General features: G+C 37.4%; 182 protein-coding genes, 13 tRNA genes, 3 pseudogenes and 1 riboswitch (1 of these 199 only partly in view). Of the genes and pseudogenes, 64 read left to right on the top strand and 134 right to left on the bottom strand.

All coding sequences use genetic code 11. The features are described from left to right. A protein-coding gene (locus N773_RS21585) for a helix-turn-helix domain-containing protein (protein WP_024859079.1) crosses the window boundary here: on the bottom strand, positions 1–520 show its 5' portion. Its footprint begins 449 nt before the window's first position; the window shows 520 of its 969 coding nt (coding positions 1–520); it begins with the start codon at positions 518–520; its stop codon lies off the left edge, out of view. Between the two features lie 330 nt (positions 521–850). Here N773_RS21585 and N773_RS21590 point away from each other — a divergent pair, with 330 nt between their 5' ends. The 12 genes from N773_RS21590 to N773_RS0118310 all read left to right on the top strand — a co-directional run bounded on the left by N773_RS21590 (position 851) and on the right by N773_RS0118310 (position 12876). Beyond that, complete coding sequence (locus N773_RS21590; RefSeq protein ID WP_024859080.1) at positions 851–2668, top strand: CHAP domain-containing protein; 1818 nt, start codon at positions 851–853, stop codon at positions 2666–2668. Between the two features lie 256 nt (positions 2669–2924). Further along, positions 2925–4562, top strand: a complete 1638-nt coding sequence (locus N773_RS0118260; RefSeq protein ID WP_242840457.1) for a DUF262 domain-containing protein — start codon at positions 2925–2927, stop codon at positions 4560–4562. 17 nt (positions 4563–4579) lie between these two features. Continuing rightward, positions 4580–5455 (top strand): DUF2971 domain-containing protein, encoded by an 876-nt coding sequence (locus N773_RS0118265; protein WP_024859082.1) that lies wholly within the window; start codon positions 4580–4582, stop codon positions 5453–5455. Positions 5456–5505: 50 nt separating this feature from the next. Next, on the top strand, positions 5506–6462 hold the full coding sequence (locus N773_RS0118270) for a hypothetical protein (protein WP_024859083.1): 957 nt from the start codon (positions 5506–5508) through the stop codon (positions 6460–6462). Between the two features lie 145 nt (positions 6463–6607). Next, the gene (locus tag N773_RS21595; protein ID WP_024859084.1) at positions 6608–7375 is read left to right on the top strand and encodes a DUF6465 family protein; all 768 of its coding nucleotides are present in this window, start codon (positions 6608–6610) and stop codon (positions 7373–7375) included. Positions 7376–7530: 155 nt separating this feature from the next. Then, a complete protein-coding gene (locus N773_RS0118280) occupies positions 7531–8322 on the top strand; it encodes a flavodoxin family protein (protein WP_024859085.1) in 792 nt (263 codons plus the stop codon). Positions 8323–8369: 47 nt separating this feature from the next. Beyond that, entirely contained in the window at positions 8370–9056 is a 687-nt protein-coding gene (locus N773_RS0118285; RefSeq protein ID WP_024859086.1) for an SOS response-associated peptidase family protein, read from the top strand. 69 nt (positions 9057–9125) lie between these two features. Beyond that, positions 9126–9488, top strand: coding sequence for a hypothetical protein (locus N773_RS0118290; protein ID WP_024859087.1), 363 nt, complete (start codon positions 9126–9128; stop codon positions 9486–9488). 100 nt (positions 9489–9588) lie between these two features. Further along, the gene (locus N773_RS0118295) at positions 9589–11082 is read left to right on the top strand and encodes a DNA methylase (RefSeq protein ID WP_024859088.1); all 1494 of its coding nucleotides are present in this window, start codon (positions 9589–9591) and stop codon (positions 11080–11082) included. Positions 11083–11096: 14 nt separating this feature from the next. Next, positions 11097–11759 (top strand): ankyrin repeat domain-containing protein, encoded by a 663-nt coding sequence (locus N773_RS0118300; RefSeq protein ID WP_024859089.1) that lies wholly within the window; start codon positions 11097–11099, stop codon positions 11757–11759. Positions 11760–11791: 32 nt separating this feature from the next. Further along, positions 11792–12199 carry a hypothetical protein gene (locus N773_RS0118305; RefSeq protein ID WP_024859090.1) on the top strand — a complete coding sequence of 136 codons (408 nt, stop codon included), beginning with the start codon at positions 11792–11794 and terminating at the stop codon, positions 12197–12199. A gap of 11 nt (positions 12200–12210) precedes the next feature. Further along, the gene (locus N773_RS0118310; protein ID WP_024859091.1) at positions 12211–12876 is read left to right on the top strand and encodes an SOS response-associated peptidase; all 666 of its coding nucleotides are present in this window, start codon (positions 12211–12213) and stop codon (positions 12874–12876) included. Between the two features lie 64 nt (positions 12877–12940). Here the strand turns inward: N773_RS0118310 and N773_RS0118315 are convergent, their stop codons facing one another. Next, positions 12941–15685, bottom strand: a complete 2745-nt coding sequence (locus N773_RS0118315) for a DUF4116 domain-containing protein (RefSeq protein WP_024859092.1) — start codon at positions 15683–15685, stop codon at positions 12941–12943. 412 nt (positions 15686–16097) lie between these two features. After that, positions 16098–16179: riboswitch (cyclic di-GMP riboswitch) on the top strand. 94 nt (positions 16180–16273) lie between these two features. On the opposite strand from N773_RS0118315, the gene N773_RS0118320 reads away from it, so the two are divergent. Next, positions 16274–21490, top strand: coding sequence for a S8 family serine peptidase (locus N773_RS0118320; protein ID WP_024859093.1), 5217 nt, complete (start codon positions 16274–16276; stop codon positions 21488–21490). Between the two features lie 105 nt (positions 21491–21595). On the opposite strand, the gene N773_RS21600 is transcribed toward N773_RS0118320, so the two are convergent. Next, on the bottom strand, positions 21596–23215 hold the full coding sequence (locus N773_RS21600) for a BspA family leucine-rich repeat surface protein (protein WP_024859094.1): 1620 nt from the start codon (positions 23213–23215) through the stop codon (positions 21596–21598). Between the two features lie 221 nt (positions 23216–23436). Next, a complete protein-coding gene (locus tag N773_RS0118330) occupies positions 23437–23700 on the bottom strand; it encodes a hypothetical protein (protein WP_242840458.1) in 264 nt (87 codons plus the stop codon). A 117-nt stretch (positions 23701–23817) separates the two neighbouring features. Between N773_RS0118330 and tnpC the strand changes: the two genes are divergently transcribed. Then, positions 23818–24492, top strand: coding sequence for an IS66 family transposase (tnpC, locus tag N773_RS0118335; protein WP_024859096.1), 675 nt, complete (start codon positions 23818–23820; stop codon positions 24490–24492). A 117-nt stretch (positions 24493–24609) separates the two neighbouring features. Here tnpC and N773_RS0118340 read toward each other — a convergent pair whose 3' ends face one another. Together N773_RS0118340 and N773_RS0118345 are read right to left on the bottom strand one after the other, a co-directional pair. Next, the gene (locus N773_RS0118340) at positions 24610–25272 is read right to left on the bottom strand and encodes a hypothetical protein (RefSeq protein WP_024859097.1); all 663 of its coding nucleotides are present in this window, start codon (positions 25270–25272) and stop codon (positions 24610–24612) included. A 6-nt stretch (positions 25273–25278) separates the two neighbouring features. Continuing rightward, on the bottom strand, positions 25279–26457 hold the full coding sequence (locus N773_RS0118345) for a DUF262 domain-containing protein (protein WP_024859098.1): 1179 nt from the start codon (positions 26455–26457) through the stop codon (positions 25279–25281). A 1725-nt stretch (positions 26458–28182) separates the two neighbouring features. Here N773_RS0118345 and N773_RS21605 point away from each other — a divergent pair. Further along, positions 28183–29715, top strand: coding sequence for a BspA family leucine-rich repeat surface protein (locus tag N773_RS21605; RefSeq protein WP_024859099.1), 1533 nt, complete (start codon positions 28183–28185; stop codon positions 29713–29715). Positions 29716–30088: 373 nt separating this feature from the next. Continuing rightward, positions 30089–30247, top strand: a complete 159-nt coding sequence (locus N773_RS22405) for a winged helix-turn-helix domain-containing protein (RefSeq protein WP_196231688.1) — start codon at positions 30089–30091, stop codon at positions 30245–30247. A gap of 172 nt (positions 30248–30419) precedes the next feature. Here the strand turns inward: N773_RS22405 and N773_RS0118360 are convergent, their stop codons facing one another. Both N773_RS0118360 and N773_RS0118365 read right to left on the bottom strand, forming a co-directional pair. After that, a complete protein-coding gene (locus tag N773_RS0118360) occupies positions 30420–31091 on the bottom strand; it encodes a hypothetical protein (protein WP_024859100.1) in 672 nt (223 codons plus the stop codon). 2 nt (positions 31092–31093) lie between these two features. Continuing rightward, positions 31094–32398, bottom strand: coding sequence for an AAA family ATPase (locus N773_RS0118365; RefSeq protein ID WP_196231689.1), 1305 nt, complete (start codon positions 32396–32398; stop codon positions 31094–31096). 435 nt (positions 32399–32833) lie between these two features. On the opposite strand from N773_RS0118365, the gene N773_RS0118370 reads away from it, so the two are divergent. Both N773_RS0118370 and N773_RS0118375 read left to right on the top strand, forming a co-directional pair. After that, entirely contained in the window at positions 32834–36019 is a 3186-nt protein-coding gene (locus tag N773_RS0118370) for an amidase domain-containing protein (protein ID WP_024859102.1), read from the top strand. Further along, positions 36016–36567, top strand: coding sequence for a hypothetical protein (locus tag N773_RS0118375; protein ID WP_013483402.1), 552 nt, complete (start codon positions 36016–36018; stop codon positions 36565–36567). Before N773_RS0118370 ends, N773_RS0118375 begins: the two co-directional genes overlap by 4 nt. Positions 36568–36786: 219 nt before the next feature. Here N773_RS0118375 and N773_RS0118380 read toward each other — a convergent pair whose 3' ends face one another. Then, complete coding sequence (locus N773_RS0118380) at positions 36787–37380, bottom strand: recombinase family protein (RefSeq protein ID WP_024859103.1); 594 nt, start codon at positions 37378–37380, stop codon at positions 36787–36789. Positions 37381–37860: 480 nt separating this feature from the next. On the opposite strand from N773_RS0118380, the gene N773_RS0118390 reads away from it, so the two are divergent. Then, complete coding sequence (locus N773_RS0118390; RefSeq protein ID WP_024859105.1) at positions 37861–38508, top strand: hypothetical protein; 648 nt, start codon at positions 37861–37863, stop codon at positions 38506–38508. A gap of 308 nt (positions 38509–38816) precedes the next feature. Then, positions 38817–39080: a hypothetical protein gene (locus N773_RS0118395; protein WP_242840459.1), complete on the top strand. Its 264-nt coding sequence runs from the start codon at positions 38817–38819 to the stop codon at positions 39078–39080. Positions 39081–39179: 99 nt separating this feature from the next. On the opposite strand, the gene N773_RS0118400 is transcribed toward N773_RS0118395, so the two are convergent. The 5 genes from N773_RS0118400 to N773_RS22745 form a co-directional block, all read right to left on the bottom strand. Further along, positions 39180–40160, bottom strand: coding sequence for a tyrosine-type recombinase/integrase (locus N773_RS0118400; protein WP_024859107.1), 981 nt, complete (start codon positions 40158–40160; stop codon positions 39180–39182). 433 nt (positions 40161–40593) lie between these two features. Next, complete coding sequence (locus N773_RS21610) at positions 40594–43134, bottom strand: BspA family leucine-rich repeat surface protein (protein ID WP_024859108.1); 2541 nt, start codon at positions 43132–43134, stop codon at positions 40594–40596. A gap of 1046 nt (positions 43135–44180) precedes the next feature. Then, on the bottom strand, positions 44181–47204 hold the full coding sequence (locus tag N773_RS0118410; RefSeq protein WP_024859109.1) for a leucine-rich repeat domain-containing protein: 3024 nt from the start codon (positions 47202–47204) through the stop codon (positions 44181–44183). A 97-nt stretch (positions 47205–47301) separates the two neighbouring features. Beyond that, complete coding sequence (locus tag N773_RS21615; protein WP_024859110.1) at positions 47302–48753, bottom strand: BspA family leucine-rich repeat surface protein; 1452 nt, start codon at positions 48751–48753, stop codon at positions 47302–47304. 1165 nt (positions 48754–49918) lie between these two features. Beyond that, positions 49919–50116: a hypothetical protein gene (locus N773_RS22745; protein ID WP_024859111.1), complete on the bottom strand. Its 198-nt coding sequence runs from the start codon at positions 50114–50116 to the stop codon at positions 49919–49921. Between the two features lie 227 nt (positions 50117–50343). On the opposite strand from N773_RS22745, the gene N773_RS0118425 reads away from it, so the two are divergent. Genes N773_RS0118425 through N773_RS0118450 form a run of 7 tightly spaced genes read left to right on the top strand, consistent with a single transcriptional unit; the run spans position 50344 to position 53155 of the window. Further along, on the top strand, positions 50344–51084 hold the full coding sequence (locus N773_RS0118425; protein WP_024859112.1) for an ATP-grasp domain-containing protein: 741 nt from the start codon (positions 50344–50346) through the stop codon (positions 51082–51084). Positions 51085–51100: 16 nt separating this feature from the next. Beyond that, on the top strand, positions 51101–51355 hold the full coding sequence (locus N773_RS0118430; RefSeq protein ID WP_024859113.1) for a hypothetical protein: 255 nt from the start codon (positions 51101–51103) through the stop codon (positions 51353–51355). After that, a complete protein-coding gene (locus tag N773_RS0118435; RefSeq protein WP_024859114.1) occupies positions 51352–51582 on the top strand; it encodes a DUF1653 domain-containing protein in 231 nt (76 codons plus the stop codon). Before N773_RS0118430 ends, N773_RS0118435 begins: the two co-directional genes overlap by 4 nt. After that, positions 51527–52168, top strand: coding sequence for a hypothetical protein (locus tag N773_RS23105; protein WP_242840460.1), 642 nt, complete (start codon positions 51527–51529; stop codon positions 52166–52168). The genes N773_RS0118435 and N773_RS23105 overlap by 56 nt, the downstream gene beginning before the upstream one ends. After that, on the top strand, positions 52143–52433 hold the full coding sequence (locus tag N773_RS23110) for a GIY-YIG nuclease family protein (RefSeq protein ID WP_242840461.1): 291 nt from the start codon (positions 52143–52145) through the stop codon (positions 52431–52433). Before N773_RS23105 ends, N773_RS23110 begins: the two co-directional genes overlap by 26 nt. A gap of 9 nt (positions 52434–52442) precedes the next feature. Continuing rightward, the gene (locus N773_RS0118445; RefSeq protein WP_024859115.1) at positions 52443–52760 is read left to right on the top strand and encodes a low molecular weight protein tyrosine phosphatase family protein; all 318 of its coding nucleotides are present in this window, start codon (positions 52443–52445) and stop codon (positions 52758–52760) included. A 17-nt stretch (positions 52761–52777) separates the two neighbouring features. Beyond that, complete coding sequence (locus N773_RS0118450; RefSeq protein ID WP_024859116.1) at positions 52778–53155, top strand: hypothetical protein; 378 nt, start codon at positions 52778–52780, stop codon at positions 53153–53155. Positions 53156–53426: 271 nt separating this feature from the next. On the opposite strand, the gene N773_RS0118455 is transcribed toward N773_RS0118450, so the two are convergent. The 32 genes from N773_RS0118455 to N773_RS22430 form a co-directional block, all read right to left on the bottom strand. Then, a tRNA-Ser gene (locus N773_RS0118455) sits at positions 53427–53521 on the bottom strand. Positions 53522–53524: 3 nt separating this feature from the next. Then, positions 53525–53610 (bottom strand) — tRNA-Ser (locus N773_RS0118460). 6 nt (positions 53611–53616) lie between these two features. Then, a tRNA-Ser gene (locus N773_RS22415) sits at positions 53617–53708 on the bottom strand. Positions 53709–53711: 3 nt separating this feature from the next. After that, a tRNA-Tyr gene (locus N773_RS22420) sits at positions 53712–53797 on the bottom strand. 4 nt (positions 53798–53801) lie between these two features. Further along, positions 53802–53887 (bottom strand) — tRNA-Tyr (locus tag N773_RS0118465). A gap of 243 nt (positions 53888–54130) precedes the next feature. Then, a tRNA-Trp gene (locus N773_RS22425) sits at positions 54131–54202 on the bottom strand. Positions 54203–54373: 171 nt separating this feature from the next. Further along, a tRNA-Phe gene (locus tag N773_RS0118475) sits at positions 54374–54446 on the bottom strand. A gap of 9 nt (positions 54447–54455) precedes the next feature. Beyond that, a tRNA-Cys gene (locus N773_RS0118480) sits at positions 54456–54526 on the bottom strand. A 6-nt stretch (positions 54527–54532) separates the two neighbouring features. Further along, positions 54533–54603 (bottom strand) — tRNA-Gln (locus N773_RS0118485). 3 nt (positions 54604–54606) lie between these two features. Next, positions 54607–54683, bottom strand: a tRNA-Asp gene (locus tag N773_RS0118490). A 25-nt stretch (positions 54684–54708) separates the two neighbouring features. Beyond that, on the bottom strand, positions 54709–54939 hold the full coding sequence (locus N773_RS0118495) for a helix-turn-helix domain-containing protein (RefSeq protein ID WP_024859117.1): 231 nt from the start codon (positions 54937–54939) through the stop codon (positions 54709–54711). Positions 54940–55274: 335 nt separating this feature from the next. After that, positions 55275–55721, bottom strand: coding sequence for a hypothetical protein (locus N773_RS0118500; RefSeq protein ID WP_024859118.1), 447 nt, complete (start codon positions 55719–55721; stop codon positions 55275–55277). Between the two features lie 144 nt (positions 55722–55865). After that, a tRNA-Glu gene (locus tag N773_RS0118505) sits at positions 55866–55937 on the bottom strand. A gap of 24 nt (positions 55938–55961) precedes the next feature. Further along, on the bottom strand, positions 55962–56186 hold the full coding sequence (locus N773_RS0118510) for a helix-turn-helix domain-containing protein (RefSeq protein ID WP_013483374.1): 225 nt from the start codon (positions 56184–56186) through the stop codon (positions 55962–55964). Between the two features lie 34 nt (positions 56187–56220). Continuing rightward, positions 56221–56293, bottom strand: a tRNA-Leu gene (locus N773_RS0118515). 7 nt (positions 56294–56300) lie between these two features. Next, a tRNA-Leu gene (locus N773_RS0118520) sits at positions 56301–56375 on the bottom strand. A 576-nt stretch (positions 56376–56951) separates the two neighbouring features. Beyond that, the gene (locus N773_RS0118525) at positions 56952–57848 is read right to left on the bottom strand and encodes a sensor histidine kinase (RefSeq protein ID WP_024859119.1); all 897 of its coding nucleotides are present in this window, start codon (positions 57846–57848) and stop codon (positions 56952–56954) included. 21 nt (positions 57849–57869) lie between these two features. Then, a complete protein-coding gene (locus tag N773_RS0118530; protein WP_024859120.1) occupies positions 57870–58547 on the bottom strand; it encodes a hypothetical protein in 678 nt (225 codons plus the stop codon). Next, positions 58540–59454: an ATP-binding cassette domain-containing protein gene (locus N773_RS0118535; protein WP_024859121.1), complete on the bottom strand. Its 915-nt coding sequence runs from the start codon at positions 59452–59454 to the stop codon at positions 58540–58542. Before N773_RS0118535 ends, N773_RS0118530 begins: the two co-directional genes overlap by 8 nt. Positions 59455–59534: 80 nt before the next feature. After that, complete coding sequence (locus N773_RS0118540) at positions 59535–60224, bottom strand: response regulator transcription factor (protein WP_024859122.1); 690 nt, start codon at positions 60222–60224, stop codon at positions 59535–59537. Positions 60225–60985: 761 nt separating this feature from the next. After that, complete coding sequence (locus N773_RS0118545; RefSeq protein ID WP_024859123.1) at positions 60986–61648, bottom strand: ABC transporter ATP-binding protein; 663 nt, start codon at positions 61646–61648, stop codon at positions 60986–60988. An 8-nt stretch (positions 61649–61656) separates the two neighbouring features. Continuing rightward, positions 61657–64041: an ABC transporter permease gene (locus N773_RS0118550; protein ID WP_024859124.1), complete on the bottom strand. Its 2385-nt coding sequence runs from the start codon at positions 64039–64041 to the stop codon at positions 61657–61659. Beyond that, entirely contained in the window at positions 64029–65636 is a 1608-nt protein-coding gene (locus N773_RS0118555; RefSeq protein ID WP_196231690.1) for an ABC transporter ATP-binding protein, read from the bottom strand. The genes N773_RS0118550 and N773_RS0118555 overlap by 13 nt, the downstream gene beginning before the upstream one ends. 53 nt (positions 65637–65689) lie before the next feature. Then, positions 65690–66661 carry a S8/S53 family peptidase gene (locus N773_RS0118560; RefSeq protein ID WP_024859126.1) on the bottom strand — a complete coding sequence of 324 codons (972 nt, stop codon included), beginning with the start codon at positions 66659–66661 and terminating at the stop codon, positions 65690–65692. Positions 66662–66725: 64 nt separating this feature from the next. Continuing rightward, a complete protein-coding gene (locus tag N773_RS0118565; RefSeq protein ID WP_024859127.1) occupies positions 66726–66959 on the bottom strand; it encodes a hypothetical protein in 234 nt (77 codons plus the stop codon). A gap of 53 nt (positions 66960–67012) precedes the next feature. Then, positions 67013–68011: a radical SAM/SPASM domain-containing protein gene (locus tag N773_RS0118570; protein WP_024859128.1), complete on the bottom strand. Its 999-nt coding sequence runs from the start codon at positions 68009–68011 to the stop codon at positions 67013–67015. Continuing rightward, on the bottom strand, positions 67998–69287 hold the full coding sequence (locus tag N773_RS0118575; protein WP_024859129.1) for a radical SAM protein: 1290 nt from the start codon (positions 69285–69287) through the stop codon (positions 67998–68000). The genes N773_RS0118570 and N773_RS0118575 overlap by 14 nt, the downstream gene beginning before the upstream one ends. Positions 69288–70103: 816 nt before the next feature. Further along, the gene (locus tag N773_RS20750; protein WP_043538446.1) at positions 70104–70415 is read right to left on the bottom strand and encodes a type II toxin-antitoxin system RelE/ParE family toxin; all 312 of its coding nucleotides are present in this window, start codon (positions 70413–70415) and stop codon (positions 70104–70106) included. Beyond that, a complete protein-coding gene (locus N773_RS0118585; RefSeq protein ID WP_024859130.1) occupies positions 70412–70717 on the bottom strand; it encodes a type II toxin-antitoxin system RelB/DinJ family antitoxin in 306 nt (101 codons plus the stop codon). Before N773_RS0118585 ends, N773_RS20750 begins: the two co-directional genes overlap by 4 nt. A gap of 563 nt (positions 70718–71280) precedes the next feature. Next, the gene (locus N773_RS21620; RefSeq protein ID WP_024859132.1) at positions 71281–72744 is read right to left on the bottom strand and encodes a BspA family leucine-rich repeat surface protein; all 1464 of its coding nucleotides are present in this window, start codon (positions 72742–72744) and stop codon (positions 71281–71283) included. Between the two features lie 757 nt (positions 72745–73501). Further along, complete coding sequence (locus N773_RS0118600; protein ID WP_024859133.1) at positions 73502–73840, bottom strand: hypothetical protein; 339 nt, start codon at positions 73838–73840, stop codon at positions 73502–73504. A 1406-nt stretch (positions 73841–75246) separates the two neighbouring features. Continuing rightward, positions 75247–75534, bottom strand: a complete 288-nt coding sequence (locus N773_RS22430) for a hypothetical protein (protein WP_155250952.1) — start codon at positions 75532–75534, stop codon at positions 75247–75249. 469 nt (positions 75535–76003) lie between these two features. Here N773_RS22430 and N773_RS23115 point away from each other — a divergent pair, with 469 nt between their 5' ends. The 12 genes from N773_RS23115 (at position 76004) to N773_RS0118660 (ending at position 86300) form a co-directional block, all read left to right on the top strand. Then, complete coding sequence (locus N773_RS23115; protein ID WP_024859135.1) at positions 76004–76336, top strand: hypothetical protein; 333 nt, start codon at positions 76004–76006, stop codon at positions 76334–76336. A gap of 136 nt (positions 76337–76472) precedes the next feature. Next, the gene (locus N773_RS0118615) at positions 76473–76823 is read left to right on the top strand and encodes a hypothetical protein (RefSeq protein ID WP_024859136.1); all 351 of its coding nucleotides are present in this window, start codon (positions 76473–76475) and stop codon (positions 76821–76823) included. 397 nt (positions 76824–77220) lie between these two features. Further along, complete coding sequence (locus N773_RS0118620; RefSeq protein ID WP_024859137.1) at positions 77221–77964, top strand: hypothetical protein; 744 nt, start codon at positions 77221–77223, stop codon at positions 77962–77964. Between the two features lies 1 nt (position 77965). Further along, positions 77966–78517 carry a hypothetical protein gene (locus N773_RS0118625; protein WP_024859138.1) on the top strand — a complete coding sequence of 184 codons (552 nt, stop codon included), beginning with the start codon at positions 77966–77968 and terminating at the stop codon, positions 78515–78517. Beyond that, positions 78514–79290: a PP2C family protein-serine/threonine phosphatase gene (locus tag N773_RS0118630; protein ID WP_013483359.1), complete on the top strand. Its 777-nt coding sequence runs from the start codon at positions 78514–78516 to the stop codon at positions 79288–79290. Before N773_RS0118625 ends, N773_RS0118630 begins: the two co-directional genes overlap by 4 nt. 5 nt (positions 79291–79295) lie before the next feature. Further along, positions 79296–81278 carry a DNA topoisomerase gene (locus tag N773_RS0118635; RefSeq protein WP_051454334.1) on the top strand — a complete coding sequence of 661 codons (1983 nt, stop codon included), beginning with the start codon at positions 79296–79298 and terminating at the stop codon, positions 81276–81278. Between the two features lie 263 nt (positions 81279–81541). Then, the gene (locus N773_RS0118640; RefSeq protein WP_155250953.1) at positions 81542–81979 is read left to right on the top strand and encodes a hypothetical protein; all 438 of its coding nucleotides are present in this window, start codon (positions 81542–81544) and stop codon (positions 81977–81979) included. 3 nt (positions 81980–81982) lie between these two features. After that, positions 81983–82483 carry a hypothetical protein gene (locus tag N773_RS0118645; protein ID WP_024859141.1) on the top strand — a complete coding sequence of 167 codons (501 nt, stop codon included), beginning with the start codon at positions 81983–81985 and terminating at the stop codon, positions 82481–82483. Positions 82484–82856: 373 nt separating this feature from the next. Then, positions 82857–82973, top strand: a complete 117-nt coding sequence (locus N773_RS23570; protein ID WP_242840462.1) for a transposase — start codon at positions 82857–82859, stop codon at positions 82971–82973. Positions 82974–83044: 71 nt separating this feature from the next. Next, on the top strand, positions 83045–83734 hold the full coding sequence (locus N773_RS0118650) for an ABC transporter ATP-binding protein (RefSeq protein ID WP_242840463.1): 690 nt from the start codon (positions 83045–83047) through the stop codon (positions 83732–83734). A gap of 130 nt (positions 83735–83864) precedes the next feature. Next, positions 83865–84902: an FtsX-like permease family protein gene (locus N773_RS0118655; RefSeq protein ID WP_196231691.1), complete on the top strand. Its 1038-nt coding sequence runs from the start codon at positions 83865–83867 to the stop codon at positions 84900–84902. Between the two features lie 117 nt (positions 84903–85019). Continuing rightward, on the top strand, positions 85020–86300 hold the full coding sequence (locus N773_RS0118660; protein ID WP_196231692.1) for an ABC transporter permease: 1281 nt from the start codon (positions 85020–85022) through the stop codon (positions 86298–86300). Positions 86301–86581: 281 nt separating this feature from the next. On the opposite strand, the gene N773_RS0118665 is transcribed toward N773_RS0118660, so the two are convergent. The 7 genes from N773_RS0118665 to N773_RS22750 all read right to left on the bottom strand — a co-directional run bounded on the left by N773_RS0118665 (position 86582) and on the right by N773_RS22750 (position 94924). Then, positions 86582–87787 carry a dockerin type I domain-containing protein gene (locus tag N773_RS0118665; protein WP_024859145.1) on the bottom strand — a complete coding sequence of 402 codons (1206 nt, stop codon included), beginning with the start codon at positions 87785–87787 and terminating at the stop codon, positions 86582–86584. Positions 87788–88091: 304 nt separating this feature from the next. Further along, positions 88092–88370, bottom strand: a complete 279-nt coding sequence (locus N773_RS0118670; RefSeq protein ID WP_024859146.1) for a hypothetical protein — start codon at positions 88368–88370, stop codon at positions 88092–88094. Positions 88371–88697: 327 nt separating this feature from the next. Further along, the gene (locus N773_RS0118675) at positions 88698–90119 is read right to left on the bottom strand and encodes a hypothetical protein (RefSeq protein WP_024859147.1); all 1422 of its coding nucleotides are present in this window, start codon (positions 90117–90119) and stop codon (positions 88698–88700) included. Between the two features lie 188 nt (positions 90120–90307). Further along, positions 90308–90802, bottom strand: coding sequence for a hypothetical protein (locus N773_RS0118680; RefSeq protein ID WP_080678418.1), 495 nt, complete (start codon positions 90800–90802; stop codon positions 90308–90310). A 4-nt stretch (positions 90803–90806) separates the two neighbouring features. Further along, positions 90807–93197: a cobaltochelatase CobT-related protein gene (locus N773_RS0118685; protein ID WP_080678419.1), complete on the bottom strand. Its 2391-nt coding sequence runs from the start codon at positions 93195–93197 to the stop codon at positions 90807–90809. A 64-nt stretch (positions 93198–93261) separates the two neighbouring features. Continuing rightward, positions 93262–94791, bottom strand: a complete 1530-nt coding sequence (locus tag N773_RS0118690; RefSeq protein WP_024859150.1) for an AAA family ATPase — start codon at positions 94789–94791, stop codon at positions 93262–93264. Then, the gene (locus tag N773_RS22750) at positions 94775–94924 is read right to left on the bottom strand and encodes a hypothetical protein (RefSeq protein WP_196231693.1); all 150 of its coding nucleotides are present in this window, start codon (positions 94922–94924) and stop codon (positions 94775–94777) included. The genes N773_RS0118690 and N773_RS22750 overlap by 17 nt, the downstream gene beginning before the upstream one ends. Positions 94925–95247: 323 nt before the next feature. Between N773_RS22750 and N773_RS0118700 the strand changes: the two genes are divergently transcribed. Next, positions 95248–96990 carry a leucine-rich repeat protein gene (locus N773_RS0118700; protein WP_080678421.1) on the top strand — a complete coding sequence of 581 codons (1743 nt, stop codon included), beginning with the start codon at positions 95248–95250 and terminating at the stop codon, positions 96988–96990. Between the two features lie 65 nt (positions 96991–97055). On the opposite strand, the gene N773_RS0118705 is transcribed toward N773_RS0118700, so the two are convergent. Then, a complete protein-coding gene (locus N773_RS0118705; RefSeq protein WP_024859152.1) occupies positions 97056–98249 on the bottom strand; it encodes a hypothetical protein in 1194 nt (397 codons plus the stop codon). Between the two features lie 391 nt (positions 98250–98640). Between N773_RS0118705 and N773_RS0118715 the strand changes: the two genes are divergently transcribed. Then, positions 98641–98910 (top strand): hypothetical protein, encoded by a 270-nt coding sequence (locus N773_RS0118715; protein ID WP_024859154.1) that lies wholly within the window; start codon positions 98641–98643, stop codon positions 98908–98910. Positions 98911–98937: 27 nt separating this feature from the next. On the opposite strand, the gene N773_RS0118720 is transcribed toward N773_RS0118715, so the two are convergent. After that, positions 98938–99195 (bottom strand): DUF370 domain-containing protein, encoded by a 258-nt coding sequence (locus N773_RS0118720; protein WP_024859155.1) that lies wholly within the window; start codon positions 99193–99195, stop codon positions 98938–98940. 663 nt (positions 99196–99858) lie between these two features. Between N773_RS0118720 and tnpB (N773_RS20765) the strand changes: the two are divergent. The 3 genes and pseudogenes from tnpB (N773_RS20765) to N773_RS21625 all read left to right on the top strand — a co-directional run bounded on the left by tnpB (N773_RS20765) (position 99859) and on the right by N773_RS21625 (position 104017). Next, a pseudogene (gene tnpB / locus N773_RS20765) lies at positions 99859–100976 on the top strand (IS200/IS605 family element RNA-guided endonuclease TnpB). Between the two features lie 165 nt (positions 100977–101141). Beyond that, positions 101142–101603, top strand: coding sequence for a hypothetical protein (locus tag N773_RS0118730; RefSeq protein ID WP_024859156.1), 462 nt, complete (start codon positions 101142–101144; stop codon positions 101601–101603). An 878-nt stretch (positions 101604–102481) separates the two neighbouring features. Beyond that, positions 102482–104017, top strand: coding sequence for a dockerin type I domain-containing protein (locus tag N773_RS21625; protein WP_024859157.1), 1536 nt, complete (start codon positions 102482–102484; stop codon positions 104015–104017). Between the two features lie 139 nt (positions 104018–104156). On the opposite strand, the gene N773_RS0118740 is transcribed toward N773_RS21625, so the two are convergent. The 8 genes from N773_RS0118740 to N773_RS0118775 form a co-directional block, all read right to left on the bottom strand. Further along, positions 104157–105950, bottom strand: a complete 1794-nt coding sequence (locus tag N773_RS0118740) for an AAA family ATPase (protein WP_024859158.1) — start codon at positions 105948–105950, stop codon at positions 104157–104159. Positions 105951–106097: 147 nt separating this feature from the next. Next, positions 106098–107081: a hypothetical protein gene (locus tag N773_RS0118745; protein ID WP_024859159.1), complete on the bottom strand. Its 984-nt coding sequence runs from the start codon at positions 107079–107081 to the stop codon at positions 106098–106100. Positions 107082–107096: 15 nt separating this feature from the next. Continuing rightward, the gene (locus N773_RS0118750; protein WP_024859160.1) at positions 107097–108758 is read right to left on the bottom strand and encodes a single-stranded-DNA-specific exonuclease RecJ; all 1662 of its coding nucleotides are present in this window, start codon (positions 108756–108758) and stop codon (positions 107097–107099) included. A 166-nt stretch (positions 108759–108924) separates the two neighbouring features. Continuing rightward, entirely contained in the window at positions 108925–110391 is a 1467-nt protein-coding gene (locus tag N773_RS0118755) for a CAP domain-containing protein (protein ID WP_080678422.1), read from the bottom strand. 14 nt (positions 110392–110405) lie between these two features. Then, the gene (locus tag N773_RS0118760) at positions 110406–111296 is read right to left on the bottom strand and encodes a class B sortase (RefSeq protein WP_024859162.1); all 891 of its coding nucleotides are present in this window, start codon (positions 111294–111296) and stop codon (positions 110406–110408) included. A 58-nt stretch (positions 111297–111354) separates the two neighbouring features. Continuing rightward, positions 111355–111723 (bottom strand): hypothetical protein, encoded by a 369-nt coding sequence (locus tag N773_RS0118765; RefSeq protein WP_080678435.1) that lies wholly within the window; start codon positions 111721–111723, stop codon positions 111355–111357. A gap of 77 nt (positions 111724–111800) precedes the next feature. Next, positions 111801–113840: a hypothetical protein gene (locus N773_RS0118770; RefSeq protein WP_024859164.1), complete on the bottom strand. Its 2040-nt coding sequence runs from the start codon at positions 113838–113840 to the stop codon at positions 111801–111803. A 106-nt stretch (positions 113841–113946) separates the two neighbouring features. After that, positions 113947–119070 (bottom strand): hypothetical protein, encoded by a 5124-nt coding sequence (locus N773_RS0118775; RefSeq protein WP_024859165.1) that lies wholly within the window; start codon positions 119068–119070, stop codon positions 113947–113949. Positions 119071–119193: 123 nt separating this feature from the next. Here N773_RS0118775 and N773_RS0118780 point away from each other — a divergent pair, with 123 nt between their 5' ends. After that, positions 119194–120234, top strand: a complete 1041-nt coding sequence (locus N773_RS0118780) for a hypothetical protein (RefSeq protein WP_024859166.1) — start codon at positions 119194–119196, stop codon at positions 120232–120234. Positions 120235–120382: 148 nt separating this feature from the next. Continuing rightward, a complete protein-coding gene (locus N773_RS23120) occupies positions 120383–120649 on the top strand; it encodes a hypothetical protein (protein WP_242840464.1) in 267 nt (88 codons plus the stop codon). A 127-nt stretch (positions 120650–120776) separates the two neighbouring features. Here the strand turns inward: N773_RS23120 and N773_RS23125 are convergent, their stop codons facing one another. Further along, a complete protein-coding gene (locus N773_RS23125; protein WP_024859168.1) occupies positions 120777–121076 on the bottom strand; it encodes a hypothetical protein in 300 nt (99 codons plus the stop codon). Positions 121077–121153: 77 nt separating this feature from the next. On the opposite strand from N773_RS23125, the gene N773_RS0118795 reads away from it, so the two are divergent. Continuing rightward, on the top strand, positions 121154–121615 hold the full coding sequence (locus tag N773_RS0118795) for a hypothetical protein (RefSeq protein ID WP_024859169.1): 462 nt from the start codon (positions 121154–121156) through the stop codon (positions 121613–121615). Here the strand turns inward: N773_RS0118795 and N773_RS0118800 are convergent. From N773_RS0118800 to tnpB (N773_RS0118840), 9 genes are all read right to left on the bottom strand, one after another. Continuing rightward, a complete protein-coding gene (locus N773_RS0118800) occupies positions 121610–121972 on the bottom strand; it encodes a hypothetical protein (protein WP_155250954.1) in 363 nt (120 codons plus the stop codon). The two genes, N773_RS0118795 and N773_RS0118800, sit on opposite strands and share 6 nt — an antisense overlap. A gap of 263 nt (positions 121973–122235) precedes the next feature. Next, positions 122236–122625, bottom strand: a complete 390-nt coding sequence (locus N773_RS0118805; RefSeq protein WP_080678423.1) for a helix-turn-helix domain-containing protein — start codon at positions 122623–122625, stop codon at positions 122236–122238. A gap of 98 nt (positions 122626–122723) precedes the next feature. Then, positions 122724–123086 carry a hypothetical protein gene (locus N773_RS0118810; protein WP_024859172.1) on the bottom strand — a complete coding sequence of 121 codons (363 nt, stop codon included), beginning with the start codon at positions 123084–123086 and terminating at the stop codon, positions 122724–122726. Beyond that, the gene (locus N773_RS0118815) at positions 123037–123477 is read right to left on the bottom strand and encodes a prepilin peptidase (RefSeq protein ID WP_024859173.1); all 441 of its coding nucleotides are present in this window, start codon (positions 123475–123477) and stop codon (positions 123037–123039) included. The genes N773_RS0118810 and N773_RS0118815 overlap by 50 nt, the downstream gene beginning before the upstream one ends. Beyond that, entirely contained in the window at positions 123471–124325 is an 855-nt protein-coding gene (locus N773_RS0118820; RefSeq protein WP_024859174.1) for a 3'-5' exonuclease, read from the bottom strand. The genes N773_RS0118815 and N773_RS0118820 overlap by 7 nt, the downstream gene beginning before the upstream one ends. Positions 124326–124376: 51 nt before the next feature. Beyond that, positions 124377–125138, bottom strand: a complete 762-nt coding sequence (locus tag N773_RS0118825) for a hypothetical protein (RefSeq protein ID WP_024859175.1) — start codon at positions 125136–125138, stop codon at positions 124377–124379. 105 nt (positions 125139–125243) lie between these two features. Beyond that, on the bottom strand, positions 125244–126524 hold the full coding sequence (locus tag N773_RS0118830; protein WP_024859176.1) for a hypothetical protein: 1281 nt from the start codon (positions 126522–126524) through the stop codon (positions 125244–125246). Positions 126525–126544: 20 nt separating this feature from the next. Beyond that, a complete protein-coding gene (locus N773_RS0118835; protein ID WP_013483318.1) occupies positions 126545–126760 on the bottom strand; it encodes a hypothetical protein in 216 nt (71 codons plus the stop codon). A 209-nt stretch (positions 126761–126969) separates the two neighbouring features. Continuing rightward, positions 126970–128088, bottom strand: coding sequence for an IS200/IS605 family element RNA-guided endonuclease TnpB (gene tnpB, locus N773_RS0118840; RefSeq protein WP_024859177.1), 1119 nt, complete (start codon positions 128086–128088; stop codon positions 126970–126972). Positions 128089–128735: 647 nt separating this feature from the next. Between tnpB (N773_RS0118840) and N773_RS21630 the strand changes: the two genes are divergently transcribed. Next, positions 128736–129635 carry a hypothetical protein gene (locus N773_RS21630; protein ID WP_024859178.1) on the top strand — a complete coding sequence of 300 codons (900 nt, stop codon included), beginning with the start codon at positions 128736–128738 and terminating at the stop codon, positions 129633–129635. Positions 129636–129932: 297 nt separating this feature from the next. Here N773_RS21630 and rhuM read toward each other — a convergent pair whose 3' ends face one another. The 19 genes from rhuM to N773_RS0118945 all read right to left on the bottom strand — a co-directional run bounded on the left by rhuM (position 129933) and on the right by N773_RS0118945 (position 155134). Continuing rightward, positions 129933–130883 carry a virulence protein RhuM/Fic/DOC family protein gene (gene rhuM, locus N773_RS0118850; protein WP_024859179.1) on the bottom strand — a complete coding sequence of 317 codons (951 nt, stop codon included), beginning with the start codon at positions 130881–130883 and terminating at the stop codon, positions 129933–129935. A gap of 113 nt (positions 130884–130996) precedes the next feature. After that, positions 130997–132790 (bottom strand): hypothetical protein, encoded by a 1794-nt coding sequence (locus N773_RS0118855; protein WP_024859180.1) that lies wholly within the window; start codon positions 132788–132790, stop codon positions 130997–130999. A 16-nt stretch (positions 132791–132806) separates the two neighbouring features. Beyond that, positions 132807–134174 carry a hypothetical protein gene (locus N773_RS0118860; protein WP_024859181.1) on the bottom strand — a complete coding sequence of 456 codons (1368 nt, stop codon included), beginning with the start codon at positions 134172–134174 and terminating at the stop codon, positions 132807–132809. 13 nt (positions 134175–134187) lie between these two features. Next, on the bottom strand, positions 134188–134694 hold the full coding sequence (locus N773_RS0118865; RefSeq protein WP_024859182.1) for a TadE/TadG family type IV pilus assembly protein: 507 nt from the start codon (positions 134692–134694) through the stop codon (positions 134188–134190). After that, a complete protein-coding gene (locus N773_RS0118870) occupies positions 134691–135203 on the bottom strand; it encodes a prepilin peptidase (RefSeq protein ID WP_024859183.1) in 513 nt (170 codons plus the stop codon). Before N773_RS0118870 ends, N773_RS0118865 begins: the two co-directional genes overlap by 4 nt. Position 135204: 1 nt before the next feature. Beyond that, positions 135205–135465, bottom strand: coding sequence for a hypothetical protein (locus N773_RS0118875; protein WP_024859184.1), 261 nt, complete (start codon positions 135463–135465; stop codon positions 135205–135207). Between the two features lie 82 nt (positions 135466–135547). Continuing rightward, on the bottom strand, positions 135548–136408 hold the full coding sequence (locus tag N773_RS0118880; protein WP_013483311.1) for a type II secretion system F family protein: 861 nt from the start codon (positions 136406–136408) through the stop codon (positions 135548–135550). Next, complete coding sequence (locus N773_RS0118885; protein WP_024859185.1) at positions 136409–137287, bottom strand: type II secretion system F family protein; 879 nt, start codon at positions 137285–137287, stop codon at positions 136409–136411. It abuts the gene before it with no gap. 17 nt (positions 137288–137304) lie between these two features. Beyond that, positions 137305–138630 (bottom strand): CpaF family protein, encoded by a 1326-nt coding sequence (locus N773_RS0118890; protein ID WP_024859186.1) that lies wholly within the window; start codon positions 138628–138630, stop codon positions 137305–137307. A gap of 12 nt (positions 138631–138642) precedes the next feature. Then, positions 138643–140184 carry an AAA family ATPase gene (locus N773_RS0118895; protein ID WP_024859187.1) on the bottom strand — a complete coding sequence of 514 codons (1542 nt, stop codon included), beginning with the start codon at positions 140182–140184 and terminating at the stop codon, positions 138643–138645. A 22-nt stretch (positions 140185–140206) separates the two neighbouring features. Then, positions 140207–140968 (bottom strand): hypothetical protein, encoded by a 762-nt coding sequence (locus tag N773_RS0118900; protein WP_024859188.1) that lies wholly within the window; start codon positions 140966–140968, stop codon positions 140207–140209. A gap of 124 nt (positions 140969–141092) precedes the next feature. Continuing rightward, the gene (locus tag N773_RS20790) at positions 141093–145538 is read right to left on the bottom strand and encodes a serine-rich protein (RefSeq protein ID WP_024859189.1); all 4446 of its coding nucleotides are present in this window, start codon (positions 145536–145538) and stop codon (positions 141093–141095) included. A 15-nt stretch (positions 145539–145553) separates the two neighbouring features. Continuing rightward, positions 145554–146072, bottom strand: coding sequence for a hypothetical protein (locus tag N773_RS0118910; RefSeq protein WP_024859190.1), 519 nt, complete (start codon positions 146070–146072; stop codon positions 145554–145556). A gap of 249 nt (positions 146073–146321) precedes the next feature. After that, positions 146322–147830, bottom strand: a complete 1509-nt coding sequence (locus N773_RS0118920) for a hypothetical protein (protein WP_013483303.1) — start codon at positions 147828–147830, stop codon at positions 146322–146324. Continuing rightward, a complete protein-coding gene (locus tag N773_RS0118925) occupies positions 147831–148664 on the bottom strand; it encodes a hypothetical protein (RefSeq protein ID WP_013483302.1) in 834 nt (277 codons plus the stop codon). Positions 148665–148681: 17 nt separating this feature from the next. Next, a complete protein-coding gene (locus N773_RS0118930) occupies positions 148682–149416 on the bottom strand; it encodes a single-stranded DNA-binding protein (RefSeq protein ID WP_242840465.1) in 735 nt (244 codons plus the stop codon). A 169-nt stretch (positions 149417–149585) separates the two neighbouring features. Further along, the gene (locus tag N773_RS0118935) at positions 149586–150077 is read right to left on the bottom strand and encodes a hypothetical protein (protein WP_024859192.1); all 492 of its coding nucleotides are present in this window, start codon (positions 150075–150077) and stop codon (positions 149586–149588) included. 115 nt (positions 150078–150192) lie between these two features. Further along, positions 150193–154236 (bottom strand): DNA polymerase III subunit alpha, encoded by a 4044-nt coding sequence (gene dnaE, locus N773_RS21635; protein WP_024859193.1) that lies wholly within the window; start codon positions 154234–154236, stop codon positions 150193–150195. A gap of 103 nt (positions 154237–154339) precedes the next feature. Continuing rightward, on the bottom strand, positions 154340–155134 hold the full coding sequence (locus N773_RS0118945) for a CHC2 zinc finger domain-containing protein (protein ID WP_024859194.1): 795 nt from the start codon (positions 155132–155134) through the stop codon (positions 154340–154342). 515 nt (positions 155135–155649) lie between these two features. Between N773_RS0118945 and N773_RS23130 the strand changes: the two genes are divergently transcribed. Continuing rightward, entirely contained in the window at positions 155650–159357 is a 3708-nt protein-coding gene (locus N773_RS23130) for a dockerin type I domain-containing protein (protein WP_024859195.1), read from the top strand. A gap of 208 nt (positions 159358–159565) precedes the next feature. Here N773_RS23130 and N773_RS22755 read toward each other — a convergent pair whose 3' ends face one another. The 5 genes from N773_RS22755 to recD2 (N773_RS0118975) form a co-directional block, all read right to left on the bottom strand. After that, positions 159566–159949 (bottom strand): hypothetical protein, encoded by a 384-nt coding sequence (locus N773_RS22755; RefSeq protein WP_024859196.1) that lies wholly within the window; start codon positions 159947–159949, stop codon positions 159566–159568. A gap of 95 nt (positions 159950–160044) precedes the next feature. Continuing rightward, positions 160045–160542 (bottom strand): DUF6431 domain-containing protein, encoded by a 498-nt coding sequence (locus N773_RS0118960; protein WP_024859197.1) that lies wholly within the window; start codon positions 160540–160542, stop codon positions 160045–160047. A 256-nt stretch (positions 160543–160798) separates the two neighbouring features. Then, complete coding sequence (locus N773_RS0118965; RefSeq protein WP_024859198.1) at positions 160799–162127, bottom strand: hypothetical protein; 1329 nt, start codon at positions 162125–162127, stop codon at positions 160799–160801. Positions 162128–162221: 94 nt separating this feature from the next. Further along, entirely contained in the window at positions 162222–164399 is a 2178-nt protein-coding gene (gene recD2 / locus N773_RS0118970; protein WP_024859199.1) for an SF1B family DNA helicase RecD2, read from the bottom strand. A gap of 17 nt (positions 164400–164416) precedes the next feature. Next, positions 164417–166594: an SF1B family DNA helicase RecD2 gene (gene recD2, locus N773_RS0118975; RefSeq protein ID WP_024859200.1), complete on the bottom strand. Its 2178-nt coding sequence runs from the start codon at positions 166592–166594 to the stop codon at positions 164417–164419. 199 nt (positions 166595–166793) lie between these two features. On the opposite strand from recD2 (N773_RS0118975), the gene N773_RS0118980 reads away from it, so the two are divergent. Both N773_RS0118980 and N773_RS0118990 read left to right on the top strand, forming a co-directional pair. Next, on the top strand, positions 166794–168332 hold the full coding sequence (locus N773_RS0118980; protein WP_043538448.1) for an IS1182 family transposase: 1539 nt from the start codon (positions 166794–166796) through the stop codon (positions 168330–168332). A 391-nt stretch (positions 168333–168723) separates the two neighbouring features. Beyond that, on the top strand, positions 168724–169659 hold the full coding sequence (locus tag N773_RS0118990) for a hypothetical protein (RefSeq protein WP_024859202.1): 936 nt from the start codon (positions 168724–168726) through the stop codon (positions 169657–169659). 395 nt (positions 169660–170054) lie between these two features. Here the strand turns inward: N773_RS0118990 and N773_RS0118995 are convergent, their stop codons facing one another. Both N773_RS0118995 and N773_RS0119000 read right to left on the bottom strand, forming a co-directional pair. Next, positions 170055–170897 (bottom strand): hypothetical protein, encoded by an 843-nt coding sequence (locus tag N773_RS0118995; protein ID WP_024859203.1) that lies wholly within the window; start codon positions 170895–170897, stop codon positions 170055–170057. A 20-nt stretch (positions 170898–170917) separates the two neighbouring features. Then, positions 170918–172066 carry a hypothetical protein gene (locus N773_RS0119000; RefSeq protein ID WP_024859204.1) on the bottom strand — a complete coding sequence of 383 codons (1149 nt, stop codon included), beginning with the start codon at positions 172064–172066 and terminating at the stop codon, positions 170918–170920. Between the two features lie 201 nt (positions 172067–172267). On the opposite strand from N773_RS0119000, the gene N773_RS0119005 reads away from it, so the two are divergent. Continuing rightward, entirely contained in the window at positions 172268–172537 is a 270-nt protein-coding gene (locus N773_RS0119005; RefSeq protein WP_423219320.1) for a hypothetical protein, read from the top strand. A gap of 27 nt (positions 172538–172564) precedes the next feature. Next, entirely contained in the window at positions 172565–173557 is a 993-nt protein-coding gene (locus N773_RS21645; RefSeq protein ID WP_024859205.1) for a sigma-70 family RNA polymerase sigma factor, read from the top strand. A gap of 599 nt (positions 173558–174156) precedes the next feature. On the opposite strand, the gene N773_RS21650 is transcribed toward N773_RS21645, so the two are convergent. From N773_RS21650 to N773_RS0119050, 7 genes are all read right to left on the bottom strand, one after another. Then, the gene (locus tag N773_RS21650) at positions 174157–175089 is read right to left on the bottom strand and encodes a hypothetical protein (protein WP_024859207.1); all 933 of its coding nucleotides are present in this window, start codon (positions 175087–175089) and stop codon (positions 174157–174159) included. Positions 175090–175104: 15 nt separating this feature from the next. Beyond that, positions 175105–175434: a hypothetical protein gene (locus tag N773_RS0119025; RefSeq protein WP_024859208.1), complete on the bottom strand. Its 330-nt coding sequence runs from the start codon at positions 175432–175434 to the stop codon at positions 175105–175107. A 2-nt stretch (positions 175435–175436) separates the two neighbouring features. Then, positions 175437–175934 carry a YqiA/YcfP family alpha/beta fold hydrolase gene (locus N773_RS21655; RefSeq protein WP_080678437.1) on the bottom strand — a complete coding sequence of 166 codons (498 nt, stop codon included), beginning with the start codon at positions 175932–175934 and terminating at the stop codon, positions 175437–175439. Positions 175935–176083: 149 nt separating this feature from the next. Then, positions 176084–176896, bottom strand: coding sequence for a hypothetical protein (locus N773_RS0119035; RefSeq protein ID WP_024859210.1), 813 nt, complete (start codon positions 176894–176896; stop codon positions 176084–176086). A gap of 90 nt (positions 176897–176986) precedes the next feature. Further along, entirely contained in the window at positions 176987–177490 is a 504-nt protein-coding gene (locus tag N773_RS0119040) for a hypothetical protein (protein WP_024859211.1), read from the bottom strand. Between the two features lie 124 nt (positions 177491–177614). After that, the gene (locus N773_RS0119045; RefSeq protein WP_024859212.1) at positions 177615–178583 is read right to left on the bottom strand and encodes a leucine-rich repeat domain-containing protein; all 969 of its coding nucleotides are present in this window, start codon (positions 178581–178583) and stop codon (positions 177615–177617) included. A gap of 111 nt (positions 178584–178694) precedes the next feature. After that, entirely contained in the window at positions 178695–179738 is a 1044-nt protein-coding gene (locus N773_RS0119050) for a helix-turn-helix transcriptional regulator (RefSeq protein WP_024859213.1), read from the bottom strand. A gap of 238 nt (positions 179739–179976) precedes the next feature. Between N773_RS0119050 and N773_RS22760 the strand changes: the two genes are divergently transcribed. Beyond that, entirely contained in the window at positions 179977–180132 is a 156-nt protein-coding gene (locus tag N773_RS22760; RefSeq protein ID WP_196231694.1) for a hypothetical protein, read from the top strand. A gap of 164 nt (positions 180133–180296) precedes the next feature. Here N773_RS22760 and N773_RS0119055 read toward each other — a convergent pair whose 3' ends face one another. From N773_RS0119055 to N773_RS0119135, 16 genes and pseudogenes are all read right to left on the bottom strand, one after another. Further along, positions 180297–181901, bottom strand: a complete 1605-nt coding sequence (locus N773_RS0119055) for an RICIN domain-containing protein (RefSeq protein WP_024859214.1) — start codon at positions 181899–181901, stop codon at positions 180297–180299. Positions 181902–182423: 522 nt separating this feature from the next. After that, positions 182424–183023: a TetR/AcrR family transcriptional regulator gene (locus N773_RS0119060; RefSeq protein ID WP_024859215.1), complete on the bottom strand. Its 600-nt coding sequence runs from the start codon at positions 183021–183023 to the stop codon at positions 182424–182426. Between the two features lie 272 nt (positions 183024–183295). After that, on the bottom strand, positions 183296–184408 hold the full coding sequence (locus N773_RS0119065; protein ID WP_024859216.1) for a DNA/RNA non-specific endonuclease: 1113 nt from the start codon (positions 184406–184408) through the stop codon (positions 183296–183298). Positions 184409–184610: 202 nt separating this feature from the next. Continuing rightward, entirely contained in the window at positions 184611–185831 is a 1221-nt protein-coding gene (locus N773_RS0119070; protein ID WP_024859217.1) for a hypothetical protein, read from the bottom strand. A 108-nt stretch (positions 185832–185939) separates the two neighbouring features. Then, complete coding sequence (locus N773_RS0119075; RefSeq protein WP_024859218.1) at positions 185940–186380, bottom strand: single-stranded DNA-binding protein; 441 nt, start codon at positions 186378–186380, stop codon at positions 185940–185942. A 335-nt stretch (positions 186381–186715) separates the two neighbouring features. Next, positions 186716–186988, bottom strand: a pseudogene (locus N773_RS22060) (fibronectin type III domain-containing protein); the annotation flags it as partial. Between the two features lie 1192 nt (positions 186989–188180). Continuing rightward, on the bottom strand, positions 188181–188621 hold the full coding sequence (locus N773_RS22440; RefSeq protein ID WP_024859220.1) for an NPXTG-anchored protein: 441 nt from the start codon (positions 188619–188621) through the stop codon (positions 188181–188183). A gap of 82 nt (positions 188622–188703) precedes the next feature. Beyond that, positions 188704–188955, bottom strand: coding sequence for a DUF6465 family protein (locus tag N773_RS0119095; protein WP_024859221.1), 252 nt, complete (start codon positions 188953–188955; stop codon positions 188704–188706). A 123-nt stretch (positions 188956–189078) separates the two neighbouring features. Continuing rightward, complete coding sequence (locus tag N773_RS0119100) at positions 189079–189360, bottom strand: hypothetical protein (protein WP_024859222.1); 282 nt, start codon at positions 189358–189360, stop codon at positions 189079–189081. Positions 189361–189527: 167 nt separating this feature from the next. Next, entirely contained in the window at positions 189528–190430 is a 903-nt protein-coding gene (locus N773_RS0119105; RefSeq protein WP_024859223.1) for a carbon-nitrogen hydrolase family protein, read from the bottom strand. A gap of 25 nt (positions 190431–190455) precedes the next feature. After that, complete coding sequence (gene urtE / locus N773_RS0119110; RefSeq protein ID WP_024859224.1) at positions 190456–191151, bottom strand: urea ABC transporter ATP-binding subunit UrtE; 696 nt, start codon at positions 191149–191151, stop codon at positions 190456–190458. Next, complete coding sequence (urtD, locus tag N773_RS0119115; RefSeq protein ID WP_024859225.1) at positions 191151–191939, bottom strand: urea ABC transporter ATP-binding protein UrtD; 789 nt, start codon at positions 191937–191939, stop codon at positions 191151–191153. Before urtD ends, urtE begins: the two co-directional genes overlap by 1 nt. A gap of 4 nt (positions 191940–191943) precedes the next feature. Next, on the bottom strand, positions 191944–193047 hold the full coding sequence (urtC, locus tag N773_RS0119120; RefSeq protein WP_196231695.1) for an urea ABC transporter permease subunit UrtC: 1104 nt from the start codon (positions 193045–193047) through the stop codon (positions 191944–191946). Positions 193048–193052: 5 nt separating this feature from the next. Beyond that, on the bottom strand, positions 193053–193910 hold the full coding sequence (urtB, locus tag N773_RS0119125; protein WP_024859227.1) for an urea ABC transporter permease subunit UrtB: 858 nt from the start codon (positions 193908–193910) through the stop codon (positions 193053–193055). 66 nt (positions 193911–193976) lie between these two features. Beyond that, positions 193977–195233: a transporter substrate-binding domain-containing protein gene (locus N773_RS0119130; protein ID WP_024859228.1), complete on the bottom strand. Its 1257-nt coding sequence runs from the start codon at positions 195231–195233 to the stop codon at positions 193977–193979. 83 nt (positions 195234–195316) lie between these two features. Further along, positions 195317–196342: an aliphatic amidase gene (locus N773_RS0119135; protein ID WP_024859229.1), complete on the bottom strand. Its 1026-nt coding sequence runs from the start codon at positions 196340–196342 to the stop codon at positions 195317–195319. A 628-nt stretch (positions 196343–196970) separates the two neighbouring features. Here N773_RS0119135 and N773_RS0119140 point away from each other — a divergent pair. Beyond that, a complete protein-coding gene (locus N773_RS0119140; RefSeq protein ID WP_024859230.1) occupies positions 196971–198038 on the top strand; it encodes a helix-turn-helix domain-containing protein in 1068 nt (355 codons plus the stop codon). Between the two features lie 99 nt (positions 198039–198137). Then, a complete protein-coding gene (locus tag N773_RS20830; protein WP_024859231.1) occupies positions 198138–198785 on the top strand; it encodes an AAA family ATPase in 648 nt (215 codons plus the stop codon). A 459-nt stretch (positions 198786–199244) separates the two neighbouring features. Here the strand turns inward: N773_RS20830 and N773_RS0119150 are convergent, their stop codons facing one another. From N773_RS0119150 to N773_RS23435, 7 genes are all read right to left on the bottom strand, one after another. Next, a complete protein-coding gene (locus N773_RS0119150; RefSeq protein ID WP_024859232.1) occupies positions 199245–200186 on the bottom strand; it encodes a hypothetical protein in 942 nt (313 codons plus the stop codon). 228 nt (positions 200187–200414) lie between these two features. After that, positions 200415–201041 carry a hypothetical protein gene (locus tag N773_RS0119155; protein ID WP_024859233.1) on the bottom strand — a complete coding sequence of 209 codons (627 nt, stop codon included), beginning with the start codon at positions 201039–201041 and terminating at the stop codon, positions 200415–200417. A 192-nt stretch (positions 201042–201233) separates the two neighbouring features. Beyond that, on the bottom strand, positions 201234–202385 hold the full coding sequence (locus tag N773_RS0119160) for an RNA-guided endonuclease InsQ/TnpB family protein (RefSeq protein ID WP_347495405.1): 1152 nt from the start codon (positions 202383–202385) through the stop codon (positions 201234–201236). Beyond that, positions 202357–202980, bottom strand: coding sequence for an IS607 family transposase (locus N773_RS0119165; protein ID WP_196231662.1), 624 nt, complete (start codon positions 202978–202980; stop codon positions 202357–202359). The genes N773_RS0119160 and N773_RS0119165 overlap by 29 nt, the downstream gene beginning before the upstream one ends. A 99-nt stretch (positions 202981–203079) precedes the next feature. Then, on the bottom strand, positions 203080–203475 hold the full coding sequence (locus N773_RS0119170; protein ID WP_080678409.1) for a hypothetical protein: 396 nt from the start codon (positions 203473–203475) through the stop codon (positions 203080–203082). Positions 203476–203485: 10 nt separating this feature from the next. Next, a complete protein-coding gene (locus N773_RS20835; RefSeq protein WP_347495548.1) occupies positions 203486–203755 on the bottom strand; it encodes a type II toxin-antitoxin system PemK/MazF family toxin in 270 nt (89 codons plus the stop codon). Next, a complete protein-coding gene (locus N773_RS23435; protein ID WP_347495541.1) occupies positions 203721–203855 on the bottom strand; it encodes a type II toxin-antitoxin system PemK/MazF family toxin in 135 nt (44 codons plus the stop codon). The genes N773_RS20835 and N773_RS23435 overlap by 35 nt, the downstream gene beginning before the upstream one ends. A 463-nt stretch (positions 203856–204318) precedes the next feature. On the opposite strand from N773_RS23435, the gene N773_RS21665 reads away from it, so the two are divergent. The 7 genes and pseudogenes from N773_RS21665 (at position 204319) to N773_RS0119210 (ending at position 209696) form a co-directional block, all read left to right on the top strand. Further along, complete coding sequence (locus N773_RS21665) at positions 204319–204651, top strand: TetR/AcrR family transcriptional regulator (protein ID WP_024859234.1); 333 nt, start codon at positions 204319–204321, stop codon at positions 204649–204651. A gap of 1240 nt (positions 204652–205891) precedes the next feature. Beyond that, positions 205892–206449: pseudogene (locus tag N773_RS0119190) on the top strand (leucine-rich repeat protein); the annotation flags it as partial. Between the two features lie 325 nt (positions 206450–206774). Next, positions 206775–207134 carry a dockerin type I domain-containing protein gene (locus tag N773_RS0119195; RefSeq protein WP_196231696.1) on the top strand — a complete coding sequence of 120 codons (360 nt, stop codon included), beginning with the start codon at positions 206775–206777 and terminating at the stop codon, positions 207132–207134. A gap of 975 nt (positions 207135–208109) precedes the next feature. Next, positions 208110–208265 (top strand): hypothetical protein, encoded by a 156-nt coding sequence (locus tag N773_RS22765; RefSeq protein WP_196231697.1) that lies wholly within the window; start codon positions 208110–208112, stop codon positions 208263–208265. Between the two features lie 301 nt (positions 208266–208566). Further along, positions 208567–208695, top strand: a complete 129-nt coding sequence (locus tag N773_RS23575; protein WP_431602487.1) for a hypothetical protein — start codon at positions 208567–208569, stop codon at positions 208693–208695. Between the two features lie 114 nt (positions 208696–208809). Continuing rightward, complete coding sequence (locus N773_RS0119205; protein ID WP_024859238.1) at positions 208810–209010, top strand: toprim domain-containing protein; 201 nt, start codon at positions 208810–208812, stop codon at positions 209008–209010. 431 nt (positions 209011–209441) lie between these two features. Further along, positions 209442–209696: a hypothetical protein gene (locus N773_RS0119210; protein ID WP_024859239.1), complete on the top strand. Its 255-nt coding sequence runs from the start codon at positions 209442–209444 to the stop codon at positions 209694–209696. Between the two features lie 377 nt (positions 209697–210073). On the opposite strand, the gene N773_RS22445 is transcribed toward N773_RS0119210, so the two are convergent. The 4 genes from N773_RS22445 to N773_RS22455 all read right to left on the bottom strand — a co-directional run bounded on the left by N773_RS22445 (position 210074) and on the right by N773_RS22455 (position 211505). Next, positions 210074–210238, bottom strand: coding sequence for a hypothetical protein (locus N773_RS22445; RefSeq protein ID WP_196231698.1), 165 nt, complete (start codon positions 210236–210238; stop codon positions 210074–210076). 367 nt (positions 210239–210605) lie between these two features. Next, entirely contained in the window at positions 210606–210899 is a 294-nt protein-coding gene (locus N773_RS0119220; RefSeq protein WP_024859240.1) for a toprim domain-containing protein, read from the bottom strand. 109 nt (positions 210900–211008) lie between these two features. Continuing rightward, on the bottom strand, positions 211009–211116 hold the full coding sequence (locus tag N773_RS23580) for a hypothetical protein (RefSeq protein WP_080678440.1): 108 nt from the start codon (positions 211114–211116) through the stop codon (positions 211009–211011). A 212-nt stretch (positions 211117–211328) separates the two neighbouring features. Then, on the bottom strand, positions 211329–211505 hold the full coding sequence (locus N773_RS22455; RefSeq protein ID WP_242840466.1) for a hypothetical protein: 177 nt from the start codon (positions 211503–211505) through the stop codon (positions 211329–211331). A gap of 758 nt (positions 211506–212263) precedes the next feature. Here N773_RS22455 and N773_RS22770 point away from each other — a divergent pair. Further along, positions 212264–212440 carry a hypothetical protein gene (locus tag N773_RS22770; protein ID WP_242840467.1) on the top strand — a complete coding sequence of 59 codons (177 nt, stop codon included), beginning with the start codon at positions 212264–212266 and terminating at the stop codon, positions 212438–212440. Between the two features lie 978 nt (positions 212441–213418). Here the strand turns inward: N773_RS22770 and N773_RS0119235 are convergent. After that, entirely contained in the window at positions 213419–214051 is a 633-nt protein-coding gene (locus N773_RS0119235; protein ID WP_196231699.1) for a leucine-rich repeat domain-containing protein, read from the bottom strand. Positions 214052–214513: the final 462 nt, after the last annotated feature.

Raw genomic sequence — 214513 nt, forward strand, 5'->3', positions numbered from 1 at the left:
TAATCAAGTTAAGCATTTCACGGGCAGGTTTTTCAATAAAGATGTTAAAATAATTCTCAAATAGATAAACAATAGCATCATATCTATCAATCAGTAATTCTATAAAGTCGTTTAAGTCTTTAGATATACTATTTAATAATGGAATAGTTTTATTGAGGGATTTTTTCCATTCCTCGAATATTTTATCAAAAATTTTTTTATATCGGTGAACATCTTCTAGGATTTCGTAAATCTCATTTGAGGATTCAGCACACGGAATACATTTAGAATAACATAGGCCGAATACTTTTTGAGCATTAGATTCGATCTCACGATAATAACATTGAAGTTTTTGTAATTCTTTTTTTAAGTCATCAAGGGTATTGTCAGAGGAAGATACATTATGATCGAAGTAATTTACTATGTCAGAAATTATTGAGCAAATAGAACAATTACGTAGGCGCAATATTATTTCATATTCATAACTGTCCGGATACTGTGATACTGAAAAAGTTTTCATGAATTTTTGTTTTATTGACATATTAAGCCCCCCATAAAAAGTCAAGTATTACTTGACGACTTGAGCCTAATAATGTGCTATAATACAATCAAGCTCAAGAAAAGAAAAGTGTAGAATTCCAGATGTAATCTTTTACTCTTTTACCAAGTATGGTGAAAGTAAATAGGTGAATATAATCTATAACAAAATATGGTACACTATGTACAGGAATTAAATTGAAATACCACTTTACTATACATTATATACTATTGTATGAAAATGTCAAGCGAAGGGAGGATGATACGACGACACCTAATAATAAGGGCTTTATATCAAGGCACAACAAAAATAAACAATGTTAGGAGGACTAAAATGAAAAAAAGATTATCGAGTTTGGTTATGGCGTTGATGATGATAGTTAGTCTTGCTATTTTTCCGTCAAAAGCCAATGCTTATACTGCTCACACACAGGCAGAAGCTCTTGACTGGGTGAGAAGCATGGTCGGTAAATCAGTGGATTATGATGGGGTATACGGAGCCCAGTGCGTCGATTTAATCAAAGCGTATTATTCGTATCTTGGAGTGACTGTGGCGACTGGAAACGGAAAGGACTATGCCACGAATAATCTCCCTCAGGGCTGGACGCGTGTTAAGGGTGGCACTCCGCAACCCGGTGATATACTTGTGTTTTCCGGAAGTAGCGGCAATCAGTTAGGTCATGTTGCGATTTATGAGGCAGATAGATGCCATTACCACCAGAATTTTAACTTTCATTCCGTAGAGAAGATTACTTATCATTATACCGGTCTTTCGAATCCATATTGGGGCTATATAAGACCTGACTGGGTAACGCCTCATGTTCATAGCTACGGTAGCTCAGTAACTAAGCAGCCGACATGTATCGATGCAGGTGTACGTACCTATACTTGTTCGTGCGGCTCATCGTATACCGAAAGCATTCCTGCCACAGGTCACAGCTATGTTAAGACTGTTGTAGCACCTTCCTTTATAGATAAGGGATACACCTTACACAAATGCACGAAATGTAATGATGAATATAAGGATCAGTATACTGATTCTCCGTCGCTCAATGACGATGGGTGGTACTATTGTGATGGTCTTCCAGCGGAAGTAGATTCTGATAGATACACTATAGAGTATAACAGTATATACGAAAAGACACAGAAGGACTCTCCCGGAGAAGGATGGACAAAAACTGAGAAAGTTAAAAACGAATGGCAGAATTCCGGGAGTCAGTATACATCAGTCAATGAACTTGCCACATCCGATTCAAGAGTACTTGTAAGAGAGTATTATTATCATTGGTGTATTCCTGGAGCGAAGATAGGAAGTGAGGGCAATTACGAACAAACTTCTAAGTTCTCTCATTACGATGAGATACCGCTTCCTAATGAGTGGATTCATGTAACATCAAGCGGAAATGATAATGGTCATCCTTATTATGTACTTGCATGGTCAGGTGGCAGTCCCGTTTTCTGTAAATCCGGGGAACAATGTGACGGCACATGGGGTTATCATGATTATAGGTGCAAAGCCTGGTATAAACATTATGTCTATCAGGACCGAATAAAAATAGAGCTATATAAGTACATAAAGAAGAGCGGATGGACAAGTTCCAAGGAAAGTGGTGCAACAAAAATCGAATGCAGATTTAAACCAAAGCATGAGCACGATTACACAGAAGAAATCATACCAGCAACCTGTACTGAAGAAGGTATGAAAGTTTATACTTGTTCTTGTGGAAATACTTACACTGAAAGTGTCCCTGCAACCGGTCATAAGTACACCGTTAATACAATTGCTCCGTCCACCACGCAGGTAGGCTACGATCTTCACACATGCTCTGTATGCAGTGATTCCTATATCGATAACGTAGTACATGCTGTCCAAGCTCCTGCGAAAAAGAAATATCCTGTAGTAACTACAGAAGTTCAGGGCAGACAGTTCAGATTGAAATGGACGCCTGTTGACGGTGCTGAAAAATACGGTATAGCTGTATTTCTGGCTGGCAAATGGAAGGTTCATGCTTATATGCCGGGAAATTCGAACACATACACTTCTAGAAAGATCCCTTCTGGTACTTATAAAGTAGTTCTTTGCGCTAGAGTCAACGGAGAATGGGATACAAGCAATATAAACAAAAGAGCTTTTGAAATAGTCATAAAGTAAATCTCGATTGGTTTTGATAATGTAGAAAACATAGTGACCAAGACTAAAATCTGAACAATCCGGCATTGTAGTGAATTCGCAATGCCGGGTTTTCTATTTAATCAGTTTAACCGAGTATGTATTTGTGAACTATATTCGGCTTCAAAACAATTAGCGAATTAACCAATTTTTCCAAGTTAACTCGTTGACAATTTTAGTACTTTGTGATATAATTATTATATATGTGATTCACACTAATGCAGAAAGGAACTTAACCATGCCTAATTCAGAATATATTTATCAGTCCAAGCCTGATTCAATGAACTATCAAAGCCTTATAGCTAAGATAGAACAGGGGAGCATCAAAATTCCGCAGTTTCAGCGTAAATTTGTCTGGAGTATAGAGGAAACCGCAGGACTTCTTGATAGTATCCTCAAAGGTTATCCGATAGGTTCATTTATCATTTGGAAAACCAACGAAAGATTAAGAAGTGTTCGTAATATTGGAGAAATGAGTTTTCCTGATACGCCTGCCGGTGATATGGTTCAGTATGTTCTTGACGGACAGCAGCGCATGACGAGTCTTTATGTTGCGTTAAAAGGAGCCAAGATAATTAACGAATCCGGTAATGAAGTGGATTACAGCAATATCTATATTGATTTGTCAGCTAAAACCGACGAACAGATTGTTCTTACAGATACCAAAGGGCATAATGAAAAAGATATTATCAGTATCGTTTCGCTCCTTAACAGTGGATACAAAGTGTATCAGCAGTATCCGGACTACGGAGAGAAAATCGACAAATACAGAATTTCATTCCAAACATATCAGTATGCTACTATTGAAGTTGAGAACGCACCTATTGATATTGCAACAGAAATATTCACCAGAATCAATGTAGGTGGTAAATCTCTGACGCTGTTTGAAATTATGGTTGCAAAAACTTATGACGAAGAGAAACAATTTGACTTATCAGAAAAATATGATGAGCTTATCGATAAGCTTTCAAATATCGGATATGAAACCATTTCAAGTTCTACCGTTCTTCAGTCAGTTTCAGTTTGTCTTGCAAAAGACTGTACAAAAAAAAGAATCCTCAAGCTAAAAAAAGAATCCTTTATTGAAAAATGGGATGATGTTATAAGTGCATTTGAAAGTGCTGTAGATTACTTCCGTTCTTTCTATCGTATCCCTGTTTCACAGATCCTTCCTTACGATTCACTTCTTGTTCCATTCACATATTATTTCTATAACCATAAGGATAAACCCGTTGGAGAGCAGCAAAAGCTTCTTCAGGACTACTTCTGGCGTTGTATCATAAACCAAAGGTTTTCAAGCGCATCAGAATCAAAGCTAACACAGGATATTGAGCGTATAGATAAGATCCTTGCAGAAGAACAATTGGATTATGAAGAATCCGTTGATGTTTCACCGGAAAGCATAAAATCAAGAGGAAGTTTCAGTGTAGGTTCTGCTTATATCAAAGGATTACTCTGTATACTTGCGTATCAGCAGCCTAAATCGTTCATTGATAATTCTCTTGTCACCATTGACAATTCCTGGTTAAAAATCGCTACCAGCAAGAATTATCATCACTTCTTCCCGAAGGCCTACATGAAAAAGAATCAGCCGGATGTTCCGGAATGGCTTGTAAATCACATAGCTAACATCACTATCGTTGATGATTTTCTTAATAAGCGATCCATTCGTGACAGAGCACCGTCAAAGTATATCGGAGAGTATCAGGCTACAAATAATGACCTGGCTTCCTCTTTAAAGTCACATTTGATTGGCGATCCTGAAACATCAGGAATAAATAATAATGATTACATGACTTTCTTCAATCAAAGGCTTGAAGCTTTATCAAACGAGCTGAAAGATAGATTGATTTTAACTAATACTGATAAAACGTAAGATACAGGTGATAGAAAATGGATAAAAAATATTTTAAATACATGTCTCGTGAAGAATGGAATCTAAGAAAATCAGCTGTCGAATATGCTCTGAAAGACAATAAAGTTGATACTGCTGTTAAACTAATCGGTAATTTGGCTCAAAAACATACAAGACTATACAAGTTTTATCGTCCGAGACCGCACTCAATTGAAGCAATAAGAAATTCAGAAATATATATGTGTCGTCCATCGGGTTATAATGACAATGGAGATTGTGCATATATTTCCGACAACAAGTCTCTTTCAAAGTATTTTGTTGAAGTATATAAGCGTGATGAATATGAGCCGTTGCTTCCGTTTATGACAGACGATTTTCACAATAAAATTGGGCAGACAATGGACTCTCACCCGGATTTCATAGAATTTAGTAAAAGATTTAGGGATGAAGCATTAATTGCCTGTATATCCGAGAATTATTCAGAAGAAATGTGGGAGGAATATGCTGATCATTCAAAAGGTTTCTGTGCCGTCTTCGATACAAATGAATTAATTGTTCGCAGTCTTGAATTAGGTTTTTTCATTTACCCTGTTCGGTACGTAGAATCCAGAAATAAATGTACGGATATATGTTTTTCTTCAGAAGATTACAGGGATGATGAATCATTTGATTCTTATACTAAAAAGCATCATTTATCATGTCTGACCAAGGATATGCTGCCATATTCTAAAGAAGGCGAATGGAGACTTATACGATTTAACACTGAAATTTCTGAAGAAGAAAAGGGAAGAAACTACCCCTTTATTAAGCCGCATACTATTATAACAGGGGAAAATATGGATCATAGTTCAGAAGTATACAAGTCTCTGGTAAAGATTTCAAAGGATAATGGAATCGTTCTGTGTCATGCGTGACACAACAATATTCTCAATTCGCATCAATGATCTTTTTGGAGGTGATATAAATGATTTTTAGGATAGAAGACAATGATAGTTCAGATGGAGTACATAGAATTTATCGATTAGTGGATGAGGATTTACCTATAATTAATAAGAATGAACTCGATATTTTTATTGCAAATGAAATAAGAAAGGAAGTTAATGGTGCGAATGACAGAAGAGTTTTAAGTTATTCAAGATCTTTGGGGGTATGTTTACTCAAGTATAATAAATTATCTGACAAGGAAATTCATATTAATAATGAAATTTGTTTTTATGATGATTATGATATTCCTAACACAGAATATGTTGAGTATAAAAATGTAAAGACAGGAGAATTGAATCATTTAGAATTATATGGGCTTCAAGATATAATTTGCGAGTACAATAACAAACATAAAAAGCCAAAAAATGAGAGTGATAAAAACCAAGAAACAACTCCAATAGCAGTATATGATTTTGCAATTGATATTTCAAATAATGAGTTATTGAATGACTATTTGAAATTATTTACTGGGATGGGGCTAAAGAGCCGTGCCTCCCCAGAAAAAGATAAAGAGTTTATATTGTTTCAATCACCTAATGATTATGTCATTAAGAATTACAGTGAATCGGTATACATATTGTATGCATTGGTTTATAAATATGGTATGAAAAAAAAGATACGTAATGAAATTATAAGTGCAATAGATAGTGTATTCGAGAATAGGTTTTCTGACGATGATTGTAATGAACGAGATGGGTTAAAACTTTTAGTTAAATACCTGTTTAACAACCGAGAGGCAGAGCATAAAATGGTTAAAAAGATTATAAAAGATAGTGAAAATAGCGATTGTTATTCATGTTATTTGGATTCTATAACACAATTTCATTCTATTCAACAGCTTTCATTTGAAGAGGCATGTGTATTATATCAATTAAGTGAAAATAATATTTTTTTATCAGAGCGTATTTGGGAAATCTATGCACAGTACTATTTGTAGCTCTGTGTCACGCGTGACACACCCACATTCTAAATTCCCTTGAAAATACTGCCAAACAATGAATTTTATATTATAAAACGGATTGACAGAAAGAAAGTAATATTGTATAATGTAATCACAAATTATTTTATTGGAGGTAATAGCAATGGCAGAAGAAAAGAAAACCGAAAACATAAAAGCACCCGCAGCTGAAGTAAAAGCAGAAGTTGCGACTGAAGTTAAGAAAGAAGCGGTGAATGAAACTAAGACAGAAGCTGTAATTGAAGCTGTCAAGGAAACTGCAAAGAAAGCTACAGCTGAAAAGCCTGCAAAGAAAACTGCTGCCAAAAAATCTCCCGAAAAGAAAACGGCAGCTAAGGCAAAGGCTCCTGCAAAGTCTGCTAAAGAAAAGAAAACTACTTCAAAAACCAAGACAACCAAAACCACAAATGTACCCGTAGCTGAAACAAAGATAGAAGCTGTGACCGAAGTTAAGACAGAAGCTACAAACGAAGTTATTAATGAAGCTGTAAAGGAAGTATCTGCTCCTAAGTCTGAGAAGAAGACTGAAGAGAAGAAATCGGCAGAAAAGAAGCCTGCGACAAAGAAAGCTCCTGCTAAAAAGCCGGCAGCTAAAACAAAAGATGCTTCAAAGACTGCAGCTGCGAAGAAAACTACTACTAAGACTAAAACAACTAAGAACACTGCAAAGACAGAAAAAACAGTCAAGAACGCAACTGCTCCTGTAGAGACAGTTAAGATTCAGTTCTTTGGCGATGAATTTGATCTTGCAGAGATCAAGAAGGCTGTTGAAGCTGATTATAAGAATAAATTCAAGGGCAGTGTTAATTCTATCGAGTTTTACATCAAGCCGGAAGATAAAGCGGTTTATTACGTTATCAACGGCGATTACTCTGATAAGGTAGATCTTTGATAATACAACGGGAACAACTGACTTAGGGTTGCTCCCGTTTTTTTATACCAGATTGAAAATCAGAGCTGATTGTGGTATAATTTGTAATGTAAGTAATGCGAGGAATAGCTCGTATAAACCAAATCGGAATTTGTGCAAGAATGAGGTAATTGTATATGAAAATACTGATCTTCAATGGTGGACCACACAAAGGGAATACATGGCGGCTAACTCAGATTGCAAAGAAGTATATTCAGAAAATTGATAATACGGTCCAGTTTTGTGAAGTACATTTATCAGATATAAATATCCCATTCTGCACTGGATGTAGTAACTGTTTTCGCAAAGGACATAAAACTTGTCCGCATCATAATAAGATGCAGCCAATAATAGATATGATAGAAGAATGCGATGCGGTTATTTTCTCTATCCCCTGTTTTCAGGGGCATTTGCCTGGGATTATGAAAAATTTTACAGATCATATGGCATTTATGCTGCATAGGCCGAGATATTTCAAAAAGAAGGCCCTTATAATCAGTACAACCGGAGGTGTATCTGCTGAGAGTACAACAAAAGCTTTGGCAGCAACTTTGCCCGGGTGGGGCTTTAATAAGTGTTACCAGCTTCCGATAACTGCACTGAGCTGGAATGACTACAAGCCAACTGAGAAGGATCTGCGAAGGACATATGATATCACGAAGAAATTTTACCTTGATGTGAAATCCGGAAAAGCACATGTTCCGGGAGTGGGCGTGCTGATACCGTTTAATTTATTTCAAGCCATATGCGTCGATAATAAGGGTGAAAAAGAATATCCCACTGAGGATAATAACTTTTGGCCGAAATACAATGGTATGAGATATGCACCAGGTATACCAATGACGCATTTTAAACGAGTCATTGGTTGGCTTATATATCAAATTGGAAAGAAACTTTCACAGAAAATGGTGATCACATATAGGAAATAGACTGCCAAATTCTGATTTATCGCAGGAATAAGGAAGGAGTGAACACCATGTGTACATGGTTCTATGCTGAAAAATCTACGCTGTCACCGATCATCACAAAGGCACAGCAGTTACCATTGACCAATACCATAATGAACACTATGGCAAGATCAGCGGAAATGTCGGGCAATATCCGTCCTACCGATATGGCAGCGGTGTTTGCTCCGAACAAGCAAGGCAATATGGCTGTGTTTCCTATGATATGGGGCTTCACTGTCGATGCATCTCCAAAACCGCTTATCAACTGCCGTATCGAAACAGCGGACCAGAAGTCTGTATGGAAAGACTCATGGTTCAGACGGAGATGCGTGATTCCTGCATCTTGGTACTACGAATGGGGCATACCGCCATCTGAGGTCGGCTACCATAACGCAAATGAACAGCGGAACATCAAAAAAGAAAAGTTTGCGATACAGCCTGAAGGTTCTGAGATCACATACCTTGCAGGACTGTACCGCTTTGAGGAGCATAGAGGTGTCCAGATACCGATGTTCGCTGTGATAACAAGAGAATCGGTTGAACCTGTAAGCTCTATCCATGACCGGATGCCTCTTATCCTCGGCAAAGACAGCTTGCGTGATTGGGTGCGCCCCGATGGTGATCCCAGCAGGATAGCGAAAAAGGCTCTGACGAATATGGTCATGGAGAAAGCGATAGACTATCCTGAGCCGAAACCGGAGTTTATGCAAGTATAGTTCAATTGAATATATTGAGGCATATCAGAAATACGGATATGATAATTAATATATCAGGGAGGACTTGTAATGTTAGATACGATAAGAAAACTTATTGACGATATGTCTAAAGAATACGGCGAGGACTTTATCTGGTGGGATAGCAGCGCATTTGGCTTTAGTAAGGAAAGTATAGCCAGGTTCGTAAATGAACTCAAAAGCGAACTTGATCCCGATGACCCCTTTGCCGCAGATGAGATCATCATGGCTGCAAAGTGCGATGCAAATGATGATGTGCTGTTTTATTCGCCAAAACTCAGCGAACTGCGCATCTATCATCTGACTTGGTCGCACTGTCGTGAAAAAGAAGGTTTTCCAACTTGTGTGAGATTTGAGAGTGCCAAGTCTGCGGCAGCTTATATAAAGCAGAATTATGAAGAAGACTATCTCTAATAAGTTAGTATCAACAAGAAGAGAGTTCCGTATATGCCCGATAAGGTCAAAGATGTTCTTTCTGCTTTCGGTGTATAGATAAAACGAAGGACGGTGAAACATGAACAAGGTATATGTAGCGATAGACCTCAAATCCTTTTATGCGTCGGTAGAATGCGTAGAGCTTGGGTTCGATCCGCTGAATACAAATCTTGTAGTAGCAGATAAGAGCCGTACCGAAAAGACAATATGCCTTGCCGTTTCGCCGTCACTCAAAAGCTACGGGATTTCGGGCAGAGCAAGGCTGTTTGAGGTCGTACAGCGTGTGAAAGAGGTCAATGAACAGAGGCAGAAGAAAGCACCCAACAGACAGCTTACTGACAAGAGCTGCATTTACTCGGAGCTTGTGCAGAATCCTTCCCTCGCCGTTGATTATGTGGTAGCAACCCCGCAAATGGCGCACTATATGAAAGTGAGTGCTCAGATCTACGGTATTTACCTGAAATATGTAGCTCCCGAAGATATTTTTGCATACTCGGTGGACGAAGTTTTCATTGATGCCACAGGATATCTTAGCATCTACAACACTGACGGTCACGGTTTTGCCCGTATGCTGATACAGGACGTTCTCGATACAACAGGTATTACTGCTACTGCAGGAGTCGGCCCGAATATGTTTCTGTGCAAGGTCGCTATGGATATTGTGGCGAAGCATATTCGGGCGGATAAGGACGGAGTGCGTATCGCAGAGCTAGATGAACAGACCTATAAGGATAAATGGTGGTCGCACACACCGATAACAGACTTCTGGAGAGTAGGTGCAGGCATAGCAAAACGCCTTGAAACACTCCATATCTACACTATGGGGGATATTGCAAGATGGTCGCTTGACCGCTATCATATCGGCAAGCTGTATAAGCTCTTCGGCAAGAATGCGGAGCTGTTGATAGATCATGCTTGGGGCATTGAACCAACTACCATAGCAGATGTAAAGGCTTACCGTCCGGAAAATCAGAGTATAACATCAGGACAAGTCATGCAAGAGCCTTGCGACTATGAGCGTACTCGGCTGATCGTGTGGGAAATGGCGGATATGCTGTCGCTTGATCTGGTGGATAAGGGGCTTGTGACTGATCAGATCGTGCTGACCGTCGGCTATGACCGTGAGAGCCTTGCGGACGGTCACTATCAGGGCGAAGTGGTTTCCGACCGTTACGGCAGAAATGTTCCCAAACACGCTCACGGTACGCAGAATCTTGATAAGCACACATCGTCCACAAGGAAGATAGTCGAAGCGACAATGGCACTTTTTGACCGTATTTTCGATAAAACGCTACTTGCAAGGCGGATCAGCCTTGTTGCCTGCAACGTCATCAAGGAGAGCGATGTGCCTGAGAGTGAAAGCTACGAACAGCTTTCCCTGTTCGATACGGAGGAAACCATACAGAATCATGAGGATGATGAGAAGGCGCTTGAAAAAGAAAGAGCATTGCAGGAAGCGATGCTCACGATCAAACACAAATTCGGAAAGAATGCCGTTCTTAAAGGTACGAATTTTACGGAAGGTGCTACGGCACGGGAACGCAATAAAACCGTTGGTGGACATCGAGCTTGAGATAGGAGGATAAGATGAAAAAACTATTCAAAGCTATCAGAAATAACGAACTTAATGAGCTCAAAGAAATAATAACAAAAAAACCGGAATTAGTAAATTGCGTGGCGAAACAACCGCCCAAAAAAGACGATGGACAATCACCCTTGCAAGTAGCATTAAAAACGGGAAACTTTGAGATTGCCAAGTATCTTATTTATATGGGGGCAGATCTGAATTTCATGGAAGATGAGTCATGCTGTAATGAGTGGAGAACTCCTGTTATACATGATGCTATCACAGCGGCTGTTATGTGCAGCAGATGGAATACCAATAGTAAATATATGGGTTTTAAGCTCTTCTCGACCAAAGAAAGAGCTGACGATGCTTTTGATACGCTCTGTCTTATGATCAAAAACGGCGCTGATGTTAACGGTATCGATTCTCATGGCAATTCGGGAATATGGAGATTTTGCCTGCAATCCAATCAGGTTTTGCCAAGTTTTAATTATGTTGACCATGTAGAAAGTGATGATCGCTTATTCACCGATGAACTACATGAAGACTTGCGAAGAATACTTACAGCACTGAAAGAAGCCGGAGCTGATCAGCTTTATGCTGCGCCTAATTTTGGCAAATGCCCACTTGAATTTTATACAGAAGGCTCTCTTTCAATAATACTAAAAGAGGTATTTGGCTAATTCTGTTTATTTATCAAAGAGGTGAACACGCTATGCCCGATAATTACGACGATATAAAACACCTCACTCGTCCGCAGTATGATGATCTGCACCCTATGTCCATGAGCGACAGGGCAGCACAGTTCAGCCCTTTTGCAGCTCTCGTTGGTTACGATGATGCAGTAGCCGAGACAGCAAGGCTGACCGACAGCAGAACCGTAATGACAGAGGACGAAATGTCTGAGCTAAACGATAATCTTAACCGGCTGCTTGACAGCTTGGACGAACAACCGGAGATCAGCGTTACCTACTTCGTACCCGATGAGAAGAAGTCAGGCGGTAAGTATGTGGAAAAGGTCGGTGTAGTGAGGATATTTGACAGCTATTCTCAGGAGCTTGTCTTCAAAGACAGGTTCAGGATAAACATTCAGGATATATTCAAGATAGAGTTCAAAGGGTAGTGCTGACCAGTATGTGTACTTGGTTTTATGCTGATTATAAGCCTTTGTCGAACTTCATAGATAAAGCGCAGAAATTACCTCTTGCCGACAAGATCGGAAATGCTATGTCAAAGCCAAAATTCATGGCAGGAAATATTCGTCCAACTGATATGGCAGCTGTGCTTGCACCGGATAAACGATGCAAAATAGCTGTATTTCCTATGATTTGGGGATTTACACATGAAGCTGCATCTAGACCCATCATAAACTGTCGTATTGAATCCGCTGACATAAAACCCTTGTGGAAGGATTCATGGTTCAGGAGAAGATGCGTTATCCCTGCATCCTGGTATTATGAATGGGGCGTACCGCCATCAGAGGGTGACTTATATCATAGAAATGAATACTATAAGATAAAAAAGGAAAAGTATGTGATACAGCCGGAAGGGGCTGAAATCACATACCTTGCAGGACTGTACCGTTTTGAGGAGCATAGAGGTGTTCAGGTGCCGATGTTTGCGGTGATAACAAGAGAATCAGTCGAACCTGTCAGCTCTATCCATGACAGAATGCCGCTTATTCTTGGAAAAGACAGTCTAAGTGAGTGGATACATCCTAACGGTGATCCTGATAAGATAGCAAAAACGGCTTTGACGAAGATGGTAATGGAAAAAGCGAGGGATTATCCTGAGTCGTAATATGAGATAACAGCAATAGGGCGATGGAGTTAATCGCCCTATTCTTATAGTTGTATGTATCAATTTATATGTCTATATAATCCAAACTATCAGAAGTTAACGCTTCACTTTTAATGAGATCATCATACCAAGTGCGAATTACATTATTGTCAAACATATACTGGATGGCTCTTAACTTGTTTGAAGGATTATATACACTGGTATCCGGAAAATATTGAAAATTACAATTTACTTTATTTAGTATTTGAAGTTTTCCAGATTTTTGAAGCTCATTGAAATCTGGTAAGAGTGTAGGAGCTTTATCGTAAAGAAGAGTTGAAACATTTGAATAAGGATACTTATCGACTATATTTTTAGCAAAATAAGGAATGATTGAACTATCTTCAATATTCAAGTATAAATGTGTAAAAGGCGTAATATCAACTATGCTTCCGTGAATGTAGCCACTTCCTCCGAACCTTTGGACTTCTTCAGATATAGCACTTAAATTATCATGTATAGGTTTAAGAAATTGCTTCATTTTTTGATAGTATTCATCTATGTGAATATAATAATACCTTGGATCATTATGCGACAATGGGCGAATTTTACCTCCTTCCAAGAGGGATATTCTATCAAAATTATCTCTGAGTAGGAACATATACAATTTGTTCTTTTTTAACATAAGGATATCGTCACTTGACTTGAAACTGGAAATATATATTCCTTTTGTTAGGTTAAAATACAGATAACTATCTCTTGATATCTTATATATGCCGTCCAGATAATGCAAAAATGGATCATATCCATACCATTTAGCAGTAGTAAATGCTTTTAATTTGAATTCTTTTGGAGAATAACCAATCTGATTATCATGAAGCACAAAAGCACCATTCGATTGTCTAATTATACCGTTTCTATGAGTATGACCACTAACGTAAATCCAGTTTTCGTTTAGTGGTTGATCAGTCCAATTATCATAAGGGCAGTGAGTCAATACTATGATCCGCCTGTCGCCTACACATCTGCTTAGTTTATTGTAGACAGTTGCAAATCTTTCGGTTTGAATCATGTCTTTTTCAACAGTTTGCAGAGTATGTCTGTACAGTCCATTATTTGCATTATATAATGGGCATAATCCGGAAAAGCCAGTTCCCCCAAGGATTATAAAACCCGTTCCTAATTTATGCTTGATTTCTTCTTCAGACATTTTTAATATTGTATTTTCGTCTATTAATCCTCCCGGAAAAGTAAAAATTGAATTTTGGAGCATTTTTATCCCAAATTTATCAAATATAGTTCTATTATATTGTGCAGAGATATAGTCAACAGATGGAGGTACAAGAACTTCATCAGGATTATAATGACCATACCAAAGCTCGTGATTCCCTAAAACAGACACTATTTCGTACGCATCCCATTTTTCCGAAAGATACTCGTAAAAATGATACAAAACAGGAAAGGAATGTGCAACATCACCACCGATAAGTAGAAAACTGTCAACCGCAGGTTTGATTCCATCGATCATTTCGTCAACTTTTTGCTCAACATATTCATATAGCTTTGATAGTTTTACGTCTTTTTCATCTGGAAATGTATTATGAAATTGATGTTCAAGATGGAGATCTGATATATAGTATATTGTTCTTTGATTATTTCTATCATCTGAAAAATCATATATTTGAGGAATTGATGATGAGACAGGCTCTACTTCATAAATTGAATCAGGTAGATCACATTCTGAAGCATCAAGTTTTATAATTGTATTGTATACAACTTTTCGCTTTTTTTGAATATAATCAACTGTTGCACTGGGTAGAAATTGTTCCAAGATATTTTTCTGCTCATTTACTTCGATAATTTGCTTAAGAACATCCTCATTTATCACGGCTAACATATAATTGATAAATGCTTTATCCGATATGATTTTCTGAGGAATGTTTTTTAATAGTTTTGTTATTAGCAATTTCTCATCTAAATAACCGTTTTTAATTCTAAAATTTGCTATATAGTCTATTACCTCTTTACACATATCTATAGTCAAATACCTATGAGGAATATCCTTAAACATTTTGATGTCACTGTTGAATGCATTAATGCATCTTTTTTTATTCTTAAATTTATCTGGTATATAGTCAAAAGCCATGAATGTATTATCAAGTGCTTTGTCCACAATAACCGTATCAATATAGTTTTCAGGCACATATTTTATTGCGATTCCGTTCTTTGATATTGCAACATCACAGATTTCCTTTGTTCGATACTGCTTTGGAATATTTTTTAAACTAAGTGGTTGAGCATTTACTGATGCATATACAATATCTTTATCTATAATATTGTCCGGAATAAACTTTATTGGATAGACTCCTTTTTCTTTTTTTCTTATGTTTCTTTCCATTTCAGGAGAAACATAAGGAAAGAAAAATCTTGCAGCCGAGCCTATTGGTTCAGAACTAACTGCCTGTAAAGCAAGTTCTTTGTCTATATAATCAACTGGAACAAATTCAATTGCCAATCCATCACTCGCAACAGCAGCAAGACAAAGGTTTCGGTCTTTAAGTTCTTTAGGGACATACTGCAAAGCCATTCCTTCTGATTTTACAGCTTTTAAACAGATTTCGTATGTTTTAAGTCTTTTAGAGGCATACTGCAACGAAAATGGATTTTCACTAATTGCCGCTTCGACCATCTGTGATGATTGCTCTTTTTTATATGTATTTTTAAGTAGTTGCATTGCACCAGTTGATTTGAATCCGACTGGAATATCAATACTTTTGCTGATATCTGTTATAGTTAAGTTATTTGTTAATTTCAATTCATTATCGTTCAATATCATTACCACCTTTATTTCAGATTACATTTGTCCATAATACTGATTAAGACAATATGCAGCTGCCCAAAATCAAAAATTTACAATCCCGACATCTTAATACACTTATAAGTGTTGCTTATGTTTTTATATTATACTTTGATTATAATCGATTTTCCACTTTTTTTCAATATTAATCCTTAACAGAACTAAAGTTATAATATTATCTAAAACACCAAAAGCCTATCAGATTTTATGGCAAAGGATAAGCGTTTTTTATTGTATGTTGATTACATATAAATAAGAGTATACCTTGATCGTTTAGATAAATTGATTGCTGTTTTGTTGTGCAAATAGTAGAAATTATCGGCTAATATTATTGACGATAATTAAAATGTTGACAAATCCACTATAAAAAGGTATAATAAATTAAATAGTATAAAGGCAAAACTACTGAAAAGTAGTGACGCAAAGCCAAGGGTCTAAGCCGATGGGTATGACAGCCGGTTGCCGAGAACTTAACGTTCTTGTAGATAAGTAGGTTATGGGCAATGCGTTTTTCGCATTGCTTTTTTGTTTTGTGAAATATAATTGAGAAAGGGTGGTTTTATGAAGAACAAACTAGCTTTGAAAGTATTGAGTGCTGTAACTTCGTTTGCATTAGTTTTTAGTACTAGTGGCGCATTGCCAAATAAAATACTTGAAAAGGATAATGCTATTCAGGCAAGCGCGGCATCCATAGATAATATAACATTGTCTGGTTATTGCTGGCATGATATATATTATCTTATGAAAAATGAGTCCGCCAAAGATGATAAGTATGGATTCTTAGAAGGAAATAGCAATTATAGTGATGAGGGCTTTAGTAATGCAAAAGTCAAATTGGTCAATAAAAAAACAAATTCTGTAATAAATACATATACCGATGAAAATGGATACTATAAATTTGAAAACGTTTCTGCATCAAACTTAGCTAACTATTCTATTGAATTGGAATATAATGGTCTTAACTACACTACATCACCAACAAATTATGATTTCAATTCAGCATCATTTAATAGCACATCAAAAGCTGATGAAGATATTAATAGAAGAAACGTAATCAATAGAATGGGTTTGAATATTACATCTGGTAAACTGTCGGATGATAATTATACTATATCTGCATCAATATCTGGTGATTTCATTTCCAATTATTACAAGCAGTTAAGTAATAATGAAAAAACTAACGTAAATAACATTGATTATTTGAATATAGGTCTATATGACCGTGCAAGGCCTAACTTATCGCTTTATAATGTTATATATGCTGTTGAATTAATAGATGATGGAGATAAGTATGTTTTTAACTATAATCAAAAATTAAGTAATGGAGATGATGAAAGTTTACCATATAGCGTAGATTTTGATAATGACTATAGAGATCCTATTACTAAACGTGAAGTAATAAAATTAACAAATGATAATTCATCCGAAATTAATGTCATTTATCGAATTCGTTGTGGAAATTATAGTAGTTCTTTATATAGTAAAATTAATTCATTGAATTTATTCTATCCTAATAATTTAGAATTAGAAGGATTATATTTCGCATCAGAGGATTCATCTGAAAATATAGGTGATAAAATAGAATATCATAGTGATAATATCAATAATCCTCTAATTGAACTTTTAAATGGTTATATATGTAAAAAAGTGGTTTTTGATGATCCCATTTGTCTTGGATATCGTACTCAACTTTCGGTTGGGCAATTTAAAAACATTTATGTAAAGTATAGAGTTAAATCAGCATTGGAAGATATATTAGGACAAGACCTCGGAATAAAAGTGTATAGTGAAATAGGAAGTTATTCAGTATATTCAGATAATAATTTCGCTGTTCCATACTTAGGCTATGATTATGACTCTACACCTAATAACTTTATTGACGGGATAAATACAGAGGACGACGATGATGGTGCAGGCGGTTTTAAAGTGTTATTAAGAACAGAATTACATGATAACGGAGAGCCGGATAACCACAAATATTCGCCAATAATAAAAAAAGAGCCTACTTGTACAGAAGCGGGAATAAGAAAATATAAATGCAAATGCGGTGACAGTTATACCGAAGAAATCCCAAAGCTCGGTCATGACTTAACTACAAAAGTAGTCGAACCCACCTATACTGAAAGAGGCTATACTCTCCATTCATGTACACGATGTGACTATTCTTACAAAGATAACTATACAGATGTTCTTGGTAGTAATATATCCGGTGATATCCTTTATGATGAAGAGTATGGTAGATGGTACGTAATAGATGACAAAGGAAATAAAATGCCATTAACCTGTAATTATGATCCTGACATCGATGCTTGGTATGCCCCAAACGGAAAGAAAGTCAATGTTTTGTATTGCGATGATGTTAATTATCCGAATCACGAATTTCCAGATAGAGTAGCCTACATTGTATTACCTAATGGAGAAGCAATGCTACTAAAGAATTACGGTTATTATAATACGATCTATGAAACAATTGATGGTTATAAAGTGTCTGCAATAGGTAATAATTTTGATGTGCCATGGGCAAACGATGGTAATTATGGACTCATTGATCCTAACAATGAAAATTCAGGCAGAAAAATAACAATACCAGATTATGTTACATATTGTGGACCATCAAGTATGGCTACATGGGGACTGGATGAACTCCAATTATCTAATAACTTGCTCTGTATCGAGAATTCAGCTTTTATGGTCTATGATGGGACATTAATGAACAATACCACGCTTAATGATCTTAAGTTAAATGATGGATTAAAGTATATCGGAGATAAAGCATTCTTTGGATATGGTGCATTAACTTCTGTTAGAATTCCCTCTTCAGTAGCTCATATCGGTGATTATGCTTTTGGTTATTGTACAGATATAGAAAAGCTGCAGGAGGACATGGAAACCCATATAGATGACGAAAGTTTTGACTGGAGATCTTCCAAAAAGTATTACAAGAAAATTGAAGATTTCACAATATATGGTTATAAAGGAACTGAAGCAGAAAACTATGCCAACAAGAACGATTTTAAATTTATAGCACTAGATAAAGAGGTAAGCAATCCCAAAACCTATATCAGAGGAGATGTCAATTCAGACAAAAAGCTCAACGTTACTGATATAACTAAGATTGCAGCACATATCAAAGGTAAAAAGCTTCTTGATGATAATGCTAAAATAATTGCCGATGTTAATAATGATGGAAAGATCAATGTTACCGACATAACCAAAATCGCTGCACATATTAAAGGTAAAAAGCTGTTAGATCTTTCTGAGATACCTTTTTCAGATGAAGAAGATATTGGTGAAATATTCTTTTCACCTGTTGATTCTGATCATATAGCGACAGCAAATGATGGAGTATCGATGTATGCCGATAATGAGATCCTTGTAGTTGCCGCTGATGGTGTGACAAAGAATCAGATTGAAAATCTTGCCAAGCAATATGATGCTGAGATTGTTGGTTACATCGAAAAGACTGGTGATTATCAGTGGAAGCTGAACAGCGGAGATCCAAACGTTGTTGTTGTTGAGCTTAGAAATAATGATTTGTTAGTTGAGGTTGAATTGAACTATATTTCTGAAGTCGAAACAGAAAATTATAATGTGGGTAATCGTTGGAATTCAGATCCGCATGGAGGAACAGAACTAAACCAAAATAATGCTGAATGGTGGGGCATTAATAGAATTAAAGCTCCTGCTGCATGGAGAATAATGGAAGAAAATAACCCAGTTCCCGTTAAGGTTGGCTTGATTGATGGCGGTTTTAATGAAAAACATAACGATTTGGATTTCGCTGAAAATGGTATTTTCTATCAGAATGGTAAAAATGGTACACAATTGTTTTCTGAATGGAGAAATCAAACTGTAACAAAAGATGGTATACAATATGATAAGACATTTTATTATACTTATCACGGTTCTCATGTTGCTGGTACTATGGCTGCTAATGGTCAAAACGAAAATGGAATAATCGGAGTTTATCCATATGGTAACGATAGGCTGTATGGTGTTTCAATTCATGGGGCAGAGGGTAATTTTTCATCTGATAATTCACCTACAAAGGTAAACGATAAGGCATCTTCGATGCAGTATAAAGTCGCATTATCAGAACTTATTGTACGAAATGTCAAAGTGATTAATTATAGTTACGGATGGCATGCAATCAAACGATATAAGAACGATGGTTCTCTCTGTCCTCAAATTGAAAGTCGTGATAAATCTATTGCTATAACTACAGATTTTTTAAACAGATTGTTAAAATGCGGATATGATTTTGTTATTGTTTGTGCAGCTGGTAATGACTCAAATAATAATCAAACGTTAAGAAATAATGTAGATCATTTAGAAAGTGAATATTCTTCCGTATTTGCCGGAATAACTGACCCCGAAATCAAAGCAAGGATTATTGTTGTTGGATCGATAGATAATAATAACCGAATATCAGATTTCTCAGATGCAGGAGAACGTGTGGATATATTTGCACCGGGACGTGATATTTGGTCTACATGGTCAGAATATGACAGAAACGGAAACATAATAACAAACCAATATAATGAAATTGACGGAACTTCTATGGCAAGTCCACATATTGCTGGCGTTGCCGCTAATGTGTGGTCAATGAATAATAGTCTCACTGGAAAACAAGTAAAAACTATAGTATGTAATTCAGCTTTAAAAGATGAAAATGGTCATATACTTGAAGCATATACAAGTCCTAATCATTACATAAAGTGGATATGTGATTGCGAAGAAGCTGTTAGGGTTGCGATTAATTCAAGTAATGGTGTTATTGAATTTGATAATGGTAAATCCAATGGTATCATTGAAGGCTGGGTATATAATAATCCAAGTGGAACAAGTGAACATAATAGCGACTGGTCCGGTATTCCTAATATTAAGATACAGGTCTTTGAAGACACTGATGGCACAGGATTCTGGCGACCAATTGATGCGGCTCAAACTACTACGGATTCAGATGGGCATTTTGAAATCATTATACCTGATGGAACTTATAAAGTGACAGCATCTGATGATGATTATGGTTCACAATCAATCTATAACGTAGATGTATATAGAAATCAGGTTACATATGCTGAATGGATTGTTTTTAATAAAAAATTCAGTGGAACAGTAGCGCAGATACCCGGTAAAGATCCAATAAAAACACTTAACAGCAATTCTGAATGGGCATGGAAAGAATACGATCATCCAAATTATGATACTTCTTCAGGATATGATAAACACATCATAATTGATGGTGATAATATCAAGATGGATGGATATCTAGAAGCCGGATTCAAGGACTTTCTCTTTGTTGATGACAAGAATTCAACTAGGAAAGCATTTGAACTTGATTTTCAGAGAGATCAGACAAGCCAATACGATAGTGAATATGATTGGCATAGTATGTATGGCGGTGGTTTCCTGTTTAACACGTCTATAAATGAAGAGAAGAATACCATAAGCGGTTACTATATCCTTATCACACAATATGGACTTGAATTGTTTGAAATCAATGATATAGCACTTGACACTTTCAGAAACACTGAATATACAGGCAAATTATTAGAAACATTTAGTTTTGATAACAGATTTGAAAAGCATCATATAAGGATAGATGTTTCTGAAAATAGTGTTTCATTGTACGATGGTGAGAAACTTGTAATTGACAATTATAAATTAAACCAAAGACACGGAAACGGTTTTGGCCCCATAACAAGCCATCTATCTCATGGTTGTGAGCAACGATCGTACTTTACTTTCTCTAATATTACAATGCAGACCATGTAGAAAAATAGATGTTAAATTTCTTTAACCGAAATAAAGCCCCTGCTTGGAATCAAAATCCAGCAGGGGCTGATTTTTAGTTTGAGGTATATTTTACTTTTATGCTCATCACTTTATGATAATAGTAACAGCATTTTTGATAGCATTTTCAGTACCCCACTTGCCGTTCACTCTTGCAGCGATAGCGACTTTATAGGTTTTGCCCGGGGTGAGATTCTTGGGCGAAGTGTAAACTGTGCCGGTTATATTCTGTGTCTGAACTCTCCACTTGCCTGCTAGATAAACAGCAATTCCGTACCTGTCAGCACCTTCGACTTTGTCCCATGTGAATCTTACCTGGTGATACTGTTCGCTGTATTCTACCTTGATGTTGGTGGGATATGTGATCTTTGTTTCTTCTTCGATAGGTAAGCGCTTGTAGGTGTTCTTTCCTACGTTTTCGATTACAGCATATTCACCGTCACCGCTGACAACAGTTGAAGTGTCTTTTGCGTTTACCCAGCCTTTACCATTTGTAAGAAGACCATTTTGGGCTATGTTTGTGAAATTTTCACCGATTGTAATAGATTTCAAACTGTAACATTTATTAAATAAGTTGCCTAAAAAACTCTCATTTCTTGTATCAAAATTACTCAGATCCAAAGTTGTCAGAGCTGAACAGTTCGAGAACATCAAATAATAACTTGAAACGTTGCTTGTGACAAAGCTGCTTAGGTCAAGAGTTGTAAGATTGCGACAATCATAGAACATAGAAAACATAGTTGTGACATTGCTTGTATCAAAACTGCTTACATCAATCGAGATCAGACCAGAACAACCTTCGAACATACAGGTCATATCTATAACTTTGCATGTATCAAAGTTGCTCAGATCGAGAGTAGTCAGTTTGGTACAATCTCTGAACATTCCTCTCATATTTGTAACGTTGCTTGTATCAAAACTGCTTATATCCAGTGAGTGCAAGCTTGAACAACCGTCGAACATAATACCCATATCTGTAACTTTGCTTGTATCAAAACTACTAAGATCAATTGTAGTTAGGCTGTTACAGCCGTAGAACATACCATTTGTAATTGTAACATTGCTTGTATCAAAGCTGCTCAGGTCAAGATTTGTCAGGTTGCTACAATCTTTGAACATATAGAACATAGATGTTACGTTGCTTGTGTCGAATTTGCTCACATCAAGAGTTGTTAAGCCTGAACAACCATCGAACATACCATCCATATCTGTAACTTTACTTGTATCAAAACTGCTAACATCAAGAGTAGTCAAGCTTGAGCAATCACTGAACATACTGTCCATATCTGTAACTTTGCTTGTATCAAATCCACTTATTTCGAGTGTGGTCAGTTCAGGAAGATTACCAAACATACATTGCATAGTTTTAACATTGCTTGTGTTTACATTTTTTAGGTCAATTGAAGTACAATAATAAAAGCCTGTAAAAAAAGCGCTACAGTCTTCAGGTAATATCGTACCTTCATAGGCTGTAATGGATTTTACTTTACGTCTGTAACTAAATTTAAGATCGTTTAACTCCGTATCGTCTATTAAACCAAAAAGCGTAAGCTTACCTGTTTCTGTGTCGAAGGAATAGCAACGACCTTCGATGATTTCAGCTGCCTGCGCGGTTATACTTTGTGTTATAACAGGCGCACCGTAGCTGACAACACCAGCAGTCATGCATAGTGACATCAATACTGCTAATACTTTTTTCATCTTCATAAATATGCCCTCCTAAATTAAATCGGGTTAAATACATTAATATATTTAACATATAAATTATAATATCATCAATTGAATTTGTCAACAGTTATCTTGCTATTTTCCAGTAAAATGTCAATTATTATTGTGAATAGTAGTCTTTCTGTTCTCTAATTAATTTAAAGTATGTGTGAAAATTCGTTGTAGGGTAGGGGCGTGATGATGTTATATCATCTTCTTTTTTAGCATCTGTTCCTAAGAAGACAGAACATAAGCTCAAGCATAGGCTTCTTTCTGTATGTCTGTATAGCGTTTCTGACCGAAACGAGCCGCCAATTATCTATATTATAATCTTTCGGAAGGGGAGTGGGTTCATCAAATTCATCAAGCACAGCTTCTTTATTAGGCTTGGTAGCATCTTTTGGTATAGAAACCAAAACTCCGACTTCGTGAGGAAGATCATTTAATTCTTCATGCAAAAGTTCTTTGTATGTCTGCATGGTCATCACTAAATAATTGTATTCACAAAAGTAATTCTGTCCAAAGCCTGATTTAAAGTCAGATTTACAAGACTTCACCTCGTAACCCTTGAATACACCTTTTTCAATTCCGTCAATACTCAGTTGATTAACAGGAACGAATTCCATATTTTCGACTACAAGCCCACCCGGGAAGGCGAAAATGAACAGGCCTTCCTGAAGGGCTTTGACGGATATCTGGTGCGTGACGGATACAGCGGATATCATGTGGTTACCGGTGTAAAGCACTGCGGTTGCATGACTCATGTTCGCCGTTATTTCGTCAATGCACTGCCGAAGGATAAGTCCGCACAGGAAACGTCGGTTGCAGCAGAAGCGGTCAGATACTTTGAGCGGATATACCATGAAGAAAACCTGATGTCAGACATGACGGCTGAGGAAAGATATGAGCAGCGTCTGGCGAAGGTAAAGCCTTTGCTCGATGCTTTCTTTGCGTGGCTTGAAACGCTTCATGTCAGCGGAAAGAGTGCTCTTGCCAAGTCAGTTGCTTATGCACTGAATGAAAAGCCGTATCTATACACTTTTCTGGAGAACGGGAATGTTCCCATAGACAATAACCGTGCCGAAAATGCCATAAGGCCCTTTGCTGTGGGCAGGAAGAACTGGATGCACAGCAATACGGCGAGCGGTGCAAAAGCGAGTGCAGCGCTGTATTCCATTGTTGCCACGGCTCAGGCTAACGGGCTGAATACAGAGAAGTATCTGACAGAGCTGTTCTCACATCCGGCAGGAACAATTCTCCTTCCATCCACTATATGATATTCAGACAGGCTCACCGAGGTGAGCCTGTCTCTTTGATACTATGTATCGGCGGTTTACGCTTACACTTATTCTGCCACTATGAAAGAATTGTTTTAGATGCTGGAAATAATTGAGTTATTCTTCTGTCATATCAATGAATATATCTTCTAATGCCATTGCGTAACTCATTGATTTATAATATAACTCAACAACTATTTCGAATGTACTTGAAAACTCTGTTGATAAAAAATTGTGAGCCACACAGTTTCGTTGTTTTTTTATCTCAAGAAACGATTGCTCAGCATCATCAAAATTGATTTTTAGACAATCATTAATTGCATCATATTTTTCAAATTCTTTATCTATGTTTTTAAGACTAGATATATCTTCAAGTTTACGTAGTATTTCTTCAATTTGACTTATTATCTCATTGTTTAGAAATTCAAATCTTGTTTTTACCTTATCCCTAAATGTAATTCCTCCCCAGAAATTATAAAACTGAGAAGCATCTAAACTTGGATTTGTATAAAATTTTTTAAATGCGATTTCAGGTAGTTTATCAATATCGCCCTTGTTCTTTACATTATTAGCTAAACTTTGCCAGAGCGATTTGGGATGATAAAGAAAAGCATTAATTTTATCCTTAATTGAACTCTCGTATTTGCTTGCAACAAGTAATATGAGAGTTCTTGGATAATATTCAATTATTTTTCTTTCGAATTTAATCGTTTTAACATCCGCATAGTATTCATCAATTGTCTTATTGATATCCTGATATTTTGAAACTTCAAATGCCATTTTCAATTACTCCTTATCGAGCGAAATAATTGACTTGGCAATTTCTATTCTTCTTAGAACATTATTTCTTGAAGTAGAACTTGATTGTGTCAGTGCTTCAAACTCCTTATTGTTTTTTAGCGTAACGAAATCAGCGGAATTTATTGTGCCTTCTACAAGACAGTTATTTTGATATGCTTCACTGCATACAGCAACAAAAACTGCTTCAAATATGGAAATTGCAAATTTTCCGTTTGTTTTATAAAATGCCTTTTCTTCAAGTAAGGAACAGGAGGTTAGAAACGAATCAAATAATCTTTCACAATATTCAATTTTATCATTATTGAATTTCTTACTATCTTGAGAATAATCGTTTAGGAAAGTTAACATTTTCGGACTGTATTCTTTCCATTTTTCAAGCAAGGCAAATGCACGTAATATAAGTTCAACATCTCTACTGTGTATCTCTAAATTCTCGCTTCCAATAATCTTACGCCATTTATCATTACAATTTATACGAAGCATCATATCGTAAAACGGACAATAATATAGACTCGCTCTTATTTCTTGTGGAGTAAGTTTAACTCCGCCGGTATTAAGTCTATTGAAGATCTCATACATAGAATCTTTGTTATCATCAGGTTTATTTTGTCTTATCATGATTGCTCTTACATATCTTCTAAGACGGAATTTTAATTTCATTTCTTCCAGATCATCAAATTTTTTCTTGTAGTATCTACTCGTTTCATCTAAAACAAGATTGAAATCTTTAAAAAGCTGATTATCATCAAGTAAAGACTCAAAAGATTTTCCTTCCTGAAGTTTTTGTTTTATAAGATTTCTTGTCCTATTATTCTTAGGAAATCTTCCTTTAACAAAAAAGTATATTGATAGTATTCTTTGTTGTCCATCAATAATCTTATATGTTGATTCTTCATCATCATCTATATAAACAAATAATTCAGGGACAGGTAGCCCAAGAATAAGTGATTCAATAAATCTTGAAGCACGTTTTATATCCCATACATATTTACGCTGAAATAAAGGCATTTCTATAATATTACTATCTATCAATTCAACGATATTTGAGGGATTCCAGTCACGAGGTGCTGAAGTAATATCATATTCCAATATATCTTCCTCACATTCTTCGTTAGATGTATCTTCAACATCAAGTTCAAATTCTTCATTTAATTTTTCATTCATAGTATATTACACTCTCCTTTTATTATTCAAAATAAAATGTAATTTTATAATATCATATTAAGTAGAAAAAAGCAAGACAACCGCATATCCTACAAAAATATTAACTTTATTATTCTTTTTGATATGAAATCATCATTGCTTTTTTAGCAAAATGCTATTTATACAGCCCTTGTACTTTCCAAGGTGTTAACCGCCATTCACCATTGTTTCTCCATGGTGAAGCAGTTCCGTCATTTGTAATTTTATTGAGAATACTATTTGGCAACATATCAGGTCTTATTTTGGTGTTTTAGATATTCCGTATATGTATATATATTTTCAGTGCCAATTAGCTTTTCAAGAAAGGATTTAAATGTTGGATCAGTTTGAATAGTAAGAAAAAGAATAAGCCTCTTTTTGGGCCTTGAACAGCAAACGTAAAATAAATTACGATTTCATTCCAAGAAGAACTATCCCTATCCGTTTGAGTATCTTCAAAAACTTTCTCATTGGTATCTCCTCTAAATACCGATTTAGTAAAGGAAGCCTCATGCTTCCTCCACACCGAAATTATAGCACAGCAGGAAGAAAAAGTCAATCAGAACGTATCAAAATCCGCCTGTCCGGCGACTTACTATCTCGACCGTGATGCCCTTGATTCTGTTTGCCATGCGGTTTCACCTACCTCCGTGAGGGCAATCGAGTAGGAGGCGGCAAATAAGCCGCCGACCTCTCACACCACCGTGCGTACCGTTCGGTACACGGCGGTTCAATCAACTTAAAAAGTAACACACCTTTCGGTGTAGTAATCTAACATTGAGACTAATCCAAATCGGGTTAGTCTCTCTTTATTAATTGCAAAGCTTAGTACCTTTCTCTGGCATACATATGCAACACGATTACCTGCATATGCCGTTATCATTGCAGTGTCCTTATCAGTACCAAGCTTTATCAGATTCTTTGCTCTGTTCTGAGGTGTTTTCCAGAATTTCCATATGCACATTCTTATACGTGTACGATGAAACTTTTCGCAAAGCATCAGAAGCAGGTTATGAATCAGATGAAAATCAGGAATTGATTGTACATGGTAGTATTATAATTGATAAGTATAAAGATATATATATTGCCACCTGGAAGGAGACTACAATTCAGCCAAGTTAATCATAAACTTTAAAGGAAAAAAAGAAATAGGAGACAGGTACAGCTGGAGCATATTGAATGAAGAAACATTTTCTATATTTGTAAAACAATAATAAACCTATGTGAAACTCTAAGTGGTATATTTTTATAGCAAGAAGAATGATGCGTAATAATCACACATCATATGTGACATCATCCCCCGCCTAAAGAGGCGGGGGATGACAATCTTTTGTGATTGTGGTATACTATATTCGTTTCATTTTAACCCAAGAGTCTTTCGCATTGCTAATGCGGGGGCTCTTATTCTTTAGAAAAAGCCAATGGTATCAGCACTTACGTAGGCAAAAACATATTATGACAACAGGACACTAAATATGTAAAAAAAGGAAAATTGAAAGATCCTGATTGAAAAAAACAGTTTTAATTTGATTTGATAAATGTAAAACGGATAGATATTATTTATTGGATAGCTATCCGTTTTTATTTATTAGCTGCGAGCAATTAAGAAAATGTTTCAAAAATATTGACAATAATATTTTCGAGTGATATAATATATATTTATGGATATTTTAAATATTCATAAATATAATCCAGGAGGGCATATTTATGCAGATAAAAAAAGTTTTAGCAGTAGTAATGTCATTATGTATGATAGCAGGAGCAGAAAGCTATTGTGCGCCTGTTATCTCAAACAGTATAACAGCTCAGGCTTCAACTGTTGAGTCAGATTGCTTTTCTTTTGATGAGGAAACAGGTGTGCTTACGCTTAGAGGAGATGTTGAAGCTAGTGCATTATGGTTATTCAGTAATAAGCAGAATGTTAAATCCATTATAGCGGAAGATGGAACGGTTTTCCCTAAAACATGTAATTGTCTGTTTCAAGGTTTTAAAAACTGTACCGATATTGACCTTAAGCATGTAGATACTAGCGATGCCAAATCAATGTATAATATGTTTGAGGGTTGTTCAAGTTTAACATCACTTGAACTAAGTGGATTTAATACAAGCAATGTAACAAATATGTCTCAAATGTTCAAAAACTGCTCCGGTTTGACTACACTTGATTTAAGTGGATTTAACACAAGCAATGTTGATACAATGAGTGATATGTTCAGAAACTGCTCCAGATTGACCACACTAGATTTAACCAGATTTGATACCGGACACGTTAAATCCATGAGCTGTATGTTCTGTGGCTGTTCCAGTTTGAAAGAACTAGATTTAAGTAGATTTAATACGAAAAGAGTTTCGAGTACAGATCATATGTTTTGTGGATGTTCCAGCCTTGCCAAGCTTAATATAGGTAATTTTGATGTAAGAAAAGTTACTAATATGTGGGGAATGTTTTATGGCTGCTCTGGTTTGAAAACTCTTGATTTGAGCAGTTTTCAGACAAATAGCGTGACAGATTTAGGTAGTATGTTCTGTGATTGTTCCAGCTTGAAAGAACTTGATTTAAGCGGATTTATATCCAAACAAGTTACATCTATAGATGGTATGTTCCGTGGCTGTTCCAGTTTAAAAGGACTTGATCTAAGTGGAATAAATACAATAAGAGTTAGAGATACTAATAGTATGAATGAAGTATTCTCAGGTTGTACCAACCTGACTTATTTGAATATAAGCAATTTTGATACAAGTAATAATCCGTGTTTAACGGATATTTTCCGTGACTGTAATTCTCTGAATACACTTGTTCTTGGTGAAAAATACACTGAAATCATTACGGCTCAAGCTCTCCCAAACGGTGATGGATGGAAAAAAATGCCAGACTCCGAAACCATAGTAAGCGGCGACGGTGAATTTGCCGTTATTAAAAATGACGGTAAGAACACATACACGCGTTTTACTGCCATTACGACAACATACCCCACAAACATCAAAGTCGAATACAGTGAGAAAAATCACCAGGTAAGATTTACATGGGACGAGGTAAAGGGGGCTGAAAGATACGGCATTGCTGTTTATCAGACAGGTAAGTGGAGACTCCAGACACAGAGTATCACTGACACAGTTTACACAACTCCCAAGAACCTAACCCCGGGTAAGACTTACAAAGTTGCTATTGCAGCAAAAGTAAACGGTAAATGGGATACAGCAAACGCTATCAAACATGCTGTGTCTATAACCATAAAGTGATAAGTCTAAAATTTTTCATTTCGTCAAGTAATTCTTACTTATTTGCGACTCATCTAGAGTCTTCCTAAAGCACACTTCCTTGTTATGTGTGAATTCGAGAAGTGCGGAACGGTTTAAAGACATAAAAATCCGGCAGAACGTATCATATAGCGTTCTGCTGGTTGTTCTTTCATTTAGAAGAGCAATTTTTGCCTTTAAAGTGCGCTGCTAATTTAGTTATGTTGTAAGCGTATAACTCCCCGCGTCATACATAAAGCCGCGCAATTCATTAAACAACAAAAACGGATAGCCGCCAGATAATGACGATCTCCTTCACGATGAGGAGAAGATAAAAGGAGAAGTAGAAATCCTTGACAGAACGGAGCTTGTATTTTTGGCAATCTCCGAAAATCCGAATATTACAATAAACGGACTGACTTCACTTCTTAATATATCTAAGAAACAGGTTGAGACATTTATTAAGAAGCTCAAAGATGCAGGTAGGATACACCGAGATGGTGGAGACCGTTACGGCAAATGGGTAATAGACTGAACGAGAAATGTAAACGGCTCGGGTTTCGTGGAATCCAAGCTGCCTGCGCTTAACGGGCAATGACGTAATGTTCAGGCTGAGACCTTACACGGCAGAACATGCGGAGAGCATAGTGTTTGAAAAAAAAGACACAAAAAGCGGTATGCCGTGTTGCATACCGCTTTCGTTATTCTCATTCAAGAAGTTCTAATAATTCCTTGAAATCGTCAAGATGATTATTTAAAATTTGCTCAATGTCCAAGCATTCGATAAATCCTTCGCTTTTTCCGCCTTTAGTATAGACCTTCTGACCGCATCTAAAAATATCTGCTAATTTTTCTGCGCCGCTTGAATTATTTTTAAATTTAGGAATATTATCTATCTTTAAATAGGTAATAATCCCTTTGCTATCTTCTAAGAACCAGTCTTCTATGGAATAGACTGCTTTAATAAAATGTGGAATACCACCTTTATTAATAATAGTCTGTTTTGTGTCGTTTTCATTTATAGGTGGATTTTTTCTGAAGCGTGCAGGTTTTTGAGCTGAATCCAATACGTCGGTGTCAATACACATAAAGGCATGGAATATAAATTTGGTATTAGGCGCTTTTTGTTCACTCTTTTTAAGTTTATGATTTTTGATAGGTTTGTTATCTTTGAGAAACTTAGTTACCGCAAAATCAAATTGTCTGGCTGCAATAGTCTTATAGTTACCTATTCCCTTGATATTGATTGGATGAAGGAATTTAAAACTGTCAGAATTCTGATGATTTTTTAAAAGTAACTCTCGAACTTTATTGTAAAAGCTAACCTCGGTGTCGCCTTCGACCAGAAGAATTATAACATGAATCTCTTTTTTAGCCATATTTATTCCTCGCCATCATCCTCAGACACTATCTGCGAGTCCGATAAATAGCAGCTAAGCATTTCAGCAGCATTTTCAAATGACAGACCATTGAATAAATAATCTCCAATGCTGCTGCCTTCATTGTAAGCATCACTAATAAGCTTTTTAGGTTTATTAATATACCTAAAATCTACCTGCCCTGTTTCTGTAGGAAGACCCAGCACAATGTCTCTCGGATCGATAAATTGAATGATATATGGTGAATGGCTTGTAAAAACGAGCTTACAGTCACCGGAGAGAAGATCCAGAATACTGATATAATTTTGAAGCAGTTTAGGATGAATTGAGTTTTCAGGTTCTTCTAAGGCAAGCACAGACAAATTGTTGATCTTAGCATTCACCGCTGTTGTAAGCGTTAAAAAAACTCTTTTGGTACCATCTGAAAGATAGTTAAAGTCTATCGGGCGAATTAAAGATGAGTCAGATACACTTAATGTATAAACATTATTATTAAATAGTATCTCAGAATCAATTTGCGACAGATCATTCATACTATGGCTTATAGGATGTTCCTGACATGTAACTTCCTTTATATTAGGAAACAGTTGCTTAAACCCATCTATCAACATACCGTATTCATCAGGATGATTTTCTTTCATTTCCCAGATCATTCTAGGTACATTTATCTGACTATTTCCTCTATAATTGATCGGGTCAAAACCGTAAGATTCATTCGCATCAAGATGATCTTCGATCAGAAATTTCAAATTATTGAGTTCAGTCAATATGTTTAAATATGCATCATCATTATCAATGATATTGACAAGAAAGTTTATAGCTAATGAATTATCCTTGATTAAAATTGGACGCTTGTTTCTGCTTTTAAACGACGACCTGAAAGTATAAACATCACTACCCGGCACTTTAACAATAAATGCACCGCCGGAGATGTTTTTTGAAGATATTTTTAGCGATTCATTATTTATATAGCCGGGAGTTGTTTTTGTACGCCATTTAAATGAATATGTGTATTCAACATTGTAGATGTTTTCATCGAGATCGATCATATCGGCATTAACGGAGAATGTGAAATCTCTTCCTGAATTGGCCGATAAAAAAGGGAATGCAGGTTGATATTCAAATATATCTTTTTTGATCTCATTACTGCCCTTAATAAAATCGATTCCAAATCTGATAGCGTTTATTAAATTGGATTTTCCATAATTGTTTAGTGCTATAATTGCAGTTATGTCATTTAAATTCAGTGTAACATTGGATAAATTCCTGTAACCGTCAATATAAAAGCTTTTTATTATTGTTTTCATTTTTTTACCTCTAAAAGATTGCCGAATCAAACGATTATAGTCTATTATATTCATATTATATCACTTCTTTCCTAAAATTGCAAGGTTTTCTTTCAAAATAATTTAAAGATCAAAGTAATTCTTGCATAAATACTTATTTAGTGCATGAAAATGTTGCACTAATTATATCTCATTGCCAGAAAAATATGTGTCGGATCTTATTCTTGAGAATCGTTTTCTTTGATTTATCCATTCTTATACCAGCATATAAAGTTAATTGTCTATTCTATATTGTGGTAATTTGGTTGATTAACAATAATTAAGTATATAATCCTAAATCGTATACTAATTTATTGACATTCTATAATGAACATGATATACTAACTTTCGCGCGTTATCAATTATAAGTAATTCGCCATGCAAATTCGGCATGAAAATTTATTCAGGAGGGTTAAAATGGATCAAAAACGATCAAAAAACCAGAAACGTATTGTTTCCGGGCTGTTATCATTAGCTATGATAACAACAAGTATGTCAGCAGTTTTACCTGCAAGTGCTGACTCTGCAAGTAAGCAGGAAGCATATCCGTATGCGATATTTGCTGCGGATGAACTAGGTGGCATTAAGCTTGACCTTAATTATCTGACGGTCAATGGCAATGCTTGTACAAACGGTGTTTATTCGACAACTGCAAAGTATCCGAATGTAAATGGTACTATTTTGGAGAACGAAGCACTTGCTGTTGATGAGGTAGTCACCGATGATGAAAACGCCACCGATGCACAGGACAGCGCTAAAGCTTTCGATATCAGCAGGGATATGATCTATATCCACAACAAGCTGATGACCGGCTGGTTCAATAATGGCAGGAACTTTGATAATGATTACACTCTGTCAGAGATGAACATCAACCTAAATTCGCCTGTATATGTTACAGGCAAGATGTCATATAATGGCAATATGGCTCTGAATACCGCAATCGGTGCGGTTTCCGATGTTACTCTAAGTGGCGGAAATCTCAACGGCAACAATGCTGTGATCTATTCCAAATTCGGTGATATAAAGATCGATGAAAGCCAAGCTTCAATGAACGGTCTGATCTATGCGCCATTTGGTACAGTTACCATCGATTGTGACAATTTTAATCTGAACGGTATCATAATCGCACAGAATGTTGTTATTAGCAGCCGCTATGGTGCTAACATCAATTACAGCAACACATGGGCAGAATTTGTAGGTACTGAAACCGAAGAACTAAGCTGGACTTTTGCTGATTGGAAGTATCTTGCTGATACAGACAAAGACGGTCTGCCAAACATTATAGAAAAGGAAATAGGTACAAAGCCTTATGAGGCTGATACTGACGGAGATCTTCTGCCTGATGGATATGAAGTACTTTCTCTCGGAACCGATCCTTTGAAAATCGATACAGACAATAATGGCGTATCTGATTACGATGAAGATTACGATGAAGATGGTCTTTCAAACGGTCGTGAATATGAGATAGGCACAAGACCTTATGCTGATGATACCGACGGAGATAACCTCAAAGACGGCGAAGAGGTTGATAAATATTACACTGATCCTCTCGAAATGGATACCGACAAGGACGGTCTGAATGATGATGACGAGATATATTTCGGTACAGACCCCAACGATCCCGATACTGACGATGATGGTGAACTTGACGGCGGAGAGAGACGTTCTCAGACATTTACCCACAAGGTAGAGAACGAGGATTGTGCTGTAACAGAAGTTATCGTTTCTATGGAGGGTACGGGTAATCTTCAGAAGACTGCAAAAATTAAAAGTGTCATGAACAAAGACAAAATGTGTACAGATGTTGTGGGACTTGTTGGAGAACCTTTCTCTATTAAAATTTCATCAGAATATAAAAAAGCTACTTTGAGCTTTAAAATAGATCAGAGCAAGCTGGGCGATACAGAGTTTGACAATCTGATGTTTTTATGGTATGATGAAAAGAAAAAAGAGTTTGTAGAACTTGATACCTTCTATGATAGTGAAAACTCTATTGTTTCCATTGAAACGGAACATTTTAGTAAGTATATGGTTGTAGATAAAACAGAATGGTTTAATAACTGGAGAAAAATCTATAATTCCTACGCCGCTATTTTTTCTGCAATTCCTTCATATACTGCAATATGCGTTGATTGCTCCGGAAGTATGTCAACCAATGACAAAAGCTTTAAAGACGATAATGGTGTATTAACTTGTTATAGAAACATAGCAGTACAGAATTATGTTGAGTCAATGTTTGTTTTTGACAACGCAAGTATTATTACTTTCGAATCATCAGCATCTGAGGAGTGCGAAATGACAAATAATAAGCGTACATTAAGCGGTAAGGCTTCCTTCTACAATAGAGGAGGAACGAATGCTAACAGTGCTATTGATATTGCTATTGATGAATTAAATCATGTTTATGGAAAGAAAAATATTATCCTTCTTTCCGATGGAGATGTAAATGTTTCCGATGATAATATAAAATATTGTAAAAACAATGGAATAAGAATACATACAGTTGCACTTGGTTCCGGAGCTAACAGCCAGCTGTTAAAACAATACGCTAATGATACAGGTGGAACACCTCTTACAGCAACTACAGCAGAGGGACTTACTAAAATATACGAGAGTTATGCTTACAATAATATGACTGACTTTAGAGAGATGGAGGACAGCGATGGTGATGGTCTTCCTAATGATATAGAGTATATTTCAGGTATTCCACTCCCAAACGGAAAATTGGTTTTTACAAATCCCAATAAGCCAGATTCCGATGGAGATGATTTGACCGACGGTCAAGAAGTAAATGAATCTTTGTATATTCAAAAGATAATGGTCGAAACTTTCGATGAGGAATTTGAAACAATAAATATTTTTAAGTTTAAACCAACAAGTGACCCAACTGATCCGGATACTGATGATGATGAATTAGATGACTATCATGAATTGATTGCAGCCACAAATGCTTTTGATGATGATACAGATGATGATGGAGCACTTGATGGTAGAGACAAATATCCATTAAATCTTTCTGATACTATCTATGATAGAAATGCAGCATATGAATACTCTCAGAAATATTATAATACTTTTAATTCAGAATACCCGCGAATCGATTCTGATTGTGCTAATTTTGTTTCACAATGTGTTTATGCAGGTGGAATGCAGATGAATAGTTTATGGTATGTTAAGAAAAATAATCTATTTGATTACATAACTACCGTATGGGGAGATAGAGCCCAAGATTTATCATTAAAATGGTCTCTAAAATGGACTGATGCTGAAGCACAATATAAATATTTTAAAGAAACATATTCTATTGCATCTTATAAAATTAATCGTGGAGATTCAATATCAGATTTTGTTCAAAATCATCCCGAAATAAAGGCTGGGGATACACTATATTTCCATAATGTTCATAAACCCAAAAAAGAGGTTACTCACGCAACCATTATTAGTAAAATCGATGATTCCGAAATATACTATGCAGGTCATTCAAATCCTGCAAGTATGACACCGCTTTCAGATAAGATAATGACTCCTGATGAAGATACCGAAGATCCAAATGATTATCTTTACGATTATGTTTATATTGTTCAAATGAGTGATGCGTTATGACAAAGAGAAAAAGAGTTATACTAATCTCTGTGATGATTATAGCAGCTTTATCTTTCGGCATAATACTATTTATTTTTACTAGAACGGTATACTGGAACAATAAATACTACGATGATAATCAGCCAAGTAAAACAGATGCTGAATACTTAAATGTTTGGGATCTTAGATTTATTCTGCATTCTAAAGATAAAGATGAGATAGAAAATTTAGGTAATAAAGTAGTTAACGATTCTTTAAACTACAATGGAACACTGACAGAGGAATTACAAGGAATAATATCAGACCATACTTTTTCATATATAAATCCTCGTGATTTTCTATCCGAAAATAATTATGAGATAACAGATGAACAATTTGTTATTAAAGAAACAGATGTACTAAGGCATAAGAATAAAGCTATATTTTTTTATGGATGTGAATATCATGCAACTTATAAAAAAAATGGTGAAACTTACAACTATGATATAGGGTATGATGGGATGCCAAATAGGTTATATTTAGAATATGATGACAATAAATGGATTATCGTTACTGCTTTTAGACCATAGCCTACTGGCACACTCAAAAACCGTTCCACTGGGGTCATAATCGGAATTGTGGAGCATACCACAATAGGCACATACCCAAATGGAACAGAACACTAACCGCAAGCTCTCGGAAACGCTCTACAAGCATTTCTGAGGGCTTTTTCTTTTCAGCGGTTATGTTTTCCGCTCCGCAGGCTCGGACGGTGCTGTGGGGCATTTCCGTTCGCCCGACGGTTATCGTCAAGCAGAGGTCTGCTCGGTGATGCCGTTGCGAATTTCATACTCACGCACACGGCGGTAAAAAGTGTTTGCCGACATATCCATTTTACGCATAAAGTCACGCCACGTGATGCGCTTGGCTCTCCATTCCCCATAGAGCTGCCCGAACCTCGTCCAGTCAGTCGGGATAGGTTTCCGTCCCGTATACTTGCCCTGTGCCTTAGCAATCTCGATTCCCTCACGCTGTCGCTGTCTGAGCTGTTCACGCTCCAACTGCGAGAGGGCAGCAAACACGGTCAACATGAATTTGCCCGTAGGCGTGTTGGTATCAATGCTCTCCTTGTGACTGACGAGGGTAACGCCCTTGTCGGTGAGAGTGTCGATGATATTCAGCAAGTCCTTAGTAGAGCGCCCCAGACGGCTGATACTTTCAACGTAGAGCGTATCGCCCTCACGCACATAGTCGAGCATTGCCCTGAGCTGAGGGCGGTCTGCGTTTGCTCCTGACAGCTTTTCGGAGAAGATGCGGTCAACCTTGTAATTGCCCATGATCTCCTGCTGTCGTGCTGTCTCCTGGTGCTCCGTCGATACACGGATATAACCTATTTTGCTCATGATTATTATTTCCTTTCTGTCTTTTGGTTGATTTACGGTTGACTTATTGATGATAGTGATGTATAATTATTGATATGAGTATGCAGTCATCTCCTTACGAAAATCCGAAATTTAAGTGAGGTTAACATGAATAGATATATCAAAAAGCTCCTAAAGAAATTACATCTTTATAAGAGTCGAGGAAGCGGTACTGTTTCACTGATTGGATCGAATCATGCTCCCGTGAAGGTCTGTGATATAATAAATGGCAAACCGCAGGTTATTCGAGAAGATGGCGAAGATACGATAACATTTACACTTCGATATTCTGCATTTCACAAAGTCGTGAAACGATATGATAAAGAGACATTCAAGGAATTATGATACTACCACAGCAAGGAGAAACGCTCTCCTTGCTGTTTTTATTCAAGTGTGTCTTTCTTCCTCTGGTGAGAACGTTTCTTCTCCTGATACTGCCTGTTATTGGAAGATCCGCTTGATATGAGAAATGAATACATTAATCTAATACATATACTTTCATCGCAAGCAGATGTAAATTTATATGAAAAATGTTGTGATATAATTGACAAATGTGATTCACCACGTAAAGAAGCCTATTACCCATATATTTTAAAAGATATTCTTATGAAATTTGATCAAACCAGATGGAATAAATGGATATTTGATAATCTTGAAAACAATTTGACTGAAGAAGTATGGGATTATCTTGTCAAAAAAACTATTCCGTATAATGAGGTCGTTTCAAAGTATTTTGAAAGAAAACTTAAAGCACAGAAAGACACTCCCGGAGTAATAGTGTTCCCTGATAACAAATCCGAAATCATTAATTTTATAGTTAATCTTCATATACTTGGAATTATACCTAATTTAGATGATATGGATTATCTTAATCAATATTGCAAAGAAAATGCTTACCTTGATTATCTTTTAAATCCAGAATCATTTGATTACTGCAAAATTAATACCGCTGATTATATGTGGTGCAATTTTATAGCAAATGAGAAGTTTAGAGAAAAGATATTGGAGCATAAATCTGAATTCTGGAGTAAAGAAGACGAAAAAAGAATAGAGTTAGGCTTCGGCGGTGCATTTGAGAATAAAATTGCATACAAATATCTATTTGATTGAAAATGCAGATGAAAATGGATCACTTTACATTATGCGTAAAAGTAGCGTTGTGAATCTAAATATCCTATACATTAGAGGCGAAGTTCAATTATTAGGCTTGACATTAGGCTTAAATTGTGGTATACTGAGCCCGTGATTCATTTAAACCCAAGAGTCTGTTGCATAGGCTAATGCGGCGGACTCTTTATCTTAAAAAAACCAAATGAAAGAAGAAAAGGAGATACTATTATGACAAAATTCAGGAAAAAACTGGCTTCTGCTCTGGCTGTGTAATATGGAAAATATAAAGAAGTTTAACAGAAAGATCAATGAATTACAAAGCAAATGATCATTATGAGGAGAGTAAAATAATGCCAAAAGTAAGTGATTTTGTGAAAGAAAATGAGCCTGACACTATTGTGAAAATTGAAGGAAGAAATCCGGATGATGATTGTGATTGTCTTGTGGAGGAATATTACCACGGAAGACTAGACGGAGTACCTGCTGATCTTTTAGAATATGAGGTATTATCTACGGGATGGCTTGTCGGAGCACAGTGTTTTGGCATCGATATAGCTTATATTCGTAAGTAAAAGGTCGGTCATATGAAAAAACCCCGCCTTTTTAGGCGGGAAAAGTATTATTTTAGGAAAAATTAAAGAGATACATAGAAAGATTGGGCAGGGAAGTGCTCAATCTTTTTTCTTTAGAAGATCTTCCATAACATCCATAGTATTTTTCATTTTTTCTGATCCGAGATGAGTGTAAATTTCTGTTGTTGCCGTACTTTCATGACCAAGGATCTCTTTTACAGCAAGAATATCTCCGCCATTATTATTATACATCAGAGTAGCAGCTGTATGTCTGAGCTTGTGAGTAGTTACACCCGTATTTTTTAAGCCTGCAGCCATTATGCATTCTTCAATTATCTTTTGAACTCTCCGTCTAGATAGTCTGTTCTTTCTGGAAGACAAGAACAAGGCTTTTTCATTTTGTGCCATCTCGTAATTTTTCCTGTATGGAAGATATTTTTCAATAGCATCAAGACAATTGTTATTCAGGGTTATTATTCTTTCTTTTTTTCCTTTACCCAGCAGCCTTAAAGTCTTGTTTTCAAAGCTTATATCATTTATATTTATACCGCATAATTCAGAAAGTCTCATTCCGCAATTCAAAAACAGAGTTATTATACAATAATCTCTTTCAGTGTTTTTGGTACGTATGGAAGAAAGCAGCTTCTGGACTTCGTCAAGTGAAAGGTATTTAGGCAAGGCCCTTTTTACGTGCGGAACTTCCAGAGAAGCCATATTATCCTTAGGTATCAGTTGGGCTTTATTAGCCAGGTAATCATAGAATTGTTTCAGCGAGGTAGTTTTTCTTGCTCTGGCGGAAGCTCCATTCTGTCTTTCATCCTTGAGCCATACCATATAAAGGTAAGCATCTTTTTCAGTAAAGTTTTCTATCATTTCTATAGGAACATCGCTTATAGTGATGTCATTGAACTTAGTTTCAGCTGGAACCATTTTATTCTTTACCTTTAAGTATCTTAAAAATGTTCTTATATCAAGATAATATTCACTTGAAGTAAGATCACCACGATTTTTTATTACACTTAAATTTATCAAAAAATCCTCAAGATAATAAGGGCAATCGTTCTTATAGCTTTCTTTCACGGCAGGTCACTCCTCTTTATGGCACAAAATATTCATTTTGTGCCATGTTACATTTTGCTTATCAAGGGGAAGTTTCAGCTCTTCCCCTTGATATTATAATTGTTTTTTTATAATTCTACAAAAAATACTTCTAATTAAAAAACAGGAATTTAGACTCCAACTGATTATTATACGAAAGCAAACCTTTGTACAATTATATCATATTTTTGCTCAAAAAGCAACCCTGCATCATAGACTTAAAACAGAAAAAGCCGGACTTAGTAAAAATCTAAGTCCGGCCTAATAATAAATCGTCATACATAAGCTCTTGCTGGATTATTTTTTTCTACGATACAAAAAACAATTACAGATTCAAGATGACTTATAAGAAAATCACTTTTGTCCGATTTTACGCAGTTTAAGAGCTTTGGGAATTAGAAATTTTTTTACCTTCTTAATAATCTCCGTGTACATTTGCCTGAGCGACTACTCTAATGTTATGGGGGTTGTAATAGCTATCGAAACCTCCGCTTTCATATCCTTCGCCGATTGCCATATCGGCACGAAGAGCAGAACTATACCACTTATCGATACTTGATAATAATCCATCATCGAGGTAATCTGCATGAGCCTGAACTTCAGCAGCAAACATATTAAATGAAGTATCGGCAGTATATGCACTCAAAATAGCCCTTTTCTCATTGTAATCCAAGTTTTTTGAACTTGAGATTTTGATCACTTTATTATTTTCGTCAGCTATAATACTTCCAAAATTAATATTACAATCAGTCAAAGCATTAGGAACTCTGCTTAAGTTTGCTCTTTTTTCATAGAGAACATCTAATGCTAGTGAATTTGGATTAATAGAATTCGTTATACTATTTATCATTGCGTTTACGTTATCAATTTCACTATAGATATCATTTAGTTGAGTGGGAAAAGGTATTGATGAAATTGAATAAGAATTTGCGATCTTATCAACATAGGCTTCTGCAATCAGATAAGGCGCATCTGAATTAACATCCACAAAATACGATTGTAATTCTGATGAGTATGGTGAATTAGAAACTCTTACAACTTTGTCTATCTCATTATACAGGTCTGATGTATTCGATGTATTATGATAGATCACGTCGTTTAATTTGCTTATATCAAACTCCACAAAAGAAATTGTAACGCCGGGATCATTATTATCATCGGAATCGTATTCCTGTTCACGCATTTTGTATAATCCGTAAGTTGCTTTACCATTGCGATTTAAAGCCATTATATACCAATCATCATAGTATCCATTAACGGGGTATATAGTTCCTCCAGCATCAGTTAAATTATTGACGCCGCAAGATAACAGGATTTCAGACAAAGGTGTTTTACATATAACGAAATCATCAACTGTTTCTTCTGTGTAATTCATATCAACTATACCTTTATTTATGTAATCAACAAGAACTGATGGATAGTTGTTTTTATGATTTGGCTGATTATCCTTAGCGTTAAGGATTCCATCACCATCCTTATCCAGCGAGGCATTAGGAATTCTGACAATTATCACAGCATTTTTCGTTGCGTTTGCAATATCCCATTTGCCGTTAACTCTTGCAGCGATAGCTACACTATAAGTTCTTCCGGGGGTGAGATTCTTAGGAGAAGTGTAGAAAGTATCAGTAGTTTGCATCTGAACTTTCCACTTTCCTGCCAAATATACAGCTATACCATATCTGTCAGCACCCTCGACCTTATCCCAAGTGAATCTAACCTGATGATATTTCTCACTGTATTCTACTTTGATATTTGTAGGGTAAGTAATCTTTGTTTCTTCTTCGATAGGTAAGCGCTTGTAGGTGTTTTTGCCACTGTTTTCGATAACTGCATATTCATCATCACCGCTTACGACAGTTTTTGGGTTTTTATCGTTTACCCAGCCTTCTCCGTTGGTAAGCTTTGCATCCGATTTTATGTTATTGAAATTTTCTCCTAGGGAAATGGTTTTTAGCTTAGAACAACCCATGAATAGCTGGGCATTATATGGATATAGAATTTTGCTTGTGTCAAAGCCGCTTATATCAATCGATGTCAAACTTGAACAGTTCTCAAATATTCTCTCTATACGCCAACTTTTTTTGGTATCAAAAGAGCTTACATCAAGTTCAGTTAAAGCTGAACAGCCATAGAACATCATATGCATATCTTCAGCATTGCTTGTATTAAAATTACTTAAATTTAGCGAAGTCAGACTTTTACATTCATAGAACATTAAGGACATATTTATTACATTACTTGTATCAAAGCCACTAAGGTCAAGTGATGTAAGGATAGAACAATATGCGAACATATTGTTCATATATGTAACATTACTTGTATCAAAACTGCTTAGATCAAGGGACGTCAAAGCATAACATTGGTTGAACATACTTCCCATGATAGAAACATTGTTTGTATCAAAATTGCTTAAATCAATTGATTCCAAGTTATAACAACCAGAGAACATACAAGCCATAGACTTGACTTTGCTTGTGTTAAATGAACTTAAGTTTACTTTTGGCAGTGCATAACAAGAGGCAAACATATAAGACATATCTGTTACATTGCTTGTATCAAATCCACTCAGATCTATATTAGTCACGTAGTTGCAGCCCCAGAACATTTGCGACATATTCTTAACATTGCTCGTGTCTGCATTAGAAAAATCTATAGATGTACAATAATAAAAAGCCCAACATAGGCTGTGACTGTCTTCAGGGAAAACAGTTCCTTCTTCAGCTACAATGGATTTTACTTTAATTCTAAAATTATAATTTAATCCACGTAAAGTATCACCATCAACTTTGCCCTTTAATGTAAGTACACCTGTCGCTTCATCAAAAGAATAACAGCTGTCCTCAATTACATCTGCCTGAGCCGTAATAGCCTGCGAGATAAAGGGTGCTCCATAGCTAACCGCACCTGCCACCATACAAAACGCCATCACTACCGCTAATACTTTTTTCATCTTCATTTTAATGACCTCCTGAATTATCGTGTTGAAAATTGTAATAAATATCAATATTTCCCAAAATATGATAGCACACATAATTATCGATGTCAATAATTTCGATATACTTTCTTAATCATTCGTTGCTAATTCATATTAGAAAATTATATTAATGTATATTTTGACAGTAACTACGTGTCGTTCATTTGCTATCCTACTGTCTCAAGAAATAAAATAGCCCCTTAGAATCTTCACACTTTTTCGTGTGTACACTAAAAGGGAGCTATTATGAAAAACATAAATTCAAAAAATGAAAATCTGAAATTTTGATTCCAACAAAAAAACCGGACTCAGTTTATTCCGAGTCCGGCATAATTAGATCATCTTTAACCTTCGTAGAGTTGTTTGTTTTGGGGTATGATACTTACTATTACAAATACTTTGTATTTATTCTTTTATTTGATCTGAAAGTTTAAATTGTGTTAAGTCATGCAAAAGTATCTGTTATTTTCTTCATTATGTTTTTCGATAGGTATTTCATAAGGTTATTTTATGATGATCACTAGACTCCAAGTTATCAATTATTATCACTACAAGTATTATAGCAGAAAACTTAGATAAATAAAAACGAAAAAAAACTATTTTTTTCTTGGTTTTTGGTTTTTTTTGAAATGAATTATTCTCAAATGGCTTATTCTCGGGCTTTTTTGGAATTTTATTTTTCAAAAAATTCTTTTATTAAAGTTTTGTAAATGTTATATTAATAAATATATGTGATTGATATTGCCCGAAAACACGCGGTTTAAGAGATTTGGGAAATAGAATTATTTTTTTATTTTAGAATTAAAAGAAGATAAAAACAGAAAAATGTTGAGCTTATTACTGAGAAAAAATCAAGCGTGTAATATTCCGCTTACCTCTAAATCAAGCTCCTGCCGGAAATGCCATCTCAACAGGAGCTCGATTATTCATACTTAATTTCGTATTATGAGAAATAAAGAATAATACAGAAAATATGATCAATATAGTACTGCTGTACTTATGATGCATATATTTTTTTATTGACCATCTTAATATTTTACGTGTGCATTCGCCTGTGCTACTACTCTACTGTCGTTGGGATTGTGATAAGTATCGGTTAAATAGTCTGTAGTGCTTTGATCAATTGTCATATCGGCATGAATAACATGACTATACACAAGATCAGAAATTAATCCATCATCGAGATACTCGGCATGAAACTGAACTTCAGCAGCAAACATGTTAAATGAAGTATCGGCAGTATATGCACTCAGGATAGCCCTCTTTTCATTGTAATCCAAGTTGCTGGAACTTGTGATTTGGATTGTTCCGGTATTTTCGTCGGCTATAATACTTCCAAAATTTTTATTACAATCAGTCAAAGCATTAGGGACTTTATTTAATTCTGCTTTCTTTGCAAGGAGTATAGGTACATCTTTACGAGAATTAATCATTGCAACAATTATCTCTGCGTTTATGATAGCTATATTAGTATAAATTTCATTTAGTTTTTGGGGAAAAGGTATCGATGAAATTGAATAAGAATTTGCGATCTTATCCACATAAGCTTCTGCGATCAGATAGGGTGCCTCTGAATTAACATTTGCAAAATAAGATTGTAATTCTGGTGAGTATGGTGCATCCGGAACTTGTACAACTTTTTGAATCTCATTATACAAGTCTGATGTATCTGAGGTATTATGATAAATCACGTCATTTAATTTGCTTATATCAAACTCCACAAAAGAAATTGTAACGCCGGGTACATTATTATCATGATCATCATCATCGGGATCGTATTCCTGTTCACGCATTTTGTATAATCCGTAAGTTGCTGTACCATTGCGATTTAAAGCCATTATATACCAATCATCGTAGTTTCCATCAACAGCGTGGTCAACTCCCCCATCATCAGTTAAAGAATTGACATTACAAGATAACAGGATTTCAGACAAAGGTGTTTTACATATAACGAAATCATCAACTGTTTCTTCTGTGTAATTCATATCAACTATACCTTTATTTATGTAATCAACAAGAACTGATGGATAGTTGTTTTTTTGATTTGGCTGACTATCCTTAGCGTTAATGATTCCATCTCCATCCGTATCCACTGAGGCGTAAGGAATTTTGACGATCGTCACAGCATTTTTTATCGCGTTTGCAGTATCCCATTTGCCATTCACTCTTGCGGAGATAGCAACTTTATAAGTCATACCCTGTGTCAGATTCTTTGGAGAAGTGTATACTGTATCGGTGATATTCTGTGTCTGAACTTTCCACTTGCCTGCCTGATATACGGCTAAACAGTATTTGTCAGCACCCCTGACCTTGTCCCATGTGAACCTTACCTGATGATATTTTTCGCTGTATTCTACCTTGATGTTGGTTGGGAATGTGTCAATAAGCTCATAGGCTATTTTGTTATCAACAGCGTATTTTTCAGCGGCTGAGCCCTTATTGCAGAGTATTTTGAAATCGGGATCGGTGCAACCGGGAAAAAGACAATAACCTATGTTTGTAACGCTGGTGGGGATAACTACATACTTAAGGTTTGTGCAGTACGTAAATTCGTTATCAATGATTGTTTTAACACCGGTTGGAATAGTTACTGATGTGATGCCATTTGCATAATAGAATGCAGTACCGTTTATGATACTAACACCGGAGGGGATAACCACGTCGCCCGAACAGGTCGTTGCATCAATCAGAATACCGTTTACTATGATAAAAGGATCTTCTGCTTGTCTGTCTTTTTCCCATTTTGTATTAGTGAAAGCAAATCTTCCAATCGAGGTGACAGTTTTGGGTATATCTATATCGTAAAGTTTATAGCAACGCATAAATGCGCCATCACCGATGACGGTTATGTTATCAGGTATGGATACCGAAGTAAACCCACATGCATGAAATACATAATCGTTAAGGGTTGTAATGCTCTTTGGTATATGTACCGAGGAAAGGCGTATACAATCACTAAAAGCATATTTGCCTAAGTACGTGATATTATCATGGAGAGTTGCCGAAGTAAGGTTCAAACAGTGATTAAATGAATAATCGCCGATGCATGTTACAGTTTTGGGTATGCTCACCGAGGTTAGACGTTTGCAATAAAAGAAAGCATAGTTTCCTATCGCAGTGGTATCGTTGTGAAACTTGATTGATGTTTTTCCGCCAGGACATTCCAGGATAGTCTTCATATCCTTGGTATACAAAGCGCCATCATAACTTGCAAATGTCGTATTTCCATCGGCAACTTTAATCTCTTTCAGGGAATAACTTTCTTCAAACAGATGTCTTTTTATGGAAGTAACTGTTTTGGGGATAGTTATAGATTTAAGGGAATTGCAGTATGCAAAAGCTTTATCACCAATACTTGTGATACCATCGGGCAGATCCACTGAGGAGAGATACTCACATTTCATGAAAGCGCTGTCAGCTATTTTGGTAACACCGCTATATATCGTTACAGATGTCTTTCTGCTCGGGCAGGACAGTAGTGTTTTCATATCTCTGGTATACAGCACACCATCAAAGCTTGAATATGCCGGGTTGTTTTCGGATACATTTATATCATTGAAACTCGTGCAGCCTGCAAACACCTCAATACCGATAGATGTAATATTTTCAGGGATCGTTACAGCACTGAGCTTTCTACAATCCCTGAAGGCATATGAGCCTATAGTTGTTACACTGTCGGGTATATTTACGGAGGTAAGTTCATAACAAGAAGAAAAAGCAGAGCTTTCTATGCTGGTGATAGTGTCTGGTATAGTGACCGAAGTCATAAGCGATTTTGAACTGAAGCAGGATGAGCCGATGATCGTTACAGTTTTTCCATCTATCTCCGAAGGAACGTTCACTTCCGTATCATCACCCAGATATCTGCATAAAAGGACAGTATCATCATCAAGTGATAAATACATATATTCATCATTTTGAACAGGTTGATAATTAGCAGCGCTTGCAGTAATAACTTCGCCTGTCCAATCAGCAAAGATCAGACTTGATGTACCAATGTTCGTTGAAAGAACCGCGCCCACGCAAAGCAGGGCAAGTAATTTTTTCTTCATGATAATTATCCTTTCTTAATTAAATGATTTGATTTACATAACCCATGACAGCACCTATGCTCTCCTTAGTTTTTAAGTATGTATCAATATCAGACCATCACTTTATAGTAACAGTCACAGCATTTTTGATAGCATTAGCAGTATCCCATTTTCCGTTAACTCTTGCAGCGATTGCTACCTTGTAGGTCTTACCAGGTGTCAGATTCTTGGGAGAAGTGTAAACAGTTCCGGTGATATTCTGCGCTTGAACTCTCCACTTCCCTGCCAGATATACAGCTATGCCGTATCTGTCAGCACCTTCGACTTTGTCCCATGTAAATCTTACCTGGTGATATTCCTTGCTGTATTCTACCTTGATGTTTGTGGGGTATGTTGGCGTGTTGGCAGTACAGCGCTTGTAGGTGTTCTTGCCATTGTTGGTGATAACTGCATATTCTCCGTCACCGCTTATAACTGTTTCGGGAGCCTTGGAATTGACCCAGCCGTCACCATTTGGCAGTTTGATTTCTTCATTTATACTTTTGAAATACTCGCCGAGAGTAAGTTTTGTCAATCCGGTACAGCCCTCAAACATATTGGATATAATTGTGACGTTATTTGTATCAAAGTTGCTTACATCGAGCATCGTAAGTCCTGAACAATAATAGAACATACCACTCATATTTGTTACTTTGCTTGTATTAAAACTGCTTACATCAAGTGCGGACAATTTCTCACACTTGACGAACATACCTGCCATATCTATGGCTTTGCTTGTATCAAAATTGCGTAAATCAAGTTTTGTTAGACCGGAACAGTAAGCGAACATTGTACTCATATATGCAGCATTGCTTGTATCCAAGTTGCTTACATCGAGCGTGGTCAGATTGGAACAACCACTGAACAAAGCACCCATATTTGCAGCATTGCTTGTATCAAAGTTGCTTACATCGAGCGTTGTCAAACCAGAACAGTGAGAGAACATACCATACATATTTTCAACATTGCTTGTATCAAAGTTGCTTACATCGAGCGTTGTCAAACCAGAACAGTGAGAGAACATTTCTTGCATATCTGTTACTTTGCCCGTATCAAACGAACTTAGATCAACCGATGTCAGCCCTGTACAGTAAATAAACATACCACGCATACTAGTTACATTGCTGGTATCAAATCCGCTCAGATCAAGGTCGGTCATGACGGAACACGCATAGAACATATTTGACATATCTTTGACACTGCTTGTATCTGCATTAGAAAGGTCAAAAAAAGTACAATTTATGTAATCTGCAAAAATTCTACTACAGTCTTCAGGGAAAACTGTTCCCTTTTCAGCGACAACTGATATGACTAAATTCTTGAAACTTTTGCTAAATTCATTTAATGTATAACGGTCTACCGTTCCCCTCAGCGTCAGCACACCTGTCGCTTCATCAAAAGAATAACAGCTGTCCTCAATTACATCTGCCTGAGCCGTAATAGCCTGCGAGATAAAGGGTGCTCCATAGCTAACCGCACCTGCCACCATACAAAACGCCATCACTACCGCTAATACTTTTTTCATCTTCATTTTAATGACCTCCTGAATTATCGTGTTGAAAATCGTAATAAATATCAATATTTCCCAAAATATGATAGCACACATAATTATCAATGTCAATAATTTCGATATATTTTCTTAATCATTCGTTGCTAATTCATATTAGAAAATTATATTAATGTATATTTTGACAGTAACTATGTGTCGTTCATTTGCTATCCTACTGTCTCAAGAAATAAAATAGCCCCTTAGAATTTTCACACTTTTTCGTGTGTACACTACAAGGGAGCTATTAAGAAAAACATAAATTCAAAAAATGAAAATCTGAAATTTTGATTTCAACAAAAAACCGGACTCAGTTTATTCCGAGTCCGGCATAATTAGATCATCTTGTATAAGCTCTTACTGGATTTTTCATTTCTACGATACTGAGTATAACTACAAATTCAAAAAATATTTCATACGTACATTTATGTCGTACTGAATCATTCATTATTTATTTCATTAAGTGCTTCATTATATATTACATAAGCTTATTTTATAAGACGATCACTAGACTCCAAATTATCAATCATTATCACTACAAGTATTATATAAGAAAATTTATTTAGATAAAAACGGAAAAAACTATTTTTTTTATTGTTTTTTTGCCTTTTTTAAATAGTAAATTCCCGTCAAATGGCTTATTTTCGGGCTTTTCTTAATATTGAAATTCCATAGAAATTCTTTTATAAAGTTTTTGTAAACGTTATATTAATAAATGTAGATGGCTGATTTATCCCGAAAATACGCGGTTTTAGAGGATGTAGAAATTAAATTATTTTTTATTTTGGAATATAATTTTTTTTCAAAGCACTATTCTTTTTATTTTTCACGTTTAATCATCTGAGCACTTCCCTGCTGTTTTATTTTGAACTTGGTTTTTTGATTTCGTTTCCTACCTGGAATTCAAAAGAATTTTTTCTTTTAGTGTAAATCACAAAAAACACCCCCGCCCGGAACGTTGTTCCGATCGGGGTGTGTGCTCATACAGAAGCTTATGAGCTTCCTTCGGGCTTTTTTTGAGATAAATAGTATTTACATAATAGTTAATGTTACTATGATGGATTCTTGATAATATGATAGAAGAAAATACAGAACAATAAAAAAAGAACTTGTGTTTGATTACAAGTTCTTTTAAGCGTAAGTTTCGGTGTTATTCAAAATAATATCCGAAATTTTCATTCTCTGAATCAGTTATATTTTTACAGATATAAGCGTTTATGCCATTGTTTTCACAAAATTGTTTATATTCCTTAGCGTCTTTATTGTGAAAAAACCATTTAAGATTGGAATTTTCATCTACTACGACCCAAGTTCCGAATATTCTTTCTTCCTGTGTACGTTTATGCATTTTAATCATCCTTTCTGAAAAGTGCTTCAAATAGATTATATACAAAAACTCGAAAAAAGTCAAATAGATTTTAATGATAACTCCGGAAGATTGAGGAAGCTTTTTATATGATAATAAGCTTTAAAGTTCGAATTTCAGGGCATTTTGCCAACAAATTTATTGACTATCGAATTTTGGTATGGTATAATTGTTATATTCTTTATAATGAAAGACGAGGAGCGATACCCGTGAAAGTATTTGTTTACTGTGATGAAAAGGGACAGGTCGATGATTATGATAATCTTTCTGCTCAGATAGGTTTTCATAAAATGGGTTTTGAGATAGTTCATTTTCATGATTATACCGAACTGACTCAACGGCATGATAAAGCTGATTTGATAGTAAGCGGTATAGGTCATGTTAAACGCCGTCTGATCGAAACAGGAGCAGATATGCCGGATATAGATTATCCGGATAATCTGAAAAAATATCTCGGAAGAAAAATATGGCGTTCAACCATAAATACTATCAATTCATCTCCGGAACTTTGGCCGGTGTTTGTAAAGCCTGTCTTCAACAAACGTTTTATGGGAAGAACTGTATATACTGCAAAAGACCTGATAGGGTGCGGGAACTGCTTTGAAGATACGGAAGTCTATTGCAGTGAGCCGATAGATCTTGTTTCGGAATACAGATGTTTTGTGAGATACGGAACTATTACAGATGTCAGGATATATAAGGGCGACTGGAGATATCCACTTGATCCCGGTGTGGTAGAAAAAGCGGTAGCGGATTATTCTGATCAGCCGAAAGGGTATGCCCTGGACTTTGGGGTAACAAAAAACGGCAAAACTTTACTGGTCGAAGTTAATGCGACTGTATGTATAGGCTCATACGGTCTTGACCCAATAGCCTATGCAAAACTCCTCTCCGCCCGCTGGGCTGAACTCACAGGGACGGAGGATGAATGTGCGTTTGATGTGAAATGAAAGGAGTATCCATATAATGTCAGAAGAAAAAGAAAACCCATTTGAACTTACACGTTCCCAATACAAAGAAATCAAGAAAATGAGCCGAGAGCAGATGCGCGTTACACTCAAAGAGATATACAATCAAGGTGTTGCAAGTGTAGAAACTACATATGTTCACCCGGACGATTTGCGTAATGCGATAGGAAAAATCAATGGTATCGGTGAAAAGCGCCTTGATGAGATCATGGCAGTTATAGAGAGTTTTATATCAGGAGATGACAAAGAGTGACCTATAAGGAAGCATTAAACACTATTCCAAAAGGCAAATACCGTCACTACAAAGGTAACGAATATGAAGTTCTTGAAATAGCACAGCACTCGGAAACGCTTGAACCTATGGTCGTTTATCGTGCGCTTTACGGCGAGCACGGAGTATGGGTGCGACCTGCCGAGATGTGGAATGAGATCATCGAAAAGGATGGAAAGTCATTTAGGAGATTTGAAAGGCTGGAATAATATGGCAATACTGTATTTTTCTGATATTCTGAAAAAAGTAGGATTAGACCCCAAAAAAGTCAAGCTAATAAGACACGCACTCTCTGATAAGGGGTTCAAAAAATGTGCCGATAGAGGTAAAATATATGAATACACTTGTCATCAGAAAAAAGACTTTAACAAAGGATATGATTACTGGGTCGTATTCATAAGCGGCAAAGGTACTTTGGCTCAGCTTTACGCCATTTACAAAGTCGGAGATTATGTTTCGGACACTCCTGATATGATGCCTGAAGGAATGCCTGATATAGAAGCATATACAGGTAAATATGCTATATACGATCTTGAAAGACTAGATATCTTAAAAGAATATGAGGGTAAACTCACCATTGATTGGGGAACATCAGCTCGTATGTGGCATCAAAAAGGAACGACAGAAAAGCCTGTTATCTCAATAATGCCCGACCAGAAGAAAGTATTTATGGGATATGATGAAGTGTTGCTTTCCTATGACCAGCTTAAAGAAATCGTGGATAACAAAGAGATATACGAAGCATGGCACATTGCACTGAAATCAGTAAATGCTATCTATCTATCTTATTGTTGATACCGAAACTGGCAAGCAATATGTCGGCTCGGCTTACGGTGAAGATGGCTTATTTGGCAGATGGTGCTGCTATGTAAACTCACATCACGGACATAACAAGAAGATGAAAGAACTTATCTGTTACTATCCCGAAAGATACCATGCTTTCCAGTTTTCGATACTGCAAATCCTCCCGAAAACAATCATTACAGAAGACATTGTCAAAATTGAAAACAAGTGGAAAGCCAGATTATTAAGCAAGAAATTCGGAATGAATGACAATTAAAGGAAAACCATGAAAATACTATTCCTATGCAGCCAAAATAAACGTCGCAGTTTAACCGCCGAGAAATACTTCGACGGATATAATGGACATCAGGTACGCTCCGCAGGCACGGAAAACAATTCACGCGTCAAAGTCACGGAAGGTCTTATCGGCTGGTCCGACGTGATCTTCTGTATGGAAAAGAAACATCTTCGCAGAATAAAGGATAAATACAGCTCGTCACTTTCGGACAAAAAGGTTATCTGCCTAAACATTCCCGATGAATATGGGTTTATGGACGAGGAACTCATCTCTTTGCTTGACAGCAGTGTAAGTGAATATTTATAATTTTATTTTCGGAGGAATTGTCCAAGAAAGTAGAGTATTATGATAACATCGAGTATGGGTTCTTCATCAAGGTCGCGTATGATGACTATATTGCAGGTGCTGAATCTGAAGAAGAATTCGACAGTCTTTGTTATGCTATCGAGGTTTTCACGTCAGCAACGGATTCTGATTTCATCTTCGATAGAAAGGTTTATGAAAAAATACTACAACAACTGATTCCCGACAGCACTGTTATAATAAGATATGTAGATGATGAATACAGCATGAGCGGACGTTCACTTCTGATACAGGTCAAGAATGCAAATGAACTTATTTCTGTAGTATACAAGGATAAAGGTCATTGGTATCCCTTTGATTGTAATATACCACGAAACAGAAAATCTTATCTTTCTTAAAGCAAAACACTTGACAACGAGCGTCCGAAGTGATATACTATGATTTGGGCAATACCGTAAGGCGAGACGGTATAAGGCAATGGACAATTGAGCTTCGGCTCAAAGATCGTGGGGCTACTGCGTGGTAGCCCCCTTTCTTTTTGCCAAAATCACTTTTTCTAATGATTATAGTTTATCATAACGCCGTGTGGGGGAATCGAACCCTCGTACCGTTTTTCGGCATGCTGTTTTCAGGACAGTTCGCAGAGCCAGCCTGCATACACGGCAAATGTGGCGGCCACACCGAGACTTGAACTCGGACATCAGAATAACCCGATTACTCACGGTTTAGCAAACCGCTGCCTTACCAATTAGGCTTATGTGACCATATGGCGCTGTGTACAGGACTCGAACCTGTAAGTCCAAAAGGACGCTGCTTTTCGGGAGCAGTGTGTTACCAATTACACTAACACAGCTCATGACGTCGGCATTCGGATTCGAACCGAAACATCGGAAAACTCCGATTACTCTCGCCTTTCCAAGACGATCCCTTACCAGTTAGGGTTATGCCGACATATGGTGGGCAGGGTGGGTGCCGACCCCACTACGCATAAAGCAACGGTTTTACAGACCGCCGAGTTTGCCGATTCTCTGTACCTGCTCATATTGGTGGGAGAGGAAGGACTCGAACCTTCGATGTTTCTAATGTCACGGTTTTACGGACAGCTGCCCTCGCCGCTGGGTGACTCTCCCGAATAACAAATAAAAAATACCGCCTGACCCGAAAGCCAGACGGTATATGCTGAAGCTTATCATCAAGCAGTATCAACATTCACGCATAGCCAAACGAGCCTTATTCTTCTGAACAACGCTTGAATAACTATATGAATATGAGAATGCAAATACTGTGTTTTTCATAATGAACTTCCTTTCTTGATTTCTTTAATGACATTATAACATAACTTAGTACAGATTTCAATAAACCTGTAGTATAGACAGAAGAACTCAGAGTCGGACTGAGATCTACGGTTTTGGAGACCGTCATTCTAGCCATTGAACTATTCTCCTATTTCTATCGTATCTATTACAAACTACTCCTTGAATTCTAAAGATGATACCCGTTAGAATTTCAATACATAATTTGTAATAGAGACTTATTAGCTTCCGTTGAGAGGATCGAACTCCCATTGACAGAGTCAAAGTCTGTTGTCCTGCCTGTTAGACGAAACGGAATTATAGTGCCTCCGGCAAGAATCGAACTTGCGACGCCAGGTTCTTCAGACCTGCGCTCTACCAACTGAGCTACGGGGGCATATTGTAAAGACTGTGATAGGGGTCGAACCTACGCTCGTCGGGTTGCAGCCGACAGCCTTTCCTCTTGGCTACACAGTCAAATTATTTCCGCTGAGAGATTTGAACTCCCGTTTTCGGTGTCAGAAACCGATGTCCTACCACTAGACGAAACGGAATTATGGCGACTCCGGCGGGACTTGAACCCGCGCTATCCGACGTGACAGGCCGGTGTTTTAGCCGGTTAAACTACGGAGCCGTGTGTCCTGAATGAACAGGACGTATTAGTTAAGGATTATTATCTCATCAATGGTGACATTCAGGATATGAGCCAGTATCACCAGATTGTCAATAGAGGGTATGGACTCCCCTCTCATCCATTTGAAAATGGACTGAGGTGTGTTGAAACCCAGAATGTTCTGAAGTTCTGTCACCCTGAGACCTTTTGCTTTTATAAGAGCTTTTATATTAGTGCCTGTTGCTGTCATATTTATGACAGGCATTTCTTCAGCCATAATAATACCACCTTCCGATAGAATAAGAAAACCGTCTGTATGAGTTTGCACTACATACAGACGGTTATATTCTTTCAGAAGATGGTCAATAAACTCTATCTTTGAACTGAACAATTACCGGTGTTCGTATGCAGCACAAATAAGCCTTCGTCTTGCCAATCAAAACTAAAGCTAAAGAAGCACTGGTAATCATCATATGATCTGACAACAGTATTGTTCATGATAGAATTCATTGTTTTCACCCTTTCGTAAAGTAATTCGGGAGTTTACTGCTCCCCTTCTTGTTGTAACTGATTATATCACTCATAAAGAGAATTGTCAAGTAGCTTTGTAAGCTATTCTTCTTCTCTTAATGCTATAATTCTTTTTTGCACTTCTTCTGTTAAATTGCATTTTGCGACATCCGGATTTATAAAGATACAATTCTTTGCGATATCACTACAGGTTAAATAAATAAAATATTCACCGTTTGTCTTCTTGACATTAGCACCTTCGAACATAGAAAACATCATTCGAATTTCGCCTTTAAAACTTACAGGTTTCAACAAACCGGAAATGCCGTCCTGAAGCTCATAGTCTGATACTTCTTCATTTTCCAGTTTCATCTCGTATTCTTTTTTAGAAAAAACAACAGTTTTATTATCAGGATCATCATTTTCGAATTTTTCCAGATACATTTTTAGCAGACCTAAAGAATATGAGGGCAGCTCCGAACAAAACTGATTAAATATAGTTAATGCTTCTTTTTTTAGGATCATTTCGGTTCTTTTATCTATGGACATAAGAAAACATCCTTTCATTATCTCAAATAAGTAATACAATATTCTTATTTAATTATATAAGAAAATCCCAAAAAAGTCAATTAAGGATGGAAATATTTTTTTGAATACTTATAATATAGCTGATGTCATATACGGATGAATTAATGACCGCAGTGGGAGTTGAACCCACGTTTCAAGGTTGAAAACCTTGTGTCCTGACCATTAGACGATGCAGCCTTATGACTGTTACCGAAATAACAGTCAGATCTTCTTGATTATAACTATCTGATCGATAGTCACGCCGAACATATCGGCTATGATTATCATATTATCGATAGTTGGCACAGCGTCTCCACGCAGCCACTTGAAAATAGCCTGCGGAGTATTGAAACCGCACCTTGCCTGAACATCAGCGATCTTGAAGCCCTTCATTTTCATTATAGCTTTAATATTCGCACCTGTCGCCTTGACATCTATTACAGGCATAAAAACATCTCCTTTCTAAATATATTGATCCTGATGCTCCCGGTGAGATTCGAACTCACACTACACGGGGTTTAAGTCCGTTGACTCTGCCGTTGGTCTACGAGAGCATAAAAATGCGGGATCAGGGAGTCGAACCCTGAATAAAACGGTATTTGAGACCGTCGCGTATGCCTGTTCCGCCAATCCCGCAAAAATAATACCCGTGGGGAGACTCGAGCCCCAAAAAGCCTGTTCCTAAAACATAAATGTATGCCAGTTATCAACTATGGTGATAACGTTCATACACACGGGCATAACAAAAACACCGCCTGCTGCAAACAGACGGTGTTTCACTTACAAGGATCAATAATACTTAGAAACAAGAAATCCCGAAATGTTCATCCACTTTATCTGTACGCAGCACAAAAGAAGTCTCTTCCGATTCGAGGACGAGGCTCAATAATGATTCGCTATACAGATATGAAACAGTGAACTTATTCATCTCGGTTTTCTCCTTTCTTTGATGTTGTGGTCATTATATCATATCTACAAGAAAAAATCAAGTAAACCACAGGTATATTTTTTCTACTACTATATCATAGACATTTCTACTAATTAGGCGCATATTATAGGAGAAATAATAATTCGTAGTAGAAGAAAAAGTTATGAGACAATTTGATAATATCTCATGGGATAACGAAATCATAAGAGCTGTACTTGATAATTATGGGAAAAAATGTCCGACAAAAATAAAAAGGCTCAGAGAGCGTTCTCCGAGCCAAGTATTCATATCGATATTGTTACAGAAAAGACATCATCATTCAACTCCGCACCTACTGTCCAGCCACGCCTGTCGCAAAGCAGCTTCACAACATACAGCCCCAGTCCGCTGCCGCCTGCTGTCCGCGCGTCCATACGGTAAAACGAATCGAACACTTTATCAATATCGAGCGAGGTGCTGTCCGCAAGAGTATTGGATACGCATAATATCACACGGTCACCGTCTTGTTTCAGCGCAACACCGAAGCTGTCTGCGGTATATTTCTGTGCATTGGACATGAGATTGTTCAGTATCCTTGTCAGGCAATGCACATCAGCCTGTATCACGATACCGTCTGCAATTTCAAAGTCTGTTGAGATATTTCTCTCCGCTATCCATGAATGCTGTTCAAGCACCGCTTCGGTCAGCAGGTTACTGAGGTTGATCTCCTCTATACTCAGCTCCTCACCGCCGTTTTCTATCTTTGTCAGCTCAAAGAATTCATCGGAAAGCTCTTTGAAGTACTGATTTTTCTGTATGGCGATACCGAGATACTCCGCATTTTTATCAGATAGTTGACCGGTTTTCTCAACCATTTGCAGATAGCCGAGGGAAGCCGTCAGCGGCGTGCGGAAGTCGTGGGAAATGCCCGAAATGATTGTTCCAAGCTGCTTTTTGCGTTCCTCGTATTCCACGCCAAGCTGCCGCTGAATGTCGGTATGCTCATTGACCTTTACAGCGAGTTCAACTAAATCCTTATCAAAATCCGTGACCTTGACAGGCTGCCTGTAATCACTGTCTTTCAGCTTTTCAAGCTCCTGCGAGAATCGGCGTAGATTCTTTTTCAGCGAAATATACTTCCACAGCAGAACGCACAAAATAACAAGGAGACACACGCAGACTGTTCCGAGCAGAATTTCCATAGCGTGTACCTCCTTTTAATTTCAGCTGATTGGGTGCGGTTCAAGTTCGATTTTCTTTTTCAGCGTGAAATAGCCGATGAGATAGTAGATCGTACAGGATACGATTGCTGATATGATGACCTTTATCACAAAGCCATCAGTTATGTCACGAATAAGCAGTGTACACTGTCCGAAGCAAAGCAGCGACAGCGGAGAATGAGCCAGTGCTTCCGTGTCAGAGCCATTCACCATAAGCAGCATCACACTAAATACAGGAGCGAATGTACCTATCTTTAGCACCGGGCTGAGAAAGACTATACAAAGAGTTGCCCTGACGCACAGGATACAATAGAGCAAGAGCCGTTCCAATGTCTGCTGACTGCTGTCATTGATAAGGCTTACGATAGCTGATGCGGCAAGAAAAGCTAAGAGCGGCGGCAGTATCACAAGAGTTTTTCCGAGAATGATCTGGTGCGGTCGGAAACCTGCCATGATCTCATACATCTGTATTCTTTCAGAATAGGAATAGGATATCACCATAATGGGAATAAACAAGACAATAAACATCGCCATAAATCCGGGCTGTGTTAAGGTTTCTGCCGGATTCGGGTTAAGCAAAAAGCCTGATACTATTACCACAACAGCGGCTATGAATACGGCGGTCAACGAAACGATCTTTTGCTTCATGATAAACATTTGCGTCTTGATGATATTATTCATTCCTTCCACCTGCCTTTTCGAGATAATAGTCCTCCAAATTCTGACCTTCCTCGTTCAGCTTTGTGATGACAAGCCCGTTATCTGTCAGCGTTTTGGAAATGTGGTGAATGTCACCAAGCCGTTCAAAAATCTGTATCTCCTCGCCGTGAATGACCTTGTAATCGTGAATGGACAGCTTATCCTCCAGTACTGCCGCAGTCTTGTTGATGTCGTCAGTCCGCAGGGCAATATGGTTCCTGCACCTGACAAGCAGTTCCTCACGGCTCAGGTTCTCGATAAGGTTTCCGTGGCTGATGATAGAGAAATCGGTGCAAAGCTCGGACAGCTCCGACAGCAGGTGACTTGAGATCAGAACGGTCACGCCCCACTCCTCTTGCATACGCTTGATAAGCTGACGGACTTCCACAATGCCTTCTGGATCAAGTCCATTCACAGGCTCGTCCAGCACCATGATCTCCGGCTTCGGCAGGAGTGCCATACCGATACCAAGCCGCTGTTTCATGCCGAGCGAGAATTTGTTTGCACGTTTCTTTCCAGTGCTTGCAAGCCCAACAATGTCCAGTATCTCATCAATGCGCCTTTCATCGGGATAGCCCCGCAGATAGCGGATATACTGCAAATTCTCACGGGCTGACATAGAGCCTGCAATGATCGGCTGTTCGATCATAAAGCTCATCCTTGCGCGGGAATTGTCCAGATTCTCAGAACTGCCGAACAGCTCCAGTTCCCCTTTTGTTGGAAAGAACAGCCCTGCCAGTATCTTCATGATCGTAGTCTTGCCTGCACCGTTCGGACCGATCAGACCGCAGATGTGTCCACGTTCTACAGTCAGGCTGAAATCGTGCAGGACTTCCTGCTTTTTGTAGGACTTACAAAGTCCTCTCATGGTTATCACGCTATTTCCCATAGCGCCGCCCCCTTTCGTTTTGTTGATACCATTCTAACAGGCAAAGGTAAAGAAAAGGTTAAGCGAAGGTTCGGAAAAGGTTAAGTTGCAAGACGATAGCCCATACCCCAGACTGTTTCGATATATTCATTGTCTAAATCGAGCATTTTCAGCTTCTGACGGATATTGCTCATATGGACTTTGACAGTATTATCATCGGCGATGTAAGTCTCGCCCCACACGCTTTCAAAAAGGTTTGCTTTCGACCACAGTTTAGAAGGATTTTTCAGCATCTGCTCCATTATTGCAAACTCTTTGCTGGTCAGAGTGAGCGTTTTGCCGCATACGAACGCAGTTCCTGATGTAGTGTCAAGTGAGAGGTTTTTATAGGTCAGCACTTTATTTTCTCCGATTTTATGGGCATTTCCCTCATGCCGCCGCAGAACGGCTTCCGCACGGGCAAGCAGCTCGTCAAGGTCAAAGGGCTTGGTGATATAATCATCAGCTCCCATTCGTATCAGGTCTATTTTTGAGCGTGTTTCACTCTTTGCCGAAACCACAATCACGGGAATATCGGAAAATTCCCGTATCTTCTGCAATACCATATCACCGCTCTGAAACGGTAGCATCAAGTCAAGTATCAGGAGCGACAGGTCACTCTGTTCTCGGGTGATACGGACGGCGTCAAGCCCGTTCAGTGCCGCCAGGGTTTCATAGCCCTGCGAGGACAAATATTCGCATATCAGACGGTTGATCTCTTTATCGTCCTCGGCGATCAGTATCTTTTTCATGGCAAACCTCCCTAATGAATGTGTTAATTGTAATAATTATAGCATAGATCGTAAGAAAGGTCAATCGGCAGAAAAAATAAAGAGCTGTTCTCTGGCTTTAGAACAGCTCTGGTATAGCAAAATCGCCTGTTTATCATACTTTTTGATTATTCGTAAGATGATTGTGTGGGTTCTCCTCCTAAACCTTTTCTTTCTCCTAAATTTTATACAAAAATAGGAGAAAGGATTTTTGTATGAGAAAAAATAGGAAGAACATCTGCTCCCCGAAGCACATTTCCTGAAATTGGGAGTGTGCTTTTACGTTTTTGAAGGGAATCATGCAGTTGGAATACTCATGGTTAATGTGTCACGCGTGACACAAAGATGAGCTATCCTCTATAGCATAATAATGCCTTCTGCTGAAATTATAAAATTTCAAAGTTTTGTACCCATGAAATTCAAAGTCATGCGCTATAGAGAACTAAAGTTTAGATTATTATATCCATATTATAACCTGTTATGATGAATACCAGAAAAGGAATCGATGAAATGAAGGCTGCTTGCGAAGCAGTCGGATGCACTTTTACTCCTGCATGATCCAACAAAGTTGACCTCGCGTTATGCGGGGTCTTTTCTTCTATACGGAAAAAAGAGTGAAGTATTAGAAAGAAAAAGATATTATCACCTTTTAATTGTATCATAGGCAATTTCGCGGAGATAATAAAGAGTTTTTAAAGTGCTTGCCTCATTGCTGTCTCTTCAATTTTTGCTTCTCATGGAGTTTAAACGATCTTACCATCTTCAATAGTAACAATTCTGTCAGCGAATTGAGCGATATCAGGATCGTGTGTTATCATTACAAGAGTATGACCATACTCTTTAACTCCATGAGTTAGCAATTCTATTACATCTGAGCTAATGGCGGTATCCAGATTTCCTGTTGGCTCATCTGCAAGAACTATCTTGGGCTTATTGGCAAGAGCTCTTGCTATGGCAACTCTCTGCTGTTGTCCGCCGGAAAGTTGATTAGGAAAGGATTTTTCCTTGCCTTCAAGTCCAAGCTCTTTTATTACATTCGCTATGTATTTCTTATCCACATTTCCGCCGCCTATATTTACCGGGAAAGTGATATTCTCATAAACATTGAGTACCGGTATGAGATTGTAAGCCTGGAAAACAAATCCTATCTTTCTGCATCTGAGATCTGACATCAAAGTATCATCAGCATTTTGGTAATTGAAACCCTCCATGATAACATCACCCGAATCATATCCGTCAAGACCCCCGATGACATTAAGCAGAGTGCTTTTTCCCGAACCGCTTTTTCCAAGTATAACAACGAACTCTCCTTCTTCGATTTCTAGGTTAATATCCTTTAATGCGTGAAAGGAGTTATCGCCTGTTTTATAGTATTTGTTTACGTTTTTTAATGAAATAATACCCATGATCATCACTACCTTTCATATATCATTTCTACTATCGAATCTTTTGTACTGCCCTTGATATTGAAATATGCAAACAGTTCTATCGCACCTATGAATATCAGATTTACGAGCAGATATGCAAGTATCGAAATTTTTATCTTATCAAACAGTACAAAGGAAATATACACGTTTACTATAAGAGAAAGTGGTATACTTATAAGAACTGCTATTAGTGAAAGCACAAGGTTCTCATAGCAGGCTACTGTCCACAGATCTTTCAGTTTCAGACCCATAGCTCGCATAACGCCATATTCCGACCTTCTGCTTGTCATATTCTCCTTGATAGTATTGCTTATTATCATAAAACTGAGCACTATTGTCGCAATAACTATATATCCTGATATGATAATCATACCGATAAGCTGTGATTCAGATTCTGCACGTCCGTCGTGAAGATCGGTAACATATACATCAGAAGCTGAAAATGTCATAGCTGAAAGCTCGGTCATTGAACGATCCGTTTTGACAAGGAATGCACAGTAGCCTTTGTTTTCCATATTATTGCTTTCTGCCAGCTTTTCATTTATTATCAGAGTATTACTGTTGTGGTACAGCGCATAATTCAGCTGGCTGGCAGCAGCAAACCAGTGATCTGGCTTCACAGAGAACTTATTATCAGTATCCCGTGAATATATCTCTACCTCTTTAAACTCTTTCTCTGATATCAATACGGAAAATGGCTTTGAACCGTCATAAGTGATGCCATTGATTTTCGAGAACTGCATCCAGAGTTCATCGTCATACAGCATCACCTGAAGATTATCGTCTTCGTCCTGTTGTTTTGCCTTGTCCCATGTGTAATCAACAAAGCATTTCTCTGTATATACCTTTTCTACCTTATCCGTAGAACACAGTTGCTCCAGATCGGCTTCGGTGAAGCAGTTATTTTCACTTTTAAGATCGGTGATATTTGTCTGTATTGAATAATCACTGAAATCGGCTGCGGTCTTGACAGAATTGAAACCTATTACCGCAAATACATTACTTATCACCAGGCATAGCAGAAAGCTAACAGTTAGTGTAACAGTCTGTATGGCGCTCTTTGCAAAGTTCCTTCTAAGATTGCGTAAAGCAAGACCAAAAAGATAATTTTTTGAAGAAAACATTTTTGTCTTTTCTGTGAGCATCTTTTTGGTGGCATTGAATGTCCTTATATTTACAGGATTGGTCTTCCTGATTTTAAGTATAAGTTTAAGGCAGGCAATAAATGCCGAAACAAGGGTAAGCAGATAGGTAATCAGATAGGTGGATACTTTCTGTTCTACTTTCATGCTTGCGGCTGTATTTATCAGTGCAGACATTATCTTCTCGGCCACAGCAAGATTAAGCAGTGCACCTGATGCCATACCTATGATCGTTCCTGCCGATACAATCAGGAACTGCTCAGAGAGAATGAACCGTATGAGCTGCCTGTTGTTTAGACCGATACAGCGCATAGTACCGAAAACACTTATCTTGCGGGCAAAGCTGAGAGTGATCGTGTTATAGACGAATATAGTCAGGCAGACTGCGATTATAAGCGAAAGTAGAAATATACCCAGTGATACCGCCCTGAATGAACCCTCTTCATCGTAATTCGCAGTCTTTTCTTCATTTCGGATAAGCTGTTCGTAGTTGAAATATCTTCTATCTTCGGGGGTCCCATCAACTACGATATCGCTTATAGCATTAACAGCAATGACTTGCTTGTCTTCATTGAGGTTTCCTTCCTCTGCTTCGACTGTTATTGAATTGGATTTGCTGCATGGCAGACCGTTTTCGCTGTAGATATCTGCGGCTGTTTTTAGATCGGTAAAGAAGAAATTTCCCGTATCCATAGTGTCTTTTATTATTCCGCACACGTTGAAAGTTCTGCTGACTTTTAACTGTTTCTCATTGGTCTGATCTGTCATTATAAAATCAAGGGTAAGGTCATCGCCTATTTTTAGTTCAGGATTGGATATAGTGTAGCTTTCCTCAACGCATATCTCGTTTTCGGCTGAAGGGTATTCACCGCTTATAAGCGAAGTTTTCTTGAAGTAATCCAGATCACCTTCGTATCCCATAATGACTGATGCTTTCGAGAGGTCATAGTCCATATCGCCAACGTAAATGGTAGATAGGTATCTGTCAGGCTTATCTTTTCCCATATTACTGAACTTATCATTTATAGCTGTAAGTTCATCATAACTAAGATCCACCACGTAGAAATCCTGCGGTGCTCCCGAACTAATGAAAGACCTGTATGAAATAATATAGCTTGCGCTGATCTGTATCATACTGAACATCAGCATTGTCGATACAACGATACCTATTATTGCGCTTATACTATACTTTTTATTTCTCAGGATATATCTGTATACTATTTTAAACATCTGGGTTCTCCCTGCTTTATTTTATGATCGTTTATGTTATAAATTATCGACTTATCCATAATGAAATTGCTGCTGTGCGTAACAATTATAACTATCTTGTCGCTGACTACCTCAGAGAGGTTCTCTCTGATATTGCGCTCTGTTATTCCGTCAAGCCCGGCAGTTATCTCATCTATGATAAGGACTGGAAGGTTTTTATAAAGTGCTCGTACAAGGCACAGTCTGCTTTTCTGACCGCCTGAGAAACTGTCGCCCTTTTCCGAGACAATAGTATCGAATTTATCGGGCAGTTCTTCAATATCGTCTAGGATATTGCATATCCTGCAAAGATACCTTATGCGTTCTAAGTCTATCTCTTGATCAAGAACGATATTGTTAAGAATCGTATCATTGAACAGTACACTTTCCTGCATCACAACGGAAACAAGGTCGGAAATGTTCTTTGTGCCTATCTCTTGAAGGTTTGAATCGTTGTATTTTATCGTACCTTTGTAATTTCTCAACTGACCTGATATAAGCTGTAAAAGCGTAGACTTTCCAACACCGCTTTGACCACATATGTAGTAAATGTGTCCCTTTTTGAACTTTGCCTTTGCATCATGGAATATCATTTCTGTATCATATGAGAATGAAAGCTTTGATACCTTTATCTCATAAATACTATCGATAATTTTCTCCTGGGTAGTGTCTTTTCTTTCAAGGATAGTTGATATTTTATTGATAGTATCATATTTTGAAGCAAAGTTAGATGGTATAGAGATAAGACCGATTATCGGTGATGAAAGTGAGGAAGCGTACTGGTTGAATGAGATAAGGGCTCCAACAGTAAGGGTACCCAGGATGACCTTGTAACCGCCCCACAATAGTATTATACCACCAACTACGTTCATCGTCAATGAGATGAACGACTGTATCATGCTCGAAAACATAGTCTGTGACTTGGTGACTTTATACTCATTGTCCAGAGCTTTTTCATATCGTTTCTTCGCAAAACTTCCTGCACCTAGCAAGGATATCTTCTTCATATTCAGCACTATCTCGTTGATAGCGGAGTGCAGAGCTATATAACTGTTGCGTGACTCTTTACCCTTTAACTCTTCGATGCCCTGTGTCTTCAGACGTACAATTATCAGCATCGACTGCAATATTACAGATACCAGAGCAAGATCTGGCTGTAATTTTATCACGATTATCGTTGAGGAAACTGCGCTTATTATATTTCTTACAAAGTTGATGGATTCTTTATAAGCCAGGCTTATGTATGAAGATGCATCCCGTTCGAGCAGGGATACATATTCTCCCGACTTGTCAGCAAAAAAGGAATTATCGATGCAGTAGTCAAGTATTTTGGTTTTTAGTCCCTTAGACATTTTGTAGTTAAGGAACATATCGAATCTCATCTGCATTATATTGAATATCTCCGTCAAGGCATTCGCTGCCAGCAGCAGCATAACAGAGAAAAATAGCACTTTCAGATCCTTGTTCTTTAATCCTTTATCAAATATAAGTATATTGATGAGAGGTGCAAGATAAAGTATAATGGAAGAAATGAGCGTCAGGAAAAGTGATACAAAATAATACTTTTTAAATTTCATAAAAAACGAAATCATCGTTTTTATATGATATTTTTTAAAAAAAGGAACTTTCTTCATTTATGAATCTTCTCCCCTATATATGCACAAAAACTGCCGATAGTCGCAAAATCGGTATATCTCATATCCTCGGGTGTTGCAGATATTCTGAACTTATTCAGCATAAATGTGATGAACTTATAAAGTTCGCAGCTGCCCAGTTCACAAAGTTCAAAGGTGGGTGAGATCTCACCGAAACAGCTTATATCTGTAGGACATTCGCTGATATAACCGTACAGTTCATCCAGAATTTCCTGGCTAAATTCGCAGGATAGAGCATTTTCTCTTATCTGACGTATAATATTATCTTCTTCCGAAAGAGCGCTTTTCTTGATCCACTCCTCTATTTTATCACAGCTGTTGTCATTTTCATCTGCAAAGGCATTTATGATGGCAGAAGCAAATTTCGGTACAGCCTTGCTCGTCCCGCCGAATAGACACGGACCGATATTCCCACAATTGATAAACTCAGCTTCGGCATCGCCTGAGATATGCTTTGTTCCCATATCATTAACGCAAAAATATGGCTTTTCTGTAAACGCACCCTGGCTTATACCATATACACAGTCAAAAGAAAACGGATAGCATAAACCCTCCGAGGGTCTGTTTGAATCAGCCGCTATTATCGTAACACCAGATAATGCTAGCCTTTTGCAGATATCTTTAGTCTGCTCATAGCGTTCCTTGTTAGCCAGTGTTACTGACATTATGATGATGTCCACATCGTTATTCTTCAAAATGTCTTCTAGCGCATTAAATGCTGCAAGGCCACTGCCTTGGTGTTCTTTTGTGAAAATATTATACAGATATATCTTCTCTATCAGATCGGAATTAATGTATTTCAAAAGTATATTTATCACCATCGCACTGTGGGTCGCTTTGGTATCACGCCCAAAGTAGTCTTTAATAACAATTTTGTTCCTGATACTTTCAGGAATGGCATCTATATTCAAAGCAGTATCAATGACTGCAAGATTAAATTTCATCATATTTTTATCCTCTAGAACACAAAAAGCAGGGCGTATGGTCACGCCCTGTTTTTCGTTATGCTTTTTACCAGTAAATGCATGTCTTAGGAGTCTTGTCACGATAGCAGTAAAGGTCGCCATTAGCTGTTATATCTTTATACTCATCAATATCAAATCCCCAGTACTCACGATCACCTTTTATCTGCTCTTCGATATTAGCGCGAGCGGAACCACGGTACTCATTGCAGTCATCATAGCAACTCTGTGCCTGAGCATCAAACTCATTTACAAAAGCATCTGTGATCTTTTCGATTTTCATGTTGTCACTTCCTTTCCTATACTATTTTATTAAATCAGGCAGTTTAACCTGATCTAAGCATTATTCTTTACCCGAATACCATGCATGATATGCTCTAATTTGCATATCATAGGTGAAGCAGTCAGGTAGTCGCCCGTAAGCGATTTGTTGGTATACTTGCATCTCATTGAAAGGCAGGTATATTCATTTCTACAACCATCACAGGTGGTATTTCTCCTATCGTAATAGACCATATATTTATCTAATAATATGTTATCTATGCCACTGAACACAGAACCTATGATATGTTCTGCATCATTTACCATACAAGAGCAAGGATATATATTTCCGTCTGCTGCGATATTGAAGTTCGTCACACCTCCGTCACAGAGCCCTTTTTTCAATTTTTGTTTTATATCACTGTAGAATGAGAATTCCGTTGTATCGTTCTCATCAAGTGCTGTATATATCATTATCAGCTGTTCCTGAAGGGTATCAAACAGTTCATCAGTCCAGCGATTGTCATAAAGATCGATCATTCCAACAATGGTCTTAACATTCATGCTTGCGATACTTGTTACGCTTTCATACAATCTTTCCACTGTATCAGGGGTAACAGTCATCCTTATCCTTACATCGATTTTTTCTTCCATTAACGCCTCAAGTGCGCCTATCGCATAAACATAGGAACCGGTACCGTCATGCTTTTTTCTATTGATGTCATGCACTTTCTCCGTACCGTCAATGCTGAGAGATACGTATACATTGTTCTTTTTCAGCACATCTATAACACGGTCATTCATTACTGTACCATTGGTAGTCAGCGAATAGCCAAATCTTCCGAATTTGCCGCACTTGACCATTATTTTTTCAATGCCGTCCAGAGCTAACAGAGGCTCTCCGCCATGAAAATTTATCATGTTTGACTTTCCACGCTCCATATGTTCCTGTATGAAAGAGATAGTCTTTTCTATTACTTCATCATCCATCGCTATGTTACGCTTTATTCCCTCATAACAATAGGAGCAGCAAAGGTTGCATTTTTCAGTTATCCAGATATTAAACGCGCTCATAATCTCTCCAGTACAAATCGAAATAGTTGCTGTATTCAGCACAGCGCCTTTCGATATCTCCACTGACCATCATCTTTTTTATCTCGGCTGCACAGCTAAAACACATAAGCTGTTTTTCACAATTCGAGCAATGCGGTACATTTTCGGGCAGATATCTTGAGAAATTATAATATCCCTCCGATGTAAGATATTTTCTTGATGAAATAAACTCTTCGGGGTCTTCAATATCAAGGATATTGAACAGCTTGTATTCATCATCCATAAACATCGGGCAGGGGAAAACATCGCCCTTCTGGTCAATCTGGAATTCTGTAACAGCACCCTGACAGGCAAATATCTGGGGCTGGTAGTTGTAAAGCTTATTTGAAACAAAATTATCCTCGACACGATTCCAGTTTATGCAGCTTGTATCGTTTTCTCTATCTACCTTCACCTGATCATAAAGTTCTCTGCCTCTGCCGACAGGTTCAAATGCTCTGATGACGGGAAAAACATCAAGTGACTTGCAAAGTTCTCTGAATTGTGTAGTATTATCCATATTATCAGATGTTCTTATCATGGAAAGACTTATCCTATTTGTATATTTACGAAGGTACTTCACGGCATTTATAACTTTGTCAAATACGCCCTTTCCTCTGATTGCTTCACAAGATATTTCATCATATCCATCAAGACTAAGGTTAAAGTTATCGTATTTTTCTGTAAGATACTTAGCTGTTTCGTCGTCCTTTATCAATGTGCCGTTTGTCATGATTGATAAAGATCCGTCATATACCGAGCGTATCTTTTCAGTGATCTCAAAAAAATCCTCTCGAAACATAGGCTCACCGCCTGATACTGTTACATCATCGGGATCAAATAGCATCATACGGTCTATAATTGTAAAAATGCCATCAGTTGAAAGTTCTTTGCCTCTGAGTTCATCTCCTGCTGACATGCAACAATGTCTGCATCGAAGGTTACATTTATTTGTTATATCAAGAGAGACTTTGCTTTTTCTTAAAGTGAGCAGTTCTTTTTCATTGTGCTTCCACATCTTCAAAGCATCAAGTCTTTCAGATATTTTGACGATCAATTCTCTTGAGTTACTGTCTTCAACGCAGACATAAAGCTGTTCAAATATCATATTTTCAGCTTCTGCGTGCTTGTATATGTTGACTATCTCATCACTAAGAAACAGACAATTGCCGGTTCTGATATTAGCAACAAGACTCTTGCTGTTTTTGGAAAAAATCTTTGTATACTCTGAAAATTCGACTTTTGCTTTGTTAAGCATATAATCATTTGCCTCCTTGAAAATGAGTTTTTTGTTTAATTATATCTGCCAGACAAGTGGTTGCTGTTGTCTGCCGTATTCAATGATTCCTCGGTTGAATTTTTCTATATTCAAGTCATCGATGTCAAGAATGTCGTAATAATTTATTGGATTAAGCAAAATTACTTATCCATGAAGTTCATTTAATCCGATTTAGCAGCGAAATAATATGTAGTATTTAATGTAGTTGCAAGAAGAAAATTAAGTTGTATACTACACTTACTCTAAGTATAGAATAATACCTTCATTACTCTTTGGACAGTTAGTATATAAATAGCGAATCGAATAATTAATAGAAATTAATACGCCGTTAAGCTAGTATTAATCACTGTTTTTAATTATAGAATATAATCAATAAAACGGACATTATGTCGTGTCGGTATAGTTATTATATACTATTGAGCCTGATTTGTCAATAGTTTTGAGGGGCTTATTTTCGAATTGTATAGTTTGCAATCAATCAAAATAAATCTGAGAGAACATTCATTACTTATGCACAATGTGGTTAAATTAATCAATAAGTATATACTATAATATTATTACAAATCTTCAATAATTAACAATAGATGATTTCATTATTTTAAATGCATGCAAATAATATTTGTAAACGATTAACGTACTTGACTAAAATTATTAATACAATTTTTTTGATAGCGACAATACCAAAGCAGTGGCTATGACTACTGAAAAATGTTTCTCCACTTTTATTTTCTCCCCTTGAAAATAATAAAGGAGCACCGACTTTTATATCGATGCTCCAGTATGACATATATAATATTACTTCTGATTTGGAATATCCATGCCACCATAAAACACTCGGTTTATAGTCACGACCTGTCTATCCTCGTTTGGCGTATACAGGACAACATAATTGTCTATGGGCATTATATGCATTCCGTTCGAACGCCAAGGTTCAACTTCATACGTCCTGAACTTAAATGGCATTTCGTCAAGGCTGTTGATACACACTTCAAGTTTGCTCAGTAAGTCAGCAGCTATTCCAGGCTCTTTGAGATGGTAAGCAATATATTCGTAGATATTATCCATATCGTGTAAAGCCGTTTCTGTGATCACTATACTATAACTCATAAGCCGTGTTTTTTTCTAATCTGTGAAAAGGCATCCTTGCTGTCGATAACACGTCCTTCGACCATATCCTCATAGCCCTTGTTTATCTCATCATCCAGTTCTTCCTTTGTTAGCTTGCTCATATTAACGATCTGTGGGGGCAGCTTAACATCAAATGGAAGTCCTCTATGAAGGATTATCTGTTTATAAAACATTGTTATTGCGCTGGATGCCGGTATGCCAAGTTCTTCAAGAATGGATTCTGCCTGATTCTTTACATCAGGCTCTATCCGTACATAAAGATTAGCAGTCTTAGTTGCCATAGATATCACTCCTGTCTTTGTGTATCATATTGATCTTCTTTTCTATATTATAAGACACTGTGCGTACAAAAGCAATACAATAAATGCAAGTTTACAAATAATTCACAAAGAAGGAGTGTGAAACACGATATTATCGTCCAGATATGCCGCGCCGATCATAACAAACAGCAAAACCGCCAGTATAACATCGTTTATATAGTTAGTTTTTTAGTGATGAGAAATATGGATGACCAGAGTGATGTGCCGAAGGATAATGAAAGTGGTGCTGTTTTGAATGAGAAAAGGACGGATGATTGAAAAATAGAGGATAACTGTCTAAATAAAAGAAAGATAAAAAGAAGAAATGCAAGGTCAATAGCTTTCACTGTGTTTTTTTGATAATTAAAATATTAGCAAAAGGTGTCTAAAAGGATAATTTGAAGGATGGACGCTTGATGTATTGTAATTGTATCTCTAAAGCCACCCCCACGGATGTCTAAAGAAGTATAATAAACTCCATAGACCAAATTAGGTTAACTAAAATAGTCTATGGAGTAAACTGAACTAAATTAGAACAGCGGAGCCTATTTTATGGTAACGGTCACAGCATTTTTGATGGCATTTGCTGTGTCCCATTTTCCGTCAACTCTGGCAGCGATAGCGAATTTATAAGTCTTGCCCGGAGTAAGATTTTTGGGAGAAGTATAGACTGTATCGGTGATGTTCTGTGTCTGTATCCTCCACTTTCCTGCCAGATATACGGCTATACCATATCTGTCAGCCCCTTCGACCTTATCCCATGTGAATCTTACCTGATGAGATTTTGTACTGTATTCAACTTTGATATTTGTGGGGTAGGTGGGCTTTGCTTCTGAATCGATAGGCAAACGCTTGTAGGTATTCCTACCACTGTTATCGATAACTGCATATTCACCGTCACCGCTGACAACAGTAGTGGGGTCTTTAACGTTTACCCAGCCTTCACCGTTGGGGAGTTTCATATATTTTATTATGTATTTGAATTTTTCACCGAACGTAATAGTATTAAGGCTGGAACAATAATTAAATATAAGATCACTTCCATAATTATAGCTGAGTTTTTTTGTGCTAAATCCACTCAGATCAAGTGTTGTCAGCTTGGAACAGCATTCAAACATACCATACATACATGTAACATTACTTGTATCAAATCCACTTACATCCAGTGATCTTAGGTTAGAACAGTTATAGAACATACCCCACATATCTTTAACAGAACTTGTATCGAATCCACTTACATCAATTGAAAGCGCGTTACCACAGCCAGAAAACATATCACACATAGATACAACATTTCTTGTATCAAAATTGCTGACATCAATTGAGGTTAAGCTTGTACAGTTGCGGAACATATCATACATAAACGTAACCTTACTAGTATCAAAGCTGTTCAGATCAACACTTGTAAGTTCTGAACAGTTACTGAACATTTCTCTCATATCTGTAACATTGCTTGTGTTAAAACTGCTGACATCAAGAGTCTTTAGGCTTTTACATTCTAAAAACATACCGCTCATGTCAGTAACATTACTTGTATCAAATCCGCTCAGATCAAGCGAAGTCAGATTGGCACAGCGCTTGAACATAGTCTTCATATCAGTTACATTGCTTGTATCAAATCCACTTAGATTTATGCTTTTCAAATTGTAACACTGACAAAACATACTGCTCATATCTTTAACATTGCTAGTATCTGCGTTTGAAAGGTCGATATAAGTACATGCATAATATCCCTCAAACAAATTTTGGCTGTATTCCGGTAAAACGGTTCCCTTTTCAGCTACGATAGATGTTACAAGTGATCTGTTTAAACCTCTCAGCCATTGTTCTGTTACCTCGCCCCTGAGAGTAAGCTCACCTGTTTCCATATTAATTGAATAACAATTACCCTCTTTCACAACAGGCTGCTGTACGGTGATGGCCTGTGCGATAATGGGCATACCGTAGTTTACTGCACCTGTCACCATACAGAGTGACATTACTGCTGCCAATAGTTTTTTTATCTTCATAAAAGTGACCTCCCATATTAAATACATTAATATATTTAACCATCGAGATTATTGTATCATTATTATTTATATTTGTCAATAATATATTTGTTTTTCGTAGAATCATCTATACCACCATTCATCTTTCAATTATCTGTGTGTTGTCGATGTTATCCTCTTCTGGCTTTTTACTGAGTGTTTGATTTTATCGGTTGAATTCAAAAGAGCGATAAAAGAAGTATACGTAAGAACTTTTTTGATACAAACAAAATAATCAACAAAGCTGTCTAAAATAATACTATACGGAATTTTTATATTAGTGTTGTCAGAAAGTGCTGCAGGGCTGTTTTTTCTTTTGAAACTTCTTTTTTATGTTCATTCCCCAGGGTGAAAGAGAAAGTTGGTATCAGGGCGATCTTCTTTTTGATTTTCTTTTTATGTAGAATTGTTTTTATCTATTATGGATTGTTTCGTAATATACAGGAAAAATAGTAGTGGTTGATTTTTATTCTGCATGATTTCTTTTTCACGTTCTATTTATTATGAGGGAATGGAAGTTCGGAGAGATGTGATGAGGATGTACGGTTCTTCAGTATATAAAAAATACCTCTTCTGTAAAATTTAGAAAAGGTATTTATATTTTATGGAATGGAAGCTTAAAAGAAAAATGGCGGTCATAACAACCGCCAATTTTCCTGAAAACGATTTTGGTTTTAGCATGTAGCAATCCCACTACGAGTATAAGTATATCACAAAAAGTAAATGATGTCAACAGGATCTATACATTTATTTCGTAAATTTCAATCGGATCATTCTGTTTTTGCAGGTAGTTAAGTATTTTGTCAGCTGACATGAGAACGATCCTTTCATTTTCTCCTTTTTCAAATTTTCCGTATAAGGAATCATCCTTGGTTTCAAAATCTATGAATGGGTCATTTTCATCATCAATGATAAAGTCATAGTTGACTATAAATTCTACATTATATTGGGGGTACTTTCTTAACCAAACAGCGTAAATTTCTTCTTTGCCAAACTCTGCGATATCATTCTTGATTTCTTCTATGAGTTCCTTACTATCGAAACTAAATCTTCCATTAAGTTTTCCTTTCAATGTCATTTGAATTCTCCCCTTTCTGACATAAAGTATAGCATACATAAAAATTCAAGTCAAGCAATTTTTCAGTATGGTATCATTCTTGTTTTTGACAAAGCTTCTTTTTTGAGGGAAAGAATGTTTTAGTATTAGAGAAATGTATTCGTGGTTGGTTGATTTTGAAGTATGACGGAAAAATGTAATGAAGGTAGGATGAAACGATAGGATTTTTTACTGTCTAATTTTTAGACACCTTACAAGAGAGCAGAGCTGCATCTATGTTTTATATTTTCTTTGTCCGGTGGGTGTATTTTCGTTTTAATATTCTTTCATGAGGTCGATTTTTCTCTTGAAAAAAAGTTGGTCCCCCCTGATTTTTTGTTTTTATTCAAGTCTTGAATAATTTAAGGAAAAAAAGGAAGAAAAAACGAATGAAAAAATCCAGTTTTGGTGCAGTTTTAGGGTAGTTTTAGGGCAGAAATGAACTCAAACGCTGTTTGTAGCCCGGGATTTCCTCCGATTTGGGTATGTTTTGGGTATCATTTGGGTATGTTTTCGTTTCTATTTTCCTTTATGAGTCTAAAACTAACTTTTCGAATTAGTTTTAGGATTTTGAAGATTTTTGCTTCATTTGAGGCACCTTTTTATTCAAGCTTTGAATAAAATTTCCAGAATTTTCCTTCGTTACGCTAAAACTAAATTTAGTTTTAGAAATATGAAATTAGTTTTAGAAATATGAAACTAATTAGTTTTAGCACGCTAAAGTTAGTTTTAGCGTGCTAAAGCGTTTTCTTCAAGGTTTGAATAATATTATTCTTATTATTGAAGAGATTTATTCAACGGTTGAATAATAATTTGCAAATTATGGGAAAGAATTTACAATAATTGGCTACATATACCAAAATATGTAAGTTTTGGCAAAATCTTAATATATTTATATAACCGCTTCATTCGGAGATCAGAAAACATCCCAAACTACTAAAATCAGCCTAAATTTTAGACTATTTATGTTATTTCAGAACACATATCTGTCTAGTTTTAAGACACTTATTTGTCTAATTTTCTATCACCTGCGCCTTATCAGTTACATTTCTATCTAAATATTAGTCAATAATCAGCCTAAAAATTAGACTTGGTTGTTTGTGAGCTCTTGCATTTATCTAAAATTTAGACATTTATCTATCTGAATTTTAGACACTTAATTTAAGACGAATAAATAACTGCCTGAATATTAGACAGTTATTTGTCTTGATTTTAGACAGATTAATTCAGAGTTTTTCTTGATGTAGTTTAAGCAGCAATTCTCCAGCTCTGTTATTATGTATTATTCTCACGGATAAGTGTATAAGGAATTATGTGTTTTTCTTTTTCGGTCAAATACGCTTCGCGATCTTTATAATATTCTTTCTTTAATTCATCGTATTGTATTATTAATTGAGCTTTGATTTCCTTCTCTTTTTAAACTTATAATTCTGTATTCTATCTTGTATTATAGACATTTGCTTTTTGATATTGGGATCTCCGGAGTAGTCGGGGTAGTTGATATCAATTAATCCCCCATCTGTGAATTTAAGCTTGTTAGAACATTCCGGACAGTGCATTTCAATGTCTCCGCTTCGTGTCTGATTCCAGTCATTCATGGAATCACCACGAAAAATCTCTCCTTTTCCGCATGGACATTTACATCGAGCGGTGATACGATATATCTCGTAACTCATTTTACCCTCCTGGATCATTTGATCGCTTTTCGCTAAAAAAATAAAAAACCCGCCTTTCGTTTGGCGGGCAATTATGATAATTATCACTCCGGTCACATGCAAACCGGGGGCATAAGATCTTTTCCGTATAGGCAATCCCCGAAGATCACGGTTGTTTGATCTCTTGGTTTTAGACATTGCTTTTTGCTGCGCTGCAGAAAGTCAATCTGATTTTCTGTAGATTACAATTAACCGACGCAATGTTTACCGGTCTAAGAACGTCAAATGTCACCCATTTTTTGTCCTTAATTTTACATTATGATTATAACACACATATACCTGTTTTGTCAATTGTCAGGAGTCGTTTTTTATAAATTATTCATATGAGGTTAATAAAATTGATTCAAAAAACTATTTCATAGTACATTATTATACCCAGCTATTTGTAAAACAAAATATGCTGTTTTTAAAATAACGGTGATTCGCAATCTTGATTTTTGTCATAAAGCAAGCTTTATATTTTATCACACTTGAGGTTTTGGCTGAACAATTTGAAAAAGTATTTAGAAAAGATGTCTTGAACATCATGCCCTTATTCTGCTATAATAATATCATCGATAAAGGAAAGGAATGTTTATGTATGTCACGAGTAACGGTTGGAGAAAAAGTTAAGATTTTAGAAGACTATCTGGATATCCGGAAAGGTTCTGTCGCTACTATTATTTATATTGACGATTTTGATCAGGTAACTGTTTCCTGGCATAGTGGCGGACAGTCCAGTTTTCCTGAGGAATATTTGTATAAGATGTTTGCTGTAGCTTAAATAATTGTTATCTTCCCTGTTCGATTTATAGAACAGGGCTTTTTTTATCTATCGAAATTTCCACATATAATATTATCAGATACTTTTTTGATAACTGGAGATAAAAAGTAAATACGTTAGAAAGCAGGTGTTTAAAATGAACACAACTCTCCGAGAATTTATATGTAATGTAGAAACTATAAAAGAAAAAGATACTGAAATTGATTTTTATCAAGATGGACTCAGCGGAAACAAACTTCATGAGCTGCGGATCTCTAAAAAAGCATCTGAACGAACGCTTTTAGACATTTCAAGGCTGACTGAGGCTCAGAAAGACGGGCTTGCCCAATGCGGTACCTTGTGTTGGTGCTGTCAGCATTCTACAGATCTGGAATGCAGATGGTTTCAAAACTTCAGACCGGTTCCGGGGTGGGTAGCTATTCCGGAAAGATGCATGAATACTATATCTTATATGGTTTTTGATTGTCCGAACTTCTTGAGGACGTGAAGATTTGCCGACGAAAAAGAACAATATAAAGAACCTATCACTTATAAAGTAGATATTGCGGATGATGTTTTAGTCGGTAATATCCGAATCTGAAATAACTAAGTTATGCATAAACAGAGTAAGGTACGGTTGAGACTGCAGGTGTATAACGTATGTATTCAAGGCTCTCTCTTTGGGAGCCTTTTTTTGTGTAAAAAAAGAGTTTATTGTATTCAGAAACTCTTTGAAATAGTCTTAGGTTGTTGTCGTGACATTCTCCCAAGCTTTTAGTCGGGGGGAGAATGTTATTATATAGAAAAATTATTTTCAATAAAAATAACTATATAAAATTTTTAATTCACGAGAAAATCTGCTATAATATATATAGCAAATAAATTTTAATAAGGAGTTGATCTTTGTGATCATAACTGATAAACAGAAAATGGCGATTATACTTGAATATGAGGAGATACTTGTAGAAAAAAGAAGGCAGGCCTCAACATATTACTTCGGGGACAACGCAGATAGAAACAATTCTATCGCTGTTGAGATCTTTAGGTATCTCATCGAAAATATTTTAGGTTGGGATTCTGAGACAGCTGAACAGAGACTGGATCTTGAAATACTAAAAAATTATAAGGTTGACAAGTATTTGTCTTATATAAATTTCTACAATGAACCTAACGGCAAGGCTAGGTTTTACACCTCAGAAGAAAACGGCGAAGCGCATAAAAAAATGGTCAAGTCTGATATTCAGGTGTTGCTCAAATATGTTTTCGGTCCCCGTTACCATTTAGATGAAAGGGAAATGATAATCGTTACATATAACGATCTTCTTAACGGAGTTATCAAGAAGTTTCCAAAACATTTCTTCGATGTTATAAACGATGGTAAGCTTAAGGTTGCTATATGTTTACAGCATGCAATCACACAGCAACAGAATTTTGAAAACATAGAAGATGTATACAGGCTTTTTGGTGATCGTAACATCCTGAAGTGGTTGGATAAATGGAAGCTCCGCGATATCGCAGAACAATTCTATGATTCTCCGATCGACTTTTTGCATGACGCTTTACCTGAAACAGAGAAAGACGAGGTTTTCTATAACTATTATAAAAGACAATACGAAGAGTTTATATCTGAATCCGGAAGGAAATTTTAGTATGAGACTATCTAAGAAAATTGCTCCGGTATTATTTTCTTTATCTTTGTTTTTTTTATCAGCCTGCGAAAAAGAAACAATCGAAACTAAAAGAGAAATAAAAGCCGAAGAATGGATAATGTCTGTTGATGAAACGGAAGATAAGCTGAATGAGCTGATAAAGTCAACACAAGACGTATACACTTTATATGTCATTGGTAAAATGTCACCAGATGATTTTCTTGTTGAGCTTGAAGTTCAGCAAAATATGTTGTTTTCTATTCAAAAGAACTATACAGATAAAAAGAGCGATCTGGTTATCGAACCTGAAAGCAGTGAAGATGCAAAAAAAGGGATAGCTTCTTTTGAAGACCTTTTTGAAGATATCAACGGATTGTATGTAGCATCGGTCAATCAGATCGGAACTCCATATTCCGCAGCGGAAGTATCTTTTATCTACTTGAATTACAAAGATAAGATCATTGACGATTACGCTGTGTACAGTGCAGCTGTAATCCTTTCAAAAAATAGTGACTCCGGGGAGGTGACGGCTGATAATTCAGCCGAGAAATGATAGTATTTGATGGAATGAGTGACATTGGCGTTAATCGTGAAAGGCAGGAAGATGTTATTTATCAGTTCGCCTTAGATACTGAAACTTTTGTATTTATCGTAGCCGATGGTATAGGCGGAATTGAGGGACAGTATAATCCTGCAAGTATTGCATGCGCCGAAGTAATCAACCTGATAAAAAGGCGCTTTGACCGTGAAGGAACAGCCATCTTTGATAATGCGGACAGTTTAATGGATGAGGCTTTTTATCTTGCTAACAGAGTTCTCGGAGTATTCAATGCTGTTAATGACGAACGTTTTCCCAACTTTGGCTGCAGCATGACCTGTTGTGTTATTCATAAAGAGAAGGTATATTTTGCACATTGCGGAAACACAAGACTTCAGTGGATCACCACAAATAAGAACAAAGAGCCAAAAATCATTCAGATGACAGTTGATCATACGGCAAACTACAATGAGTACCTGCAGAATAAAATAGATGAAAGAGAGTACATGGAAAGCGTGGCTATGCACCAGCTGACGAGCAATATAGGCTCATTTGCTGAACCTCAGATACAGACAGGTTCTTTTGATTTTAAGAATGGTGTCATAGTGATAACATCTGATGGTATTCATTGTGCTCTCTGGCAGCATATCATTATGGAACTTGTACTTACAGCTGATAATACAAAATCAGCTGTAAGAGCCTTGATAGATGCTGCAAAGATCAGGAAATACGAAGATAATATGTCAACCATAGTTATTTTTAATGAGAAGAGTAGCGAGAAAGGATAACGAATTTGGTAGGGATTTTAACCGAAAAAAATAGTGCTTTTGAGAACTTTAAAAAGGCGCTGGGCGGCGTAAGCGGTATATACAACGGAGAACAATTTATTCTTACTCATGCAAAAGGTCATTTGTATCAATTCGAGGAACCTTACAAGCAAGTCGATGCTTCTTTATCCGGAAAATACAAGTCTTGGAACATCGACTTTCTTCCCTGGAATGAAAAGGAATTTAAATGGAGAAGGATAAAGAAGCCCGGAGCAGATGCACTGCTTAAGGAAATTTATAATGTACTATCTAAGTGTGATGAAATCGTCATTGCAACTGATGATGATCCTTCTGGCGAAGGAGAATTGCTTGCATGGGAGATATTGAGTGAACTGAAGCTTAGACCGAGAAAATATTCAAGAATGTACTTCCCGGATGAAGCAGCGGTAAACATCCAGAAGGCTTTTGTAAGCAGAAAAGAGATTCCTTCTATGGATAAAGATATGGACTATATAAAGGCTCTATATCGAACCAAATGGGATTTTATTTCCATTCAGTTCACTAGGATCGCTACCATATTCGGAGATGGAAGGTCCGTACTCAGGCAAGGACGTTTAAAATCTGCAATGGTATGGCTTGTAGGCGAGCAGCTTAAAGCTGTAAGCGAATACAAAAAAACGCCATTTTATCAGACGAGGTTTAAAGATGAAAATGGTAATGTATATACCAATAACTCCGAAGAAAAATATAAAAACAAAGCTGATGTTCCTAGTAAATATAAGCTTTCCGGCGTTGTTGTCGATTCAAAAGAGATTAAATCACAGCCACCCGGGAAGCTGCTGGATCTTGCAGCATTATCTTCAATATTATCTGCCAAGGGAATAAAAGCAAGCGAACTTTTGGCTACCTATCAGAAAATGTACGAAGACCAGATCGTAAGTTATCCACGAACTGAAGATAAAAAGATAACTATAGATCAGTTTAATGAACTTCTCCCCAAAATAGACGCAATTGCAAATGTAGTAGGAGTCAAGACTTCCCTGTTGACACATAGAACTCCGCGTAAAACTCATATCTCAACGGGTTGTGCGCATGGAGCTAACCGGCCTGGCCCGGTAGTCCCTAAATCGCTGGCAGATCTAAAAAAGTACGGAAAGGGAGCTGCAGAGATATACACAACGCTTGCCAAAAACTATTTGGCAATGCTGGCGGAAGACTATGAATATGAACTTCAAAAAGGGCATATAGAGATGTATCCAGAATTTATTGGAAAAATTGCTGTCCCGAAAAAAATAGGATACAAAGCGGTATTTAATTATGCAGATGATGAAGAAGAAAAAACTATAGGTAAAGAACTCGGAAAAACTGCATCACCGTTTATACATGAGGGATTTGCAAAGAAACCCACTGTGCCAACACAGAAATGGTTAATGAAACAACTTGAAAAATATGACGTTGGCACAGGTGCCACACGAGTAAGTACCTATTCAGAGGTTACAGACGAATCAGCCAAATTTCCGTTACTTGTAGATAAAAAGGGTAAGATAACTATGACCCAGTGCGGTGAAATGAGTTACAGGATCTTGCCGGGAACGAATATAGGAAATATAAAGATAACAGAACAGGTCATGCTTAACATGAAGGAAATAGCTGCAGGAAAAAGTGATCCAGAGGAACTGCTTGCTGAGATCCGGGAATTAGTAAAGCATGATATAGAGGTCATGAAAAAAAACGGAGCAGCTATGCGAACCGCATTGTCTATCAAGCCGGTTGAAGTCAAAGATAAAACCGTTGGCGAATGGAACGGTAAAACCATTAAGATAAGTTCCGCATGGGGCGGTCATACATTTACAAGCGATGAATTGAAAGATCTATTTGCGGGAAAATCCATAACAATAACCGGGCTTAAAAGTAAGGCAGGGAATGTGTATGGAGTGATCGGCAAGCTTGCGGAACAGGAATACCAAGGACATAAATTCATAGGATTCCAACGCGAAAAATTTGTATAATATTCTATCTTCGCGAGTGAATATTATATCCTGCATAACACACCAAATAATATAAAAATACAGGGAAAGACCGATTGGTAATACAATCGGTCTTATTTAAGTGATACTTAAAGAAAATTGTGCGAAATGTCTAATTTAAAAATGCATTAATGAAATTAATTGACAAATACACTTATACGTGATATAATATGTGCAGACTTGAAAAATGGATAAAATTATCTATCCATTTTTATGTCATAAAATTTTAGAAAGAAGGAATTAAATTGAAAATCAAAAAAGTAACTACAATGCTGACATGTGTTTCCTTGATAGGCGCTTGTTTATCAATGACAGGATGCGACGGAGGTGCAAAACACAAGGATACAAAAACAAGTAGCACATTTGTTGCCAATTGTTCCGGCGGAGATACAGTAAGTGGACACAGCAATAAAATCACATTAACACAGAAAAGTGACGGAAAGAAAACTGTTTCTGTTTCAGACTTTTATATTGATTTAGTCGTTGAGGACTGTAAGGTTACAGCAAGTTCCAACACAACATGGTCTACACAGCCTAAGAAGGGCGGAACAACAACCGTTAATAAACTTAATTATACTATTGCAGGTCGTAAGCAGACAACAAATGGAACAATTTCATGGACTTCCTTAGATACTGATGGAGATTCCAAAGCAGAGGGCGACGCTACTTTCAGCACAACCTAAATAATGATTAGAAAAGCTTTACTTATTCCATCTCTTTGTATAATACCTTTGTTTGTTTCTTGTTCATCCGATAAAGAAACACATGAAGATATTAAGGATGATTTCGCAATCAATTACGGTGTGTATGTATGTACGCATGAAGATGGAAGTACCTCAGAAATTGAAATTGATAAAGATCATTGTACTATAAGAAATGCTGATTATTCACAGTTTTATAAAAGCTATTTTCTTGATGTGTATTTAGAGCGAAAAGAAAAAGCTAATGAAAATGGATATGAATTAACCACAGATGATCAGATGCAGATAGTGGACGAAGCCAAGTCTGTTGATTTTTCGGCTTATAATAATACGCCATTACAGTATAGCTGGGATGAAGATCAGGGCGATGCCAGAAATGTGATTCTGTATGATACAGATGGAAAGGTTATTCCAGGTATGGGACCGACTTATTATTATGATGATCATACACTCGGAACTGCTGAAGGTATATATGTATTAAAATGATTTTAAGCAAGAATCGTCACTTGTTGTTTGATGATTCTTGCTTTTTAATGTGAGGAATCAACTCCCCAGTTGTAGTAACGGCTTAAGCCTTCGACCATTAACCTCGATAGGTATTGCTATCTAAAGTGGCTATTCAAGTGTATTTACTGAAAAACAGCTTTGTGATAAGGAATAATCTTTATTCCAAACAAGGTCATATTGAGACATTATAAAAGATGGTTTAATTCATTTTTTCTGGTTTTACCTTGTCCGATACAGATGCAGAAACTTGTAATTTTGCTGTTAGCGTAACCTGTTCTGTTCCATAAATGACTCCTTTCATTGACAATTCACTAAAAATTTTATATAATAATCATTAGTGAAAGTCAGGTGATTGAGGAAAATTTCAAAACAATATTGGAAGAAAAAGATATTTTGGTCTGACGGCTATTTCGCTTGCAGTATTGGCGAAGTGCCGGCAGTAACAATTAAAAGGTATACTGGAATATAAGGTTAACAAAAAGAGAACGATGCTCGCTCCCACCGCATAAAGGCAGTGGGAGGGAGCACCTGAAAGGATTTATGAAATATATGTGTTTGATAAAATGTCATGGTATATCTAAAGAAGTTTCTGTAGGTACTCATAAAAAGTATATCCTTAAAGATATTAATTTGGATATTGAAGAGGCTGAATATATCGCAGTTATCGGACATTCAGGCAGTGGCAAATCTTCATTGATGAATATACTTGGTTTGATTGATGTTCCTACTTCAGGATATTTAGAAATCTGTGGTCATGATTCCAGAGAATTAAATGATAAATATAAATCACTTCTGCGGAATAAATATATAGGGTATGTTTTTCAATCATTTTATCTGGAACCGAGCTATACTGTGTTTCAAAATGTTCAAATGCCACTTTTGATAAATGGGACAGATAAAGCTCAGAGGAATCAAAAAGTATCTGAAGCACTTTCTAAAGTTGGATTGCTAGATAAAGCGAATCAACTTTCGTATACTTTATCCGGTGGTGAACAACAACGAGTCAGCATTGCTAGAGCTATAGTAAATTCACCCAAAATACTACTAGCAGATGAGCCTTGCGGAAATTTAGATTCAAAAAATACAAAGATTATAATGGATTTGCTAAAATCATTAAATGATTCAGGAAAAACAGTTGTACTTATTACACACAGTCCTGAGGATTCCAAGCAAGCAAATCGACATATATTGCTTAAGGACGGTATGATCGTTTATGATAAAAATTTATAATCATCTATTGATCGTATTTTTAGAGATCAAAAATTTCAAAAAATTATTTTTGTTGTTCGTAATGATTTTGTCTATTTTATTAGGCACTGAGATCTCCATATTGAATCTTACAAAAAAGATACCGTATGAAATGAACGAATATATCACTCTTACCGGCAAATCAACTATACAATTATTAGATGTTCCCATACAAAATATCGATACGATAGAAAATATGCCTGTCAATGTTGTATATTATGATTTCCCATTGTTATCTCCTGTTTCTATTGGATTAGATGAAGGAAAAGAGCTTTATACGAAAATTGATTCAGAACAAATAGCTCTCAATAACAGTGGAACAGTTTTACGCTGGAAAGAAGGAAAAACTATATCTTATATAGATTATGTTAATAATAATTTGTTATGCGGACAGAAAATAGATCGGAATATTGAACATGATTGTAGTATATGGATATCTAAACAGGCTTCAGACATATTGAATCTTAATGTCAATGATGAGATAGAATTTAGTGTAGATAGTGCTGCAGCAAAAAAAGTTCATGTCCGAATATGTGGAATATATGATCAAACCTTAGAAACAGAATACGCATTTTTTATTACGGTTCCACTGTATTTACAATCATTCAGCGAAGTTGAAGCAATCAATATGCAGGTGGTGCCTGAGCAGCTAGAATATTATAATAAAGTAATCAAAATACTCGATGATGAGGGTTTTGACTCGTATTACGATCCAACCTTTATTAATGGAATGGTAACTTTGCTATACTCTCTTTATGGTGTATGCATACTTATAGTTGCTATTGAATTTAGTGTTACATTATCTATATTTAAAAACTATTCGGATAAAAGGAACTATTTCTTTTCTATAAACAGAGCAGTTGGCATGTCAAATAGATCTGTTATACTAATAATGTGTTTGATCATGGAATTATTGCTTTTGGTATCATATGTTATTGGATTGTTTATCTCTCGTTATGTAACAGATTATATCATTGATTATTTTTCAAAGATTTTTGATGGAATCAAGATTTCAAATAACAACTACGCTATAAATTCAGTAATCGTACTTGCAACTTCCGTGATCTTGATGCTTCTAACTTCTGTTCTGATAACTTTTTCCGCTTGTAAATCGACTATAAAGGAACTGATAAACAGAAAAGACTTATAAAGTTCTATACATTAAATTTATATGAAATACTGGTGATATAAATTGAAATATATTGATTTGATTAAAATATCTTTATTGAATATCAAAGCAAGAAAGATATATTTTATCCACCTGTTATTGGAAATCGCTGTCGTTTCATCTATTATAATATTGTGGATATGCCTTTCGATTTCATTAAGGAAAAACAACGAAAGATACATTAATGAGAACTATTCATTATGTAACCTCTCAGTAAATTTAGAGCTGGATGGCTTAGGTAATATAACAGAAAATAACAATTATCGTATTTTTAACAAGGTAAGTGAGTGGGATAATATATCTGATCCAAGCATTATTGCTTATCCGAATATTCCGGAGTTAGTTGGCAAAGAAAACTGGATCTTTGTCAATGTTGATAATGTATATATGCAAATCGATGAGCAAAATTATTATGGCAATAATGATTTCTCATTTAATTTTGGGACTGAAGAAGATGAGGATTCAGTGAGAAAAGCCGTAAGATTCAATTTAGGAATTTTGTATAACGATTCTTTTTATAATAAAAATGATCTTGCAGAGTTTAATTATCGTTATCCAAATGAAAATGTGATCTTATACGGAAATTCAAAGCCACAAGATGGTGAAGTTTTGATATCAGATTATATGCTTGAAAGATTTGGAATCAGTAATGATATGCAATCATTATTGGGAAAAGAGATTACTTTTTATATAGATAATGATCGATTCGGCAATCAATACCGAATAGCCGGAATTATAAACAGCAAGCTATATAGATGTTCAAATCTATCGGATATCCCGCAGATTATTCTTGGGAAAAATGCTCTTAAAGATATCCCTGCTTACAAAGCAGAAGCCATCTTCCCGGCAGATAGTTTTGTGAAACTTCCAAAACTGTTTGAAAAAGCAGAAAAAGAAGGACTTGGGATCAACATCTTACTATGGGATATAATAGATACGTATTACATTCTTGATGCAGCGAAGAATACCCTTAATAAAGTAGTTACTGTATTTGGGTTACTGATAATTATAGCCGTTCTATTGAACATGTATAATATATTGCTTCGAAATATAGAATCTATGAAAACCGTATTTGGACTATATCAGGCTATAGGCATGACAAAAATCCAGACAATAAAAATCTTTATTATGCAGATATTGTTCGTGACATTTGTATCAATTACGGTTTCATCTGTGTTATCAGCGTTTGTATTAAGAATAGCGTCAAAAACGATGACCAGTTTCGTTGGGGTAACTATCACTTCCGATATAAAAGATTATTTCCTGTCAATTCTGGCAGCGACTCTTATGGTTCTGATTGTCATTGCTGTATTTGCATTTACGAAACTAGCCATATTTTTTAGTAAGCAGCCTGCAATATTGTTAAAGAAAAATAGTTAAGATTATTTTTATCTACTTATAGACTATAGACGAACAAAGAACTCTTTCGCCTGAGCGTCAGAGTTCTTTTTGCTTTAATTATTCTATATCAAAAAGCTCGCGTTCCGTTGTAAGCTCATAAAATCAACAGCACTTTCAGTCTGCGTTGTTCATTGAAGTATAATAAATTCCAATTAATTTTATATAAAAGAAATTAGCCACACTACAATTGTGGAAAGTACAATATTTGTACGCTATGAAAATGCGGTCACTTACAATAACGATTTGTTTATTTATCGTTATTAGCTGAGTCTGTAGATACCGGGATTGTTATTCTGAGAAAATGAGGTATCGTTTGAATAGAAATATGAATATTGAGGGTAAGTTGCGATCAGATCACCACTTGCCTTTCCATTATATCTATAGTCATCATAGCTGTATTGAGTAGAATTCTTCTTGTACCTGTAAACATCGCCATGTTCATTTCCGAGGTATGCATATTGAAGATGATTGGAAGCATCGTTATCATCGACAACATTCATATCTGCCGGAGAGAATACAAGATTTGCTTTTTCACCATTCCATACCTGACCATGTGTATGGACATAGGCAACGGCATCGGAAGTATGTATTGCTTCCCAATTGTCATCGCCTAATTCACCATTAACACTATCTCTGACAGGACCCCAAACAATATGATTAAATGTATATTTGTTTCCAACCTTAACAATGCCCGCACCGTACTCTCTGTTCTGATTAACTGACATACCGTTGTAAGCAATTATAAAATCTTTTGCTGCCTCATCGATAGAGGAATACTGATGTCTTGCTTTGACTCTGCTTTGAGCTTGTCTAATCAGGTTCGGATAACTATTTGTGCTGAACCAAAGCTGCCTACCATCTCTTTTTCGTCTAAGTCTCAGAATTCCGTCATTACCGAGGGAGAGAATATAATCTGAAAATGGACTATTGCTTGTTTTGGATTGCCAGATCCAACGAGATGAACTATTATAAACAACAAGGTTTCCATCCTGCTGTAATGCAAGGTATGCTCCGGGATTATTTTGTGTATATGTTGCCCAAATTGCAATATTCTTTACTGGTGTTTTGTAATATACAACAAAATTACCGTCATTCTGCATGATAGCGAAGTACTTGCCGTCTGGAGATGTCAACTGCTGACCTCTGCTAAGCAGGGTGTTATTCTTCGAAGTGCAGGAGATAGAACTGCCTCTATTGTTATTATTAGTCATCTTTTGTAGTGACACAACATCGGCAATATTTATGTTTCCGTCACCGTTTATATCTGCGTTACCACGGTTGATTGACACATTTCTTAAAACAACATAACGATTCAGAAGATTCACGTCATTACCATCGACTCTGTTATCGTTGTTGACATCACCGATAAAATTACTTGCTGATGCTGTCAGGCAGGTTGTTGAAGCACATGTAAACAAAGTGACTACAGCTAAAGCTGAAGCCAGTTTCTTTTTAAAATTTTTCATAGTATTCTAGTTCCTTTTAATGTTGATTATTCGTTAGTTATTTACTACTTTCACTCATCGAAGCTAACTCCGGAGTTTTTTATAAGCAATACAATCGAAAAATAGTGAAAGAAATATGTAAAATGATTGATCAAGTCATTTATTAAATTATTATATCATATAATTATATAAAAATCAATGATTGGATAAATCGAATTGTAATAAATAACATATTTATGCGTAATTAATCATGAGTTTTAATGAGGTTTGTATAGCCTCGCTTAAATCAGTTTTACGCGCTTCCATGAAACCTATATAATCCATATTACTCCCCCGCCATTTTCGTTTCTTTGGCTTTTACGAGTTCCTTATTATTATCATCCCATGCTCGCATAAGAATATCAAGTTCGTCATCATCGATAGAAGAAAGCGTTTCTCCGGTCAACGTGTGTAAAGCTATAATTATAGCGTAATAAAAAGTGTTTTGATTATTGCTGCGTGTTTTGGTTCTCATGGTTTTTAGTATGAATTCAGCGATTTTGGAAGCGGCATGATACATCTTCGAATTTATATATAATTCTTTATTGTTTATTTTTATGATCATAAAAATCTCTCCCTTTTAATTTCAATTCTTCGCAAAAAATCTCGGGAAACTTTCGGTGTGAGCAATAACTCCGGTGGCGTGGCATTTAATTAACCCTTTTTGAAAATTCCTATCTGAAATAACTGCTTCGATTCCGTTTTTGGAATAGATAATGGCTTTTCCAAAATAACCCTTTCGGTGACATCCTCCCCCGCCTAAAGAGGCGGGGCTTCCCGTCCTCGGTGGGTTTGGTTCTCGTTCGATAGTACTAATGCACTAAGCATAAGCGAGCTAACCCCGTGTGTCCCACGGTTTTTTATGATTTAATGCTACGCTATGGATATATAACTAATGCTCGGGCTTTACTATCCAGCTTGAGCGTTCAAATGGCTGCACATAAGTTTCGTTATCGTCAAGGTCATAACCGAGTGATTGAGCAAGCGCCAGCGCTCTTTCAGATGCTTTTTGTCCATCCGGTAATTTACGGATATAACCGCTGATATGCTTTATCTCAGATTCGTAGCGATCGTCACCGGCAATTGTTCGAATGTGCTTGATCTCCGTTGGAACTCTCAGTTTGCCGCCTATTGAAGTAAAAGTTACATCTGCATTTTTATCGAAGATATAATCATTATAGGACTCCGATGTAGGTAAAACATTTGTATCTGAACCAACAAATGCAGCATAACACCATAAAATTAAAGTCTCAACAAATCGTCCCAGAAGAATAATTTGTTCTTCTGTGAATGCAAACATTGACGCAAATTGTTTAGTCTGTGTATTATAAAAACCTGCCGTTTCGCCTTGTGTAGTTTCCATTCGATAAAGGCATACAATAGCTCCATTGTGATAGATCTCTTTGAGCAGCACGTCTTTCATAAATGTACTGTTTTCAAAATGGATCTTTAAACCGTTAGAAGAAAGTGTTTTTCGACGATGACAAAGAGTTTCTTTTAATGTATCGTTGTCCTTAAGCAATTTGGGAATACTTTTCAAATACATTCCCAGTTCAGGATTGAACCTTTTTTGCGGAATAATGTCTATCGTAAACTCGTTTATATATGGAGTCAGGTAAGCTACTGAGTTTGTGTGGAGCTGCTGAGTAACACGAAGTACATCTGCATCTTCCCATGAATTGATCTTATATCCTCTTTTTTCGTATATTCTGAACATTGTGTCAGGTTTTAGCTTCTCTGGTGCCGTAAGCGCTATGTGTTCGAACTCGTGAACGCAAGAGTCCAAATTCGGGCAGATATCATCTACCTCGATGAGCTCCCCTTTTGTGGTCACACCTGCGACCATTTTGTTTACTTCAAACTTATTTTTGCGCAAAAATTCAGCCTGATTCATCAATAGATTGGTATAAGCCCGATAAACGAGCTGTCGTTTTGTGTCCATGATTTTCATATCTTCATTCTGAAAATATGACACGAATTCGAAAAAGCGCAAATAATAGTTGTTCTTCTTTATAGTAGATGCCATTTTGAGATAAAAGTCATAAAGCTGTTCGGTGAAAACATCCGGTTTCTCTTTCGCCATTTCTAAAACATACTGATATCTTCCGACAAAACTGCCAAAGTTTTTGTCCTTAACAAGCATATACAGTTCAAGGTACAGGTCGTCGGCAGGAATATCATTTATCAGATCAATGATACTTTTAGCTGCCATCAGAGTTCTTCTGTGCAGTACGTAGACTGGTTCTCCCTTGTTATAATACTTTTTATCAAGCTTTTTGGCATGTTTTAGATACCATTCTGTTACATCATTCATATAAACGCCGCAGAATACCCCAACGCTTTATGTTGAGCAGAAAAGCGGCTCCCCTCCTCTCAATTAGCTATCTGTAGACGAAAATATCTTATTAATGGTTTAAGCTTACCCTCTATAATTATATTATAGCAGATTTTTCAAAAAAAATCAAAAGCTCCTGCCGAAGCAAGAGCTTTAACGATCAAATATTAATTCAGATAGGGCTTGATCATATTTCTCAATCTTTCAAGTATTTCATTAAAAATACTTTCAAAATCCTGAGAGCCATCATTGAGCAAGTCGGATAATTTTTTAAATCCTTTGCCTCTGACAACATCTCTATATATAGGCCTTACCAAATCAGGGATATCTTTGGGAAATTTGTTGATTTTTTCTGCGTATGAAAGATTTTCATCCTCTTTCACTGACCGTATATATGAAATAACAGCGCGTATCAGTTTCTTTTTATCTTCTGTAGTCCTTTCGCTCCACTGATCCATAGTGCTTTTCACATCAATGGTATCAGGAAGCTTTGTATTGTTGATTTTTGGTTCAGGGGCTGTATCGGGCATTTCAATTGGAGTAAGAGGCAGTCTTTCAGCTTCTGGACTACCGCTATATTTACTTTCCAGTTTCCTCATTTCTTTTTGGAGCTCCGGATCATCCGATACTAGGTATAGTAATTTACCATCTTCAATCAGCATTATATCACCTTTCCTTAATTAATTGTTTTAGGATCGCTGAGCCAAAATCCCTGAGTAGATCAGAGAGATTGTCGTTTTCTGTGAAATTTACTCCATAGATTTCTTTCAAGACCTCGTCATCCGTTCCGCCAATAGCGATTCCGTGAACGACAAGACCATCAGCGGTTGCTTGACGTACAGCATCTTTAGTGTCTGCAACGCCAATATTTGAATAATTTCTATATGCTTGCGCTGCAGGCTGACCATCAGAAATTACAATCAACAGCTTATTTTTCTCGGTTCTTTTTTGAAGAAGTCTCGAAGCATATCTTATACTATATCCGTCAAAATTATTCATTCTGGCAGATATATTCATAAGAGAATAACGTTCATCGATGGTGTTTTTCCATCGAACGTAATGTAAGTGATACGCCTCGTATCCGTCTATATCTGCAGTAAAGCCCATGATATAAAGTGGTATTTTAGCTTTAGCACACGCTTCAGCTATGCCGATCGCTGCCCTCCTTGCGGATTTTGAACGCCGCCCGCAGCTCATAGATCCGCTTTCGTCAACAGATATAAAGACTGCTAAATCATTTTCTCCGGCTGTTCTTCTTTTGTCAAAGAGTTTTGTGGTAGGATGAGCATCAAAACGCGAATACCTGTCAACCGATAAACGACCCGAAGAACGTCTTGTTTTTACAGTGTTAGGTTTTGCAGATGCTCTTTTCAGCTTTTCAGCAAGTTTATCTATATCTCCGGCAATGCATGATACTTCGTTTTCGTATGCCGTTGAAAGAGATGATGATGTACCGTCAAGAACAACGTTTTTGCATTTTGCTTTTGTAAAACCTCTTCCTTGTATATCCGGGAAATCGATCAATTTATCGTCATTTATATTCTTTTTTTCAAAAATAATTTCGTTATTTATGATTTCGTCGATCTCTTCGTTTATTCTATCGATCTCTTCGGGGCTGATTTCAACATCTTCCCAAATATCATCATCTTCGAGATCAGTATTGATGGATTCAACATCCAAGTTTTCCATTACAAGGTCATTTGAACCGCTTGTATTGTCGTTTCCTTCCACTTCTGAATCTTTTTTTGAGAAATCGTTAGCTGCTTCTTTTTCACTTGATTCATCATTTTCTGCTTTCGCCTCATCAGAGGAATCATTATCCGCAGGCTCTTCTTTTATATTTGAACCCTCTGCTCCATCTGATTTGTTTTCATCAGATTTGTCGGAACTATTACTTTTACAATGGTCTTCATTATCAGTAGATTCAGATTTGATCCCGTTGTTTGAATCACCATTCTCATCATTGGTACTATCATTCTTTGAAGAACCGGAACCGCTGTTTCCTTTTGATTCTGCATCTTCCTTCTCTTCTGGCTCATTATCATCATCGATGATTTTGATGGTAACTTCTTCTCCTTCAGAGTTATCATCATTTTTTTCGAGATTTTCAAGAAGTTTTTCAAGTTCCTTTTTAGTCATCTCGATCGTTCTTTTTTTTCTTGATTCCTTTTTTTCTTTCTTTTTGGTTTCATCTTCGCTTTTTTCGCCCGGTGATGCACTTGAGGCATCTGATGAATGTGTACCTTTACCTTGTCGAGCAAGATCACGAGCCAGATTTTTAAGCAGCTCTTCCATTAACTCTTGTTGCTTAAGGAGTGGTTCCCAGAAAACCTTTAGCTTCTCGAAGACAAAATAAGCGATTAAAATGCGCTTTTTTGCGTCTCCTTCTTCGATAGCTTCATCGTATGATGGTTGAATTTCCAGAAACATTTTTCTTGCTTCGGGAAATGTAAATTTTCCTTTGAGTAATCCTATATCTCCGTACTGCAGCATTGCGGCACAAACTTGGCTAAATGGATCATCGTACTCTTCCAGGCTCGGGCCTAATTCATAAGTTGATGTTACGGTAAAGCGAAGATCGTTAGGAAATCCGCCGCCTGTAGTTTCGTATGTCCAATACTCTATAGAAGTATCTTCGATTATATTCCATATACGATGGAATAAAGATACTTCCTTTTTTGTATAAGCCCTGGAGAGTTCTAACGGGGGGTAATCGTATTTCTTAAGCCAGTTAGTGAAATTTATGTTGGATGCAGTCTCCATTATTTTTATAAAGTTGTTGTGAGCATCAAAATCCGAGAATCTTTGGTGTCCGACCTCATGAATGTTCAGCCCGTTTATGAATCTTTTTGCATTCACCAGATACTCCGGTACACTCGGACTAAAAGGATTAATAGAAATAATTCGTTTGTCTTTTTTTGTTGTAGTGTAGGCTAAAGAATCGTCACATCTTTTGACATCGATTTTTTTCCCTACTATCATACTATCTATTTTCGATAGCTTTTTAAAATATCCATTCCAGAATCTTAAAAGTTCCGTCTTTGATTTTTCATTCATAAAATTCTCCTTATATAATTTGAAATAGCTGTGGTCATCTGACCGCAGCATTTCGATCGTTGTATTACTTTATTATATCGATTATTCCGACTTTTACATCCTCTGCGACATCTGGAGCATAAACCTTCAAGGGATTTACTAAAGTCCTTTGAAGTGCTTTTTTTGTTGAGATCCCTGCCGCAATCTGATCGAGGGCTGCAAGGCAATGTCTGAGAGTTAGTACCTTTATAAGTTCTGGCATATTTTCGGTTTTCAACCAGTCCAGAACCTTCCTATAAGTGCTGTATACTGTTTTTATCTGCTTTTCTGATACATCCTCGGTCTGTTTGCCGAGGATCTTTACGAATTGTTCATCCGCCGGATCATCGATCTCAAATACGTGTGGCGTTCTTGAGAAAAGCGCTTCAGACGGCATCTGAGAGCCTTGTGTGCCAATGTTACATGTCACACAGATCATGCACAGAGGATGTCTTACCGTTGGCAAGTATCCGTCTTTTTCGATGATAAAGGGTTTCTCGATTGCTTGTCCTATGGCACCCATGAGCATACCGGGATCAGCCAAATTGAATTCTTCAAGTACTACTATTCCTCCCCGCTCGAAGCCTTTAAGGAATGGTGTTTTACAGAACTTAAAGTTACTGCTTGAACCTGTATATCCTGCTGAGGATGTTTCTTCGGACGATGATATTTTAAGTTTTCCCTGATATTCATCTTCCTCGGAGTATCTTGTTGTTGTACATGGATAGTAGGGCATGCCTAATGCAGCGCATAGAGCTTTGCTCATGGTTGATTTACCTGTACCGGGCTTGCCGATAAAAGCGAAGCATTTACCGTAATTGCCGATTGCGTTTTCTCCTGTTTTACCGATATCCATATTTTGGATGATTTTTGTTCCGGCTCTGTGCATAGTGATCAGTGCGTCCTCAAAATCTTCACTAGGAATATACAAATCAAGGAAACTTAAAGAAGGAATGAGCTGTCTGTCGTCAGCGCTCCATTCATAAGGAAGAATGAATTCTCCTGATTTGCATCTTGATATTATGTCTACTATTGTTGTTTTTTCGGATTCTGATATAGTAGCTTTCTCTTTAAAATCGATTGCTGTAAAAATAGATGTATTTGCCGGGAAGTCGTTTGAAATGTTAGGTTTAAAGAACCTACCCATTTCTTTTATGCTTTCATCGCTGAGTGGTTCTCCATCTATAAATGCCGGTGAGCCTGAAGCAGGATCCTGACTTAGTTTGTTTTTTGCTGTGTAATAAAAAGAATCACATAGCAATAATGCGTCTTCATAATTTGCTTTTCCCGAAGATCTGATATCACTAATTACTTTTTTTGCTGTCTCTTGAAATTCTTCGTAATCAGGGTCTGCATTTGTCATATAATAAACTGTAGCAGCTGCTACAATATCTTTTGGAGAGAGTGTTTCTCTTGAAGATAATTCTCCATTATTGAATACTACAGGCTTTTCGTTGATTTCTGCGTATATTTTGTCACTCCCGCAAACAGCGCAGGCAACTTTTATTTCTTCCTTTACTATTCCCACCAAAATGGTGAAAACGTTAGAAAATTTTGATTTATGAACCCTTGGCATTTTTTTTTGAATTACCGACTCCGGGAGCACCTGTCGCTCCGGTCTTAATTGTTGTAGAACCCGGATTTCCTGATATGTATTCATCGGGAAATTTCATATTAGCTGCATAAATAGGCATTGATAAGTTGATCATTTTTAGTCCTCCTAAAATTATAATATATTCGATCGAATAGACACTCCAGCTCGTCAATCCATGATCTACAATAATTATATATGAAAATTTCTTTCAATATAATCGATATAAATCGGGGAAAGCTATTTTAGTGACAAGTATATTTACTGTTAAGGAAAAAGAAAAGATCTCAACTTGAAAAGTGAGAAAAACCGCGTAAATACTTCCACATCTGGATTTTCAGGATCTGGAAAGCTACGATAATTATTAAGTATAAGGTTATCTTATATTGATTTATTATATCGATTGTGCTATACTTATAATAAGAAAGTGAGGTGTTCTGATTGAAATTCAAAAACATATTCTCAGGAATTGTTTCAGCGTTAATGCTGAGCGCAAATTCAATGAGCATAACAACTTATGCAGACGTTTCAGAAGCGAAGCAGTGGGGCGATAACGCAAGTTATGTCATTGATTATGATACGGCAACAGTAACAATAACAGGAAAAGGTAAGCTTAAAAACACCGATACTGCAGGAACTAGCAATTCGCCTTTTAAGGGTGATACGTTTATTGAAAAAGTCGTTATCAGTGAAGGCATTACTTCACTATGCAATAATGCTTTTAACGGCTGTGCAAATCTAAAGGAAGTAGATCTCCCCGATAGCCTTGAATTTATAGGCAGAAACGCTTTTACCGGGACTGAACTGTTTAACAGCCAGATAAAGGAAAAATCTAATGAGTTAATAATGGTAGATAACTGGGTAGTTGATTTTTCAAAGAAAGGTGAAGATATTACTGAACTTGTCATTCCGGATGGATGTGTAGGAATAGGTACAGAAGCCTTCAAAAAGCTGATAGTAGGAATAGATCTTTTTTACAGAACTAAAAGTATAGAAAATATAGTTTTCCCCAATACTCTCAAATACATTAATTATGGTGCTTTTAATGAAGCTGAGATGAAACTTACAAGTCTGGAACTGCCTACTGAAAATGATCTGTATATAGACGATTATGCATTCAGTAATGCTTTTAGTGATAATGTTAATGATACTGTAAGGGCATTAGATATTGATATTCCCGGAAACGTAAAAGGAATCGGCGCCTTTGCTTTTAGTGGAAACAAGAGATTGCAAGGTGTTACTTTGAATGATGGTCTCCGTACATTATCTCATAATGCTTTTGATGGATGTTCGATATCAGAACAAGTAGTTATTCCTGATTCTCTTGAAAGATTGGGAAACGGAGCATTCAAGAATACACCGTTTGAAAAGCAATTTGACTCATCTGCTGAAAAGGCACTTTATCTTGGAAACTGGCTTTATAAAATCAATGGCAATAACCCATCTTATATAGACATTCGAGAAGGTACCCTCGGTATAGCTGATTCTCCCGGGATACCCGTAACTGCTGAATTCAAGCTCCCCTCTACACTGAAATACATAGGTTCAAATGCTTTTGCGGGACAAAAAAAGGAAAAAATACTTCTTCCCGAAAGCCTTGAAGCTATCTATCCAAGTGCATTTGAAAATTCCGGAATAAAAGCAATAAATTTTCCTAATGGTTTAAAATATATAGGTTCAAAAGCATTCAAAGGATGTAAAGGCATAACTAAGGCGGTGATTCCTGAAAGCGTTGAATTTATAGGTGATGGCGCTTTTTCGGGTTTGAACAACTCCAACAACGGAGCAACAGTTATTGTATACTCCAAAAATTGCATCATTGAACAGATAGAGTATGTAAATGTATACGCAATTAACTATGCGTTGGACTTTAATTATATTGTTGGCTATAAGGGCAGCACAGCAGAAGAATATTCGAATAAATACGCAACGGTTCAACATCCGTATATGCAGGAAGACGTATATTATCGTACATTCAAACCGCTACTCTTCGGAGATGTAAATACTGATAGCGTTATAAACGTAAGCGACATTACTAAGATTGCAGCGCATATAAAAGGGAAAAAACTTCTCGATGAAAACGCCCAGAAATTTGCCGATGTAAATGGTGATGGAGTGATCAACGTCAGCGATATAACAAAAATCGCTGCACATATTAAAGGTAAGAAATTACTGACACAATAAGTACCCATATTTCTCCTGATGCAAAAAATCTCCTATGGTTCATTGTTCCATGGGAGATTTTTTTCTTATTCAATTCCGTCAAGTAAAAGATCGGTTGTGGGATCACTCCATCCTTTTTCTTCAACGTCTTCTGCTTTTGATTCGCCTGATAATAAAGTATCCAGATTTTTAAACAGATCGCCGCGAAAATTAGATTCTACATTTTCATAGCCATCAGAGAATTTATTTTCCTTTAAGCGTTTTGAAATATTGTCGATATCGCTTAGGTTTGGATCGAATCCCATATCTGAGATCATTTTATTTTGTACTTTAGGGTCACGGAGTCCGTCAGTTCTTATATCATAAGTCTCATAACGACCCATATAACCGTTGTCATAGCTCGGGGGAATAAAATCATAAGCTATCTGAAAGTCTTTATCCGCTGTTCTTCTTAATTCCGTTTCCAGATCCATGATATCTTGCTTTTTCGATAAAAAATCGTTCCGGGCGATAGATTTGTCGCTGTCTTTACCATTAAAATCATTCTTTATTGAGCTTATTTGTCCAACTGCATAATTATTGACTTTTGTTTCCAGCGAACCAAAACTAAGTAGCTCAGGTGTGATATTATTAGGATTGATACTGTTCTTATAGCTGTTAAAGCTGTCCCATGCATCACTTATATTCATCATCTGACTTATTTCATTGTATCCTGTTGAGTTTCTTGCTGCACTGAAAAGAGAATCCCTGTTTGCAGAAAAATCCGCAAAAACCACTTGACTATCAAAAGTAAACTCTGTGTATGGAGTGAATTCTGATTTTAATCCATCACCGAAAGAATCTTTAAAGGAGCCTATTGCATTGAGAGTGTAGCCGGAATTATCCGGTAATGTTGCTTTTTGTCCGAATCCATACGCGGAAAGCCCTGCGACCATTTCGGCATATTGTTCTTTCATGTCAGCCTCCGTAGATATGTTTGTCATGTCAGGCAAAGAAAACTTCTGAGATGTAAATTCAGAATAATCAAACCCTGCCGACTCCAAAAAAGCATCCATTTGCTTATGAAAACCGTCAAAATCAGCAGTTATTCCCGTTGTAGGCTGAGCTGCCGGTTGGTTTAACTGTGTTTGCTCGGCTCCGTTTTGCATTACTTCGGAAAAATCAACGTTATTTCCATCATCAGCTATCATCATTCCGTTTGTATTATCAGAAGCAAAAGCTGTTATCTGTGTAGTAAGCACTGTAAGCGCCAAAACCGAAGCAATCATTTTATTTTTCATGATAATTTCCTCCCTGTCTTATTTCATTATTTTGAAGTCTCCTCTTTTAGTTGCGCTGGAATTATCGACGGATGGCTGAACTTGCTGCACATCAAGATCCAGCTTAGGGACAAATTTGGCCGGCTGTTTGAAGCTTTTTGGTTGTCCCTTTATCATTATCCTTATTTTGCATATAAGCAGATATATGGATATAAACAAAAAACCCAGTATGAAAAATAATATGCAAATACAGAATAAAAACCAGTAAGTCATACATTTTCCTCCTTTTTTTCACGTATTTACAGTTAAACTATATGTAAAAATAAAAAGCATGAAAAGATCATATACAATTTTTCATTCTTAAAAAAATCGAATATAATATAAGTAGTAAAATAAATAGTGAGGTGATAACATGTATTACATTACACGTTCTGATTACAATAAAACAGTTTCCGGGTTTAAGATCAAACCTCTTTCTTTGCCGCCACTTTCATTCGCAAAAGAGCTAAATGAAAATTTTGCGATGTATATCGGATGGGCTTTATGGATCGAATCTTATCTTCCCGAAAATCCTGATCCTGAAGAACTGAAGGTATCTGAAATGATAAGAGGTTTTTTGAAAAGAAATCTAACTGTTGTTGAAGATGATAAGTCAAAAGATCTTGTAAAAAAAGAATGGTAGCAAAGGCTGTCACGAAAGTGACAGCTTTTATTTATCATTGATGTTGCTGTTAACTGTCATCGAACATTTATTATATAACGTATCGGGATTATAATCCGAAGAGATAACTTCGTTGGTTTTTAGAACTATGATACTTTTAGTCCCCTTCCCTTTTGTTGCATTGATCAAAGCATTATTTTTCTTAGCGTTTGATGCAATTTCTTTTGCCGAATTTGATTTGCAGGAAAGAATAAAACGTATCTCGTCTGTGTTAATGATAAAATCATTACTGATCTTAGCTATCATATCGTGCTCTCCTTTACATTATTTATTGCTTATAATGATTATAGCAGAAAATTCCATTGAATAAAAACGCTGTTATTATCGAACCAAATTTTCGTATATAATAATTACAGACTTTTATTATTGATAACATGGAGTTTATTATTTAATAAAAGATGGACAAATTCCTTTTTTGCATAAGATGACGAGTGCGACTTTGTTTTATGATCATATACATATATACATAAATCAATCATTCACTTACAAACGAATCACTTATAGAATCAATAGACCATCGTTCGCGCCGATGGTCTATTTATCCTCTTTAAGCAAGAATACTCCCACCTCTTAGGTAGGAGATGAATTGCGTTCCCTACTCACTGGACTTTTCACTATGCTTATAGCATCAAATACTCAGTCGAATAAAATGGAGTGGCTAAAATACAGTGGATTTGGATAATAAAGCACATTCTTGCTTACAAGAGAGTTTTTTTTAAACAGGGCGAGAACACACGTTATTTCAACTGTGGGATGAAGCACTGTTTAAATTTTTACTAATTTTCTTGTATAATAATTCTGTAGTTAAAAATTGATAACCTGGAGGTCAGACAGATCAAATATAACTACTAATACAACACTATAAAGATTAACAATCAAGAACATAAAGCCATAAAAGGAGTGAACACTATGGCAAACAAAGCATTTAAATTCAGAATATACCCAAATAACGAGCAAAAGGTTTTGTTTGTCAAAACCTTCGGCTGTGTTAGATTGGTATATAACTATTGGTTATATAAAAAGATCAATCAGTATAAAGAATATAAAACAACTTTAAACTACAATGCTTGTGCCAAAGAAATGGCTGAACTTAAGAAAATGGAGAAATACTCATTCTTACGGGAGGTGGACAGCGTATCATTACAGCAGTCGCTTCGACACCTGGATACAGCGTTTCAGAACTTCTATAAACAGCCTAAAACAGGATTTCCCAGGTTCAAATCAAAAAAATGTAAAAAGAACAGCTATTCTACCGTTTGTATCAATGGTAACATAGCCATATCCAATGGATACTTAAAATTACCTAAAGTCGGACAAGTCAAAGTAAAACAGCACAGGAACATTCCTGATGAGTATGTTCTCAAGTCTGTGACAGTAAGTCATACTCCAAGCGGAAAATACTATGCAAGTATTCTGTATGAGTACGAAAACCAAGTACAGGAACAGGAACTGCATGACTTCTTAGGGCTTGACTTTTCAATGCACGAGCTGTACAAAGACAGCAACGGCAATGAACCGGCTTACCCCGGATACTACAGAAGAGCTGAAAAAAAGCTAAAAAGAGAACAAAGAAAACTTTCTCTTATGCAGAAAGGCACTAAAACCGTGATAAACAACGTATCAAGGTTGCTAAAATGCATGAGAAAGTAGCAAATCAACGAAAGGACTTTCTACATAAACAGTCAAGACAGATAGCCAATGCCTATGATTGTGTATGTATAGAAGATCTTAACATGCAAGCAATGTCTCAGGCACTTAAATTTGGCAAGTCGGTTTCAGATAACGGATGGGGAATGTTTGTAACCTACCTGAAGTACAAACTGGAAGAACAGGGCAAAAGGCTTGTAAAGATAGATAGATTCTTTGCGAGCAGTCAGACTTGTTCGTGCTGTGGCTACATCAATAAGGAAACAAAGAACCTTGCTATAAGAGCATGGGATTGTCCCGAATGCGGAACTCACCATGACAGAGATGTAAATGCTGCAATAAATATAAGAAACGAAGGTATGCGTATAGCATTAGCGTAGCCTTAAATCATAAAAACCGTGGGACACACGGGGGTAGCTCGCTTATGCTTAGTGCATTAGTACTATCGAACGAGAACCGAACTCGCTGAGGTCAGGGGAAAACCCCGCCTCTTTAGGCGGGGGAGGATGTCACATATTATTATACATATTAAAGGAGAAATTTACATGTTCAAAATATTCTATGCCGCTTTTCTTGCTAACAAGAAAGGTGATGAAACAATCAAGCCGAAAGTAAACGGAATCACTATCTTCTTTATGATAAAAACAGTGATCTCAATTTGCGTTTTTATTTTCCTTATGAAAAGAATGGCAAAATTGATGCCTGAACTTCTTTGGAATATTATGACAGGTTTTCAGTATCTTTCAATGACACTTACAGTCATATTCGCTGCTAAAGCCGTTTTAAAAAAGTCTTGGCGCTGCGCTGTAGCGTCATTCTTGTGCTTTATTCTGAACTGTGTGTTCAGTATTGCAAAAATTATCGTAATAAAAAACATCAGCTTGTCAACAGTCAGAATATCCCCAAAACTCTTCTTGGTGTTTATAGCACTGTTTTCACTTGGGGTGCTCTCAGGCATTGTAATTAAGGAAGTCGCTGCATTCAAGGCGAGGTCTAAGTGTAGCTGACAATTTCCCGTCTTTTTCTCCCCTTTTATGGGGAGTTTTTTATGAAATAAAAATTTTTCTGTTGTATACGAATTGAAGAAAAATATATCATATTAGATATCTCATCTATCGCATTGCTCAATACTATAACAGGTGAGCTTTCTTCGATGTAGATCTCATAATTCATGTTAAGACGCACTTGATAATTTCTGAATTTTTGTGATACTATCCTTTCGTTGGTTTTATTTTTTTTGCAATTACATTATACCACAAAATGAGAAGTCCGGCACTACCTTTTTGGCGTTTCAGGCTTCTTTTTCTTTGTTTGGCTGCAGCAGCCTCTGCTCTATTTTTTTATCAATGATATATCATTTGCGTGGCACGATCTGATATCCTCAGCGGCGATTTCCTGCGTTTTTGAGGCGTATTCTTTTGATTTTAGTTATATTATATTCGAAGTTTTCGCTACGCAGATTATTTAATTATGTATATGAGTTACATATAATTATAGATTTTTTCTTATGAATTATACATCAAAATGTGGAATTTCATTTGAGAAGTATTGAATTTTATTTAAGCCTGTGCTATAATGAGCACATCAAATAACTTGATCAGGTTGTTTTTTAAGCGTTATTGTACGACGGATGTGTGGTATTGCTTAAAGTAAAAAAGATATGTCCGCTAATTGATCGTATACTACATGACAAATGATTTAGTAGAGTGCGAGAAATCAGTGAACAGGTATATTTGCAATTTTCATGAGTCTCGATCACCAGATTTGGAGAGTATGGTTCGATTTATGACACATACAAAACTACGGTGTTTGATTTGGTGAAATGAAGGTTGCTAATACAAAAGAATAAAAGAAATACAAAGCAAAAAGAAAAGGAGAATTTATTATGGCAAATTTTAAAAAGAAAATGGCTTCAGCTCTGGCTGTACTCTCATTGTTTACGTATGCATCGGCTACTTGCATGACAGCTTCTGCAAGCAACTTTATCGGTGATGTCAACAACGATAACAAGATCAATAATAATGACACACTTACATTGCAGAACTATGTTGTAACTAATAGTGGGTCGATCAACCGCAATAATGCTGATGTAAACGGTGATGGGGATATAAATATAGCTGATGTTGTATCACTGATGCAGACTGTTAAAAGAGGTATAATTGCCGATGCGACACCTATTACCGGATTAGGATGCCTTCGGATAGGTAAGTGGTATTCGTCGCCAAATGATAAATATTTCGTAGTTTATCAGGGTAACGACGGTAAAAACTTTAATGGTGACGGTAATCTTGTTATTTACCGCAGAGACGGCAACAAAAGAACACCTTGTTGGTCTTCAGGGACAAATGGCTGTGATGCAGACTTTTGTCAGCTTCAGAACGACGGTAACTTCGTGATATATAATAAGAATAGAAAACCGATTTGGAGTACAGAGAGCTATAAATCTCCAGCTGGGGTGTTTATCAATAATAATGGTGAGTTGTTTGTTTATTCTTTTAAAGATTGCTGTAAAGTCTGGACCAGTGCAAATTCACGTGGTACAAAAATATATCAGCCACCTATTAAACCGGTTCATACATGTACCAATATCTTTATGAATAAGAACGGTAAGATTGTTTATGGTTGCAAGGATTGTAATCATATTATAGATCAAGACGTTGACTATGCTGAGTATGTACGTGTAACAATGGATGAGGAGCATAGGTATGATAAAAAGGAAGATGCGCTAGCACATTACTTTAAATTGCTGAATAAAGATCTTGATTTGGATGCAGCAAAAAAAGCTGCAAAGGCATTCTATGGTGTGGTTGATCTGAATGAGACCCAAAAAACCGGCCTTAGAAAGTTCTTGGAAGAAAATGACAAATTCTATGATGACTTTAAGCTTGATTATCTGCCTGATTGTGATGGCAAGACTTACATAGCACAATGTCAATTCGCTAATAAGAGCTTGAAGGTCTATGATTTGCTTACTAATAACAATAGTAAGACTGTTGATATTAATACATTAAACACTACCATAGATGTGCTGCAGACGGCAGTAGATTTTGTCAAGTTAGGTAGCAAGACGTATGGAAAAGTGCTGGATGAGATTAGGACTTCTGCTAAAAAATCGATCCAGGCAGGTTTGGAAGACAACATCAGAACTCTGCTGTCTAACCTTAATGATACTACTCTTGACCCAGACCAGGTAGGAAGCGAATATTTTTGGGAACAAGAAGTAACAGCAGATAACCTCAGCTATAAAAAATTCCAGTTTGGAAATGGTACCTTTACTGTTAAACAATATTTTACGAAAAAATGTGAAGAGGAGCGCGGAAATAAAAATGAATATGAAGCAGCCTATAAAGCATTTGTGAATCTGAAATGTGTACAGGCAGCTACAGATATCCGATTCTTTGATCTTGTAGATACGTTTTGATTAACTGAAAACAAAATAATTACTAATAATACAGTCTCATTCTATTAACGGATGGGGCTGTGTTTTTGTATATGACAATGCCTATCATTCGGTTATAGCAAACTAAAACGAGCTGAATTGTAATCAGCTCGTTTCTTCTTTAAACGTTTATTACGTTTATATCACTGAATTTTTCGAGTACATCTTCAAATTCGGTGTGGTTGACCGATGCTACAAATACATGGTCGTAATACTCTCCAACCGCAGGCTGCGAGAGAAAATCAAGCATTTTTTCAAAGTTGTTTTCATCAAGCTTATCCAGATTGTCCAATACTAGAAGCTTAAAGCCTGAAAGCTGATTGATCTGCGTCATAACAAGGAACTGAACCAACAGCTTTTCACCCGTAGATAAGTCACCATAGTCCTGGGTACCGCTGGGCGTTTTACATTGAATGATGACATTTCCGTTGGGATTGATTCCAAGGTCAAGCGTAAGCTGAGGACAAACATCTGATGCCATATCATTGATCGATTTTACAAGCCTGCCAAGGAGAATCTTGAGTATTTTCCCCTTAACGTTTCCCTTCTTACTTGTTAATCTTTCAAGAATGCTATATTTATCAAGGTCGTTTTCATTCGAAATTAGATTTACTCTTTCGTTATTCGCTGCCTCGATTCTGCCGGCTATTGCAAGTTCATCCGCTAATATTCTTTTCTTTCTTGCGATTTCTGTTGCATCAAGTTTTGGTTTTTCAACAGCTGATGGTATAGAAGCTTTAATCGCATCTATCTGTTTTAGTAAGTTGAGTTTTTCCGTATAATCTTTCTCCTGATTTCTGTAAGATTCAAGTACAGTTTGAGCTTTTTTTAACTGATCCTCGTATATTTCCTTATCCTGTTCAAGCAACTCTATCTGATCTTTATTTCCGGAGATGGTTACTTCGATTTCTTCAATTACTTCAGATTTATCCTGGGAGCAGGAGATTTTTTCTGATAATGGACAGAAGTTACTTGATAGTCTTGATAGCTGCTTTTCCAGCATGGAATTATTTGCGTGTAGTGTTGAAATGAACCTTATTGATTTTTTTATTTCGCTATCCATTTGATTAATGATTTTTTCAGCTGATATTTTTTCTGCAGGATTAGGCTTTGTAACAGTATATTTATTGTATGTTTCCTGCAGTATTTTGAGCTTTTCAAGAGCTGTACTTCTTTTTACAGTTATTTCTTCATAAGCTTTTATCGTAGCTTCATCAGCTATCAATAATTCGTATTCGGATTTTATCGTTTTAGAATCTCGAATACTTGATGTATCGATTCCTTCAACTGATGATATGATAGAAGACAGCCTTTCAATTTCTTTCTTTATGGCTTTAATTTTCCCTGAATAATAATCATTGATTTCCTGTATATAATCGAGACAGAATTTATCTGGCATTGCAGGAAATTTTCCTTTCAATTCTTCTTCAATGCTTTCATCAATAACTTCTGTTTCCTTTACAAGCCTCAACAGCGTTTCTATATCTATATTTAGAGGAATAAATCCGCTGTTAAGAAGAAATTCAGTAAATTCCGATGAACTTGCCTTCTCAAAGACTTCTGATGAAGTCAAAAATTGCATTGCTTCTTTAGTTCCGCCGTACTCAGCCTGAAGGAGCTCAACAATGCTTTTTCTAGTCGTTTTCTTTCCGTTAAGATATACTGAAGCACCTTTACTGTTGTTTATACTTCTTATTGAGTAAGCGTCAATATCGAGAGATACTTCAGCTGCGCAAGCTCCATCTTTGATAAGTTCACTTCTTGTCTGGCTGCCAACAAGACCGTATTTAACGGCTTTAAGGAATGTTGTCTTGCCGTGTCCGTTAGGTCCGATTATTACGTTGACTCGCTTTGGTATTGTTTCTAAATGAGTAATTCCGCCAAAATTTTCGATACAAATATTCTTAAAGTTCATAAAATGACCTCCTAAAAAAATACTTGATCCGATTTGATATAACTCCAATTATCAATAACAGATCTATATATATTATAATCGAATTTTGAATCCGATAAAAAAAAGCCACTGTATAAAACAATGGCTTTGATAAGGTGCTTATTCAACTTAAAAGTCGGAAAAATAGGCATCACTGTCATTTTCAGCATTCTTTTTGCTCTGCTCAATATTACTCTTTACAAGCTCATCTGCTTTTTTTAGCTGACGGGCGTAAAAACTGATTTTATATGCCATAGCATCATCTTCCATAGATTTTATGAAAGCAAGTCCATCGAGCTCACTCATTCGAACTATTGAAGAAACTTTATCGCAAACCGAGTTTCCCTGAACATTCAGTGCTCCTGTATCAGTTTTCTTTACAAAAGCATAGTAGTTTGTGATAGTTACGTTGAAAGGATAATTCTGTCCTATAACATACGCGATCTTTATATTATAGACCTGAACCTTACCATCTTCCCTTTTCTGTGAGACTCTGGGTTTTGTTCCTGACTCATAAATAATCAACTCTCCCGAAGGTGCCGTAGTGCTTCTATCCTTAGTGCTTCGTGTTTCTTTCATAAAAGAAACGCATTTGTCCTGAATTTCTTTCGATGCTGTTAAAAACAGATCAAGCTTATTTATTATTTCTTTGTTTTTCGGGTATTTTTCAGCGTTCTTTCCTAAGAATTCTCTGTATTTCTTTATTTCCTCCGCAGGTATTGACCAAAAAGGCTTTCCTTTGTTATTTCCCATTGTAGGAGACAGTTCAAGCGCTTCGCATATTTTCTTATTTCTTTCAAGCACAGGCCAAGGCTTTTCTGTTGCTACTTCCGAGCTGTCAGCATTAACATTTATAGTATTTGTCAGTACTGATTTAGCTCTCTCAGCAATCGCAGGGACAAGCTTTGCCGGAATATTGCCGATCAGAATAGATGTTTTACCGCTGGAATTCTTTTCCACAGCAGTTAGTACATATCTTGATAACGAAGACATCATTGCCAGCGGCTTATCCTCGTCGAACTGAAGATTAGATGCTACGCTGAACGTCTGAGCTCCGCCATTTTTCGTTTTGATGTTGGTGAAAATTTCCTTTGGGTATTTTGTAACTGCCATTTTAGGGCCTCCTTATTATAAGCCTGAAAGAATATCATTTAAACATAATTTTGTCAATTCAGACTGATTTTTGATTTCTGTGACCTTCTTAAAATCACTTATTTCGATTTGTGCTTCTGGTTTTCCATAGTTATTTTCGCTTATCACGCCAATTATATCTAGTGTTTTGGGCATGTTCAATGAATTGAACTTTTCTACGGCATCAAATCCGATCGCTATGCAACCGTTACCGAATAGCTTCAGTGCTTTGCCGTCATCGCCTATTATTTGGAATAGTTTTCCATTCCTGGGTAAACATTTAAAGTTATTGATCTTGAATACAGGCGGTCTGTTCCCTTCTCCAAAAGGCGCATACGCTTTTAGTAGTGACAATGTATCAGGAATTTCCTCTGCATTGATTTCAAGATCATAGAATATTTCATCATTTTCTTGAACTTCGAAATCTTCGAATATACTGAAAAAACAATCGCGGATGTTATCAAGCTCATCGATTTTAAGTGATAAGCCGGCAGCTCCCGCGTGTCCACCGTAATGAAGTAAATGGTCAGATACTTTATCCAGTGCTTCTTTTATATTAATATCCTCAGTAGATCGTGCGGATCCTTTAATTACTCCCGGCGTTTCACTGTCCGTCAGGCAAATTACAGGACTTTTGTAAGTTTCCGTTAATCTGCCGGCAACAACACCGACAATTCCTTCGATCGTTTTTGGATCATATATAATTTTTGGAACATCTGAAAATAAGCACTCTTCTACTACTATATTCTGAGCTCTTTCGACTGCTTGAATAACAAGTTCCTTTCTTACTTCATTATTATCAACCATATGCTGAAGCATTTCAGGATTTCCGCTAGTAAAGTACCGGTATACGTATTCAGCATCATCCTCAACACGCCCCATGGCGTTGATAATAGGTCCGATCTTAAAGCCTATAGTCGTTTCATCGACATTCGGCTTTCCTAACCCGGTAATTTCGTTTATAAGAAGATGTATGGAATTAACGGAACTATTGTTTATCAGTTCCAATCCATTTTTTACAATTGTGCGATTATTGAAACGTAAAGGAACAACGTCTGCTACTGTAGCGAATGCTGCGAACTGCAGGCATACTTTCTGTCTTTTTTCATCACAGATGAGTTTAGATAGTTCGTAGCCAAGTCCGGCTCCGCACCAATCTTCAAAATTTTCTTTTTCTTTGAATACGTGTGGATCAACTATTATATCAGCGTTTGGCAGACCTTCCGGTGATTGCAGATGGTGGTCTATAACTATAACATCCATTCCTCTTGCTTTCGCAGCATCGATGCCCTCAAAAGCGGAGATTCCGTTATCAATAGTTATCACTGCATCATATTTTTCATCGATCATATCTATGTATCTTTTTTGTAAGCCGTATCCAATTCCTCTTTTCGGGAAATAGATCTTAAAATCTATTTGAAGGCTTTTTAAGATCACATGCATGATCACTGCAGAACATATACCATCGCAGTCATAGTCAGCAAATACCGCTATTTTCTTCTTGGTATCTGAGGCATTTCTGAGATAATCTGCAACATCATACAAATGCATTATCTGTGTATCCCATTCAGTTTTCATGAGCTCTTCCTCAGTCATACCTGAATTTCGAGACACAACTTGTTTTATGGAATCTAATTCGTCTCTTTTTGACCAAATCATGATTTTTCCTCCTTTTTAAATTGAAAAACAAACTCCAAGATATCAATGTAATTGACTATTATAATTATACATGAAAATTTAAATCGATAAAAACTACATATAAAAAACAGGTTTAAGTCCTATATTTTGGACTTAAACCTGTTTTCAGTGTATTATATGTTGTATACTAGAATTGCAGCATCAGTAATTCTGCAACATAGTAATATCCGTTATTTTTGAAAATAGCAACACCGACCTGATTAAAATTCTCGTTCATCCTCGCGTTACGGCAATTGTCTATGGATTGAAACCTTTGATGTATCTGCTGAGAATCATCGGAAGTTGTTCTCCAGACATTAAGACCATAGCCCTGGTTAGTAATTCCATAACGTGTCATTAACTGATCTATAGAGCCGTATAAAGGTGAGATATTGGTCGTGTTATCGTATGTAGCCATATCTGCTGCAAATAACGTAGCAATTTTCTGAGCATCACCATCGGTAGCAAGAATGGAAAGATTGTTATTGATTCTCTCTGCATTAAGTGAGTTTATCACTCCGCTTGCATCGCTTTGTTCCAAAGCGCCAGCAACTCTCATTATCTCGTTATCCAGATTTGATTCTATTAGTGAGGGATTAGCAGTTACCTTCTGATTTCCAACGTATTCCTTATTTCGCAGGAACGGTCCTTGTTTATCAGAAGATAACATATTACCTTCATCATCATAGGTTTTGATGATTGTGTATTCATAAGTAAGTTTGTAATCCCCCTCATACTCTGTTGTCTGATAAGACTCTTTTTGAGTATGCGTTTTTTTGCTTTTGGAGCCTGTGTTAACAGAAATATCCGGATCAACAACCACAGGGGCAGTTGTTACTTTATTTCCACCGGGCTTACCGACAACATACTCGTCCGGTTTTTGATCTGTACTGTCAGGCAAAGTCATATCCGGATTCTTAACTTCTCCGTTATTTCTCTCATTACCTGTTATATCAGCAAATACCTTTTCTTCGCTAATAGGATTCCAGATCAGATTTCCGTTTTTATCTTCATTTTTCTTGACGTATTCGACAACGACTCCGTCCTTGTTTTTTACGCCGTAAATATTTCCATCGATCTGCATATAGTTTGTCGGGATCGAATTATCGCCAGCCTGAGATTCACATGATGTTATGTACTCGTCAATGATGTTTCCGTATTTATCCACTTCTACGAAGGTGAACGAATTATCTCTGTTTCTTATGTATTTAAGGTACTTGACCATGCCGTTTGCATCAGTCACCTTATATACATCCTCAAGATCTTCTACAGCTTCATAATTATCGGGAATGTCGGGATTGACTTTTTCCCAGTTCAAAGCCGTACCATCTTCAGTGCATTTCCAATAAGAAAGGATCGTGCCATTTTCATCGACCTGCATATACAGTCCGTCTTCTCCCAACACGGGAACATAATCCGATGGTATTCGGGGATCCAGATACCACTCTTCGCTAACTTCATACGACAAAGGAGCGATATCATTTTGAGTGTCCCACCAGTTGCTTGCGTTGTTTGATTCGTTTAGATGCCTGTTTATTGGCGTTTTACTTTTAAAGACCCATAAAGCGCAAAAAACACAGAACAGAAAAACGAATAGTATCACAATTTTATTCATTTTATACTCCTACTTTAAATCTGTCTGCAAATTACTACTGTACGGCAATTGCTCGTATGATACGAACAAGTAACTAACGTAAGGAGATTATCATCTGCCTGAAGCTCAAATCCGTCTTTTTTTATTACACAGTTATCTAGTAATGTATTTCCATAGTCGAGGAAATCATTATCATCAAGGAAATCACATTTGTTAAACGACTTGTGATCGTTATTAAGGTCAACGATCATGCAGCCTATCACTTCCCATTCGGATGAATCTCCGCCGTAATCGAATTCCACAACGGGATGTTCATCAAAAAATGCTTGATCCTCATAATTAACAAGTGGTTTGAACATTGATTCATAATAGGCATTTATATTGTGACCGTATATGGTCATGTTTTTGGCACCTATATACTGATTTCCATCAAGATAGATCGAGCCGTATGAATCGTATTGTTCCATATAATTATGCGTGAGATAATATTCATTATCTCCTTCAAGATAGAGAACCGGGTAATCTATCGAAGTCCCGGGTATTGATATCCAGCCGAAAGTCCTGTCAGTATACTCATATGTATAATAGCTTTGTTCAGCTGAACTTGTTCTACTATCTGCTGAAGCTGATGAACTTGAATCTTTGTTCTGTGAAGATTCCTTTTTTGATTCAGGAACTTCCTCATAGCTGTCATCGTCCTTATCATGGTATGCATCTTCATTATTTTCTTCATCTACAAAGTCATTCTGGAAACTAAGTTCTTTGTTTTGACGTTTTTCTCTCAGGTCATCGTACTGAGAATCCTTAGTTTTTGGTTCAAAGTACTGTTTATATCCTACGTAGCCAAAAGACCCAGCTGCAATAAGAGATAAACATACTGCTATTATTTTGATTTTTAGTTTTGAATTTTTATTATTATCAAACATAGGTTCCCTGCCTTTCGATTTTTTCTCTAAATATATTATAGCAGAAAATTTGTAATTTTCAAATTTTTATTTTCTTCTGAAGAACAGCATAAGCTTTGTCTTCATTTTTTCTATATATTTCAATGCTTTTTTCGTCTGATAAGCATTTTTTTATGTCTATATATGAAATAGGTTCGTTAGCTGCATTTGTTTCAGTTTGGAGAAAAGCTAAATCATCTTCGAAAAAATCATTATCTGCCAAATCATCGAGATCTGAAAAAAGGTCATCCGAAATCAGATCTTTTGTTTCGTTGGTTCTATTATCACGTTTAGGAACACTTTGTTCGGTACTAAACATTGAAGCTAACAGATTGAAACCCAATACTATACCGAATATGGCAAACAAATAGCCGAGTAACGAAAATAACAAAAGAAAAGAAAAACTCATACAAAAACTCCCCTTCCAAAATAAACGAATTATCTTGCTTTTGAAAATATTATACAAGATTTTTACGTCCAATAATATCAAATAAGAAGTTCTCCTATTTCTTCTATATCAACTGATGCCAGATCACTCATGTATACGTCAGTTCCATCATATGGTATCTCAATATCGTATTCATCCTGCTCCATTCCGTAATCAACAGGATCACTTTCAGGGAGAATTGCATCATCAGAAAATTCACTTGCGAAATCTATAGTGTCGGAGATATTTTGTATGCTATCATACGGATCCCCAAAAGCAATGCCGTTATCTTCAAAACCCTGCGGTATTTCAAAGTCTATCGCGGATTCTATAGCATCTTCAGGCATCTCGTTTTCTATTGAATCGCTTACATTATCGATTTCGATATTTTTTAAATTTTCAATTTCACTATTTGCTGAAACATCCGTAGATACGCTATTATCAGGGATTTCATCTTTGTCTGAATCGTTATTGTAAAGTTCCTGATCCTGAACAGAATCATCATTCCAGTCAGATGAAAGGTCATCAAGACTGTCACCGATGTTATCTACATCCTTAACAGCATCTTCACTTTCTATATCTGTATTTTCAGAGCCGTCTGTATCTGATGGTGACAGACTCTTATTATCTGTCAGGGTTCCATCGTTCTGATCCATCAGCTCAACATCTCCGCCGATTTCAGGCGTTTTTTCAGGTATATCATCATTACTCGTTTCCGCATCATTCTCGACAGTTCCATCTTCCGAGAATTCAGGAAATGAAACATCTGTTTGAGTATCTGCTGCAATATCTGCAGATAGATCCTCATCTTGGACAGTTGGATCAGTATTATCCTGCTCATTTACTGTTCCATCGCCATCAACATCATTTGCGCTTAATAAAGCAGATTTTCCGGGATCAGCAATATCGTCAACGGCATCTAATTCTTCCTGACTGCCGTTTTCTACCTGTTTTTCACTGGAATCAGCGTCTTCCGGTGTCACTGTTTGATCATCAATCGATACGATAGGAACATCATCTATTTTATCAAATTCCAATGCTTCATCTGTTATATCCGAATTTTCCTCTGTATTTTTTCTGTCAAGTTCATCGTCAGGTTCTTCCAGACGTTCAGGCTTTTCGTATTTATCAAAAGATTCCGAATCATTGGTATTATCGTGTGTGCTGTTATCTTTTTCAGGTTCTTCATCCGAGTGTACAGTTTTGGATTCAGCTATTGCCGAATCATCCGAAGAATAATCGCTGATATTATCATGTGGCTTTATTTCTTCGTCTGTAGCTTTTGTATCAGACGAATTGTCATTTTCATTCTGAAACTCAATTCCATCATCGTTGGATAATGTTCCTTCGATATCCGATTCATTACTTTCAATTTCATTTGATTGTTCATCGGAAACAGCCGGATCATTTACATCCATGTCAGACAACCGGAGTTCAATGTTGTTTTCAGCCCTGTTTTCCATTATATCTTCACGATGGTCATTATCTATCGCGTTATTGTCATTATTCTCGATTTCCTTTAGATTGTCCTGAGGATCTTCTATCTCTTGGTGTTCAACGTCAGTCGTTTCAAAAGGCTCGATCTCATTAACTTCGACCTTATTATCTTCTTTTTCTAAATCATTTTTCTCATTCTCAATCGCTTTTTCTTTTGCATCCTCGATCAAATCTGAAATAGTATTGAGCATTTCAGGCAAACTCATTTTTGAAAAAGTATTGAACTTATCAATGGCAGTCAAAGTTTTTTCTATCGGTTCCTTTATACTGTCAGGTATTTTTTCGATAATTCCGGCTTTTGCTTCATCGTAGCCATCAACTCTGTAACTTAGCTCCTTGTCAACGATCTTTGTAAAATCGATCAGTTCTGTTTTGCTTATGTCAAGCACGAAAGCAAAGTCCTTTAGGACTTCTTTAAGAACAAGGTTATCGACCTTCTCCGCCCCGGCTCTTATTTTGTCGGCCATAACGTGTTCATACGAACCCGAAACAGTAGACCGGGATTCTTCTTTACTCCCATCATTATTGGTTATATCTGTGCTCAGATCTATGAGAACAGAGTTATCGTTGGAGGAAAAATCGCTGTTTGCAAAATTATCCATAAACGCTACACTCCTTTCAGAAATGCTAATTCTGTACAGAAATATTAGCTGCCGCCATAAGCAGCAGCTAAAACATTCCTTGTTCTAAAACTTTAATGCACGATAATTAATCAGATTCCTGATCATTGCTTATCCTGCTTTCCTGATAGTCGTACTCATCAAGCACTTCCATCACTCTGTCAACGCCTAAAACGTCATTGTCTCTTTCCTCAAATTCAAATTTATCCAGCTCCTGACAGATAGCATCATTATCGTTTTTCTCAACTGCACCATTGACCGCAGACAAGACTTGGGTGAGTCTGTCGAGATACGTTCCCTTATCCTCAACACTTGTTCTGGCATCGATTATAAGGTCTTGGATCTTTTCTTTTACGTCATCGTCTTTGTCGCTTATCATTATATCTACGACAGCATTAATTATCTCTCCTATTTCAGCCTGTGCAGCTTCGACCTTATCATCATCGATATCGATGTCGTTTATATTACCATCCTCATCTCTAGTAACACCGTATATGCTATCGATCATATCGTCTACTCTGGACATGAATACATCGTTGAGAGTTTTAGTATCCACTCCCAGTTCGGAAAGCTTTTCATCCGCTATGACTTGAACCTTGGAAATGCATCCGGTATCCTGAGCGATTCTTGATATTGCATTAGCGATCTTATCGCTTTCTTCAGGATTATCCTTAGCATATTCGGCTATTCTGTCCATTACGATCTCAAATCTGGCTTCAAAGTTTTTGTAGTCAAGTTCTGACGGTTCATATGCTTCAAATGCCCCGTCTACAACTTTAGTGTTTTCGGCTGAATTAATTCCCGAAATAAAGTTATCAAGAAGGTCAGACGTTTTGTAGCTTTCATCATTTATAAATTCTTTGACCATTAGTTCCTGGTCTTTATGGCAGTCGGTTGATACTGCTTCAAGTTTTATTGAATCTTGTTCAATTTTATCGACCAGCGAAGCTTTAGATGTCAAGTAGCTCGATATCTGTTTAGGACTTTTGTTGAGATCAACACCAGAATCCCGGATAGCACTGACTATTATTTTTGACACATCCGATGAATCCGGCACGGAACCGACAGCTGATGATACAGTCTCTGTTATATCGTCTGCCATACCATCTATTGCCTTGGTTATAGCGTTTATTATTGATTCATCGTTTCTGCTATTGTTATCTATCAGGGCGCCGTCTTGTATCATCTCCTTTGCCCCTTCGATACCTTCTTTTATAGCTTCCCTTTTATCGTCAACATCATTGTAAGCTACTTCGTAGACTACGCCGTATTCTTTAACAGCTTCAACCATTGAAAAATGTTCCTTGGCATCATCACGTTCTGTTTTGTTTTCGACTTCCAGAGAAAGAAAATCTCTTTTTACAGAATCGATCAGTCCCTCTGCATTATCACCTTTTACTTCCAGCTCAGTCATAAGCTTAGAGAAAGTATCGGCATTTTCTTCCGGAGATCTATCACTGGTCAGATCTCCAAAATTCATATCACTTATTACTTCAAAGTTATCTGTGTCCCCCAGGAGAGTAAAAAGTGATTCTATCTTATCATTTTCCTCTCCATCCATATCTTCCCATAGAGCTTTATAATCGACTTGAATGTTATCTCTGAGGACATCCGTTGTATCGTCAGGTGTTTCAGACTTGTCAATTTCGGCTGCAACGTTATCATTTGTTTCGCGGATCAAAGTAGGATCGGACGTATTTTCGTCTTTGGCATCATACACCTCAACTTTATCTGCTTCTCTATCTTTATCCTCATATGTGGTTTCAATAAGTTTATCATCCTTATCGTAAGTGCTTACAGATACTCTGTCTCCGTCATCATAGTTATAGATCATGCTTTTTTCGATTTGACCATCTTCATCATAGAATCGTGTTTTGGTAGGATTATCTTCCTTATCAAAAGATTCTACTGAACTCAGTACACCATCGTCATATTTGTAGGAGTCTTTTTCTATAACTTCGCCATCGTCATAATAAGTTGATTCAATTACAATATTATCGCTGCTGTAATTATCGATCTCGACCAGTTTATCATCTCTATCATAGACTTCTACGGAAAAAGAACCGTCAACATTGTAGCGGTATTCTTCCCGTGAAACTATTTCTCTCTTTTCATCAACATGTTCAGTCCTGACTACCCTGCCTTCGATGGTAAAAGTGATCTTTGCTTCGTTATCGGTTTTGTCGTAATCGATCTTTACGTTATCCTCGGTTTCGATCTTGAGGTATGTGTCCTTGCAGATATCAGATTTAAAGTCATCAGGATCATTGCGGGTTATATCAGTATGGTACATTTCCTTTATTACCGATTTGACCTTATCTCCATCGTCAAAAGTCTTATCTTTAAGCGCTTGGTCAAAGGTTGAAAGGTCCTTGCTTATAGCGTTATACATTTTTTGTTTGTCGCCGTCAGACAAGTCTGATGATTTGATGTACTCGATTCGCGAATCAACAAAATCATGATCCTTGTCATTCATGTTAGTTCTAAGAATATCTTCTTTGTGTGTCAGTTCAGCAGTGGTCGGAGATATTTCTCTGTTATATATATCAATTTTGTCCTTAAAATCAATATCATCAGACCTTAACTCAGCGGCTGTGCTGCCCAACTCCTTGATCTTGGCATCTATCTCGACTTTTTCATCATCGGTTATGAAAGGCATGTCCTTGATCGAGTCAAGCTCAGCTATCTTATCATTAAGCTTATCTACCTTATCATCAATATCTTTATCGGACAAAGATATGTTTTTCTCAAAAAACGAAGACAGTTCCTTTACATCATCATTCTTGATCCCGATATTATCTTCCGCCTTGTAATCCAGAAACTGTGTTTGTTCTTTTGAGAAATAAACATTATCCTTACTTACGTCGATTTTATCTCCGGCAAAGTGTTCAAACCTAAGATCACGATACTCCGTTTTATTTGATTCAAGGTCAAAAACCGCATAACCTAATGTGATCGGCCTGTCTATACCGGATACTTTAGAATCGCTATAGGTCATTTTATCCTTGAAATCATCGGAAAATTTATCAGTCGAGCCTATAAAGCCCTTTACCGCAACTACGAGTTTTCCGTCATTTACTACATTCCCGCCTTTAAAGGAAACGATATTATTAAAACCTCGTTCGGAAATGATCTCTACCCTGTTTTTTGTAACTGCTCCTATATCAGATACTGAAATTTTGCTGTCAGAATCTTTTATATAGTATTTATTGTCTTCTCTTACGACTTTTGAGCTTTCATCAAGCTTGAGCGAGCCCAAATCATAAGATTTTGTCTTCTCAACATCATTACTCTTTTCAATCTCCACGTCATTCTTACTTACCTGTTCAACTCTATCCGACTTAAACTCATAATCAGCGTCGGATGCCTTTTTGAAAATTTCTGATTCAAAATCATCCTTGGAAGTGCCGTCAAGTTCCTTGCTGTATATTTTTTCGACAATACCCGATACTGCTTTTTTATCTTCAAAATCAACGTTTTTTATCTTATCATCCGTATCTTTGGGATCGTGCCTGAAATTTTTGAGCAAAGATTCTTTGTCGCTTGTGGAAAGGTCAGATTTTTCTATATACTCTTTTTTGGCATTGTCAACGTCGTCTTTTGTTGCCTGACCATTGCTTTCTTTTTCGACTGCTGCCTCTATATTATTCCACGCGGTTTCCAGCTTGTGCTTGCTTTCTATTTCCGTTTCAGAGTGATCTTTACGGATAACTTCGCTTTTCTTTTCAGACTGTTCTATCCTTTCTTTATCAGTATTTCCCTTATCTTCGGACAAAACAGCCTTATCATTTTCAAGCTCGTCCTTTATCGATTCAAGCTTCTGCTTCTCATCATCTGTAATTGACGATTTTTCATCCTGAAGGATAGAATCTATGTTTTCAATCCTTTTTTCTATGTTGTCGTATTCTTTTTCAATATCCTTGCTTTCCGGTTCGACCTTGTTGGCTAAAGCGTTTGTAAGTCTATCAACATCACTTTCGTTTCTGGTAGAAATCATATATTTCTGCTCATTATCGAGTTTGAGTTTATAAAAATCAACTTTGTAATTTTCGCCGCTGATGTGATTACCGCGAACATCAACTGTTTCGGTCTTTTTGGTTTCAACATCGATTATCTTGTATCCGACAATAATGGGAGAATCTATGCCTCTCAGTTTCTCGTTGCCGTTTTTATCGGTATATGTCATTTTTGATGCAAAATCGGAAGAAAGTGTATCTCTATCATCTTTTGCTACAAATCCATAAACAGCAACTGTAACTTTACCATCAACAACAGCGTGATTTCTGTCATCTGTAACAATATTTATCTTTCCGTTTCTCTCAGTTAGTTCAACGCCGCCAAGCTTTACTCCGTTAAGATCTACGGCATTCACGCTTCCTATTTTCTTGTCACGCTGATCAACAGTATCATTAGCTGACAATACTGTTCCGTTATCGAGAGAAAAAGTCACATCGTTATTGTCAGTCTTATCCAAAAAGCCTGTTCTATGGTAACGCTCTAAATCATCTGCATTGTCAATACCTTCGATATGATCCAGATACTGCTCTAATGCACTAAGGATAACGGCTTCAACGGTCAGTCCGTTGATAAGTCTGTAGGCGGACATAAATATTTCGCCTTTGGTAACGTATTTGCCGTTAAGCGGAAGGTCATTTTCCTTAGCAATGATCATTAATTTCAGGTCATTGTACTGTTTAAACACGTTATGCCTGTCCAGATGAGCATAATTATTCGATTTATCTATCGCATCATTGATCCTATCTGCCTTATCTGTAAGTTCTACCAGTGAATTCTTAAAAGCATCGATTTCTTTTCCTTCAAATACCGGCAGGTGATCAGCAAGATTACTGCTAAATAGCTCTGCTGTTTCGGTATCGTCCCGGAAGATTTCATCCGAGTTTCTTATTTCGCTGCTTACAGCATTTATCTGATCTATAAATACAGCTGTTAATTCAGCTTTTGATGCGTAAACTGCGGAACCACCATCTGTATCTACGCCGTTGCCGACTTTTATAAAACAATTATTATCTTCGTCGTACTTTACTGAAGATTCCTTGTTTTCAATAAAAAATCTGCTAAGTGCATCTCCAAGCCCCTTCTCTTCAATCAAAGAAATGACTTTTTGCATTTCTGGTTCGATAACCTTCTGAAAATTAGGGTCGGTAAAAACGTCACCATTTAATCCCATATTATTTGATATAGATCTAGCCATAATTTTTATCTCCTTTCAAGCTTTGATAACTATTTTTATTATAGTAGATTTTTATCTTGAGTAAAAATTCCAAAAAAAATAAATTTTCTTGTATAATAAATTTATGAGGAGGTTTTTTTCTATATGGAATTTAATGATAAGGATCAATTTGAGTTAAGCCGCTACAGGTGGATAATCCCTTTTGTTGTAATTGTATTTACAGTATCGATGATATTTGTAAAATGCTCATCAAATAACTTAAAGGGCTATGTTGATGATGGAACAGATAATTCTTCTTCATCGACAAATTCTTCAATAACAGAAGAAGTGATAGAATTGAAGGAAGATACAACGATGTATTCAGACGATAATTATAATTTCCGATTATCTATCCCTGATTCGTGGAGCAAGGTCAACGGAACGGGAAATAACGTGTCGTTTGTTAACAGACAGACCGGTTCTCAGCTTCAGGTCATCGTAATGGAATATGACCCGCAAATCAACACTGTAGATGAAAATCTTCTGACACAGCAAGCTGTATCAAACGGTATGGAATTAAGAGAGTATTCGAAGCCTGATAATTCAAGCTATTATGTATCTTATTGTTCTTCGGATTATGGATTTATTGAATATTCATTCTGGGATTATTCAGCCATAATCAAACTTAACTTTTGCGTTGATATAAGATACTATAATGATGAAACGATGAACAAAACCTTGAAGTATATAGTAAATTCTTTCGATTGGACTAAACCTGATCCTATTCCATCGGGAATCATTCCAATATTTGTTTCCGGCGGGAATTACGAATTTGGGTTCCCGGAAGGCTGGGATTATGGAGAGTCCGGGGATACGGTCTATATGACAAATACGAATGGGTCGGCGTCTTTTTCTGTTACAGTCAATGAAGCAGCTTCTTCGTTGGAAAACATTTCTCAAATCGATTATATAAACTATATCTCACAGTCTAAGCCTGATTTTATGCTTACTAATTTTAACAATGATGGACAAAAAATTTCAATTACAGGAGAATATTTCCTAAATGGCAAAAAAATAAATCTGCAGCAGTTTATAATTATAAATAATGGTTCGGAGTATACTCTATCGTTTGATACTGAAGAAGAGGTAACATCTGAGCTGGCAGTAACTATTCAAAACGTAATAAATTCTTTTAAAATCTACTAATAAAAAGGGGATGTTGCAGCCCCAACAAAGAAAAAGAGCCTGGCACCTGCCAAGCTCTTCTTTTTGTCGTATAATATAATTGCAAAAACCATTAAACCACCGAAAGGATTGTACCGCAAAAATGAGAAATTGTCAAGTGCGTCTTAACATGAATTATGAGATCTACATCGAAGAAAGCTCACCTGTCAGAGTATTGAGCAATGTTATAGATGAGATCTATCAAAAAGAAGAATACACGATAGTACAGCGTGGGAGAACGAGCATCCTCCAACGCTTCAATAACAAGCGTGAAGCCAATCTCATCGCCGTCATTGACAATGCTCATCATGTTTTGTGTGTTGTATTTGCCGAGGATAAACGTCTCCGGATTACTTTCCGTTGGAAACGGGAATGTGAACGCTCCGGTGATCTGTGAATAGTACGCCATGACCGAGGTCGTGGAATACCAATAAATATATGGGCAGAGAATAGAAATCTGCCCGGCTGTCAGCATCTCGAAGTTTTGTACCTCACAGCTCTCCACATAACCCTCTGCAAACACATCAATGCCAGCGGTCGCATAGTAAATCTTGAATGTAGCGGGAGGGCTTCACCACCTTGTAAAGCTGATGCCTGCGGGCTTCCACGCCCAGGCTGCGCATCTCAAAGGAAATGACGACATTTCGCATTTCGATGAAGGCGTTGTTGAGGTAGCTGCCATCCATACCCGCATAGTTGGAGGTGCTGATCGTGCCGGTGGGAGGTTTCAGTCCTTCCACCTTCGATGTCATATACTGATTCGCCGTAGCGGTCATGTCAATACGATCGCCGTTGGCATTTTCAAGAATAAGTTTGAAAAACATGGTTGCACCCCCTTGTTTTTTCCATGGAAAGTATGATATAATAAATCATGCCAATTATCGTAAAGGAGGTTCTCATTATGGCACGAAAAGATGAAAAAGGACAGCGTTTTGAATTCTTAGTTGGAAGAATTGATGATGCTATCAAAAATGAATACTACGTTGAAGCAATGGCTATTACATATGCATTGATGGAAGAACGAAGCTATACCTTGTTGGACAGACTTAATATCCATTATACTGGAAAGGATAAGTTGTATCATTGTATCGATAAACTGAAAAATGCAATAAATGATAAAAAAATTACTGTGACTCCTAAGAAAGGCACAACTGACACGCTCATTGATTTTCTGGCGACTGAATTCATATCAACTAATTTGCTTGACAATATTCAAAACTGGCGAGATAGAAGAAATGATGTGATACACGATTTAGCCAAACAAACTATTGATTATGATACGTTAAAGCAACCAAGCGAAGATGGAAGAAAAAATTTTGCGTTATATTCTGCAGTAATAATGAAAGTTAAAAAGATGCTATAAATCCAGCGCATTCCTCGTCATACGATAAATCTCCAGCCGCGACAGCGATTTCGGACTATTATTGGTCTGATTCACTGTGCGGCTGTTGTCATTGTTGTAGTAATTGTTGACCACGCCGCTGCTGCCGCCATTCATCATGGCTCCGGAGATACCGTCCATATCGACATTCAGCCCGGACTGCATCGTCAGTGTCATGGCATCAGACACACCGGATACAGCCGCCTCGACATACTTCCTGCTCTTATTGATACCCTTTGCCAGCCCCTTCATGAAATCCGGAATCCACTCCTCCACATCAGCCAGCGCACCCTTTTCAGGTACGGAGAAATGCAGGTATTCCCAGATGGAACATGCCACATCCGCGACCGTATTGATCAGGCTGCCGAGCATATAGGTGATGCCGTTGATAAAGGTTCTGCATAAGATCGCGTCCACACGACCACGAGCTGTTGACCTTGTCCATGACTGCGTTATAAACAGCGTTCATAGCGTTGACGGCCGCATCCCGCACACCGCCAAGCCTGTCGCCGGTAAAGAAGCCGACAAAAATATCCAGAATACTCAGGATGATGTCTGTCACGGCTTTGAAGATATTTGCAATCTGCTGGAACTGCCAATTTTTAGTCTTTTTCGAGGTGTTTTCCGTACCGGATTATATCTATACATTTTTCGACTTGTGATAATGATAGAGTATTGCTTTTCACCGTTACCCAGTACAATAATTTCAAAACATAATCCCTTTTATTTTTTGTAGAAATGACTATACTCTTGTTGGAGATAAAAATAGCTTCTTTCAGAGCGTACTGTTCTTCTTTAGTAAGCTTAAGAGCGGAACACAACTTTTTTTCGTTTTTAGGTGTGATTGTCCTGACTCCGCTAAGAATATTTGAAATATGAGAGTAAGATAATCCGGTGCGTTCTGCCAGTTCTTTGACTGATATACGTTTATCCTTTGCATACTGTACTAAAAGGCTACTTGCTAGTGTCGGCTCGATATTTTTAATCATCATTCGTATCACCTTCAGCATGATAAATTTTATTATAATAATATTATAGCAGATTTTTTAGTAAAAAAAACAAAAAGACTGAAAAATCAGCCTTTTTAAATTTACAGCTCCTTTGCCTGTCCCATCATGATCTTTTGATTATCGACCATAATAGAAATACTGTCACTGAACGTATCATGCTTTATTACTTTGTATTCTACGCCGTTTTTTGACAATTTATAGTTTGTCAGATCGGGCATATCCCCCATTAGATTAGCCCCTGTGAGATTATCCATTATTTTCTGAAGTGCCTTTTCAGCATCTATCAGATTAAGTCTGTTGTGGCAGGGATTGTTTTCGTCGAATTCATGAGAACATCCATAGTAAGCACTGTAAGCTCCCTGTTTTAGCTCCATTGGCTGTTCAGGATGATTCTTACAGTAGAAAGTAACCGTTTTCCAAAAACCTGTAATCATTGATGCCATAAAAAATTCCTCCTAATAGTAAAAAAATGAAAGATATAGTTACGAACGGCGCGTAAGGTACTGTTCGCTTTGTTTCCTTTTGTATTTTCATGATGATATAATAAACCAGTATCAAAATTGAAGAGATAATAATTATATGAGACAAAATTTTTGTCCCATAAGCAGCTCCTATACAGCTCATCATTATGATATCCCCTCCCCCGCCTGAAAATTTCCAGGCGAGAATCGAGAAGGATATCGCACCGATAACAAATCCAAGCAGAGAATCTATCGGATGAATTACTGCATGATTTATTGTAATAAAAATGGTGGTAAATAACGGAAATAAAAAAATGGGAATTTCTTTCTTATTTATGTCTGTTATTGACGCAATGATCATCGCTATCAGCATTTTACACTCCCCTTAAATTTAGATAGTTCAACAAGGTCGTCTGATCCTGTAAGCACAAATGCCTGTTTGATCAGAGAATCCATGTTTATCATAGATATAACATCTTTGTCTTTTTCACCCCATGTGCTGTCAGTTACAGAAAACCATACAGTGCCAAGATTTGTAAAGATGTACAATCTTTTTTGATCATGTCTTTTTCCTTCCCAGTAAGAAACGGAATGGACTTTAGGCGTGATTTTTTTTGATTGATCATCATTCTTAGCATCAACATACTCACTTAAAAACCTTGATAACAGCCTTCCACAAATTATAGTATCATCACGGGCATCGTGAAATTTGACTCCATCAGCTATTCCGTATCTTTCTGCAATAACTCCGAGCTTATGCCTCTTTTCTTCTTTATGAAGATCTCTGCTCATTTTCAGTGTATCTATGATCTCAGCAGGATGAAACACACAGCCGTTTCTTGCATACATCGCATTCATAAAACTTTCCTCAAAGGAAGTATTATGGCTGCACATAATGCAGTTATCCATAAATTTTTTGATTTTTGGAAAAACTGTTTCTTCATTTGGTTTATCTTTCAGATCTTCATTGGTAAAGCCTGTTATTTCCGTAATCCTTTCGTTTAACGGAACTTCCGGCTTTATAAAAACGCATAAGCTTTCAATGATTTTTGGAGTAAGAGATTTATCTATAATGCATTTTAGCCCGGCAAACTGGAACACATAACTATCTTTTGCTGATCTTCCTGTTGTTTCAAGGTCGATAACGCAAATAGGAATGCCGGCACGAGCCATTTTAACGCATTGTCTTACATGTTCTTTGTAAATATAAGAGTTATACATTATCTTTTCCTTCCTAAAAAAGGAGACCGTGCGGCCTCCTTTTCACCATAATCAATTTATGTGGCCGAGTTTTTTACCCAGTTCAACAAACCGGTTAAATTTTATAAGTGCTTCTGCTTTTTCGGGATCCGTGAATTTTATGTGTTCAGGATCCATCTTTCTTGCAATATCGATCATATGAACGATATCTTTAGGATGATGTTTCAGTATCCATCCATGTGCAGGATAACCTTGTTTTCCGGATGCATCCTTATATAATTTAAGGTTGCATTTTTCTTTGCTGAGGGCTGCAAATTCCTCATCTTCGTTAATTCCGGCGACTACATCTGATTCACCGAATACCTCATCGAATGATTTAATGTTTATTTCTGATTCGGAATCGGCAGGATCAGATTCGGGCTCGGAAATATTTACCGGAGTTGATTCGATATAGCTCTTTAATTTATCCTGCTGCACATTTTCTGAGGCAGCATAGACGTTGTTCAAACCGAGGTACTTAAGTACTGCCCGATCAAATGCTCTGTTGTCTGCTGTGATAACAGGGTTGGCTTTTGCGATATCAGTTGTTAATGACATTGCTGTCGCCTCTCCAATTGCCGTGATACACCTCTGAGGATTATCCGACGATATACAAACCTCGACAACCGAATGATCAAGCTCCATTTTCAGAAACGTTCTCTTAAGCTTACAGTTTGTCATTTCGGAGTAAAAATAATTCTCGATAGAAGAATGTTTTGGTCCGTAGATATCATTTGTTTCAAAGGTGATCTCCTTCTTAATGGTTGGTGAATAGAGTCTGATTTTGTTTTCCATGATGATTCCTCCATATATATTATAGCAGATTTTTTATGCCACGTAAAATTTTATATAGTTTAAGAGCCTTGTTTTTTTTCAAGGCTCTTTGACTAACAGATTATTTTATTCTTCAGGTGTAAGATCGTAATCTACAGTCTCACACTCAAATGGGCAGTAAATAGCTTTACTCAATGCCTCGTTAAGTACTTTGAGAGTAGATTCCGGTATTACTTTTGGATCGCCCGATACCTTTTTTGTCATTACCAGCCTGGACGGACTGGATATCAGTGCTGTTACGAGGTCATATGCGGTGTATGTTCCTAAACTCAATTCGGTGCATAGTAATGTTTTTATATGCTGTACGACGTATTTCATACCGGCTCTTTTCTCTATGCCGGTGAAGTTTATAACTTCATCTATAGCTGCAGCCATATCAGTAAGTTCAATTCCAAGAAGTCTTGCAAGCTCCTTAGGGACTGCATTATACTGTTTGAATATGCAATCCTGAACTTTTTTCATAACGGATGACATTTTAAAATGTTTGTTATGTTCAGCACAAACTGTACCGTCTTTTGATACGATCCTTGTTTTGCCGATCATAAAGCCGGAAGTAACGTGAAATGCGGATTTTCCGACGTCAGATGTGTAAATATCAACTATTGGCGTTATGTCGTCCGGCAATTCCGGGTACATATCTCTGATTTCCCCGGTCTTTTCGGGAAATGTAAATACTACATTTATTGACTCATTGGTTATTTCCCAATGGCGGCATTCAGCTATACCCAGTCCGATGTCTTTTTCCAGAATCGTTTGCGCTCTTCTTATAAAAGGACCCTGATTCTGTCCTTCGAACACTCTGCCTCTGACAGCAAAGATCTTCCTCATCGATCCGTCTTCGGATTCTCTTATTGTAAGAGTGACAGTTGCTTCCGTTAAATTTTCGGAAAGCCATCTTGATTTGTTTATCGATTTTTTTGAAATGTTGGCACAAAGTATTCCGGTTCTGTCGGCAAGATCCTTGTAAGCCCATGCAGATAAAGGCATTACTATTGATGTACCTCCATCATCAAATGATACAAGAGCGCCCATGCTTTCTATTTCTTTTTTTATTTCGGCGCATGACGGATCGTGATTAGGTACTGCTCTGTTCTTATTGAGCAGTAACACTTCTTCGACTTCATTTCGTGGATTCATAGGTATTATCGGCCACATATCATTAGGAACGATATTTGGATCGATAGAAAACTGAGCGAGATCATGCTCGTCACAAATATGAAGAAGAGTTATAAGATCCATCCTTATCTTGCGGTAAGACGTTCTTGAATCCATAGTGTCAAGAATATTGTAAAAATCGGACATGTTATCAGTTCCTGTTTTACAATAGTTCTCTGTTAATTCTTTCATTTTTTATGTTCCTCCTTATGTTATCCTATTTGAATTGCCTTAAAAATTTCATCCAGCATCAATTTGCCAATATCAGTTACGGGCTCCAACTCCATAATGAGCTTATGTAATCTAATATCATTATCATCCAGCAATGATGCTGATAATTCTTTTTTCTTTTCGGAACTGACTTTTTCAGTCTGATAGTAGTTTGACAGTTTTTTCATCAGTATTACTCTTTGTGATCTGTTAATCATTTTTATCACCTCCAGTTTTCGATCAACAATTCTAAATGAATTATAGAAGAAAACTGAAACAGATAAAAACAAAAGGTGACATCCTCCCCCGCCTAAAGAGGCGGGGGCTTCCCCTGACCTCAGCGAGTTCGGTTCTCGTTCGATAGTACTAATGCACTAAGCATAAGCGAGCTAACCCCGTGTGTCCCACGGTTCTATTACGATTAAGGCTACGCTAATGCTATACGCATACCTTCGTTTCTTATATTTATTGCAGCATTTACATCTCTGTCATGGTGAGTTCCGCATTCGGGACAGTCCCATGCTCTTATAGCAAGGTTCTTTGTTTCCTTATTGATGTAACCACAGCACGAACAAGTCTGACTGCTCGCAAAGAATTTATCTATCTTTACAAGTCTTTTGCCTTGTTCTTCTAGTTTGTTCTTCAGGAATGTTACAAACATTCCCCAGCCGTTATCTGAAACCGACTTGCCGAATTTAAGTGCCTGAGACATTGCTTGCATGTTAAGATCTTCTATACATACACAATCATAGGCATTGGCTATCTGTCTTGACTGTTTATGTAGAAAGTCCTTTCGTTGATTTGCAACTTTCTCATGCATTTTAGCAACCTTGATACGTTGTTTATTACGATTCTTAGAGCCTTTCTGCATAAGAGAAAGTTTTCTTTGTTCTCTTTTTAGCTTTTTTTCAGCTCTTCTGTAGTATCCGGGGTAAGCCGGTTCATTGCCGTTGCTGTCCTTATACAGCTCGTGCATCGAAAAGTCAAGCCCTAAGAAGTCATGCAGTTCCTGTTCCTGTACTTGGTTTTCGTACTCATACAGAATACTTGCATAGTATTTTCCGCTTGGAGTCTGACTTACTGTCACAGACTTGAGAACATATTCATCAGGAATGTTCCTGTGCTGTTTTACTTTGACTTGTCCGACTTTAGGTAATTTCAAGTATCCATTGGATATGGCTATGTTACCATTGATACAAACAGTAGAATAGCTGTTCTTTTTACATCTTTTTGATTTGAACCTGGGAAATCCTGTTTTAGGCTGTTTATAGAAGTTCTGAAACGCTGTATCCAGGTGTCGAAGCGACTGCTGCAATGATACGCTGTCCACTTCCCGTAAGAATGAGTATTTCTCCATTTTCTTAAGTTCAGCCATTTCTTTGGCACAAGCATTGCAACTTAAAGTTGTCTCATATTCTTTATACTGCTTGATTCTTTTGTATAACCAATAGTTATATACCAATCTCACACAGCCGAAGGTTTTGGCAAACAAAACCTTTTGCTCGTTATTTGGGTATATTCTGAATTTAAATGCTCTGTTTGCCATAGTGTTCACTCCTTTTATGGCTTTATGTTCTGATTTTTAATTCTTATAGTGTTGTATTAGTAGTATTATTTGATCTGTCTGACCTCCAAGTTATCAATTATTAACTACAAAACTATTATACAAGAAAATTAGTAATAATATAAACAGGGCTTCATTCCACAGCTGAAATAACGTGTGTTCTCGACCTGTTAAAAAAACTTTCCTCTTGTAAAGCAAGAATACGCTTTATTATCCAAATCCACTGTTTTTTAGCCACTCCATTTTATTCGACTGAATATTTTATGCTATGAGCATAGTGAAAAGTCCAGTGAGTAAGAAACACAATTCATCTCCCACCTAAGAGGTGGGAGTATTCTTGCTGAAAGAGGATAAAAGTATTTATTTTAATTACGCTAAGTGCTTGATTTTTGCTTTTTCACATTATAACATATTAACTGTCCGTTTGTACGGATTTCACTGTAAACATTTGTTCTTTTTGTTGAGCGACAAAACAAAATTATTTTTGTAGTGGAAATTGCACTATACGAAATTTTTAAAATTTGAAAAAATCTGCTATAATATAAATAAGAATCAAAAATACATTGACATATTGGAGTTAACGTGTTAAAATAAATAATAATAGAAATACTAATGAGGAGAATACAAAAATGAAAAAAATAATTTCTGTAGCTGTAGTTTCAGTTATGATCGTATCAGTTTTTGCATCTTGCGGTAACAATAATGTGATCGATGCAGAAGATACGAATGAAGTAATTGTAACTGTTTCAAATAAAGAAGAAAGCATTCCTGAAGAGGAGAAAGAAAATAATACGACCTCTGAAATAAAGGAAGATAAGCCTGTAACAACCGTTCCTGTAGAGATACCGGATAAGTATACAAAAAACAATGAGAATGGTGTAAAAGTAATCGGAACAACTAAATCTGAAACGACTAAAGTTACGACATCATACCGTCCGTTTGAAACAAATCAGGTATTTCCTAAAAATGGCGATCCGAAATCTGTTAACCACTACGATTTTTACGAGGGACCATTTACATGGGAAGGTGTAAGCATAAAATTTGATGTCCCGGAAAATTATAATATGACTCTTAATTTTAATGAAGTACCGATGCTGTTCAGTCCTGATAAATTAAAGGATCAGGCTGTTATTGCCGATTGTTCCATCTCTTTTCTTCCTTATGAGATGCAGTCAAACGGATATGATAACCTGGATTATTTTACTGAAGAATTTGCTCGATCAAAATCAGAAAGAAGTTCGAACATTTTTTATTCGAATCAGCTTCGTTTGGGAACCAAAAACAATAACGAAGGCGTTAATACAGAGAATGCTAAATATGAAAAGACGGATGATTATGTAATTTACACATATGATTATTATTGTAACATTGAAGACGTAGATACGATCATCACATTATTCCAGATGGCGAACGGAACAGAAATGATAGCACATGTAAAAAAGGGTTCTGAGTACGAAAGTCATTATCTCGATGATATGAAAGCTATAGCTAAGTCGTTCTCATATTCAGATATACCTTATGTACCATAATGGTAAAGTTTAAGCATAATAATGCGCTATACTGTTAATTAAATTATCATCTTCATCAGTTTGAAAGCTATTATGTTTGTGAAGACCAAGTGGATAGTAAAAAGAGTCTCCTAGTTTGAGGCTCTTTTTTAATGGCATTCTCTAAAATGCACGGTTACTCCGATGAAAATATCCGAAAATCAATCAAGAATGTATTTCGTCACAAATTTGTCTTCCGAAAGAGTAAAAAAAACCAGGGATAACTGCTTAAATCGCAGCGATCCCTGTTACATTATTCCAATAACCTGCAAAAAGTGTTTATTTCATCATACAATTCATGATAACGCTTATCATCATTTCCTTTTCAGCAGGCTGTGATTCTGCTATCATGATGGTCAGTGCCGCTAAGGTCTGGTCAGCAATGGTCTTTTCAGTCTTGGCTTCATCAAGGAAAAGTGCTCCGTTCTTCTCAAGAAAGTATAGGAAAATGGTAGCTGCAATACGCTTATTTCCGTCTGAAAAAGAATGGTTCTTTGTGATGAAGTATAGTAGATTTGCAGCTTTTTCTTCAAGTGACGGATATATTTCCACACCACCGAACTCCTGATAGATATTTGCGATGCTGCCCTTAAATGAATCGTCCTTTTCATTACCGAAAAGCGCACTTTTGGAGGCAAACTTCATCTCGTTTATAACCTTGCGGCACTCGTCATAACTCAGTATATATACCGCTTTGTTCCCCTTGGGCTTATCAAGGGTTTGATGATCGTAAGCGTCCAGCAAATCGAGAGCTGTGTTGAATTTCTCGATTACCGAAAGCACCTGCTTAGCATCGAGCTGATTTTCCGCCCGTTTCATAATGCGTATTACCTCGCCTATCTGTTCTGTACGCTTATTATTCACGGCATAGCCCTTGATTATGTAATCTTTCAGCACTTCGTTCGCCCATTTGCGGAACTCAACTCCCCGCTGTGACTTTACACGGTAGCCAACAGAAATTATAACATCGAGATTGTAGTATTCAATATCTCTTGTAACCTCACGTTCACCCTCGGTTTGAACTGTCGCAAATTTTGCGACAGTTGCCGGATCTCCGTAAAGTTCCTCTTTCAAGGCATTATTGATATGCTTGCCAATGGTTTTGATATCACGTCCAAAAAGCTCCGACATCTGAGTTCTGTTCAACCAAACAGTATCATCGTCCATATTGACATTCAGCTTTACTGCGTGGTCAGCAGTTTCATATAGAATAATTTCATTTTTATCCATGAAGATCACCTTCCTGTTACTTAAAATATCACCTTTTCATGTTAAAAGCAAACTGAAAGCGATTACCTTGATCGTCTTTCAGTTTCATATCATCGAGGTACATTAGTGAAAATTTAACCAAGTCTTTCAGTGTCAAAATCTTTTCTCAGACCGTTATCCGGGTCTTCAAAATCGAAAATAGTCTTTCCTACTTCCGCATCGGAAATATAAAAATTCCAGACACAGGAGTATGGACTAAGATAATACGCCTGATTTGAATTTGCGTCAGAAGGAAACATTCCACAATCAGGATTAACATCACCATGAGCTCTGAGCTCACCTTCTGTATAGTCTTCCTGGTAGTCTATATTCCTTCTTATTCCATCCACTGTTTCAACTCCGGGATTCTTATTAGTTGATGTACTCACTATCTTGTCGCTGTCGATCTCTCCATCATAGTTATTTCTCTGTACATTTCCTGCCATAAAGCCGTCATGATCAAAAAATACAATAGCACCCATATCAGATAAAACAGAGTATTCGCAGAAATTAACAGCCACTTTATTACAAATAGTAGGCTTGTAGTTCCTGTAACAGGTTATTCTGTAATGACCTTCTGATGTGGGTCTGAAAGAAAATGACTGTCCGTTTGCTCCCACAACATCACCGTTTGCACCTATTGTTCCCGCATAAGGCTGAAATGTATATTTACCGTCTCCTTCATCATCCGCCTTCTCTATTGTCCATGTATACATATTATAGAGCTTATCGTATGAGGAAGTACCTATCCATAAAGTCGTTATTTTTCTGTCCAGAACTCTTGTGACATCTACAGTTTCTGCTCCGGCAGTCTCAAAAACATCCATCAAATTTTCGATCCACGCTATTCGATCAGATAATCTTAACCAGTCAAATGGGATAAGAGTCATGACTGAATTATCGAAATCCTTTTCATTACTAACATTAAGCATCATCATGCCGTTTGTATTAATTCCAATCGGCCATGTAGCACTGTCATCAAGATTCCAGCCAAGGACTTCATAGTCGTAAGCATGAGCATTGCACCAATTAATAAATCTCTGTTGTATCTCCTCTCCTGAAAGCTCTTCGGGGGCTCCAGTAAGAAGCATTGAATCAACAGGAGTAAAATAACGAATTCTTCCATCCGCATCCAGTTCTGCTATCGTCCTGAGCCAGTTCAGCACAGCTTCTACTTTTTCAGGCGCAACATCTGATTCAGTAAGACCTTTTTCTATCAGTTCTTCTATCTTTCTTCTCTGTTCATCGTTGGCATCGAGATACATTTCTGCTAAAGAATTGTAGGCTTTTTCACCGATCATGAAACGCGCTTTTGAGCCTGTCCATTCTTGTTGTGAATGATTAAATCCGTTTGACTGATTAGCCATGAAATCCTGGTTATTTATATTCATTGCCTGTCCGTTAAGATAATAGGCATCATAATCGGGCATTCCGGTGCATATTTCAGTACCGTAATCACCAAACGTGTTCCACATTTCGTTCATAGAATTCCTTACTTCATTTATAGGCACTCTGTAATTAGAAAACTCCGGGAAATAGCCGAAATTGCCCAAACCATTCAGAAAATCTTCATTTGCGTAATCGGGAGTGCGAGGATGACAAACAAAATCATCGTCTATCCCGTATCCGAGATTTTTCCAGTCTATATACTTTTTTGTGCCGCTGAAGTAGTTCACTATTCCATCGTTATTGGAACAGATAATAGTCGGATTACCGCTATTGTCTACAGCTTCCATGTGATAATCCTGTCCGCCATGAGCTCCAGATCCCGCCCACGTAAAGGTAAGACTCGCTCCTTTTTGGTAAGTCTTGGGCGCGGCGGAAATTGATGCGGAACACTGAAACATGATTATCAGTGCAAGTACCGAAGCCGAGAACTTCTTTATCATCTTAATTTTCAACTCCTTACTGTAACGGTTTGTATGTGATAGCAAGATAATTTCCGTTAGGTACTCTGTATCCAGCATTTACGTTCTTTTTTAAGACATTCGTTGCAGCAGCTTCTTCTTCGGTAGCATTTGAAGCTGCTGAAATATAAACGCCTCTGCTTCCATCAGATACTTCATAATCCACATCATCATCAACGGTGCTTGCCTCGGGAAGAACGACCCAGTTTTGACCGTTTGTGAATACCATTATTGTTGGATATCCCGCATTAGCCTGAATCTGAATCCTTCTACATGTATCCGCATCAGAACCGTCTCTTGCTGTTAATCGCCAGTTATTGTACTTGTCACAGCCTATATATTCTTCGTCTGTAGGGAAAACAGTACTGTGAATATGGAAGAAGTAGTTTTTTACAAACGTGTAGTAACCTTCCGGCTGATCGTAAACTTTACTCATATCAGCAGAAGTAGCTCCATTTGAAAGGATAACTCCGTCATAATTCTGTTCATTTCCCTCAGATACAGCCTGCCAGGGCTCTCCTGTGAATTTATTGTAGTAGCACGGTATCTCACATCCGAGTGCGCATGTTACATCCCACATAAAAATCGCTTCTCTGGTATACGGCGGATCACCCGATATATTCTGGCTTGCCTTATATCTGTTAGAAAGTTCTACTTCAAACTGAGTAACGTCTCTGAGATAATCCGACGTCGGCAAAGGAAATGTTGGATTTTCGCAATAAGTATCTTTGTTTTCATCGCCGTTCATGTACGTAGGTCTTGCTCTTATATATGCGTCAAGCGGAAACTTTTGCTGCATAAGGGCATCATTGGATGTAAGCATCCTGGTGACATTCGTTGCATGGGTATATATGTAATCCCACGAAGTATCCTCACTGTCAGTTTTATGATAATCAGCATTTAAAAACGGAGTCTCCCCTTCCGCTGTAAGATAAAGTATCTTATCATTGCTCTTTACACCAAGAGTTTCAAGATATTTATCAGTTTCATTCAAAGGGTCGATCTCTTTGCCTAGAGCCCATTCTTCATTAAATTTTACAGATTTTATTTTTGTAAATGGATCTGTAAGTCCCGGAGTTACGATAGGAGTCATTATTCCGTGTTCTCCGGATATATAGTCGGCGGTAATGTACTTGTGTGTTATTTGACTTCTTACTTTTGACATCCTGTATAAATTAGGGACTCCGCTGCCATCATTGGCAGCTACAGCCATAGCATCTGCAATAGCATCTGTTTTTGTCTGAGTCTCTATTACCGCATTGAAGCGGTTGAAGTGTTCTATAAGGATCATACTGAAAACAAACGTCCCAAGCATGAGAATTATCCCTATCATGGAAGCTCCATTTCCTTTTTTATAAAAATTCATAATTGACCTCCGATCAGGATAGATTAGTCCATTCACTCGTGTATGGGTCGTTTGGAACGGGACGCTCGATCATCATGACCATTAGCATCTTCCTTGAACCGTTCATATCGAGCTCGTCGTCCGAAAAAGGTATCGCACCTCTAATAAGAGAATCTGTCTTGTAAGTTAGCTGAACCACGATATACTCGCCTTTTTGCCATGATATTGTATCGGCATTACTCGCTGTAATAGGTTTGCCGTTAAACAGAATATCTACAGTTACATCACTGAATCCTGAAAGATTTGAAGACTCATCCACGACAGCCTGAGCATTATCGAGTGCATCAGTTGCATTTTCAGATACAACAGCAGCTCTTCCTGCAGCATAGGTGAGATAAGTGATCTGTTCTTTGGTAATAGACAACTGGGCAATTGATACCATCAGCATTAACAGCCAAATTATAAGCGGCATAATAATAACGAATCCTAAAAGTTCTCCGTTGCCTGAACGAAAAAACTTTTTGATTTTTTTTATAGTCATACAATTCCTCCGAATAGTTCGAAATGAAATGGTCCGGATGGATCAAAAAATACCGAGTATGACAATGCTCCAAGCAGAATAAACGGAGCAAATTTATACTTAGTAGATTTTTTATAAAGTGGTTCTTTTTTCAGTCTGAATCTATTCAGCATTTTTCTCATATAAAATCCCGTTTCAGTCGGATTAGCTAAAAAGCCGAAGATCATCAGATAGATTGATGAAAGAACAAGCGTAAATAAACTCATTTTCCAACTACCGATAAAGGTCAATGCCATTAACAACTTTATATCACCTAATCCCATCCATCCGGTCATTCCATACAGGAAAAGAAGCAGAACAAATAGAATTGATGTTCCTGTACTTATCAGAGGGTAGAATATAAGGGAGAAAATAAGGCTTAGTATAATAACAGGAAAAATAAATTTATTGGGTATTTTTGTAGTTTTGTAATCGAATATAGCCGCCGCCAAACATATGACGGCAGCTATTACAGTTCTCAGAATGTACATATCAGTTCAGGTTTTTCAAAGCTTCGTTCACTTCTTTATCCTTGTCGCCAACAGCAGTATCCCAGTCTACAGCAGTAGAATCAGTACCTGCTTTATCGATTTCTTCGGCAGATTCCAAAGTTTTGTGCTTAACGATCAAAAATACTACGATTATTACGGCAATAAGTATTGCAGATAATCCTATAATGACCGCGTATTCGAGGAATTCAGCACCTTCCTCTCCTTCTTCTTCGTTAAAAAATCTTTTTGCGTAATCTTTCATTATAATCTCTCCTTTTGAAAATTATATGTTATAAAGGTTTCCCTATTTATTATAGCAGAAAATTTTGAAAATAAAAAATTTTTTACATCCCATTAAGTATTTGCATGATGACAGGTAAAAATAAAATTATCATCAGCGGTATCATTTTGAACACCACAACAGGTATCAGTATCAAGCTTGTAGTTTTAGCTGCTTGCTCTTTTGCACTGAGTAATGTCGATGATTTTATACTTCTGCTTTGTCTCTCTACAGATTCGGTTATATCCGAACCTTTTTGAAAAGCAGTAACGATGTCAAGAACAAAATCCGAAAAGCTGTCCACTTCGTATTTTTGTGCTATATCATACAAAGAATCCTGCCAGTTGCTTGTTCCAAGCTCTGTCACAACAAGTGCTCTTAAAAGCTCCTCCGATAAGATCCCATCAATACTTTCAGCTGTTATTTTAATGGCCGTTGCAACAGGCAGATTTATTTTTATTGCTGTCTGAAACAGATCCAAAAAACGCGGTATCTCGGATTCAAACTGAGCTTTCTTCTTTTGAGCACGGTCATTAATTGTAGCCGTTGGTGAGATAAACACCAATATCGTAATTACAGCTGTTGCTAATCCGATAAGCAAAGATATTAGAGGAGTATTGATAAGAAAAGCTATCAGGATTCCCAGAACAGCAATGGTCACAGCCAGTATTCTCGTAATTATCAATTTATCGAGATTAGGCTCAACTCCGATAAGATTGCAGTTGAACATATACTTATCGGTCTGAATCCCCAGCTTATCTGCCAGTACTTCAGGTTCCTTCTTTATTATCTTGCTGCATAAGTGCTCTACGGTAAGTTTTTCTTTACTTATGAGCGCTACATTTTCTGTTGATAAAAACGTCGCTACAAGTAAAATAAGAAGAAAAACAGTTACGCCTGTAAAAAGAGCAATAGCAAACTCCATTTAATCTACCCCCTTTACTCGATTTAGGAATTTTCTGTCAATGTAGCTTCCGATCACCATTAAGATGATAGCAAGTACAAAGACCAAACGCCCTATAAGCGTTGAAAACAAAGGTCTAAAATACATTGGGGAAGAGTAATACAGAAATAATATAATAATAGCTGGAAGAATATCCATTCCTATTATTGTCATTTTAGTGCTTGCAAACAAGGTTTTTATTTCTTTGCGAAGCATCATTCTGGAGTTTATGTTATTTGTTATGATCTCTATTGATTCCGCTTCAGATCCGCCTACCAAACTTTGCATCTTGATCGCAGAAGCAACATCTTTTACATCAGCGGTCGGTATCCTTTCCGCCATGTGTCCAAAAGCTTCTGATATTGAGAATCCAAGCTGAATATCCGAATTTATCTGTCTGAATTCTTTTTTTATCTCATAATGGATAAACGGACATTTACAGAGATCTTCCACAGCCTGCTGTAACGTCATTCCGGCTCTTAAAGAGCTGGATAATTGACGTAATGCTCTTGCGTATCTCTCTTCAAAATTTTTCTTATGCTTTTTTTCAGTATAGCTTACTATAAATTTCGGAATAAACAGACCGACAAAAAAGATAATGATCGAAAGCCACAACTCTTTACTCAAGAACCATGCCCCAACAGAACCGGTCAAAGGGAAAAATAACATCAAAATCAAATATGTTTTGATCGACATTGCACCGGGAATTGACGCTAGATACTGTTTTTTATTTTCTATAAAAATATCAATAAAATCAGCATCTTTTTTATTTATGATATTTTTCTTTTCCCTAACATTTATTATAACTGCGAGAAATATCAGTAAAACAGATAATCCGGCGAAAAAAACAGCGTAATACATTGTATCCTTCTTTCCTTTTACGATTTTTTGGGGTCGAATACTTTTTCATCAATCTCAGAACCATACGCTTTGAGTCTGGATAATAATGTTTTGGGAACGTATCCTGTTGCGGAGAAACCTCCGTTTGAGTCATAAGTAAAAATATCTTTGAGGTTTATCCTGTAATCTGAAGCACCCGAAACTTCTGTTATATGTGTTATGACTCTTTTTTTATTTCTGAATCCTATCTGAACGATAAGATCCAGTGCTTCTGCTACCTGAAGTGCTTGTGTTTCAGCGGTAAAGCTTGCATTAGCCATACTATAAAAAATCGGGATCCTCGAATTGACAAGATTGGCAGGACTATTAGCATGAGTCGTAGACATTGAACCTTCATGACCGGTACTCATGGCAGATATCATATCAACGATCGTCCCGTCACGTATCTCTCCGACAATTATCCTGTCAGGATTCATTCTCAAAGAGTTTTTTACCAAGGCTTTTATATCTATCTTCATCACTCTGTCTGTAGCCAGAGAATCTTTAGCTTCAAGTCTTCTTACATTCGGAGATTTGAGCTGAAGCTCACATGAATCTTCTATTGTAATTACCATTTCTTCTTCCGGGATAAAGCCCGAAAGCATATTCAAAAGCGTAGTTTTTCCCGTATTTGTTCCGCCGGATACGATTATATTTGCCTTCCCTTTTACTGCAGCACAAAGAAAATCAAGCATTTCCTGATTTAATGTACCGAGCTTGAGATAATCTTCTCCGGTCAAAGCTTTATTAGAAAATTTTCTAATAGTTAAAGTTGCTCCATCCACAGATACGGGCGGTATCGTCGCATTTACACGAGAACCATCAGACAATCTCGCATCAACGATTGGTGTAGAGAGATTTATCTGTCTGCCTATTGGCTGAACTATACGCTGGATCACGTTTACAAGATGCAGTTCGGACTGGAATTTGACGTCGGTATTGATCTTCTCACCGTTCTTCTCGATAACTACATGATCATATCGCAAGACCATTATTTCGGTGATATCCGGATCTGACATAAATTCTTCAAGAGGACCCAGACCTGATATATTCGCAGCAATGTTCTTTTCAAGCTTCAGCTTTTCCTCATATGAAACATTCAGTGCATCAATTTTTTTATGAAGCTGATTTTTCAGGTCATCAACCGAATTATCAATACCTTTCAAAGTGATAGTGTCGAAGTTTTCGGAACTGATCTCTTTTATCAAGGCATTGGCTGTATCCTGCTGTTGTGAATCAAGAATAACGGATTCTGACTGTATTTTATCGGCCAAGCTCTGTTTTTCTTTTTCGGCTTTATTAATTATTTTTTCAATAAGGCTCATTTTGACTTCTCCTTATTTCCTCAAGAATGAAAAAATACCTTTTTTCTTCGGCTTGATCTCAAGATCTTCATCGATTATGGCTGATACTATCTCAGAAAGCTCCCTCGTAAACGGAGCACCCGAGTCAAGAGCCGCAGGGATCCCCTTATTATTAGCAAGAGTTACACTTGTATTTCTTCTGATCCTTCCAATACACGGAAATTCCGGCACTGCCTCTTCTATATCCTTTACTGAAACGCCTGTTTCTTTTGCAGATATAATGTTATTTATAACCAGATAAACTTTTCCTTTATCAAAATCAGATATTTCATCCATGGTCTTAAGGAAACTGTCATTGCAATCTACAGTCGTAACGTCCTGAGTAGCTATAAGCAGAATTTTATCCGAAAGTTCGAGCGCCGTAAAAGACGAATCACGGGTATTGTTGCCTGTATCACAGATTATATAATCAAAATCGCCGTTTTCTTTCAGATTTCTCAGCATTACTTCAAAGCTTTTTTCGGGTATGCCCATGGAATCTTTATGTATAAGCGGAGCAATAAGACCATAGATCTCGGTTTCGTCATTACTCAAGGTTTTCTTAAAAGATTTCTTTTGCAGGAAACACTCGATCTCTTCCTTTGAATATTTTATTTCCTTTGGGTCTATACCTTCACCGATTTTTGCATCGATGTTAGCAAGCCAGTCGATCATTGTTACATCCTTGCGCGAGAAATTCAGTGTAGTCCGAATGTTTCCAAAATCAATATTGAAATCTACGATACACACCCTGGTTTTGCGTCTGTCTGTAGTAGTACGTGCCAGAAGTACTGCCAGATTTGCGGCAATAGTTGTCTTGCCAACACCGCCTTTAGCAGCATAAGATGATACCACTTTACATTGATGGCGCTGGAGTTTGAGATCTTCAGCTACAAGTTTTTCAATATCATCCGTGCGATCATCTCTGTCTATAGCCGCATTTCGTATCATAGCATCAGCATCGTCTACAGGAGTTCCGCATATATGACAGAATCTAGTTTCCGGCAGTAATTTCGTTCCGCAGTTCGAACAGAAAAAAGCTTTTTCAGCCGCATTTTCTGCTTTTGTTTCACTTCTTATTCCTCTTACTTCCTCTGCATCAGGCTTTATAGTTGTTTCTGCGTTTGTGTTTTCAACTGATAAAGCTGTTACAGGAGTTTCATTTTTGGTTTCATTTTTTATTTCAGCGTCGTTCGGCTGCATTTTTTCAAGCGTTTGAAGCATTTCAAACGAATCATTGAAATAGCCGAGATCAACAATGCCGCTATTAGCAAAAATAGAATTATCGGAATTTTTCCTTTCAAGATATCCAAGGAGTTTCTGCTCAGCCGGTATCACAAAATCATCAGACATTATAACTCCGCTTACCACAGCTATCATGTCATAGTGATTCTTTGTAATATGCTCCTGGAATTCGCTGTAATCAGTATACAGGAAAATTTCTGCATCGAGTTCAAGTTCATCACTTATTTCGATTCTTGTTTTAATGTTTTGATAATAAGCTGCTCTGTTATCTACTATCAGTACTTTATTCAAATTAAATCCCTCCGTTAAAGATTTATTTAGATGATGTATCCTCAGGAAGATTATCCTCCGGGATCTGAACATCTTCGGAATAATCAGGATCATTATCATTTATAATAATGGATTCTTCCTTTTCTTCTTCCGTTACCACATAGCCCGAATGAGCATTTTCATCAAGTACAGGTGATACCAGTGAGAAGTAAAGTTTTTTGTTGTTTGCTGCATTTATAAGATCTAATGTATCATCCGGTGATGTTTCAAATGTCACCTTGGATACAGAGTTTTCATTATTTCTGGCAATTATTCTCATGTTTTCAAACAAGAGTTTTGTTCCACTTGCGTCGCTTGAATAAATGTTGACAACAGAACCGACTCTTAATTCGTCCGTAACAGCAGCTGTTCCGGATATAGGGATAGTAACAGCCATTCCGTTGCCGGACAGCGACCTTTCAATACTCGAACCGCTCGTCATAGCAAGATCTACGAGTGTCAGCGGCTGATTCTTCACAACATCGTTAAGCAGATACTCATTACGTTCTACGACCTTAGAGTAATTTTCACCGGTTATGTAGTAGCTTTCAAGACCTCCCTTTTGTCCTGTCTTGATTATCTGATCGTCAACCTTCATAGGCGAAAGCATACTCTTTTCGATCTTTGTGCCGGCTTTATAATCATCATTAAATACGTAAATAAAGCCTTTGGTTGAATTGCAGTACTTATAGATCAAAGTACCAGTAACTATTGCAGATATGACCGCCAAGATCAAAAGAATGGTAATTTTATGAGATTTTGACATTGTATATCTCTCCTTTTTTTTATACTAATTATATTATAGCAGAAAATTTTTTATTTTGAAAAAAAAATAAATAGAAATATCCCGACGTACTTTAGCCGGGATATTTTTATATAGTATGATCCGATTAAACTGTAACCGAGATCTGAGAATGATCGAGTGCATCGTTCCTTGCATTGTTGCGAAGCATGATATCGATCTTTTTACGTGTCAGAACTTCATCTATCTCATCATTTGTAGGCGGATCAAAGTTAAGCGGAGCGATATTAACAAGAACGGGTTCGGCGTCCAAAAAGTCATAACCTCGTGATGTCTGGCAAATAAACCAACCTGTAGGTGATCTTGGGAACCACTTAACTATGTCACGATCTTCAAACTTCTCTTCACGCGCTATCGTTCTGATTACTACATTTATATCCTCTACTCTCTTAAGACGTCCCGCAAACACAAGACCTGCATTTGCCATGATCGAGGATGGCATGTCAGCTATTTTCTGTGTTATAGCAATTACAAACAGACCATAGCCGGCTGACTGGTCAAGTATTTCTTCAAACTCAGATTGTCCGCCGAGGCTCAACGATGAACCTCCTCCTGTACCTGCTGTATCATTACCTGTAAGGACTTTATTTGCCTCCTCTATGACCAGTATTGTTTCATACTGATCAGGAGCTTTATAGCCTCCTTCCTGAGCTTTACCATACTGATAGAATCCTGATGTTATCACACCGAATATGAAGTTGGAGAAAGTTGATTCCAGCCCCGACGATTCAAGAACTGTGATATCATCGTCTCCTATCAGATCATCTATTCCCATTCCATCTTCTTCTCCGAAAAGTTTCGATTCTATCGAATATTCTCTTCCGAAGCATGACAGACGTTCAAGAATTCTTGAATAAGCGTCTCTTGTGTCGTTTCCGGCTCTGCCTTTAGGATTGCTAGAGTCATCAAGAGCGATCTTGCATGATTCCATATGCTTGTAGATCTTCTTGAAAGTCACCTTCTTGGAAAGTTCCGGCACTACATCCTTCCAATTAGGATCGTCCAAGGCATCAAAAACTCCTGCTTTTCTGTAAAGAGCAAAAATAGTTTCAGCCATGATTTGTTTTCCTCTTTCAAGGAGCCCGTAAGCACGGCAGAAGATCTCGATAAGACCGTCTACCCATTTCTGCGGGAAAACACCGTATGGTATCTTGCACGGATTAAAATGAATCGGATGGAAATTCGGATTGCCAAGGCTGTAGAAATTGAATCTTTCGGGCTCGACGAACCTTGCAAGTGATCTCCAGTCAGATTTAGGATCCATACATACTATTCTAAAACGCTTTCCTGTTTGCTTTCTTCTAGCTCTTGATAGTTCGGCAATGAATCTCATTGCAGCTACGGTTTTACCGGATCTTGACTGACCTGTAAAATAACCGTGCATAAGCATAGATTCATCTATTCTATAATCAAACGGCGTTTTATACCCGTTGTTTATAGTCCATCTTTCAGCAGAAAGAATCGTACCCATGTATATCTCACCCTGCATCATCGAAGGTACGGCGAATTTAGGAACGTCATTTACATCGCTGTAAATACCGCCTTCCGAAGCTCTCGGGGGATGAGTATATGCTACAAGTTCACTCGGAAGTAAAACTGTTGTATACTTATATTCAGATACTCCGTACACCGAAGTCCTTGTAATATCCGCCGAAAAAGCGCTAAAATGATAAAGCAGATGTCTCTGTTCTTCTGATTCAAGATCAAGAACTTGAATAGGCATTCTAAGTGCCTGGTCGTTTTGCCAAGATGACTTGGCAAGAGCTTTTGCTGCTGCAAGTGCATCCTGTGACGTACACGCAATATAAACGTCAGTGTAAAATGCACCGTTACCTTTTAAAGCATTTTTTAGTCTTTCATTCTCATAATTGAGAATTTCCAGAATGTCTTTAACTTGCTGATCAAGCCACTGATAAGATTTACCATAGCTTATCGAAGGGCCGAGTCCCATAGATCCGCCGGTTGATGTCGCAAAAGCACCTGAAGTACCCATAGACTGACCTAAGCTTCTTCCATTGCTTTCCGAAATACTCTGTCCCTGTGAAACGGATTTACTGGATCCGGTGCTCATTGATGCACCCTGAGAAACATTCTGTGTGTATGACTGCGATGATGTTTCTCCGAGAGACATTCCTTTGCTTATACCCTGAGAATAACCCTGAGACTGTGAAATAGATCTTCCGAAGCTATCGGAGTTTGAAATACTATTTGTAACAGACTGAGATACGGAATCGGACGCAGATCTTGAATATCCCATACTTTCGGAAAAACCTTCCGACTGACCAAGACCCCACGATTCTCCGGAGCCGACAGACTGGCTTTGAGATGTTCCAACGGATTCCGATATAGATTGGCTGTCACCCTGACTAAAGGATGACCCTGAACCATAACTCTGAGAGAATCCCTGATTCTGACTCTGAGAAACGCCCATGCCAGAAGATTCACCGTATGAATAGCTCTGACCCCATCCGTTTGAAATGCCTTGAGTACTGGATAATGATTGACCTGTACCAATCGACTGGCTAAAGGATGTACCGTTTGTGATACCCTGTGACTGCGATGAATTAAAGCCATATGATTCATTTATCGAACCGCCATGACCGAAACTCAAGCCTTCGCTTGTGGACATTCCTTGAGATAATGAACTGCTTGCACCCCAATTTTCGCCCTGGGAGAAAGAACCACCATTGCTGAAGCTATTGTTGTGACCATAATTATTCGAATCACTTGTACCGTATCCCGTGCTGTGGCCCAAATTTTCAGAAGTGCTGGAAGAGTAGCCTGACGAAGATGAAAAATTCTGTCCGTCGCCGCCACTGCTGTTGACCGGACCGATTCCCAGCGAAACATTATTCGACACAGAATTGGATAAACCGCTGTTTTCCGATGAACCGGAACTAACAGAACTTCCTGATGATGTTCCTGAATTCATGGATGATCCATGCGACCATCCATCCGAGAATCCTTCCGAATTATTCCAACTGCTGCCTGAGTTTGCACTATGACCATAGCTCTGTCCTTCGGATGAAGTCAAAGAATTACCATGAGAATAATTCTGACCTTCGTTCCAACTTTCACCATGACCGAAATTCATAGATCTGCCGCTTGAAATAGAGTTGGACATTGAGGATGACTGACCAAGGGATTGATTATATGATTGACTCTGGCTAAAGCCCTGTGATTGAGATATCGAGCTATTGATACTCGAACCGTGATTTAGCGAATGACTGGAATTCTGAGATATACTAGCACCATACCCCTCTGAAATTCCGGCACTTTGATTAATACTTTCCCCGATATTTACGGAATTTCCGTGAGAATAGCCGTGATTTTGGCTCAATCCGAAACTGTTGGACACATTATTGCTTATACTGTGATTAAGACTGTTGGATGTATTATGACCAAAATTTTCTGAAACGCCCTGAGTAAGGCCCTGTGTATGCCCCTGAGAAAGCCCGAGACTTTCTCCGACACTGTGAGTCAGAGATTGACCGTGACTTACACTTTGAGATATGGATTCCGTGTTGGAAATGGTATTAGAAAACGAATGACCGGAAGACTGACCTATAGCCTGACCATAATTCATGCTCAAACCATTACTGAGGTTCTCACCATAGCCGGTATTAAAGGACTGTCCAGTACCGTGAGACAAAGTTGAGGAATCAGAATATGCTTGATTCCATCCCTTAGAATTTGATGTATTTGCCATATACATCATAGGGATACTAAGCGAAAAATTAAGACTTTTAGTACCCTGCAGCTGTTCATTCCATTCAGTCATGTTCATCTGGTTTGCCATGCTCCAGGCTGTCAAGGTATCCATCTTAACAGGAGTTGAAAGAATCTGAATTACATACTCATAATCAGACATACCGAGAATTATTTCCTCAAGTGTGCCTGTTCCGTCGGGATTCTGGGGTTTATTATCCATTGTCGTTTTTGAAACACTAACACCAAGAGAATTCGCCTTCGGAATACCTCTTACAGCAGTCAGGTATTCCATATTGAACATCTTTTGTCTCAGCCATTCGGTCTCCTGCTGTTCTATGTGAGACATATGAAGAACTTTATACGTACCCTGCAGCGCTGCACCGAGAGATACATAATCTGTATCCGCTATCATTTTTGCTTCTTCGAGATCTTTTGAAACGCCCTGAACACCGTACAGGAAAAGCAGTCCTAACGGAGGATCCATGATATTTGCTATTATAGTTACAAAATTGATCTCATTTTCGTAAAGAGCTGCCAAAACCTGTGAGTGCATATCCATAAAGGTTTTTGATTCTTTTGAGGACTTAGGCAATCTTTTAACTCTGTAAAATTTTAGTGCTTTATAAATAGTGTTTTTTTCACCGCTTCCGGGATTAATGACCTCTATCTTAAAACAGAGATATTTGATCGGTCGTTTGGGAACAGATTTGGATGAATTTTCATCGACTTCTACCCAAGAATCAATGATCCTGAAATCATCAGAAGGCATAGTTGAGATTTTAGGCTGTAATATTCTTTTGATATCAAATACTGTTAAAGCCATTCCCTATTCTCCTTTCTATGGTCTGATGCCACGAACTTGATTCAAAGCTGTGTTTTTGTCTGTTTTTTTAGTAAACCTATATATTCGCGTTGCTTCTCTTCCGAGAAAACCCGCCGGCACAAGGATCGTTGTCGCCCATAGTGCCGTTTGAAGGTATCCGGGCAAAGCAGAACTCTGGTTTAATGATATCACTTGATTATAGGATGCCATGATCTGCTCAGTGGATACGTTCGATACTAACTTTATAGCCTCTCTCCATCCGAGGAGAGTTGTCTGATAAATACCGATAAAAGCAAGCGTTTCTTTTAAGATTTCTTTTCTCATCGATTTTAATACAAGAGCTCCGATCACACCCACTCCCCACATTGCGGCTGTCAATGGAGCGATAAGTCTTGTGCCGAATCCGGAAAAAACACTTATAGAAAACATCGACAAGAGCAGTATCAAAACAGGATAACCAATGGCTTTTATATAAGCAGTTGCTTCCTGAGATGTCATGGGCTCTTTGTATACTTCTTTATTAACACCTTTCATATTTATCACTCCTTATTAAATCATTGGTCTCTGATCACGGGTAGACTTAACTACGACATCCTTGAGCGATAAAACAGCCGTTAGAACGGCAGCAATCAGAATAATGATAATAGAGATATTTTGAGAGAGTAAATATACAAGATGATTGAACGCGTTAACATTGAACGCTATAAATGAATGAATTATATCAGCCATAAAATCATTCTCCTTTCACTTTTTAATTATATGAGAAAATTGCATCTGACAAAATTAATTATCGGGCATATCTACTTTCGTTTCCGTTATTGGTTCAATGTCATTGTCACCCCAATAAAACTGCCATTTTTCCTTTATGTCAAAATTATTAGCTTGAAAACTTTTTACTGTAGATAAAAAGATCTTGGCTTTAATTTTTCTTTTAGCAGCTTCTTTTTTCCATTTTGTAAGCTGTTTAGCTAAATTATTAGCGTGGTTACTATTGTTGGTCAGAAAATACATGTTTCGTGTAAAATGACACATTTTATTGCATTTTTCAGCAATTACATCATCGGGACGACTACATCTTTCATACTCAAAGTAGCATTTTTCGTCACCATTTTTGTAAACAGCAATTATATCAGGAATGTATGTTACGTTTCTATTTTTGTTTTTATCAACTATAAACGGATCTCTTCGGCAATCCATGCTTACATGCGAGTAAAGATCACAGCTTTGCATACTTTGCGAGATAGCTTTAATACCATACCCATGATGGATATTATCATGTTCTGCCTGAAGTCTGTTTGCTTCGGAAATAACAGGCTTTTTGTTATGCATCATAGAATACAGTCGGTTTCCAAGTTCTGTCATTCTTATTATCTTGACATTTGCTTTTCCTACAAGAGGAATAGCTGTATTTTCCGAAATTATAACACCGGTTGCCTGTAATTCCCTTTCTGCTGTGTATATCATAGAACTTAAGCTATCTTTTGTTTTTGTCTTGTTTTTTTCATCCTTGTACAACTCCTGGATTATTTCCATATTTTCGGATAAACCCTTTTCGCCTATTATAGTGATGATGTCTTTTTGAACAGGAGACAGATCATTCAGAACTCTCCCGACATCCATTTCGGATGCAAATTTTTTTACAACGTTATTTTGACGCTTTTTTTCTCTTGCCAAAGCGATCTTTCCGTTGGAATCTTTGATCGGAACAGATTTTTCGGTTGGCATAAATGTATCCAGTTCTTCCATCGCATCAAGAATAAGGTCACTCACTCCGGATTCATTGTCGATGAGCTGAATATTAGCGTTATTGTTTTTTATCTTCTGCTTCTCCTCAAAATCAAGCCCTTCAATCGCCTCTTCGAGAGCTTTTTCCTTTGCCTTCGATTCCTTTTCTTCTGCGTAGTCAACGTTTTTCCCGCTGTTGTTTTTATAGAATTCCAGTTCGTCTATTAATCCATCGATAGTATGTTGTTTTTCTTCCGCAAGATCCAGCAACTGTTGTAGAGTTAATGATCTTTCCCGGTTGTATTTTTTATAGCTGTCGATTGATTGGATGATCAGATCTCTTATCTGACAAGCGTTCCATGAGCCACTGTTTGAACCGAGATTTATCTGTGATTTATCTTTTGCCAGAATTAGTATGCATAATTTTTTTATATTATCTTCTACGATTTTATGTTCTTCTGCTTCTATATTCCACTGCTGTTCCTTACTTATCAGTGTTTCCTGCAGGGACTGGCATCTAGCTACCAGAGTATTGTACTTATTAAGCAGATCATTATATGCCGACACTTAGACATCACCCATTTCTTTCTTCAAAAATTCTTCAGGAGACCACTCCTTCAGTTCAGAAATACTTACGCCCTTTACATGTTCACCAAGGCTTATCATATTAGCTGTAAGCTGATGGCAGTCATTATATGTTCTTGTTTTATCATTTATTGCATTCTGCATATGTTCCGCATTATTTTGCGAGATAGCTGCAGAAATTTCCTGTAAAAAAGATGCAATGTCCGTATCTACCCAACTGATCAAAAGTGAGTAAGCCTGAGAATACTGCTTTGAGGGAGTAACTGCTTTTAGCTGAACTATAAGCTTATTTACATCTTCAAGCACCGTTTCATACTCAGGCACAAGATCAAGTGCATCTTCTTCGCTTTGATCATAACGATAATTCAAAATAAGTATTTTTTCATAAATGTTTCGTGCTTCTATATAATAGCCCATAAGAGCTGAATATTCATTCTGATTTTGTATATCCTCTATGCTTAATATCTGCGCAGTAACATTTCCCTTTTCGTCGTAATCGTAGTTTGTTACCATTACGCCGTATATCAAGAAAAGCAGATACGCGCACATAAAACACATAAAGATTTTCGTAAAGTAAATTTTTCTGTTGCTTTTTTTGATCGCTTTTTGCTCACGAATGTATTCATCCGCGGTCAACGCTTCCAGTTCTTCGTCATAAATAGAGTTATTATTTTTTTCTAATACTTCATTTTTATTTATAGGTTTTATTATTTGGCTTTGTGGTTCAGTTTTTTTTCTTTTTATTTTTTTTGTTTTTTTCTTCTTTGGTGTATCATCATTATCCAAATTAAGTCTTTCGTTAAGAAGATTAGCCATTTCAGCACATCCTTTCGTTATCCGGGGAAATCAGTATAGTCTTCGGTATATTCATCAGCAGGAAGATTACAGTTATGCAGATATTCCACGGAGTACGGATGTATTTCGGTAACAAGCTCATTTATAACGTGTTCGTTGCCGCATTTTTCACAGTATGTTTTCTTCTGGACCATCTTTGTAAAAATAGATCCGTCAATAAATACGGTTGAATTTACACTAAGAACTCTTGCTGCTTCTCTTGCTTTATCTCCATGAAGCTTTACCCAAGGATAATCCGTTCTGATATCCGGATCGCCTTCTATCAGTCGGAAACTACGATTAACAGCGATCTGAAAGTTAAGTGTAGCCAAAGTTCCGTTATCGTAAAGTTCGGTCATTTTACAAACAGTACCGATAACATGTATTATATTGGAGACTTCGTTGTGAGATTTAAGTATCTTAATGCCTTCCGCTTCGCAAAGCTGATCTCTCTCATCAGAAGACGAAAACGCCTGTGACATATCCATGGTTTTTTCCATAAAGATAGGAGTGATTAAAGTATACATACCAACAGGCTGATTTGTATAATCGCACTCAGGACAGATCCATGAACGGGTAACATTCATTGTTGTGAGCACCCCTTTTAAGGAGCAAATATCCCACTTTTTAAGATTTGTCATCATTTTAGCCACTTTTGGGTTTCCGGTAACGATTATAGGGTCAGAAAACTCGATCCTTCTGTTTTCATCAACAAAACGCCTTACGACTTTCATGACCAATCGGCCCTGAAAGATTTCCGAATTCGAATTCATCTTAAGCTGCGGATCATTCAAGATCTGACCTAAAAAAGAAATATAATTGGCCTTTGCCATGTTTCCACCTCATTTAAATACTGTCTATATCCGAGAGACAGCAGATTGTTATTACATCCTCGGTAATGTATCAAACTACGAAATTAAGCGATTGTATGGATGTGTAGATGTCTGAAAGTCCGGATGATAATTCGATCGCTCTATCACTTGTGATATCGTTATCGGATAACTCATCGGATACTTCCTGCAGTTTATCTATAGCATCCTGCCAGTATGTAAGAGCATCTTCTCTGGTTCTTGAGTAGCTGTCAGGGGGATAAACATAAGAGAGATCCACTTTGTCTTCTTTTAAAGTCTCGATTGAAGAATCAATGGCGCTTATTTCATCTTCATACGAGCAAGAACCATCAGCTACATTTTTTATCTTTGCCATATGGGTATTGAGCTGTCCTGTTGCTACGGAAATTTTGTTTGCTATGTACATTGAGTATTCAAGCGCCGACAAATTTGTTTGTGTATAATAACTCGAAGGCTCTTTTTGTATTGCTTCTTTGCCGGAACTCCCGCATGCACTCAGGCAAGCAGCTAAAGCCACAAGACTCATGATAAGTTTTTTCTTCATTAGTATCACCTCCTCAGTGTGTTATTTTTTCTACAAATATATTATAGCAGAAAATTGTCTAAATAAAAAAAATAGCGAAGCTAATTTTTTTAGCCTCGCTTTTTTTGGGAAATAATTATTCCATTATCTGAACTTTTTGGGTTTTTAGATTTTTATCCATCAGTATAGAGGACTTAACTATCAACCCTTTATCTGTTCTTCGTATCTGTGAGAAGGTCTCATCGTATACAAGAAGATTGTAGCCTATCCCGTTCGGTGACTCATAATTTTCTGTTATATAATCGATAAGTTTCTTCTCACCTATCGTATTTGCCAGCAACATAGCAGAAGTTTTAAGAACGAGAAGTATTGAATACTGTTTTTTTATCGGCTTTTTGCCAATGTTGTTCGCGTAGAATTTTAAGATCTTTTCTTCGTCTGAATCATCCTCCTCGCTGTTTGAGAAAGACTGTACAGTTTCCTCTTTTATGAATCCTGTAAGACATACGACCTCATTTTCTACAAGCTTTTCTCCAAAATTTTCATAAGCCTTTGTGAAAACCATCGCTTGGATCACTCCGGTACCGTCATCAAGATTAAAGCTGCAGAAATTTTCTCCTGTTGATTTTTTGGTCAGTAAACGAAAATCTGTTATTAATCCGTATACTGTAATATCATTTCCGGGCTGAAGATCTTTGATCTTGACACTATTTTCCAGTTTATAACTGTTGATCGGATGGTCACTGATAAAAGTTCCCAATATATTCCTCTCTGCGGTCAATCTTCCGATCTTATCTTCGTAGCCCTGTTCGCAAATAAGGTCTTGATACTTTGTTTTATATTCATCACAGTTCTTTTCAAGCTCTCTTAGCTTTTTCTTGTCCTTTTCAGAAGCATCTTCGTTCATCTTTTCTGTCAAAACATCAATTTTTGACTGAATACTTTCTATTTCGCTTTTTATATCTTTTAAGCTTTCAACATAACTGAACATTGATTTCCTTGTCTGTCCAAAACAATCAAAAGCTCCACCGAAAACGAGATTTTTCAAGGTATCGATAGATAAATTAGTTCTTGAAATAAAATTTTTAAGTGACTTAAATTCTCCTTTCTTGCGTTCTTCGATTATTTTTTCGATATCTACGTCTCCGACACCTTTCATTCCGCTAAAGCCAAAAATGATAGAATCTTTTTCAGCTATGAACCCTACGTCTGATTTATTGATGTCCGGGATCTTAACAGTAAGTCCCATATCTCTGCTATTATAAATGTACATAGGCAGTTTGTCATATTTGGAATGTTCCATGACCGCAGCCATGTATTCGGTCGGATAGTGATATTTCAACCATGCTGTCTGATAAGCCACATAAGCATAAGCCGCTGCATGACTCTTATTGAATGCATAAGATGCAAAATCCATCATTTCGTCAAAGAGTATATTGGCATCAGCTTCATTTATTCCGTTAGCAATACAACCTTTTATTCCTCTTTCGGGATCTCCGTGCAGAAAAGATTCTTTTTCTTTTGCAAGCTCTTTCAGTTTTTTCTTAGACATCGCCCTTCTAACAAGGTCAGCCTGTCCAAGAGAATAGCCTGCAAGTTTTTTGAAGATTTCCTGCACTTGCTCCTGATATACAGTTTTGCCGTATGTGCCGTTAAGAATAGGTTTAAGTTCCGGTATTGTGTATGATTCCGGTTTTCTGCCGTGTTTTACAGCAATGATATCTGAAAGATACTGCATCGGGCCGGGTCTGTAAGCAGCAACAAGCAATATGATGTCTTCAAAAGATGATGGTCTGAATTCCTTAAGCATCTGTTTCATTCCATCAGATGAAAACTGGAATACAGCATCAGTATTTCCTGTAGAGAATATTCCCTCAAAGACTTCATCTTCAAAATGAACATCCGTATTCATATTGATCTTGCGTCTTGTGTTACGATAAATTTTTCGTAAAGTCGCTGTTATAATATCTAAGTTTATGAGCCCGAGAAAGTCCATCTTCAATAATCCGACTTCTGCTTCTGCCTCTTCTTTAGTACACTGTACTGCCCAGGCACCGCCGGTACTCATCAGCGCTACCTGATCGGACACGTTACCCGTATCCGATATGATGACTGCCGCAGCATGTCTTCCATAGTTGACGGTTAATCCTTCGACACTTGATGCATCTTCGATTATTTGTCTTTCTATGCTTCCTGCAGAGTATTTGCTGAGCATAAAGCTTTTTATGTCGCCTTTGCTTTTATCTGCCACATCGATTAGATCTGTAAAATGTTTTGCTCCTTTGGGGACTAATTTAGAGATTGCACGAACTCTCTGAACGTCATCGTGAGTTTTAGGGTTTACTCGTCCTGCAAGCAGGATAGCTGCTTTAATTCCGAGTGTTCCCTTTGTGGTAACTCCGCAAACGCCTTCAACTCCGTATTTTTCTCTCATATAATCAATACAGTCTTCTCTTACAAAATTAGCAAAGTCCGCATCGATATCCGGCATAGATACTCGTTCGGGGTTCAAATATCTTTCAAAGAAAAGATTGTACTTTAATGGATCAAGGTCGGTTATGCCGAGCAGATAACATACCAATGAACCTACAGCTGAGCCTCTGCCGGGTCCTATCGTATATCCTACACCTTCAGGGCAGTTGAATCCGAGTTTTCTTCCGAAATTGAGATAATCCTGAACTACCAGATGATAATGGTTATATCCCATTTTTCCGATTATTTCCAGCTCTGATTCCATTCTGTTGATATGTTCCTGATCCCATACTGTTCCGTCAGATGCTTTACCGCCTGGGTATCTTTTTTCTACACCTTCAAGAACAAGCTTTCTAATATAGGACGAGTCTGTTTCACCTTCGGGAAGATGATAAACAGGATAATGATGTTCTTTGGGAAGAACAACATTGCAATTGTCAGCTATAAGTCTGAGATTTTCAAAAGCCTGTTCAACGTCCTTTTTAGTGAGTATCTGAGTCAACGCTTCAGTTAGTTCTTCATCAGATTTGATGAAAAGCTGACAAGATCTTTCATCCAATGTTTCTATGGTTTTCTTGAAGGAGTCAGCTACAAGCATTTCTCTTCTTTTTGCGTCTGTTTTATAGGTATAGTGTGCATCGTTGGCAGGAACACATGGTATGTTCAATCCTTTAGCAATATTACATAGTCTTGGAAATACATACTGTTCATCTTCAAATCCATGAAATTGAAGTTCTATAAAAAAGTTTTCTTTTCCGAATAATTCAGAATAGTACAACGCTTCTTTTCTTGCATTTTCCAGTAAGGTTTTTTCATCAAGAAGCTTTGCTTCGTATTCCTTTACGATCGAGTCGTATTTTGTATAATTTGCAAAGCTGTCCTTTAACGGCTTTATTTTCGCTTTTATTTCATTTATGTGTTTTTTACATACTGCAAGTTCAGACTGAACAGTGATAAGTTCCTTAGCTGCAAGCTCTTTTCTTTCTATAAGATTGTCATAAGCTGCTTTTGCCTCGTCGTAGTCAGGTGTACCTTCCTTCTTTTTCATGTAATTTTCAGCTTTTTTAGTTGCCAGATTAGCTTCTTTCTTCAGTTCTTTTTGTTTTTCTTTCATTTCCTTATCTTTTTCGGAAGCATCCTCAAGCTTTTTTGAAAGTTCTATAAATATAGTAGAAGAAGGATTGTGATAATTCTTTCTTTTTTCTAATGCTTTATCTATGTTCTTCTGATACTTGTTGTTCTGTGTAAGCTCCGTCGCAATAACGCCCTGCACGCATGCTGATGTAGCTATTGTATGGTCATGCCCCATAGCGCCTTCTCCAAACCATTTTGTCAGGATAGCCTTATTCATAGTAGGTATGTCCTTTTTCATGGAAGGGATCGTCACCAGGCGCTGATTGCTTTCCGTAACTGCTTTTTCAATCGCTTTGTAGCCCTGCGCATCTTTAGCAAGAATAACAAGATGTCTTCTCGTTTCATCTTCATCTTCTTTTATATATGCTTCCACACCGGGGATACCCTTTATGTTTTCTTCTTCGCATGCCTTCATAAACTCGAATATTCCTGTAAGTACACCATGATCCGTTAATGTTACAGCAGGTGCATCAAGCTCTTTAGCTCTCTGTACAAGTTCTTTCGGAGTCTGTGCTCCATCTTTAATTGAGTTGTCCGTATGGTTATGCAATAATAATGTTTTTATTTTTCCCATTTTAATACCTCCATTCATCAATACGGGATTCTATATATAATTATAGGTGAAAACTGACTACAACAAAAAAGACATTTTCAAATGAAGAAAATGTCTTTACTGATCATAATGAAGACAAGTCTATTAAACTTTGATTTTTGAGCACCGGGATCTTTATTCTCGACTCTTCTCCGCCTATATTTTTATATATAGTACGAAGTGTTTCAAACTCAATTTTTATAACATCATAAGAATCAGCTGCATAGGGCGAATTTTCCCAGATATCGAAAATTTTCTTCAATTTTTCATACTTCCTGAAAATTGCATTTTCTATTATTTTCAGGTATAGTTCATAATTTTGGGATGCTATCTTTTTTAATGGGTTTGTGAGGTATGTTTTTTCAGTGAAATAAAATAATACTTCATTTTCATACGTTACCGGGGTCGCATTAAGTTCTGATGCTAAATCAAATTCGTCAGGTTCGATCAATTCAGAGACTCCGTAAACAGCAAAATTCTTGATCCCTAAAAAATCTTGCTCTTTTTGAGAAATTATTCTTCTTAATACATCTTTTTCTCCGTTATTTGAAGTGTATTCCTTTCCTTCTTCTATGTAAGACGGTTCTATTTCTACGAAGTTGGATAAAAACTTTACCGCTTCCAGGAAGGAGCACCCTGTTGCTTGCTGCACGAGTGTAAGCGCATCACCTTTATTGCCGCAGCTTTTACATATAAAGTTTTTGTGATTTTTGGTTATGTAGCAATTTCCGATATGTTTGTCGTACTGGCCGCCTCGGTGATTTGGACATCTTATTGCCCAGTGACTTCCCGATCTCTGCATATCTATATCCAGTTCTCTTGCGAGATCCACAAGATCGCAGGCATCTTTGATGTCTTCAAGATTTGTGATCAGTTTCATTTGCATTCCCTCCACTTCTCATAATAATCACTTACAATTATTATACGAGGAAATTTAATGAAATAAAAAGAAGGATCATTGTCACCGCTCCTCCAAAATGTCATCCAAAAGTGAACGTATCCTGTCAAAGAAAGATACTTTATTTTGTCAATGAAAAAACATCGTAAAATAAACTGACTGATCAGGTATCTGCAAAGCGCGGATGCCTGATTTTTCCTTTCATTCTGCACAACTCCACACCTGAACTTTTGTCACCATCCCCAAGGTTTATGTTATAAGTTCAAATTTATTTCACATTTGCTTGACAGATTAGTTAAACAATGATAAAATAATTATATGAATGAAATGTTAAGTATCCAAAAAGAAAGTTGACAAAGCCATGCTGGATCATTATAATCAGACAGACAGGGCATAACTGCGCCTTTTTTTTCAAAAATGTTGATCAAAACGTATTCATTGGGATACGTTTATCCCTTTGGTGCGTTTTTTATTTGTAAAAAACAGGAGGTATTGATATGACTATCAGAAATTCGTGGAAACGTGTTATCGCAGGCACATTGGCTGTGCTTGTTGTGGCAGGTAATGTGCCTGCAAACGTGGGTACGGGAGGACTTTTCGTAGGAACGAGCATTACGGCTTATGCTGATTCTGTATCAGAAACTCATGTTATAACAAATTTAAATTTTAGCGATTACTTTGATGAAAACGGTGTTCTGAAGGATACTGTGCCGGAAGGATCAGTGCTCGATTTTCAAGGCGAATTTTCAGGAGAACTATACAATAAAATTACCATCAATAAAAAGGTGACAATCACTTCAACTTCTGATACAGTTGCGAAATTTGACGGCACCGCAACGGAATTAGGTGCTGATATGACTTTCAATATTGTTTCTGGTGCCGATTATACCACCATCAGCAATCTGGAATTTCTGAATTGCAGACTTGTTATTCAGGGCGCTAAGTATGTGACAGTCGATAATATAGATATATCGGTCAAGGACAAGCGAGTAGGTAGTGGAGTAGGCTTCTTTACAATGTATGGTGGAACCAGCGATGTAGTGGTAAAGAATTCTTATATTGAGGGCAGAAATAATGGCGGCTCATCCTGTGTGATTATTGGCAAGGGAGCAGATCACATTACTTTTGAGAATAATACAATCAAAGCCTCTGGAACTGTTGGAAATATGTTTAATGTAACTCCTTTCAATCTCCAGGGTGACACTAACCCCGGATATGTTACCTTAAAAAACAATAACATAGAAAGTGATGCCGGTGGTGGTATAAGCTATGCAATAGCGCTTACAGGCGAAGGACATATCCTTGAAGGTAATAACATAAAGTGGAAGAATACAGCCATCAATGCTGGATACGGATTAAGCCTTACAAAATGCACCTACAAAAACAATACAGTTACCAATGGAGGCAGTATAAATATAGGTAGCTTCAGTACAGCTGAGGGGAATATCACAGACGGCAACGTTTCCCTTCAAGAAGGTGCTATCTTTACGGATAATACCGTGGGCGGTAAACTGACAGTAAGTCAGAAAGATACACAGATAAAGGAGAATACCTTAAAAAGCGATGTTATCTTCAATAACAATGCCAATAACACGAAATTTGAAAAGAATAATGTGACAGGAACTGTAACAGTAAACAACACGTCAAAAGGAAACTCACTTACAGAAAATATAATTGTTTCAACCGGAGAGTATGCTGTTATCCTGAGATCAACGGCAGCAGATTCAAATACTTCTGTTGTGAACAATACTCTTGTTTCTAAAGATAAAATCGGTGATGACGCAGTAAACCGTGGAACAGGTTCCGGTAATATAATTCAAAACAATGATAGCAGCGGCTATATTGTTTTACTGGATGAATGGGTACAGCCTATAGCTGATATGACCTATACCGGGTCAAATTTAGAACCTGAAGTAGTAGTTAAGAATGACAACACTACATTGACTCAGGGAACAGATTATCTGGTAGCCTATAAGGACAACAAAAATGCAGGAACAGCCACATTGACCATCACTCGTGCAGAAGGCTCTGTTTATGCCGGAAAAGCAGAGAAGACTTTCACTATAAATAAGGCAGATCCGACACCCGATGCAGTAACAGGGCTGACAGCAGCTTACGGAAAAACACTTGAAGATGTTGCACTTCCTAACGGCTGGACTTGGGATGCTCCTGAAACAAGTGTGGGCAATGCCGGAAATAATACATTCTCCGCTACTTTCACTCCCACAGATACAGCAAATTATAATAACGTTAAGAGAGATCTGACTGTCAATGTAACACCTATCCCTGCAGCTACGACAGCTGTTGATACTCTGAATGCGACCTACGGACAGACACTTGCTGATGTTACATTACCAACTGCCAATAACGGTACATGGACTTGGAAAGATCCTACGACAACTTCTGTCGGAAATGCAGGTACGCATACATTCACAGCTGTATTCACACATTCAAGCACGAACTATACTGCGGTAGAGCAGGACGTGACGATCAATGTTGCAAAGGCAAACCCCACACCCGAAGCAGTAACAGACCTGAATGCTATCTACGAGCAGACACTGGCAGATGTTACACTCCCTACTGCCAATGACGGTACATGGGCTTGGAAAGATCCTACGACAACTTCTGTCGGAAATGCAGGCACGCATACATTCGCAGCTGTATTCACACCTACTAATACAAACTATAATACAGTAGAACAGAACGTTACTGTTAATGTTGCAAAAGCGAACATGACACCTAATCCAGTATCGGAAAGGAATGCGACCTACGAACAGACACTGGCAGATGTTACACTTCCTGCAGCCAATGACGGTACATGGGCTTGGAAAGATCCTACGACAACTTCTGTCGGAAATGCAGGTACGCATACATTCATGGCTGTATTCACACCTACAAATACAAACTATAATACAGTAGAACAGGACGTGACTGTTAAGGTCGCAAAAGCTGACCCCACACCCGAAGCAGTAACAGGTCTGACAGCCGCTTACGGCAAGACACTTGAAGATGTTGCACTCCCTAACGGCTGGACCTGGGATGCTACTGAAACAAGTGTGGGTAATGTAGGTGATAATGCTTTTGCAGCTACCTACACTCCTGATGATACAGCAAATTACAATACGCTCAATCAGGACCTCACAGTGACAGTTGTTCCCGTTAACAAAACTGCTCTGAACGATGCACTCACAAATGCAAATAACTATCTTGACACTATCAAGAACGATGCAGACTACGCAGCACCTTCTTCGGATCTATCAACTGCAATTTCTACAGTAAATGCAGTTCTGACAAATGATAACGTCACCGAAGCACAGGTAGCACAGGCTATAACTGATGTAAACAACGCTGTTACAACTGCAAAGTCTGACGTTAAGGATATTGACGATACAAAGGCAGCACAGGCTGTGACCAACAAGATCAATGCGCTTACTGCTGCTGAAAATGTATCAACCGCTGACAAGACAGACATCGAAGCTGCAAGAGCTGCTTATGATGATCTGACAGAAGATCAGAAGGCAAAGGTTTCCGCTGACACTCTTGAAAAGCTGACCGATGCTGAGACAGCCCTCGCAGCAGCCGAAAAGGATGCTGCAGATCAGGCAGCAGCAAATGATGTAACAAGCGCTATCAATGATCTGCCCGCAGCAGAAGATATCACAACTGCTGACAAGACAGATATCGAAGCTGCAAGAAAGGCTTATGATGAGCTGACCGACGATCAGAAGGCAAAGGTTTCCGCTGACACTCTTGAAAAGCTGACCAATGCTGAGACAGCACTCGCAGCAGCCGAAAAGGATGCTGCAGATCAGGTAGCAGCAAATGATGTTACAAGCGCTATCAATGATCTGCCCGCAGCAGAAGATATCACGACTGCTGACAAGACAGATATAGAAGCTGCAAGAAAGGCTTATGATGAGCTTACTGACGATCAGAAGGCTAAGGTTTCCGCTGAAACAAAGGCAAAGCTTGAAGCAGCTGAGGAAGCTCTTGTAGCAGCCGAAACACCCATTATCAAGGGTGACGTAAACTTTGACGGTAAGATAAATGTTACCGACATAGTTAAGATAGCAGCTCATGTTAAGGGTAAAAAATTACTTGATAAAACCGCAGCAAGAGCCGCTGATGTTAACGGTGACAGCATAATCGATGTAACCGACATCATCATGATCGCAGCTCACATCAAAGGCAAAAAATTATTATAATAAATTCACCTGTTATTTCTAATGAATATGCCCACATCGTTTATTACGGTGTGGGCGTATTTTTTTGCAGAAGCAGAGAGACAGACGCTCCCCGTAAAAAAACTTGGTTCAAAATGGAAAAGGTTCATAAGGGCATGACGAGCAGATATAGCCGTCATTGTTGTGCAGTTCATGTCGATCAAGAATATCAAGGATCTCCATAGTGATATCATGCCGGCTTATTTTTTTTGCAATCATCCTGCTCGGAGAGCATTTTAAAATACTCAAATACCTCTCGCCTTGCTTTTGAAAAATCCAGTCGGCGCAGCAGCCAGATCAGTACAGCATCATGGAGCAGTTCTTCTGTCATGAACTTTTCACCCCCCGTGACCTCGTTTTTAAGCACTATATCCACCGACTTGCTGTCAATGCAGGTCTGCTTCATCTGTGAACCATAGATCAACGATTGGGTACAGGCGCGGTTGATGGCACGAGGGTTCCCACCGGAAAATTCAAAGATAGATCGCATAGCATCCTCAGTAAATATCGGGGCGTTGTGTCCGGAATATTTCAGCTGAGATTCAATATATTTCTTTGTATCCGAAAAATCCATAGGCGTCAGAAAGCACTCAATATCTACTCTGCCGAGTATAGCACGGTATGCTGAAAGCTTCAGCTTGTCCCAAAGCTCGGTCTGCCCCGAAAGGATCAGTGAAACAGGGTTTTCCGAAGGGTCGGGTGTTCAAGTTTCAGTCTTCTTACGATTGCAGAACCGAATACTAAAAAGCCTTTTACCCAGCGACAAATGCGTGCTGCTGTGTGATCATCAACGAACTCATTTATTGCATCACAAATAGCAGCGTAGATTTTGGCACTTAAATGCTTGAACGGAACAACAAAATCCGGAAGTTCACAATGATAGTGATAGCATTTAGAACAGTAAAAAACTCTCATAGAGTATTTTTCACGCTTTCGGCTATTTTCACGGAAAACAAAACGTCTGCATATGCCGTTAAATCTCATATGATTACCGCACTCGGGGCAAACTGCTTCTTCTTTACCGAAAATATAATGAATATCGTCCTTTACAAATGCGGAAAAACTCGATACAATAAACATAGTGTAGACGATAGCCGAGTTATGACCGCGGATCATATAAGCAAAACGGCTATCGTTTTTCCTTTCTGAAATATGGTTATTAACCATTATATCATATTTCCTAATAAATTAAAAGACGGTATCCTCCCGGACACAAGGTCGGGAAGATACCGTTTTGTTTTTTGTTTATCGCTGTTGTTTTCTCAGGAGCATTCTGCCTTGACAAATAGAGTGGTCAGCTTGACAAAATAGAGTGTCTGCACCTCGACAGAACGATTCCCTGAATAACAAGATACGTTCACTTCTGGATGACAAATAAAGGGAGCGGTAACAATCATTTTATGAAAACGATCCTTCAAATAGGTCATGAAAAATAATCTACATAGTCATCTGATGTTTCCGTACCAAAGAAATTAATCCTGGAACCCTTTTCTGAATCAAAGCCAAGTCCGGTAAAATCAAAATAAATAAGTTTTCCTATTTCATTATTTTCATCCACAATTTTTCTTGCCTTAAGTTTGATTTTTATCTTACCCGAATAATCTCCCGTCTCGGGGTCGGCTACAAGCAGATCTCCTTCGGGAGTATAACCATACACGATGCCTACACTTTCTCCTTCTTCAGGGCCAAACAAAGAAACGTATACGCACTTGTTACTTTCTATAAATTTCAATACAGAAGAAAGGTCAGCTGCTGTGTTTGTGTTTTTGGTCATTCTGTCCTTAAAATCATTTGTGTATTTTAAGACCTTAACATCTGTAATAATATTTTTGCTCTCAGAATCACTGAACAAAGGTGTTTTTTGGCATTTCAAGTACGTCTTCCCCTTTGCCGGCAAAACAAAAGCAAGTGTATTCCCAAAGAAAGCGTTTTTTAATTTGTAATTTGTACCGAATGCAGAAAATGTATACTTGTATTTCGGCTTATTATCCAGGATAACGATATAACTGTCTTTATTTATGTAATAAGCATCTTCAACTTTTCTGTATTTCATCTTTTCGAGTTTTTGTGCTTTTGTATTGTAGTTATACACGTATTTGTGCAAGGTCTCTGGGAACTGAGCCCATCCTTTAAAATTTCTGATATAATATCCGTTCTTATCTTTGATGACATAGCCATTTGCCTTATCCTCATAACTATCCGCCCATAATATCACTCCGTCGTCTTTATACGGATCACTTATAGTTTTACCCTCAGCTTTATCCTTCTTTTTAACCGCTTTTATAAGCGGATCAGCTTTTACCGGATCTGTATTAAGTGCAAGTTCAACTTTATCGCCAAAGCCGTCACCATCTGTATCGTCACTGAATATATCCGTTTTTGATAAAATTTCATAAGAATTAGTTATTCCATCTCCGTCGAAATCTTCATCAGGATAATTTACGGCAGCTTTTTCATTAAATTCAATGGCTTTAGGGTCTATAGGCAAAGAGTAATACTCTTCTTTTTCTGTACCTGTGATCCATGATGGAATATATACAGAAAGCAAAAATACTGCGACCGAGACAGAAGCAATAGACAGTCCTTTCTTGGTTCTTCTTGATACATTAAATTTTATGAAGCTATCAGATAATTTTTCAGCTTTATCTGCAGTGTATTTTGAACCTTTTTTGAGTTCGATTTTTGTGCGGTTGAATATTTTATCCTTATAATCCTCAAGTTCCCTTCTTCTAAGTGGATTAAAAAAAAGCATACTATCCCCTCCTGTTATAATTATATCAGAAAATTTAAAAAACAAAAAAAAGAGACCGAAGTGATCTCTTTTAATGATAACTGATTCCTACAAATCATATCCCGTCATATTTGGCGATCTTTTCATTTATAGATGTGTTTCTAATAATGGGTTCAATATTATTGACAGCTCTGTACAACGCCTGTGGGTCAGCTATCAGTATCATTTTATTTTTTGCTCTTGTTACAGCAGTATAGAGCAAGTTACGCTGAAGCATTACATAGTCTGCATTACCGTATGCAGAAATTACCGTCATGTATTCAGAACCCTGGCTCTTGTGTACGGTGATCGCATACGCGATGGTAAGGTTTGTAGACTGGAGTTTATTGTAGGTCTTGCGTCCGCCTACATCCATCATTACATCCATTGATGCATTATCGTTGTCTATGGCATATACTATACCGCAATCGCCGTTTGCAACTCCAAGTTCAGAATCATTTGAAGTCTGCATAACTCTGTCTCCGACTCTGAACTGACCGGGGCCAAAGACTTGCTGCTTTAGTCTTAGTGGATTAACTTTATCGCGTATTATTTTATTAAGCGTATTTGTACAGGTGTCTCCTCTTTGTCTCATAGGAACGATTATCTGCACTCTTTTATAATTACCTCCTGCATTTTTTAGTTCTTCGTAATACTTGGCTAAAACTAATTCCTGCCTTCTGATAGGATCTTTCTCTTTGATAATCTCAAATTCATCGTCTTCTTTGAATTTGCTTGAACCTCGATTGATCGACCTTGCATTCTCCGCAATTGAGCCTTTGAATCGGTGAGTAAAAGTAAGTTTTACCATAGGAACAAGCCCTGAGCTGACAAGATCTCTGAAAAAGTTTCCTGCTCCGATAGATGGAAGCTGATCGATATCTCCGACCAGCACAACGGTGTCTGTTTTCTTTATCAAGTAAAACAGCTTTGCGGCATTTTCTACATCTATCATCGATGTTTCATCAACTATAAACAGCCTGTTCGGTTTGTTATTTATCTCATCGCCAACGATAGCACCTTTGCTGAAAGTGTATTTTGCTATCGTATAGGCTTCAAGTCCTGTACTTTCTGCGAGTTTTCTTGATGCTCTTCCTGTTGGAGCCAGAAGTATAACCCCGAATTTCATTGCAAGCGCTGCCTTAGCAACTGCATTGATAATTGTAGTTTTTCCTGTGCCGGGGCCGCCGGTGATAATGCTGAAATGATTTCTTAAAGATGTTTTTACAGCTTCGACCTGAAGCGGCTCAAACTCAAAATCCGGATTTGTTTCTCTTGAAGTAATTAATTCGATTGTATCATCTACAATATCTTCTCTGTAAGCTCTGTTCCTGTATTTCTTCATAATGCTTATTTTTCTTGCAAGGTCATTTTCAGCGTCATACAGTTCTTTCAGATAGACACGAACGAAGTCGCCATCCTTTTCAAGAATGATCTTTTCCTCCTCGTAAAGACTTTTGATCTCCTTGATTATAACTTTATCAGGTACGTCGATGTTATCTATCAGGCTTCTTATATTATCACCAAGCTCATCAAGCATGATGAAGCAGTGTCCCTGATCATTGCTTATTGTATCAAGCGTGTGGATTATTGCTGCTTTTACTCTTCTTGGATCATTAAGAGCTATTCCGGAAGAAACAGCCAATTCATCAACTGTTTTGAATCCGAATCCTCTTATATCACATATCAGCTGATAAGGATTATCCTGAATGATCTTTTCGGCCTTATCACCATAAGTCTCGTGGATCTTTACGCATTTTTTCTGAGTGATCTGACCTTTAAAAAGATTCATTATGTGCATCATACCACACGTATTAATATATGAATCATGGATCTTTTTTGCCTTTGCTTTTCCGATCTTTGGTATCTCTGTCAATTTTTCAAAGTCATTACTGATTACGTCAATAGCATTATCCCCGAATTTTTCAATTATTGCTTCTGCTATTTTTTTCCCGCAGCCCTCGACGAATCCTGAAGTGAGATACTTAAATAGTGAGCTCTTGTCATTCAGCAGAAGATTAGAGGCAGTTACCTTGAACTGCATTCCGTATTTAGGATGATTGACCCAATCCCCATTGAATTCCATTTCGCACTCTTCTACAGGATTTGGTATATTCCCTACAAACATTATCTGATTTTTTGAAAGTGCAAATCCTGCATTTTTCAGTTCTTCTTTAGGGAGTCCGGAAACTAATATAGATGCCCAATCTCCTCTTACGGCAAAGATCTTGTCTATTTTTCCTTTTATAATCATTTTAATTTTTCTCCTTTTTATTGCAATTCGATACATCTTTCGATTACTATATCATGTAATCTTTCAACCAAGGTCGTATTTCTTTTTCCTACTTCGTTACGTTTAACAGCCATAGAAATTGAACCTTGCTGCTGGACTATGATCACTTTCTTCTTCGCTCTTGTTACCGCTGTATAGAGCAGATTTCTTTTAAGCATTCCCGAATTTGGCAACGCTATGATAGTTATTGGAAATTCAGAACCCTGACTCTTATGGATCGTCATTGCGTAAGCAAGTTTGACGTCATCCAGATTTGATTTACTGAGTCTTATTTCTGTATCCTGTATCTTTACAGTCATTTCTTCCTCTCCTATTTCGGTTATATAGCCTACATCACCATTATAATATCCTTTTTCGGGATTATTTTTTATCATGATGATCTTATCGTGGAACTTAAATTTTCTGTTTCTTCCATAGATCAACTCCGGAACGATCCCCGGGTTTAGCTCTTTTTGAAGTCTGTTATTTATATCAGCAACTCCGCCGTCATTTTTATGTGATGGAGAAAGTATCTGGGCGTAAAAAAGATCATCTGGTTTATGATACTCTTTTATTATATCTACGATTTTGTCTGTTATGTTTTGAGTCTGATAAATTTCAAAGTCACTGTCCTGCCTTAAGCAGTCATGACCATTGTTTATCTCATTTGCGTTTTTTATTATATTGCTGTCCGCAGCCTGTCTGTATGTTTTTATCAGCTTTTCTACCGGGATGGTTTTACTTTTGATCATATCATTCAGTACGTCTCCGGCTCCTACAGACTGGAGCTGATGAATATCACCTACCATAATGACCAATGCTCCGGATTTTACCGCTGAGAAGAACAGCGAAGCAAGCGGACAGTCAAGCATACTTACTTCATCAACGATTATAAAATCCGCATCGATCGGATCATATTCATTTTTACATCTTATATCCGACTCTTTCCCTTCAAAAGGCTTGTATTCAAGGAGCCTGTGGATCGTTGTTGCAGGTCGTCCGGTAGATTCGGTCATTCTCTGTGCAGCTCGTCCTGTCGGAGCGCAAAGTCTGACCTTATTATCGGGATACATTTTTTCGTATGCATCGATTATCCCCTTCACCGTCGTTGTTTTTCCGGTTCCGGGTCCTCCAGTGAGGATACCGATTCCTGTCTTTCTCAGAAGTCTGAAAGCTCCTCTTTGCTCGGGAGCAAATTTGAATCCTGCAATAGATTCGGCGTAATCAGCATATTCTTCATTGTATTTGGTTTTTAATCCCGCGCTCTGCAATCGTATTATTTGTTCAGCTAAATTGTCTTCAGCTTTCTTCAAGTATTTCAGATAGATCTTTGAACCATCATCATCTTTAGCATAAACCACTTCATCAGAGTTTTTTAACGCCATGAGCACTCTGAATCTGTCACTGCCTGAGAATGTGTCAAAATTCAAAACTTTTAAAACATCCGGCAGGAGCTGTGGTTCTTTGATAAATATATTACCTGACATCATCTGCGTTTGAAGATAATTTTCAATATATGCCTTAATTCTTTTTTGATCCTTCATGTCTTTTTGCTGTGAAGAAGCAATAGAATCACAGGATTTAAGTGGAAGCCCTATCTGTAATCCTATTTCATATGGTTCGTCCTTGATTTTTTCAATACCTTCTAGTCCGTAGTTGGAATAAAGCCTGTCCACATGAAGCATTTTAGCTCCATGAATAAAAAGAAATTTCATTATTTCTCTTTTTTCGGACTGATTCTTTATCTGATTTATGATCTGCTGGCTTTTTTCAGCTGTTACTCCGGAGATCATGGATAGTCTAACTGAAGCTCCCGGAAGTTTGATATCATTAAAAAAATCATCAAATTCCGCTATGATCTTTTTTGCTACGATATCATTTATTCCCTTTATGCTTTTCAAAAAATCCAGGGTTATCATATCATCCCAGTTTTTCTCAGTATAATCCATTACACTGAATGTCCATCCATGGTCATTTGATTCCCATGTTCCTGATAATTCCAGTGGGATCTCCGTATTGATCGTAGCTAACACACCTTTGCAGATCACAAATCCTCCTTTCATTTTATCTGCAATATTTGCCGACAGTTGAGGTCTTAGTCTGAATATAGTAAAGCCGCTTTCTATGTCTCTATAAATGTAATTTTGATATTTTCCCATTAATTTTTCGGTTATCATTTTTATGTACCTCCATTTATCAATAAGTATGCTAAAAATATTATAGTCGAAAATTATGGGAGATAAAAAGGGGCTGTTGCAGCCCCAACAAAGAAAAAGACGCCTGACACACCAAAAAGGTAGTGCCAGGCGTCTCATTTTGTGGTATAATGTAATTGCAAATATAACATCAAACCAACGAAAGGATTGTACCACAAAAATGAGAAATTGTCAAGTGCGTCTTAACATGAATTATGAGATCTACATCGAAGAAAGCTCACCTGTCAGAGTATTGAGCAATGTTATAGATGAGATCTATCAAAAAGAAGAATACACGATAGTAAGCAAGTGGAATGGCGCCATACCCGAGGATATCATGATGAAGATACTCATCTACGGCTACATGAACGACTCTTTTTCAAGCCGTAAGATTGAACAGCTCTGCAAAAGGGATATCCATTTCATGTGGCTTCTCGATGGCTTTGGAGCTCCGGATCACAGCACTATCTCAAGATTTCGACAGAAAATGGGAGAACAGATCGATCGTGTGTTTTACGCTGTTGTAAAGTATCTTTTGAATATGAAAGAGATAAGCGGTAAGAACCTGTTCATTGATGGCACCAAGATCGAAGCTAATGCAAACAGATATACATTCGTCTGGAAGAAGTCTGTATCCAAAAACGAACAGAAACTGCGAGTAAAACTGCCTGAGATACTTGATGAGATAAATTATGCTTATGGTGTGAGATTCCCCGAAAATACGCCAGTTTCGGATATGATCGGTACACTTTCTTCACTTATGATAAAATTCGGTATTGAACGAGTTTACGGAAAAGGACATCATAAATCATCATATCAGAAAGCACTTGAAAAGCTGGAAGGATATCGCGATAAAATGGCACAGTATGACTATTACAACAGCCTTTTTGACGGAAGGAACAGCTTTTCAAAGACAGATACCGATGCAACATTCATGCACATGAAGGAAGACCATATGAGAAACGGTCAGCTGAAACCCGGATACAACATACAGGCAGCGGTGGAAGGCGAGTATATTGTAGGTATAGACGTTTCAAGCGAACGGAGCGATGTAAATACGCTGATCCCGTTTCTTGAAAAGCTTAACAGTCTTGAGTTGTTTGTATTGAAAAACATCATCTGTGATGCAGGATATGAGAGCGAGGAGAACTATCTTTATCTCAGATCACATAACATGACCTCATATATAAAACCCGTAAATTATGAGCAGAGCAAAAAGCGGAATTATCGTACAAAATACGGCAGACCCGAGAATATGGAATACCACGAAATGGGCGATATTTTCGTATGCAAAGCCGGCAGGATACTTTGGAGAGTCGGGACTAAACACGAAAAAAGCAAGACGGGATTCGTTTCCGAAAAAGCTATGTACAGATGTGAAAGCTGCGAAGGTTGTCCCTACAAACAGAACTGTACAAAAGCAAAAGGAAACAAGACGCTGTCTATATCGCATAAGTTCAAAGAACTGAGAACAGAAAGCCTGGAAAATATAACGACCGAATTCGGAAAACAGCTCAGAATGAACCGAAGCATACAGGCTGAAGGCGTATTCGGAGTACTGAAACAGGATCATGGCTTCAGAAGATTCCTGTGCAGGGGCAAAAATAACATCAGAACTGAGTTCCTTTTGCTGGGACTTGCATACAACATAAAGAAGCTTTTTGCTAAGATCTCAGAAAACCGACTTGGAATTTCTCTTTTTGAACTGAAATCAGCATAAAACCAGCAGAACATTACACCCCCGAGTCCTCTTTTTTGAAGAGGGCTTGGGGGTGTGCGCACTGAAACAGTTTATTTCACCAGTAAATATGTTTTTTTACTCTGATGTTCGGATATGGTTAGAGGGTGCTGCGATTGCAACACCCCCCTTTTTGCCTTGTATTATTTTTTTGTCATAGCAACATCCCTCTTTCGTGGAAATTGCATTTGTTTTCTTGCTTTTTTGTATACAAAGTGGTATACTATAGATGTATAAAAATGTTAACATAGATGTGTGTTTCGCCGCTGATCTCAATGATTATGTACTTGATTCTTTTTTGCCATGCGGTTTCAAATACGATTTTCTTGACTTTTTTATACCTATGATATATAATGTAAAGGATTGATAGTTTATGAGTAACATAATTACAGATTCATTATTTAAAAATGCTATTGTATTCTTTAATGATGCGATTTATCATTTTAATCGCTGGCTTGAAAATAAAGCATACGCTGATCAGATATTATCCATCGTAAATACACAGATGGCTCTTGAATTAGCGATGAAATATAAAATAGCCGAAACAGTAGATGTGCGCATTATTTTTGAAGCCAAGAGTATCCACGGGCTTTCGATAGATCAAATCTATGACGCCTTCCAAAACAACAAACTAAGAATTAATGAATTTGAGCAATTAAAAAATTATATGAAAAGCAATAAAGAATTAAGCACAACCTTTTCTAGCCATTTTGCATACATGGATAAATTTCAAAACTATAGAAATAAGCTAGTACATCAAAATTATACTTTTACACCAAACGAGATTAATCAAATTGAAAATGACATTATACACATATTCATCTATATCATTGTAGAAATGCTTACTGACATTAGTGCGGGTGAAAAAGACATCATTATCACTGATCTCATCAATAGCACCGAGTATAAGAAGCTTCTTGCAAACTATAATTTCGCAGAAAAATTAAACGAAAAAGCAAAGTCTGATTATGGGAAACTGTATTATTGTCCAATATGCGACATTGGATTACAAACAATGTTGCCTTACAAAAGATGCTACCGTTGTGGTTTGATATATAACTCTAATTCTACGTCTGTGCATGCTTCAAATGCCGTAATGTATGTAAAATGTCATTTTTGTGGCGAAACAATGGTTGCCTTTGACGATTTGAATATTGATGACAATCATGGATTTGCCAGAGGATTGTGTCTTAATTGTGGAAATGATACTATAATATTCAAATGTCCGAAATGCGGTGAATATTATGATACAGAAACATGCGTTTCAGAGTTTTGTACACCAGATAAATGTATTATTTTTGACACATAACTTAATGTATCGAAATCCGCATGTGTATGCTGTACAATTCGGCGACAAAACTACACATTACAATCACAAAATAGCAAAAACGGAATAAATTTATAATCAGATAATATGCCATAGAGCTTTATGCCCTATGGCATTTCTGATATGTCTTAATCAATGGGACAGCACATAAAAACTGCAAGTCAGCCTTTTCTAATGTTATTACAAGATTTTGAATAAGCAACGCTGTTCTATCCTCTGGAAAATTTTTGCTCGTTGACCATAGAGCTGCAGATTAGGCTATACATTCACGGATAAACACACATTCTTATATAACGCAGTTCCCTATGAACTTAGCATAAGTCAAAAGGGAGCCTGTTATGTCAAACTTCGACATTGGCTTCTTCTGTAGATTGGATTTATAGACTCGACTGTTCTTCACCGGCTTTTTTTTCCAGTATATTTTGCAGCTGTTTATTGATCGGAGCTTCATCCGTCATCTTAGTCATAACGATCTTTTCTTCGATAACAGGTAAAAATCGCAGAAGATCACTTTTGTACTGTTCTCTGAGTTCTCCGCCCTCGGGAGAATCAAGCTTCATAAATGCTTGTTCGTAATACTCCATAAGTTTTTCAGGCTGAATCGTTCCGCCGCCGGCATACAGTGAAAGATACTGATTCATTACTCTGTGACGGGCCAGAACTTCCGCTCTTTGAATTGGGCTGTCAAATATAAGATCCTTAAAATCAGGCTTTATAAAGGGATCATTTGTCGGGAAAACCTTTACGGTAAAGCAAGAATGATCTTTGTATTTATCAATAATGCTTTCCCAGAGCTTGACTCTCTTATCTCTTTCTTCCTGCTCAACAACGCTATGGATAGAGAGATCCCGCATGTCTTTGATATCAAGCAGAACCTTGTAATAAATAAAATTATACGTTGCAATTTGAATGTAGATCTCCTTGTTGTATGAAAACATATTCAGTACAACATTGAAATTATATTCTGTATCAAGTCCTTTTGCGATAGCAACAGCTATCTTTTTCTGCAAGAGCTCGGTTGCAGCATCATATATACAGTTTATTTTATCGTTATCATGAAGTCCAACAACGCATTCATCTGTAAGCACTTGGATCTCATGAGAAAGCAGCTCTCTGTAGATCTTTTGTGCTTTATCGTATACAAGACGCTTTACCTGTTCTACTATTTTCTCAGCAGAATCAAAATCTCTGGTGTTTAGTTTGAACCCGTAAAAATTCATAGTTTTGTACCTCTTTCTTTTTATATATTTATTCCGTCAGTGGAATCCAAAAATTTATTGACCGCTGCCTTTACGATATCGTCTTGTCTCCCATTTACATAAATACGGTCATTTGAATTCGCGATCAAAGTCACAAGGTTATCGTTCTCAAAAACACCTATAGCAGGTGCTGTTGTACCGTTTGGCAGTATACCTGCCGACAGGTCGGTAAGTTCTTTTCCGCTGATAAGTTTTATTTTAAATTCATCGACCTGAAGAGTATCATAATCTTCCGTATATCTACTGCTATATTTACGGTATTCCAGTAATCCGTTCTTCAGGTAAAGATTATAGGATATAGTAGCAAGATGATGATTATGATAAATCGGATTGCCTTCATCGAAATTGACTGAAAACAATTCGTGTTCTTTTTTGTAAAAATCGTATTCCTCAATCATTTTTATGGCATCATCACCTTTTATTTGAACAAGTGCAGCTTCATTCAAGTACCTGCACAATGTCTGTTTATCAAAATCAGTATTTCTGATAAGACGTTTAAAATCAGATAGTGACAGGTTTGATTTGATCAAAGCGCTGCAGTATTCTATCTCAAATTGATTCAAGCAGCATTCAATGGCCGTGAAGATATTATCTCCAAGCTCTCCTTCTAGATAAACAGAGACCGTTTTCCGAAAATATGACTCCTGTGTTTTGTTGTTGAAATTCAGAAGTTTTTTATTGTGTATCATTGTCCTGGCAGCATTTATCTCCCCCAGATCAAAAAGGCAATTATAAACTGAAGAATTCTGACAATATATAGGGTGAAGATATAATTCGGATGCAGTAAAATCCTGAATTAAATTCCTTTCGTAAGGAAGATCGGCAAGCAGAAGAATACAAACATCATCTTCACGATAAAAATACAGTTCAGGCAAAATTTCTATCAGAGTAAGATAGTCGTTTTCGGTGTATTTCTTTTCATTTCCGTTATCATAAATTATAAGATTGGATTGGATTTCATAAAACTCTTCGGTATCATACATCTCATCATTACAATCTATTTTTGCATAACGAACATCGTTTTCAAAAAGAGGGATTGTGTGACCGCATTTACATATTGGGAATCTATCCTCTCGGCATTCAAAACTGTTGCCGCAATTAACGCAAAATGTCTTTAATATCTTTGGCAAAGCGTGACATCTCCTTTATTACTGTATATATATAATTATTATAGCAGAATATTTTCTAAAAAAGAAAAAATCTGCTGTGTTTTTTTTAGTACTAAATTACCACTTTAAGTATATAGAAAAATTTTTTTACCAATCCTATTGCAACCTAAAAAATTATATGATATAATTTAGTTGTCGAAAGAAAGAAAAATATATCCGGAGGTGGGATTTTTGTTTGATGATAATATTGCTGATGCTTTAACGGTTTATGCATTAACGCATGATCTAAAAAATAAAAACACGATAGATATTTTTAATCAGCTTGTTGTTACGACAAAAGTTAATATCCCCGGCGACCAGGTTTTGTCTGTACTTGAGTACATCGAAGCCGCGAAGAATAAAATCGAGCTATCATCATACATTCTTCTCGCGGAATTAGGCGGCATGATTCCAAGAGCGCTCGATTATTTAAAAGTCAAAAAAGCCGAGTAGACAAAGAACCATAAGGAGAGTATAATTATGATCACAAGAGAAGAGATAATAGAACTTACGAACGAAGATATCGTCAGGATCTATCAGGATCTTGAATCACAATTCACTAAGCGTGAAAAGGAACTTGCAGCTACTGTGCTCATCGAAAAGAACATCGGTCTGATAACTTCGACTTTAAAGCACTTTACCACAAACAAGAGGACTAGTTGGGACGAACTTATGCAGGCCGGTCGATACGGTATATTCTATGCTGCAAAAAGATATAAATTCAATGAAGGTACTCAGTTCCATACCTTCGCTGTGTCGCAGATCAAAGCTGCAATACTCGATGAGCTTAACAAAGCAACATCTAACTCGTCGAATCACTACATGATCAACGAAAAAAAGATAAAGATGGCCATAGCCGATATTCAGGCCATTAAAGGAGCTAATTATTATCCTAACGCTGATGAGATAAGATCCTGCATTCTGGCAAACCGAGGTGAAGATATACCTACAACCACCATTGAAAGATGCATGGTTGGCTCTCGTCAAAACGAGGCTCAGTCTCTTGATGATGACAATTTTAATCACTCTATTCCTGACTTGACAGCAACTTGCGAGGAGATTGTTGATCAGCAATATATGAAATCCGACGTTGAAAAGGCTCTTGACAGACTCCCTCCTGCTGAAAGATTTGTACTTATGCATAAGCATGGATTTGTCAACGGTATAGAGTACAGCGACAGTCAGATCGCAAATCTTATGAACCAGCAAGCAATGTTCATAAAGATGAATAAAGGTAAAAAGATCTCCAATTTCATAGTAGGTAAATATGCAAAGAACGGAGAACTCCTTATTTCCAGAGATGCTAAGCTGCAGGTTTATGGACAGAAAGTTTCTGCACTTGCAAAAGTTAAAGAGGAATGGAATATGGAAACGATATCGACAAAGGCTGCATGTGACTTCTGTGATGAGATCGGTGACAGTATCCTTCGTGACTTTTTCGATAGAAAAGAGTCAATGGATGACGTCGTATAAATCAAAACCCGTAACAAAGGGGCTGTTGTAGCCCCAACAAAGAAAAAGAGCCTGACTGAATGTCAAGCTCTTTTTTTGGTGGAATAATATAATTAAAAAAACATTAAACCATATTCATGACATAACGTGCTGCAAAAAATACTAATAACAGCATTATTATGAATCCTATTAGTACAAGTATGGAACTAAGAACCGGACGAGTAGAGAACTTTTCTTTTATGTCTTTACGCTTGATAACTGTACTTGTAGTAATTATTATTACAGCAATTGGCGGCATTATTGATTTCAAAATGTCCATATATTTTACCTTTCTTTTACTGAGGATCTACACCGTATGAAACTGGTGTCAACTAAAGGATCGTACCACAAAAATGAGAAATTGTCAAGTGCGTCTTAACATGAATTATGAGATCTACATCGAAGAAAGCTCACCTGTCAGAGTATTGAGCAATGTTATAGATGAGATCTATCAAAAAGAAGAATACACGATAGTAAGCAAGTGGAATGGCACCATTATTATAAAGCACCGATACACGATCTTAGGGAATGTCCGTATTAGTATGAAAATACCCACAACAGCATTTGAGATATATCATAATTCACCTTGGATCGATCTTTTCCAACGCCTCAAACAGCTTATTGAACACCAGCTGATTAGGGAACCGCGCATAATCCGCAAACACTGTTATGCCAGTATGATAGAAATGTTCCAGAATAGCCGCAGCACAGCCTGCGCTTCGGCTTTGACCATATTCGCACTGGCAGACGATATCACGCCCGCAATCAAAGGCTTTTTTGACAAACGCCGCCATGTCATCGGCTTCGGAAAAATAGCTCTCAAAAGTATACCCCTTATCGCCAAGCACATCGATATCCAGATCGTCAAGTTCGCTGTAAAACACCATATCACATACAGCGCTGTAATCGAGATGGCTGTAATTCTTGTTGATGTGCTTAATGGCAGGATCGTAAAAACTTATCACTGCGGTATTGGTCGGGAACCGCTTTTCTGCAATCATTTTCTCGGCTTGTTCACGGGAATAGATATATACTTTCATCTGAGCTTTATTTCCTTTCAGTTCTCGTTTCTTTTGAATCAGCGCCTGTAAAACTTCGGCGAATATCATCTGGTTCGGAAAATATTTGCTGTCCTCAAATATGGTTTTGCCTGAAGAATAAAAATGCTCCAGTATCGCAGCGGCACAGCCTGCGCTTCTGCTTTGCCCGAAATCGCACTGGCAGATAATGTTTTTATCCTGATCAAATGCGGCATAGATAAAGTCTGCAAGTTCGGAAATATCTTCTACCAGCCTGACTTCAGCGGGTGACATATTTTCAAAACTATCCCAATCGATATCGGGGGCTTCAACATAGAAAACTTCTGCATTTATGCGGCTGAAATCTACACGGCTGTAACCATCGGGTGCATATTCCTGAGGGTCGTAAAAGCTTATAACATCGCTGTTTTCGGGAAATCTGCCCTCAGTGATAAGGTCTTCTGCCTGACGTCTGGAAAGTATAGTCACGTTCATAATATCCTCCTCATTTCACCTGTCGAGACAGCACATATAATGTTTGCTCTGGTCGTATCTGATAACGGCATCGCCCGATATCTCAAAGGCTGACTTTATCACGGTAAGACGATCTTCGCCGATATGCACGCTCATATAGATCACAGCTTTGCCTTTGTTTGAAATGTCAACTCTGCCCCGCGGGTAATAGTCAAAAAGCTTTCTACAGCCCTTGGGTCGGATTATTTCCCACAGTTTTTGATGATTGTAAGTGTCCCCCGACTTTGCTGTGCCCTCGGGGTATTTTCCGTCAAAGGGGAAAGTCAGCAGTTCGCCGTTTATCAGCCAGAACACTCCTTTTTTCAAGGTTATTTGATCACCTCACTGAAATATTCAATCAGAGGAAGCGTAGCACCCGAATGTTTGCCGCCCTCGATGATGCGAAAACGGGGATTATCCAGAAGATCTTTTGTAAATTCGTGATCTCCCAGCACCTCATCCTGCGAACCTACGATACAGCTGACGTTCTCGCTTCTGATCTTGGAAAGCTCACCAAACAGCGCTATCAGGGACTTGATATGCTCGGGAAAGGTCAGAAAAGGCATGAGGAACGGGTTCACCGTTATCACGGGGCGATCAAGTTCCGCAGACAGCACAGCTGCATAAAACCCACCCATACTTGTGCCGACAATGATATCGGGCTGCTCGTCATCGGCGAGCCTGCTAAGCCTGCCCATGATATCGTCGGGCGACTCGTTTTCATAGTCAAAAGCGGGTGAGATGATCTCGTGACCAAGTTTTGCAAGCGCCTTATAAGCGCTGTTCTCGGGGCTTCCGTTGTAGCCGTGGATATTAAGTATACGCATGATTTTTGCTCCTTTCGGGTAAAAAAATACCGAAGCATTTTCGGCTTCGGTATATATTATAGCATATGGGATGGGGATAAAAACGGATATGTATAAAAGGGTGAAAAAATATCCCCGACGGTGTGGGTCGGGGATAAAGTGATTATTCATTAGATTTTTTTCTTTAATTCTGAGATAAACTCTTCTAAGCTACCTTCCCATTTTATATTTCTATTACCATAAAAATCACCACTGCCAATTAACCAAAGTATTCTATCAATCTTAAAAGCCGATGCTGTTTTATCATACTTCTTTGAATCTTCGGCTATAGCTACTAATGTTTTAAAAACAGCATTATCTGATTTACCACAAAGCCCAAGTGAAGATAAGCAATTCCTAATCTGAATATCTGGTTTACAAAAATCTAGCATACCAATATCTTTTAGCCAATTAGCAGAAAGAGCAAACCCCCAACCCGTTTTTGTTTTAATGATATGCGATTTGGCAGAGATTTCTTTTATCAGTTTAATCTTTTCTTCTGGAGTTTTAAATTGATCGAAATATTTATACATTTCTTTAGCATCTTTGAACTGATTAAGATACTGTGCCATTCCACAAATACAATTAGCATAGCTAAGCCAGACATCTTTGGTAAATTGTCTATCATCTAAAGAAATATTTTCTATAAAAGCCGAATAAAGCTTGTGTGGATCACCTTTGAATGTATTGATAACATAGGATAATTTATAATTACCAACAACCTTTTCAATATCGTTCCAACGTTCTTTATATTTTATATTTCGAGCTTTTGGTTTGTGCCAATCTTCAGCAGAAGATATAACAACACCGAACGCTTCGTTTAATTCCTTTTTCCTAGGATTTACAAAGTATTCTTCAAGTACACTTTCTGTTAATCCTATTGCATGTTGATACAAATAATTGGTTGCTTCCATATAAATAGTATAGCTTCTCCTATCATTCATAAAACAGCTCTCCAATCAATACAACAAATTCCAGCCTCATTTCTGTACTTTCACTATAATATCTCTTTTTGTAAATACTGTATTGCTCATTTACTTTTTCAGTAATACATCAAGATACTCACTGAGATGCTTCATTTCTGTTAACACTTCATCCCTGCAATAATCAGTTAATTCTTTGCGAAATGTAGTTTCATGACTTGATTCACAGAGCCACTGTATCAGTTTTTTATCGGTAGGCGCCGGTGATCCGTTTTCATCTGCCCAGATATATCCGGGATAGTCTTTGCCTTTTTCAATAATCTCATGTTCAAATTTTTTCCGTTTCGGGAAATCTTTATTATTTATACCGAACCAGATACCGATAAACAACCTGTTATTACATACAAGCAGTTCCAGACAAGACTGATTATACCAATGATCTGTCAACCAGTTTGCATCTTTTGCACGCCAGTAGCGGAGAGTGAAAAAGTCACTTTCAGGTTTGATATTTGAAATGAGGTTCCCAGGATTACGATGTTGTTCAAAGTGAATATCAGCCATATCAGCTTTTATATCATTGTGAACACTTATGAGAAAATCACGATCATATTTCATAAACTTATCCTCCGTTCAATAAAGAATAATGTCACAGCACCATCGCTGTAACCTTATTATACCACATTCACAAACAAAAGTCAATGTAAATAAACAAATTCAAATATATAACAAATTTTAAATATCAAAACCTCTCCGCCTTAAAAAAATCAATGGAATCCTTATCTTCGTAGGTCACTTTTGCTGAGCAGTATCTGAAAGCATCGTTCAGGATACGTTTCACGCTTGCAGGCACATGGATGGTTTTCACCTTGCGGCAGCCAATAAATCCACCGAATGAATGCTCATCACCTATCTGCGTGACGCTTTCGGGAATGATGATATCACCGCTTTTTTCCACGGGGCATCTCAGCAGGATAGTCTTTTCATTATTGTAAAGAATGCCGTCACTGCTGGTGTAGTGCTGGTTGAACAGGTCAACTTCAAACTCTTCCAGAGCAGGCGCACTTAATGAAAGATCGTCGAAATCTTCCACATCTTTTCCAATGGTGATCTTTTTCAGCGATGTACAGCCGTTAAAAACCTGCGTATATAATGAAGTAACTCCCGCGGGAATGGTTATCTCTTCCAGAGCAGTACAAAACATGAACATATCGTCGTTGATAGAAAAGGGCATATATTTCGGGAACACTACCTTTTTTAACGAAGAACACTCAGTAAAGGCACCGGGACAGATCAGCTTTACCGAAGACGGAATGACGATCTCCTCGATGTTATAGCATCCGGCGAAAGCGTCATCCAGTATATCGATCACCGTATCGGGTATCACGAATCGTTTCGTATCGATAGCGTTCGGACAGCGTATCAGCGCGGTCATGTCCCTGCTGTACAGAACGCCATTCACGCTTACATAGTTGGGATTATCTTCGTTTGCAGTTATCTCAACAAGCTCGTCGCAATTCCACAGACCAAAATTAATTTCGCCTTCTTCCCAGGGGTAGAGGCTGTTGGGGATATGAATGGAAGTAAGTTCGTCACGATCATCGAAAGCATGATACCTGATGTCCTTAACGCCCTCGGGAATGACCGCCCTTGTAACGCCTTCTTCTTTGGTGTACTTTTCGAGGAAATCTCCGTTGATAATAAATCCCATATGTGCGCTCCTTTCAATGATAAAAAATATACCGAAGCTTTTTTCATCTTCGGTATATAGTATAACATATAAGATGGGTAAAAAAGCGGCGGTGTAGTTGATATCAATTTCTCACTTATATCTCTCTGCCGCTTCTCTAAGTGTTTTGCCAATCTTCATGCGCAGGGACTCCGGAAACAGCACCTCGACCTGATCGGCGTACTGTATAGCCCAGTGCAGCATAGCGTCCTCGCTTACACGCACCCTGACTTCCATAGAGCCATCTTTAAAGGTAGTGATACCTGCCGAAGAACCGAACCAGTCAACAATATCATTCATGAGATACTGCTGACATCTGAATTTGCATAAACCGACCTCACCAGCCCACATATTCGGGTGTTCGCGGACATAATCGCCTAGGTCTATGCCGTTCTCAAAACCTTTCAGTGAACGCACTGACACCGCCTTTTCATCAGTAATTGAGATATCGGTTATCCTGTCGGTGCGGAAAACGCTAATGCCATCACGCTCCTTTGGATTCCCCAGCATATAGTACCGCCCATTCAGCGAAAGCAGCTTATATGGGCTGACGGTGTAGAGTTTTTTCTCACCGTTGTCGTCAGTCCGCGGATGAAGCTTGAAGTCGGTGCCGTAGTCGCAGTAACGGAATTGCACCTGCTTTTTGTCGATGGCTGCCTCGTTCAGCAGTGATATTGTGTAGAAAAGCGACTTATTCACACCGTTTCGTCCAACCGTCGATGTCATGGTTTTTACGCGCTTTTGGAAGTCATCTTCGCCCATTTCGGCTATCTTCATGACCAGCCTGTCACACTGATTTTTCGGCAGATAGTTCGAGAAAAGCAGGCTGTCGATCATCACGCAAAGTTCGCTTTCGTCCCACTTATGCTCACGTTGGAAGTACCAGTCAGTCATTATATTCTCATGTGCACCACACTTGTTGGTACGGTGATGCTCGATATATACCAGCGGATAATCTGCTTCCAGCAGCATAGAAAGATTATGGCGCACCGTCTTGCGGTCAATTTTCACACCATAGTCCTCAAACACCAGATCGGCTATCTTCTGCTGAGATATCCTGTGTTCCTCGTCAGTATGCTTTTTCAGCACCTCAAGAATATAGTGCATATAAAGCTTTTTCGGCTTTTTCCCTGTCATTATGATACCTCCCTTGTCGTTTATGTTTAGAGTATTATAGCACATCAAAACAGATTTTGCAATAGGAGTATGTACGGTTTTTGGGACATGGTCTATTTCAAATATAATGATAAAGCACCATCATGACTTCGTGACATAATGGTGCTTAGTGATCCGCTGTAAATTGTCTGTATTAATTGTTTTGGTGTGGATAGATTACTTCTTTAGCGCTAATCAGATAAAGCTCTACTCCTTGGCAGTGTTATTACAGCTTAGCCAGCTTGGAAAACTCGTTCTTCAGTGCGGGATAGATATCGCGATAAAGCTGATAGAACTTCTCGTACTCGGGAACTGTTGCCGCATTGAGCTCCTAAACCTTGTTGGTACGTACAACACCTCGGGTACGCTGGAGTAGATGCCTGCGCCCACCATTGAGAGCAGTACAACGTCCAGCTTTTTATTATTTTATGATTTATGCTGGGGTCGTTCAAAATTGAGTAAGGCTCTATTCTTTTGCCTTTGGTGATGTTCAATTTTTGATCGTTCAATAAATAATTATACTGTAAAGTGTATTTTTAATTATTGAATACACTGATTAAGAAGATTAGCAAAATTGTCGGAGGCTTTTATCGGAGTGAACATAGAAGCACTACGATTATCAGTTCCATATGTGAATCTTGCATATTTTGACCATGTTTTATTCCAGACTCCGCTAACACAAACTGCTACATAATCATCAACGTAAGTATGGAATGCTAAACAAAATTCTCCATTTGTATCAAAGTAACCATCGTATTGATAATCATCATATATATGTTGTTTAATCATGTAAATTCCCTGAAGTCTACCGTTCTCGTCCTTAAACGCATATGTTCTACCATCGTTGCCGGTAAAATTAGTTTTAAGATATCCCGTGTCATTGATAAGACGATTAAATAATTCTGAATCAAAAACCTCTATAGTAGCACATCTAAAATTAGATGTTTTTGATTTATACAAGGTTATTTTAACTTTTGCATAAGTTTGAGATTTTGCAAGCGTATTAGTAATACCAAAAATTGTTTGTGTTTTAGGCATTGCAGGGAGATAGTCGGTTCCAGTCTGTATTTCAAAGTCTGCAATTGCTTTCCACAAGTCAATATCTCTCTTATTCCTTATTAAATCATCCACCTTCTCCATTCCTGATGGAACATTATCTTTTGTTACAATTTTATATCTGTAGCCACCATAATTAACTGAACCTAGGGTATATATGTTGCCTGCTCTATTAAACTGATTAGGTGCTTTAGTCGTATAATCATTTATAGGCTCTAAATACCAGTCATCATTGAGTTTTGAACCATTGCCCTCCCAGATCTTAACAGTGGCACAGTCATCGTAAGAAGAGTTTTCAACTTCCAAAACCTTGTTGCAATTACTGCTGGCAGAGCCTATCTCATAGCTGCCGTCATTCAGTCTTTTTAATATGAAATTCTGCTGCACGCAGTTGCTTACATTATCATATATCTTCAGATTTGTACCATTTGTGTTTGCTTCCGATGGACCCGATAAATCAAAACATCTACTGCTGTTTCCACCCATTGAATAAATTTTATAGAAACCATTTACATATTTGATATAAAACTGCTGATTAAGATCGCCATGGAATCGATATTGAACTATTTTAGCATTATTGTAACTTGAACCGCCCATAACATCCAAATACTTGTTAGTCTTTTTATTTCGGATGTAATATGTTCCATCAATATTGTAATTTTTGGCATCTGGAATTTTGGGTTCGGAATTAGTTTGTGTATTAGTCTGTGAATTATTATTGTTTATTCGAGGATAAAGCACTTTCAACATCTTAGTAAGAGAATCAGGACCAAAATAACCATCTACGGTCAAATTATACGTTCTCTGAAAATCATAAACTGCTGTCCTTGTTGCACTTCCAAAAGCACCATCAACATCCAATTCTGAAGTTTTAAGATGACTATTTTTCCAATCACCTTTAGTAATAAGGTCGTTTATGGCACACTGGAGCCACTTAACATCGTCTCCTCTACAACCCATTGAAAGTGTACGGGTTGGTGTTGGATAGTTCCAATAGTCTGAAGCTGCAAAAGCAGACATAGGCAGTATCGAAATGACTACTACAATAGTCATGAAGATACTAACAACTGATTTTGATAATTTCATCATGTTTAATTTTACTCCTTAGCTTTTTGATTTATAAATAAATGAAAGATCATAAAGAAGAAAACATCAAACATCAAAATCATCTCTCCTCCATTCTATTCCATATTTAATGTTTTGATCTTACGGTCAATCAATTATTTACTAAGTACTAAACTTTTTGAAAAGCATTGCAATTCATACATGAACGCTGCTGCAAACAAGTTTTTTCCTATTTACTTATGACCATGTGCATAATCATGCTAACAGCCTATTAACTATTAGGTTTTATACGTAATAGTTAATAGTTAATACTCTAAAAACTATTAGCTATTATACATTAGCTGTCACTGTTTGTCAATACATCAGCTTTGATTTCGGCGCATTGACCTTTTCCGTCAAAATATATAAATCATAAATTCAGTTAGCATGCACAAAACAACTCGGCTAATCAACGATTCTTCAAAGAAAAACGTATTGAAATATAGAAAAAACAAAAACCGCACCCGAAATAATTCCAGGTGCGGTAATATCACATATGATATCTGATTATTTGATAAGACAATGTCGATCAATATACGAATCAACCAGCCGTTCAATAGTTGCCAGTGCTTCAGGCTTCTTTTCCGGCTGTCGATCGGACATATGGATCAATAAGGTGGTCGATGCTGTATATTCCATCGCAAATATCTCGGGGTCTCCCTTTATCATGACACCCTCATCCATCAATCTCTGAAAGAGATTTGTAAAGAGAGTGGTGATCTTCTTGATGTGATATGTTGTAGTACGTTCTGCAAATTCTTCGTTTCTGAACTGTTCAATGGACAACATTCTGCGCATCTTTGTTATAACTTCGCTATTGATCGTAAACATAACTGAATGCATAGTAAATTCTTTCAAATCTTTTCCTGAGTGAACCTTTTCCGCTTCACTGAGTACCTTATCCATTCCAGTATTGTACTCCTCTTCTGTTTTTTCTCCAAGAGCACTTAAAAGATCAGCTTTTCCTTTCAGATACTTGTAGATAGATGGTCCTTTGATACCGACACGTGCTGCGATATCATCTATCGTCGTTCCATCATAACCTTTGACCGAGAAAAGATCCAGCGCAGCTGCCAGTATCCTTTCTTTTGTGTTTCCTTTCTGCATATTTGTCCCTCTTCTCTGAAGATTCCTAATTTGGCTAACGCCTAATCCATTGTAGCAATTATACTCCACCTTGCGATAATTGTCAATAGGTTCGCATTTATTTTTTTATTACACGAACAAGATTTTCTACAAATTGTAAAAAAAGTACCCGTCCATCACCCCCCCAGCATCGATTCCTAATTCTGTATTTGTCTTTATGATTGGTTCAGTCGTAGTAATCCTAGTTCTTTATTCATGTATTATTTCCTTGTTTGCATATAATTCCCCTATTATTATGGATTACAACGTTTACAAGGCGTATAACCCTGAGTTATCAGGTCATCTCGATTCCCTTCATAGTCCCATCGATTTTTCGTTTTTATATCCTTTACACTAGAACATGAAGGTAAATGGAACTTTTTTGTATTCGTATTTACTACATAATCGCACTGTTCCTCGGTTTCGCTCTGCTCAAAGGAAGTTGTAACATTAGTTACAGCAGTTGCAGTATTAGTCGTTGTAGTTTCAGAAACCGAGTCTTCCATCAATCTACTATTACCGGAAGTATAATCAATAACTATGCCCGGCTGAACATTATAACAAAATACACAGAACTGAATACCTTGACCTTGGTCTTCTACCGAATATCCTTCCATAAGGACACCATTTGCAACAAGATTATTTCCTTCAAAAATCGGAGTTACCCTATAAAGGACATGATTACCAGTATTTTTAACATAATCAGCTACTTTATTCTCAAAAGGAAGCATTCCATGTATATTCAGATAGCGAGTTCCGGTTATAAGATTTTGGGCATTCGCGTTCTCCCCCGAATTTTCATATGATATGAGGTGGCAACGGTTGTACAAAAATTTACCCTCAATTAAATCATCATACCTTATCGTCTGCCATCCGCTCGGTTTTATCATCCCGATCGGGCCACGTGGCTCAGTGGGCATTAACTCAATACAAATATTTGCAAAAGCCGGTCCGCAGCGTCCAAGGTCATCCAGAGGACTGTATGATTCAAACGCTTCCGTAACAGTTTTATCTTCAAAAAAAGGAATGTTATTGTTGACCTCAACAAACGGTTCACCTGAATAAGACGGGATGTCAGCTAAGGAAAAGCCGATAGATACAAGCTCAGCTGCAGCTGTAGTAGTCGTTTCTTCTGTAATTGCCGCAGTTGTACTTACTGAAGTTACTGTCGTTTCTGATGCAGAGCTTTCTGTGGTACTTAACACGGGGACAGCAGTTTCTGAACTTATTTCTGTTATAATTTCAGTTGATACCACTGTTGCGGATGGTTTGCTTTGATGGGGAACCGAACTTGTACCGGTAGTAGTGCAGCCACCTAAAGCAAGCATCACAAATGAAATAAGTAATGCAATTGGTTTTTTAAGCATTGTATTCACCGCCTTTCTTGTATATTTGATACTACAAAATATTCTGCACTCATTTTCTTATAAAAATTATACATGATTTTAGTTAATAATTCAACAAGTTTCTTTAAAATCGTCAGTTTGTATAAAATACTCGGTATAGATCACTAAAAAGAAAGGTTACGCTGCTCCAAGCCCAACATAACCTTTCAGATAAGAGTTTTTATTATTTATTGATCCCCTGAAGCCCTAATTCGGTGTTCGGATCATTATCAGACTTCGTTATATCTTCTTTTACAATATCTGATAGCACATCCTCGTTAACTACATCACTCTTATTCTTGCTTCCGCTGCTATTATCATCAAATATTCCTTCAGGGATCCTTATAGGTTCCTTTGAAAACTCTTCATTCATTTTATCTCTTATCTGTTCTCTGTTTGAAACTTCATTTTTGATTTCATTTATATCGTTGATAATTATAGATTCTACACTGTCCTTTTCATTGTTGTACTCAATTATTATTTTTCTGATATCGGAAGTTTTGTTCTGATTATTTATCACTATTCTTTCCCATTCCGGAGAAAGATCTATTTTCAGTGCTTTTTGGATCTCCTCTTTAGTGGAATTGAGGTTGATACCGTTACTTAACTCTACATTATATTTACTCACTGCATCTTTATATGCAGCAACCGAATTCAGGTAAGCTTGCTGAGCTTCTTTTCCGGTAGATTCAATGGCATTAAACTGCATTATGACTTTGTGGTTGATATCCCGGATAGAGGAACCGTTTATATTTGATAGGTCCTCTTTCATGCTTTCAAAGTTTGCTCCCATCTGAGCAAAATCATTCTGGATGTCTTCTACTGATAGTGCCGAACCTATCTCTACTCCATTTACCGAAGCGGACAGGTCATCATCAATGTTTACAGATTCTGTTTTTCCGTCTGCTTTTTTCTTGGTTTCTGATAATTCCAAGCTATCAGCAATTGTAGATGCCGTTTTATCATCATCGGACACGCACAGAATTGCATATTCATCATTTACGGTTTTTATATAACCGTTTTTTTCATCATCATCTCTTAATATGCACTCAAATTTCCCGTCTTCCAATTTCTGCTTAATATAGATGTTTTCGGAGAATTGTCCTGAAAAAAATGATGATAAAGCTGCAAGATCATCGTTCGCAGCTGGATCATTCATTCTCCTTACCTCTACTAAAAAGTCATCATCCTTAAGATAATATCCATTTTCTGTTGTATTATCCTTTGAATTCAAATGTTCATCCGGCACATAAAAATACACTCCGTCTATGGATGTTATCTTTGTAAGGTTAACTGCTTCTACGGGATATTTTTGGTTTATCACCTCCCGCGAATCAACTCCGCATGAAGTTGCAGCTACAAGAATTAATGCAGCTGAAAGAAAAGTAACTATCTTGTTGTTCATAGATATTGCTCCTTTCTACAATTTAACTATATATATTATAGCTGAAAATTTTAGTAAATAGAAAAAAGCTGCCATTTTTTAAATGACAGCCTTTTTTGTTGTGTTGGATCAGAATACGTCTCCGTCGTCAAAGTCTCCGTTGAAACTATCGAACGAAGGGAAATCATCAGGTGCTTCGATTGGCGCATCAGAAACATAGTTATTCTGAGGCTGAATTGAGGCATCCTTCTTCGGCTCGCCGGTGAAGTTTACCTTTTCTGCCTGCAGACAGTAGATGATCCTGTTATTGCCGTCCTTATCCTTATAAGGATTTGATCTGAACGAACCAATTACATTGATCATTCTTCCCTTTCCGAAATACTTACCGATAAACTCGGCAGTCTTTCCGTAAGCCTGACAGGGTATGAAGTCTGTCATAGTTTCTCCAGACTTCGTTTTGTAGTCGCGGTCTACAGCAACAGTGAAGTTTACTGCAGCATTTCCGTCTCCTACCTGTCTCATTTCCAGATCCTTTGTGATTCTTCCCATAATTACGCAATTGTTCAGCATTATTATTTCCTCCTTAAGTTTTAGAGTTTGAAGTGTGATTGTAAGTTCGATAGGTGAATGGGGATCCAACATCAGAACTCCATATCATCAATATCGGTCTCGTTTATATTATATACGAAAATTCAAATCAATAAAAAAAGAGGGTGTTGCAACCGCAGCACCCTCTAACCATATCCGAACATCAGAGTAAAAAACCATAATTACTGGTGAAATAAGCTGTTTCAGTGCGCACATCCCCAAGCCCTCTTCAAGAGCTTGGCACCTTTCAGGTCTGTGCCGGGCTCTTTTTCTTTGTTTGGAGCTACAACAGCCCCATTATCAAATATATGCCATAACTACTTAACTGTAACAGTTACAGCGTGATAAATAGCACCTGAAGTGTCCCACTTGCCATTCACTCTAGCAGCAATAGCAACTTTATATGTTTTGCCCGGAGTCAGATTCTTTGGAGAAGTGTATGTATTGGTAGTGAGGCTCTGAGTCTGAATTCTCCACTTTCCAGCTAGATAAACAGCTATACCGTATCTGTCAGCGTTCTGTACTTTATCCCATGTAAATCTTATCTGGTGATAATCCTCGCTGTAATCAACCTTAATATTCGTGGGATAGGTCAAACCAATTTCTGTTTCATTTTTCTTCTTTACAACGATATCAACTGTAACATTTCCATCAGGCATTGTGAAAGACAAAGAATCCGTTATGTCATATTCCTTACGATCAAACGTATATATTACCTTATCAAGTTCATAGCCTTCTTCTATTTGGGGAAGAGCAACTTTTACATCAGCACCTTCCTCGTATTCATAAGTATCTATAATATCAGTTTTTTCATTATCAGACTGCTTTATACCATAGGTAAGGTTGTGTATTTTTTTAGGTTTGACAGTGTAAATGCCTTTATCTTTATCTTTGTCCAGAACAAGCTTATCACCAATATAGAGATTTCCTGTAACAATGGGTTCGCCTTCCGTAACATTTGATGACTTTACAAAGGTGCTATCTCCGTCTATATATATTTTTTTGCAATTTAAGCCGATACCAGTGTCACAATTCTCAACTGTGACACGACTGTTATTTATACTTAGTTTATTATAAGCTGAAATTGAATATGTAGTACTATACTTTCTGCGTGATTCAGAAATGTATACATCAGAATCATTTTGTATTGTAATACTATTCAGAAGCGAAGTGATACCACTGCTAAAACCTGTTACTGAAACTTTAAAGTTGTCAAGAATGAGCTCTTTACCGTGACACCATATACCTATTTCTTTCAATTGTTCATTGTTATTGATCAGATCTAACGTTCCTGTCATTGTTACACTTTCCTTGGCAAGTATAACAGCCCACCGAGTATTAGCATAAGTAGAGCCTTCAATTTCCTGCGGATTGTCAAAGGTGAGCAAATGAATTTCAGGATCATACTTAACGGAACCTCCGTCAGAAAGAACGTCGTCCTTGTTTTCACTTGTTACCTGAGTGTTGCCTATCCAAACCTGATATTCGGTTACATTGTCATCTGCAAAAGCAGTAAACGGAATCTGTGCAAAGCTAATAATAGATACTACAGCAACAGTCAAAATCTTCGATGACCTTTTCATATTTTTTCTTTCCTTTCTGTCTTATCTGTTATAAGTGAATATAATTAAATTGTTTACTTAAATATCATTCTAACAGATAATCATTTATTTGTCAATAGAATCATCGTATAATTTATAAAATTATGCTCTTTTTCTTTGTTGGGGCTGCAACAGCCCCAAATATTACTGTATTTTTGTAACTGAACACCTAATGATACTTTTATCTTCTCTTTTTGCTTACAATCATCGCGCCGGCAGCTACAGCAGCAACTGCAAAGCTCATGCTTACTGCACCTGTATTAGGATTTGCGTTTTTATTGCTTGATTTGCTGTTAGCTTTTGAAGCAGTATTGTTTGTGTTTGCCGGTTTTGTATCGTTCTTTGATTCAGTGTTGTTACCTGTTGTTTCAGCAGGAGCATCAGTCTGCGAAGCATTATTTTCTGCGGGCTTCTCTTCTTCAGTCTTAGTTTCATCTGTAGGTGCATCGTCGTTTACAGGTGTGTCTTCAGCAGGGTCTTCCTCTACGGGAACATCCTCTGAAGGAAGCTCATTAACAGGCAGATCCTCGATAATGCCTGACTCTGCAGATGCAGACATTGCACCAAAAGCTGTTACCATTGTCATCGTGGCAAGTATTGTCATGATTCTTCTTGTTTTCATTTAAGGTTTCCTCCTTGTTTATGTTAAAGTGTTTTCCACTAATAGTGGAGCAGTAAATACATACATTATAATTACAGCAGATTTATTCGAAAATAACATCATTGGAAAGATCGTCCGCATTACTTAGCGCAACACTTCCTTTCACTTTTCCGCCATTACCTATAAAATAAGCCTTCCTGCCCTCTGCTTTGATGTAAAATGTAAGTTCATTCAGGCTATCCGATGAATTCCCGGCATTTACCCAAGCTACTTTGACCGAATCCATAACATCTCTTATATTTACTTGAATATCACCGACCTCAAAAATAACCTTTGTTACTAATTTTTTTGCCATTAATAGCACTTCCCTTCCGTCTATGTGTTTAGACAATTATATTATATAAGAAAATTTTGTATTTTAAAAAAAATAAATGCCCTGTAAAAACACAGAGCATTTTCAAGCTAATAAAAAGGTGAACTACGGATCGTACATGGCAGGATCAAGTCCCATTTTAATGATTTCCTTTTTTAAGTATTCTTTCCTCTGTGGATCTTCAGTCTGCGCAAATTCAAGAATAATACTTTCCAGTTCCATATTTGAGATGTCGTTTGATTCGCTTGATGTTTCTTTGGGTGCTTTTTTTAAACCTTGTCGGAGATTTTCATTTTCTTTCTCCAAAAAGTTTTTATACTCTGTCAGAGAATTTATCTGGTTCTCCAACGAGCCAATATATTTTTTTAAATAATTGATCTCATTCATATATCCTCCTCCGAATCATAAACTTCTTCATTAGCTGTAGTTATACAAAACTGTCATTTACGGCATCCTCAAAATGAAAAAGAATTATCAAATATACTATTGTAATATAAATAAGACAGCCCCTATTCAAAAAGCTGAACAGGAGCCATCAGTGGAGATAATAGAAGTTATTTGCCGAATATCGGATCATTCAATACGTCAGTATACATCTCGATGTACTTATCGGGACGAAAATCTGTTCCACCTACCGCGGGATTATAGATGAATTCATCTCTGCCCGCAAGGGTAAGATCAATGGTAGCAGTGAACATCTCGGATTCCTTTGCATGGGGCTCGGTGAACTTGCGTCCCGCATAATAGTGTACTTCCCAGAAATTACGGGAGGGTCCCATTATGCTGCTGCCGCCCCAGAACACATTGTACATATCCTTTCCGCCAAGATTGGAAGAAGCGATATAGATCTGGTTCTGAATTACCTGCGCTTCAAGTGTGGTGCTTCCCACAGCAGGTCCGTGACACTCGGCAAGTGCTGTACAGTTTATGTACAAACGTGCTCCCTTTGCCGCATAGTATCTCATCATTTCAGGGAAACAATAGGAATCATAGCAAATCGATATACCTATTGGACCCCACTCGGTATCCAGCAGAAAAGGCTTGTCACCCCTAACCGCCCACTCGGGTTCGGGAGGAGGCAGATGAATTTTTCTGTATGAGCCCACAAGCCCACTTGGCGAGAATACCGCAAGTGCATTGTAGATCTTTGAAACATCCTCGGGATCTCTTTCAGGCATACCGAACACAGCATAGATACCCAGTTTCTTTACCAGTTCTTCAACCTTTGAGGTACTCGGTCCCGGTATAGTTTCTGCAAGAAGAGTCTGCATCTTTTCTGGGCGTGGCTTGTCTGTCTCATTATCGTAGCCTGTCAGTGCCATTTCGGGAAAGATCACGATATCGCTTCCCTTTTTGGCTGCCGCTTCGATATATCCCATTATCCTGTCAAGATTCTTTTCCTTTTCTCCCCATGAAGCATTGAATGTTACCGTGGAGACTGTGATGATATCTTTCATTAGTTATTCCTCCAATCCGTTGATATCACACTGCAAGATATTTCTTTACAAGCTCGTCTGACATCTCGTCCCTTGTACCGCTTGCTTCTATCCTGCCCTTTTGTATCATTACAAATTTGTCCGCGATCTTTCTGCAAAATCTGTAATTCTGCTCGACCACGATTATCGTCACGCCCATCTCGTTCTTTATCCTGTTGAGGATATGAGCTATCTCAGCTACAACATTGGGCTGGATACCTTCAGTAGGCTCGTCCAGTATCAGCAGCTTGGGATCTGACATCATGGCTCTGCCTATCGCAAGCTGCTGCTGCTGACCGCCCGAAAGCACACCGCCCTTACGGCCCATGTGCTCTTCAAGGGCAGGGAAAAGATCGAGTATTACTTTCTTGCGCCCCGCAAGATCTCTGGTATGTGCATAACCTCCCAGATCCAGGTTCTCTTCAACTGTATAATCGGGGATTATCTCACGTCCCTGGGGGACATACGCCATACCCATAACGGAACGCTCATGAGCAGAAAGTTTTGTAACATCCTTGCCCATAAATCCCACTGAGCCATTGCCGCAGGGAAGAACACCCATTATGGCTTTCAGAAGTGTTGTTTTTCCAACACCGTTCCTGCCCATTATAACTAGCTTTTCGCCCTGATCTATATGAAGATCCATACCGTTGATAACACGGCTCTTTCCATAACTTACATGAAGCCCCTTTATGTCAAGCATCAGTCACCCTCCTCATCAAGATCGTCTTTCAGATATACCTTTATTACCTCAGGATCATTCTTTACCTCGCTAAACAGACCCTCCGAAAGCTTTCTGCCGTGATTGAGCACCGTTACGTAATCAGCTATCTGTTCAACGAATTCCATATCATGCTCAATAACGATAAGAGTATGCTTGCCTGCAAGCTCCTTTATCATCTCGCCCGTCTTGAAAGTCTCGGTGTCAGTCATACCCGCCGCAGGCTCATCGAGTATGATAAGCTCGGGCGACTGGGCGATGACCATGCCGATCTCAAGCCACTGACGCTGACCGTGGGAAAGCTCGGATGCGGTACGTTCTCTGTCATCATAAAGATCTATCTGTCTGAGTACCTCTTCAATCTTGTCTTTCTGCTGTGTTTTTCTTCTGTATCGCAAAGCATCTTTAATAGAGGTATACCCTTTCAGAGCTATCTCTATATTCTCGTAGACCGTCATATTATCGAATACATTCGGTCCCTGGAACTTTCTTCCGATATGATATTTTGATGCGATGACTCCAGGTTCCTTGCCTGTTATCTCTTCGCCGCGGTAAAGAATCTCACCCGCGGTAGCTTTTGTCTTGCCTGTTATGAGATCCATAAGCGTACTTTTTCCTGCACCGTTCGGGCCTATGATAACATGGATCTCACCTTCCTTGACTTCGAGATCCACATCAGAAATCGCCTTGAATCCTGAAAAGGATACCGTTAATCCTCGTATCGTAAGTATATCCGGAGCAGTACGAAATGCTGCGGTCGCTGTATTCATGATATCACCTTCTCTGTAAGGAATAAACATTACCCGTTACTTTGCGGTTCTTCAGTTCTTTGCCGCTCTTTGCATCATCCGCACCTCTGCGGGTAAGCTTGATTATACGACCCATGATGCCGTCGGGTATGAAGTAGATGACTGCCAGCAGCAGTACACCGATGATGAGCTGCCAGTATCCCGAGAAATACTCGGACAGCAGGCTCTGTGCCCAGCTGACAAGAAGTGTGCCGACAACTGCGCCTGTAAGATTTCCTCTTCCGCCTACCGCAACTCTTATAACTGCCATAGTTGAAGCGGCTACACCGATATCTTCGGTCGTGATCGTACTTGTGCAGGGAGCGTACATTACACCTGCCAGACCTGCCAGAGCACCCGATACTGTGAATATCAGTATCTTATAGGCACTGGTGTTATATCCAAGAAAACCGAGACGGGATTCATTCTCACGAACAGATGTGCAGACCTTGCCGATACGGCTATTAGTCAACCACATACAGAACAGGAACACCGCCGTGCCCACGGCAAGTATCACATAATAATACTGAACCTTTGTAAGAGGGGGATTTTTGTGCAGAGCAAATCTCTGTATGCTCTGAAGACCGTTGAACCCGTTAGTATACTTCTGAAGATTGATGATGAAATCCTTGAATATCTGCGCAAGGGCAAGAGTGATTATGGTAAAGAAAACGCCCTTGATCTTACTTGAAAATACGAACTTTCCTATAAGGAACGCAAATGCCGCAGGTAATACTATACCTATTATCGCGGCGACTATCGGATCTTTCAGCGGAGCATAGAACCAAGGAAGCTCCGTTATTCCTTCACGCTGCATAAATGCAGGAACACCGTTCTGTATCTGATACGAAAGTCCGATCATATAACCACCCATACCGAAAAGTACAGCATGACCAAGACTAAGAAGTCCCGTATATCCCCAGAGGAGATCCAGTGATAAGGCAAATATCGCGTAGCAGATATAACTGCCCATCATCTCAACTCTGAATTCCCTTGCAAAAAACGGGAAAACTGCAAGGAAGATCAGTATCGCGATATCCGTGCATCTCGTTACCGGGAACTTGCGGGATATCTTTCTTGTTTTCTCCACGGTACTCATCTCCTCTCCTTAGTGAACAGACCCTCAGGTCTGAATCTTATCAAAATTATAACTATTACGAACAGTAGTATCTTCGCCCAGGTATCATTGAGGAAACCTGCGGTGACTGTTCTGCCCTCTCCGATGATGCCCGATGATATCAGAGTACCGAAGAAGGACTGTACACCGCCCACAACATTTGTCATGAAAGCATCTGTAAGATAAGAAGCGCCCATATCGTAGGATACACCTGTTGTCGGTGCGAGAACACAGCCTGCAATACCAGCAAGTCCCGAACCGTATCCGAATGTAAGTGTATCAACAGCCGATGTCTTTATACCCAGACATTCGGTCATTGTCCTGTTTTGAGTGACTGCGCCAAGCTTTTTTCCGAATATTGTCTTGCGAAAAAAGAAAAGTGTGAATACAAGTATAGCCAGAGAGAACAGTACAACGAATATATTATAATAAGGTATTGTCACACCTCCAGCGGAAGCAGCTCCGGGGATAGGCATATGGACATTCTGCGAAAGCGGATACTTTAAGCGCACGATCTCTGTGATTATAAGAGACACAGCATAAGTGGCAAGTATTGTCTCGGTAGGCTTAGAATACAGCCTTTTGATAAGAAGCTTTTCAATAAGCATACCGAAAAGTCCCGTTATCAGGAACGCACCTGCTATTGACACAGCAAACGGAAGATGAAAAACTTCCGATATAATGTAAGCAGATACTCCGCCTAGCATTATCATTGAGCCATGAGCCATATTGGTCACGTTCATATATCCGAATATTATCACAAGTCCCATAGTTGCCACAAGCAGTATGGACGATTGGTTGAAGCCATTTATTATCTGTGATATAAATGTCATCATGATCTTTCACTTCCCTTTTCATCAATTGTTACAGACCATGATATCATGGTCTGTAACTTGATAATCTTATTGAGGATAACACATCGGGTCGTCCCAGGCAGGCATAAAGTTTGATCCTGCATAATCGGGATACAGTATCGAAGGCCAGGGTTCGGGACGAAGTGCTGATTCAGAAGAATAAAGAATATCTACCGAACCGTCATGTACCTTGCCGAATCTTGAATATACCCATGTACAGTGGTTCTCTTCATCGACCTTGACTGTACCCTGAGGACCGTCAAAGCTTACACCCGCAAAAGCTGCGATAAGTGCATCAGTATCATAAGGGTCATCTACCTTTTCAAGTGCTTCCTTAAGCAGGTAGCAGCTGTCGTAAGCAGCTTCTGTAAGGTCAGTAACAACTGTGCCGTCATTGTAGAGGGAGTTGTACTTTTCAACGAACTTCTTGGAAGCTTCTGTATCCAGCGAGGAGAAGTAAGCCATAGATGCGTAGTGTCCCTCGGAATAATCATTACCGATAGCCTGTAAGTTAGATTCATCAATGCCGATAGCACAGATGGGGCAGGTCTCAGCGGAAAGTCCGTACTGACTGTAATCCTTGTAAAACGCTGTATTTGAATCTCCGATAAGTGCTGAGTATACCAATTCGGCACCGCTGTCCTTTATCTTGTTAACGATAGTGGAGAAATCTGTGTGTCCCAGAGGAGCATATTCTTCACCTACTACCTCACCGCCATACATCTCAACCAGAGCTCTCGCCTGCTTGTTGCAGGTCTTGGGAAATACATAATCAGAACCTACAAGGAATACCTTTTTACCCACATTGTCCATCAGCCACGGGATAAAATCCGTTGCCTGCTGGTTAGGCATATTTCCGACATAGATTACATTCGGATGTACCTCTTCGCCCTCGGTATATACAGGATACAGAAGCAATGAATTATCATCTTTCAGTGTCGAAAGTGTTGCCTGTCGGCTTGCCGAGGTGTAACAGCCTACGGTTGCAGCTACCTCATCCTGTTCGATAAGTTTCTTGATCTTTGAAGTTGCCGTTGCGGGATCGGACGCATAATCCTCATGAATATACTCGATCTTCTTGCCATTGATGCCGCCCGCTTCATTTATCTCATCAAATGCCATAATGCAAGCATTTGTCATTGTCTTTTCTACAATTGCTGTTGAACCGCTTTCCGAGAAAAGAAGTCCGATCTTAATGGTATCTCCGTTTTTTCCGGAACCTCCGCCTATACTACCGCACGAACCAAGTATAAATGCCATCATTGCAGCTGCCGATGTGACAGCAAGTATCTTACGTAATTTCAAAACATTTCATTCCTTTACTTTATAATAAAAAGCGCGCCGAAAAATCATTCATGATCCTTCGGCGCTGAAGTTACTTTATCCTTTTATTTCTTATAAGGTATGCCCTCGATAGGTGCATATTCAACACCGGGCATATCTCTTGTGAGTTCCTCAACCTTCTTCTGGGTGCCCTTGGGGTCATTTACCCAGTTGCGATAAAATTCAAACTGACATTCAGGCTCACCGTATCTGTCTTCCTTTGAATTGATAGTACCTGTATAACCTCTGTGCAGCAGCTTATAGAGGTGGTTCTGTGACTGCCAGTTCTTTCGGGCATCACGGATAGCGGATACTGATAGCTGAGCGTACTGATAACTGTTTTCCTCTGTGCCACAGATACCAAGTGTTCTGCCGTCGAAACCAACCAGTGTTGAATGACCGAAGTAAGAATATACTCCGTCATATCCCGAAGCATTTGCTACAGCCGCATAAACATTGTTGCACCATGCCATTACGGGTACGAGGTTTACCTCCTGCTGATTTGCGGGATACATATAACCTTGACCTCTGATGATGAGCTCTGCACCTCTCATAGCACAGTCTCTCCAAATCTCGGGATAGTTACCATCATCACAGATGATGAGAGATATCTTCAGACCCTTGGGTCCCTCGGAAACATATGTCCTGTCACCGGGGTACCAGCCCTCGATAGGTGTCCACGGAAGCATCTTTCTGTACTTCTGTACGATCTCACCCTTGTCATTTATAAGAATGGATGTGTTGTAAGGAACCTTGTTGGGGTGCTCCTCATGACGTTCACCTGTGAGGGAGAACACGCCCCATACCTTATTTTCGATACAAGCCTTCTTGAAGATCTCAACTTCAAAGCCATCATCTGTTGTTGCATTCTCCATCATCTCATCGAAATCATACATGATGCCGTGGGTGCTGTATTCAGGAAATGCCACAAGGTCAAGTCCGGGAAGTCCTGCTTTCAGGCCCTTGATATATTCTGCGATCTTATTGCAGTTCTCCTTGATTTCGTCCTTTGTATGAAGTCTGGGCATTTTCCAGTTAACTACTGCTACGCCTACGCTGTCTGCGCTTGAAGAAATATCACCGTGTGTCATAATAAAACCTCCTGAAATCTTGATTTTTTATTCCGTACAATACCGTGCAGCTCATGAAAAAGAAAAAAGCGGCTTGCAGATATCATCTTCGATAACTGCAGACCACTCGTCTTTGAGCATTATGTCACGCACATATCTGTGCGGAAGAAAAAGTCTTTTTTGTTTTCGGTTGTTGTCTCAACCGATGTGCTTATTATAGACCATCAGACCCGATTTGTACACTCAAAATATTTTGTTGCAGGATACAAATCTTTGGCTTGCAATTTATTAACAAATAGCATACCTATTTAATAATATTAAACTTCGCATATCTATATTTATATGCCGCATATATATACGAATATGAAATATGAAAAATTTTGTTACCTGCATAAAGAAGCTATATTTCGCATTATTAGCCATATTTTATACCCATAATTTCCAGAGAATAAATGTATATTTACAAATGATACCTTGAATGTTCATAAATTATGTGCTAATATTAAAGAAATCAAAAATGCAAGTTGCTCTTATTATTCCTGCAAAAACAACATAGAGATTGGAAATATATGTAATCTGTATTTTTTATTCTACGTTATTATATCCACCATCTCACTTAACATGGCAGGTCTGAGGAGAATGAAGAAAAATGTACAATGTTATAATTTATGAAGGAACGAAAAAACATATCCGCGTTCCGGAATGTCTTGAAGTATTTGCAAGGCACATCGGTGAGCTTCGGATATCACAAACCATCACAGATGTTGATTCCGCAATGGAACTGTTGAACATCAAGGGAGCAAATATCATTATCATGGATACTGATATAGAAGAGCCAAACGGTTTCAGTCTACTTAAAAGTCTGAACAACACAAGCGATCCTCCATGCGTGATACTGACAGGCGAAAAAAGCGATTTCGATACGGTAAAAAAGGCTCTGGTGTTAGGCGCATTCGATTATCTTGTAAAGCCTATCAGTGAAGATGAACTATTCCAGACACTAAAAAGGGCGATCGACAAATTCGACAGGCGCTATAAGAAAAGCAGCAGTTCAAAAACTGATGGACTGTGTTTGGATATAGCAGACTGCATCCTCGACGGAAGCAGTGATCTGGATATAAAGATCAATATGTTACTGGATGCAGATGCTGAAATATCATCAGAGCATGAAGAGCAGTACAGCACAAAACTAAAAAAATCAGCGGAAAAGATTTACGGTATGATCTGTCGGCAGCATAACTGGATTAGCGATCTTATCCCGTCACCCGAGCTGTTCTTAAAAGATATACCATCTGCGAATATATGCGAAATAGATGATTTACTTCAAGTATACATCTACGGGCTTTACGGTAAGGTCAGAAAGTACAGTACCACAGGGCTGAACGGTGTTACCAAAATAGCTGTGGAATACGTATTGGATAACAGGTTCAGCAAGCTGACACTTGCGGATACCGCAAAGAACTGTTTCGTGAATAAAACGCATCTGAGCCACATTTTCAAGCAGAATCTCGGACTTTCATTTACGGAATACGTTTCGGGACTAAAAATGGATATGCTTCGCAAACTGATGATATCCAGCACCAAACAGCTTTCCGAGATAGCTGAGATACTCGGATATGATGATTACAAATATATGGGCAGGATATTCAAATCCACATACGGTATTACCCCATCCGACTTCAGGAACGCTCCCTATATAATACCGATAACCGAATAAATGACGCAAAGGAGCGCTGAAAGAAATAATTTCTTTTGGTGTTTTTTTATATTCGGCAAAATTTATATGCGCCGAAAATACTTTCAACGGAGGTCTATTATGGAAAACAATGCAACTGAAACGCGAAAAAAAAGAGATAATGTGGTCATAGCGGTAACAAGACAGTTCGGTTCACTTGGACGTCCTATCGCCAGAGAAGCCGCTAAAAAACTTGGGCTGAAATTTATCGACCGCGAGATCATCGAAAAAGCAGGCGAACGCATGGGCTATAAGATCGAAGATCTTGAGATGATCGACAATCACCGCATTAAAGGCTTTTCAAGAATGAAATATCCTCTCGGCATAGGAAGCAGGAACACTCAGGATCAGCTTTTTGAGATCGAAAAAAGCATCATACTTGAATATGCCACATATGAAAACTGCATCATCGTAGGAAGATGCGCAAACTATATTCTCAGACACAGACCCAATGTGCTAAAAGTACATTTCTATGCACCCTATGAAAAGCGCCTTGAAATGTCTATTGACGACCTGAACCTTTCAAAGGGCGAAGCAAAGTCAATGATACAAAAGGTCGATGAAGCGAGAAGCAGCTACTATCTTTACCATACAGGCGAAATGTTTGATTCCACCTCCTATCAGGACGTTATGATAAACAGCTCAGTCTTCTCCTTTGATGAAAATGTAGAAAATCTGTGCAGACTGATAAAAACCAAATACCCAGATCTAGGAAACAGTGATAAATGATCTGCCGAAATGAAGTACAGCAGACATATGACCACAACAGCGTAATGCTAAAAAAATAAAGCCCCTTTGACTGCTTTGTCAGAGGGGCTTGTTCAGTTATGATTGGACAACTGTTTTTAATCTCATAATAGGATGAAGTTATTGCAAAAGTTGAATCCATATCTGCTTGGCGCTTTGAGTTTTCTATGATATAATTAAATTTAAAAACTAATATTCAGATCATGAAAATAACCAGGATATATCATTCTATTTCTGAACTTCGAGAAGATAATGCTACACTCTCAAAAAAGGATTGCAATTCTCTTATTCCAATTAAGTTACTTATTCTCGCTCTTATTGTATCCCGAAGATAATATCACTTCTTTGCTAGGTTTGTGTCACGCGTGACACAAATCATTATAAAGTGAAAAAATTTATTAATTTCCTGACAATCAACAATCTGAACTAATTTGCTCTACTTTAATCCCATTCGGTCAGTTTTGCATCAGGAGCTACCAAAACAGTTTCAGCAGAATCGTTGTTTTCATCACGGAAATAAATGTTCTGATAACTATACGATCTGATATCATCAGAAGACTTTGATACGTAAACAGATGCTGCAATGATCGGTTTTACACCGTATAAATTTACATCACTCAATTCAAATACCGCAAAAAAATCTTCATAATAGTCACTTTCAGGTAAATGATAAGTACCTGCATTCCGGTTCGGATTAATTTCGAGTATGGATGAAACAGGATCAAAGCCTTTCTCGTTTCTTACCAGACCTGCGCTTTCATACAATGCCGCAAATGCATCAAGTTTCAGCCGGGAGTAGTCAGAAAGTTCTTCATTAAATCTGAGAGCCGATAATCCTGTCGGCATCCATGTATAGTTCCATGTATCTCCTGTCGGTTTTACTTTAAGCACTACTTCCTTTTCAAGAGGCTCATGAAAACCATCGGGAGATTTGCCGCAGTAGAACTGCAGTTTTAAGCCCGTTGCTTTGTTTACAGCATTTATGTTATCATAAAATCCGTGACTTTTAACATTAACAGTATCTATTTCCCATCTCTCACCGTACTGATCGATAAGATCGCTGACGGTCAGATAACCTCCAATTCTGAAAATATCATCGCATACCTGGATATATCCCGATAAAAGATCTGCATTTTTAATGTCGTCAATCGGCTCGTATTCAGCCATGGGTGTTTCTTCGGCAGTACTTTCGGACTCAGAAGCAGATGCAGCTGCGATTTCCTCTTCTTTTACAGAAGAAAACTCCTCTTTTATTTCAGAGACCTCGGACTTGCTATCATTGTTATTTGATGTACTGCTGTCTTTCGTGCTGTTTCCACAGCTTGATAGTATGCAGCATATGCACAATGCAAATACTGCTAATTGTGTAGTTTTTATTTTCATTTTCTTATCCTCCTGAATATCTGCCTTAGTCTATTTATGTGAATTCAATTTATTATATCACACAGCACTGTAGTTTTCAATAAGAATATATGAATGCATCTTCGGAATCCTTGTGCGCCTGCGGTTATCCAATCTCCATACACCGCTTTTAAGTCAACTGAAATCAAAAAAACTACTCAAAAACATCAAAGGGGCTGTTGCACCAAGCAACAGCCCCTTTTCCAAAAATTACAGATTTAGAAATGATGTGTTTACCTTGCAAAAATCGTTCTTAAGAAGAAGATTTACAAAAGAGCCCATATAACTCATTTTCATAAACGCTTGTTCATCTTTGGATAGCGTTTTGCCTACTATAAGACTATGAACCGATCTGCTGTGATCAAACAGCATAAGGTCATAATATATTCCCTCGCAGCTGCCATAATCAACATCACACATAAATCGACATTTTTGAGCTATAGATTCGGGTATTACGTATTTATATTCACTGTAAATCTCTTTAAGGTTATATGATTCAGTAAAATACTCATCCGGTTCAAGTTTTGCTTGACCAACTCGGAACAAGATATCACTTACTATATTTTTAGGATGCCTGATACCTTCTTTCACACATCTGTGTTCGTCTACTCCTTTGTACACAGACACATAAATGCCGTTTTCTTTTCTTCTTGAAAGGTATGAATAGATCATTTCTCTTAGTCTTTCATCTTTATCAGTCATTTCTTCACGGCTTGATGAGCTGTTTATTTTATCAGCGAATGCTTTAATTTTTTCGTCATTGAGCGCTTCATCAACATCCTCAGTATAAAGAGAATATTTGTAGGCAAGTAGTTCGTTAATTTTATTGATATTCATTGAAATGCTGCCACTCAAAATGTGATTAAATATACTTACATCGAGATGTTGTAAGTTCTCGCGAACATTACTTACTGCTTCACAATGTATGCTTTTGATTGACCGAAATCATATCTACTCACAAGTTCTTGTACACTCCACAGTCGTTAATTCCCGAAATAGCCTTCGGTACATACTTACGTTTGCGTTTAATTATGCAACTTCGTAAGTCATGGCATCTTTCAAATTAAGGGCAGCATTGAGATCTCTGTCTTCGACATAACCACAACTGCATCTATAGATTCTATCTGAAAGCCTTAAATCTTTCTTGATGCATCCGCAACAGTGGCAAATTTTAGATGATGGATACCATCTGTCTACAACTCTTAATTCAATACCATTTTCGTTGCATTTGACCTGAAGTTTCGCTCTGAATTCATAAAACTTCTGTGCCGCAACCGTTTTTGAAAGATGCCTGTTCTTCATCATTCCTTTTACATTCAAATCCTCAATCGTTATATAAGATGGCTTGGTTTTTACTATCTCAGCGATTGTCTTATTGATGTAGTCAGTACGGATATTATCTATCCTATGATAAAGTTTCTGTACTTTGAGCTTTTGTTTTTGTATATTTTTTTGAGTGGACTCTCCTTTCTTTAAATTTTCATATTTGCGAGAAAGACATCTTTGCTCTCTTCGTAATTGTTTTTCAAGTTTCTTAACTTTGCCAGACTTGTTGATATTCTTGAATGTTTTACCATTAGAAATAATCGCTAAATCCTTTAATCCTAAATCAATACCGATACCTTCGCTGCTGTTTTTGGTGATTTTGTTGTCAGGTATTTCTACAAGTGCAGATACATAATATCTTCCTGCTTTTTTAGAAACTGTACCGCTTTTGATTTTCCAACCATCTTTAGTTGTTGGTATATAACCCTTTTCTTTAAGTTTTACCCAACCAAGAGTAGGGATATTTATTCTATGTCTTTCACAAGCACAATCTTTTGGATTATTCTTTACAAAATACATTTTCACATCAGATTTATCCTTTTTCTTATAGTTGGGATAACCGCTTTGATGCTTAAAAAATTTTGTAAAAGCAGCACATCCATCTTCAATAGATTTCTTTACAGATTTAGAACTTACTTCCTTAATCCATAGTTTATCTGGATTATTTGGAAGATATTCGTTATTTAGCCAGACGCTAAAACTCTTTCCACTCATGAACTTTTCGCCTTTATCGTAAAGTTCTTTGTTATGAGTAAGATAAAAGTTATAAACGTATCTGCAAGTTCCAATAGTCTTATTGATTTTAGCTTTCTGTTCCAATGTTGGACTAATTTCCGTCTTGAAGCTCTTTAGCAATTTCCTCATCCCCTTCTATTTGTTTCTTATACTTACGAAGTCCGTACAACCTGCAAGAAAATACATGAAGAATTGAAACAATGTCCTGCACGAGTTCTTCTTGTGGCGATAATTCTTCATTGTTTACCACCACAATAGTTGTATTAAACTTCATGCAGAATTTTTCAAACCAGTCATAGCCAAACCTGATAAATCTATCTTTATGTGTGACTATGATAGTTTTGATTTTTTGTTCCATCACCTCATCTAATAGTTCATTCCACTTTTTACGGTTATAATTTAAACCACTTCCATAATCTTCAATACATTGGTCTACACTAATGCCTTTAGCATTACAGAACTGTCGTAAAAAGGATACTTGATTTTGTAAGTCATCTTTTTGATTTCTCGTAGACACTCTGGCATAAATAACGATCTGACGATTATCGTTTTCTGTATTTATACCTTTAAACTGAAGATATTGGTCGTAAGTGTAATAACGCCTGTCAGTTGGGGTTCGGTTTGCTTTTAATATGCCTTCTCTGTCCCATCGTTGAAGTGTTTTTACTGAAACACCTAACAATTCGGCAAAATCTTTTGGTTTGTAATTTGTGATATTTGATGTATTCATAATAATATACTCCTTTGAGTTTATTTCAACACATTTAATCACATTTGTCAACTCATTTGATTACTTAACAACCGCTCCTTTTCTTTACTGATCGGTGTTTTCGATCTCAGTCTGCATAGCCGCGTCTATATAGTAGAATAACTCAGCAGCTACTTTAGACACTCCGTTTTGAATTAAATAATTCTTTGCGTCTTCGGGGGAATCGAATATCATCCTCTTATTTTCGCTGTTAAGCAAGTACTCGATCCCACCATTAACAGTTATTCCGTTTAAGGGCCTGCCTACCATAACGCCGCATTCATTTCCTTCCGACAGAGCTTCTATCATGTAGAAATCTTCATCACAGTGAAAGCATTGTCCGAAATAACCCGGGGTCTTTGTTATGTACAACGGTCTTTTGCATTTTGGACAATAATATTTTCCCTCAGCTGCATCCTGTCTTGAAATGAATCCACCTTTGTAAATTCCTCTTACCATCATTATTTTCTCCTTAATTCAGGCCTAATTGGATCTTTACTGTATTGCTTATTTGCTTCATGAAGTTATCATTAAGATCTCCAATATAGTATCTCAGGCGTTCTTTTGAAATAGTTCTTATACTTTCGGCAAGGATCACGCTGTCTTTATTAAGATTGGCTGTTCCTGCCTGTACTAAGAAGTGTGTGGGCTGATTCAGATCTTTGAATTTAGACGTAATAGGTACTACCGTTACAGTAGGAGAATACTTATTTCCCCATATTATTCTGGATAATGATAACAGGTCTTACACCTGCCATTTCAGAGCCTATTCCGTCACCGAGGTCAGCAAAATACACCTGCCCTCTCTTAATCAGTTTTCTGTATGTACTGCTTATATTCATTTTTTATAACCTTTCTTTCTATAATTTTTTGGATATGAAATGCTCCAAATTATCAAATCATATCACTACTAAAATTATAATTGAAAATTAGGAGAGATAAAAGAGAGGCTGTTGAGTTTTAAAAAACGCCCCTTTCCATTATTACTGGGCATCGACAATGGTTGATCAGCGGCGAAGTCCCGAAACCTTGAAATGATAATGACATCTCCTCGTCTATCAAATGCACGACCGAAAAGTACACGTATCAAAATAAGTTGAATGCTCCTGCATGTATTGATCAGACTTGGATTAACGGTATAATTCTTGTGCGTTTTACCCCCTTTTACGATTTGTAGAATATCCTGTTCGTGCGATTTATCAAAACAGTCGCGAACCTATTGACAATTGGCGCAAGGTAGAGTATAATTGCTACAATAGATTAGGCGTTAGCTAAATTACGAATCTATAGAGAAGGGAGAGAACTATGCAAAAAGGAAACACAAGAGAAAGGATACTGGCAGCTGCGTTGGATCTTTTCTCGGTAAAAGGTTATGATGGAACGACAATAGATGATATTGCAGCACGTGTTGGCATCAAAGGTCCATCTATCTACAAGTATTTGAAAGGAAAAGCCGATCTGTTCCGTGCGCTTGGAGAAAAAACTGACGAAGAATACAATGCCGGAATGGAAAGGTTTCTTAGTGAAGCAGAAAATGTACATTCCGGAAAAGAACTGAAAGAATTTACCATGCATTCTGTTATGTTTACGCTCGATAGCGAAGTTATAACAAAGATGCGCAGGGTTGCTGTCCATTGAACAGTTTCGAAGCAAAGATCTTGCAGAACATACTACCGAAACATCATCTCACTAAGATCACCACTCTATACACCAAAGCTCTTTAAAAGATTGATGGATGAGGGTGTCATGATAAAGGGAGATCCCGAGATCTCTTTGCAATGGAATATACAGCGCCGACCACCTTACTGATCCATATGTCCGATCGTCAGCCGGAAAAGAAACAGGAAGCGCTGACAAACTATTGAGCGGCTGGTCGATTCGTATATTGCCCGCCATTGCCATATCATATAATCAGATATCATATTTACTATTACCGCACTTGGAAATGATTTCGGGTGCGGTTTTGTTTTTCTTCTGAGGACCGTTGATCAAACGAGCTGTATTGTGCAGTGGTTCTGCTTTTTACTTATTTATTAAATAAATAAAGTTCAATGTGCCGAATTAAAAGCAAGTGTATTGACAAATAGTGGAAACTAATGTATAATAGCTAATAGTTGTTAATCTATAAACTATTAGCTTTTACGTATAAAGCCTAATAGCATATAGAATATGGATATGATTATGCGCATGATTAATAACATTTTATTTCAACTAAATTAGGAGTGGTAAAATGAAGTCATATACCAAAATTTTTTCTGTTACTGCTGCACTTGTAAACTGCAGAAGAGATTGAATCAGAACTTAATATGCCACCAATGGTCATCACGTAACTATCATTGATAGCTGCGTTATTGATAATATAAATAAAAGGAGTTTACTCAATGAGTTCATTCAAAAGAATTGCATCAACAGCAGCCGCTGTTGTACTCACGTTTACAGGGACTGTTTTCAGTTCTCCAATTGCTTCAAACATTTCCTATGTTTTTTCCTGCTTCAATTACAGCAGAAGCCATCTCTGTTGATCAGTACGAAACCTTTTATTGTACTGATACATATGGTACATGGAAATTCGCTCTTTATCACGGCGAAAAAAGCCAATATTCAAGAAAAGATACCAGTAAAATGACTTATACAGATCCAAAGGTTTATATATGTCAGTTCACACCCAAAGAATAAGAATAATTGCCCCTATGTTAGTCTTCCGACGACTGTAAGTGGCTCTGTAAAAGATTTTTAACAACAAATCTTTTTACAATTGATAAGGCTCAGGTAGTAGGAATCAACTATGGAGCTTTCCAAGATAGTAATGTGGAATCTGTATTTATTCCTGCTTACATCGAAGTTATTGAACACAATGCATTTATGAAATTGCAAAAAGCTTACAACCGTATCATTTGGTAACGGTTCAGCATTAAAAAGAATAAATGGTGATGTTTTTGCAAACTGTTCATCATTAAAATACATAACACTACCTAGCAAATTGGAGTTTTTAGGAGGATGTTTTTCCGGTTGCACATCTTTGACAAATATTAATATTCCTTCAAAAGTTAAAGAGGTTCAGGAAGGATGTTTTGAAAACTGTGTATCATTAAGGAATATCAATTGTAACCTTAACACCACAAAGATCATGGGAAGAGCTTTTGTTGGATGCAATCAATGGAGAACAATTAATTTTGAAGATGTTTCACTGGGATATGATATAAATCCAAAGTTTAAAAAAATGTTTTCTAGTTTAAATGTCGGAGATATACTTATGATCGATGACGTGATGAAACGCCAGATAAGGACCACAGCGGAATTTTTAACCGCCGGCTGTCATGATGATTATGAAAGAGTTAAAGCACTTAATGATTGGATATGTCAAAAAGTATATTATGATAGAGAAGGCAATTCTCTTGACAACCACGCTGATTATTCAGTTTTATTTGGACGATAATACTGTATGTGCTGGGTATGCACAAGGTTTTTGCTCTTTTAGCTCAAAGTATTGATATAGAGACATTGGTTGTTTCCAGCGGCAGTCATGCATGGAACATTGTAAAACTTGGTAACAATTATTATCACCTTGATGTAACATGGAATGACGATCCAGATGATAGAACAGGTACAAAATGGAATTATAATTGGTTTTTGAGAGATGATCAGTTTTACTAAATCTGAACAGAAAAACCATAGGTCGTGGAATACATACAACTTTGGTGAATTGTACTGTAAAAATAAGAGCTATTCTAGTATTCCAAAATGTAACATAAAACACGGTGATGGTAACTGCGACGGTTTATGTCAACAAATCTGATTATAATCTTCTCAGAGACTATCTTTCAAAAAGAAACCCAAAAATAGAGAACATTTATATGTTTGATATGAATGGTGATGGTAAGATAGATCAAACCGATCTTTCAGCATTAGGTTTGCTTGTAATAATTCTTTATAGTGGTTTAAGGGACTATTGCACTCCCCAGAAAGAAAAGAGCTTAGCGACCTCAAAAGGAGGAGCTAAGCTCTTGGTTTTGTGGTATGATGTAATTACAATAAACATCAAACCAACGAAAGGGTTGTACGTTATTCAAATACAGTCAAAAAAAACGACATACGTCATGACTTGGGTAAGTGCGTCTTGAGTTTGGTCTCATCATTACATAACGTGACAATTTGAATATTTTTAGACAAAAGTTAAGAGGCTGCTGCGGGTGCAACAGCCTCTTATTGTTGCTCAGTGTTTGAAAAATTCATCTGCATCTCCCGATAACAAAGTAAATCGAGCTGTATGCTCTTTTCCCTTATTATCAGAAAATGTTATGACAGAACCCATATCCTCTGATGAGTGCATTGCAGGTTCTATTGAATGTTACGTTTGCGCTTTCTTGTCCAGAAAACGCTTGACATGAGCCTTTAAAAGACTCTTCATTGACTCGACATTACTGCCGAGCTCCAATATCGAAAATCTATCGTCTATTGTTTAGTAAGAAATGTGACATTCATATGTAAAATACTCCTTTCGGGAGCATGTACACAACAGCGCCGGGTACATGCTCCGTAAAAATTTGATAAATAATATGATAAGTGGGAATATATTACACAGTGGACAATGAGGTGAGAATCACTGTGAGAATAAGGAAGGAAATTGAAAAAGAGATTTGATAAGTGGTTCGATAAGTATATGTACATTCCTAAAAGGAAATTATAGAGTAGTAAGATATATGATAATGGCTTAATAATTTATTATAGCCTTGAAACGGTAGTTAATATCGATAGTTGGAGGGTTTTAGAACATCGATATAGAGCAACAATTAATGATCCTCCAGTTATCAATCGTTATCTCTGATTAATATTGTAGAAGAAAATTCACTCAGATAAAACAAGCTTTTTTTATTTTTTATCATTTATTATTTTCTGATATAATTTAATCGAAAGATAAAATTGAAAAAATTGAGCGAAAATTTGAAGGATCCACTCTTAAACAAAGGAGAAATGATATAAATGAAAAATAACAGTATTCTCAAAAATAATTTCCGTAAAAACATCACTTAAGCACATCGGGAATGGGCTATACCGCGGGAAATGCCCTTTTTGCGAAACTATACAGCTATACGTTTTTGAAAAAGAAAACTGCTATCATTGTTTTAACTGGCGGCAAAAATGGAGATCAGGCGAGATTCATGATGAAAATAAGATCCATTACAAAGATGGCCGTTGGAAAAGAAAAATCATGTGATACATACCAAATCCTGCGATTTAAAAACTTTTTATGAGTTGAATTACGAAGCTGCAAAATTCTTTTTTGAAAGGTTATTTTTCAAAAAAGGAAAATGTATGCCTGGATTATCTTATAAATAAAAGAAGGTCTTACAACAGAGACCATATGTAATTACAGAATGGGTTATGCAGATGGAAATTTTCACATCACTAAAAGAACATATGCTTTGGATTAGGATACACGATCGAACAGCTTCTTCAAAGCTCACTGGTTACAGTATCCAAAAACGATGAGATCATTGATTTTTTTTAATAACAGAGCTATGTTCCCTTTTATAGATATAAACGGGAAATATCATCGGATTTGGTGGCAGAAAACTAGATGGTGATAACAATTTTAAGTATCTAAATATAAAAAACACACCATGCTATACCAAAAACAACTTCTTGTTTTCTCTGAACTATGCCGTAAAAAAACATAAGTAAAGGTGAAACACCGATATTATGTGAAGGTAATCTCGATGTGATATCAATGCATCAGGCAGGCTTCAGAACCGCCGTGCGAGCTGTGGGACAGCTCTTACAACCAAACAGGCTTTATTGCTAAAGCGTTATTCAGACGAAATAATTATATGTTATGATAATGATGATGCCGGGATAGCAGCAACTGAGAAAGCAATAGACATACTTGAAGGCGTCGGATTTACAGTATACGTGATTAGCATCCGGGATGCAAAAGATCCGGATGAGTTCATAAAAAAATTCGGAGCTAAACAATTCTATCAGCCTGATAAGAAATGATTTAAAAAATTCCATCTTTTACAGAATAGAACAATTATCTCAAAAATACGATCTTACTGACCTAGATGCTCAATCATACTTTATAAACGGATGTAACAGAGTTATCGTTACGTAAAAATTATGATCCTGAAAAAGCTATCAAAGAAACTTTCAATTTTATTTGATCCTTCAAGCAAAAAGAGGTTGTCGAATTAAGGACAGCCTCTTTTTTGGCACTCGAAAAAGCACTACAATATATTAAGATGTAAAGCAGAAAAAGCCTTAATTTCAATCTTTACAATTTTTTGCTATCCAAAGCATGATATAAGAACAAAAATCCTATTGACAGTTATAGAAAAGTATGTTACAATAACTAGAACAGTTTAAATATATTAATGTATTTAATCTAATTTAATTTTAGGAGGCTAAATTTATGAAGATGAAAAAAAGTTTTGGCAGTAGTGATGTCGCTTTGTATGGTGGCAGGTATTGTCAGCTATGGTGCGCCTGTTATTACACAGAGCATAACCGCACAAGCTGCTGAGGCAAATATAAGCTGCTATTCTTTCGATGAACAACAGGTACACTTACTCTCAGGGAAGATAGATGCTGATGCTCTGAGAAATTTCAGCTCTAAATTCAAAGTAAAGTCTATTGTGGCAGAGGAAGGAAACAATTTTTCCAGAAAGACTGTAGTAATCTGTTAACAGGTATGTTTCTTGTACTCTATTAAAAGCAGATACGAGCAATGTCACAAACATAAACAAATTCTACAGTGCAAAGCTAGCTACATTGATGTAAGTATGATACAAAGCGTACATATAGCTCATATGTTACATTACGTATCAAATGAATTAATTGGCCAACTGACGTGCCTTGACATAGAGTGCGATCTCAACTCATGTAAGCTATTTAACAACTGAGAACATTTGCTTCATGTTTGTGACATTGCTCGTTCTGCTGTGAAAATCAATAGACGTACAAGAAACATACTGTAAAACAGATACTACAGTCTTCTGGAAAAAATGTTCTTCCTCTGCCACAATAGACTTTACTTTGAATTAGAGCTGAAATTTTCAGAGCATCAGCATCTATCTCTCCCCTGAGAGTAAGTGTACGCTGTTGTTTCATCGAAAGAATAGCAGCTTATATTTGCCTCAGCAGCTTGTGCGGTTATGCTCTGTGTAATAACAGGCGCACCATAGCTGACAATACCTGCCACCATACAAAGCGACATCACTACTGCCAAAAACTTTTTTCATCTTCATAAATTTAGCCTCCTAAAATTAAATTAGATTAAATACATTAATATATTTAACTGTTCTAGTTATTGTAACATACTTTTCTATAACTGTCAATAGGATTTTTGTTCTTATATCATGCTTTGGATAGCAAAAATTGTAAAGATTGAAATTAAGGCTTTTTCTGCTTTACATCTTAATATATTGTAGTGCTTTTCGAGTGCCAAAAAGAGGCTGTCCTTAATTCGACAACCTCTTTTTGCTTGAAGGATCAAATAAAATTGAAAGTTTCTTTGATAGCTTTTTCAGGATCATAATTTTTTACGTAACGATAACTCTGTTACATCCTTTATAAAGTATGATTGAGCATCTAGGTCAGTAAGATCGTATTTTTGAGATAATTGTTCTATTCTGTAAAAGATGGAATTTTTTAAAATCATTTCTTATCAGCTGATAGAATTGTTTAGCTCCGAATTTTTTTATGAACTCATCGCGATCTTTTGCATCCCGGATGCTAATCACGTATACTGTAAATCCGACGCCTTCAAGTATGTCTATTGCTTTCTCAGTTGCTGCTATCCCGGCATCATCATTATCATAACATATAATTATTTCGTCTGAATAACGCTTTAGCAATAAAGCCTGTTTTGGTTGTAAGAGCTGTCCCACAGCTCGCCACGGCGGTTCTGAAGCCTGCCTGATGCATTGATATCACATCGAGATTACCTTCACATAATATCGGTGTTTCACGCTTTACTTATGTTTTTACGGCATAGTTTCAGAGAAAACAAGAAGTTGTTTTTTGGTATAGCAATGGTGTGTTTTTGATATTTAGATACTTAAAATTGTTATCACCATCTAGTTTTCTGCCACCAAATCCGATGATATTTTCCGTTTATATCTATAAAAGGGAAACATAGCTCTGTTATTAAAAAAATCAATGATCTCATCGTTTTTGGATACTGTAACCAGTGAGCTTTGAAGAAGCTGTTCGATCGTGTATCCTAATCCAAGCATATGTTCTTTTAGTGATGTGAAAATTTCCATCTGCATAACCCATTCTGTAATTACATATGGTCTCTGTTTGTAAGACCTCTTTTATTTATAAGATAATCCAGGCATACATTTTCCTTTTTTTGAAAATAACCTTTCAAAAAAGAATTTTGCAGCTTCGTAATTCAACTCATAAAAAGTTTTTAAATCGCAGGATTTGGTATGTATCACATGATTTTTTCTTTCCAACGCATCTTTGTAATGGATCTTATTTTCATTCATGAATCTCGCCTGATCTCCATTTTTGGCGCAGTTAAAACAATGATAGCAGTTTTTCTTTTTTCAAAAACGTATAGCTGTATTAGTTTCGCAAAAAAGGGCAATTTCCGCGGTATAGCCCATTCCCGATGTGCTTAAGTGATGTTTTTTACGGAAATTATTTTGAGAATACTGTTATTTTTCATTTATATCATTTCTCCTTTGTTTAAGAGTGGATCCTTCAAATTTTTCGCTCCAATTTTTCAATTTTATCTTTCGATTAAATTATATCAGAAAATAATAAATGATAAAAAAATAAAAAAAAGCTTGTTTTTATCTGAGTGAATTTTCTTCTACAATATAATCAGAGATAACGATTGATAACTGGAGATCATTAATTGCTTGCTCTATATCGATGTTCTAAACCCTCCAACTATCGATATTAACTACCGTTTCAAGGCTATAATAAATTATTAAGCCATTATCATATATCTTACCTACTCTATAATTTTCCTTTTAGGAATGTACATATACTTATCGAACGCACTTATCAAATCTCTTTTTCAATTTCCTTCCTTATTCTCACAGTGATTCTCACCTCATTGTCACTGTGTAATATATTCCACTTATCATATTATTTATCAAATTTTTACGGAGGCATGTACCCGGCGCTGTTGTGTACATGCTCCCGAAAGGAGTATTTTACATATGAATGTCACATTTCTTACTAAAACAATAGACGATAGATTTCGATATTGGAGCTCGGCAGTAATGTCGAGTCAATGAAGAGTCTTTTAAAGGCTCATGTCAAGCGTTTTCTGGACAAGAAAGCAAACGTAACATCAATAGAACCTGCAATGCACTCATCAGAGGATATGGGTTCTGTCATAACATTTTCTGATAATAAGGGAAAAGAGCATACAGCTCGATTTTACTTTGTTATCGGGAGATGCAGATGAATTTTCAAACACTGAGCAACAATAAGAGGCTGTTGCACCGCAGCAGCCTCTTAACTTTTGTCTAAAAATATTCAAATTGTCACGTTATGTAAATGATGAGACCAAACTCAAGGACGCACTTACCCAAGTCATGACGTATGTCGTTTTTTTGACTGTATTTGAATAACGTACAACCCTTTCGTTGGTTTGATGTTTATTGTAATTACATCATACCACAAAACCAAGAGCTTAGCTCCTCCTTTTGAGGTCGCTAAGCTCTTTCTTTCTGGGGAGTGCAATAGTCCCTTAAACACTATAAAGAATTATACAAGCAAACCTAATGCTGAAAGATCGGTTTGATCTATCTTACGCATCACCATTCCATATCAAACATATAAATGTTCTCTATTTTTGGGTTTCTTTTTTGAAAGATAGTCTCTGAGAAGATTATAATCAGATTTGTTGACATAACCGTCGCAGTTACCATCACCGTGTTTTATGTTACATTTTGGAAATACTAGAATAGCTCTTATTTTTTACAGTACAATTCACCAAGTTGTATGTATTCCACGACCTATGGTTTTTCTGTTCAGATTTAGTAAACTGATCATCTCTCAAAAAACCAAATTATAATTCCATTTTGTACCTGTTTCTATCATCTGGATCGTCATTCCATGTTACATCAAGGTGATAATAATTGTTACCAAGTTTTACAATGTTCCATGCATGACTGCCGCTGGAAACAACAATGTCTCTATATCAATACTTTGAGCTAAAAGAGGCAAACGCTTGTGCATACCCAGCACATAGCAGTATTATGCGTCAAATAAACTGAATAATCAGCGTGGTTGTCAAGAGAATTGCCTTCTCTAATCATAATATACTTTTTGACATATCCAATCATTAAGTGCTTTAACTCTTTCATAATCATCATGACAGCCGGGCGGTTTTAAAAATTCCGCTTGTGGTCCTTATCTGGCGTTTTCATCACGTCATCGATCAATAAGTAATATCTCCGACATTTAAACTAGAAAACATTTTTTTAAACTTTGGATTTATATCATATCCCAGTGAAACATCTTCAAAATTAATTGTTCTCCATTGATTGCATCCAACAAAAGCTCTTCCCATGATCTTTGTGGTGTTAAGGTTACAATTGATATTCCTTAATGATACACAGTTTTCAAAACATCCTTCCTGAACCTCTTTAACTTTTGAAGGAATATTAATATTTGTCAAAGATGTGCAACCGGAAAAACATCCTCCTAAAAACTCCAATTTGCTAGGTAGTGTTATGTATTTTAATGATGAACAGTTTGCAAAAACATCACCATTTATCCTTTTTAATGCTGAACCGTTACCAAATGATACGGTTGTAAGCTTTTTGCAATTCATAAATGCATTGTGTTCAATAACTTCGATGTAAGCAGGAATAAATACAGATTCCACATTACTATCTTGGAAAGCTCCATAGTTGATTCCTACTACCTGAGCCTTATCAATTGTAAAAGATTTGTTGTTAAAATCTTTTACAGAGCCACTTACAGTCGTCGGAAGACTAACATAGGGGCAATTATTCTTATTCTTGGGTGTGAACTGACATATATAAACCTTTGGATCTGTATAAGTCATTTTACTGGTATCTTTTCTTGAATATTGGCTTTTTTCGCCGTGATAAAGAGCGAATTTCCATGTACCATATGTATCAGTACAATAAAAGGTTTCGTACTGATCAACAGAGATGGCTTCTGCTGTAATTGAAGCAGGAAAAAACATAGGAAATGTTTGAAGCAATTGGAGAACTGAAAACAGTCCCTGTAAACGTGAGTACAACAGCGGCTGCTGTTGATGCAATTCTTTTGAATGAACTCATTGAGTAAACTCCTTTTATTTATATTATCAATAACGCAGCTATCAATGATAGTTACGTGATGACCATTGGTGGCATATTAAGTTCTGATTCAATCTCTTCTGCAGTTACAAGTGCAGCAGTAACAGAAAAAATTTTGGTATATGACTTCATTTTACCACTCCTAATTTAGTTGAAATAAAATGTTATTAATCATGCGCATAATCATATCCATATTCTATATG

The sequence above is a fragment of the Ruminococcus albus AD2013 genome (assembly GCF_000526775.1).
Lineage (GTDB): Bacteria > Bacillota > Clostridia > Oscillospirales > Ruminococcaceae > Hominimerdicola > Hominimerdicola alba_A.

Excerpts from the sequence above, each read along its gene's own strand:
- N773_RS0119040 (WP_024859211.1), bottom strand. The coding sequence starts at position 177,490 with ATGAAATATGATCGTGATTTTCTCATAAGTGTTCACAATGATATAAAA.
- N773_RS0119060 (WP_024859215.1), bottom strand. The coding sequence starts at position 183,023 with ATGCAGAAAGGAAACACAAAAGAAAGGATACTGGCAGCTGCGCTGGAT.
- N773_RS0118835 (WP_013483318.1), bottom strand. The coding sequence starts at position 126,760 with ATGATTAACAGATCACAAAGAGTAATACTGATGAAAAAACTGTCAAAC.
- N773_RS0118775 (WP_024859165.1), bottom strand. The coding sequence starts at position 119,070 with ATGGCTAGATCTATATCAAATAATATGGGATTAAATGGTGACGTTTTT.
- recD2 (WP_024859199.1), bottom strand. The coding sequence starts at position 164,399 with ATGATTATAAAAGGAAAAATAGACAAGATCTTTGCCGTAAGAGGAGAT.
- tnpB (WP_024859177.1), bottom strand. The coding sequence starts at position 128,088 with ATGGCAAACAGAGCATTTAAATTCAGAATATACCCAAATAACGAGCAA.
- N773_RS21625 (WP_024859157.1), top strand. The coding sequence starts at position 102,482 with ATGGCAAATTTTAAAAAGAAAATGGCTTCAGCTCTGGCTGTACTCTCA.
- N773_RS0118445 (WP_024859115.1), top strand. The coding sequence starts at position 52,443 with ATGAAAATACTATTCCTATGCAGCCAAAATAAACGTCGCAGTTTAACC.
- N773_RS0118745 (WP_024859159.1), bottom strand. The coding sequence starts at position 107,081 with ATGGCAGTTACAAAATACCCAAAGGAAATTTTCACCAACATCAAAACG.
- N773_RS22440 (WP_024859220.1), bottom strand. The coding sequence starts at position 188,621 with ATGAAAACAAGAAGAATCATGACAATACTTGCCACGATGACAATGGTA.
- N773_RS23435 (WP_347495541.1), bottom strand. The coding sequence starts at position 203,855 with ATGAATATAAGCAGTACATACAGAAAACTGATTAAGAGAGGGCAGGTG.
- N773_RS0119055 (WP_024859214.1), bottom strand. The coding sequence starts at position 181,901 with ATGATGAAATTATCAAAATCAGTTGTTAGTATCTTCATGACTATTGTA.
- N773_RS0118410 (WP_024859109.1), bottom strand. The coding sequence starts at position 47,204 with ATGAAGAAAAAATTACTTGCCCTGCTTTGCGTGGGCGCGGTTCTTTCA.
- N773_RS0118390 (WP_024859105.1), top strand. The coding sequence starts at position 37,861 with ATGAGAAATGAATACATTAATCTAATACATATACTTTCATCGCAAGCA.
- N773_RS0118820 (WP_024859174.1), bottom strand. The coding sequence starts at position 124,325 with ATGTATAACTCTTATATTTACAAAGAACATGTAAGACAATGCGTTAAA.
- N773_RS0119170 (WP_080678409.1), bottom strand. The coding sequence starts at position 203,475 with ATGATGGTAAGAGGAATTTACAAAGGTGGATTCATTTCAAGACAGGAT.
- N773_RS21645 (WP_024859205.1), top strand. The coding sequence starts at position 172,565 with ATGATCACAAGAGAAGAGATAATAGAACTTACGAACGAAGATATCGTC.
- N773_RS0118370 (WP_024859102.1), top strand. The coding sequence starts at position 32,834 with ATGGATCAAAAACGATCAAAAAACCAGAAACGTATTGTTTCCGGGCTG.
- N773_RS20790 (WP_024859189.1), bottom strand. The coding sequence starts at position 145,538 with ATGGCTTTAACAGTATTTGATATCAAAAGAATATTACAGCCTAAAATC.
- N773_RS0118885 (WP_024859185.1), bottom strand. The coding sequence starts at position 137,287 with ATGTATTACGCTGTTTTTTTCGCCGGATTATCTGTTTTACTGATATTT.
- N773_RS21655 (WP_080678437.1), bottom strand. The coding sequence starts at position 175,934 with ATGCGTATACTTAATATCCACGGCTACAACGGAAGCCCCGAGAACAGC.
- N773_RS0118525 (WP_024859119.1), bottom strand. The coding sequence starts at position 57,848 with ATGGAAATTCTGCTCGGAACAGTCTGCGTGTGTCTCCTTGTTATTTTG.
- N773_RS0118550 (WP_024859124.1), bottom strand. The coding sequence starts at position 64,041 with ATGTTTAAAATAGTATACAGATATATCCTGAGAAATAAAAAGTATAGT.
- N773_RS21590 (WP_024859080.1), top strand. The coding sequence starts at position 851 with ATGAAAAAAAGATTATCGAGTTTGGTTATGGCGTTGATGATGATAGTT.
- N773_RS0119150 (WP_024859232.1), bottom strand. The coding sequence starts at position 200,186 with ATGAAAATAAAAACTACACAATTAGCAGTATTTGCATTGTGCATATGC.
- N773_RS0119140 (WP_024859230.1), top strand. The coding sequence starts at position 196,971 with ATGTACAATGTTATAATTTATGAAGGAACGAAAAAACATATCCGCGTT.
- N773_RS0118280 (WP_024859085.1), top strand. The coding sequence starts at position 7,531 with ATGAAAATACTGATCTTCAATGGTGGACCACACAAAGGGAATACATGG.
- N773_RS0119065 (WP_024859216.1), bottom strand. The coding sequence starts at position 184,408 with ATGCTTAAAAAACCAATTGCATTACTTATTTCATTTGTGATGCTTGCT.
- N773_RS0118295 (WP_024859088.1), top strand. The coding sequence starts at position 9,589 with ATGAACAAGGTATATGTAGCGATAGACCTCAAATCCTTTTATGCGTCG.
- N773_RS0118900 (WP_024859188.1), bottom strand. The coding sequence starts at position 140,968 with ATGTCAAAATCTCATAAAATTACCATTCTTTTGATCTTGGCGGTCATA.
- N773_RS0118380 (WP_024859103.1), bottom strand. The coding sequence starts at position 37,380 with ATGAGCAAAATAGGTTATATCCGTGTATCGACGGAGCACCAGGAGACA.
- N773_RS0118540 (WP_024859122.1), bottom strand. The coding sequence starts at position 60,224 with ATGAAAAAGATACTGATCGCCGAGGACGATAAAGAGATCAACCGTCTG.
- N773_RS21630 (WP_024859178.1), top strand. The coding sequence starts at position 128,736 with ATGAAAAAAATAATTTCTGTAGCTGTAGTTTCAGTTATGATCGTATCA.
- N773_RS0118585 (WP_024859130.1), bottom strand. The coding sequence starts at position 70,717 with ATGGCAACTAAGACTGCTAATCTTTATGTACGGATAGAGCCTGATGTA.
- N773_RS0119235 (WP_196231699.1), bottom strand. The coding sequence starts at position 214,051 with ATGACTTATACAGATCCAAAGGTTTATATATGTCAGTTCACACCCAAG.
- N773_RS0118865 (WP_024859182.1), bottom strand. The coding sequence starts at position 134,694 with ATGACTATAAAAAAAATCAAAAAGTTTTTTCGTTCAGGCAACGGAGAA.
- N773_RS0118795 (WP_024859169.1), top strand. The coding sequence starts at position 121,154 with ATGGCACGAAAAGATGAAAAAGGACAGCGTTTTGAATTCTTAGTTGGA.
- N773_RS0118300 (WP_024859089.1), top strand. The coding sequence starts at position 11,097 with ATGAAAAAACTATTCAAAGCTATCAGAAATAACGAACTTAATGAGCTC.
- N773_RS0119195 (WP_196231696.1), top strand. The coding sequence starts at position 206,775 with ATGGTAACTGCGACGGTTTATGTCAACAAATCTGATTATAATCTTCTC.
- N773_RS0119135 (WP_024859229.1), bottom strand. The coding sequence starts at position 196,342 with ATGACACACGGTGATATTTCTTCAAGCGCAGACAGCGTAGGCGTAGCA.
- N773_RS0118395 (WP_242840459.1), top strand. The coding sequence starts at position 38,817 with ATGAATTACAAAGCAAATGATCATTATGAGGAGAGTAAAATAATGCCA.
- N773_RS0119075 (WP_024859218.1), bottom strand. The coding sequence starts at position 186,380 with ATGCTGAACAATTGCGTAATTATGGGAAGAATCACAAAGGATCTGGAA.
- N773_RS0118720 (WP_024859155.1), bottom strand. The coding sequence starts at position 99,195 with ATGATAGCTAAGATCAGTAATGATTTTATCATTAACACAGACGAGATA.
- N773_RS22455 (WP_242840466.1), bottom strand. The coding sequence starts at position 211,505 with ATGAATGAAAATAAGATCCATTACAAAGATGCGTTGGAAAGAAAAAAT.
- N773_RS0118765 (WP_080678435.1), bottom strand. The coding sequence starts at position 111,723 with ATGAGTTTTTCTTTTCTTTTGTTATTTTCGTTACTCGGCTATTTGTTT.
- N773_RS0119050 (WP_024859213.1), bottom strand. The coding sequence starts at position 179,738 with ATGACAGGGAAAAAGCCGAAAAAGCTTTATATGCACTATATTCTTGAG.
- N773_RS0118560 (WP_024859126.1), bottom strand. The coding sequence starts at position 66,661 with ATGATGAAATTTAATCTTGCAGTCATTGATACTGCTTTGAATATAGAT.
- N773_RS0118980 (WP_043538448.1), top strand. The coding sequence starts at position 166,794 with ATGAGAAATTGTCAAGTGCGTCTTAACATGAATTATGAGATCTACATC.
- N773_RS22745 (WP_024859111.1), bottom strand. The coding sequence starts at position 50,116 with ATGCATAAACGTACACAGGAAGAAAGAATATTCGGAACTTGGGTCGTA.
- N773_RS0118575 (WP_024859129.1), bottom strand. The coding sequence starts at position 69,287 with ATGCTTAACAAAGCAAAAGTCGAATTTTCAGAGTATACAAAGATTTTT.
- N773_RS0118615 (WP_024859136.1), top strand. The coding sequence starts at position 76,473 with ATGAACACAACTCTCCGAGAATTTATATGTAATGTAGAAACTATAAAA.
- N773_RS23105 (WP_242840460.1), top strand. The coding sequence starts at position 51,527 with ATGAGATCATCGAAAAGGATGGAAAGTCATTTAGGAGATTTGAAAGGC.
- N773_RS0118815 (WP_024859173.1), bottom strand. The coding sequence starts at position 123,477 with ATGCTGATAGCGATGATCATTGCGTCAATAACAGACATAAATAAGAAA.
- N773_RS0118345 (WP_024859098.1), bottom strand. The coding sequence starts at position 26,457 with ATGAATGAAAAATTAAATGAAGAATTTGAACTTGATGTTGAAGATACA.
- N773_RS21605 (WP_024859099.1), top strand. The coding sequence starts at position 28,183 with ATGCAGATAAAAAAAGTTTTAGCAGTAGTAATGTCATTATGTATGATA.
- N773_RS0119105 (WP_024859223.1), bottom strand. The coding sequence starts at position 190,430 with ATGAAAGATATCATCACAGTCTCCACGGTAACATTCAATGCTTCATGG.
- N773_RS0118870 (WP_024859183.1), bottom strand. The coding sequence starts at position 135,203 with ATGTACATTCTGAGAACTGTAATAGCTGCCGTCATATGTTTGGCGGCG.
- N773_RS23125 (WP_024859168.1), bottom strand. The coding sequence starts at position 121,076 with ATGTTTTTCAAACTTATTCTTGAAAATGCCAACGGCGATCGTATTGAC.
- N773_RS21595 (WP_024859084.1), top strand. The coding sequence starts at position 6,608 with ATGGCAGAAGAAAAGAAAACCGAAAACATAAAAGCACCCGCAGCTGAA.
- N773_RS0118740 (WP_024859158.1), bottom strand. The coding sequence starts at position 105,950 with ATGAACTTTAAGAATATTTGTATCGAAAATTTTGGCGGAATTACTCAT.
- N773_RS0118650 (WP_242840463.1), top strand. The coding sequence starts at position 83,045 with ATGAAATATATGTGTTTGATAAAATGTCATGGTATATCTAAAGAAGTT.
- N773_RS0118340 (WP_024859097.1), bottom strand. The coding sequence starts at position 25,272 with ATGGCATTTGAAGTTTCAAAATATCAGGATATCAATAAGACAATTGAT.
- N773_RS0119095 (WP_024859221.1), bottom strand. The coding sequence starts at position 188,955 with ATGGCAAAAAAATTAGTAACAAAGGTTATTTTTGAGGTCGGTGATATT.
- N773_RS0118990 (WP_024859202.1), top strand. The coding sequence starts at position 168,724 with ATGAGTAACATAATTACAGATTCATTATTTAAAAATGCTATTGTATTC.
- N773_RS21665 (WP_024859234.1), top strand. The coding sequence starts at position 204,319 with ATGCAAAAAGGAAACACAAGAGAAAGGATACTGGCAGCTGCGTTGGAT.
- N773_RS0119070 (WP_024859217.1), bottom strand. The coding sequence starts at position 185,831 with ATGAACAACAAGATAGTTACTTTTCTTTCAGCTGCATTAATTCTTGTA.
- N773_RS0118680 (WP_080678418.1), bottom strand. The coding sequence starts at position 90,802 with ATGCTGATTGAAGATGGTAAATTACTATACCTAGTATCGGATGATCCG.
- N773_RS0118690 (WP_024859150.1), bottom strand. The coding sequence starts at position 94,791 with ATGCCAAGGGTTCATAAATCAAAATTTTCTAACGTTTTCACCATTTTG.
- N773_RS21600 (WP_024859094.1), bottom strand. The coding sequence starts at position 23,215 with ATGAAGATGAAAAAAGTATTAGCAGTATTGATGTCACTATGCATGACT.
- N773_RS0118270 (WP_024859083.1), top strand. The coding sequence starts at position 5,506 with ATGATTTTTAGGATAGAAGACAATGATAGTTCAGATGGAGTACATAGA.
- N773_RS0118430 (WP_024859113.1), top strand. The coding sequence starts at position 51,101 with ATGTCAGAAGAAAAAGAAAACCCATTTGAACTTACACGTTCCCAATAC.
- N773_RS0118260 (WP_242840457.1), top strand. The coding sequence starts at position 2,925 with ATGCCTAATTCAGAATATATTTATCAGTCCAAGCCTGATTCAATGAAC.
- N773_RS0118375 (WP_013483402.1), top strand. The coding sequence starts at position 36,016 with ATGACAAAGAGAAAAAGAGTTATACTAATCTCTGTGATGATTATAGCA.
- N773_RS0118320 (WP_024859093.1), top strand. The coding sequence starts at position 16,274 with ATGAAGAACAAACTAGCTTTGAAAGTATTGAGTGCTGTAACTTCGTTT.
- dnaE (WP_024859193.1), bottom strand. The coding sequence starts at position 154,236 with ATGGGAAAAATAAAAACATTATTATTGCATAACCATACGGACAACTCA.
- N773_RS0118935 (WP_024859192.1), bottom strand. The coding sequence starts at position 150,077 with ATGAAGAAAAAACTTATCATGAGTCTTGTGGCTTTAGCTGCTTGCCTG.
- N773_RS0118645 (WP_024859141.1), top strand. The coding sequence starts at position 81,983 with ATGATTAGAAAAGCTTTACTTATTCCATCTCTTTGTATAATACCTTTG.
- N773_RS0118880 (WP_013483311.1), bottom strand. The coding sequence starts at position 136,408 with ATGGAGTTTGCTATTGCTCTTTTTACAGGCGTAACTGTTTTTCTTCTT.
- N773_RS0119045 (WP_024859212.1), bottom strand. The coding sequence starts at position 178,583 with ATGGGATTTATTATCAACGGAGATTTCCTCGAAAAGTACACCAAAGAA.
- N773_RS0119100 (WP_024859222.1), bottom strand. The coding sequence starts at position 189,360 with ATGAATGAGATCAATTATTTAAAAAAATATATTGGCTCGTTGGAGAAC.
- urtB (WP_024859227.1), bottom strand. The coding sequence starts at position 193,910 with ATGATGACATTTATATCACAGATAATAAATGGCTTCAACCAATCGTCC.
- N773_RS0118535 (WP_024859121.1), bottom strand. The coding sequence starts at position 59,454 with ATGGGAAATAGCGTGATAACCATGAGAGGACTTTGTAAGTCCTACAAA.
- N773_RS0118530 (WP_024859120.1), bottom strand. The coding sequence starts at position 58,547 with ATGAATAATATCATCAAGACGCAAATGTTTATCATGAAGCAAAAGATC.
- N773_RS0118655 (WP_196231691.1), top strand. The coding sequence starts at position 83,865 with ATGAACGAATATATCACTCTTACCGGCAAATCAACTATACAATTATTA.
- N773_RS0118780 (WP_024859166.1), top strand. The coding sequence starts at position 119,194 with ATGGAATTTAATGATAAGGATCAATTTGAGTTAAGCCGCTACAGGTGG.
- N773_RS21610 (WP_024859108.1), bottom strand. The coding sequence starts at position 43,134 with ATGAAGATGAAAAAAGTATTAGCGGTAGTGATGGCGTTTTGTATGGTG.
- N773_RS0118305 (WP_024859090.1), top strand. The coding sequence starts at position 11,792 with ATGCCCGATAATTACGACGATATAAAACACCTCACTCGTCCGCAGTAT.
- N773_RS0118810 (WP_024859172.1), bottom strand. The coding sequence starts at position 123,086 with ATGGCATCAATGATTACAGGTTTTTGGAAAACGGTTACTTTCTACTGT.
- N773_RS0118730 (WP_024859156.1), top strand. The coding sequence starts at position 101,142 with ATGTTCAAAATATTCTATGCCGCTTTTCTTGCTAACAAGAAAGGTGAT.
- N773_RS0118500 (WP_024859118.1), bottom strand. The coding sequence starts at position 55,721 with ATGTCCATAGATAAAAGAACCGAAATGATCCTAAAAAAAGAAGCATTA.
- N773_RS0118830 (WP_024859176.1), bottom strand. The coding sequence starts at position 126,524 with ATGAAAGAATTAACAGAGAACTATTGTAAAACAGGAACTGATAACATG.
- N773_RS0118890 (WP_024859186.1), bottom strand. The coding sequence starts at position 138,630 with ATGAGCCTTATTGAAAAAATAATTAATAAAGCCGAAAAAGAAAAACAG.
- N773_RS0118285 (WP_024859086.1), top strand. The coding sequence starts at position 8,370 with ATGTGTACATGGTTCTATGCTGAAAAATCTACGCTGTCACCGATCATC.
- N773_RS22750 (WP_196231693.1), bottom strand. The coding sequence starts at position 94,924 with ATGATCAACTTATCAATGCCTATTTATGCAGCTAATATGAAATTTCCC.
- N773_RS0118705 (WP_024859152.1), bottom strand. The coding sequence starts at position 98,249 with ATGAAAAATAAAATGATTGCTTCGGTTTTGGCGCTTACAGTGCTTACT.
- N773_RS0118555 (WP_196231690.1), bottom strand. The coding sequence starts at position 65,636 with ATGAAATTTAAAAAGTATTATTTTGTATCACTTTTCCTGACGCTCATT.
- N773_RS22430 (WP_155250952.1), bottom strand. The coding sequence starts at position 75,534 with ATGAGTTACGAGATATATCGTATCACCGCTCGATGTAAATGTCCATGC.
- N773_RS0118685 (WP_080678419.1), bottom strand. The coding sequence starts at position 93,197 with ATGAATGAAAAATCAAAGACGGAACTTTTAAGATTCTGGAATGGATAT.
- N773_RS0118360 (WP_024859100.1), bottom strand. The coding sequence starts at position 31,091 with ATGGCTAAAAAAGAGATTCATGTTATAATTCTTCTGGTCGAAGGCGAC.
- N773_RS0118755 (WP_080678422.1), bottom strand. The coding sequence starts at position 110,391 with ATGAATAAAATTGTGATACTATTCGTTTTTCTGTTCTGTGTTTTTTGC.
- N773_RS0118570 (WP_024859128.1), bottom strand. The coding sequence starts at position 68,011 with ATGAGCGCGTTTAATATCTGGATAACTGAAAAATGCAACCTTTGCTGC.
- urtE (WP_024859224.1), bottom strand. The coding sequence starts at position 191,151 with ATGCTTGACATAAAGGGGCTTCATGTAAGTTATGGAAAGAGCCGTGTT.
- N773_RS0118995 (WP_024859203.1), bottom strand. The coding sequence starts at position 170,897 with ATGAATTTTTACGGGTTCAAACTAAACACCAGAGATTTTGATTCTGCT.
- N773_RS0118310 (WP_024859091.1), top strand. The coding sequence starts at position 12,211 with ATGTGTACTTGGTTTTATGCTGATTATAAGCCTTTGTCGAACTTCATA.
- N773_RS0118565 (WP_024859127.1), bottom strand. The coding sequence starts at position 66,959 with ATGAAAATCGAAAAGATCACAGATGCTTTTGTAAATGAGTTTGATGCT.
- N773_RS23110 (WP_242840461.1), top strand. The coding sequence starts at position 52,143 with ATGCTATCTATCTATCTTATTGTTGATACCGAAACTGGCAAGCAATAT.
- N773_RS0118825 (WP_024859175.1), bottom strand. The coding sequence starts at position 125,138 with ATGGAAAACAAAATCAGACTCTATTCACCAACCATTAAGAAGGAGATC.
- N773_RS0119155 (WP_024859233.1), bottom strand. The coding sequence starts at position 201,041 with ATGAATATCAATAAAATTAACGAACTACTTGCCTACAAATATTCTCTT.
- N773_RS0119035 (WP_024859210.1), bottom strand. The coding sequence starts at position 176,896 with ATGAATGATAGGAGAAGCTATACTATTTATATGGAAGCAACCAATTAT.
- N773_RS0118495 (WP_024859117.1), bottom strand. The coding sequence starts at position 54,939 with ATGGCTGAAGAAATGCCTGTCATAAATATGACAGCAACAGGCACTAAT.
- N773_RS0118630 (WP_013483359.1), top strand. The coding sequence starts at position 78,514 with ATGATAGTATTTGATGGAATGAGTGACATTGGCGTTAATCGTGAAAGG.
- N773_RS0118715 (WP_024859154.1), top strand. The coding sequence starts at position 98,641 with ATGTATTACATTACACGTTCTGATTACAATAAAACAGTTTCCGGGTTT.
- N773_RS0118510 (WP_013483374.1), bottom strand. The coding sequence starts at position 56,186 with ATGCCTGTAATAGATGTCAAGGCGACAGGTGCGAATATTAAAGCTATA.
- N773_RS0118665 (WP_024859145.1), bottom strand. The coding sequence starts at position 87,787 with ATGAAAAATTTTAAAAAGAAACTGGCTTCAGCTTTAGCTGTAGTCACT.
- N773_RS21650 (WP_024859207.1), bottom strand. The coding sequence starts at position 175,089 with ATGAACGTGACTATACTTTCCAGACGTCAGGCAGAAGACCTTATCACT.
- N773_RS0118770 (WP_024859164.1), bottom strand. The coding sequence starts at position 113,840 with ATGGATAATTTTGCAAACAGCGATTTTTCCTCCAACGATAACTCTGTT.
- N773_RS0118750 (WP_024859160.1), bottom strand. The coding sequence starts at position 108,758 with ATGATTTGGTCAAAAAGAGACGAATTAGATTCCATAAAACAAGTTGTG.
- N773_RS0118930 (WP_242840465.1), bottom strand. The coding sequence starts at position 149,416 with ATGAAAGTCGTAAGGCGTTTTGTTGATGAAAACAGAAGGATCGAGTTT.
- N773_RS0118965 (WP_024859198.1), bottom strand. The coding sequence starts at position 162,127 with ATGCTTTTTTTTAATCCACTTAGAAGAAGGGAACTTGAGGATTATAAG.
- rhuM (WP_024859179.1), bottom strand. The coding sequence starts at position 130,883 with ATGGATAAAAATGAAATTATTCTATATGAAACTGCTGACCACGCAGTA.
- N773_RS0118855 (WP_024859180.1), bottom strand. The coding sequence starts at position 132,790 with ATGATAAAGAAGTTCTCGGCTTCGGTACTTGCACTGATAATCATGTTT.
- urtD (WP_024859225.1), bottom strand. The coding sequence starts at position 191,939 with ATGAATACAGCGACCGCAGCATTTCGTACTGCTCCGGATATACTTACG.
- N773_RS0118265 (WP_024859082.1), top strand. The coding sequence starts at position 4,580 with ATGGATAAAAAATATTTTAAATACATGTCTCGTGAAGAATGGAATCTA.
- N773_RS0118670 (WP_024859146.1), bottom strand. The coding sequence starts at position 88,370 with ATGATCATAAAAATAAACAATAAAGAATTATATATAAATTCGAAGATG.
- N773_RS22770 (WP_242840467.1), top strand. The coding sequence starts at position 212,264 with ATGAAGAGTCTTTTAAAGGCTCATGTCAAGCGTTTTCTGGACAAGAAA.
- N773_RS0118960 (WP_024859197.1), bottom strand. The coding sequence starts at position 160,542 with ATGGTTAATAACCATATTTCAGAAAGGAAAAACGATAGCCGTTTTGCT.
- N773_RS22755 (WP_024859196.1), bottom strand. The coding sequence starts at position 159,949 with ATGGATTTTTCGGATACAAAGAAATATATTGAATCTCAGCTGAAATAT.
- N773_RS0118625 (WP_024859138.1), top strand. The coding sequence starts at position 77,966 with ATGAGACTATCTAAGAAAATTGCTCCGGTATTATTTTCTTTATCTTTG.
- N773_RS0118600 (WP_024859133.1), bottom strand. The coding sequence starts at position 73,840 with ATGACATTGAAAGGAAAACTTAATGGAAGATTTAGTTTCGATAGTAAG.
- N773_RS0118330 (WP_242840458.1), bottom strand. The coding sequence starts at position 23,700 with ATGACCATGCAGACATACAAAGAACTTTTGCATGAAGAATTAAATGAT.
- N773_RS0118365 (WP_196231689.1), bottom strand. The coding sequence starts at position 32,398 with ATGAAAACAATAATAAAAAGCTTTTATATTGACGGTTACAGGAATTTA.
- N773_RS0118805 (WP_080678423.1), bottom strand. The coding sequence starts at position 122,625 with ATGATGATTAAAAATATCGAGCCGACACTAGCAAGTAGCCTTTTAGTA.
- N773_RS23130 (WP_024859195.1), top strand. The coding sequence starts at position 155,650 with ATGACTATCAGAAATTCGTGGAAACGTGTTATCGCAGGCACATTGGCT.
- N773_RS0118860 (WP_024859181.1), bottom strand. The coding sequence starts at position 134,174 with ATGAATTTTTATAAAAAAGGAAATGGAGCTTCCATGATAGGGATAATT.
- N773_RS21615 (WP_024859110.1), bottom strand. The coding sequence starts at position 48,753 with ATGAAGATGAAAAAAGTATTAGCGGTAGTGATGGCGTTTTGTATGGTG.
- N773_RS21620 (WP_024859132.1), bottom strand. The coding sequence starts at position 72,744 with ATGAAGATAAAAAAACTATTGGCAGCAGTAATGTCACTCTGTATGGTG.
- N773_RS0118675 (WP_024859147.1), bottom strand. The coding sequence starts at position 90,119 with ATGAATGATGTAACAGAATGGTATCTAAAACATGCCAAAAAGCTTGAT.
- N773_RS0118945 (WP_024859194.1), bottom strand. The coding sequence starts at position 155,134 with ATGAAACTGATCACAAATCTTGAAGACATCAAAGATGCCTGCGATCTT.
- N773_RS0118925 (WP_013483302.1), bottom strand. The coding sequence starts at position 148,664 with ATGGCTAATCTTCTTAACGAAAGACTTAATTTGGATAATGATGATACA.
- N773_RS0118760 (WP_024859162.1), bottom strand. The coding sequence starts at position 111,296 with ATGTTTGATAATAATAAAAATTCAAAACTAAAAATCAAAATAATAGCA.
- N773_RS0118290 (WP_024859087.1), top strand. The coding sequence starts at position 9,126 with ATGTTAGATACGATAAGAAAACTTATTGACGATATGTCTAAAGAATAC.
- N773_RS20750 (WP_043538446.1), bottom strand. The coding sequence starts at position 70,415 with ATGAGTTATAGTATAGTGATCACAGAAACGGCTTTACACGATATGGAT.
- N773_RS0118875 (WP_024859184.1), bottom strand. The coding sequence starts at position 135,465 with ATGAAAGATTACGCAAAAAGATTTTTTAACGAAGAAGAAGGAGAGGAA.
- recD2 (WP_024859200.1), bottom strand. The coding sequence starts at position 166,594 with ATGATAACCGAAAAATTAATGGGAAAATATCAAAATTACATTTATAGA.
- N773_RS23120 (WP_242840464.1), top strand. The coding sequence starts at position 120,383 with ATGAATTATGAGATCTACATCGAAGAAAGCTCACCTGTCAGAGTATTG.
- N773_RS0118910 (WP_024859190.1), bottom strand. The coding sequence starts at position 146,072 with ATGAAAGGTGTTAATAAAGAAGTATACAAAGAGCCCATGACATCTCAG.
- N773_RS20830 (WP_024859231.1), top strand. The coding sequence starts at position 198,138 with ATGGAAAACAATGCAACTGAAACGCGAAAAAAAAGAGATAATGTGGTC.
- N773_RS0118545 (WP_024859123.1), bottom strand. The coding sequence starts at position 61,648 with ATGGGTATTATTTCATTAAAAAACGTAAACAAATACTATAAAACAGGC.